Source organism: Streptomyces sp. NRRL S-920 (assembly GCF_000717945.1).
GTDB classification, from domain to species: domain Bacteria; phylum Actinomycetota; class Actinomycetes; order Streptomycetales; family Streptomycetaceae; genus Streptomyces; species Streptomyces alboniger.
In genome coordinates this window covers 1-230686 of sequence record NZ_JODF01000005.1, presented here as the reverse complement: position 1 = coordinate 230686, position 230686 = coordinate 1, and the positions used below count along the sequence as shown (strand labels likewise).

At 70.2% G+C, this 230686-nt stretch carries 193 protein-coding genes and 8 pseudogenes (1 of these 201 cut by a window edge); 81 read left to right on the top strand and 120 right to left on the bottom strand.

All coding sequences use genetic code 11. From position 1 onward, the window contains the following. The 4 genes from IG54_RS0106455 to IG54_RS0106440 form a co-directional block, all read right to left on the bottom strand. Positions 1-567, bottom strand: partial view of an inositol monophosphatase family protein gene (locus IG54_RS0106455; RefSeq protein ID WP_030778389.1) — the 5' portion only. Its footprint begins 261 nt before the window's first position; 567 of the gene's 828 nt are visible here — the first part of the coding sequence; the start codon lies at positions 565-567; its stop codon lies beyond the left edge, outside the window. Positions 568-668: 101 nt separating this feature from the next. Continuing rightward, entirely contained in the window at positions 669-2507 is a 1839-nt protein-coding gene (locus IG54_RS0106450; RefSeq protein WP_030778386.1) for a gamma-glutamyltransferase family protein, read from the bottom strand. A 67-nt stretch (positions 2508-2574) separates the two neighbouring features. Continuing rightward, on the bottom strand, positions 2575-3948 hold the full coding sequence (locus IG54_RS0106445) for a cryptochrome/photolyase family protein (RefSeq protein ID WP_030778384.1): 1374 nt from the start codon (positions 3946-3948) through the stop codon (positions 2575-2577). Positions 3949-3952: 4 nt separating this feature from the next. After that, complete coding sequence (locus IG54_RS0106440; RefSeq protein WP_030778382.1) at positions 3953-5512, bottom strand: SDR family oxidoreductase; 1560 nt, start codon at positions 5510-5512, stop codon at positions 3953-3955. A 175-nt stretch (positions 5513-5687) separates the two neighbouring features. Here IG54_RS0106440 and IG54_RS0106435 point away from each other — a divergent pair, with 175 nt between their 5' ends. After that, positions 5688-6752 (top strand): lipoate--protein ligase family protein, encoded by a 1065-nt coding sequence (locus IG54_RS0106435; RefSeq protein WP_030778380.1) that lies wholly within the window; start codon positions 5688-5690, stop codon positions 6750-6752. Here the strand turns inward: IG54_RS0106435 and IG54_RS0106430 are convergent. Then, positions 6695-7465: a DUF4232 domain-containing protein gene (locus tag IG54_RS0106430; protein WP_158708834.1), complete on the bottom strand. Its 771-nt coding sequence runs from the start codon at positions 7463-7465 to the stop codon at positions 6695-6697. The genes IG54_RS0106435 and IG54_RS0106430 overlap by 58 nt on opposite strands. A 141-nt stretch (positions 7466-7606) precedes the next feature. On the opposite strand from IG54_RS0106430, the gene IG54_RS0106425 reads away from it, so the two are divergent. Genes IG54_RS0106425 through IG54_RS0106410 form a run of 4 tightly spaced genes read left to right on the top strand, consistent with a single transcriptional unit; the run spans position 7607 to position 10561 of the window. After that, positions 7607-8263 carry a TetR/AcrR family transcriptional regulator gene (locus IG54_RS0106425; RefSeq protein WP_030778375.1) on the top strand — a complete coding sequence of 219 codons (657 nt, stop codon included), beginning with the start codon at positions 7607-7609 and terminating at the stop codon, positions 8261-8263. Continuing rightward, positions 8260-8841, top strand: a complete 582-nt coding sequence (locus IG54_RS0106420) for a DUF2867 domain-containing protein (protein WP_030778372.1) — start codon at positions 8260-8262, stop codon at positions 8839-8841. The genes IG54_RS0106425 and IG54_RS0106420 overlap by 4 nt, the downstream gene beginning before the upstream one ends. Before the next feature lie 10 nt (positions 8842-8851). Then, complete coding sequence (locus tag IG54_RS0106415) at positions 8852-9763, top strand: helix-turn-helix domain-containing protein (protein ID WP_063756198.1); 912 nt, start codon at positions 8852-8854, stop codon at positions 9761-9763. Between the two features lie 27 nt (positions 9764-9790). Then, complete coding sequence (locus IG54_RS0106410) at positions 9791-10561, top strand: alpha/beta fold hydrolase (protein ID WP_037896513.1); 771 nt, start codon at positions 9791-9793, stop codon at positions 10559-10561. Here the strand turns inward: IG54_RS0106410 and IG54_RS0106405 are convergent. Both IG54_RS0106405 and IG54_RS0106400 read right to left on the bottom strand, forming a co-directional pair. Continuing rightward, positions 10542-11540 carry a TIGR03842 family LLM class F420-dependent oxidoreductase gene (locus tag IG54_RS0106405; protein WP_030778365.1) on the bottom strand — a complete coding sequence of 333 codons (999 nt, stop codon included), beginning with the start codon at positions 11538-11540 and terminating at the stop codon, positions 10542-10544. The two genes, IG54_RS0106410 and IG54_RS0106405, sit on opposite strands and share 20 nt — an antisense overlap. Positions 11541-11643: 103 nt before the next feature. Further along, entirely contained in the window at positions 11644-12240 is a 597-nt protein-coding gene (locus tag IG54_RS0106400; protein WP_030778363.1) for a TetR/AcrR family transcriptional regulator, read from the bottom strand. Between the two features lie 48 nt (positions 12241-12288). Here IG54_RS0106400 and IG54_RS0106395 point away from each other — a divergent pair, with 48 nt between their 5' ends. Next, positions 12289-12834, top strand: coding sequence for a GNAT family N-acetyltransferase (locus tag IG54_RS0106395; RefSeq protein WP_030778362.1), 546 nt, complete (start codon positions 12289-12291; stop codon positions 12832-12834). 21 nt (positions 12835-12855) lie between these two features. Here IG54_RS0106395 and hydA read toward each other — a convergent pair whose 3' ends face one another. The 5 genes from hydA to IG54_RS0106370 form a co-directional block, all read right to left on the bottom strand. Beyond that, positions 12856-14259, bottom strand: a complete 1404-nt coding sequence (gene hydA, locus IG54_RS0106390; RefSeq protein ID WP_030778360.1) for a dihydropyrimidinase — start codon at positions 14257-14259, stop codon at positions 12856-12858. Between the two features lie 83 nt (positions 14260-14342). Further along, entirely contained in the window at positions 14343-15626 is a 1284-nt protein-coding gene (locus IG54_RS0106385; protein WP_030778357.1) for an aspartate aminotransferase family protein, read from the bottom strand. Next, complete coding sequence (locus tag IG54_RS0106380; protein ID WP_030778354.1) at positions 15623-16465, bottom strand: nitrilase-related carbon-nitrogen hydrolase; 843 nt, start codon at positions 16463-16465, stop codon at positions 15623-15625. Before IG54_RS0106380 ends, IG54_RS0106385 begins: the two co-directional genes overlap by 4 nt. 195 nt (positions 16466-16660) lie before the next feature. Next, entirely contained in the window at positions 16661-18070 is a 1410-nt protein-coding gene (locus IG54_RS0106375; RefSeq protein ID WP_324615407.1) for a hypothetical protein, read from the bottom strand. A 167-nt stretch (positions 18071-18237) separates the two neighbouring features. Continuing rightward, positions 18238-18492, bottom strand: a complete 255-nt coding sequence (locus tag IG54_RS0106370) for a helix-turn-helix domain-containing protein (protein WP_030778350.1) — start codon at positions 18490-18492, stop codon at positions 18238-18240. A 46-nt stretch (positions 18493-18538) separates the two neighbouring features. Here IG54_RS0106370 and map point away from each other — a divergent pair, with 46 nt between their 5' ends. Continuing rightward, complete coding sequence (map, locus tag IG54_RS0106365; protein ID WP_030778348.1) at positions 18539-19306, top strand: type I methionyl aminopeptidase; 768 nt, start codon at positions 18539-18541, stop codon at positions 19304-19306. Positions 19307-19466: 160 nt separating this feature from the next. Continuing rightward, the gene (locus IG54_RS0106360; RefSeq protein ID WP_030778344.1) at positions 19467-19940 is read left to right on the top strand and encodes a hypothetical protein; all 474 of its coding nucleotides are present in this window, start codon (positions 19467-19469) and stop codon (positions 19938-19940) included. A 37-nt stretch (positions 19941-19977) separates the two neighbouring features. On the opposite strand, the gene ggt is transcribed toward IG54_RS0106360, so the two are convergent. Then, positions 19978-21819, bottom strand: coding sequence for a gamma-glutamyltransferase (gene ggt / locus IG54_RS0106355; protein ID WP_030778342.1), 1842 nt, complete (start codon positions 21817-21819; stop codon positions 19978-19980). Between the two features lie 104 nt (positions 21820-21923). Here ggt and IG54_RS0106350 point away from each other — a divergent pair, with 104 nt between their 5' ends. From IG54_RS0106350 to IG54_RS0106340, 3 genes are all read left to right on the top strand, one after another. Continuing rightward, positions 21924-22679, top strand: coding sequence for a hypothetical protein (locus tag IG54_RS0106350; RefSeq protein WP_030778340.1), 756 nt, complete (start codon positions 21924-21926; stop codon positions 22677-22679). 133 nt (positions 22680-22812) lie between these two features. Continuing rightward, a complete protein-coding gene (locus tag IG54_RS0106345; protein ID WP_030778337.1) occupies positions 22813-24021 on the top strand; it encodes a L,D-transpeptidase in 1209 nt (402 codons plus the stop codon). Positions 24022-24137: 116 nt separating this feature from the next. Next, on the top strand, positions 24138-25739 hold the full coding sequence (locus IG54_RS0106340; protein WP_030778336.1) for a CocE/NonD family hydrolase: 1602 nt from the start codon (positions 24138-24140) through the stop codon (positions 25737-25739). A 37-nt stretch (positions 25740-25776) separates the two neighbouring features. Here IG54_RS0106340 and IG54_RS0106335 read toward each other — a convergent pair whose 3' ends face one another. The 10 genes from IG54_RS0106335 to IG54_RS0106285 form a co-directional block, all read right to left on the bottom strand. Then, a complete protein-coding gene (locus IG54_RS0106335; protein ID WP_030778334.1) occupies positions 25777-26646 on the bottom strand; it encodes an amino acid ABC transporter permease in 870 nt (289 codons plus the stop codon). After that, complete coding sequence (locus IG54_RS0106330) at positions 26643-27287, bottom strand: amino acid ABC transporter permease (RefSeq protein WP_030778332.1); 645 nt, start codon at positions 27285-27287, stop codon at positions 26643-26645. Before IG54_RS0106330 ends, IG54_RS0106335 begins: the two co-directional genes overlap by 4 nt. A 9-nt stretch (positions 27288-27296) precedes the next feature. Continuing rightward, the gene (locus tag IG54_RS0106325) at positions 27297-28202 is read right to left on the bottom strand and encodes a glutamate ABC transporter substrate-binding protein (RefSeq protein ID WP_030778329.1); all 906 of its coding nucleotides are present in this window, start codon (positions 28200-28202) and stop codon (positions 27297-27299) included. Between the two features lie 31 nt (positions 28203-28233). Further along, positions 28234-28977 (bottom strand): amino acid ABC transporter ATP-binding protein, encoded by a 744-nt coding sequence (locus IG54_RS0106320; protein ID WP_030778327.1) that lies wholly within the window; start codon positions 28975-28977, stop codon positions 28234-28236. A gap of 136 nt (positions 28978-29113) precedes the next feature. Then, positions 29114-29557, bottom strand: coding sequence for a DUF6278 family protein (locus IG54_RS0106315; protein WP_030778325.1), 444 nt, complete (start codon positions 29555-29557; stop codon positions 29114-29116). 179 nt (positions 29558-29736) lie between these two features. Continuing rightward, a complete protein-coding gene (locus tag IG54_RS0106310) occupies positions 29737-30516 on the bottom strand; it encodes an exodeoxyribonuclease III (protein ID WP_030778323.1) in 780 nt (259 codons plus the stop codon). 30 nt (positions 30517-30546) lie between these two features. Further along, on the bottom strand, positions 30547-31230 hold the full coding sequence (locus IG54_RS0106305) for an MBL fold metallo-hydrolase (RefSeq protein ID WP_420712227.1): 684 nt from the start codon (positions 31228-31230) through the stop codon (positions 30547-30549). A 31-nt stretch (positions 31231-31261) separates the two neighbouring features. Beyond that, positions 31262-32548, bottom strand: coding sequence for a 4-carboxymuconolactone decarboxylase (gene pcaC / locus IG54_RS0106300; RefSeq protein WP_030778318.1), 1287 nt, complete (start codon positions 32546-32548; stop codon positions 31262-31264). Positions 32549-33296: 748 nt separating this feature from the next. After that, a complete protein-coding gene (locus tag IG54_RS0106290) occupies positions 33297-33908 on the bottom strand; it encodes a hypothetical protein (RefSeq protein ID WP_234336018.1) in 612 nt (203 codons plus the stop codon). A gap of 20 nt (positions 33909-33928) precedes the next feature. After that, a complete protein-coding gene (locus IG54_RS0106285) occupies positions 33929-34240 on the bottom strand; it encodes a hypothetical protein (RefSeq protein WP_030778314.1) in 312 nt (103 codons plus the stop codon). 295 nt (positions 34241-34535) lie between these two features. On the opposite strand from IG54_RS0106285, the pseudogene IG54_RS43545 reads away from it, so the two are divergent. Continuing rightward, positions 34536-34757, top strand: a pseudogene (locus tag IG54_RS43545) (hypothetical protein); the annotation flags it as partial. Next, positions 34743-35082: pseudogene (locus tag IG54_RS39995) on the top strand (tyrosine-type recombinase/integrase); the annotation flags it as partial. The pseudogenes IG54_RS43545 and IG54_RS39995, both read left to right, overlap by 15 nt. A gap of 502 nt (positions 35083-35584) precedes the next feature. Here the strand turns inward: IG54_RS39995 and IG54_RS0106270 are convergent. The 4 genes from IG54_RS0106270 to IG54_RS0106255 all read right to left on the bottom strand — a co-directional run bounded on the left by IG54_RS0106270 (position 35585) and on the right by IG54_RS0106255 (position 48756). Further along, positions 35585-42508, bottom strand: a complete 6924-nt coding sequence (locus IG54_RS0106270) for a polymorphic toxin-type HINT domain-containing protein (RefSeq protein WP_037896553.1) — start codon at positions 42506-42508, stop codon at positions 35585-35587. A gap of 225 nt (positions 42509-42733) precedes the next feature. Further along, the gene (locus IG54_RS0106265; RefSeq protein WP_037896509.1) at positions 42734-46801 is read right to left on the bottom strand and encodes a LamG-like jellyroll fold domain-containing protein; all 4068 of its coding nucleotides are present in this window, start codon (positions 46799-46801) and stop codon (positions 42734-42736) included. A 1011-nt stretch (positions 46802-47812) separates the two neighbouring features. Beyond that, positions 47813-48025 (bottom strand): DUF6243 family protein, encoded by a 213-nt coding sequence (locus tag IG54_RS0106260; RefSeq protein WP_030778304.1) that lies wholly within the window; start codon positions 48023-48025, stop codon positions 47813-47815. A 278-nt stretch (positions 48026-48303) separates the two neighbouring features. Continuing rightward, positions 48304-48756: an SRPBCC family protein gene (locus IG54_RS0106255; protein WP_030778302.1), complete on the bottom strand. Its 453-nt coding sequence runs from the start codon at positions 48754-48756 to the stop codon at positions 48304-48306. 205 nt (positions 48757-48961) lie between these two features. Between IG54_RS0106255 and IG54_RS0106250 the strand changes: the two genes are divergently transcribed. Both IG54_RS0106250 and IG54_RS39985 read left to right on the top strand, forming a co-directional pair. Beyond that, positions 48962-50134, top strand: a complete 1173-nt coding sequence (locus IG54_RS0106250; protein ID WP_030778300.1) for a phospholipase D-like domain-containing protein — start codon at positions 48962-48964, stop codon at positions 50132-50134. 160 nt (positions 50135-50294) lie between these two features. Continuing rightward, positions 50295-50656 (top strand): annotated as a pseudogene (locus IG54_RS39985) (site-specific integrase); the annotation flags it as partial. Positions 50657-50687: 31 nt separating this feature from the next. Here the strand turns inward: IG54_RS39985 and IG54_RS41915 are convergent. Both IG54_RS41915 and IG54_RS0106240 read right to left on the bottom strand, forming a co-directional pair. Next, positions 50688-51017 carry a hypothetical protein gene (locus tag IG54_RS41915; protein ID WP_158708833.1) on the bottom strand — a complete coding sequence of 110 codons (330 nt, stop codon included), beginning with the start codon at positions 51015-51017 and terminating at the stop codon, positions 50688-50690. Positions 51018-51286: 269 nt separating this feature from the next. Beyond that, positions 51287-51544, bottom strand: a pseudogene (locus tag IG54_RS0106240) (DNA mismatch repair protein MutT); the annotation flags it as partial. Here IG54_RS0106240 and IG54_RS39980 point away from each other — a divergent pair. Next, positions 51543-52295: pseudogene (locus IG54_RS39980) on the top strand (site-specific integrase); the annotation flags it as partial. The pseudogenes IG54_RS0106240 and IG54_RS39980 overlap by 2 nt on opposite strands. A gap of 397 nt (positions 52296-52692) precedes the next feature. On the opposite strand, the gene IG54_RS0106230 reads toward IG54_RS39980, so the two are convergent. Further along, positions 52693-59640: a polymorphic toxin-type HINT domain-containing protein gene (locus IG54_RS0106230; protein WP_106976953.1), complete on the bottom strand. Its 6948-nt coding sequence runs from the start codon at positions 59638-59640 to the stop codon at positions 52693-52695. A gap of 105 nt (positions 59641-59745) precedes the next feature. Continuing rightward, the gene (locus tag IG54_RS0106225) at positions 59746-62454 is read right to left on the bottom strand and encodes a LamG-like jellyroll fold domain-containing protein (protein ID WP_234336030.1); all 2709 of its coding nucleotides are present in this window, start codon (positions 62452-62454) and stop codon (positions 59746-59748) included. Positions 62455-64102: 1648 nt separating this feature from the next. Between IG54_RS0106225 and IG54_RS0106220 the strand changes: the two genes are divergently transcribed. Further along, positions 64103-65113 carry an ornithine cyclodeaminase family protein gene (locus tag IG54_RS0106220; protein ID WP_078593751.1) on the top strand — a complete coding sequence of 337 codons (1011 nt, stop codon included), beginning with the start codon at positions 64103-64105 and terminating at the stop codon, positions 65111-65113. Positions 65114-65292: 179 nt separating this feature from the next. Here the strand turns inward: IG54_RS0106220 and IG54_RS0106215 are convergent, their stop codons facing one another. The 8 genes from IG54_RS0106215 to IG54_RS0106180 form a co-directional block, all read right to left on the bottom strand. Further along, a complete protein-coding gene (locus IG54_RS0106215; protein WP_030778290.1) occupies positions 65293-65817 on the bottom strand; it encodes a hypothetical protein in 525 nt (174 codons plus the stop codon). Beyond that, a complete protein-coding gene (locus IG54_RS0106210; protein ID WP_030778288.1) occupies positions 65814-66413 on the bottom strand; it encodes a hypothetical protein in 600 nt (199 codons plus the stop codon). Before IG54_RS0106210 ends, IG54_RS0106215 begins: the two co-directional genes overlap by 4 nt. Continuing rightward, positions 66414-67571, bottom strand: coding sequence for an ROK family glucokinase (locus IG54_RS0106205; RefSeq protein ID WP_030778286.1), 1158 nt, complete (start codon positions 67569-67571; stop codon positions 66414-66416). A gap of 266 nt (positions 67572-67837) precedes the next feature. Then, a complete protein-coding gene (locus IG54_RS0106200) occupies positions 67838-68653 on the bottom strand; it encodes an ATP-binding cassette domain-containing protein (RefSeq protein ID WP_051819303.1) in 816 nt (271 codons plus the stop codon). Then, positions 68650-69705: an ABC transporter permease gene (locus IG54_RS0106195; RefSeq protein WP_030778283.1), complete on the bottom strand. Its 1056-nt coding sequence runs from the start codon at positions 69703-69705 to the stop codon at positions 68650-68652. The genes IG54_RS0106200 and IG54_RS0106195 overlap by 4 nt, the downstream gene beginning before the upstream one ends. Beyond that, positions 69702-70685, bottom strand: a complete 984-nt coding sequence (locus IG54_RS0106190) for a sugar ABC transporter substrate-binding protein (RefSeq protein WP_234336028.1) — start codon at positions 70683-70685, stop codon at positions 69702-69704. The genes IG54_RS0106195 and IG54_RS0106190 overlap by 4 nt, the downstream gene beginning before the upstream one ends. Positions 70686-70810: 125 nt before the next feature. Then, complete coding sequence (locus IG54_RS0106185; protein ID WP_030778279.1) at positions 70811-71797, bottom strand: sugar ABC transporter substrate-binding protein; 987 nt, start codon at positions 71795-71797, stop codon at positions 70811-70813. Between the two features lie 153 nt (positions 71798-71950). Then, complete coding sequence (locus IG54_RS0106180; protein WP_420712226.1) at positions 71951-72742, bottom strand: GntR family transcriptional regulator; 792 nt, start codon at positions 72740-72742, stop codon at positions 71951-71953. 117 nt (positions 72743-72859) lie between these two features. Between IG54_RS0106180 and IG54_RS0106175 the strand changes: the two genes are divergently transcribed. Continuing rightward, positions 72860-73864 (top strand): Gfo/Idh/MocA family oxidoreductase, encoded by a 1005-nt coding sequence (locus IG54_RS0106175; protein ID WP_030778274.1) that lies wholly within the window; start codon positions 72860-72862, stop codon positions 73862-73864. A gap of 33 nt (positions 73865-73897) precedes the next feature. Here IG54_RS0106175 and IG54_RS0106170 read toward each other — a convergent pair whose 3' ends face one another. The 3 genes from IG54_RS0106170 to IG54_RS0106160 are packed head-to-tail and all read right to left on the bottom strand — an operon-like array spanning position 73898 to position 76372. Further along, entirely contained in the window at positions 73898-74389 is a 492-nt protein-coding gene (locus tag IG54_RS0106170) for a PaaI family thioesterase (RefSeq protein ID WP_051819302.1), read from the bottom strand. 49 nt (positions 74390-74438) lie between these two features. Further along, positions 74439-75110, bottom strand: coding sequence for a response regulator transcription factor (locus tag IG54_RS0106165; protein WP_030778270.1), 672 nt, complete (start codon positions 75108-75110; stop codon positions 74439-74441). Continuing rightward, positions 75107-76372 (bottom strand): sensor histidine kinase, encoded by a 1266-nt coding sequence (locus tag IG54_RS0106160; protein ID WP_106976951.1) that lies wholly within the window; start codon positions 76370-76372, stop codon positions 75107-75109. Before IG54_RS0106160 ends, IG54_RS0106165 begins: the two co-directional genes overlap by 4 nt. Positions 76373-76531: 159 nt before the next feature. On the opposite strand from IG54_RS0106160, the gene IG54_RS0106155 reads away from it, so the two are divergent. Next, positions 76532-76738: a hypothetical protein gene (locus tag IG54_RS0106155; protein ID WP_030778267.1), complete on the top strand. Its 207-nt coding sequence runs from the start codon at positions 76532-76534 to the stop codon at positions 76736-76738. Between the two features lie 34 nt (positions 76739-76772). Here the strand turns inward: IG54_RS0106155 and IG54_RS0106150 are convergent, their stop codons facing one another. Together IG54_RS0106150 and IG54_RS0106145 are read right to left on the bottom strand one after the other, a co-directional pair. Beyond that, on the bottom strand, positions 76773-77198 hold the full coding sequence (locus tag IG54_RS0106150; protein ID WP_030778264.1) for a ribonuclease domain-containing protein: 426 nt from the start codon (positions 77196-77198) through the stop codon (positions 76773-76775). A 142-nt stretch (positions 77199-77340) separates the two neighbouring features. Further along, on the bottom strand, positions 77341-77949 hold the full coding sequence (locus tag IG54_RS0106145; RefSeq protein ID WP_030778262.1) for a dihydrofolate reductase family protein: 609 nt from the start codon (positions 77947-77949) through the stop codon (positions 77341-77343). Between the two features lie 202 nt (positions 77950-78151). Here IG54_RS0106145 and IG54_RS0106140 point away from each other — a divergent pair, with 202 nt between their 5' ends. Further along, positions 78152-78892: an SDR family oxidoreductase gene (locus tag IG54_RS0106140; RefSeq protein WP_030778259.1), complete on the top strand. Its 741-nt coding sequence runs from the start codon at positions 78152-78154 to the stop codon at positions 78890-78892. Between the two features lie 72 nt (positions 78893-78964). Here the strand turns inward: IG54_RS0106140 and alc are convergent, their stop codons facing one another. Then, positions 78965-80080: an allantoicase gene (gene alc, locus IG54_RS0106135; RefSeq protein ID WP_030778258.1), complete on the bottom strand. Its 1116-nt coding sequence runs from the start codon at positions 80078-80080 to the stop codon at positions 78965-78967. A gap of 4 nt (positions 80081-80084) precedes the next feature. After that, positions 80085-81458 carry an allantoinase AllB gene (allB, locus tag IG54_RS0106130; protein ID WP_234336016.1) on the bottom strand — a complete coding sequence of 458 codons (1374 nt, stop codon included), beginning with the start codon at positions 81456-81458 and terminating at the stop codon, positions 80085-80087. A gap of 314 nt (positions 81459-81772) precedes the next feature. Here allB and IG54_RS0106125 point away from each other — a divergent pair, with 314 nt between their 5' ends. Continuing rightward, the gene (locus IG54_RS0106125; RefSeq protein ID WP_030778253.1) at positions 81773-82588 is read left to right on the top strand and encodes an IclR family transcriptional regulator; all 816 of its coding nucleotides are present in this window, start codon (positions 81773-81775) and stop codon (positions 82586-82588) included. A 24-nt stretch (positions 82589-82612) separates the two neighbouring features. Here the strand turns inward: IG54_RS0106125 and IG54_RS0106120 are convergent, their stop codons facing one another. Beyond that, positions 82613-83125: a universal stress protein gene (locus IG54_RS0106120; protein WP_037896504.1), complete on the bottom strand. Its 513-nt coding sequence runs from the start codon at positions 83123-83125 to the stop codon at positions 82613-82615. Positions 83126-83224: 99 nt separating this feature from the next. Here IG54_RS0106120 and IG54_RS0106115 point away from each other — a divergent pair, with 99 nt between their 5' ends. The 3 genes from IG54_RS0106115 (at position 83225) to aceB (ending at position 87308) form a co-directional block, all read left to right on the top strand. Then, positions 83225-84703 carry a PLP-dependent aminotransferase family protein gene (locus tag IG54_RS0106115; protein ID WP_030778250.1) on the top strand — a complete coding sequence of 493 codons (1479 nt, stop codon included), beginning with the start codon at positions 83225-83227 and terminating at the stop codon, positions 84701-84703. 73 nt (positions 84704-84776) lie between these two features. Next, positions 84777-85439 (top strand): nucleotidyltransferase family protein, encoded by a 663-nt coding sequence (locus IG54_RS0106110; RefSeq protein WP_234336014.1) that lies wholly within the window; start codon positions 84777-84779, stop codon positions 85437-85439. 249 nt (positions 85440-85688) lie between these two features. Continuing rightward, positions 85689-87308 carry a malate synthase A gene (aceB, locus tag IG54_RS0106105; RefSeq protein WP_030778247.1) on the top strand — a complete coding sequence of 540 codons (1620 nt, stop codon included), beginning with the start codon at positions 85689-85691 and terminating at the stop codon, positions 87306-87308. A 2-nt stretch (positions 87309-87310) separates the two neighbouring features. On the opposite strand, the gene IG54_RS0106100 is transcribed toward aceB, so the two are convergent. Both IG54_RS0106100 and IG54_RS0106095 read right to left on the bottom strand, forming a co-directional pair. Then, positions 87311-88222, bottom strand: coding sequence for a HipA family kinase (locus IG54_RS0106100; protein ID WP_030778245.1), 912 nt, complete (start codon positions 88220-88222; stop codon positions 87311-87313). Between the two features lie 66 nt (positions 88223-88288). Next, on the bottom strand, positions 88289-88885 hold the full coding sequence (locus tag IG54_RS0106095; protein WP_234336013.1) for a pentapeptide repeat-containing protein: 597 nt from the start codon (positions 88883-88885) through the stop codon (positions 88289-88291). A gap of 279 nt (positions 88886-89164) precedes the next feature. On the opposite strand from IG54_RS0106095, the gene IG54_RS0106090 reads away from it, so the two are divergent. Beyond that, entirely contained in the window at positions 89165-90676 is a 1512-nt protein-coding gene (locus IG54_RS0106090) for an MFS transporter (protein WP_030778241.1), read from the top strand. Here the strand turns inward: IG54_RS0106090 and IG54_RS0106085 are convergent. From IG54_RS0106085 to IG54_RS0106035, 11 genes are all read right to left on the bottom strand, one after another. After that, on the bottom strand, positions 90654-91775 hold the full coding sequence (locus tag IG54_RS0106085; RefSeq protein WP_051819301.1) for a methyltransferase: 1122 nt from the start codon (positions 91773-91775) through the stop codon (positions 90654-90656). The genes IG54_RS0106090 and IG54_RS0106085 overlap by 23 nt on opposite strands. A 49-nt stretch (positions 91776-91824) precedes the next feature. Beyond that, complete coding sequence (locus IG54_RS0106080; RefSeq protein ID WP_030778232.1) at positions 91825-92424, bottom strand: GNAT family N-acetyltransferase; 600 nt, start codon at positions 92422-92424, stop codon at positions 91825-91827. Between the two features lie 37 nt (positions 92425-92461). Beyond that, entirely contained in the window at positions 92462-93283 is an 822-nt protein-coding gene (gene hisN / locus IG54_RS0106075) for a histidinol-phosphatase (protein WP_030778229.1), read from the bottom strand. 82 nt (positions 93284-93365) lie between these two features. After that, positions 93366-94052 (bottom strand): class I SAM-dependent methyltransferase, encoded by a 687-nt coding sequence (locus IG54_RS0106070; protein WP_030778228.1) that lies wholly within the window; start codon positions 94050-94052, stop codon positions 93366-93368. Positions 94053-94108: 56 nt separating this feature from the next. Beyond that, positions 94109-95398, bottom strand: coding sequence for a DegT/DnrJ/EryC1/StrS family aminotransferase (locus IG54_RS0106065; protein ID WP_030778226.1), 1290 nt, complete (start codon positions 95396-95398; stop codon positions 94109-94111). A 56-nt stretch (positions 95399-95454) separates the two neighbouring features. Beyond that, complete coding sequence (locus tag IG54_RS0106060; RefSeq protein WP_030778222.1) at positions 95455-97773, bottom strand: hypothetical protein; 2319 nt, start codon at positions 97771-97773, stop codon at positions 95455-95457. A gap of 32 nt (positions 97774-97805) precedes the next feature. Then, positions 97806-98822 carry a Gfo/Idh/MocA family protein gene (locus IG54_RS0106055; RefSeq protein WP_030778220.1) on the bottom strand — a complete coding sequence of 339 codons (1017 nt, stop codon included), beginning with the start codon at positions 98820-98822 and terminating at the stop codon, positions 97806-97808. A gap of 84 nt (positions 98823-98906) precedes the next feature. Then, positions 98907-99365, bottom strand: coding sequence for an NUDIX domain-containing protein (locus tag IG54_RS0106050; RefSeq protein WP_030778217.1), 459 nt, complete (start codon positions 99363-99365; stop codon positions 98907-98909). Beyond that, complete coding sequence (locus IG54_RS0106045; RefSeq protein WP_158708831.1) at positions 99358-100785, bottom strand: M28 family metallopeptidase; 1428 nt, start codon at positions 100783-100785, stop codon at positions 99358-99360. Before IG54_RS0106045 ends, IG54_RS0106050 begins: the two co-directional genes overlap by 8 nt. A gap of 314 nt (positions 100786-101099) precedes the next feature. Continuing rightward, positions 101100-102089 (bottom strand): LysR family transcriptional regulator, encoded by a 990-nt coding sequence (locus IG54_RS0106040; protein ID WP_158708830.1) that lies wholly within the window; start codon positions 102087-102089, stop codon positions 101100-101102. A 124-nt stretch (positions 102090-102213) separates the two neighbouring features. Beyond that, positions 102214-102846 (bottom strand): winged helix-turn-helix transcriptional regulator, encoded by a 633-nt coding sequence (locus tag IG54_RS0106035; RefSeq protein WP_030778212.1) that lies wholly within the window; start codon positions 102844-102846, stop codon positions 102214-102216. A gap of 84 nt (positions 102847-102930) precedes the next feature. Here IG54_RS0106035 and IG54_RS0106030 point away from each other — a divergent pair, with 84 nt between their 5' ends. From IG54_RS0106030 to IG54_RS0105990, 9 genes are all read left to right on the top strand, one after another. After that, positions 102931-104148 (top strand): pyridoxal phosphate-dependent aminotransferase, encoded by a 1218-nt coding sequence (locus IG54_RS0106030; protein ID WP_030778209.1) that lies wholly within the window; start codon positions 102931-102933, stop codon positions 104146-104148. Between the two features lie 68 nt (positions 104149-104216). Beyond that, the gene (locus IG54_RS0106025; RefSeq protein WP_078593744.1) at positions 104217-104939 is read left to right on the top strand and encodes a HEAT repeat domain-containing protein; all 723 of its coding nucleotides are present in this window, start codon (positions 104217-104219) and stop codon (positions 104937-104939) included. 42 nt (positions 104940-104981) lie between these two features. Beyond that, positions 104982-106004, top strand: a complete 1023-nt coding sequence (locus IG54_RS0106020) for a HEAT repeat domain-containing protein (RefSeq protein ID WP_030778205.1) — start codon at positions 104982-104984, stop codon at positions 106002-106004. 59 nt (positions 106005-106063) lie between these two features. Next, positions 106064-106828, top strand: a complete 765-nt coding sequence (locus IG54_RS0106015; protein ID WP_030778202.1) for a dienelactone hydrolase family protein — start codon at positions 106064-106066, stop codon at positions 106826-106828. A 9-nt stretch (positions 106829-106837) separates the two neighbouring features. Further along, a complete protein-coding gene (locus IG54_RS0106010; protein WP_030778200.1) occupies positions 106838-108139 on the top strand; it encodes a VWA domain-containing protein in 1302 nt (433 codons plus the stop codon). Then, positions 108139-108918 carry a hypothetical protein gene (locus IG54_RS0106005; RefSeq protein WP_030778197.1) on the top strand — a complete coding sequence of 260 codons (780 nt, stop codon included), beginning with the start codon at positions 108139-108141 and terminating at the stop codon, positions 108916-108918. The genes IG54_RS0106010 and IG54_RS0106005 overlap by 1 nt, the downstream gene beginning before the upstream one ends. 99 nt (positions 108919-109017) lie before the next feature. Continuing rightward, complete coding sequence (locus IG54_RS0106000; protein ID WP_030778194.1) at positions 109018-109611, top strand: histidine phosphatase family protein; 594 nt, start codon at positions 109018-109020, stop codon at positions 109609-109611. 67 nt (positions 109612-109678) lie between these two features. Then, a complete protein-coding gene (locus tag IG54_RS0105995; protein WP_030778192.1) occupies positions 109679-110341 on the top strand; it encodes a hypothetical protein in 663 nt (220 codons plus the stop codon). Positions 110342-110441: 100 nt separating this feature from the next. Further along, a complete protein-coding gene (locus tag IG54_RS0105990; RefSeq protein ID WP_030778188.1) occupies positions 110442-110864 on the top strand; it encodes an acyl-CoA thioesterase in 423 nt (140 codons plus the stop codon). Positions 110865-110874: 10 nt separating this feature from the next. Here IG54_RS0105990 and IG54_RS0105985 read toward each other — a convergent pair whose 3' ends face one another. The 5 genes and pseudogenes from IG54_RS0105985 to IG54_RS43710 form a co-directional block, all read right to left on the bottom strand. Then, the gene (locus tag IG54_RS0105985; RefSeq protein WP_030778187.1) at positions 110875-112320 is read right to left on the bottom strand and encodes a hypothetical protein; all 1446 of its coding nucleotides are present in this window, start codon (positions 112318-112320) and stop codon (positions 110875-110877) included. Between the two features lie 16 nt (positions 112321-112336). Beyond that, complete coding sequence (locus IG54_RS0105980; RefSeq protein ID WP_030778185.1) at positions 112337-112936, bottom strand: hypothetical protein; 600 nt, start codon at positions 112934-112936, stop codon at positions 112337-112339. Then, positions 112936-116124: an ATP-binding protein gene (locus IG54_RS0105975; protein WP_030778184.1), complete on the bottom strand. Its 3189-nt coding sequence runs from the start codon at positions 116122-116124 to the stop codon at positions 112936-112938. Before IG54_RS0105975 ends, IG54_RS0105980 begins: the two co-directional genes overlap by 1 nt. A gap of 1 nt (position 116125) precedes the next feature. Further along, entirely contained in the window at positions 116126-116404 is a 279-nt protein-coding gene (locus tag IG54_RS42820; RefSeq protein WP_030778183.1) for a hypothetical protein, read from the bottom strand. 336 nt (positions 116405-116740) lie between these two features. Continuing rightward, positions 116741-116866, bottom strand: a pseudogene (locus IG54_RS43710) (double zinc ribbon domain-containing protein); the annotation flags it as partial. A 276-nt stretch (positions 116867-117142) separates the two neighbouring features. On the opposite strand from IG54_RS43710, the gene IG54_RS0105965 reads away from it, so the two are divergent. Continuing rightward, positions 117143-117955, top strand: a complete 813-nt coding sequence (locus IG54_RS0105965; RefSeq protein WP_030778182.1) for an endonuclease I family protein — start codon at positions 117143-117145, stop codon at positions 117953-117955. A 9-nt stretch (positions 117956-117964) separates the two neighbouring features. Here IG54_RS0105965 and IG54_RS0105960 read toward each other — a convergent pair whose 3' ends face one another. Next, entirely contained in the window at positions 117965-120541 is a 2577-nt protein-coding gene (locus IG54_RS0105960) for a DUF6185 family protein (RefSeq protein ID WP_234336008.1), read from the bottom strand. A gap of 189 nt (positions 120542-120730) precedes the next feature. Between IG54_RS0105960 and IG54_RS0105955 the strand changes: the two genes are divergently transcribed. From IG54_RS0105955 to IG54_RS0105945, 3 genes are all read left to right on the top strand, one after another. Beyond that, positions 120731-121546 carry an SAM-dependent methyltransferase gene (locus IG54_RS0105955; RefSeq protein WP_030778180.1) on the top strand — a complete coding sequence of 272 codons (816 nt, stop codon included), beginning with the start codon at positions 120731-120733 and terminating at the stop codon, positions 121544-121546. Between the two features lie 80 nt (positions 121547-121626). Next, complete coding sequence (locus IG54_RS0105950; protein WP_030778178.1) at positions 121627-122298, top strand: maltokinase N-terminal cap-like domain-containing protein; 672 nt, start codon at positions 121627-121629, stop codon at positions 122296-122298. 145 nt (positions 122299-122443) lie between these two features. Further along, positions 122444-123607, top strand: a complete 1164-nt coding sequence (locus IG54_RS0105945; RefSeq protein WP_051819299.1) for a serine hydrolase domain-containing protein — start codon at positions 122444-122446, stop codon at positions 123605-123607. 15 nt (positions 123608-123622) lie between these two features. On the opposite strand, the gene IG54_RS0105940 is transcribed toward IG54_RS0105945, so the two are convergent. Next, entirely contained in the window at positions 123623-124018 is a 396-nt protein-coding gene (locus IG54_RS0105940) for a winged helix-turn-helix transcriptional regulator (RefSeq protein WP_030778176.1), read from the bottom strand. A 103-nt stretch (positions 124019-124121) separates the two neighbouring features. Here IG54_RS0105940 and IG54_RS0105935 point away from each other — a divergent pair, with 103 nt between their 5' ends. Together IG54_RS0105935 and IG54_RS0105930 are read left to right on the top strand one after the other, a co-directional pair. Beyond that, positions 124122-125579, top strand: a complete 1458-nt coding sequence (locus tag IG54_RS0105935) for an MFS transporter (RefSeq protein WP_106976950.1) — start codon at positions 124122-124124, stop codon at positions 125577-125579. 125 nt (positions 125580-125704) lie between these two features. Then, positions 125705-125965 (top strand): DUF6480 family protein, encoded by a 261-nt coding sequence (locus IG54_RS0105930; RefSeq protein WP_030778174.1) that lies wholly within the window; start codon positions 125705-125707, stop codon positions 125963-125965. Here the strand turns inward: IG54_RS0105930 and IG54_RS0105925 are convergent. Beyond that, on the bottom strand, positions 125941-126411 hold the full coding sequence (locus tag IG54_RS0105925) for an ATP-binding protein (RefSeq protein ID WP_051819298.1): 471 nt from the start codon (positions 126409-126411) through the stop codon (positions 125941-125943). The genes IG54_RS0105930 and IG54_RS0105925 overlap by 25 nt on opposite strands. Positions 126412-126567: 156 nt before the next feature. On the opposite strand from IG54_RS0105925, the gene IG54_RS0105920 reads away from it, so the two are divergent. After that, a complete protein-coding gene (locus tag IG54_RS0105920; protein ID WP_030778171.1) occupies positions 126568-127392 on the top strand; it encodes a helix-turn-helix domain-containing protein in 825 nt (274 codons plus the stop codon). After that, positions 127389-127634: a DUF397 domain-containing protein gene (locus IG54_RS0105915; protein ID WP_030778170.1), complete on the top strand. Its 246-nt coding sequence runs from the start codon at positions 127389-127391 to the stop codon at positions 127632-127634. The genes IG54_RS0105920 and IG54_RS0105915 overlap by 4 nt, the downstream gene beginning before the upstream one ends. Here the strand turns inward: IG54_RS0105915 and proP are convergent. Beyond that, positions 127616-129097 carry a glycine betaine/L-proline transporter ProP gene (gene proP, locus IG54_RS0105910; protein WP_030778169.1) on the bottom strand — a complete coding sequence of 494 codons (1482 nt, stop codon included), beginning with the start codon at positions 129095-129097 and terminating at the stop codon, positions 127616-127618. The two genes, IG54_RS0105915 and proP, sit on opposite strands and share 19 nt — an antisense overlap. Positions 129098-129382: 285 nt before the next feature. Here proP and IG54_RS0105905 point away from each other — a divergent pair, with 285 nt between their 5' ends. Beyond that, complete coding sequence (locus IG54_RS0105905; RefSeq protein WP_030778167.1) at positions 129383-131581, top strand: alpha-N-acetylglucosaminidase; 2199 nt, start codon at positions 129383-129385, stop codon at positions 131579-131581. Between the two features lie 10 nt (positions 131582-131591). On the opposite strand, the gene IG54_RS0105900 is transcribed toward IG54_RS0105905, so the two are convergent. Further along, a complete protein-coding gene (locus IG54_RS0105900) occupies positions 131592-132044 on the bottom strand; it encodes a winged helix-turn-helix transcriptional regulator (RefSeq protein ID WP_030778164.1) in 453 nt (150 codons plus the stop codon). A gap of 147 nt (positions 132045-132191) precedes the next feature. Between IG54_RS0105900 and IG54_RS0105895 the strand changes: the two genes are divergently transcribed. Then, the gene (locus IG54_RS0105895; protein WP_051819312.1) at positions 132192-133382 is read left to right on the top strand and encodes an MFS transporter; all 1191 of its coding nucleotides are present in this window, start codon (positions 132192-132194) and stop codon (positions 133380-133382) included. Here the strand turns inward: IG54_RS0105895 and IG54_RS0105890 are convergent. Both IG54_RS0105890 and IG54_RS0105885 read right to left on the bottom strand, forming a co-directional pair. Further along, positions 133333-133758, bottom strand: a complete 426-nt coding sequence (locus IG54_RS0105890; RefSeq protein ID WP_030778160.1) for a cupin domain-containing protein — start codon at positions 133756-133758, stop codon at positions 133333-133335. The two genes, IG54_RS0105895 and IG54_RS0105890, sit on opposite strands and share 50 nt — an antisense overlap. Before the next feature lie 85 nt (positions 133759-133843). After that, positions 133844-134962, bottom strand: a complete 1119-nt coding sequence (locus IG54_RS0105885) for a serine hydrolase domain-containing protein (RefSeq protein ID WP_030778157.1) — start codon at positions 134960-134962, stop codon at positions 133844-133846. A 172-nt stretch (positions 134963-135134) separates the two neighbouring features. On the opposite strand from IG54_RS0105885, the gene IG54_RS0105880 reads away from it, so the two are divergent. Further along, on the top strand, positions 135135-135785 hold the full coding sequence (locus IG54_RS0105880) for a TetR/AcrR family transcriptional regulator (RefSeq protein ID WP_030778155.1): 651 nt from the start codon (positions 135135-135137) through the stop codon (positions 135783-135785). A 19-nt stretch (positions 135786-135804) separates the two neighbouring features. Here IG54_RS0105880 and IG54_RS0105875 read toward each other — a convergent pair whose 3' ends face one another. Then, complete coding sequence (locus IG54_RS0105875) at positions 135805-136452, bottom strand: DUF4360 domain-containing protein (RefSeq protein WP_030778153.1); 648 nt, start codon at positions 136450-136452, stop codon at positions 135805-135807. A 301-nt stretch (positions 136453-136753) separates the two neighbouring features. Here IG54_RS0105875 and IG54_RS0105870 point away from each other — a divergent pair, with 301 nt between their 5' ends. Further along, positions 136754-137548 (top strand): chitosanase, encoded by a 795-nt coding sequence (locus IG54_RS0105870; protein ID WP_078593776.1) that lies wholly within the window; start codon positions 136754-136756, stop codon positions 137546-137548. Between the two features lie 95 nt (positions 137549-137643). Here IG54_RS0105870 and IG54_RS0105865 read toward each other — a convergent pair whose 3' ends face one another. The 9 genes from IG54_RS0105865 to IG54_RS0105825 form a co-directional block, all read right to left on the bottom strand. Then, a complete protein-coding gene (locus IG54_RS0105865) occupies positions 137644-138567 on the bottom strand; it encodes a virginiamycin B lyase (RefSeq protein WP_234336006.1) in 924 nt (307 codons plus the stop codon). A gap of 95 nt (positions 138568-138662) precedes the next feature. Next, positions 138663-140126 carry a nucleobase:cation symporter-2 family protein gene (locus tag IG54_RS0105860; protein WP_199809495.1) on the bottom strand — a complete coding sequence of 488 codons (1464 nt, stop codon included), beginning with the start codon at positions 140124-140126 and terminating at the stop codon, positions 138663-138665. A gap of 243 nt (positions 140127-140369) precedes the next feature. After that, positions 140370-141773, bottom strand: coding sequence for an 8-oxoguanine deaminase (locus tag IG54_RS0105855; protein ID WP_030778147.1), 1404 nt, complete (start codon positions 141771-141773; stop codon positions 140370-140372). Between the two features lie 76 nt (positions 141774-141849). Continuing rightward, positions 141850-143265, bottom strand: coding sequence for a nucleobase:cation symporter-2 family protein (locus tag IG54_RS0105850; RefSeq protein ID WP_030778145.1), 1416 nt, complete (start codon positions 143263-143265; stop codon positions 141850-141852). Positions 143266-143329: 64 nt separating this feature from the next. After that, positions 143330-144262: a factor-independent urate hydroxylase gene (gene pucL / locus IG54_RS0105845; RefSeq protein ID WP_030778141.1), complete on the bottom strand. Its 933-nt coding sequence runs from the start codon at positions 144260-144262 to the stop codon at positions 143330-143332. Between the two features lie 5 nt (positions 144263-144267). Next, a complete protein-coding gene (uraH, locus tag IG54_RS0105840) occupies positions 144268-144684 on the bottom strand; it encodes a hydroxyisourate hydrolase (protein ID WP_030778139.1) in 417 nt (138 codons plus the stop codon). Further along, positions 144681-145205 carry a 2-oxo-4-hydroxy-4-carboxy-5-ureidoimidazoline decarboxylase gene (gene uraD / locus IG54_RS0105835; protein WP_030778137.1) on the bottom strand — a complete coding sequence of 175 codons (525 nt, stop codon included), beginning with the start codon at positions 145203-145205 and terminating at the stop codon, positions 144681-144683. The genes uraH and uraD overlap by 4 nt, the downstream gene beginning before the upstream one ends. Before the next feature lie 202 nt (positions 145206-145407). Beyond that, on the bottom strand, positions 145408-145770 hold the full coding sequence (locus IG54_RS0105830) for a helix-turn-helix domain-containing protein (protein WP_030778135.1): 363 nt from the start codon (positions 145768-145770) through the stop codon (positions 145408-145410). Then, the gene (locus IG54_RS0105825) at positions 145767-146081 is read right to left on the bottom strand and encodes a hypothetical protein (protein ID WP_078593736.1); all 315 of its coding nucleotides are present in this window, start codon (positions 146079-146081) and stop codon (positions 145767-145769) included. The genes IG54_RS0105830 and IG54_RS0105825 overlap by 4 nt, the downstream gene beginning before the upstream one ends. A gap of 125 nt (positions 146082-146206) precedes the next feature. Between IG54_RS0105825 and IG54_RS0105820 the strand changes: the two genes are divergently transcribed. From IG54_RS0105820 to IG54_RS0105810, 3 genes are all read left to right on the top strand, one after another. Further along, complete coding sequence (locus IG54_RS0105820; protein ID WP_030778131.1) at positions 146207-147034, top strand: TIM barrel protein; 828 nt, start codon at positions 146207-146209, stop codon at positions 147032-147034. A 102-nt stretch (positions 147035-147136) separates the two neighbouring features. Further along, positions 147137-148051, top strand: coding sequence for a 2-hydroxy-3-oxopropionate reductase (locus IG54_RS0105815; RefSeq protein ID WP_030778129.1), 915 nt, complete (start codon positions 147137-147139; stop codon positions 148049-148051). Between the two features lie 168 nt (positions 148052-148219). Next, positions 148220-149677: a catalase gene (locus IG54_RS0105810; protein WP_030778128.1), complete on the top strand. Its 1458-nt coding sequence runs from the start codon at positions 148220-148222 to the stop codon at positions 149675-149677. A 389-nt stretch (positions 149678-150066) separates the two neighbouring features. Here IG54_RS0105810 and IG54_RS0105805 read toward each other — a convergent pair whose 3' ends face one another. Beyond that, positions 150067-150645 carry a YdeI/OmpD-associated family protein gene (locus tag IG54_RS0105805; protein WP_030778126.1) on the bottom strand — a complete coding sequence of 193 codons (579 nt, stop codon included), beginning with the start codon at positions 150643-150645 and terminating at the stop codon, positions 150067-150069. Between the two features lie 126 nt (positions 150646-150771). Further along, entirely contained in the window at positions 150772-152559 is a 1788-nt protein-coding gene (gcl, locus tag IG54_RS0105800; protein ID WP_106976949.1) for a glyoxylate carboligase, read from the bottom strand. 252 nt (positions 152560-152811) lie between these two features. Between gcl and IG54_RS0105790 the strand changes: the two genes are divergently transcribed. After that, positions 152812-153582 (top strand): hypothetical protein, encoded by a 771-nt coding sequence (locus tag IG54_RS0105790; protein WP_234336004.1) that lies wholly within the window; start codon positions 152812-152814, stop codon positions 153580-153582. Between the two features lie 61 nt (positions 153583-153643). Beyond that, positions 153644-154273 (top strand): alpha-ketoglutarate-dependent dioxygenase AlkB, encoded by a 630-nt coding sequence (locus tag IG54_RS0105785; RefSeq protein WP_030778121.1) that lies wholly within the window; start codon positions 153644-153646, stop codon positions 154271-154273. A gap of 36 nt (positions 154274-154309) precedes the next feature. On the opposite strand, the gene IG54_RS0105780 is transcribed toward IG54_RS0105785, so the two are convergent. Then, a complete protein-coding gene (locus tag IG54_RS0105780) occupies positions 154310-155470 on the bottom strand; it encodes an MFS transporter (RefSeq protein WP_037896491.1) in 1161 nt (386 codons plus the stop codon). Between the two features lie 190 nt (positions 155471-155660). Between IG54_RS0105780 and IG54_RS0105775 the strand changes: the two genes are divergently transcribed. Beyond that, positions 155661-156197 carry a GNAT family N-acetyltransferase gene (locus IG54_RS0105775; protein WP_030778116.1) on the top strand — a complete coding sequence of 179 codons (537 nt, stop codon included), beginning with the start codon at positions 155661-155663 and terminating at the stop codon, positions 156195-156197. Here IG54_RS0105775 and IG54_RS0105770 read toward each other — a convergent pair. Further along, positions 156175-157824: an AMP-binding protein gene (locus IG54_RS0105770; RefSeq protein WP_030778114.1), complete on the bottom strand. Its 1650-nt coding sequence runs from the start codon at positions 157822-157824 to the stop codon at positions 156175-156177. The two genes, IG54_RS0105775 and IG54_RS0105770, sit on opposite strands and share 23 nt — an antisense overlap. Positions 157825-157911: 87 nt before the next feature. On the opposite strand from IG54_RS0105770, the gene IG54_RS0105765 reads away from it, so the two are divergent. After that, positions 157912-158931 carry a DUF5954 family protein gene (locus IG54_RS0105765; RefSeq protein WP_030778110.1) on the top strand — a complete coding sequence of 340 codons (1020 nt, stop codon included), beginning with the start codon at positions 157912-157914 and terminating at the stop codon, positions 158929-158931. A gap of 1 nt (position 158932) precedes the next feature. Here IG54_RS0105765 and IG54_RS0105760 read toward each other — a convergent pair whose 3' ends face one another. The 6 genes from IG54_RS0105760 to IG54_RS0105735 all read right to left on the bottom strand — a co-directional run bounded on the left by IG54_RS0105760 (position 158933) and on the right by IG54_RS0105735 (position 168604). Next, complete coding sequence (locus IG54_RS0105760; protein ID WP_030778108.1) at positions 158933-161755, bottom strand: NHLP bacteriocin export ABC transporter permease/ATPase subunit; 2823 nt, start codon at positions 161753-161755, stop codon at positions 158933-158935. Position 161756: 1 nt separating this feature from the next. Next, complete coding sequence (locus IG54_RS0105755; RefSeq protein ID WP_078593734.1) at positions 161757-164000, bottom strand: NHLP family bacteriocin export ABC transporter peptidase/permease/ATPase subunit; 2244 nt, start codon at positions 163998-164000, stop codon at positions 161757-161759. A 74-nt stretch (positions 164001-164074) separates the two neighbouring features. Next, positions 164075-164905 carry an HlyD family efflux transporter periplasmic adaptor subunit gene (locus IG54_RS0105750; protein ID WP_030778103.1) on the bottom strand — a complete coding sequence of 277 codons (831 nt, stop codon included), beginning with the start codon at positions 164903-164905 and terminating at the stop codon, positions 164075-164077. Between the two features lie 94 nt (positions 164906-164999). Beyond that, positions 165000-165227: a hypothetical protein gene (locus IG54_RS0105745; RefSeq protein WP_030778101.1), complete on the bottom strand. Its 228-nt coding sequence runs from the start codon at positions 165225-165227 to the stop codon at positions 165000-165002. A gap of 438 nt (positions 165228-165665) precedes the next feature. Further along, positions 165666-167207 carry an AMP-binding protein gene (locus IG54_RS0105740; RefSeq protein WP_030778099.1) on the bottom strand — a complete coding sequence of 514 codons (1542 nt, stop codon included), beginning with the start codon at positions 167205-167207 and terminating at the stop codon, positions 165666-165668. Between the two features lie 131 nt (positions 167208-167338). Then, the gene (locus IG54_RS0105735; RefSeq protein ID WP_078593732.1) at positions 167339-168604 is read right to left on the bottom strand and encodes a winged helix DNA-binding domain-containing protein; all 1266 of its coding nucleotides are present in this window, start codon (positions 168602-168604) and stop codon (positions 167339-167341) included. Between the two features lie 273 nt (positions 168605-168877). On the opposite strand from IG54_RS0105735, the gene IG54_RS0105730 reads away from it, so the two are divergent. Together IG54_RS0105730 and IG54_RS0105725 are read left to right on the top strand one after the other, a co-directional pair. Beyond that, on the top strand, positions 168878-170038 hold the full coding sequence (locus IG54_RS0105730; protein WP_030778095.1) for a magnesium and cobalt transport protein CorA: 1161 nt from the start codon (positions 168878-168880) through the stop codon (positions 170036-170038). A 234-nt stretch (positions 170039-170272) separates the two neighbouring features. Continuing rightward, positions 170273-170782: a hypothetical protein gene (locus tag IG54_RS0105725; protein WP_030778092.1), complete on the top strand. Its 510-nt coding sequence runs from the start codon at positions 170273-170275 to the stop codon at positions 170780-170782. A gap of 77 nt (positions 170783-170859) precedes the next feature. On the opposite strand, the gene IG54_RS0105720 is transcribed toward IG54_RS0105725, so the two are convergent. Continuing rightward, entirely contained in the window at positions 170860-172107 is a 1248-nt protein-coding gene (locus tag IG54_RS0105720; RefSeq protein ID WP_030778091.1) for a tyrosine-type recombinase/integrase, read from the bottom strand. 43 nt (positions 172108-172150) lie between these two features. Further along, positions 172151-172474, bottom strand: coding sequence for a helix-turn-helix domain-containing protein (locus IG54_RS0105715; protein WP_030778090.1), 324 nt, complete (start codon positions 172472-172474; stop codon positions 172151-172153). Positions 172475-174011: 1537 nt separating this feature from the next. On the opposite strand from IG54_RS0105715, the gene IG54_RS39965 reads away from it, so the two are divergent. Then, a complete protein-coding gene (locus IG54_RS39965; RefSeq protein ID WP_078593773.1) occupies positions 174012-174680 on the top strand; it encodes a histidine phosphatase family protein in 669 nt (222 codons plus the stop codon). A gap of 130 nt (positions 174681-174810) precedes the next feature. Next, positions 174811-175905 carry a hypothetical protein gene (locus tag IG54_RS0105710; RefSeq protein WP_234336002.1) on the top strand — a complete coding sequence of 365 codons (1095 nt, stop codon included), beginning with the start codon at positions 174811-174813 and terminating at the stop codon, positions 175903-175905. A 244-nt stretch (positions 175906-176149) separates the two neighbouring features. On the opposite strand, the gene IG54_RS37695 is transcribed toward IG54_RS0105710, so the two are convergent. From IG54_RS37695 to IG54_RS37690, 3 genes are read right to left on the bottom strand one after another with little or no spacing between them, the layout of a single operon-like run. Continuing rightward, a complete protein-coding gene (locus tag IG54_RS37695) occupies positions 176150-176629 on the bottom strand; it encodes an ASCH domain-containing protein (RefSeq protein WP_234336000.1) in 480 nt (159 codons plus the stop codon). Beyond that, complete coding sequence (locus tag IG54_RS42810) at positions 176626-177249, bottom strand: hypothetical protein (RefSeq protein WP_234335998.1); 624 nt, start codon at positions 177247-177249, stop codon at positions 176626-176628. Before IG54_RS42810 ends, IG54_RS37695 begins: the two co-directional genes overlap by 4 nt. After that, positions 177239-178681 carry a GNAT family N-acetyltransferase gene (locus tag IG54_RS37690; protein ID WP_234335996.1) on the bottom strand — a complete coding sequence of 481 codons (1443 nt, stop codon included), beginning with the start codon at positions 178679-178681 and terminating at the stop codon, positions 177239-177241. The genes IG54_RS42810 and IG54_RS37690 overlap by 11 nt, the downstream gene beginning before the upstream one ends. 273 nt (positions 178682-178954) lie before the next feature. Here IG54_RS37690 and IG54_RS39960 point away from each other — a divergent pair. Continuing rightward, positions 178955-179101, top strand: a pseudogene (locus tag IG54_RS39960) (translocation protein TolB); the annotation flags it as partial. 86 nt (positions 179102-179187) lie between these two features. Here the strand turns inward: IG54_RS39960 and IG54_RS0105690 are convergent. From IG54_RS0105690 to IG54_RS41905, 4 genes are all read right to left on the bottom strand, one after another. Then, on the bottom strand, positions 179188-179379 hold the full coding sequence (locus tag IG54_RS0105690; RefSeq protein ID WP_030778086.1) for a hypothetical protein: 192 nt from the start codon (positions 179377-179379) through the stop codon (positions 179188-179190). 46 nt (positions 179380-179425) lie between these two features. Then, a complete protein-coding gene (locus tag IG54_RS0105685) occupies positions 179426-180055 on the bottom strand; it encodes a hypothetical protein (protein ID WP_030778084.1) in 630 nt (209 codons plus the stop codon). 922 nt (positions 180056-180977) lie between these two features. Further along, the gene (locus tag IG54_RS39130) at positions 180978-181469 is read right to left on the bottom strand and encodes a hypothetical protein (RefSeq protein ID WP_051819296.1); all 492 of its coding nucleotides are present in this window, start codon (positions 181467-181469) and stop codon (positions 180978-180980) included. Between the two features lie 798 nt (positions 181470-182267). After that, the gene (locus IG54_RS41905) at positions 182268-182453 is read right to left on the bottom strand and encodes a hypothetical protein (protein ID WP_158708829.1); all 186 of its coding nucleotides are present in this window, start codon (positions 182451-182453) and stop codon (positions 182268-182270) included. 216 nt (positions 182454-182669) lie between these two features. On the opposite strand from IG54_RS41905, the gene IG54_RS0105675 reads away from it, so the two are divergent. The 4 genes and pseudogenes from IG54_RS0105675 to IG54_RS0105655 all read left to right on the top strand — a co-directional run. Next, positions 182670-183686: a hypothetical protein gene (locus IG54_RS0105675; protein WP_051819295.1), complete on the top strand. Its 1017-nt coding sequence runs from the start codon at positions 182670-182672 to the stop codon at positions 183684-183686. Between the two features lie 811 nt (positions 183687-184497). Further along, entirely contained in the window at positions 184498-184968 is a 471-nt protein-coding gene (locus tag IG54_RS0105665; RefSeq protein WP_234335995.1) for a very short patch repair endonuclease, read from the top strand. 190 nt (positions 184969-185158) lie between these two features. Continuing rightward, entirely contained in the window at positions 185159-186382 is a 1224-nt protein-coding gene (locus IG54_RS0105660; RefSeq protein WP_030778075.1) for a hypothetical protein, read from the top strand. Between the two features lie 421 nt (positions 186383-186803). Continuing rightward, positions 186804-186989: pseudogene (locus tag IG54_RS0105655) on the top strand (CorA family divalent cation transporter); the annotation flags it as partial. 836 nt (positions 186990-187825) lie between these two features. On the opposite strand, the gene IG54_RS0105650 reads toward IG54_RS0105655, so the two are convergent. The 5 genes from IG54_RS0105650 to IG54_RS39955 all read right to left on the bottom strand — a co-directional run bounded on the left by IG54_RS0105650 (position 187826) and on the right by IG54_RS39955 (position 193961). After that, positions 187826-188626: a GNAT family N-acetyltransferase gene (locus tag IG54_RS0105650; RefSeq protein WP_030778071.1), complete on the bottom strand. Its 801-nt coding sequence runs from the start codon at positions 188624-188626 to the stop codon at positions 187826-187828. Positions 188627-188681: 55 nt separating this feature from the next. Further along, positions 188682-190208 (bottom strand): amino acid permease, encoded by a 1527-nt coding sequence (locus IG54_RS0105645; protein ID WP_030778069.1) that lies wholly within the window; start codon positions 190206-190208, stop codon positions 188682-188684. 103 nt (positions 190209-190311) lie between these two features. Further along, entirely contained in the window at positions 190312-191346 is a 1035-nt protein-coding gene (locus IG54_RS0105640) for a hypothetical protein (RefSeq protein ID WP_037896482.1), read from the bottom strand. Positions 191347-191898: 552 nt separating this feature from the next. Then, the gene (locus tag IG54_RS0105635) at positions 191899-192300 is read right to left on the bottom strand and encodes a hypothetical protein (protein ID WP_030778065.1); all 402 of its coding nucleotides are present in this window, start codon (positions 192298-192300) and stop codon (positions 191899-191901) included. Continuing rightward, positions 192300-193961, bottom strand: coding sequence for a hypothetical protein (locus IG54_RS39955; protein WP_234335994.1), 1662 nt, complete (start codon positions 193959-193961; stop codon positions 192300-192302). Before IG54_RS39955 ends, IG54_RS0105635 begins: the two co-directional genes overlap by 1 nt. 356 nt (positions 193962-194317) lie before the next feature. Here IG54_RS39955 and IG54_RS0105625 point away from each other — a divergent pair, with 356 nt between their 5' ends. Then, positions 194318-195091, top strand: a complete 774-nt coding sequence (locus IG54_RS0105625; protein ID WP_030778060.1) for a polysaccharide deacetylase family protein — start codon at positions 194318-194320, stop codon at positions 195089-195091. On the opposite strand, the gene IG54_RS0105620 is transcribed toward IG54_RS0105625, so the two are convergent. Beyond that, positions 195051-195971 carry an isocitrate lyase/PEP mutase family protein gene (locus tag IG54_RS0105620; protein ID WP_030778057.1) on the bottom strand — a complete coding sequence of 307 codons (921 nt, stop codon included), beginning with the start codon at positions 195969-195971 and terminating at the stop codon, positions 195051-195053. The two genes, IG54_RS0105625 and IG54_RS0105620, sit on opposite strands and share 41 nt — an antisense overlap. 226 nt (positions 195972-196197) lie before the next feature. On the opposite strand from IG54_RS0105620, the gene IG54_RS0105615 reads away from it, so the two are divergent. The 3 genes from IG54_RS0105615 to IG54_RS0105605 all read left to right on the top strand — a co-directional run bounded on the left by IG54_RS0105615 (position 196198) and on the right by IG54_RS0105605 (position 199989). After that, positions 196198-196821 carry a TetR/AcrR family transcriptional regulator gene (locus tag IG54_RS0105615; protein WP_030778056.1) on the top strand — a complete coding sequence of 208 codons (624 nt, stop codon included), beginning with the start codon at positions 196198-196200 and terminating at the stop codon, positions 196819-196821. Continuing rightward, positions 196818-197687, top strand: coding sequence for an alpha/beta fold hydrolase (locus IG54_RS0105610; protein WP_037896478.1), 870 nt, complete (start codon positions 196818-196820; stop codon positions 197685-197687). The genes IG54_RS0105615 and IG54_RS0105610 overlap by 4 nt, the downstream gene beginning before the upstream one ends. Before the next feature lie 337 nt (positions 197688-198024). Beyond that, entirely contained in the window at positions 198025-199989 is a 1965-nt protein-coding gene (locus IG54_RS0105605; protein ID WP_037896522.1) for an ABC transporter ATP-binding protein, read from the top strand. Positions 199990-200036: 47 nt separating this feature from the next. Here the strand turns inward: IG54_RS0105605 and IG54_RS0105600 are convergent, their stop codons facing one another. Next, positions 200037-200471, bottom strand: a complete 435-nt coding sequence (locus tag IG54_RS0105600) for a hypothetical protein (RefSeq protein WP_030778049.1) — start codon at positions 200469-200471, stop codon at positions 200037-200039. Positions 200472-200725: 254 nt separating this feature from the next. On the opposite strand from IG54_RS0105600, the gene IG54_RS0105595 reads away from it, so the two are divergent. From IG54_RS0105595 to IG54_RS0105580, 4 genes are all read left to right on the top strand, one after another. Then, positions 200726-200998, top strand: coding sequence for a hypothetical protein (locus IG54_RS0105595; protein ID WP_030778047.1), 273 nt, complete (start codon positions 200726-200728; stop codon positions 200996-200998). A gap of 259 nt (positions 200999-201257) precedes the next feature. After that, positions 201258-202358 carry a hypothetical protein gene (locus IG54_RS0105590; protein ID WP_158708828.1) on the top strand — a complete coding sequence of 367 codons (1101 nt, stop codon included), beginning with the start codon at positions 201258-201260 and terminating at the stop codon, positions 202356-202358. An 85-nt stretch (positions 202359-202443) separates the two neighbouring features. After that, positions 202444-203742, top strand: a complete 1299-nt coding sequence (locus IG54_RS0105585) for a phosphatase PAP2 family protein (RefSeq protein ID WP_030778042.1) — start codon at positions 202444-202446, stop codon at positions 203740-203742. 84 nt (positions 203743-203826) lie between these two features. Then, complete coding sequence (locus tag IG54_RS0105580; RefSeq protein ID WP_030778040.1) at positions 203827-204249, top strand: DUF6003 family protein; 423 nt, start codon at positions 203827-203829, stop codon at positions 204247-204249. A gap of 36 nt (positions 204250-204285) precedes the next feature. Here IG54_RS0105580 and IG54_RS0105575 read toward each other — a convergent pair whose 3' ends face one another. Beyond that, complete coding sequence (locus IG54_RS0105575) at positions 204286-204534, bottom strand: SCO4226 family nickel-binding protein (RefSeq protein ID WP_030778038.1); 249 nt, start codon at positions 204532-204534, stop codon at positions 204286-204288. Positions 204535-204844: 310 nt separating this feature from the next. On the opposite strand from IG54_RS0105575, the gene IG54_RS0105570 reads away from it, so the two are divergent. Beyond that, positions 204845-205339: an SPW repeat protein gene (locus IG54_RS0105570; protein WP_030778035.1), complete on the top strand. Its 495-nt coding sequence runs from the start codon at positions 204845-204847 to the stop codon at positions 205337-205339. A gap of 70 nt (positions 205340-205409) precedes the next feature. Here IG54_RS0105570 and IG54_RS0105565 read toward each other — a convergent pair whose 3' ends face one another. Next, positions 205410-207068 (bottom strand): catalase, encoded by a 1659-nt coding sequence (locus IG54_RS0105565; protein WP_030778033.1) that lies wholly within the window; start codon positions 207066-207068, stop codon positions 205410-205412. Between the two features lie 341 nt (positions 207069-207409). On the opposite strand from IG54_RS0105565, the gene IG54_RS0105560 reads away from it, so the two are divergent. Genes IG54_RS0105560 through IG54_RS0105550 form a run of 3 tightly spaced genes read left to right on the top strand, consistent with a single transcriptional unit; the run spans position 207410 to position 209123 of the window. After that, positions 207410-208102: a nucleotidyltransferase family protein gene (locus IG54_RS0105560; protein WP_037896472.1), complete on the top strand. Its 693-nt coding sequence runs from the start codon at positions 207410-207412 to the stop codon at positions 208100-208102. Continuing rightward, entirely contained in the window at positions 208099-208353 is a 255-nt protein-coding gene (locus tag IG54_RS0105555) for a hypothetical protein (protein WP_030778028.1), read from the top strand. Before IG54_RS0105560 ends, IG54_RS0105555 begins: the two co-directional genes overlap by 4 nt. Continuing rightward, complete coding sequence (locus tag IG54_RS0105550) at positions 208350-209123, top strand: metallophosphoesterase family protein (protein ID WP_051819294.1); 774 nt, start codon at positions 208350-208352, stop codon at positions 209121-209123. Before IG54_RS0105555 ends, IG54_RS0105550 begins: the two co-directional genes overlap by 4 nt. Before the next feature lie 29 nt (positions 209124-209152). Here IG54_RS0105550 and IG54_RS0105545 read toward each other — a convergent pair whose 3' ends face one another. Then, on the bottom strand, positions 209153-209515 hold the full coding sequence (locus IG54_RS0105545) for a DUF6479 family protein (protein ID WP_030778024.1): 363 nt from the start codon (positions 209513-209515) through the stop codon (positions 209153-209155). Between the two features lie 180 nt (positions 209516-209695). On the opposite strand from IG54_RS0105545, the gene IG54_RS0105540 reads away from it, so the two are divergent. Both IG54_RS0105540 and IG54_RS0105535 read left to right on the top strand, forming a co-directional pair. Continuing rightward, positions 209696-210493, top strand: coding sequence for a polysaccharide deacetylase family protein (locus IG54_RS0105540; RefSeq protein ID WP_051819293.1), 798 nt, complete (start codon positions 209696-209698; stop codon positions 210491-210493). Between the two features lie 40 nt (positions 210494-210533). Continuing rightward, entirely contained in the window at positions 210534-210986 is a 453-nt protein-coding gene (locus IG54_RS0105535) for a hypothetical protein (protein WP_030778021.1), read from the top strand. Between the two features lie 19 nt (positions 210987-211005). On the opposite strand, the gene IG54_RS0105530 is transcribed toward IG54_RS0105535, so the two are convergent. The 5 genes from IG54_RS0105530 to IG54_RS0105510 all read right to left on the bottom strand — a co-directional run bounded on the left by IG54_RS0105530 (position 211006) and on the right by IG54_RS0105510 (position 217724). Further along, positions 211006-212157 (bottom strand): XdhC family protein, encoded by a 1152-nt coding sequence (locus IG54_RS0105530; protein WP_030778019.1) that lies wholly within the window; start codon positions 212155-212157, stop codon positions 211006-211008. A gap of 43 nt (positions 212158-212200) precedes the next feature. Then, positions 212201-213658 carry an NCS2 family permease gene (locus IG54_RS0105525; RefSeq protein ID WP_030778017.1) on the bottom strand — a complete coding sequence of 486 codons (1458 nt, stop codon included), beginning with the start codon at positions 213656-213658 and terminating at the stop codon, positions 212201-212203. 171 nt (positions 213659-213829) lie between these two features. Continuing rightward, positions 213830-216220, bottom strand: coding sequence for a xanthine dehydrogenase subunit D (gene pucD, locus IG54_RS0105520; protein ID WP_030778014.1), 2391 nt, complete (start codon positions 216218-216220; stop codon positions 213830-213832). 2 nt (positions 216221-216222) lie between these two features. Further along, complete coding sequence (locus IG54_RS0105515) at positions 216223-216834, bottom strand: (2Fe-2S)-binding protein (RefSeq protein WP_030778012.1); 612 nt, start codon at positions 216832-216834, stop codon at positions 216223-216225. Continuing rightward, positions 216834-217724 carry an FAD binding domain-containing protein gene (locus IG54_RS0105510; RefSeq protein ID WP_030778010.1) on the bottom strand — a complete coding sequence of 297 codons (891 nt, stop codon included), beginning with the start codon at positions 217722-217724 and terminating at the stop codon, positions 216834-216836. Before IG54_RS0105510 ends, IG54_RS0105515 begins: the two co-directional genes overlap by 1 nt. A gap of 338 nt (positions 217725-218062) precedes the next feature. Between IG54_RS0105510 and IG54_RS0105505 the strand changes: the two genes are divergently transcribed. Together IG54_RS0105505 and IG54_RS0105500 are read left to right on the top strand one after the other, a co-directional pair. Then, the gene (locus IG54_RS0105505; RefSeq protein WP_030778008.1) at positions 218063-219778 is read left to right on the top strand and encodes a PucR family transcriptional regulator; all 1716 of its coding nucleotides are present in this window, start codon (positions 218063-218065) and stop codon (positions 219776-219778) included. Between the two features lie 185 nt (positions 219779-219963). Then, on the top strand, positions 219964-220725 hold the full coding sequence (locus IG54_RS0105500) for a hypothetical protein (protein ID WP_030778005.1): 762 nt from the start codon (positions 219964-219966) through the stop codon (positions 220723-220725). A gap of 150 nt (positions 220726-220875) precedes the next feature. Here IG54_RS0105500 and IG54_RS0105495 read toward each other — a convergent pair whose 3' ends face one another. After that, positions 220876-221610, bottom strand: coding sequence for a GntR family transcriptional regulator (locus tag IG54_RS0105495; RefSeq protein ID WP_051819292.1), 735 nt, complete (start codon positions 221608-221610; stop codon positions 220876-220878). Positions 221611-221748: 138 nt separating this feature from the next. On the opposite strand from IG54_RS0105495, the gene IG54_RS0105490 reads away from it, so the two are divergent. Both IG54_RS0105490 and IG54_RS0105485 read left to right on the top strand, forming a co-directional pair. Then, positions 221749-222615, top strand: a complete 867-nt coding sequence (locus IG54_RS0105490; protein WP_030778001.1) for a (2Fe-2S)-binding protein — start codon at positions 221749-221751, stop codon at positions 222613-222615. Positions 222616-222802: 187 nt separating this feature from the next. Continuing rightward, positions 222803-223864, top strand: a complete 1062-nt coding sequence (locus IG54_RS0105485; protein ID WP_030777999.1) for a DUF2637 domain-containing protein — start codon at positions 222803-222805, stop codon at positions 223862-223864. A gap of 32 nt (positions 223865-223896) precedes the next feature. On the opposite strand, the gene IG54_RS0105480 is transcribed toward IG54_RS0105485, so the two are convergent. Continuing rightward, complete coding sequence (locus tag IG54_RS0105480) at positions 223897-224382, bottom strand: ATP-binding protein (protein WP_078593770.1); 486 nt, start codon at positions 224380-224382, stop codon at positions 223897-223899. 176 nt (positions 224383-224558) lie between these two features. On the opposite strand from IG54_RS0105480, the gene IG54_RS0105475 reads away from it, so the two are divergent. Next, complete coding sequence (locus tag IG54_RS0105475) at positions 224559-227642, top strand: alpha-mannosidase (protein WP_030777995.1); 3084 nt, start codon at positions 224559-224561, stop codon at positions 227640-227642. Between the two features lie 30 nt (positions 227643-227672). On the opposite strand, the gene IG54_RS0105470 is transcribed toward IG54_RS0105475, so the two are convergent. Both IG54_RS0105470 and IG54_RS0105465 read right to left on the bottom strand, forming a co-directional pair. Continuing rightward, positions 227673-229415, bottom strand: a complete 1743-nt coding sequence (locus IG54_RS0105470; RefSeq protein ID WP_030777992.1) for a pyruvate dehydrogenase — start codon at positions 229413-229415, stop codon at positions 227673-227675. Between the two features lie 123 nt (positions 229416-229538). After that, entirely contained in the window at positions 229539-230489 is a 951-nt protein-coding gene (locus tag IG54_RS0105465) for a protein phosphatase 2C domain-containing protein (protein ID WP_030777990.1), read from the bottom strand. Positions 230490-230686: the final 197 nt, after the last annotated feature.

Below are 230686 nucleotides of genomic sequence, written 5' to 3'. Positions count from 1 at the left end.
GCCGTCCGCCCGCAGGCCGAGCAGCGCCCGCTTCTGCTCCTCCGTGGTGAAGTCCGGGTGGGAGGTGGCGACTTCGAGGTCCTGCCCGGCCTCGGGCGCGCCCGACACCAAGGGCTGCCCGTCCAGCCAGGCACCCTTGCCGCGTACGGCCACGGCGAGCTGGTCCAGCGCCGGGGCGTACGTCCAGGACGCCAGCACCTCTCCGCCCACCGCGAGGGCGACGAGCATGCAGAAGCCGGGGTCGCCCTGCACGAACTGCCGCGTCCCGTCCACGGGGTCGACTATCCACACGGGAGCATCGCCGCGTATCGCCTCGTACGTCGACGGGTCGGCGTGCACCGCTTCCTCGCCCACGACGACGGAGCCCGGCAGCAGGGCGGCCAGGTCCGCCGTCAGCAGCTCCTCGGCGCGGCGGTCGGCCACGGTCACCATGTCGTGCGGGCCGCTCTTCTCCACCACGTCGCCCTCGGCGAGCTGGCGGAACCGGGGGGTCACCTCGGCCGCCGCCGCCTTCCGGAGGGCCTCCTCCACGTCGCGTACGCCCTGCGTCAGAAACTCTTCGATCATGCGTCCATGAGAGCACGCCCCGCTGACATCCCGTACGCCTCGGGTGAACGGTTGCTTGTGACTACGTGAATACCGGGTTCGGCCCAGCCGCCCCCGCGGACTCAGCGGCCGACCGCGTACCCCTGCATCCCCCGGGGATTGGCCGCCGCCGACAGCACCCCGCTCTGCGGGTCCCGCGCCACCGCGCACAGCCGGCCCTCCGTCCACGCGCCCCCCACCAGCACCTCGTGCCCCCGCCGCCGCAACCCGGCCACCACCTCCGGGGCCATCCGGGACTCCACCGTCACGCTCCCGGGCCGCATGGCCCGGGGGTGGAAGGAAGCGGGAAAGCTGTCCGTGTGCCAGCTGGGCGCGTCGATCGCGCCTTGCAGGTCGAGGCCGCCCTGGGCCGGGGGCCGCAGCGCCACCCCCAGGAAGAAGTGCGTCTGCCACTGGTCCTGCTGATCGCCCCCGGGCGACCCGAAGGCCATGACCGGGACCCCGTCCCTCAGCGCCAGCGACGGCGTCAGCGTGGTCCGGGGCCGCCTGCCCGGCGTGAGCGAGTTCGGCAGCCCCTCCTCCAGCCACGCCATCTGAAGCCGCGTACCCAAGGGGAAGCCGAGTTCCGGCACGACGGGGTTGGACTGGAGCCAGCCGCCGCTGGGTGTGGCAGAAAGCATGTTCCCCCAGCGGTCGACGACGTCGACGTGACAGGTGTCCCCGCGCGTCGCGCCGTCCGCGGCCACGGTCGGCTCGCCGCCCCCCGCGGCCGCGACCGCGACCGCACCGCCGTCCCCCGAGACCGAGGACACCGCGAGCGCGTGCGAGGAGAGCCGGGGCTCCCGCCCGCCGGGCGAGCCGGGCCGCAGCTCGTACGAGGCGTCGTCCCCGATCAGCTTCCGCCGTCGCGCGTTGTACTCCTCGGAGAGCAGCTCACGGACCGGCACCGACCCGGCGCCGCCCTCCCCGGCGTCGCCGTACCAGGCCTCCCGGTCCGCCATGGCGAGCTTGCAGCCCTCGATCAGGAGGTGGACGTAGTCCTCCGACCCGTACGCGGGAAGCTCCGTGGAGTCCTGGGGCAGCAGCGCGAGCTGCTGGAGGAAGGCGGGGCCCTGGCTCCAGGGCCCGGCCTTGCACAGGGTCCAGCCGTTCCAGTCGTACGTGACCGGGTCCTCGTACCGCGCGGACCAGCCCCGCAGGTCTTCTGCCGAGAGCGTCCCCGCGTGCCGCTCACCGCTCGTGTCCATGGTGGGCCGCCCGGCCTGCCGCACGAGCGCCTCGGCGATGAACCCGCCGCGCCACACTTCGCGCGCGGCGTCGATGACGTCGGTGCGTGACCTGCCGGGCGCCTCGGCCTCCGCCAGGAGCCGCCGCCATGTCGCGGCGAGTGCCGGATTGCGGAACAGCTGGCCGGTGCGGGGCGGTTCACCGCCGTCGGGGCCCGCGCGGAGATAGATCTCCGCGGACGAGGGCCACTCCTCCTCGAAGAGCTGCCGTACCGTCGCGACGACTGCTCCGACGCCTTCGACGGGCGCGTGGCCGTCCTCGGCGTACCCGATGGCGTACGCGAGGACGTCGGCGAGGGATTTCGTGCCGTGGTCCCGCAGCAGCACCATCCACGCGTCGAAGGCGCCGGGCACGGCCGCGGCGAGCGGCCCGGTGCCGGGCACCAACTCAAGCCCGAGGGAACGGTAGTGGGCCACGGTGGCCGCGGCGGGCGCGGGCCCCTGGCCGCAGAGCACGCGCACGTCACCGCCCGCGGGCGCGAGGATGATCGGGACCTCGCCCGCGGGCCCGTTGAGGTGGGGCTCGACGACGTGCAGGACGAAACCCGCGGCGACCGCGGCGTCGAAGGCGTTGCCTCCGTCCTCCAGCACGGCCATCGCGGACTGGGAGGCGAGCCAGTGGGTGGACGACACCATGCCGAAGGTGCCCTGGAGTGTGGGGCGCGTCGTGAACATGCTCAGCAGGCTAGGGCCTGTCCGGCGGATGGAGGCCGTGTTCGAGTGACGGACATCCTTCGGCGGGTCAGTCGATGCCCCTGGCCCGCTTGAACCGGCCCAGCCCGTCGGCGAGTTCGAGGAGCGGCTCGGGGTAGTCGTAGCGCTCCCTCTCCCTGCCCGGCAGCTTCCACGGCTCGTGGACCGCGGCGCCGGGCAGCCCGGCGAGTTCGGGCACCCAACGACGTACGTAGGCCCCGTCGGGGTCGTAGCGCTTGGCCTGGAGGACGGGGTTGAGGACCCGGTTGGGCCGGCTGTCCGTGCCGGTGCCCGCCATCCACTGCCAGTTGAGCTGGTTGTTGGCGATGTCCCCGTCGACCAGCAGCCGTTGGAAGTGGCGGGCGCCCACCCGCCAGTCGACGTACAGGGTTTTGGTCAGGAAGCTCGCGGTCAGCAGCCTGCCCCGGTTGTGCATCCAGCCCTCGTGCAGCAGCTGCCGCATGGAGGCGTCGATGATCGGGTATCCCGTACGGCCTTCTTGCCACGCCAGGATGTCCTGCGCCGCCGACTCCTGCGAGCGCCAGCGGTCGCCGCGCGTGCGGTAGTCGGCGGACGCCGTCCGCGGTCTGGCGGCGAGCACCTGGTGGTGGAAGTCGCGCCAGCACAGCTGTCTGACGAAGTCCTCGGCGCCCGGGGTCGCCCGCGCGCGGGCGTGGTGGACGAGTTCGGCGCAGGACAGGGTGCCGAAGTGCAGATGCGGCGAGAGCTTGGAGGTGGCGTCGCCCGCGAGGTCGTCGTGGCGCTCGCCGTACCGGTCGATGCCGTCGCGCAGCCACGCCTTCCAGCGCTTCCTGCCCTCGCTCTCCCCGCCGCGCGCCAGCCCCGGCGAGGTGCCGGTGATGTCGTCGCGGGCGGGGAGGGGCTGGGAGCGGACGTGGTCGGGGACGCGCACGGTGCGCGGGGCGCCGAGGACCGCCCGTACGCCCTGGGCGGACCAGCGGCGGAGGTAGGGGGTGAAGACGGCGAAGTGGTCGGAGTTGGTGGGGGTGACGGCGCCGGGCGGGAGCGCGGTGATCACGGCGTCGTGGACGTGCAGCCGGTGGCCGTCCGCCGCCAGCGCCTCGCGCAGCCGCCGCTCGCGGCCCTGCGCGTACCGGCTGACGCCGGCCGCCATGTGGACCTCGTCGGCGTCCGCCTCCTTCATGACGGCCCGCACCTCGTCGACGGGGTCACCGGCGCGCACCACCAGGCGCCCGCCCCGGTCGCGCAGCCGCCGGTCGAGGTCGGTGAGGCAGTCGGCGAGGAACGCCCGGCGGTTCGGGCCCGCGAAGCCGGTGCCGTCGATGGCGGGGTCCCGGACGAAGAGCGGCACCACGGCGTCCGCGCGGGCGAGCGCGGCGCGCAGCGGCGGATGGTCGTGCACGCGCAGGTCGGAGGTGTACAGGACGACCGAGACAGTCATGGCGCTACTCCTGGGAGGCCGGTACCGGCGGCGTGGAGCCGGTGCCGTCGGTGGTGAGGGCGGCCTCCCTCGACGCCGCCTTGGCGATGTTGCGGGCCATGCCGCCGAACACCACGGCGTGGAACGGCGAGACGCTCCACCAGTAGGCGTGGCCGAGCAGCCCGTGCGGGTGGAAGAGCGCCCGCTGCCGGTAGCGGGCGCGGCCCTCGGCGTCCTGGTCGGCGCGCATCTCCAGCCAGGCCAGGCCGGGCAGCCGCATCTCCGCCCGCAGCCGCAGCAGGCGGCCCCGCTGGATCTCCTCGACCCGCCAGAAGTCGAGGGAGTCACCGACCCGCAGCCGTGCGGCGTCCCGGCGGCCGCGGCGCAGCCCCACACCGCCGACGGCCCGGTCCAGCCAGCCCCGCACGGCCCAGGCCAGCGGGAAGGAGTACCAGCCGTTCTCGCCGCCGACGCCCTCGATGATCCGCCAGAGGTCCTGCGGCGGGGCGTCGACGGTGATCTCCCGCCGGTCGGTGTAGAGGCTGCCGCCCGCCCAGTCGGGGTCGGTGGGCAGCGGGTCGCTCGGGGCGCCGGGCAGCGCGGCCGACGACCAGCGGGTGACGACCTGCGCCTCCTTCACCCGCCGCAGCGCGAGCTTCAGCGCGTCGTCGAAGGAGATCGGGGTGCCGGGCGGGTCGGGCACGTACCGCGCGATGTCGTGCTCGTCGCAGACCACCTCGTGCCGCAGTGACTCCGCGAGGGGCCGGGCCAGGGCGCGGGGCACCGGGGTCACCAGGCCGATCCAGAGGCTGGAGAGGCCGGGGCTGAGCATGGGGACGCGCACGATGAGACGGTGCGGCAGCGACGCGACGGTCGCGTACCGCCGCATCATCTGTTCGTAGGTGACGACGTCGGGGCCGCCGATGTCGAAGGCGCGGTTCACGTCGGAGGGCATGCGTGCGCTGCCGACGAGGTAGCGCAGGACGTCGCGTACGGCGATGGGCTGCACGCGCGTGCCGACCCAGCTGGGCGTGACCATGACCGGCAGCCGTTCGGTGAGGTACCGGAGCATCTCGAAGGAGGCGGAGCCGGAGCCGATGATGACGGCCGCGCGCAGCACGGTGGCCGGGACCTCGGCGCGCAGGAAGATCTCGCCGACCTCCGCCCTGGAGCGCAGGTGGGGCGAGAGTTCTCGGGGCGGTACGTCCGAGGGGGTGAGGCCGCCGAGGTAGACGATGCGGCGCACCCCGGCCGCGCGGGCCTGTTCCGCGAAGTTCTGGGCGGCCTTGCGGTCGGTCTCCTCGAAGCGTGAGCCGGTGGCCAGGGCGTGTACCAGGTAGTACGCCACGTCGATGCCGCGCATCGCTTCGGCCAGCGAGTCGGCGTCGGTGACGTCACCTCGTACCACCTCGGCGCGGGGCGCCCAGGGGTGGTCGCGCAGCTTCTCGGGCGTGCGGGCCAGGCAGCGCACGCGGTATCCCGCGTCGAGGAGTTCGGGGACGAGGCGGCCGCCGATATAGCCCGTCGCCCCGGTCACCAGGACGCGCGGGCCCGGCTCGGCGCCCTGTCCGGCGTGCACGCTCATCGGTTCCTCCACCCGCTCGCCCTCACTCTCGGCCCCATCCCTCTGTCCCATCTGTCTGCCCCCTCCCTCTGCCCCATCTTCCGCCCGACCGGACATTCCGGCACTCGGCTAGCGTTGGGGACGATTCGGAATCGTGAGCGAGGGCGACGCGCCCCGCGGGCTTGGAGGAAGCACGGTGCACGGTGAGTACAAGGTCCCCGGCGGAAAGCTCGTCGTGGTGGATCTGGACGTCGAGGGCGGCGAGCTGCGGCGCACGCGCGTGGCCGGCGACTTCTTCCTCGAACCGGACGAGGCGCTCGACGCGATCAACGGCGCGCTGGACAGCTCCCCCGCCGACACGGACGCCGCGGGCCTCGCCGCCCGCATCGACGCCGCGCTCCCCGAGGACACCGTGATGTACGGCCTGACGTCGGAGGGCATCGGGATCGCCGTGCGCCGCGCCCTCGCGCACGCGACGGACTGGACCGACTACGACTGGCAGCTCGTGCACGAGGGGCCGCAGCCGCCCGCCCTGCACATGGCCCTGGACGAGGTGCTGACGCAGGAGGTCGCGGCGGGCCGCCGCCCGCCGACGCTGCGGGTGTGGGAGTGGGGCGCCCCGTCAGTGATCATCGGCAGCTTCCAGTCGCTGGCCAACGAGGTCGATCCGGAAGGGGCGGCCCGGCACGGGATCGATGTCGTACGCCGCATCTCGGGCGGCGGCGCGATGTTCGTGGAGCCGGGCAACACCATCACGTACTCGCTCTCCGTGCCCGACGCCCTCGTGCAAGGGCTCTCCTTCCAGGACAGCTACGCCTATCTCGACGACTGGGTGCTCGCCGCCCTCGCCGACATGGGCATCAAGGCGTGGTACCAGCCGCTCAACGACATCGCGACGGACGCGGGGAAGATCGCGGGCGCCGCGCAGAAGCGCGTGGTGGGGCCCGGTGGCGGCCCGGGAGCCGTCCTGCACCACGTGACGATGTCCTACGACATCGACGCCGACAAGATGCTCGAAGTGCTCCGCATCGGCAAGGAGAAGCTGTCCGACAAGGGCACCAGGAGCGCCAAGAAGCGGGTGGACCCGTTGCGCCGCCAGACCGGTCTGCCGCGCGAGACCGTCATCGACCGCATGATCGACTCCTTCCGCTCCCGCTACGGCCTCACCCGGGGCGAGGTCACCGACGCCGAACTGGCCCGGGCTCAGGATCTCGTACGCACCAAGTTCGGTACGGCCGAGTGGACGGCCCGGGTGCCCTGATCGTCGTCGGGGCCGCGCTGCCAGGCGGTCGTGCCGAGCATGCCGGTCTCGCCGATGTCGAGGCCGCCGTCCGGCTCGATGGTCTGGCGCGCCGCGCCCTTGGCGGGGCCGATCTCCACGTAGACGCCGCTGCCCGCTTTGGTGGACGCGTCCACGGCGGAGTACCGCCACACCAGTGAGGTGTACGCGGACTGCCCCGGCCGCAGCTTGACGCGGCTCGGGCCCGGGTCGTCCATGGTGGTGACCGGCTCGGTCCCCTTGAGCACCGTCACGTCGAAGAGCTGCCGGTCGAGGCCGCGGACGCGGATGTCGGGGTAGCCGTTGAGTTCGCGGACCCCCTTGCCGCAGTTGGTCAGCGTCACCGACATCGCGCGCAGTCCCATCGCGGCCGTCACCATGCCCGGGGACATGCTCACGCCCGACTTCGGGCAGGACGGTGTGCTGGGGGCCGCGGACGGTGGAGTGTCGGGGCCGAGCGAGAGGTCGGTGGGCGGAGCCGGGTCGGCCGGCTCGGGCTGTGACGCCCCGGGATTCGGCTCGCGCTCCGGGTTCGCCTCCCGGTCCAGCTCCGCGGAGAGTCCGCATCCGGAGATGAGCAGGGCGGCCACAAAGAGGGCCGCGGCCCGCTTGAGCGGCCGCGGCCGCTCCCCCGACCCCGTCCCGGGTCCCGGTCTCCCCTCGGGGGCCTGTCCTTGCCTCGGTATGACGGTCACTCAGGGATCATGTCATGGCCCAAGCCAGCCACTCATTTCGGTCGATACCGGACCCGCTACGGCCCCGCACGCCTCGTGAACCGCCGAAGAGAGGGGCGCGGGCGGGTTACGCCCGATGAGCCGCCGCAGTAACATACATACATGCATGTAGGTGTTGAGCGGGTCACCCAAGCAGAGCGCCGGGCCCGCACGCGCGGCGCGATCCTGGCCTCGGCCACCCGGGGCCTGTCCCGCTACGGCTACGGGAACCTCGTACTCGAACAGGTGGCGCGCGAGGCGGGCTACACCCGCGGCGCGCTCTACCACCAGTTCAAGGACAAGCAGGATCTGACGCTGGCCGTGATCCAGTGGATCGGCGAGACCTGGATGGAGGAGGTCGGGCCCCTCATCGAGCGGGAACGGCACCCCGTCGCGGCCCTGCTCACCCTGGCGCGCGGCCACGCCGTCTACTGCCGGCGCAACGGCGCCCGGGTGGCGACCGCGCTCCGCCTGGAGTTCAGCGGCCAGGACCACCCCGTCGGGCACGAGATCGAGCGGGCCTACGAAAACCTCGTCACGCGCTGCGAAAACCTCATCGGCGCGGCGCGGGACGCGGGCGCGATCCCGCCCGGCCCACCGGTCCGCACCCTCGCCCTGGCCTTCGTCGGCGCGCTCGACGGCACGGTGATCGCCCTGTCCGGCCAGGAACCGCACGACGAGCTGCTCGCCGTCCGCGCCGTCGCGGGCGTCCTCGGCATCGATCCCCGCTCGTACCCGCCCACCGAAGCCACGACCGACCCCACGGAGGCACCGTCATGAAGCTCCCGAACAGCGCGCACACGTCACGGCCCTGGCGGATACACGAGATCACCCGCGACTTCCGCCTGTACGACGTGTGGGCGCTGCCGACGCCGGGCGGGCCCGGTGACTTCCCGCTGCTGATCCAGGACACCGTCAAGGGCGATACGTCGCAGAGCCCGTCCCGCGTCTCCCGCGCCCTCTTCGCGATCCGCTGGAAGCTCGGGAAGCTCTTCGGCTGGGACGACCCGGGCTCCGGTGTCGGATCGCGCGTCCCGACGCTGCGCGACCGGCTCCCCGCGGACCTGCGCGAGGGTCCGGCGGGACCGGAGTTCGAGTCCCTGCCCTTCACCTCGGTCTATCTGCGGGACGACGAATGGGCCTCGGAGCTGGGCAACCGGACCGTCCACGGGGTGATGCACCTGAGCTGGGTGCCGGACGGCAAGGGCGGCTTCCGGGGCCAGATGGCCGTCCTGGTGAAGCCCAACGGGCTCTTCGGGAAGGCCTACATGGCCGCGATCGCCCCGTTCCGGCATCTGCTCGTGTATCCGCAGCTCATGCGGGAGATCGAACAGAAGTGGCAGGCGCACGCCCGGTAGCCTGAACCGCATGAGCCCGGAGCCGTTCGACCCCGACCTGCTGCCCGGGTGGGAAGTCGCCCGCCCGCGCGGCGGCACGCCGTTCGACGGCGTGGACGTGGCCGGGTTCCGCGACCGGAACGCCATGGGCCTCGACTCGTGGGTACTCCCCCAGCCTGCCGTGACGGTGGTCCTCGAGTTCGGCGGCGACTCCCTCGACGTCGAACAGGCCGACGCGGGTGGGGTGTTGGGCGGCCTCGCCGCCGGTATGTCGCCCGGCCCGACCCACGTCCGCGGGCGGCGCGTCCACTGCGTCGAGGTCCGCCTCTCACCCGTCACGGCATACTCGACGCTGGGCCTCTCCCCCGCCGACCGCGAGGGCCGCGTGATCGACCTGACGGACCTGTGGGGGCGGCAAGAGCAGTACCTGCGCAAGCAGTTGGCGGCCACCCCGGGGTGGGAGGGGCGCTTCGCCCTGCTGAGCGGGTTCCTCGCCGAGCGGGTCGGATCGGGCATGCCGGTGGATCCCGAGGTGGCGGCCGTATGGCGGCACATCGTCGCCCGGCGGGGCCGCGTACGGGTCAACGACCTCGCCCAGTCATGCGGTTGGAGCCGCAAGCGGCTGTGGTCGCGGTTCGGCGCCCAGATCGGGATGACCCCCAAGCGTGCCGCGATGCTCGTCCGCTTCGACCGGGCCGCGCGCGCCCTGGCGGCGGGCCGGGACCCCGCCGAGGTCGCGGCGGTGTGCGGCTACGCCGACCAGTCCCATATGCACCGTGATGTACGGGACTTCGCCGGGCGCACGCCGGGTGCCCTCAGCACGCCGGGCGCTCTCAGTGCTCCCGGTACTCTCAACGCTCCGGGCACGTCGACCGCTCCGAGCACCTCAGGAACCCCACGCACCTCAGGAACCCCAGCCGGGGAACATTTCTCCAAGGCCTGAGCCGCCGGGCTCCGCGACGGTGGAGGCATGCGGAATCACGACACGAAGAACACCGAGGCGCCCATCACCGCGAGCGGGCCGCCGGACGCGCCCGCCCTGGTCCTGATCCACGGCCTCGCGGGCTCGGCGGCCTGGTGGGACCCCGTGGTCCCGGCGCTGGCGCGGGCCCACCGCGTGCTCCGCGTCGACCTTCCCGGACACGGCAGGTCGGCGCGGCCGCCTCGGGGCGGTGACGACATCCCCGCCCAGGCCCGCCGGGTCGCCGCCGCCCTGGACGGTCTCGGCGTGGACCGGGCCGCCGTGGCCGGGCACTCGACGGGCGGCCTGGTGGGCACGGCCCTGGCCGAGCAACGGCCCGACCTGGTCGGCGCGTTGGCGCTCATCAACACCGGGCCGAGCCCCGACGCCCATCTCCCGCAGCCCTTTCCCGCCCGCCTCGTCACGGCACCCATAGTCGGCCGGTGGATGTGGCGCGTACGGAACGACGCCGCGATCCGGCGTGGCCTGGACACCGCCGTCGCCCCCGGGACCACCGCGACGGCCCAGAAGTCGCTCGACTATCTCGGCGGGCGTGAACTGACCGCACGGCTGGCCCAGTTGACGGCGCCACTGATGGTGATCTTCGGGACCCGGGACCGCCGCCGGCAGCCCTTCCCCGCCGAGCGTTACCGCGTCGTCCCCGGGCTGCGGCTCGAACTCCTCCCGGGCGTCGGCCACACCCCGATGCTCGAATCCCCGACGCGGACGGCGGAACTGCTCCTCGCGTTCACCTCGTCCCTCAGGCGAGCTGCGGGATGACCGACGCGCCGTACGCGTCGATCACTTCCTCCCGGGCGTCGTGCATCGCGTACAGGGCGAACTGGTCGACCCCCAACTCCTTCAGCTCCCGCAGCCGTTCGAGGTGGGACTCGACCGGGCCGAGGAGGCAGAACCGGTCGACGATCTCATCGGGCACGAAGGCCGTGTCCGGGTTCCCGGCCCGCCCGTGGTGGCTGTAGTCGTAGCCCTCCCGCGCCTTGATGTACTCGGTGAGGGCGCGCGGCACCACGGAGGAGTCCTCGCCGTACCTGGTGACCAGGTCGGCGACGTGGTTGCCGACCATCCCGCCGAACCACCGGCACTGCTCACGGGCGTGCGCGAGGTCCTCGCCGACGTACGCGGGCGCCGCGACGCAGATCTTCACCTCGGCCGGGTCGCGCCCCGCCGCGGCCGCCGCGTCCCGCACGGCCCTCACCATGTACGCGGTCAGATAGGGGTCGGCGAGCTGGAGGATGAACCCGTCCGCCCGCTGCCCGGCGAGCGCGAGCGCCTTGGGGCCGTACGCCGCCATCCACACCGGCAGCTTCCCCTCCCGTACCCAGGGCAGCCGCAGCCGCTGCCCGTCGACGTCCGCCTCGCGCCCCTCGGCGAGGTCGCGGATGACGTCGATCGCCTCGCCGAGCCGGGCCAGCGTGTTGGGCCTGCGGCCCGCGACGCGCATCGCGGAGTCGCCGCGCCCGATGCCGCAGACGGTGCGGTTGCCGTACATGTCGTTGAGCGTGGCGAAGGTGGAGGCGGTGACCTCCCAGGTCCTGGTGCCCGGGTTGGTGACCATGGGGCCCACCGTCAGCCGCGTGGTGTGTTCGAGGATGCGGCTGTAGATCACGAACGGCTCCTGCCACAGAACCGCGGAGTCGAACGTCCAGCCGTAGCGGAAGCCGTTGCGCTCCGCGCGCCGCATGAGTCCGACGACCGCCGACGCGGGCGGGTCCGTTTGCAGCACAAGTCCGAAATCCACAGCGGGGCCTCCTGGTGCACGTGCCGGCTGTCACCTCGGAGGTGATCCGAGAAGGGACAATCGTGGACTTCCCCCCGGCCCTTGGCAAGAGGACCTCGCCGGGTCAGCCGCCGGGCGTGGGGGCGAGTGCGGCCAGGTGGTGGTCGAGGAGTTCGACCTGGCGGTGCGGCGGGAACGCCGGGGCGTCGAGGAGTGCCTGCACGACGAGGCCGAGGACGAAGGCCTGTGCCCCGGCGGCGATGCGGTCGGGGTCGCCGGGGGACAGCTCGCCGAGCCGCTGGGCCTCCGCGATCAGGTCGCGCAGCTTGTCGCGGCTCCGCGCGTACTTGCGGGCGTGGTCGGCGCCCAGTGCGGGGTCGGCGAGCGCGGTGTCCCAGGAGGAGACCCAGACGCGGTTGCTGTCGGTGGCCTCATCCGTCAGCGGCAGGATGTCCAGCAGGGCGGCGCGCACGGCGGACACGCCGGGTCCCGCGGTGCGCCTGGGGCGGGCGGCGGTGCGCCGCTCCAGCAGGTCGAGGGCGTAGGCGACCAGATCGCGCTTGGTGCGGAAGTAGTGGGTGAGCAGGCCGGTGGTGGCGCCGAGTTCGGCGGCGACGGCGCGCATCGTCAGCCCGCCGAAGCCGTGCGCGGCCAGGACCCGCCAGACCGCCTCGGACACATCACGGCGACGGGCTTCGTGATCGCCCTTGGTACGTGGCATGCTGCCACGGTACATAACCGTAACGCTTGTTGTGTGAATGGGGTCCTGATGTTCTCCCTCCCGCTGCGGGACAACGCCCACCTGCGTCCTCTGGAGGTGTGGCACGCCGAAGAGTTCGCCGCCCATCTCGACCGGGCGCGCGAGCACATCCGGCCGTGGGTGGGGAGCGGGTTCATCACCGACGACGTCGACGGCGCCCGGGACACGCTGCGCCGGTACGCCGAGCGCCAGGCCGCGGACGGCGCCCGCCTCTACGGCATCTGGCGGGACGGCACGCTGGTCGGCGGCGTCATGTTCGTATCGTTCGACGCCGCGGCGGGCTCGTGCGAGGCCGGTTGCTGGCTGGAGCCGGCGGCCGAGGGCGACGGCCTGGTCACCGAGGCCTGCCGCACGCTCCTGGACTGGGCGTTCACCACCCGCGGCCTGCACCGCGCCGAGTGGCGCTGCCGGGCCGACAACGCCCGCAGCGCAGCGGTGGCCGAGCGGCTCGGCATGACACTCGAAGGGGTGCAGCGCGAGGCCTGGCCCTATGAGGGCACCCGCTACGACAAGCAGAACTGGGCGGTCCTCGCCACCGAGTGGCGAGCGCGGTAGCGGACAGCGGCGCCCGCCCGGTCAATCCAGGTACTGGCAGGTGCCGCGCGCGATGTACGCGCCGTGGCCGGCGCGGCCGGTGAACTCCCTTCGCGTGATGACCGCCTCGCCGCGTGACAGGACCGTCTCCACCCGGCCGGTCAGGCGCTTTCCCTCGTACGCCGAGTAGTCGACGTTCATGTGGTGCGTGGCCGCCGAGATCGTCTGCTCCGCGTGCGGGTCGTAGATGACGACGTCGGCGTCCGCGCCCGGCGCGATCGTGCCCTTCTTCGGGTACAGGCCGAACATGCGGGCCGGTGTCGCGCAGGCGATCTCGATCCAGCGGCGGCGCGAGAGGTGCCCGTCGACGACTGCCTGGTGGAGAAGGTCCATGCGGTGCTCGACACCGGGCATCCCGTTGGGGATCTTGGAGAAGTCGCCGCGGCCGAGTTCCTTCTGCCCGGTGAAGCAGAACGGGCAGTGGTCCGTCGAGACGACTTGCAGGTCGTTCGTGCGCAGGCCGCGCCAGAGTGCCGCTTGGTGCTCCTGGGGGCGCAGCGGCGTGCTGCACACGTACTTCGCCCCCTGGAAGTCCGGCTCGGCGAGGTTGTCCGTGGACAGGAACAGGTACTGCGGGCAGGTCTCCCCGAAGACCGGCAGGCCCTCGTCCCTGGCCCGCGTCAGCTCGGCCACCGCCTCCCGCGCCGACACGTGCACCACGTACAGCGGCGCTCCCGCCACCTGCGCGAGCTTGATCGCGCGGTGGGTGGCCTCGGCCTCCAGCAGGGCCTTTCTGACCTCGCCGTGGTAGCGCGGGTCCGTCTGGCCGCGGGCCAGCGCCTGCTCGACGAGCACGTCGATCGCGATGCCGTTCTCCGCGTGCATCATGATCAGCCCGCCGTTCTCACCGGCCCGCTGCATGGCGCGCAGGATCTGCCCGTCGTCCGAGTAGAAGACCCCCGGATACGCCATGAACAGCTTGAACGAGCTGACGCCCTCCTCGACGAGCCCGTCCATCTGCTTGAGCGTCGCCTCGTTCACATCCGACACGATCATGTGGAAGGCGTAGTCGATCGCGCAGTTCCCGTCGGCCTTCGCGTGCCACGCGTCCAGTCCTGCCCGCAGCGCCTGGCCCTTGGACTGCACCGCGAAGTCGACGATGGTGGTGGTGCCGCCCCAGGCCGCCGCCCGGGTCCCGGTCTCGAAGGTGTCCGAGGAGAAGGTGCCGCCGAACGGGAACTCCATGTGCGTATGGGCGTCGACGCCGCCCGGGATCACGTACTTGTCGGTGGCGTCGATGACGCGTTCGGCGCTCCACGCCCCCGCCGCGGCGCTGCCGCTCGCGGCGAGCGCGGCGATGCGGCCGTCCTCGATCAGCACGTCGGCGTGGGTCTCCTCGGCGGCGGTGACGACGAGTCCGCCGCGGATCAGGGTGCGGGTACTCATGTGGTGCACTCCCTTTTCTGCGCAGGGTACGAGACAGGGGTACGTGACGTACGTGACAGGCGTCCCGCTGTGTACTAGGTGAACTAGACGCCGCGCAGGGCCTGTTCGAGGATGGCCGCACCCTCCTCCGCCTCCGCGACGGTCAGCGTGAGCGGCGGGGCGACGCGCAGGACGCTGGTGTTGTGGCCGCCTCCCTTGCCGATGAGCAGGCCGCCCTCGCGCGCCGCTTCGAGGACCGCGGCGGCGGCACGCTGGTTCGGCTCGTCCGTGCCCGGCTCGACCAGTTCGATGCCGATCATCAGGCCGCGTCCGCGCACTTCGCGTACGACGGGCAGCTGGGCGCAGATGGCCCGCAGCCGCTCGATGAGCAGGCCCCCGACGCGCCGGGCGTTGCCCTGGAGGTCGTGCTCCAGGAGATACGTCAGGTTGGCGAGGCCCGCCGCCATGGTGACCGGGGAGCCGCCGAACGTCGAGATGGAGTTGGCGTCGAGGGAGTTCATCACCTCGGCGCGGGCGACCACGCCACCGATCGACATGCCGTTGCCGATGCCCTTGGCGAAGGTCAGCATGTCCGGCGGGCCGCTCGCGGCGTGCGCCTGCCAGCCCCAGAAGTGCTCGCCCGTGCGGCCCCAGCCGGTCTGCACCTCGTCGGCGATCCACAGGATGCCGTGCTCGTCGAGGACTTCGCGGAACGCCCCGTACAGCCCGTCGGGCGGCGAGGTGAAGCCGCCGACGCCCTGGATCGGCTCGGCGATCAGCGCCGCCACTCCCCCGCGGGCCTGGCCGAGCATGTCCCGCAGGTCGGCGACGCACGCCGCGGTGAACTCGGCGTCGCTCAGCTCGGCGTACGGGCCCCGGCCGCGGACGCCCCCGTGCACGTACAGCGTCTGGAGCGGCGAGAGGCTGGTCGGCGACCACGACTGGTTGCCGGTGATGCCGACGGTCGTGAAGGATCGGCCGTGGTAGCTGTTGCGCATCGCCAGGATCTGGTTGGAGCGGCGGTGGGCGGTGGCGAGCAGCAGCGCCGCGTCGTTGGCCTCGGTGCCGGACGTGGTGAAGAAGACGCGGGCGTCGGGGATGCCGGACAACGCCGCGATCCGCTCGGCGAGTTCGACCATCGGGCGGTTCAGATAGAGCGTCGAGGAGTGGATGATCCGCCCGGCCTGCTCGCTGACCGCCTTGGTGACCTCGGGCAGGGCGTGCGCGGTCATGGTGGTGAGGATGCCGCCGAAGAAGTCGAGGTACTTCTTGCCTTCGGCGTCCCAGACGTGCCGGCCTTCTCCGTGGGTGAGTTCGAGGGGCCGCTGGTAGTAGAGCGCGAGCCACTCGGGCAGCACCGCTTTGTGGCGGTCGAACAGTTCGGTCACGGCTGCACCAGCCCTTCGTAGGCGTCGGGGCGTCGGTCGCGGTAGAACGCCCACTGTTGACGTACTTCCTCGATGAGCCCGAAGTCGAGGTCCCGCACGAGGAGTTCTTCGTCCTTGTCGCTCGCGGTCTCCCCGACGAACTGGCCGCGCGGGTCGACGAAGTACGACGTTCCGTAGAAGTCGTTGTCGCCGTACTCCTCCTGGCCCACCCGGTTGATGGCGGCGATGAAGTACTCGTTCGCGACGGCCGCCGCGGGCTGTTCCAGCTGCCAGAGGTGCGAGGAGAGGCCGCGGTGGGTGGCGGAGGGGTTGTAGACGATCTGGGCGCCGTTCAGGCCGAGTTGGCGCCAGCCCTCGGGGAAGTGCCGGTCGTAGCAGATGTAGACGCCGACCTTGCCGACGGCGGTGTCGAAGACGGGCCAGCCGAGGTTGCCCGGCTTGAAGTAGTACTTCTCCCAGAATCCCTTGACCTGGGGGATGTGGTGCTTGCGGTACTTGCCGAGGTAGCTGCCGTCGGCGTCGATCACGGCCGCGGTGTTGTAGTAGAAACCGGACCGCTCGACCTCGAAGACCGGGACGACGATCACCATGCCGGTCTCGCGGGCGAGTTCCCGCATGCGCGTGACGGTGGGGCCTTCCGGCACCGGCTCGGCCCAGCGGTAGTGCTCGGCTTCCTGGACCTGGCAGAAGTAGGGAGCGTTGAAGACCTCTTGGAACCCGATGACCTTCGCGCCCTGCCGGGCCGCCTCGCGGGCGTGCTCCTCATGCTTGGCGATCATGGATTCGGTGTCGCCGGTCCAGGTCGCCTGAACCAGTGCGGCGCGTACGACGTTGACCATGAGCTGCTCCTTCACTGCCCTGGGGAGGACTGTCCTTGAGGGGACATCAGAGAGCCTCTACGCCCGTAGATGCGCGGCGTAGAGAGAAGAACGTAAGCCCCGCCCGACGGGCCGAGCAAGACCATCGTCGTCAACCGGCGGAGTCGATCACGATTCGTACCCGAGCGGGCGAGGCGGGCCGGGGCGGTCGCGGGGTCAGGTGCTGAATCCCGCCACGCGCAGGGCGTGCACGAGGTCCCAGTGGTGCTCCTCGGAGACCGCCCGCGCCACTTCCAGGAGCAGCGGGATGAGGCGGTGGGGGTCGGTGTGGGCGCAGCGGGCCGCGTCCTCGGGCGTGCGGACGCGGAGATACGAGTCGAGCAGCGCGCGGGCTTCCCGTTCGCGGCCCGCGTCGATCAGCGCGAGGAGGGCCTCGGCGATCTCGGGGGCGGGGCGGGCGACGCCCTGCCGCAGCAGCTTCCGGCAGTCGTCGGCGCGGCCCGCCCCCGCGAGGGCGTCCGCCAGGGCGACCAGCTGCTCGGGCGGCAGCGAGGCGGCCTCCCAGAGGAGCGTCGCCCAGTCGGCGGCGAGACCGGCGCGGTGCAGTTCGACGGCGAGCGGCGGCAGCTGCTCGGCGGGCCAGCCCGCGGCTTCCACGAGTACGGCGTGCGCCTCGCCCGTGCGGGCCTCGCCGCGGAGCTGGAGGAGGGCCTGGACGGTTTCGGTGAGGTGAGGTGCGTAAGGCATGGCCTCGCTCATGGTGCGGGCGGCGTCGCCGGGTTCGGTAGGGCGGGGATCCGGGCCGGCCTGCGCGGGGTGGTAGCGGGCGCCGCGCGGGGTGGGACCACCGGCCGATTCGGCCTCGGGGGTGACGGCCGGGGGCACCTCGTCCTCCACGTCCGCCAGCCCGGCGAACCGCGCACCACGAGCGCCTCGGGCCCCTCGGGAGCGGCGCCGGGGGCGTTCGGGCTTGTCGGGGGCGGGGTCGTGGTGGGCGGGGGCGCCGCCCACGATGTCGCCGTCCGCGGCGGCGGGGTCCTGCTCCCAGGGCTGGTCCCAAACGCCGAGGTGGTGCTCGGAGGGCTGGTTCGGGACGTCGGGGTGGTGGTCGGAGGGCTGGTCCGGGGCGCGGGGGTGGGGGACGTGGTCCACCCAGAGGGGGCGTTCCGCCGCGTCCAGGCGGTCCATCCGCTCCCGCAGCTCCACGCACCGGGCGGTCGCCCGCTCGTGGTCGTCCCTGACCCAGGCCAGATCGAGGTTGATGCGGTCGGCCTCGTCGGGCGTGACCGCCTCGCTCAGCTGCCGCCCCAGTTCCGCCTGCCGCTCCAGGGCGATCCGCTGCTCCCCGAGCATCAGGTCGAGGCGGTCGCTCAGCAGCTCGCGGGCGCCGGGCCGGGCGTCGTAGGCCGTGAGGGAGGCGCGGTGCAGGGTGCGGGCCCTGCCCGTCTCACGCTCGGCCTCCGGGATACCGCGGTCCGCCGCGAGGTCGTGGAGCAGGGCCTGCACCACGTCCCAGGGCGGGACCTCCGCGCCGTCCAGGCAGGCACGCATGCCGTCGGGATCGCGTTGCCAGAACACCCCGCACCAGCCGGCCGACTGGTCGAGCCGCCCCAGCAGGTCCCTCAAGTACCTCGCGAACTCCCCTACCTGATCCGGGAGTTGTCCCACTGCCATCCGACCAGCACCGCCCCGTGGAGACTGGAGTCTTCCGATTCGGAAGATAACACCAGATGCGTTACGGCACGACTACACCCGGTTTTCTCGCCCGAGTCACCCCGCCCCGGAAAACCCGCTCAAGCGGCCGCGGCCAACTCGCACCGCAGAACGATCTCATCCAGCGAAAGCCCCAGCACAGAGGCCAACGCCGCCACGGTGAACAGCGCGGGCGTCGGCGCCCGCCCCGTCTCGATCTTCCGGAGCGTCTCCGCGGAGAGCCCCGCCTCCGCCGCCACCGAGACCATGCTCCGCGGCCCTCGCGCGTCCCGCAGCAGCTGCCCGAGCCGCTCACCACGCTCACGCTCTTCTGGGGTCAAGGGAGTGCGAACCATGCCGCCATCGTACGACGCCCATTTAAATACCGGTATAGTAATGGGCATGGTGGAACTCAAGACGGAACAATCGATCGACGCGATGCGCGAGGCGGGCCGCGTCGTGGCACAGGCACTGACCGCGGCCCGCGAGGCCGCGGGGGTCGGAGTCTCGCTGCTCGACCTCGACGCCGCCGCGCACGCCGTACTCCGCGAGGCCGGCGCCTCCTCGCCCTTCCTCGGCTACCACCCGCGCTTCGCCCCCGTCCCCTTCCCCGCGGTCCTGTGCGTCTCGGTCAACGACGCGATCGTGCACGGCGTCCCGGACGCGTACCGCCTGCGCGACGGCGATCTCGTCTCCGTCGACTTCGGCGCCGAGCTGGCCGGCTGGGTCGGCGACTCGGCGATCAGCTTCACGGTGGGGACCCCGCGCCCGGAGGATGTACGCCTGATCGAGACGGCGGAGCGCGCCCTGGAGGCGGGCATCGCGGCGGCGGTCGTCGGCAACCGCATCGGCGACATCGCCCATGCCATCGGCACCGTCTGCCGCGCGGCGGGGTACGGCATCCCCGAGGGCTTCGGCGGGCACGGCATCGGACGGCGTATGCACGAGGACCCAGGCGTACCGAACGAGGGCCGTCCCGGCCGCGGCATGCCGCTGCGCCCCGGCATGGCCCTCGCCATCGAGCCGATGGTGATCGCGGGCGGCGGCGACGGCTACCACCAGGCGCAGGACGGCTGGACCCTGCGCACGAACGACGGAAGCCGCGCGGCCCACGCCGAACACACCGTCGCGATCACGGAGGAGGGCCCCAGAATCCTCACGGCCCTGTGACACGGAAAGTTCGCGGAGTGGCTGAGGTTTCATCAGCAGGGGCGCCCCCGCTGGGAGTTGCTGGAAGCTCGCGGCGGGCGACACGGACGGCTGCGTCCACGTCCTGGAGATTGACGACGAAGTCCCGGAGACGATCACCCTGTCCCTGCACCGCGCCCCGGTGACCGCGCTCGCCTGTCTGAAGCTGGGCAACGGCAGGCGTCTGGTGCTCAGCGGCGACGAGAACGGCGTGATCCGCTACTGGAGCACCCGCCGCAAGCCGCCGCGCGCCCCCTTCGCCCGCCGCCGCACACCCGTCCGCGCGCTGGCCGCGACCCAGCTGGAGACCGGCCCCGCGCTCGCCGCCGCGTGGGCCGACGGCCTGGTCCGCATCTGGGACATCGGGTCCGACGCGGTGACCGGACTGCGCCTCGGCACCGGCATCACCTCCCTCGGCCTCGACACGGACGGGATGCTGCGCGTCACCGACGCGGACGGCACCTCCGTACTCCGTCTGGACCGACGCCGCGACGCCCAGCTCGCAGCGGTCCGCGAGGCGCTGCCCGCCCTGCGGTATCTGCACGACGACCCGGAGTCGTCCATCCGCTGGGCGGCCAACGAGCTGGAGCGGAACTGCGCGGCCTCGCCCGCATAGGGGCCTCGCACCGGCGAGGCCCCCGGGACGCGGCGGCTCACTCGGTGGGGTGCACCACCATCGCCGAGCCGCCGCCCCTGCGCTCCTTCTCCGCCGCCGCGAGCCACTTCCCGCCCGGCAGGCGCTGCACGCCCGTCGCCGCCCCGATCTCCGGGTTCCGCTTGAAGGAGTGTCCGATCGACTCCAGGGAAGCCCTCGTCCTGCTGTCCCACAGTCCGGGTTCCAGCTCGGTCTGCGCGGCGTTGCGCTGGCTCGCGCGCGGCGCGGCGATCGCGTCGACCAGGGGCAGGCCCCGGTCGACGAAGCCCGTCAGGGTCTGGAGCACGGTCGTGATGATGGTCGCGCCGCCCGGCGAACCGAGCGCCACCACCGGCTTGCCGTGCTTGAGCACGATCGTCGGCGAGATCGAGGAGCGCGGGCGCTTGCCCGGGCCCGGCAGGTTCGGGTCGTGCACCGCGGGGTCGGCGGGCGCGAAGGAGAAGTCCGTCAGTTCGTTGTTCAGCAGGAATCCGCGGCCCGGCACGGTGATGCCGCTGCCACCCGTCGACTCGATCGTGAGGGTGTAGGCGACGACGTTGCCCCACTTGTCGGCGGTGGTGAGGTGTGTGGTGTTCTCACCCTCGTACGTCGTGGGATCCGCCTTGTCCCCCGTCCCGCACGCCGCGGGTCGGCGCGGGTCGCCCGGCGCGAGCGGGCTCTTGAGCACCGCGTCGTCCTTGATCAGGCACTCCCGGCTGTCGGCGAACCGCTGCGAGAGGAGTTCCTTCGCCGGTACGTCCTCGAAGGCGGGGTCGCCCACCCAGCGGCCCCGGTCGGCGAACGCGATCCGGCTCGCCTCGATGAAACGGTGCAGGTACTTCGTCTTGGAGGCCTTGGACAGGTCGGTGCGCTCCAGGATGTTGAGCGCCTCGCCGACGCTGGTGCCGCCGGACGACGAGGGCGCCATGGAGTAGACGTCCAACCCGCGGTAGCTGGTCCTCGTGGGCTTCTGCCGCTTCACGTCGTACGACGCGAGGTCCCGCGGGGAGAGGTCGCCGGGCCGGGCCACGCGGCCGGACGCCGGGTCGACGGGCGGCTTGTTCACGGTGCGTACGAATTCCTTGGCGAGCTGTCCGTGGTACAGCGCGCCCACGCCCTTGCGGCCCAACTCCTCGTACGTACGGGCCAGATCGGGGTTCTTGAACGTGGAGCCGACCACCGGGAGCTTTCCGCCGGGCAGGAACAGCTTCGCCGAGGCGGGGAAGTCCCTGAACCGCTTCTCGTTCGACTCGGTCTGGGAGCGGAAGGTCGCGTCGACGGTGAAGCCGTCCCGCGCGAGGCGCTCGGCGGGCTTCAGGAGCGTGCCGAGGCGTTTGCTGCCCCAGGTATCAAGCGCCGACTGCCAGGTGGCGGGCGTGCCCGGCGTGCCGACGCCCAGGCCGCTGGTGACCGCCTCCGCGAAGGGGATCGGCTTGCCGTTCTCCAGGAACAGACCGGAGTCGGCGGTGCGCGGGGCGGTCTCGCGGCCGTCGATCGTGCTGACCTTGTGCGTCCTGGCGTCGTAGTGGACGAAGTACCCGCCGCCGCCGACGCCCGCCGAGTACGGCTCGGTGACGCCGAGCGCCGCGGCGGTGGCGACCGCCGCGTCCACGGCGTTGCCGCCCTTGCGCAGGACCTCGATGCCGGCGGCCGAGGCGTCCGGGTCGACGCTGGCGACCGCCCCGCCGTGCCCGACGGCGACCGGCACCTTCTCCGTGGTGGTCGCGGCCCGGTCCGCCCCCGCGGGCGCCGCGGCCGGTTCCGCCGAGCGCGTAGGCGAAGGGGGCGCCGCGGCACCGACCGACACCAATACCCCTCCGACCGCCCATAGCGTCAGATTACGTACGACAGCACGACGCATTCGTACCTCCAGTCAACAGCCGTCCGCGCAGCGTAACTTCGCATCCGGGTTCGCGTAAGGACCGCCTCGAACACTGCTCCGAAAGGCCGCTAGCATGCGCCCCCATGACTGACGACGTGCGCGATATCGTCCTCGGCCTGATCGCAGTCGGCATAGGTGCCGTCCTTGGCTGGCTCGTCCGCAGCTATCTGTGGAAGCGCAGGCTCCGCCGCAAGCAGGCCTTCTTCGGGCTGCCCGACAACTCCGAGTCGCTGCTCGTCGTCAACCGCGACGCGGGCGGCGGCGAGCTGATGGTGGTGCGCCACGACGTGTCCGCCCTCCTGGAACTCGCCGCGGTCATCAAGGACTGCGGGGCGCACACCCAGGTGGTTGCGCACGACGCGGCCCAGCGGAGCTTCGGCGAACGCACCGAGTTCTGCGTGGGCAATCCGGTGGCGCACCGCCGGATGGCGGCGCACATGCACTCGCTGCTCCCGGGCGTGCGGGTGAACACCGAGCCCGAGCCGATCCCCGACCGGGGCGCGTTCCAGATCGGCGCCGAGCGCTACCGCCTGGAGGCGGGGCTGACGGAGTACGTGATCCTCGCGCGGCTCACCGCCGACCAGGACCGGGACGCGCGGCCCGTCTTCCTCTTCTGCGGCCAGCGGGCGGTCACCAGCCAGGCGGCCACCCGCTATCTCGCCCGCCACCACGAGAAGCTCGCGCGCAAGCACGGCAACAACTCGTTCGTCCTGCTGCTGAAGATCGTCAATTCGCAGGCGTACGGTCCCGACGTCGTCGAGCTGGTCGCGGACGTCACGCGCGCCGCCCAGACGCCGCTCCCCACGCCGACGGGCCGCGCCTCCCATCGCGCCAAGTGAAGACACCGTCACGGAACGCCGACTCCACTCGCCCCCATCTGTGATCTAGCAGTCAATTCCGGACATCAGACAACCCGTACGGGCTCTGCGCCCTCTCTCCATGCAGTCCACATTCGCATGGAGGTACGTTTCCTTGTCCCCGCAGAGCTGTTCGAGCCGCCGCCGCCCCCTTCGCACCCGCCACGCGGCTGCCGCGGGCCTCGCGGTGCTCGCCGCCGCCCTCACCGCCTGCTCGGGCGGCAGCGGCTCGTCCGGCGCCGACAAGGCCGCCGAGAAGCCGAAGATCTCGGTGAACCTCACGGGTCAGCGGGCGAAGGCGGGCGGCCCGGTCACCGTGAAGCTGGCCGATGGCAAGCTGAAGCAGGTGACCGTCGCCGACGCCAAGGGCGCGAAGCTGCCCGGCAAGGTCTCGGCGAACGGCACCACCTGGAAGTCGGCGCGCGTGGCGGCCCCCGGCACCGCGTACCAGGTCGAAGCGGTCAGCGACCAGGGCGGCAGCGCGAAGGCCTCCTTCAAGACGGCCGCACCCGAGCAGGTCAACAAGGTGACGCTCACCCCGGGCAAGGACTCCACGGGCAAGTTCCCCACCGTCGGCATCGCCCAGCCCCTGTCGATCACCTTCGACCACCCGGTGCGCAACAAGGCCGAGGTGGAGAAGCACCTGAAGGTGACCACGTCGAACGGCACCACCGGGTCCTGGGGCTGGATCAAGAACTACGACGGCAAGGACCGCGTCGACTGGCGCCCCAAGGAGTACTGGAAGTCCGGCACGAAGGTGAAGCTGGACGCCCGGCTCAACGGCATCGACTCGGGCGGCGACGACTGGTTCGTGCGCGACTACGCCACCGGCTTCACGGTCGGCAGGAGCCAGGTCGTGAAGGTCGACCTGGACAGCAAGACGACGACGCTGACGCGGGACGGCAAGACGGTCAGGTCGCTGCCCATGTCGGCGGGCACCCCCGGCGGCGAGAAGGCCTCCTGGGGCGGCACCTCGGTGCTGATGTCGAAGGAGGGCACGATCAACATGCGCTCCGAGACGGTCGGCCTCACCGGCAGCAACAGCTACGACAAGATGGTCGACTACTCGATGCGGCTGACCTGGTCGGGCATGTACGCGCACGCGGCCCCGTGGAACGCCGCGTTCTTCGGCAACACCAACCACAGCTCGGGCTGCGTCGGCATGAGCACCGGCGACGCGGGCTGGCTCTACCGCGAGGCTCAAATAGGCGACCCCTTCGAGGTCACGGGCAACGGCTCCAAGGGCGTCCCGGACCCGGGCAACGGCTTCGGCGAGTGGAACGTCTCCTGGTCCGACTGGCAGGCCAAGAGCGCGCTGAAGTAACCGCGCACCCTCCAAAGATCGTTACCGGGGCGTAACTTACCGATGGGTTACCCCCGGTAAGGGTTCCCGGTTACCGTCGGGTCACTTTGCACTTTCAACGAGTGAGGAAGTGACCCGTGAGAGCTCCGCGCCCCCACCGGACCCTCCGTACGACCGCCGTGGGCACCATCTCCGCGACCCTCGTCGCCGGCACCGCCCTCGGTCTCGCCCCGGCGGCACAGGCGGCACCGGCCGCCACGCCGCCGGCCGCGAGCGCCACCGACGTACGCTTCGTCGACATCCCCGGCGACGGCGGCACGGTCCTCAAGGCCAACGTCTTCACCCCGAAGGACGCGAAACCCGGCGCGACGTACCCCTCGATCGTGCTGCCCACCAGCTGGGCCATGCCCCAGATCGAGTACGTCGCCCAGGCCCAGAAGCTCGCGAACTCCGGCTACGTCGTGGTCAGTTACAACTCGCGCGGCTTCTGGCAGTCCGGCGGCGAGATAGGGACAGCGGGCCCCGAGGACATCGCCGACGCCTCCAAGGTCATCGACTGGACCCTCGCGAACACCCCGGCCGACCCCGCCAAGGTCGGCATGGCGGGCGTCTCGTACGGCGCGGGCATCAGCCTGCTCGCCGCCGGGCACGACAAGCGGATCAAGGCGGTGGCCGCGCTGAGCGGCTGGGCCGACCTGATCGACTCGATCTACAGCGGGCGCACCCAGCACGCCCAGGCCGCCGCCCTGCTCGGTGGCGCGGGCGCGCTCACCGGCCGCCCGAGCGCCGAACTCCAGCAGACGCTCAAGGACTTCCTCGCCTCCAACCTGGACAAGGAGGACGAGATGATCGCGTGGGGCGCCAAGCGCTCCCCCGTGACCTACCTCGACCGGATCAACGACAACGGCGCGGCCATCATGCTCGGCAACGCCTGGGGCGACACCCTCTTCCCGCCCAACCAGTACGCCGAGTTCTACGAGCGTCTGACCGGCCCCAAGCGCTTGGAGCTGCGCCCCGGCGACCACGCGACGGCGGAGGCCACCGGCCTGCTCGGGCTGCCCAACGACACCTGGACCTCGACCCGGCGCTGGTTCGACCGCTACCTCAAGGGCGCGGACAACGGCATCGACAAGGAGCAGCCGGTCCAGCTCAAGTCGCGCTCCACGGGCGGCTACGAGGGCTACCCGGACTGGAAGTCGGTCGGGCCCACCCGCAAGAAGATCGCGATGGCGGGGACCACCACGATCCGTACGAACGTCGACTCGGGCGCCAACGGCGGCATGGCGATCCTCTCCAACGCCCTCGACCAGTTCCTGAGGATCCCGCCGATGGCCTCGGTGCCGCTGCTCCCGCGCCGCTACACGGGCGTGTGGCAGTCGGAGAGGTACGCGACGCCCCAGCAGGTGCGCGGCACGGCGAAGCTGCACACCACGCTCACCAGCACCAAGGAGAGCGGCACCCTCGTCGCGTACCTCTACGACGTGGGCCCGCTCGGCCTCGGCAAGCTGGTCAGCAACGCGCCGTACACCTTCCACGGCAAGACGCCCGGTGAGCCGTTCGCCGTGGACCTGGAGCTGTTCTCCACGGCCTACGACGTACCGGCAGGACACAAGCTCGCCCTGGTCGTCGACACGGTCGACCCGCTCTACATCGAGCACAACCCGTCCGGCGCGCAGCTGACCTTCTCCTCGCCGCAGGCGGACCCGTCATACGTGTCCATTCCCCTGCGCGAGCAGTGATCTCCGGCTGCTGCCGGTGCGGGCGTGGCCCTACGAGCTACTGCACACCCGGCAGCAGCGTCCCTGGTTCGGCCGGCGCGACGTCCGCGGCCTCCGTCTTGGGATTGCGCCGCTGACGCTTGGACACCCACTGGGCGAACCACGACAGCAACATGCACATCCCGATGTAGATAGGTGAGATCACCATGACCACGGGGATGAAGGGCAAATCGTAGTCGAGATTCGACGCGATCAGCTTCCCGGCGTGGAGGAACTCCTCGTAGGTGATGAGAAATCCCAGCGAGGTGTCCTTGAGGGCCACCACCAACTGGCTGATGATGGCGGGCAGCATGGCGCGCAGGGCCTGGGGCACGAGGACGTAGCTCATGACCTGGGTCTTGCGCATGCCGAGGGCGTAGGCGGCCTCTTTCTGGCCGCGTTCCATGGAGTTGACGCCCGAGCGGAAGACCTCGGCGAGCACCGAGCCGTTGTAGAGCGTGAGTCCGGCGACCAGCGCGGGCAGCGGCTGCACCTTCAGCGCCACGAAGACGAAGAAGATCATGACCAGGACGGGCATCGCGCGGAAGAACTCCACGAGGAGCGTGGCCACCCAGCGCACCGGCCGGTGCTCCGAGAGCCGCCCCATGGCCAGCAGTCCGCCGAGCGCGAGCGCGAGGACCGCGGAGATCGCGAAGGCCTTGAGCGTGTTGCCGAGGCCCCGCAGGAGGAGTTCCTGGATGCCCGCGTACTCGAAGGGCGTCCACTTGGTGGAGGTGAACTGGTCGGTGTCGAAGAGCAGATACAGGATCCAGCCGACGAGGGCGAGCACGACCAGGGTGGAGAGCACCCCGTAGAGCTTGTGCCGCCGTACGGTCCTGGGCCCCGGGATGTCGTAGAGGGCGGTGGAATCGTGGGAGAGGGCTTTCATCGGGCGACTCCCCAGCGCTTTTCGAGGATGTTGAAGACCGCGCTGATGGCGAGGGTGATGATGAGGTAGCCGAGGGCGATCCAGACGAAGGTCCAGACGATGTTGTAACCCAGCTCGTTGAGCGTCTTGTACGTGCCGAGCAGCTCGGTGACGCTGAAGGCCCCGGCGATCGCGGAGTTCTTGGCGAGCGCGATGAGGTTGGAGCCGACCGGGGCGATCACGGACCGGAAGGCCTGGGGCAGCACGACCATCGACAGGGTCTGGCCGAAGGACATCCCGAGGCTCCTCGCAGCCTCGCCCTGTCCCTTGGGCACGGTGTTGATGCCCGACCTGAGCGCCTCGCAGATGAAGGCGGAGGTGTAGCAGCCGAGCGCGAGGACCGCGAACACCTTGAAGGGCAGCACGAGACCGAAGCGCGGCAGGCCGAGCAGTACGGCGAAGAAGAGCAGCGTGAGCGGGGTGTTGCGCAGGACCGCCACCCACACCGTGCCGAAGGCCCGGAAGGAGCCGACGGGCGCCACGCGGAACGAGGCCATGAGGAAGCCGAGCACGAGCGCGAGGACCGAGGCGTAGACGGTGAGTTCCACGGTGCCGAGGAAACCGTCGCCGTACGTGGAGAAGTTGTCTGTCAGTACGTCCACGACGCCTCCTCAGTTCGCCGGGTAGCGGTCGATGGCGGGCGGCTTCGGCGCCGGCACCCCGGAGAGCCCGAGCGTGGCGTCGTAGGCCTTCTTCCAGTCGCCGTTCTTCTCACCGGCGGCGAGGGCGTCGTCGATGGCGAGGCGCAGCGCGTTGTCGCGCCGGGGGACCCCGATCCCGTACGGCTCCTCGGAGAACGGCTTGCCGACCACCTTGAGTTCGTCGGGCACCTTGGCCGCGTAGCCGATCAGGATCGCGTCGTCGGTGGTGACGGCGTCGACCTGGTAGGTGAGCAGGTTGTCGACGCAGACGGAGTACGTGTCGTAGGCGACGAGGGTGGCCTTCGGGTACTCCTGCTGGATGCGCTGGTAGGGGGTGGATCCTGCCGCAGAGCAGACGCGTTTGCCCGCCAGGTCCCCGGGGCCCTTGATGTCGTCCTCGTCGTGCCGTACGAGCAGGCCCTGGCCCGCCAGGTAGTACGGGCCGCCGAAGCCGACGAGCTTCTTGCGGTTGTCGTTGATGGTGTACGTGCCGACGTAGTAGTCGATCTGCCCGTTCTGTAGGGCGGTCTCGCGGTTGGCCGACGCGATGGTCTTGAACTCGATCCGCCGGGGGTCCAGGCCCAGCGAGGCCGAGATCATCTTGGCGATCTCGATGTCGAAGCCCGAGTAGGTGCCCGTCGCGGGGTCCTTCTCGCCGAGGTAGGGCTGGTCCTCCTTGGCGCCCACGATGAAGCGGCCGCGGCTCTTGGCCTTCCGCCAGGTCGACGACTGGGGCAGCTGGAAGCCGGTGGCCACCCGGTATTCGGGGAGCTTCTCGGCCGCGGGGCCCTTGGTCGGCGGGCTGCCTTCCTTGCCGCAGGCGGTGGAGACGAGCGCGGACAGGACGAGCGCCGCCACGAGCCGGGTCGTACGCATGGTGTGTCTCTTCACGAGCGCGTCGCCCCCGTCAGTGCTTGAGGATCTTGGAGAGGAAGTCCCTGGCGCGCTCGCTCTCCGGGTGGGTGAAGAAGTCCTCCGGGGTCCGGTCCTCGACGATGCGGCCGTCGGACATGAAGACCACGCGGTTGGCGGCGGAGCGGGCGAAGCCCATCTCGTGGGTGACGACGACCATCGTCATGCCGTCGCGGGCGAGCTGCTGCATGACTTCGAGGACCTCGTTGATCATCTCGGGGTCGAGGGCCGAGGTCGGTTCGTCGAAGAGCAGGGCCTTGGGGTCCATGGCCAGGGCGCGGGCGATGGCCACGCGCTGCTGCTGGCCTCCGGAGAGCTGCGCCGGGTACTTCTCGGCCTGCGAGGACAGTCCGACGCGCTCCAGAAGCTCCCGGGACCGGTGGTCGGCCTCGTCCTTCTTGCGGCCCCTGACCTTGGTCTGCGCGAGCGAGACGTTCTGGAGAACGGTCTTGTGCGCGAAGAGGTTGAAGGACTGGAAGACCATGCCGACCTCGGCGCGGAGCCTGGCGAGGGCCTTCCCCTCGTCGGGCAGGGGCTGCCCGTCGAGCCTGATCTCCCCGGACTGGATGGTCTCTAGCCTGTTGATCGTCCGGCAGAGTGTTGATTTGCCCGACCCGGACGGGCCGATGACCACGACCACCTCCCCCTTGCCGACGGTGAGGTTGATGTCCTGGAGGACATGCAGCTCTCCGTAGTACTTGTTCACATCACGCAGCTCGATCAACGGATCGACGGCCATGGCAAGACCTGCCCACTCTCAGCTGTGTACGTCCGCGCAAACTATCCACGTAGAAACGGGACTTAACGGACGACACGCACGCCTGGGTATTAACCGTATTTGCGGCAGTTGGAGTGCGGCCGGGGTGCGGCCGGGGTTACGTCTCGGAGGCCTCGGCATAGATCTGCGACAGCTCGGGGGCTCCCTGCACCGCCCAGTCGAGCCCCGCCTCGACGACCGGGATGTCCCGTCCGGACCTCAGCCGCACGACAGGGCCGCCACCGGGCCATACGTGCCAGGCGGCGCCCGGCACGGTCCGCACCACGACCGTGCCCAGGTACAGCCCCGCGTCGTTGCCGAGCCAGGGCAGCAGCTCCGGGTCGTCGCGCCAGCGCGGCAGCAGCTGGTCGAGGGCGGTCAACGACGCCGGGGAGTCGTCCAGTTCGAGCCCGGCCGCGGCCGCCTGGGAGCGCAGCAGCTCACACTCGGACAACAGCTCGGCCACGCCCGCCGGGTCCTCCTCGAAGGCGGCCGCGAGCCCACGGGCCGGGTCCGTCACGGAGTGCCGCTTGCGCCACTTGTCGAGGAACGGGATGTTCATGGTCGGCCTCTCCGTCGCGTGGCGCCGCCGGACGCGCGGCCGGCCGCTGATTCCGTAATGTCCAAATGTATCCGGCATCAGTTGATCACGGAATCTGCCGAATCACCCTTTGGGCCCATGCACGTGCGAAGGGGCGCGGGGGGCGGGGGACCTCGACGCCGAGGCGCCCTGAGGCCGGCTCAGACGTCCAGGTCCACCACCACGGGCGCGTGGTCCGAGGCACCCTTGCCCTTGCGCTCCTCGCGGTCCACATAGGAGTCGGAGACGGCCTTCGCGAAGGGTTCGTTTCCGTACACCAGATCGATGCGCATGCCCTTGTTCTTGGGGAAGCCGAGCTGGCGGTAGTCCCAGTACGTATACGGGCGGTCGTACTTCAGGGGGCGCGGCACGATGTCGGTGAGGCCCGTCTCCCGCAGGGCGGTGAGGGCGGCGCGCTCGGCCGGGGTGACGTGCGTGGCGCCCACGAAGAGCGACGGGTCCCAGACGTCGTCGTCGGTCGGCGCGACGTTGAAGTCGCCGAGGACGGCGAAGGGGCGGGAGCCTCCCGCGTCCCCGGCGACAGCGGCCTTGAGGGCTTCGAACCACTGGAGCTTGTACGCGTAGTGCGCGTGGTCGACCTCGCGGCCGTTCGGCACGTACACCGACCAGAGGCGGACCGGGCCGCAGGTCGCGGCGATCGCGCGGGGCTCGGCCGCGCCCTCGTACCCGGGGTCGCCCGGCAGGCCCCTGACGATGTCGTCGAGGCCGACCTTGGAGATCAGCGCCACGCCGTTCCACCTGCCGGTGGCGTGCACCGCCGACTCGTATCCCAGCTCGCGCAGCGCGTCGGCCGGGAATCCCTCGGCCGTCGTCTTCGTCTCCTGTATGCACACGACGTCCGTGCCGGTGGTCTCCAGCCAGGCGAGGAGCCTCGGCAGCCGAGCGGTGATCGAGTTCACATTCCAGGTCGCGATACGCATGCCTCACAACCTACCCGGCACCACTGACAGTCAGAGTTCGGCCGTCTCCCCCGGCGTCAGCCGCAGGTGCTCGGCGCCGCCCAGGGCGCCGATCTGGTGGTCGTAGATGGGCCGGGCGAGGTCGGTGAGCAGCGCGTCGTGGACGTCGTAGGCGCGCCGCGGCTTGACCTCGCGTACGTAGTCGATCACCTCGGAGATCTTGTTCCAGGGCGCCATGACGGGGAGCAGCAGCGTCTGGACCGGCTGGTCGGGGACGGTCAGGGCGTCGCCGGGGTGGAAGACCGAGCCGTCGACGAGGTACCCGACGTTCGTGATGCGCGGGATGTCCGGGTGGATCACGGCGTGCAGCTCGCCGTGCACCTGGACGTCGAACCCGGCGGCCGTGAAGGTGTCGCCGTGCCCGACGGTGTGCACGCGGCCGGGGAAAGCGGCCGAGATCTGGTCCGCGACCGCCTTCAGGGTCCAGATCTGGGCACCGGGGCGGGCCTCCAGGGCGGCACGCAGCCGTCCCTCGTGGAAGTGGTCGGGGTGCTCGTGAGTGACGAGGATGGCGTCGGCGTCGAGCGCCGCGTCGTCCTCGCTGAAGGCGCCCGGGTCGATGACGAGCGTGCGGCCGTCCTTTTCGAGACGCACGCACGCGTGGGTCTTCTTCGTGAACATCGTGCGCTTCGCGCGGTCGGCGGAGCTGTCGGCGGAAGTCGTCATGTCAGTCATCCCTCCATGCTGCTCCTCCCGCCGCGCGCCGCTACTCCGGGGGTGTGGTTTCCTCGCGGATCACGGCCTGGGCGACCTTGAAGGCGGAGTTCGCCGCGGGCACCCCGCAGTAGACGGCGGCCTGGAGCAGCACTTCCTTGATCTCGGCCGGGGTGAGGCCGTTGCGCAGCGCGGCGCGGGTGTGGAAGGCCAGCTCGTCCAGGTGGCCCCCGGCGACGAGGGCGGTGAGGGTGACGCAGCTGCGGGAGCGGCGGTCGAGGCCCGGCCGGTTCCAGACCTCGCCCCAGGCGTAGCGGGTGATGAGTTCCTGGAAGTCGCCGGAGAAGTCGTCGGCCGCGGCCAGCGCCCGGTCCACGTGCGCGTCGCCGAGCACTTCGCGGCGGACCTTGATGCCGGCCTCGTACGGGTCGGGCCTGCCCGGGCCGACCACGGCCTCGGGCTGCTCCGCGGCGGCGATCTCGGCCACGGGGGCGACGGGCGGCGGGGACAGGACGGGCTTGACGGGCGGGGGTGTGATCGCCGCCTGGGTGTCCTGTGCCTGCCAGGCGGTGGAGAAGTGGCGTACGAGCAGGTCGGTGACCGCGGCGGGCTGCTCGACGGGGGCGAGGTGCGAGGCCCCCGGCACGACGGCGAGGCGGGCGTCGGGGATCCCCGCGACGAGGGTGCGGGCCTCGACCTGCCCGGTGACCTGGTCCTCGGAGCCGACGAGGACCAGCGTGGGGATACCGATCCTGCCCAGCTCGGCCCGCACGTCGAAGGCGGCGAGGGCCTCGCAGGCCGCGATGTAGCAACCGGGGTCGGTGGTACGCACCATCTGCACGGCCCAGTCGGTGATCGCGGGCTGCGCGGCGGCGAAGCCGGGCGTGAACCAGCGCTCGGGCGCGGAGCGGGCGATGGGGTCGAGGCCGTTGCTGCGCACGATGACCCCGCGCTGCCGGAACTCGTCGGCGGTGCCGAAGCGCGGCGAGGCGGCGATCAGGGCCAGCGAGGCGACCCGCTGGGGGTGGCGGAGTGCGAGTTCGGCACCGATGGCGCCGCCGAAGGCGCAGCCCGCGTACCCGAAGCGCTGCACACCGAGCCCGTCGAGCGTGGCGAGCAGCCGGTCGGCCAGCTCGCCGACCGACCCACAGGGATGCGCGGGCGCCCCGCCGTGCCCGGGCATATCGAAACGGAACACCCGCCAGTGCCGGGTCAGCTCGGGTATCTGGCGGTCCCACATGTGCCAGGTGGTACCCAGTGAGGCACCCAGGATCAGGACTGGAGCGTCTTCTGGCCCGTCAAAGCGATATTGCAGGGTGTTCATCGGTGTCTCACTCACTCGCCCGACCCTCTCATCTGTCATGGACGCCCCTATGAGCGGGGGCCTGGTTCCGTGCTCCTGACCAGGTGGAGCTTCCGGGCTGCGTAGCGTTTAGGGACGACGCCGTACAGTCCCGACAGGACCGGGTGGTGCGCACCGATTCCGGAGGCAGAATGCCACGCCATCGCCGCCACTGACCGACTGTCCCCGCCTGAAGGCCGGCCGGGAGCCAGCTCCGCGCGGCTGGCCATCATGCGTCAGGCATCCTGAGTGGCCCGCGAGCCACGGAAGGTGGAGCCCCCGCCCCTCCGGCCCACGCGCACCCAGCGCCTGACCGTCCTGAACACCAAGACCCTCGCCTCCGAACGCCGCATCGCCCTCCCCACCGGATGCACCAGCTCCGTCAAGATCCACCTGGGACGGCAGCAGGAAGAGCGCCAGGCGGCCGGAACGGATGGGACGGACAACGGGCTCGTCTTCGCCATCCCGCAGGGCAGGCCGCTCGACACCCATCTCGCCCGCCGCTTCCGCCTCCTCCACAGCGCAGGAACCCCGGGCGATCCGCTTCCCCGAATCCACCACTCGACCGCTAATGCCGTCACCCCGCACAAAAGCCCCGCCAGGGCTCACCTGACGGGGCTTCCTATGTGCATAAGCGTACTTCTGTGCGGCACCTGGGCCGGATCATGGAACTCGACGAGGAGTTTTGGTTCCCATGATGCCGACGGAGCATCCCGCTGATGTTTCGGCGGGATGCTCCGTGCCGTTACGGCCGCCTACCGCTCGGAGGTCCGTAGTTGGCGGTCAGGGTTGCGGCGTATTCTTCCGGGACGGTCCGGCCCGCGAAGGTCAGTGGGAGATACGACTCCAGAGCGCCCGACACCTCCAGGAAGGGCCCGAACTGCGCGCGCCATTCATTTCGTGCGGCGACGTTGGGAAACCCCCGGAAAACTGCAACCTCGGGATCTCTTTCACCCCAACATCCCCATCTTCCGGAAGCTCCGGTCACGGCGATGACGTTCGCAGAGATTGCAATCGACCCCATGATGTCACCGTCCGGCTCGTGACCGATCGCCGCCCAATAGTCGTCCATGTCGGCCTCTACGGACAACGACAACGCCGGATACATCCGATAGTCCGGGCGGTAGAAGTCCTCGCAATCCGGCTCAAGAACCAGCAGTTCGACGTGACTGTCGCCATGCCACCGGGCCATCGCGCAGAGCGCCGGCCAGAATTCCGGGGTGAGGACCGCATCGAACTCACAGAACAGCGAGCCCTCGCCACCCTCTCTGAAGACCTGGCCAGGCAGCCTGGCATCAAGATCGAAGGTGGCTGCACTTCGGGAGCGAACACCCAGATAGCCGTTGCGATCGATCACTATCGAATCAGCCTCTGCCATTAGTCCTCACCCAGCCTGATCTTGATGTCGGCCTTCTTGGACCCCGGATTGTAGTAGTCAGCCGTCCACCCCTTGTGGCTGTTCGCCTTCCCTCGAAGGAAATACCTTGCCCCATCCTTCTCGTACATGAGGTTCGGGCCCTTTTCGGTGCGACTCCACCCATTGGCCTCAAGGTTCTTTCCGAAGTCCACGGGACCCACGTCTGTCGATTTGTTCAGCATGCGGGCACCGGGACTCGTGATGTCCTCGTACTTCGATGCGGGCGGGCAGTCGCTGTTGTGAACCAGGACCGGCGTCTCCCCCGCCAGCACACAGTACGTGTGCTACGCGGACCCCTCTACCTGCCTTTTCGCAGGTCAAGCGCAGTTTGCTGGTCCGGTGACGTGCGTGGGTGTCCGTGGTTGTGCGGGGTTGTTGCCGTCGCTACTGCCGTCAGGCGGTTCAGCCCAGGTACGGCTTCTCGCGCTGTTCCAGGAAATGTGTGGGGCCGCACGTGCGGCTTCGGCCGCCGCGCGGTGGCTTGGAGTGGGACGTGCCGCCCAAGGACGTTCGTCCGCCGACCACGGACGAGGAATTGAGCGCGAAGGCGGCCGTGGCCAATCGGAGGTGGGGGCGGTGACCCCTCGCTCGGTACTGCGCTACGAGACCTGGACGCTCCAGCCCGACTGCGAGCCGGACGCGGAGCCAGTCCTGTACGCGATGCAGTGCGCCGTGGACGGCGAGACCTCGCCGACGAGCGAGGACTTCGCCGAACCGCAGGACTGGGTGCTGCGGCACTGCGGTCAGAACCCGTCCCACCACACCTACCGGGAGATCATCACCCGCCCGCAGGGCCGTGCGATCGACCCGACCAACCTCACGCGTACCTTCACCATGCTCCTCCGCAAGGCCGGCCTCCGCCGCATCCGTCCACGACCTCCGCCACTCGACCGCCACCTTGCTCCTGGAGCAGGGGGTTGAGCTTGTCGTGATCAAGGAACTTCTCGGCCACGCCCACATCGGCGTCACCGCCACCGTCTACGCCCACGTCCGGCTCCGCCTCCAGCGCAACGCTATCGACGCCCTTGGCGCCGCGCTCGGCAGCCGGGAAACCACCGAGAGGGCGCGCTCCGACGGCGATGAACCGCCACCCTGCGCAGGCCCCGTCCGCTGACGTTGCCGTCAACTACTGCCGTCAGACCGCGCAGAAGCCCCGCCAGGACGCACCTGACGGGGCTTCACTTTACTTGCGTGAACCTTCAACGACTATTCGACTAGCTCCACCCCAAGGCGATATTCGCGCCTCAGGTCCTCCACCAGGCGCCTACGCGCAAACTTCACCACGCCGCGCGCCCACCAGGATTCCTCAGGGATTCTTGGGAACGCATCTGGCATTAGGAGTGCGCGGAATCTTGAGTCTACCGCTTCCACTTCTGCGCGAAGTAGCACAAGCTCGGGAAAGATTTGCAGTTCCGCAGAATCCAGGGCTCGCGCCAGAGAATCCCTCGATGTCAGATCATTGAAGTAGTCTTCGGCGTCACCCCGATAGCCCTGTTCGCAACCTTCGACGAAGTCACTCCAGCGAGACAGAAGCGCCTCCGGTTCTACGTCACGCCACCGACCAGACTCTCTGACAAACCTGGAGAACGCGTCGCGGAAGTTCTCAGCACCGTGAGTCATCGGGCAGCCTCTCGCTGGAAGTACGCGAGCGGATCATCTGGCCGGAAAAAGGTAGTGATGGTATTTCCGTTCCTCATCCCTATTCTTCCCTGGGAGTCCATTCGAATGATGACGCCATCACTTCTGACAGCTTCACGAGCGGCGGCAGGACAGCTACCGGGACACATCAGCGCCTGCGCGTCCGCGACGTATCTTTCAAACCCGTCATCCGTGTCGTATTCCGGCATATCGGGCCTGCGGGTGGGGTTTCCAGAATCATCGAGACCCAGGACGTGCTTGTCGTACTTCTCGTCCGCAACGCCAATCTTGAAGTCGCAGTTGCTGTTGTGAACCAGTACCGGCGTCTCCCCCGCCAGCACATAGTACGTATGCACCCCCTCAATGGTGAGGTTATAGGTGCGCTGGTGGTCCACGTACTGGCGAGTGGCGGCCACGGTGACCGTGCGGCCGTCGTCCGTGCGCAGGGTCGCGCCCGGCTTGAGGTCTCCGGCCTCGACCCAGGCCTTCTGGTTGACCGACCAGAAAGGGTGCTCGTAGGTGGCGGTCAGTTTTTCAGGGCCGTCAGGGGTGGAGATGGTGAGTTCGGTGAACTGCTTGTCGTCGTCGGTGACGATAGTCGCGGTGACTTCGCGTTCGCTGGTCTCGCCGGTCTCCGGGTCGGTGGCCAGGACCTTGTCGCCGAGTTCGACGTTCTCGATGTTCTTGGTCGAACCGTCGGCCATGAGGACGTCGGTGCCGGCCAGGAAGCACTTGCAGCCGCGGGATACGCCCTTACCGGCTCTCCCTGCTGATCCCTCTGCTTTCTTTGCCTTCTTGAGCGCCTTCGCCAAGGCCTTGGCCGGCGCCTTGAATATCTTGCCCAACGGAAGGAACTCCGCGGCGGTAGAGCCACAGTCCCAGTTGGCTCCAGGCTCGTCCCAGCATCCCTGTGCCGCCTCGACGTCAGGAGCGACCAGATCCGTCAGGTCGCTGAAGAACTGCTTCGGCGTGGGCGGTTTGGGGAAGGGGATCGGATTGAAGGGGAGTCCGAACTCCGTCTGGGTCATCCGGCCGCCACCGCCACCGGTGTACAGGGCGTTGCTGGCGGACCCGCTGCCGCCCCAGTAGCCACCGCCGATGTTTCTGCCGCCGCCCCCGCCGAAGCTGGGGCTGGCGTTGCTGTCCGAGCGCTGGGAGCGATAGTAGGAGACGGCCTTGTTGTAGAGCTTCTTCGCCGACCGCATCAGATCGATCACGCCGGACATCGAGAACATGCCCGTTGCGTCGGAGTACACCAGCGGGCTGTTGTTGCCGTACGCGTAGCCGTTCATCTGCTGCGGATCCAGCAGGTCCATGAGGGGGTCGACGGAGATGAAGCGGCCGGTGGTGGGGTCGTACTCGCGGGCTCCGAGGTGGATCAGGCCGGTAGAGGTCGTGTCGTCGGTGCCGCCGACGAACGTCTTCGTGCCGGGCCAGGCCTTGGGCTGCTCGCCGCGCGGGCCGCCGAAGGGCAGCGTGCGGCGCTGGTTGAGCTTCAGGTCCGCTGCCGCGACGGAGAGCTGGCCGGTGCCCTGGTGATCGGCGGTGGTGAAGGTGACCGTGCCGTCGTCAGCGGTGACAGCCTCGTGTCCGCCTCCCAGAGGGGTGTAGCGGGTGGCCTTGGCCTTCGAGGCGCCCTTGGGGAGGGTGACTTCGGTGTGACCGAGGTAGAGGGTGGTCTCCGTCGGGGTGCGGGCGATCAGACGGTTGCCGTCGGTGTCGTAGAGGTACTCCGTGGTCTTGCTGGCCTTGGCCTTGGTCTTGGCCTTGGTCTTGGCCTTGGTCTTGGCCTTGGTCTTGGCCTTGGTCTTGGCCTTGGTCTTGGCCTTGGTCTTGGCCTTGCTGTTGCCGCTGGCGTCCGGTTCGGTGGCTTCGGCCAGGTGGCCCTCGGCGTCCCAGGTCAGCTTCTGGGTGTCGCCGCGCAGGGTGCGGGCTGTGGTGTTCCCGGTCGCGTCGTAGCCGTAGGAGTCCTTGGTGGCGGTTCCGCCGGGCTGCTGAGTGGTGACCGAGGTCAGAGTGTGCGGCTGCGCGGTACCCGGCTTGGGGTACTCGTAGGTGCGCTCGGTGTCCTTGGCCTTGTCGCCGGTGGCGCCGCTGGTGTCGTGGAGGGTTTCGGTGAGGCGGTTGCCTGCCTTGTCGTAGGTGTAGGAGTGCCAGTACGGGGCCGGGCCGCCGATCTTGTCACCGGCCGGGGTGGTGCCACAGGTCTTGTCGCCCTGGGCCCACGCCTCCGTGATACGGCGCAGGTAGTCGTAGTTGAAGCACTGGGTGTCGGTACCGGTGCGCGAGACGTCCGAGACGGACAGGACGTTGCCCGCCTCGTCGTAGCGGTAGGTGTCATGCTGGTCGACGCCCGGCTGGTCCTCGCGGTCGACGCGGGAGGTGGCCAGGCGCTGGGTGCCCCACTCGTAGGTGTTGGTGGCCCAGATCTTCTTGCCACCCGAGGCACCGAGCGTGTACTGGAGCGGTTTGCCCGTCAACGAGTAGCTGGTGTCGGCCTTGAAGCCGTCGCCCAGGACGGACAGGGGGCGCAGGGTCTCCTTGTCGTAGGTGGTGTTGTAGCTGCCGCCGGGCAGGGAGCCCGCCTTGGAGTAGCTCACGCCTCCGACGAGGCCGGAGGGCAGGTACTGGGTGCCGGTCTGGTACGTGCCGGCCAGCGCGCCTTCCTTTTCGGGGATCACCACGGCGGACTTCATCGGCCGGTAGAGGGAGTCGAGCATGGTGACCTTGGACGTGTACGCGGCGCCGTCCACGTAGCGCGTGGACTCGGCCAGCTGGCCCTTGGCCCCGCCGAGGGTGTCGTAGACCCACTTCGCGCGCAGTTCCCCGGTGGGGCTGCCCTCCCGGAGCTCGGTCTTGCGGCCGAGGTTGTCGTAGATGTGGGACAGGACGGTCTCGCGGGCGTCTTCGGTCCTGGTGACCTGGCCGCGGTCGTCGTACGTGGTGGTCGTCTTGCCCTTGTCCGGGTCGTCGGCGCTCGTCTGACGGCCCATCTGGTCATAGCCGTAGGACCAGGAGTTGCCGGCCGGATCCGTCACCTTCGCCAGTTCGCCGCGCGGCGTGTACGCGTACTTCGTGGTGTCGTAATCCGCGGTGCCGCTGCGCGTGTGGTGTTGGCGCAGTTCTGTCGTGCGGTCACGTGCGTCGGTGACTGTGGTGGTGGCTGTGTCACCTTCGGGCGGGATGATCGTGGTGCGGTCGCCGCCGTAGATGGTCCTGGTGGTGGCCAGGACCTTGCCACCGTCGCCGTTGCCGGCGATCTGACGTAGCTGGACCGGGCGGCCCAGGCCGTCGTAGGTGGTGCGGGTCTGGGACTCGACGCTCAGCGCGTTTTCCGGCTTGAACAGGTCGCGGTTCGGGTTGCCCTCGGTGTAGTAGGGGGCGAACGTCTTGGCGACCAGGCCGCGTTCGTCGTAGAAGGTATCGGAGAGGACGCGGCCGCCGTCGGGGCCGACCGCCTGGGTCTGGCGCTCCCGCAGGAAGCCGTCGTAGATCGTGTACGAGGGGACCTGGCCGCCGTTGTTGTTCAGGGTCTGGGTACGGACCGCGACCGGCTTGCCCTCATCGACGAAGTACGTGAACTCGTAGCTCGGGGTCTGGCTGGTGCGGCGGTCGGGCAGCCACACCTTGGACGAGCGGCCGAGGGCGTCGTAGCTCAGCTCGGTGCGCTTGCCGTTGGTGTCCACCGTGGCCTGCGACTGGCCACGCAGCGGCTCCAGTTCGGTGACCGAAGTCTGCGCCGAGTCGGGATCGGCGGCCTTCGCCGGGGGCGTCGTCTCGGTGACCTTGGCCGCGAAGCCGGTGGCCGGGCTATAGCTCGTCGTGGTGGTACGGCCGTCCTTGCGCACACTACGGACAGGGTCGCCCTTGCCGGTGACGGTGACGTCAGCGGTCAGGTCGGTAGCCGTCAGCTGGCGGCCGTAGTCGTCGAACGTCGCGCCGGACTCCAGATAGGTGGCCTTGGAGCCGTCGTGCTTCTTCAACGTGGCGGTCGCCGTGGCATCGCCCTTGGTGGGGGCCTCACCATACGTACCGCCGTCGTAGGCGGTCCGCACGTCGGAGACGACGTCCTTTGCGCGGTCCGGTGTGTCGGCGCACGCGCCTGCGACCGTCTCCACGCGCGACGGCAGCATCAGGATGTTCTTGTCGGTGTTGGTGGCGTACGTGGTGCGGGTGCATTGGTTGTCGGAAGCCGTGGTGCTGTCACCACGGTCGTCGACCTGCACGGGGCGGCCCGCGGCGGTGTCGTACTCCGTCGCAACAGAGGTGGTGCGCCAGTCCTTGCCCGCGCCGTCGTCCAGCGAGGTCCAGCTCTTGGAGTGGGAGACACCGGTGAGGTTGGCGGTCACCGTGCCCCAGTCACGCACCTTCTTCGCCGTCTGGTGGCGCCAGGGGCGGTTCACCGTCTTGGACAGCACCTTGCCGCCCGGACCGGAGTAGGTGACGGTCTTGTACTCGACACCGGCTGCGGACTCGTGGTCGGTGATCGGCTCGCCCTCGTCGTCGCCGAGCGCGACGTCGACGGACTTGGTGCCGCCGGAGGGCTCCTTGCGGTCGCCGTCCATGCCACGCAGGAAGTAGGAGTCCTGCTGCGTCTTCAGCGCGTCGCCGCCACCCTGGCCGCCCGTCTTCACACGGACGTGGCCGTAGCCGCGCCACTGCGACCAGGTCTTGAACTTCTTCTTCGTCAGGCCGTCGTCATCGTCGTAGTGCCAGGCCGCGTCGCCCAGGTAGTCGTACGTCGTGACGGCGTCCGGTGCGCCGCCGGTGCGGTCGGTAGTGGTCGTGGAAGTGACCACGTACTTGTTGAACCACTGCTTCTCGGGGTCGTCCCCCGAGTCCCCGCCGATGTACTGGGGAAAGCAGCGGGTGGTGTTGGACTGCGGAGTGGGCAGCGCGTCCCACTTGCACGCCGGGGCCGAGTAATCGACGTCGATCTGGCCACCGGACTCGTCGGCGACCGTAGCCAGACGGTCCTTGATGAACGGGGCGTATCCGTCGCCGATCTTGTCCAGGCGGTTTTCGAGCTGGGTGTAGGAGAAGGTGGTCCGCGGCAGCGTCACGGCGGGCTCGGCGGTGTGGCCCGTGCGCTCAATGGAACCGAGCAGCAGCTGGTAGTCGACATCGGCCTTGCCCCAGCGGTGACGCAGCTTCCAGGAGTCGACCTTGCTGTAGCTGTCGCCCTTGAGGACCTGGGTGGTCACACCCGTGAGTCGTTTACGGGTGAAGAAGGACGGCGCCAGGCGGCCCTTGTCGCACTTGCTGCCCGCCTTGCAGTTCAGGTCCCACGGCGTGTCGTACCAGTAGAAGGCGTCCTTCTCGATGTCCTTGCAGTCCGTCTTGCTGTCGACGATGCACCGCTCCGACGTGGTGAAGTCGACCTTGGCCAGCGGCTTGTCAGCGTACATGGAGGACGACTTCAGGCCGTACTCGATGCGCTCCAGGGAGCCGCCGCGCGTGTAGGGAGTGTCGTCCTCGGCCTTGAGGTTGCGGCCGTAAGAGTTCTTCTCCTCGTCGTAGTAGTAGGCGATGGCATTGCCGCGCGGGTCGACGACGTAGTCGAGGTTCCAGCGCCATGCCTGCTGACACCAGGACTCGGCGAAAGTGTCCTTGTGGCAGAACTCGCCGCTGTCGTTGCCGAAGACCGGCACCGTCCACGCGGAGTTGGTGGTGGCCTTGCCGTCCTTCCATCCCGGAAGACGGTTGTAGCCGAAGTAGTACTGCACACCGTCCGGGCTGGTCAGGCGCCAGTACTCACCGTCGTTGTCCCCGTTGCCGCGGCTGGTGGACGTGAGCTTCTTGATGCGGCTGCCGTCGTCCTGCTGGAACTTGAACTCGTCATCCCCGACCGGGACGAGTTCGCCGCCCTTGCCGTTGAACGTGATGAACGCGTTGTCGTAGTCCCAGCACTGGTCACCGGGCTTGTTGCCGTCCGCGTTCTTCTGCCCGTCATCGGCGCACCCCTTGTAGCGGCGCTCGATGTAGCCGGGCCACAGATCGAACCCGTCACCGACCCAGGAAGCCTGGTTGTTCGTGTTGCCGGTGCGTCCGTCCATCGAGCCCGAGGAGTACGACAGGCCCACGTTCGGCTTCAGATCGCCCGGTACTTCCGGTACCGGCATGTCGTACGACCAGGAGAAGTCACCGGTACGCAGATCCGTGTCCCACTGCGCCGACGGGGACAGCGAGGTCGCCTTGTAGTCACTGTTCTTCCCGCCCTCCTCGGCGACCGCTGCCAGCACGGTCGGGCCGGAGGCGCGCAGGGTGACCGCGTTCGCGGTCAGGGTCTGCTTCTCGGTGTCGTTGACCGTGCGGACCGGCTTACCGGTGCGGCACTTGTCCTTCGAGGGCGCTTCGAGGGCGCAGCTGGGCAGCTCGACCAGGGTGAGGCGGGAGGCATAACCGCCGCCGAAGGCCTCGGCGAAGCTGGAGTAGTCGACCTTCGTCTGGACGGTGCCGGCCTTGTCGGCCTTGCCTCCCCCGGATTCGAGGGTGAACAACAGGCCGTTCACGCCTGCGCGTTCGGCTGCCTTCCGGCTCAGCACCCGGGCATCGACCCCGCCGCGCGCGGCGGAACGGGGCTTGGTGGCGCTACGGCCGGCGGAGCGGGCAGCAGCAGCCTTCGGAGCGCCGACGGACAGCGGCAGGCCCTTGGCCCGCTTCGGTGCGCCGGCGGCCTTCGGTGCGGCATCCGGAACGGTCACCACGGCGGAGCCGGGGCGCGGCCAGGCGGCCTTCGGCTTCCGTGCGGGCGTCGTCGGCCCGTGGTCTGTCCTGCGCGGTTCGGTCCTGGCGCCGTCGCGGCCCTTGACAGGCTTCTCCGCCGCGGGCAGACCGGGGCGTCCGCCGCTGTCAGCGGTCGCCGTGGAAGTGGTGGCTGCCTGTAGCAGCGTGCCCACCATCACGGCGGACACAGCCACTGCCACTCTTCGCCTCAGCCCCTTGCGGCCACGGCGTGGTCTGGATATGCCGTTCATCAAGTGATTCAGATCCCTTATGTGCCGCCGGTAGGACGGCATGCCTGACTGCCCGTCGCATGCGGGCAGGGTCGGTGACGTTGAACAGGTACAGAAGTGGAGTACGGGTGGTGGGCCCCGGCACGGGGGCCCACCACGCGAGCGGTCGGCTCAGTCGTCCGTGGGGACCTCGGTGGGCACGTCGGCCCAGCGGCTCTCCAGTCGCTGGATCTGGTCCTGGGACAGGGCGCCCTGGAAGCTCCACACGTCGTCGACGGTTCCAGGGAAGTACTCACCCCAGGTGCCGTCCGTCTTGGTGCGGCCGACCTGGAACGACTTGGTCGCCTTGAAGGCCAGCGTGTCCTCCGCGCTCGAGATGAGGTCCTGGCAGCCGGACTCATCGGCCTCGCCGTCGCCGTCGGCATCGCCACACGCTTCTTCTTGCAGCGCCCCGTTCACATACAGACGGACCTCGTTGGTGAAACCGTCGTAGACGACCGCCAGGTGATTCCAGTCCGTCGCATCGGTGAACTCGGTGTGGGCGATGCTTTCGACCGAGGGGTCGGAGTCGTCCTTGTCCGGGATGGCCAGCTCCCAGCGCCCCATACCCTCGAGGCCCCTCTTGCCGGACTTGGCGGGCACGAAGCGCACGGTGAACGCGCTCTGTCGGCTGCCTTCCGCGCTCAGGAGCGCGACCTGGCGCTTGGGGAGCGCGGCCGCCTTGGCCCAGGCGGTCACGGTGTAGCTGGTGCTGGTGCCCATCGGCACCCCGTTGGTAGCCGCGTACCCGTTGGTGCCATTCAGGTCAAGACCGTGCTCGTCGACCATGCCTTCGCCGGCCTTGGCGCCTCCGTGAAGGTTCAGCGGCCGGTCTTCGTCGGAGGAGTCCGGTGTGGTGGCCGGGTCGTCGCCGGTCACTGTTTCGAAGTTCCAGCGGCCCTTGACCAGCGGGCGCTGCTTGAACATCTGCCGCACCTCCTCGGCCGAGACGGGCCGGTCCAGCAGGCGCACTTCATCGATGGTGCCGGGGAAGTGGCTCTTGACCTGCCCGTCGTAGGAGCCGGCGCCGATGTACATGGACTGATCGGCGTAGAACGCTCCGGACAACTCGGTGGTGCCGGCCTCGGTTCCGTTCACGTACAGCGTCAAGGTGTTGGCGACAGTGTCGTGCACGCCCACCAGGTGGGTCCATTCCCCGATGCGGGCCTGGTCATCGTCGGCCTGCATGGCCCGGATGGGCTTGGCGTCAGCGGCGTCGGCGGAGTACTGGTTGACCGCCCACCGGTCGTAGGCGGAGGAGTAGTACAGCTCGAAACCGGAGGCCTTCTTCCCGGCCTGTGCCGTGATGATCGCTGCCCCGTCCGGCTTCTTGCTGAGCTTGGCCCAGGCCGAGACGGTGAAGCTGCGCGAGGTGTTCACGTGCGGGCCGCTGTTCTTGCCGATCCGGGCGTAGCCGTCGCTGCCGTTGAACTTGGCCGCCTTGCCCGTCACGCCCTGCACGCCGGTGGTGACGCCGCCCTGGTACGCGGCCGGAAGCACGCCACCGTAGCCGGTGATCTCCTTCGCGTCGGCCTTCTCGTCCAGGTCGAATACCGCGACCGCGGGACGGCCGGGGTCACCTGCTGTCTCGTGCGCGCGCAGCTTGTCGACCTCGTCCTGGGCGAGCGGCTTGTCGAACAGCTGCACCTCGTCGATCGCACCGGGGAAGAAGGCCGACGGTGTACCGCCGTAGGAAGCGGCGCCCAGCTGGAAGCCGCGGCGGGCCTCCCATGGATCGGCGTAGGCGGCCTGGCCGACGAGTTTGCCGTCCACATACAGTTCCAGGACGTCTCGCGCCGAGTCGTAGGAGCCCACCAGGTGTGTCCACTTGTCCACGCCGACGCCGCCGGGCTTGTCCGCCATGACCCGGGCGATGCTCGCGTCAGGGGTGTCGGACTTGTACTGGTTGAACGCCCACCGGTCGTACTTCTGGGTGTAGTACAGCTCGAAGCCCGGGCTGTGATTGCCCGGCTGGGTGGCGATCACCGCCGCGCCCTCGGGCATCTTCGACAGCTTGGCCCAGGCCGAGACGGCGAAGCCACGGCTGGTGTCCACGACCGGAAGGTCACTGGCGGCGTAGCCGTCCGTGCCGTCGAAAGAGGCCGCCGAGCCGCGCACACCGGTCGCCCCTGGCGTGACGCCGCCGTGCAGCTGCGCGGTGCGCGGGGGTGTCGACCCCTTGGCCTCGCTCGCTCCCTTGGCTTCATCCAGAGACCAGGACGCACGGTCGGGCTGGCCCGCCTTGACCCGGAATTCGTACGTATGGATCTCACTGCCGTTACCAGCCGCGTCGAAGGACTGCGCGGTGATGAAGTTCGGGCCGGCCTCGGCGGGCAGCGCCGACAGCGTCTTAGCCGCACCGCCCGTTGTGGTGATCTTGTTCTTCGAGCTGGGATTGACATTGATGCCGTACCGGTAGGACGTCACGTCCTTCTCGGCGGCGTTCAGCTCGAACTTCCCGTACTTGCCCACCCCGTCGTACCACGGGTCCTTCGGGTCCTCCGAGTCGGAGGCCGGGTAGTCGTTCGAGGTGATCGAGGGCCCCTTGGGCACCTTGGTGTCATGGACGAAGTAGCAGGCGGTCGGGTCTCCCGCGTAGGACCACGGCGAGTACTGTGCCCCGTCATAGACCCGCGCATACCAGTTGACCTGCTTGTTCTCCGGAATCGACCCGGGAAGGCTGATGTTGAAGTCGGAACCGGACTTCTTGGCGGAAGTGCGGTCGGGCTTCCAGCTCCCGGTCTTGCCGTTACCGGCATCCCACTTGGCCTGGAACTGCACCGAGACACGGTCCCCATCGGGGTCCTTCACCTTCTTGGCGCGGATCTTCCCCAGCGTCCTCACCCGCGGTGTGCTGCCCGGCTTCGCGCAGACGCCTCCGTACTCCATGCGCAGCTGTGACATCTTCAGCTGAGACGGCGGACGGTTGTACTTCACCCGCAGGAACGCCTTGCTTGAGAACCGCTTCCAGCCGTACGCGTCGGACTCACTGCCGGCCCGCAGACCGAACGTCATCGTCCGCTCCTTGTCGTCGGCCGCGGCCTGCACGGCCGACTTCACCGAGAACTCCGCGTCCTTGGCCGCACAGCCTTCAGCTCCGTAGGCGAAGGACTTCGAGGACAGCTCCTTCTTCCAGAACCCACGATCGTTCTGCGAGTTCCACGTCGTCGACGAGGAGATGTCCTCGGTCTGCCACAGCTCCACCGAGCGGTCCGAGCAGGAAGCCGACCAGGTGTTCTTCACCACGAACTCAGCCGACAGGATCGACTTTCCCGCGAACTTCGACACCGGGATGCGGTAGAACAGCCGCTTGGTGTCATGCGGCATGCAGTAGTACCAATTGCAGTACCCCATGCCCGCGTTGTTCTCGCCGTTGAACTTCCACTGCGGCGAGTCGGCCCAGTGCTTCGACGCCATCGTCCACGCCGTTGCCCGCGGCGAGGACCACTGCGGGTCGATGAACACCGGATAGGTCGTGCCCTTGCCCTTCAGCACGTCCTCATCCGGGGTGAGCACCAGCTCCTTGCCGTTCTCAGGGACCTCCACACCCACCGACGCGAGCTTGCCGGACTCCGCGGCTGCGGGCTCCGAGTCCTGCTGCGGGGCGGCGCTGCGCAGCGCCTTGGCTCGGGGCCCGGTGGCCTTCTGCCTGGTCGAGGCGTCGCCCTGGCTGGAGTCCCACATCATCGGACGCGGGGCCTCGAATACCGCTCCCTGCGCGCCCATGTCCGAAGCCTCGAGCCCGCCCTCAGTGGTCTCCTTCACCTCCAGGCCGTCGGCCGCGAGCTTCAGACGCACCGCGGCGAGCCCCGGACTGGCGGCTGCCTTGGCGGACTTGACGACGAGGAGCTGGGTGAATCCGTCCTCCTGGGCGCCCATCCGCAGGTCTACGTCCGGCAGCACGTTCTCGTACGTGGCGGTGTTGCCGTCGAGCGTGGGCTCGGGCAGCTTCCCCGGCCAGGAGAGGGCGAGCTCGCGACCGGTCTTCGTCATCCGCACCAGCGGCTCGTCCCCGCCGCCGGAGAACTCCAGCCCGACCGTGGTCACCTTCGGCGCCACCGAGCCGTCCGCAGCCTTCACGAGGCCGGTATCGACAGGTTTCCAACTGCCGTCCGCCCGAGCCCTTACGGGCCTCACATACTCCCGAGCTTCCAGGTTCCCGTCAGCTGTGGCGTAGACGTCGCTCGACTCTCCGCGCATTGAGGTCACTTCGACCGGCTTGCCCGTGCGCTTGGCTTCGTCCTGAGCGGCTTCCGCAGTCGCCGCTCCGTCAGGTGCTGCTGCCCCCGTGGTTGTTGTAGCCGTCTCGCCTCGCACATCCGGAACTGCCTGCGCCGCCGGTGCGACACCCGCCAACAAAGCTCCGGTCAAGAGCCCTGCCAGCGTCCCTGTAACTCCGCGCGAGTGCGCGCGTCTCCACATACTGAACCCGTTTCAGACACAAAGATGAAGATTCCCTTAATGGGTAATCAGGCGACGACACTATGCAGTGGACAAGCAAAGATCGATGGGGCAATCCCTCCATAAGGCGCCTATAGGGCGACCTCGGAGTGCCGTTGATCATGGTTGCCCCTGCAAGGGCATCAGTTTCATCACGTTCAGAAAACGCAAGAAAGCTGTATATTTGTGAAGCTCCGGCGGCCCCACGTGGCGACGCGGGCACGCCCAAGCCGAGAAGCGCCCGGCATCACCCGGCGGGCCGTCCTTCGTCCCCGATCCCCACGGCGGCCCCGGCGCCCAGCCGTACCGCACCGGCGACCGGGCGAAGCCGACGGCCGAAGGCACCCTGGCATTCGTCGGACGTATCGACCACCAGGTGGCCTACTGCACACCGGCCGAACCCTCCGCGCGCCCCAGCGCCGATGCCCTCTCCGCCGCGTTGCGCGCTGACGCCACCAGGGGGCTGCCCGCCTTCATGGTGCCGTCGCTCTACGTACTCCTGAACGACCTGCCGCCGACCTCCCGCCGGCAAGCTCGACACTGCCGCCCTGCCCAACCCCTTGAGGGCGCCCGGGACGACCGGCGCCACGCCTCCACCGCCCGGGGGCGAACCGGAAAGCGCCTTCGAGACCGCCGCGTACAGCAGGGGTGACGGCGACCCCGCGGCGAGCTGAAGCGGGACCGGCCGTGCCCGGTACGGCAGCAGGGCCCGGACCGCTCGTCGCGGTCCGGGCCCTGCCCCGTGCGGTGCCGCCTCGCGGCGGCGGTGCGTCAGCTCTGTGCGGTGTCGTCGCTCGTCTGCCCGGCGTCGCCCTCGGCCGCGCCCACCTTCTCGCGCATCTTGCGTACCAGCTCCGCCTTCTGGTCGGCGGCGCCCTGGCGGTCGAGGTTGCGGTGCGGGCCGTTGTTCTGCCGCTCGGCGCGGGACAGCCTCTTGCGCTTGCCGCCGCCCATGCCCACGGGGTTGTTGATGTTCTTGCTCACGGGTTCTCCCGGAAATGGTGTGCGGTGATCTACGGATTCATCGGTGGGGGACGGGCGCGGCGGCGTCGAAGGACGTCAGCAGGGGCCCGTCACACTCTCACTCGTAAATCGGCGTCTGGAAGAACATGACCAAGACGTCACCCGGTTCCGTCGGTCCCGCACACCAATTTTCTCACCGTGGGACGTCGGCCGGGCCTTCGGTGGGCCCGGGGTCCGGTGTCGGCGGTCAGGCATGGGGGTCGCGCGCGGGAGGTCGCGCGCGGGGTCAGATCTTGGGGTCAGATCTGGCCGCGCCAGGCCCCGGTCTCCACTCCACCGCGCTTCTCGATGAACGCCTTGAACCGTCCCAGATCACCGGTGACCTGTCGTTTGACGAAGCCGAGCTTGTCGCCGACCGTCTCGGCCAGGCCCTGGGGGTCGAACTCCATTTGCAGCATGACCTTGGTACGCGCGTCGTCCAGGCGGTGGAAGGTGACGACGCCGGCCTGCTTGGCCTCGCCCTCCACCGTGGTCCACGCCACGCGCTCGCCAGGGATCTGTTCGGTGATCACGGCGTCGAACTCCCGCTCCACCCCGTCGATCTTCGTCACCCAGTGGGTGAGTGCGTCGCTGCGCTGCTCGATCCGCTGCACGCCCTCCATGAACTCGGGGAACGTCTCGAACTGGGTCCACTGGTTGTACGCGGTGTGGACCGGCACGTTGACCTCGATGGACTCTTCGACCTGCGACACGGATGACACCTTTCCTTGTGGACGGGTCCGGGTGCAGCGGCCCGACCGGGCCGTGCACCGCTCTCGCCTCCTCCGGGTGCCCCGAGCCCTCGCTTTCACTCCCACCGCTGCTGATCGGACACCCGCGGGCGGTGTGTACAGTCGGCTCGCCCCGGCGGCGGCCGGACGCGCGGGGGCGACCGTTTCCGACCGGCAGGGTGAAGCCATGGCGGTTCCGACGATGTCCGAGCGCAAGCAGCGGATGCGGCGCCGCCTGGAGCGGCTGATCGGCATCGCCGCCACCGAGGGAAACGCGCTGGTGCCGCTGCGCAACGGCGACGAGATCTTCACGGCGATGCTGGATGCCATCCGGGGCGCCGAGCACACCGTGGACATGATGACGTTCGTCTACTGGCGCGGGGAGATAGCCCGCCAGTTCGCGCAGGCGCTGGCCGACCGGGCCCGGGCCGGGGTGCGGGTGCGGCTGCTGCTCGACGGTTTCGGCAGCCGCCTCATCGAACAGGAGCTGCTGGATCTGATGGAGGCGGCCGGCGCCGAAGTGGCCTGGTTCCGCAAGCCCTTGTACCTCTCGCCGCTGAAGCAGAACCACCGCTGCCACCGCAAGGTGCTCGTCGTCGACGAGCACACGGCGTTCACCGGCGGGGTGGGCATCGCCGAGGAGTGGTGCGGCGACGCCCGCAACGAGAACGAGTGGCGCGACACTCACGTCCAGGTGCGCGGGCCCGCGGTGGACGGCATCGCCGCCGCCTTCGCCCAGAACTGGGCCGAGTGCCACGACACCCTCTTCGACGACCGGGACCGCTTCACCGGCCACACTCCCGAGGGCGACGCGGTCGTCCAGGTCGTGCGCGGCTCGGCCAGCTTCGGCTGGCAGGACATGCAGACCCTGATCCGGGTCATGCTCGAATCCGCCCAGCAACGCTTCCGCCTGGCCACGGCCTACTTCGCACCCGACGCCTACTTCATCGAGCTGCTGTGCGCGGCCGCCCGGCGCGGCGTCGAGGTGGACATCCTGCTGCCGGGCCCCCATACCGACAAGCGGGTCTGCCAGTTGAGCGGCCAGCACCACTACACCGAGCTGCTGGCCTGCGGCGTGAAGATCTACCAGTACCAGCCGACGATGATGCACACCAAGGTCATCACCGTCGACCAGGTCGCCGCGCTGATCGGCTCCACCAACTTCAACCGCCGCTCCCTCGACCACGACGAAGAGGTCATGCTCGCCGTACTCGACGAGGGCTTCACCGCCACCCTGGACCACCACTTCGACGAAGACCTCCAGGTCAGCGAACGCATCGAGGAGGCCCGCTGGCGACACCGCTCCCCCACGCAGCGCCTACGCGAGGTGGCTGTCCTCCCTATCCGCCGGTTTCTGTAGCGGGTGAGGGAGTCTCGTTCTGCCTGTTACTTCTTCGTGGATCTCGACGGGGCCCCGGCGATCAATGCAGTGCGGCATTGGGCCCGGGCCTCGGTGTATCCGGGAATGAGTTGACAGAGCTGCTCTCTGCTCTCTGCTCGTCGGCGAGCCTCGCCCGTCCCGTACGGGCGTCCGGGGCTACGGCACCACCCGCAAAGGCGCCCTGGCCAAGCTCGCTGAGAAGATCGCCACCAGCGACCGCGGCCACCGCATCTCGTCCGCTCAGGGCAGCGTGGCCGCGTACCTGGCGTACCGGCTGGAGAACGTGGCTATCCACCACCTCCGCGAGATTACCCACACCCGCTACACCGCCTGCGTCAACCGTTACCTCATCCCCGGCCTCGGCAAGAAGAAGCTCACCAAGCTCACCGCCAAGGACGTCCACGCCTGGCTCAACCAGCTCCGCACCACCTGCCAGTGCTGCGTACGCGGTATCGATGGGCCCGTGATGGGCCCCGTTGCTGTGCCGTCGGGCAGTGCTGCCGCCTCCGTCGCTACCTCGGCCTCGCTGAGACTATTCCGCGTTGCGCGTTTCCCGATCCCTCAAGAACGAATCAAGTTCATCGAAGAGAACAGTAACCGCTTCGCCGCTTTCACCATGCGAGTCCGCAACCCAAAAGTCGTTGGCCTCACCTGGGTAAGCGATTCTGATCACCAGAACCCGCCATGCAAGATTGGAACCAAGACCCGACCGAGAAGCTAGCCACTCACGAAATCCTTCGAGGAATCTCCATTCGGTCGCTGCATCCATGCCGGTCAAAAATGCAGCCACCTCGCCGAATGTGCTCAAACCATACAGGTGAGAACGTCTACGCACGTCAGCGATCCTGTCACGGAGGTCCATGTGTTCACCTGCTACCTGGGAGCTGGACTGAAAGCGAGGTCGTCGCCATACTCGAAATTCGCCCGATATTGATCAATCGGTTCACCCCGCCTCCCATTTGTTGCATCGAACACTCGACCATTCTTGACGACGACATCGTGGATCGATTGTGCTACGCGAAGCCTTCGACCTGCTTTTTCGCAGGTCAAGTACGGTTTGTTGGTCCGGTGAGCTGCGTGGGTGTCCGTGGTTGTGCGGGGCTGTTGCAGTCGCTACTGCCGTCAGACGGTTCAGCCCAGGTACGGCTTCTCGCGCTCTTCCAGGAAATGCTGGAGCCTGAGTCGTTGGGTGTGGTGCATCGGCAACTGATCGATCTCTTCGGGCGGTACGAACCGGAGTTCGGTGGACTCGTCGGAGATCTCCAGTTGGCCGCTGGTGATGCGGGCAGTGAAGCAGAGGTTGAACTGGCGGCGGACCTCGCCGTCGGTGTAGGCGATGATGTGTTTCGGGTCGGTGTAGGTGCCGACCAGGCCGGTGATCTCTACGTCGGGGGCCGAAGCCCGGCAGTTCCTCCAGTCGGCCGCCGATGATCGTCTGCACGCGCTGTACGAACTCGCCCTGTGCACCGGACTCCGCAAGGGCGAACTCCTCGGCCTCCACTGGGAAGACCTCGACCTCAACGGCGGAACCGCCACCAACCACCGCTCCCTCCAGCGCACCCGCAGCCAGGGCCTGGCCGTCCTGAACACCAAGAACCTGGCCTCCGAGCGACGCATCGCCCTCCCCACCGAATGCATTAGCTCCCTCAAGATCCACCAGGAACGGCAGCAGGAAGAGCGTCAGGCAGCCGGAACGGGATGGACGGACAACGGGCTCGTCTTCACCACCCCGGAGGGCAGACCACTCGACCCCGGCAACCTCACCCGTCACTTCCGTCACCTCCTCCACAGCGCCGGACTCCGGACGAGCCGCTTCCCCGACCGCCGCCACTCGACCGCCCCCCTGCTACTGGAACAGGGCGTCGACGTCGTCGTCATCAAGGAACTTTTCGGCCACGCACCCATCGGCGTCACGGCCGGCGTCTACGCCCACCGCTGCCGTCGTCCACTGACGTTGCCGTCACCGTTGCCGTCAAGAACTCCAGAAGCCCCACCGAACACTCTCGGTGGGGCTTCTGGGGCGGTATCGGAACTATCGGCTGGCCGAAGCTATCGAGAGTCAAACACTATTCTCGCGAGAACCAATGCAGGGCCATTCAAGGAGAATTGCCTGCAATCCTTCCCCGCGCCTTTCGGCTAGCCACCTTACAGGTCATACGGGTAGAGCTGAATTTCGGGAGACCGGAAGGAAATGAGCCCACCCACGGGAAGCTCAGACCTTCGATTCGGGATTTCAATCAGGAGGATGTCCGACCCCACCTTGACCTCTACGACTGAATCATCACCATCGCCGCACCTGACAACTTCGCCCGTAATCAGGGATCCAGGCTCCGATCCCATGGCCTCCGAGAGGGAGGTACCACCCGAGGGGGCCGCCGTCCATTCTGCAACCTCTTCCGGAACCTCGATCTCAACATCGAATTGGCCTGCCTTGGCAGGATTCCGCCCCATCCAGCGGCCCGACGCGATCCCGGACTCGCACCTGAAGCGCACGATCCCTTGCGAAGGGGCTAGAACCTGCAGAACTTCCACTCTCATCATTTCACCCCCAAGGGAACTCGCTGCATTGTATTACCGACAGTCCATGTGTTTGTGACGGAGTTCCAATCCCACGTTTCCATGTGGTAGTGGAACTTCGTAGGCTTGCTATTCATCTCGTGATCCCCCATCCGGATGCTACGGCGCCCATCGGAAGATACGAGACGGTTGCGATCCACCTGCCCGGTTCTCGGGTGAATATTCGTGTACGGACCAGACCCCAAGAAAGCACTCCACGCCTGGTCGACCTGAGACGGCTTGAGGGGCTTGGGGGCTGTGACTTCGGGAAGGTTATCGACTGTTTCGGCGGGCGGGCAGTTGGAATTGTGAACCAGAACAGGCGTGGCCCCCGCCACCACATAGTACGTGTGCAGCCCCTCGACCGTGAGGTTGTACGTGCGCGCCCGCTTCGTGAAGGCGTGATTGCCCGTCACGATGACCGTGTCCCCGTCATCGGTGAGCAGGCTCATCCCAGGTCGCAGCTCACCGGCCTCGATCCAGCGGCGTTCGGATGCGGACCAGAAAGGGTGCTCGTGGGTTGCGGTGAGCTTCTTGATGCCGTCGTCAGTGGCGATGGAGAGCGTGTTGAAACGCTTATCGCTGTCCGTGACGATGAGGCGCGTGACTTCTCTCGGGCCGGACTCACCAGATACTGGATCAGTTGCCAGCACCTTTTCCCCGACCTCGACATCCTCAATGTTCTTTGTCGAATCGTCGGCCATGAGGACATCGGTTCCCGGGAGGAAGCACTTACATTTGGAAGAAATTCCCTTCTTTGGTTTCCTGGGCGCACCTGACTTTGTCGACTTATGCGCGAACATCGACGCCAGGAAGCCTGGCACCAGATACGAGTTACTTTCGGTATCGTAACCTTTACTGGCGACCCATTTGTCGTAGTCTTCGCCGTAAGTGCAATAATCTACGTCGCGGCAGTCGCTATCGACGAGTGCGCCGAAGTATTCGGATGTGTGGATGAGGTTACTGATGAGCCCCAGGACGATTGTGTCGCCTGTTTTGGAATCTGCTGGTCCGGGACGGGCGTACTGCTTCGGCACACAGTGTCGTCCAGTCCAGTCACAGGAGTAAGTGGGGCTGCCGCCCGACCCCCCAGTTCTTCCGGACGAGGAGGTGGGAGCGGTGCCCCCGCCCCCACCCCCGCCTCCGTACCCGCTCCCCCCATTGGCTTCGTGACCGTCATTCCCGTCTTTGGGGCAAGCAGCAGGTTCGTTTCCGCCACACTTCAAGCCGAGGCCGCTGGGGTCAGCGTTGCTCAGCGGATTCTGCGCTCCGTAGGTGTAGCCGTTGAGGGTCTGGTGGATATCCGTCTGCATGAGCGGATCGAGGCTGAGGAACTGCCCGGTGCGCGGGTCGTATTCACGGGCGCCGACATGGGTCAGGCCGGTCGCGGTGTCTGCCGGTTTGCCGAGGAATGCCTTGTCGTCGGGCCAGTTGGCGGCCTTCTCGCCTCGGGGGGCACCGAAGGGGGTGGTGTAGCGCTTGGTGGTTACGTAGGTGGTGGCGTCCAGGGCGAGACTGGCCGTGCCGTGGTGGTCGGCGGCGAGGAAGCTCAGCTCTGTTCCTGACGCACCGGGCGTCGTCGTGCGGACGGCGATGGTCTGGCCGTTGGCCGTGTAGTAGCGACTGCCGGAGAGGGTCTTTGCGGTGCCCTTCGCCGTGAGGCGGACTTCGGTTGCTCCGAGGTAGAGAACGGTGTCGCCGTCACCCTTGGCGCGGCGGATGAGGAGTTGGCCGTCCGCGTCGTACAGGTAGTCCGTCTGGGCCGGGCCCTCTGCCGTCCGGGCGAGTTTGCCCTCGGTGTTCCAGGTGAGGGACTGCTGGGCGCTGCCGTCGGGGCGGGAGGTGGTGTTGCCCGTCTTGTCGTAGGTGTAGGTCTGGGTCTTGCCGGCCGTTTCGGTCTTGACGAGTGGGTGGGGCTGGTTCTGGGTGGTGCGGTAGGTGTAGTTGGTGGTCTTGTCGCCCGAGCCGGCGTGCTGGGTTTCGGTTTTGCGCTGGCCGGCCTGGTTGTAGGCGTAGCTGGTCCAGTACGGGGCCGCGCCGTCGATGTTGGCGGCGGTACGGCCCGCGCTCGCGCAGTCGGCGGTCTTGGGGGTCCAGGCTTCGGCGAGGCGGCGGTGGCCGTCGTAGGTGAAGCACTGGTAGTCGGGCTTGGCGGTGCCGCCCTGGGTGGTGGCGTCGAAGATGGAGGTGACGTTGCCGGCGTCGTCCTGCGTGTACTTCAGTTCCTGCGGCATGTAGCCGTGGACGTCGTCGGTGACGTAGGAGCGGGTCAGGCGGCGGGTGCCCGGTTCGTAGTCGTAGTTGAGGTAGGCCTTCTTGGCCGAGCTGGCACTGCTCACGCCCAGGGCGTGCTGGCGCAGGTCACCCTGCGGTGAGTACACGGCGTTCGACAGGTAGCCGTTGGCACCCACCGACTTGAGCTGCTGGCCGGTGGCGTTGTACGTGTACCCGACTGTCTCGGCCGGCAGGCCTGCCACGGCGGGCTCGGAGGCCTGGCTGATGGTGCCGTCCAGGCGGTAGCCGGTGGTGAAGGAGAACGTCTTGGGTACGCCTGCCTTTACGAGCGGATCGTCGTCGGGCAGGGTCAGCTGGTTGCCCATGACTTGGTAGAGGCTGTCGTACTGGGTGACCTTCTGGGTGTACGCCTTGCCGGTAGCGCCGCCGTCGTAACGGACAGCCGTGTCCTGTTGTCCCTTGGCGAGGAGGTCGAAGGTCCAGGCGGCGAGCTTGTTGGCGTTCGTCCTGTCCGTCTGCCACAGGCCGGTTCTGCGGTTCAGGTCGTCGTACTCCGTGATGAGTTTCCTGTCTTCCTCGTCCGTGGTGGTGACGGGTCGGTCGAGGGAGTCGTAGGTGGTACGGGTCGTGCCCTTGTCCGGGTCGTCGGAAGTGACCTGGCGCCCGAAGAGGTCGTAGCCGTAGGTCCACTTGGCTTCGTCGGGACCGGTGAGGGTCTTCTGCTGGCCTGCGGGGGTGTAGGTGTAGTCGGTGGTGGTGAAGTCCGTGCCGGTGGGCTGCGGGCCGCCGTACTCGCGGCGCTGCGTCAACTGGCCCAGGGCGTTGGTGACTTCGGCGGTGGCCTGGCCGCCGGTGGGGGCGCTGGTGGCCACCGTGTCACCGGTGTGGGTGGTGCGGGTGGTCCAGCGGGTGACGCCGTAGTTCTTGGTGACCGCCTTGGTGGCGCGGCCCGCGCCGTCGTAGGTCGTGTCGCTCTGGACCGGGGCCTGGCTGCCCTCGGTCTGCACGGCGGTGGCGGACGGCGGCGAGGTGTCGTCCCAGATGTCACCTTGTGCGCTGACGGCCAGGCCGCGGTCGTCATAGAGCGTCAGCGAGACGAGCCGGCCGCCGACCGGAGTCGGGGTCTGGGTCTGGCGGGGGCGCAGCAGGGAGTCGTAGAACTCGTAGGCGGTGTTGTAGCCGGAGCCGTCGCCCTTGAGTGACCCGGTGGACACCCAGGAGAGGTCCTTGCTGGTGACCTTGTAGTCGTAGACGTAGTTGGGGGTCTTCCCCAGGACCGTGGAGCGGTTGGGCAGCCAGACCTTGGTGACCCGGCCCAGGCTGTCGTACTCGGTCTCGGTGACCTTGTCGTTCGGGTCGGTGGCCTTCACCGACGCGCCGGTCGCGAAGTCGACGGCGGTCGTGGCCTTGTGCTGCTTGGCGTTGGTGATGCTGGTGGAGGTCAGCGGGCCCGCGGCGGTCGGTGTGTAGGCGGTGGTGGAGGTGGCCAGGTCGTTGATGTCCTTGATCACCAAGGGGCGGCCCAGCGTGTCGTAGCTGGTGGTGCTGGTCTTTTGCCAGGTGGCGGTGTTGCCGATGGTGTAGGCCTTGGCGCGGCCGGTCCAGGTGGCCTCACCCTTGGTCGGCGTCTGGGAGGCCGACCAGGTGGTGACTGACGGATCGTCGTACACGGTCGCCGTGTCGGCGACCACGTCGCCGGGCTTGTCCGAGTCGGCGGGCAGGTCCAGGTTGGCGTCGGTTACCGCGCATGTCTTGGCGACGGTGCGGGTGCGGGACACCAGAGAGTTGATGTTGACGTCTTTGTCGTCGTTACGGGCGTACCAGGTGCGGGTGCAGGTCTCGTCGCCCGGGACCGCGTCGTCACCGCTGTCCTCGACGGTCTCAGCCATGCCGAAGTCGTCGTAGGTGGTTTTCGTGGTGCGGATCCGGTCGCGGGGCGTCGCGGTGCTGGTGATGTTGGTGCGGGCGTGACTGGCGGCGGTGCGAACGTAGTAGGCCTCGGTGTCCGCGTACGACTTGTGCTGGGTGGCGGTTCGCTTGGACCAGGGGTCGTTGATGGTGCCGGAGACCTCGGCGTCGCCGTTGTAGGTGACGTTTTCGCGGGTGAAGCCGGCGTACTGGTCGGAGTCGGTGATTTCGGCTGCCTTGATGCCGGTCACCTTGACGCTCTTGCGTTTGTCCGGGTCGGGTGCCTTGCCCTGGGCGTCGAGGACGCGGTCGCCGTTCATGCCTCGCAGGTAGACGCTGACCTCTTTGAGCTGGGCGCTGTCCTTGTCACCGGTGAGGTGGGTGACCTTGCCGTAGCCGCGCCAGATCGACCAGGTGCGCTCCTTGGCGGGGGTCATGGGGTCGTCGTTGTAGTGCCAGGCTCCGCCGCCGGAGTACTGGTAGGTGTGCTGGACGGCTTCCGAGCCGCCGTGCTGGTCGGTGGTGGAGACCGCGGTGACCGGGTACTTGTGGAACCAGTCCACGATCGGGGTCTTCTCGCCGTTGGGTGACCAGTGCACCGGGTAGCAGCGCCGGGTGTTGTCGTCCACCTTGGGTTTGCTCTGCCCGGCCACGCAGTCTGCCTCGGCGTAGGAGACGTTCGTTTGCGCGCCGGTCTCGGAGGTGATGGTGCGTAGGCGGGGCTTGTCGAGGGAGATGATGTCGTCGGTTGCCCCGTCGACCCGGTTGGGCAGGGAGACGTAGCTGAACGTGACCGGGTCCAGGCTGAGGTCGGTGCCCCGCTTGCCGGTGTGCTCGATCTTCTTCAGTGACAGCGACTGGTCGCGCGAGTCGCCGGTGTCGCCGGGGTCGAGCTGGTAGTCCTGCTTGAGTGACCAGGCGTCGACGGCCGTGAAGCCGGGTGTGCCGGCGGCGGCATTCCAGGCGTAGGTGGTGATGCCGGTCAGGCGTTTGCGGGTGAAGAAGGCCGGGCCGACGTTGCCGGTGCACTTGTCGCCGTCCTTGCATACGGCGTCGAAGGGCACATCGGGCCAGTTGTCGCGGGTGTCCTCGGTCAGTGCGTCGCAGCCGGTCCCGGGGGCATCACAGCGCTCGGCGTAGGTGAAAGCGACCTTGTTGGAGGCGGCCGGCTTGGCGGAGAACAGGGAGCCCGCACGCTGGCCGTAGCGGATCTCCTTCAGTCGGCCGCCGCGGGTGTAGTCGGTGCCCGTGTTGTCGTCGCCGAGCTTGTCGTAATTGTTCTGCTCGGCCGTGTACCAGTAGGTCATGGCGTTGGCGTGGGTGTCCTGGACCAGGTCGAGGTTCCACCGCCACGCCTGCTTCTTGTCCCGGCTGGAGAACGAGGTGCCGTCCTCGTAACCGGGTTCGTCCTTGTCGTCGCCGAAGACGGGGACTGTCCACACCGACTGGGTCCGCTCGTCGGCGCCGGCGCCCTCCAGCTTGTTCAGGCCGAAGGTGTAGACGGCGCCCTCCCCGGTGGTGACGGTCCAGTACTCGCCGTCGTCGTCACCGTTGTCGGCTCCGGTGCGATGGGTGACGGTGGAGGCGTCGTCGTTCTTCAGCCGCCATTTGCCACTGGAGTCGTCCTTGACGAGTTCGGAGGCCTGTCCGTTCAGGACCAGGGAGGCGTTGTCGTACTTCCAGCACAGGTCGTACTTCTTGTCCTGGCCGTCGTCCTCACAGGAGCCGTACTTGCGCTCGATATAGGAAGAGGTGAGGTCGAAGCCCTCACCGATCGTGGTGCCCTGGTTGTTGGTGTTGGCGGTACGGCCGTCCACGCTGCCGGAGTCGTAGGAGATCGACAGTTCTGGCTGCGGTCCAGCCGCGGCGGGCGGCGTGCGCAGCGGATAGGACCAGGTGAAGGACCCCGAGGAGCCGCCGGCCTCCCAGGTGGAGGAGGAAGCCAGCGGGGTGGCCTTGTAGTCACCGGAACCGGACTTGGTTCCGGCCGCCAGCGCCAGCATCATCGTCCGGCCCTCGGCCGTTCCGCTCTTGGCCGTGGCGGGGAAGGTGAGGGGGGCGGTGAGCCGCTCGGCCTTGCGGTGGTTGGTGAAGCTCAGTGGCGTACGGGTGCGGCAAGCAGCCTTGGCCGGGGTGTCCAGGGCGCAGTCAGGCAGCCGCGACAGTTGGAGGCGGCCGGCCCAGTCAGCGCCGTAGGCGGAGGCAAATGCCTTGTAGTCAAGCCCCAGTTGGGCCGCGCCGCCGCCCTTGGGGCCGGTGACGGTGAGCCCGATGCCCTTGATGCCCAGCTTCTTGGTTTCCTGCTGGTCCAGCACGCGGACCTGGACCGTGTCGGCGGCGAGTGCCCGCTTCTTCTTGTTCTTGGTCTGTTGCGGTGCGGCGAGGGTGAGCGGCAACGCCCCTGGTTTCGCCGTCGCCTTGCCCGATGGCGGCAGGGCCAGGGTGGCTTTGCCGCTCTTGGGCCAGGTGACGGTGCGTCGTTGTTCGGCGCGGGCGCGCCGGGCCGCGGCCCTGTCCGCAGCGGCGGACTCCGCCACAGCCTTCGCGCTCTTCTTGTTCACCTTTGCGGTGAACGGGGTGACCTTGGATGAGCGCGGTGCGTCCAGTTCGGGCCGGCCCAGCGGGTCGGTGTCCGCAGCGAACGTGACCGGGCTCAGCAGGCCCGGCAAGAGGGCGAAGCCGGTCACCGCCGCGATCCGCCGCGTCCGTAGTGGAACCGGAGTCCGGGGTCGCGCGGGTCTGTGGGTGCCGCGCGTCCAGGGCAGGCCGAAGACAGGCAGGTTCATCACGCATCTCCTTGCGTGCGGCCACCCGTGGTCGGCGGCCGCACGCTGTCGTAAAAGAGGTCGGCAAGAAGCCGGAAGGAAGAGCAGAAGGGGTTCGGATGAGTGCTAGGACGACAGCTCCGCGATCTGCCTGCCCACCTGGCCCTGTGTCATCGCACCGGTCCAGACGCGCAGCTTCGCCACGTCACCCGGCAGGTAATGCCCGGTCGTGCCCTTCATCGATCCGCGGCCGGCAGACAGGTTGGTGCCACCCTGTTGCGGTGTGTCGAGGCCGGGGTCTTCCTCGCCCTGCTGAAGGAACGGGCCGATGTACAACTGGGCGAGGCCGAACTGCTGCTCGCCTTGGTCATCGGTGAAATCCAGGTCGGCGTCGAAAACACCGGTCACGTCCACCCAGGTGTCCCATTCCGTGGCGCCGATCGATTCCTGGGCCTCGGCGAGCGCGGAGTCGATCACCTTGCCGTTGGCGTCCACGGCGGTGCGGCCGAACTTCCACAGGTAGACGTCGGCTGCCGCCTTCTCCACCCACAGCGCCCAGGACGACTCCTTGCCCGCAGGGGTGGCCTGACCGGCGACCAGGCCGCGGTAGCCGACCGGTTTGGCCGCCAGCAGCGTCTTGTTCAGCCGTACCCGTGCGGAGACCGTGAACGAGCCGGTCTCATCGACCACCGGGCCGGAGCCCGAGGCGTAGCCGGAGGTGCCGTTCAGCACGAGTGACGTGGCGTCCTCGCCCTTCAGCGCGGCCCCCGAGCCCGAAAGGTCAAGGCCGCCGCGGCGGTAGGGGAAGGAGGTACTGGCCGGGTCGTCAGGGTCTTCCGGGCTTTCGGAGACCTGGTTGCCGGAGGAGATGGTGGCGTCCCAGTGGGCGACCAGCTCATTGGTCGGCAGGCCCGCGTTCTCCAGTCGGCCTTCCTCGCGAATGCGTGCGGGGGTCAGGACGTCTTGCCAGGTGGCGATCTCATCGATGCGGCCGTGGAAGTACTCGCCGTAGTCACCGCCGACCTTCGAGCGGCCGACCATCAGGTTCCGGTCCGCCGTCCACGGCTCATACGTGGTCGCCTCATCCGCCAGCACCACCGGGGCGCCCTGAGGCCGCCCGTTGACGTACAACTGGATGGTGTCGTTGCTCTTGTCGCCGTCGTCCTGGGTATCGAAGACCGCGGCCAGGTGCGTCCACACCCTCAGCGGGGGGTTGACCGTATCGGCCAGGGAACGGACGTAGACGGGGCTCTTCTTGTCCTGGTCGGTGCGGTTGAACACCCACTTCTTGTGCGTGGCCGAGTAGTAGAGAGTGAACGCCGAGCCATGCTCTCCGGGGGCTGCCAGCACAGTGCGATTGGCGGAGGCGTCGGTGAGGTAGGCCCAGGCCGATACGGTGAAGGAGTCCTGCGAATTGACCGGCACCCCGTCAGTCGAGGCATAGCCGACCTGCTGGGCGGGGTCGCTGAGGTTGTCGTTCAGGCGCAGTGCGTAGTCTCCGGCGCCGCGCCGTCCCATGGTCGACCAGCCGGTGCCCGACGCGTCACGCAGGATCGCGTGGTGGCGGGTGCCGGTCTCGCCGGTGTCCTTCGCCGTCATCAGGGCGGAGCCCGGGGTGGCGTCATCGAAGCGCCAGCGTCCTGTCGCCCCGTCGGCGAGGCCGGTCTTGAAAGCGAATTCGGCCGGCGGCCCCCACCGTTTCCGGCCGTCCTTGTCCAGTTTCAGGTCACTGGCCTCGACTGCGAGGGTCTGGGTCCCCGGCAGGCCGGGTTTGACGTCCTTGACCGTCACCGAGGCGTTGGTCGTAGCCGCGTTGACCGTCTTGGTCGCGTCCGCGTCCGAGGTCAGCAACCGCCACCGGTAGGCCTTCACATCCTTGTCGGCCGAGTTGGGTCTGAAGGTGAAGCTGCCCCGCTGGCCCGGCCCACCGTGGGCCGCGCAGTCGTTGGTCGTACACTCGGTGTAAGGGGCGCCGGTGACGATGGTCGGCGGCTTGGGGGCGGTGGAGTCGATGCGCAGGTAGCACCAGGACGAGTACGGGGAGAACAGATCGCCTGACCTGCCGTTGTAGTTCCAGTGCGATTGCGTTCTGGCCTTGAACCGATACAGGCCTTGGTCGGCCCGCTTGTCAGTGGTCGCCTTCTCCAGTGTGCCGTCGGGATGCCAGCCCGATGGCGGTTTGTAGGTGCTCCATACCTTCGACCAGCTGCCGGAGGTGGTGTCGGTGCTGGAGCGTTGCATGAGGAACTCGGCCTGGAGGTAGCCCTCCTCCTCCCCCTGATGCTGCTCGACCTTGGTCTGCACCCGGGCCTGCACGGTCGGGGTCTCCGTCGTCACGGTCAGCGGCGATGAGGAGGGACGGCAGTACGCCTTGTTGCCCGTGCCCGGGATGGCGCCGACCGAGGTGGGCACGCCGGGTTTGTGGACGTACCAGACCTTGAGTTCGGCGTTGGAGTCGAACCGCTTCCACGCCCGCGGATCACTCTCGTCCTTGGCGCGCAGCATCAGCGTCAGTCGCGGGATCTTGCCGTCCGCGAGCGCCCGTACCGTGGAGGTGAGGTTCTCGTCCTTCTCGTCGGGGTTGTCGTTGAACTCGACCCAGGAGTTGGGCTGGTCGGGGCTGCACAGATCCCCGCGGCCCGCGGAGACATAGCGGTCGCCCATCTGGTTGAGCTGTTTGGGGCCGGGCCAGCGGGTGCCCTCGGAGATGTTGTCGGTGCGCTCCAGGTCGACCCAGTGAGGGGTGCAGTTGAACGACCACGTCTCATAGGCGCGGAACGTGGCGTCCAGGACCTGCTTGCCGGACAGCTTGGAGGCGCCGAACTCGAAGTACATGCGGTCGGTGTAGCCGCGGGTGTCGCAGTAGTAGCCGTCCGCGATGCCGCAGCGGCCCACGCCCTTGGGTTCGCTGAACTTCCAGAACTTGTCGCCGTCCGAGGAGAGTTTCGTCCACTCCGACTTGCCCAGCCCCACCGCGGGGTCGATGTAGACGGGGTAGACCGTCTCCTTGCCGCGCAGCAGGTCCAGATCCGGTGCGACGGAGACCGTGCCGTGGGCGACCGTGACGGGAAGTTCGGCGCTGGCGTCGCCCTCGCCGGGCTGGACCGGGGCCTGCGTGGTGGCCTGTTCGGGCTGCGGAGCCGGGGCCTGGTCAGACCGCGTCTCCGTGGCCTTCCCGGCCGAGCGGGACCGTACCCGTGGGGGCTGGGCGGCGTTGCCGGCGGAATCCCACATCTGGCCGGCCGGTCCGCGGAAGACGGCGTTGCCGTCGGCGTCCACGGCGCGCAGGCCACCGCCCTCACCCGGGGTTACGCTCAGCCCCTCCCCCTCAGCGGTGAGTCTGATCTTCTCCAGCTCGGGGCCGGCCGCGGCCTCGGCGCTCTTGACGGCCAGCACTTCGCGGTAGCCCTCGGCCGTCGCCGTCAGTTGCAGGTCCACGCCCTCGATCGGCACATTGGCATACGTGGCGGTCGCGCCGTCGAGTGAGGGTGTGGGCAACGCGGTGGGCCAGCCCAGCCTCAGTCCCTGCCCCTCATGGCCCAACCGCAGCATCTGTGCTCCGCTGCCGCCGCCGGAGAAGGACAGGTCCACCACGGCCGACTTCGGGCCGATCCTGCCGTCGGAGCGCTTCTCCAGGGTGACGTCGATGCCCCGCCAGCCGCCCTCCGCCGTCCGGGCACGCTGGGGCTCGGTGGCCTGAGTGATGGCGAACGTGCCGTCGGGGTTCGCCATCGTCGTCGTGTACTCGGTGCGCTCCGAGGTCACCTCGACCGGCTCGCCCGACGCCACCGCCCTGTCGGAGGCGGACTGTTCACTCAGCCCGGCCTCCGGGACTTTCGCAGGCGCATGGTCGGCGGCGGCGTTCGTCACCGACGGCAGCAGCGAGACCAACAGCGCCGCCGCCGTGACCGCCCCACCGACCACAGCGCGTGATCGTCTTCGCGCACCGGCTTCACGGCGCACCCGTCCTAACCCCACAGTCCCCACCCCAGAGTCACAAGTCCTTCACAGACTGTGCGAGTCAACGCCTCAGGGTTCCCAGCGTCAATGTGAACTGGAACACAATTCTGGCCTTCTGGGTGGTGCCGAGGGGGCGAATTGAACCTAAATGGCCAGCCTGCACCTCAAGCCCGGGGAGGCCCGAGGCATTACGCCACGTAATCAACTGAACATGCTGTCCGTACGGAATTCGCCAGATCCCGTCCGGCAGTCGAACGCGGGGTCGCGCACTGCGGGCGCGTGCGGTAAACGCCAAGCGTTACTGGCCCTTTGCGCATGGGCCCGCTGGAGCAGCGCTCTGGCCACTTGGTCTGCACCAGCCAGAACTGGCCACCCGCAAACACCGCCCCACCTGGATGATCACCCAACGTGAGAGCCGTCGGCGCCCGGCCTCTCAGCAAAATCCTGTTGGCTGCGACCAATGGAATTTCTTCGTTGGACCGGGCGGTTGCGAAGGGCTCGGGTGGACAGGAAACCGATCAAAATGCCCATCCACCAAGCCCCCCGCCCACCGACCACCCGCGAGGCCCCCGTGAACGACCCGACCCCCGCCCCCTCCGCCGCCACGCCCTATCTCGACGCCGCCGCCATGGCCCGGCTCCTCCCCATGTCCGCCGCGATCGACGCGCTGGAAGCGGTCCTCGCGTCGGGTCTTGACCCGGAGGCGGAGCCCCCGCGCGGTGTCGTGGACGTGCCCGGTGGCCAACTGCTCATGATGCCGTCGGCCACCGCCTCGTACACCGGCGTGAAGCTCGCCACGGTGACGCCCGCCAATCCCGGCCGGGGCCTGCCCCGTATCCAGGGCTTGTACGTCCTCCTGGACGGGGTGACCCACTCTCTCCTGGCACTCTTGGACGGCATCGCGCTGACGTCGCTGCGCACCCCCGCTGTGTCCGGGCTCGCGGTCCGGCATCTGGCCGTGCCCGGCGTTCGCCGCCTGCTGGTCTTCGGGACGGGGCCGCAGGCGTGGGGGCATGTGGAGGCGGTGAGGGCGGTGCGGCCCTCCCTGGAGCATGTCGACGTGGTCGGCCGGAACGCGGACCGGGTCGCGGCCTTCACCGACCGCTGCCGCGCCGCGGGTCTGTCGGCGGCAGCGGCGGCGCCCGATGACGTGGCCCACGCGGACGTGGTCTGCTGCTGCACCACGGCGCGCACCCCGCTCTTCGACAGCGCCCTGCTCCCCGAGCACGCGACGGTCGCCGCGGTCGGCTCCCACGAGCCGGACGCCCGCGAGGTCGACGCCGCCCTCGTGGGCCGCGCCACGGTGGTGGCGGAGTCCCACGCGGTGGCGGCGCGGGAGTGCGGCGACCTGGTGCTCGCGGCGGCCGAAGGCACCTTCGACATGTCGTCCCGCCTGCGGACGCTGGCCGCGCTTGCCCGCGGCGAGGCTAAGCCCACGGAGGGGCGGCCGCGGTTGTTCAAGTCGGCCGGGATGGCTTGGGAGGATCTGGGGGTGGCGGCAGCGGTTTATGAGGGGTGGGTTGGTTGCGGCTGAGCGGTCGGTCCAGGTGATTTATGGGGGGGTGGGCCGATCTCGGCTGAGCGGTCGGACCCGGGGGTCTGAGAGGGGGTGAGCCGACCTGGGCTGAGCGGCCAGCCCCGGTGGGCTATAGGGGGCGGGCCGACCTCGGCTGAGCGGCCAGCCCCGCTGAGCGGTCCGCCTCGGCTGAGCAGTTAGCCCCCGCTGAGTGGTCGGCCTCGGTCGGCCGGCATGTCTCGGCCGAGCGGCGGCGTGTCTCCGCTGAGCCGGCATGCCTCGGCTGAGCCGGCAAGCGGATCAGCCGCGGCGTCGCCGGTCAAGTACCGCGCCAGGCGCAGCACTCGGCGTGCGACGGGGCTGCCCTCCGTGGGCGGGGCGAGGCGGACGTGGTAGCGCGTGCGCCGCTCTCGGGGTGGCGTGCACAGTGTCGATTCCCGTACCCACAGCGCGAGCGAGCGCCGTTCGGCCAGGCGCTCCACCCGGTGCACCGCGGCCCTGCGCGCGCCGCGCCGGGCGCCGCGCAGCCGTACCTCGACGACCAGGCCGGCCCGGCGCTGCCCGACCCGTGCGGCCTCGTGGGCGGTGGCCGCCCTCACCACGCAGCCCTCGGCCACGAGCAGTTCCTCGGCCAGCGCCAACTCGTCGGGGTGGTCGGGCACTTCGACGAGCAGACGGACCCGGCGGTTGAAGTCGGCGGCGCCGATGGTTTCCCTCGTCACGGCGTCGTCGTCGACACCACGTACACCGTCGGATGCTCCGGGTTCGCGCGGTCCACGACCACGTCCTGCGACGGCGCCGGGTCCTTCTGTTCGTGGGTGAGGCCCGACCACGGGCCCGGGCCGGTGAACTCCCAGCCGACGACGTTCCGGTCGCGCTTGCTGATGGTGCGGTCGTCCGCCTTGAGCTTGCTCTCGGTCGTGCCGATCTGCTTGAGGAACTTGGCCAGGCCCTCGTTGCTCGTGAGGAACTGGACGTAGAGGCGGCTGGTGCGCCAGTTGTTCGTCTCGTAGTAGGCGACCTCCGCGGAGTACGGCGGGATCGGCACGTCGTACAGGCGGCGCTGCACCTTGGAGGGCCAGCCCTCGGTGAGGCCTGTCGCGGAGTACTTGTCCTCCTTGTCGCGGCCGCTGTTGCGGCTCTGGTTCGCGGAGATCACCAGGTATCCGGCGGGGATGCCGATGAGGAGCACGATGATCGTCGCCGTCAGCCAGCGGCGGCGGATCATATGGCGGCGGTCCTCGGTCCGGCCCCCGTCGCGGCCCGGTTCGGGGGCGCCGGGGCGGTCCGGGGACGAGGGCTGGCGGGGCACGGTCATCTACGGGGTTCCCTGCGAAGTGCGGTCGTCGGTGCGGCGGGCCTCGGCGTAGCGCTCGTAGCGTTCGTAGCGCTCGACGCGGCGGCGGTTGGCGCGGCGGAAGCGGCGGGCGACCAGGCGGGCCAGGTCGGCGGCGCCCACCATGCCCGCCTCGGGGCCCAGCTGGGCGCGGGCGATGCGGGCCTCGGGACGGTAGCCGCGGCCGGTGAGGTGGCGGCGGAACGCGTCGCGGGCCGGGCCGATCAGGAGGTCGTCGGCCGCGGAGACGCCGCCGCCGATGACGAAGCAGGACGGGTCGAGGGCGGCGGCGAGGTTCGCGATGCCGACGCCCAGCCACTGGCCGATGTCCTGGAGCAGCTCCACGCACATCGCGTCGCCCTCGCGGGCCAGCTCGGTGATGAGCGGGCCGGTGATGTCGGGGACGTTGCCCTTGACGCGCTCGATGATGTTGTACGCGACCGGGGAGTCGGCGGCGGCCAGCTCGCGGGCCTCGCGGACCAGCGCGTTGCCCGAGCTGTACTGCTCCCAGCAGCCGCGGTTGCCGCAGGGGCAGCGGTGGCCGCCGGGGACGACCTGCATATGGCCGAACTCGCCCGCCACGCCGAACTTGCCGCGCTTGACCTGGCCGTCCTCCAGGATCGCGCCGCCGATGCCGGTGCCGAGCGTGATCATGACGAGGTGGTCCTCGCCGCGGCCCGCGCCGAAGCGCCACTCCGCCCAGGCGGCGGTGTTCGCGTCGTTGTCGACCATGACGGGGACCGCGAGGCGCCCGGAGATGCGGTCGCGCAGCGGTTCGTTGCGCCAGGACAGGTGGGGGGCGAACAGGACGCGGTTGCGGTCCGCGTCCACCCAGCCCGCCGCGCCGATGCCGACCGCGTGTACGTCGTGCCGGTCGGAGAGGTCGAGGACCAGTTCGACGATGGTGTCCTCGACGACGCGGGGGCTCTTGGACTTGTCCGGGGTCTCCGTGCGGAGCGTCTCCAGGATGTTGCCGTCGGCGTCGACGACGCCTGCCATCACCTTCGTGCCGCCGATGTCGATGCCGACGGTGGGGACGCGGGGCGCCGTCAGGAGGGATCGGCGCTCCCTCGTGCCCACGGTTCGCAGGACGGTGGCTCGGGCGGAGCCGCGGTGTGCGAGGTCGCGGTAGGTGCTCATTGCGGCGATTCTGCCTCACTCTCGCGGGGGCGCGCACAACGGGACCCCGGGTGCTCCTGAGGGGCGTGTGCCCCGTAGGGGCGCGGGGAACTGTGCGACCAGCCACGGCTATGCCGCAGACGCGTCTGCGTGGTCACCCCGCAGGGCGACTGCGGCTTTTCGTGGGCAGAGCGCGCAGTTCCCCGCGCCCCTTACGGGGCCACCCCTCGCGCCCCCGAAACCCGGCGACCGCGGCACGTCCGGGCTGAGCCCGCCCCCAAGGAGCGCTACGCGTCCCTGCGTTCCAGTTCGTGACGGAGGTCGTCCAGTTCGCTGCCGCCCGCCATCTCTCGGGTCAGGTCGTCGAGGGAGATCTCGGTGCGGGTGTAGGAGCCCGACATCTTGCCGCGCTTCAGGAGTACGAAGCGGTTGCCGACCAAGTACGCGTGGTGCGGGTTGTGCGTGATCAGGACCACGCCGAGGCCTGCGTCCCGCGCGGCGGCCACGTACTTCAGGACGACGCCGGACTGCTTGACGCCGAGCGCCGCGGTGGGCTCGTCCAGGACGAGGACCTTCGCGCCGAAGTAGACCGCCCGCGCGATCGCCACGCACTGGCGCTCGCCGCCCGACAGCGTGCCGATGGGCTGGTCCACGTCGCGCAGGTCGATGCCCATGCGCAGCAGCTCCGCGCGCGTCGTCTCGCGCATGAAGTCGACGTCCATGCGCTTGAAGGGGCCGACGCCCTTCGTCGGCTCGGAGCCGAGGAAGAAGTTGCGCCAGACCGGCATGAGCGGGACGACGGCGAGGTCCTGGTAGACGGTGGCGATGCCCCGGTCCAGCGCCTCGCGCGGCGAGCCCAGCTTCGCGTCCTCGCCCTCGATGCGGAAGGCGCCCGCGTCATGCCGGTGCAGCCCCGCGATGATCTTGATGAGGGTGGACTTGCCGGCGCCGTTGTCGCCGAGGACGCAGGAGATCTCGCCCGCGTGGACCTCCAGGGACACGCCTTCGAGGGCGCGGATGTTGCCGTAGTACTTGCTGACGTCGTCCAGCTCGACGAGCGGCGTGCGCTCGGTCACGGGCGTCGCGTCGGTCACTTCCGTCATTTCGTCGCCTCCGCGCGCTTGCGGACCCAGTGGTTGAGCAGGGTGGCCAGGAGCAGCATCACGCCGAGGAAGAACTTGAACCAGTCGGGGTTCCACTCGGCGAACACGATGCCCTTGCTGACCATGCCGAAGATCAGCGCGCCGACGGCCGCGCCAACCGCCGAGCCGTAGCCGCCCGTGATCAGACAGCCGCCGATGACGGCCGCGATGATGTAGATCAGTTCGTTGCCGACGCCTTCGCCGGACTGGACGACGTCGTACGAGAAGAGCAGGTGCTGGCCGGAGATCCAGGCGCCGAAGGCGACGCCCATATAGAGGCCGATCTTGGTCGCGGCGACCGGGACGCCGACCGCGCGGGCCGCCTCCTCGCCGCCGCCGACCGCGAAGATCCAGTTGCCGACGCGGGTGCGCAGCAGGATCCAGGTGGCGACCGCGATCAGGGCGAGCCACCACACGATGGTGATCTTGAAGTCGACGCCGCCGATCGTGATGGTGGAGGCGAAGACGTCCTTGGCGGAGGCGAAGCCCTCCATGTCGGCGATCGACTTGGTGGAGACGGTCTCGCTGATCAGCTTGGTGAAGCCGAGGTTCATGCCGGTCAGCATCAGGAACGTGCCGAGCGTGATGATGAAGCTCGGCGGGTCGGTGCGGGTGAGCATGACGCCGTTGAAGACGCCGACCGCGAGGGTGGCGACGAGGGAGACGAGCACGCCGACCCAGACGTTCGCCGTCATCTGGTAGCTGAACATCGAGGAGATCAGCGCGGACGTCGTCACCAGGACGCCCGCCGAGAGGTCGAACTCGCCGCCGATCATGAGGAGCGCCACCGGCACCGCCATGATGCCGAGGGTGGAGGCGGCGTACAGCACCGTGGCGAGGCTGGTGGCCTGGAGGAAGCTGTCCGCGACGACGGCGAAGAAGACGAAGACGGCGACGGCGCCGACGACCGAGCCCAGCTCGGGGCGGCCCAGCAGTTTCTTCAGCGGCGAGGTCTTCAGCAGGCGCTCGTCGCTCTTGGTGTCCGGAGCGGGCGCGGGCGCTGTGGCGGTCATCGGGTCCCTCGCTTCGCGTATTCCTCGAGTTCGTCGGCCTGGTCCTTGGTGACGATCTGCGGTCCGGTCAGGACGGGCTTGCCGCCGCCGAGGACGTCGGCGTTGTACTTGTACAGCCAGAGGAGGTCGACGGCCTGGTAGCCCTGGAGGTAGGGCTGCTGGTCGACGGCGAAGCCGAGGTCGCCGGACTTCAGGCCCGCGGCGACCTTCTCGTTGAGGTCGAAGGTGTCGACCTCGGCCTTGCTGCCCGCGCTGTCGGCGGCCTTGACTGCGGTGTCCGCGAAGGGCGCGCCGAGGGTGACGACGGCGTCGACCGACTTGTCGGTCTGGAGCCGTGCCTCGATGGAGGACTGGACGTCCGGCATGTTGGTGCCGGTCACGTACAGGTTCTGCATCTTGCCGTCGAAGGTCTTCTTGGCGCCCTCGCAGCGCTGCTCGTGGCCGACGTTGCCCTGCTCGTGCAGGATGCACAGCGCCTTCTTCTTGCCGCGCTTGTTCAGCTCCTCGCCGACGGCCTCGCCCGCGATCGTCTCGTCCTGGCCCACATGGGTGAGCGCGCCGAACTTCTTGGACTCCGCGGAGCCGGAGTTCACCGTGATCACCGGGATCCCGGCCTTCTCGGCGCGGGCCAGGGCGCCCTTCATCGCGTCGGGCTTGGCCAGCGTGACGATGATCCCGTCGACCTTCTTGTCGATGTAGGAGTCCACGAGCTGGGCCTGCTGCTGGGCCTCGTCGTCATGGGCGTACAGGAACTTGATGTTGTCCTTGACGGCGGCCTGCTTGGCGCCGCTCTGGACGATGTCCCAGAACGTGTCGCCGTCGCCCGAGTGCGTCACCATGCCGAAGGTCCAGCGCGGCGTGTCCACCGCGGCCCTTCCGCCCGCCGCCGCTGCCTTGCGGGCGTCCTCGGCGCGCTTGCCGCCCGTGCTGCTGCACCCCACCAAAGACGCCCCGAGCACCGCAACCAGCACGGCCCCCACCGCGCGTACCCCTGTCTGAACCCTTGCCACGACGCCGTGCCCTTCTTGTTCTGCTCCTCGGTGCGGCCGGTCCGGATCCCCGGCCCCGGCCGCCCAAGTATCGACCACGCGGTTGCCCCATGCGGTCATCGGGTACCGCGGGCGGTGTACTTCTCCAGCTCCGGCACGTCCTTCTCGGTGACGATCGCGGGGCCGGTGAGGACGGGTTTGCCGCCGCCGACGACGTTGGCGTTAGTCTTGTGGAGCCACAGCTGGTCGATGGCGAGGTAGCCCTGGAGGTAGGGCTGCTGGTCGACGGCGAAGCCGACCTCCTCGGCCTTGAGGCGCTTGACGACCTCGGCGTTCAGGTCGAACGTGTCGACCTCGGCCTCGCTGCCCGCGTCCTCCTTGGCCTTGACGGAGATCGCCGCGATCGGCGCGCCGAGCGTGACCACGGCGTCGATGCCCTTGGTGGCCTGGAGCTTCGCGCTGATGGAGGACTGGGCGCCGGGGGCGTTGGTGCCCTCGACGTTCAGATTCTCGACCGTGCCCTCGAAGGTCTTCTCGACGCCGGCGCAGCGCTGTTCGAGGGAGACGTTGCCCTGTTCGTGGATGACGCAGAGCGCCTTCTTCATGCCGCGCTTGTTCAGTTCGTCGCCGACCGCCTCACCGGCGACCGACTCGTCCTGGCCGATGTGGCCGAGCGCGCCGGACTTCGCCGAGAACTCGGCTCCGGAGTTGATCGTGACGACCGGTATGCCGGCGTCCGCCGCCTTGGCGAGGACGGACTTCATCGCCTCCGGCTTGGCCAGCGTCACGACGATCCCGTCGACCTTCTTGTCGACGAACGACTGGACCAGCTCGGCCTGTCCCTTGGCCTCCTTGTCGTTGGCGTAGAGGAACTCCACGTTGTCCTTGCGGGCGGCCGTCTCGGCGCCGTTCTGGACGATGTCCCAGAAGGTGTCGCCCTCGCCCGAGTGCGTGACCATAGCGATCTTGAGGCGCGGCGTGTTCACTCCCTTGCCGCCGCCCGAGCCGTCCGCCGACTCCTCGTCGTCCTTGCCGCCGGAACTGCTGCACCCCGCGAGCGCGATCACCGCGACGAGGGCCGCGGCCGTGCGTGCAGTACGCATGGGACCACCTCTTCTCCCGGCCGCCCGAGTGCGGCTGGAGGAGTTCTAGCGGCGGGCGCGCGGCAACGTCAATGGCTTTGTCAGAACATTCTGACGAATGTAAGTCAGTTGGGACCTACGGCCCTGCCGCGCACCCGGGATTCCGTCGCCCACCTACGGCCGTACGAGCAGCTGGAACTCGAAGGAGTACCGCGAGGCCCGGTAGACGTGCGCGCCGAACTCGACCGCGCGCCCCGTGTCGTCGAACGTCGTGCGCCGCATGGTGAGCAGCGGGGCACCGGCCGGTTCCGCGAGACGCTCGGCCTCCTCGGCGGTGGCGGCACGGGCGCCGACGGACTGGCGGGCGCTGTGCAGGGTCAAGCCCGCGCCGCGCATCAGCCGGTAGAGCCCGGTGGCCTCCAGGCGCTCGGTGTCGAGGTCGAGGAGGCTTGTCGGCAGGTGGTTGGTCAGATACGCCATGGGCTCGCCGTGGGCCAGCCGCAGCCGCTCCACGCGGTGCACCTCGTCGCCCTCGCCCACGCCGAGCGCGGCCGCCACCTCGGCGGACGCCGGCTCCAGGGTGTTGTGCAGGACCCGGGTCTGCGGGCGCTGGCCCGCCGCCTCCAGGTCGTCGTAGAGGCTGCTCAGCTCCAGGGGGCGCTTGACCTGGCTGTGCACGACCTGCGTACCGACGCCTCTGCGCCGGACGAGCAGGCCCTTGTCGACGAGGGACTGGATGGCCTGGCGGACGGTGGGCCGGGACAGGCCGAGCCGTCCGGCCAGCTCGATCTCGTTGCCGAGGAGGCTGCCCGGGGTCAGGGCGCCGCGCTCGATCGCCGCCTCCAGCTGCTGGGCCAGCTGGAAGTAGAGCGGGACCGGGCTGCTGCGGTCGACGCCGAGCCTGAGGGTCAGGGTGGGGTCTTCGACCCGCTTGTCCTGAGCTGGTTTGGCGACTGGTTTGGACACGGGCCGAGCGTAGTCCCGGCGGGTGATGACGGGAAGTTCTGAAGTTCTGTTGTCCGGACAGCCGGTTTGTCAGGACAAAGGATTGACAGGGTGGCCGGGCATGGCGAGGGTGGGGTCATGCGCATCGGACTGATCGGAACGGGCCGTATCGGCACATTTCACTCCATGGCTCTGCGTCGCCACCCCGAGGTGACCTCGCTCGTCGTCGCCGACGCCGACCCCGTGCGGGCGGCCGGCCTCGCGGCGCGGACCGGGGCGGTGCCCGCGCCCTCGGTGGCTGACGTCTTCACCATCGGGGTGGACGCCGTGGTGATCACGGCGGCGACCGCGGCGCACGCCGAGCTGATCGGCAGGGCGGCGCGCGCCGGTCTCCCGGCGTTCTGCGAGAAGCCCATCGCGCTCGATCTGCCGGGCACCCTGGCCGCGCTCGCCGAGGTCGAGGCCGCGGGCACGGTCTTGCAACTCGGCTTCCAGCGGCGCTTCGACGCGGGGTACGCGGCGGCGCGCGAGGCGGTGCGCTCGGGCCGGCTCGGGCGGCTGCACACCGTGCGGGCGATCACCTCGGACCCGGCGCCGCCCCCGGCCGCGTACCTGCCGCTGTCCGGCGGCCTGTACCGCGACTGCCTGGTGCACGACTTCGACGTGCTGCGCTGGGTGACGGGCCGCGAGGTAACCGAGGTGTACGCGACCGGCTCCGACGCGGGCCCCGCGATGTTCCGCGAGGCGGGCGACGTCGACACGGCGGCGGCGGTCCTCACCCTCGACGACGGCACGCTCGCCACGGCCACGGCGACCCGCTGCAACGGCGCGGGCTACGACGTACGCATGGAACTGGCCGGGGATCTCGACCAGTTGGCGGTCGGCCTGGACGACCGCACGCCCCTGACCTCCGCGGAACCGGCGGGCCCGGCCGCGCCGGTCAAGCCCTGGCCCGGGTTCCTGGAGCGCTTCGCCCCCGCGTACGAGGCGGAGCTGGCCGCCTTCGTCGAGCTGGTACGGGGTGAGAGGGCGAACCCCTGCGACGGCCGCGAGGCGCTGCGCGCGCTGCGGATCGCGGAGGCGTGCGAACTGTCGCGGCGGGAGCGGCGGTTGGTGCGGATGGCCGAGATCCCGGCGGGCTGAGGCACGCGGCACGCCCCCTCCGGGCCCCGCCGCTCAGGCCGTGGAGAGTACGGTCCCCTGCGCGATGGCGCACAGCGTCCGGGCGTCCGTATCTGTCCCGTCCGCCCCATCCGCCCCGTCTCTCCCCTGCGCCACGCCGAACAACTCGCAGCGGACCGTCGCCTGGCGTCGGCCCGTGTGCACCACGACGGCATGGGCGACGAGCTTGGCGCCGGTCGCCGGACGCACGTACTGGATGGAGAAACCGGAGGTCAGCACCGCGGGCCCGAGCGTGGTGCCCGCCGCGAACGTGATGCTGTTGTCGGCCGCGTAGGCGAGCACGCCGCCGTGCAGGAAGCCGTTCTGCTGCCGGAGTTCGTCGCGGGCCACGATCTCCAGGGTGGCCGCCCCCTCACCGAACCGCGTGATGCGCGCCCGCACGAGCCGGCTGAACGGCTGGGCGTCCAGGACCTTCTGGGCCATGGCGAGGTCGATGGGATCGGGGGCGGCGTCGAGGGACTCGGCAGGGACAGGGGGCTCAGTCATGCACGACTATTACCACCCTTCGGGCTCGCCGGTGAGCGCCCGCGCCCGCTCAGCCGTCCTGGTCGAGCAGCCCCGCGTCATGCGCCAACAGCGCGATCTGCACACGGTTGTTGAGGTCCAGCTTCGTCAGAATGCGGGAGACGTGCGCCTTCACCGTGGCCACGCTGAGGAAGAGCTGCGCCGCGATGTCCGCGTTCGAGCCGCCGCGGCCCACCGCCACGGCGACTTCCCGCTCGCGTTCACCGAGCGCGTCGAGCCGGGCCAGCGCCCGGCGTCTGCGGTCCAGTTGGGGGTCGGCGCCCGTCGCCTGCGTGATCAGCTGCCGGGTCACTCGCGGGGAGAGGACGGGCTCGCCCGCGGCGACCGCGCGGACCGCCGCGACGATCTCCGCGGGCGCCGTGTCCTTCAGGACGAACCCGGCCGCGCCCGCCCGCAGGGCCCGCAGGACCTGTTCGTCCGCGTGGAACGTGGTCAGGACGATGACCTCGGGCGCGCCGGGGCGCTTGCGCAGCGCTTCCGTGGCGGCGAGGCCGTCCATCGTGGGCATGCGGATGTCCATCAGGACGACGTCGGGGCTCAGTTCACCGATGAGCGGGGCGACCTCGGTGCCGTCCCCCGCCTCGCCGACGATCTCGATGTCGTCCGCGCCGCCGAGCATGAAGGAGAGCCCGGCGCGCACCAGCGGGTCGTCGTCGACGAGGAGCAGCCTGATCGGTTTCATGACGCCCACGGTAGCCAGGCCTCCAGGTGGAATCCGCCGCCGGGTCCGGGCCCGTGGGCGAGCCTGCCGCCCGCGAGCTGGGCCCGTTCGGCCAGTCCGATCAGGCCCTGCCCGGAACCGGGCACGTTCGGTACGTCGCCGGGTGGGGCGGGGTTGCGCACGGTGATCGTCAAGCCCTCGCCGGGTGTGCCGGAGACGGTGACGGTGACCTCGGCGCCGGGGGCGTGCTTGCGGGCGTTGGTCAGGGCTTCCTGCGCGATGCGGTACGCGGTGCGGCCGAGGGCGGCGGGCACGGCCGCGGGGTCGGGGACGCGGCTGTCGAGGACGACCTTCATGCCCGCCGCGCGGGACTCGGCGACCAGGGCGTCCAGAGCGGCGAGTGTGGGCTGGGGGCGGCCCGGGGTGTCGGTGTCGCCGTCGCGCAGGACCCCGATCACCTGGCGCAGGTCTTGCAGCGCCTCGTGGGCGCTCTCCCGGATGACTCCCGCCGCGCGGACGATCTCGGCGCGGGGCGCGTCGGGGCGGAACTCCAGGGCGCCCGCGTGGACGCTGAGCAGGGTGAGGCGGTGTGCCAGGACGTCGTGCATCTCGCGGGCGATGGCCTCGCGGGCGAGCCGCTGGGCCTGCTGGGCGCGGAGCGCGGCCTCGCTCTCGGCGCGGATGGCGCGCTCGCGCAGGCTGAGCAGCAGTTCGCGGCGGGAGCGTACGAACATGCCCCAGCCGATGACCGTCACGGTGAGCAGGACGCCGAAGGCGACGGCCACGCCGTACGGCATGTCGGCGTCGGGCCGTATCAGGTACGCGAGGGGGACGACCGCGATCGAGGCGCCGCCGATCCACGCCACGTACCGGAAGGGCCGGTGGACGGCGAGGGTGAAGACGGCGATGGCCGCCGCGCCGCCCGCCGTGTCGGAGGCCATGCCGACCGGCACCATCGCGATGGCCAGCCCCACCGGCCAGCGTCTGCGCAGCCAGACGGCAGCGCAGGCGAGCGCGCCGAGGAACTGGTCGAACTCCGCGAGGTCCTGGGAGATCCGCGGGTTGGCGGCGACCGCGTCGGCGCCGATCATCCCGATCAGGACGGCCGCGAGGAAGCAGGTGAAGTCGGCGATCCAGTCGCGCACGGTCCGCCGCGACCTGCCCTTCGCCCTGCCCGGGTCGAACTCCCGGGCGATCGCGGAGGGCAGCGCCCAGGGGCTCCTGGCCAGCAGCCCGTGCGGGGCATGGCGCTCGGGGCGCTCCGTGGACTCGGTTTCGCTCATGGTCGACAAATCTACGCACCGGTGGGGCCGGCGGACGGTCCCGGCGCATGATCACCGACCAAAGTAGCGCGGGTCGCAGACTTTCGGACCCGTGTGCCGGACGGATCCTCGCCCCGCGGCGGATGTGCGCGGCCACGGCCCGGGGCGAGGATCTTCGTCATGAAGCGGCTACTGGAATGTCTCGGTTTCCTCCTGCTCGTCCAAGGCGCGGGCGGCCTGGTCCACGACCTCTCCGACGAGCGGTACGGGTGGGGTCTGCTGCGCCGCTTCGGCGTGCTGGAGAGCTACGAGCTGTACGCGAGCATCGCGATGCTCGTGCTATCGATCGCGCTGTTCGCCGCCGCGGAGAGCCAGAAGGAGGGCTGACCGCGCGCCGCCGCTCCGGGGGGCGGGCGAGGGCTCAGCAGCCGTGGTCGACCAGGGCGAAGGACGCGTAGTGGTCGGCGGTGTAGTAGTCCTCCTGGCTCTTCTCGCCGGTGACGATGCGGCGGGCGCCGCGGTCGGCCGAGCCCGGGGTGACGACCGTGTACTCGTGGTAGTAGCCGGAGCCCTGCCGCGGCAGTACGCCCTCGCGGTTCTGGAAGACGGTGCCGTCCTGCGGGTACGGGTAGGGGCCGCCCGCCTTGATCAGGTCGAGGGTGTCGTGGGCCTGGGCGGGCAGCGCGGAGTAGCAGATGTCGCCGACCGCGGTGACGGCGTACGAGGACTGCGAGACGGGCGCGGGGGACACGACGGGAGTGGCGCTCGCGGTGGCCGTGGCGGGGCCGCCGATGAGCAGGGCGGCGGCGAGGGCGGTGGCGCCGAGAATTCGTGGGGGGATTCGCATGGGGCAAGTGTGACGCGCGTAGAGGTTGAGGTGTCAACGTCAAGTGCGGTGAATTTTCCAGGAGTTAACCTTCCTTCACCGCACCACGACGCCTCGCCCGCCTCGCCCGCCTCGCCTGGTAATTGCCGCGCCTCACCCTCGCCTAGTAACTGCCGTACTCCGGTCGCCCCGCACGCTCGTACGTGCTGATGACGACGCCCGTGGACGTCGTACGCGACCGCGCGAGACGGAAGGCCGTGGGCAGGCCGCCCTCCGCGAAGAGGCGCTTGCCAGTGCCGAGGGCGACGGGGAACGTCAGCAGGTGCAGCACGTCGATCAGGTCGTGCGCCAGCAGGGACCGCGCGAGGTTGCCGCTGCCGTGCATCTGGAGTTCGCGCCCCGGCCGCTCCTTGAGCGCGGTGACGTCCTTGACCAGGTCGTCGCGGCCGATGATCTGCGTGTTGCGCCAGTCGGCGCTGGTCAGGGTGGTGCTCGCGACGTACTTCGGCAGGGCGTTGAGCTTGGTGGCCACCGGGTTGTCGGGCTCGGTCACCGCGGGCCAGTACCCGGCGAAGATCTCGTACGTCCCGCGCCCGAGCAGGAACGCGTCGGCCTGCTCGAACACCTCATCGATGAACGCGCCGAAGTCCTCGTCGCCGTAGGGCACCGACCAGCCGCCGTGCTCGAAGCCGCCGCTGCGGTCCTCGTCCGGGCCGCCGGGGGCCTGGAAGACCCCGTCGAGGGTGAGGAACTGGGTGAATGTGATCTTCATGGCGAACGCCTCTCGTCGGGCCGCTGTCCTGTCATCTACTCAGACCGTGCCACCCGGCGGAAGTCATCGCCGCCGGACAGGCCCTGGGTGCCCGAAAGCCGCGTCCGTTTACCGCCAGCCACCCGCCGCGCGAACGCCTTTCATTGAATCCGCAAGCACTTACCGAACGCACAGCGACGCATCACGCGGAAGAGGTACGGACATGTCTTCTCTCAACGGCAGGACGGCACTGGTCACCGGCGGCAGCCGCGGCATGGGCGCGGCGATCGCGCTCCGCCTGGCCCAGGAGGGCGCCGACGTGGCGATCACGTACATCCATGGCGAAGCCGCGGCCCACGAGGTCGTCGCGAAGATCGAGGCCATGGGCCGGCGCGGCTTCGCCATGCGGGCGGACGCGGCCGACCCGGGGGACGCCGCGGGCGCCGTGGACCGCGCGGCCGACGACCTCGGCCACCTGGACATCCTGGTGAACAACGCGGGCATCGGAGTCCTCGGCCCCCTCGGCGACCTGACGCTCGCCGATATCGACCGCGTCCTCGCCGTCAACGTCCGAGGGGTCTTCCTGGCCTCGCAGGCGGCGGCCGGGCGGCTGCGCGACGGCGGCCGGATCATCACCATCGGCAGTTGCATAGCCCAGCGCGTCCCGGGCCCCGGCGGCACGCTCTACGCGACCAGCAAGGCCGCGCTGATCGGCCTCAACAAGGCGCTGGCACGGGAGTTGGGCGGGCGCCGGATCACGGCGAACCTGGTCCAGCCGGGGCCGGTCGACACCGACATGAACCCGGCGGACGGGCCCTACGCCGAGGGTCAGAGCGCCATGACGGCCCTCGGCCGCTTCGGCTCCGCCGCCGAGGTGGCCTCCCTGGTCGGCTATCTGGCCGGGGACGACGCCGCGTACGTCACGGGCACCGAGCTGTCGGTGGACGGCGGTCACGCGGCCTGACGGGTCCGGGACGTGGGTGCGGGGCGCGCCGGGGCTGTCCACCCGGCGCGCCCCACGTTCGGCGGGGGCGGATCAGCCGCCCAGCTCCTGATGGCGGGCCGCCAGCCTGGCCGCGCCCTCCTCGGTCAGCGAACCGAACAGGCGCAGCCGGGAGATGCCGCCGTCCGGGAAGATGTCGACGCGGACGTGCGTGCCGACGGCCGGGGTGTCCAGGACGAAGCGGTGGTTGGTGTCGGGCTGGAGCCGGGTGCGGGGCAGCGCCTCGACCCACTCGCCGTCCTCTCCCCCGTCGCGTACGGAGAGGGCCGCCCAGCCCGCCGAGTTGCCCTTGAGGTAGGCGGTGTCGATCTCGACGGCGCGGATCTCGGACTGCTGGACGAGCTGGTAGCGGATCCAGTCGTTGCCGGTGTCGCGGCGGCGGCGGGTCTCCCAGCCGTCGTCCATCTTGCGGGAGCGGCCCGGCTGGATGGTGTTGGTGGCCGGGGAGTAGAAGCGGTCGGACGCGTCCTCGACCTGGCCGCCGTTCTCCAGGGCGACGACGTCGAACGTGCCGAGCGCGGTGAGCCACTTGGGGTCGGCGACGACCTCGCCGTACACGCGCAGGCGGGCGATGCCGCCGTCCGGGTGCTGGTTGACGCGCAGGTGCGTGAAGCGCTGCTCGACGTCGACGGCGAACCCGTTGGCGGCGTGGCCGCCGACGGGCGTACGCGGGACGAGCGTCGTCCACTTCACGTCGTCGCCGCACAGCTCCTCGGGCGTCGGCGAACCCTCGACGCTGGTGCCCTCCACGGACACGGCCTGGGGGTAGTTGCCGCGGAAGTGGGCGGTGTCGACGACGATGCCACGGATGACGCCGGGGGCGCCGAGGCGCACCAGCGCCCAGTCGTGGTCGTCCTCGGTGGGCCACGGGTGCTCGCCCGAGACACCGCGTCGGCGGCGGGTCTCCCAGCCGTCCATGACCTTGCCCTTGTGCCCGAAGTGCTCGGGGTCGAACACGGCCGGGTGCGCGAGCAGCAGGTTCTCGCGCATGGCGAAGAACTCGTCGTTGGCGGCGATCACACCGGCGCCGAGCTGCCGGTCGGCGAGGTTGGCGTACTGGGTGAAGGGGAAGTCGGCCGTGCGGTAGTCGGCGTAGGGCTCGCCGCCGCCGTAGGGGCTCGCGTCGCCGGTGAAGGAGGGTATCGCCACGGTTTCAGTTGTTCCTTTCCAGAAGTCGGCCCGCGGGTTCGGTGAACTCGCCGCCGTGCAGGATGCGTTCGCCGCGCAGCCAGGTGGACTTCACGACGCCGCTGAGGGTCTTGCCCGCGTACGCCGTGACCCGGTTCCGGTGGTGCAGCTCCGCGGGGTCCACGGTGAAGGTCTCGTCGGGCGCGAGGACCGCGAAGTCGGCGTCGCGGCCGGCCTCGATGGCACCCTTGCGGTCGAGCCCGACCAGCTGGGCGGTGCGCGTGGACATCCAGCGCACCACGTCCTCAAGGCCGTAACCGCGCTTGCGGGCCTCGGTCCAGACCGCGGGCAGGCTCAGCTGGAGCCCGGAGATGCCGCCCCACGCGGTCGCGAAGTCGTCGGTCTTCAGCTCGGCGGTGGAGGGCGAGTGGTCCGTGACGACGCAGTCGATCGTGCCGTCGGCCAGCGCCTCCCACAGCAGGTCCTGGTTGCCGGCCTCCCGGATGGGCGGGCAGCACTTGAACTCGCTGGCGCCGTCGGGGACCTCCTCGGCGGTCAGCGTCAGATAGTGCGGGCAGGTCTCCACCGTCACCTTGACGCCCTCGCGCTTGGCGGCGGCGATGAGCGGCAGCGCGTCCGACGAGGACAGGTGCAGGACGTGGATCCGGGCGCCGATCCGCTTGGCGGCGGCGATGAGTCCCTCGATCGCGGTGTCCTCGGAGATGCGGGGCCGGGTCCGGAGGTAGTCCGCGTACTTGGGGCCGCTCGTGTGCGGGGCGGCGTCCAGCTCGTGCGGGTCCTCGGCGTGCACGATGAGCAGGCCGCCGAAGCCCGCGATCTCGGCCATCGAGGTGGCCAGCTGGTCCTGGTTCAGCTCGGGGAACTCGTCGACGCCCGAGGGTGACAGGAAGCACTTGAAGCCGTAGACGCCTGCGTCGTGCAGGGGCTTGAGGTCCTGGACGTTGTCCGGGAGGGCGCCGCCCCAGAACCCGACGTCGATGTGCGCCTTGCTGCGGGCGACGTCCTGCTTGGTGCGCAGGTGGTCGACCGTCGTGGTCGGCGGCAGGGAGTTGAGGGGCATGTCGACCAGGGTGGTGATGCCGCCCGCGGCGGCGGCGCGGGTGGCGGTCCAAAAGCCCTCCCACTCCGTGCGTCCGGGGTCATTCACGTGGACGTGCGTGTCGACGAGGCCGGGCAGCAGGACGTCGTCGCCGAGGTCCTCGACGCGTACGCCGTCCGGTACCGGAGTGTCGTACGCGTCGACGCTCACGATCGTCCCGCGCGAGACGGCGACCGAGGCGGCGCGAGTTCCCTCCGGGGTGACGACGCGGGTGGAGCGCAGCACCAGCTCCGCACCCGCGCCCCTGCCCGCGTCCACGTTCACGTCCTGACCGGACACCCGTGTCCCCTCTCTTCTGTTCCGCTTCACAGACCTTTTGTTTCCGCTTAACGGAATTCAACGTTCTGTTGAAGGAGTTTTCACGCTTCGCCGCGCGGCGTCAAGGGCCTGGACGTTTCCACAACATGGAATTAGAATTCCGCCAGACAGAACGTAGCTACGCACAAGGGCGGCTTCGAGGGGCCCCGGACAACCCTGGGAAGACCCGGGCAAAAACCCCCTGACCGGCGACGACGCCGCCTCGCGCGAGAGCACCCGGGAAGAACCGCCCGGTAGGCTGCTTCCTTGCCCGCCAGCACCGAAAGGAACGCGCCGTGCCGACGTCAAGCGCCAACGACGCCCCTGCTGAAGTCGCCGCCTCGAAGCCCCCCGCCGCGAGCGGCGGCGTCCAGTCACTTGAGCGCGCCTTCGATCTGCTCGAACGGATGGCGGACGCGGGGGGCGAGGTCGGTCTCAGCGAGCTGTCCGCGAGCAGTGGCCTGCCCCTCCCGACGATCCACCGCCTGATGCGCACCCTGGTCGCCTGCGGCTACGTACGCCAGCAGGCCAACCGCCGCTACTCCCTCGGCCCGCGGCTGATCCGCCTCGGCGAGTCGGCCTCGCGACTGCTCGGCACATGGGCGAGGCCCTACCTCGCCCGCCTCGTCGAGGAGACCGGCGAGACGGCCAACATGGCGCTGCTCGACGGCGACGAGATCGTGTACGTGGCACAGGTGCCGTCCAAGCACTCGATGCGGATGTTCACCGAGGTCGGCCGGCGGGTCCTGCCGCACTCCACGGGCGTCGGCAAGGCGCTCCTCGCGCACACGCCGCCGGAGGAGGTGCGGGCGCTGCTCGCCCGCACCGGGATGCCCGCGGCCACGGAGAAGACCATCACGACGCCGGAAGGATTCCTCGACGCGCTCGAGGAGGTCCGCCGCGCGGGGTACGCCGTCGACGACAACGAACAGGAGATCGGCGTACGCTGTCTGGCCGTGTCGGTGCCCAACTCGCCCACGGCGGCGGCGATCTCCATCTCCGGTCCCGCGGGTCGGGTGACCGAGACGGCGACGGAGCGGATCGTGCCGGTGTTGCAGCAGGTGGCGGTGGAGCTGTCGGCGGCCCTGGTCAGTTCGGGGCCGGGCGCCTAAGCAGGACCGCGGCCGCTCCCGGCCTCACTGTCCGACCAGCGCGAAGTCCTCCGCCGTCGCCCTGCGCAGCGCCCGGCGCAAACCCCTCGGCACGGGCGGCGCAGGGACCGTGAGGACGGCGCAGTACGCGTGGGCGGCGACGTAGCGGTGCACGCGCGTCGCGCGGCGTCTGCCGTGCCGGGCGCCGAGGACCAGCAGGTCGTCCGGGCCCGCGGCGACCGAGCACAGGGCACGCCCCGGCCGGTCCCTGACGACCCGGCGCTCGGTCCGCACCCCGTGCGGCATCCCGCCGAAGGCCGCGTCGAAGGCGCGGTCGAGGCGGGCCCGCGCCTCGGCGTACCAGTGCCGCGCCCACTGCGCGTCGGGATGGCTCAGATACACCGCCTCCCCCTCCGGTGGCGCCCAGGCCGTCACGGCCACGAGGGTGCGGCGGCCGCGCCGCGCCTCCTCGGCGGCCGCCCGCAGCGCCGCGAGGCTCGCGAGCGAGCCCGTCACCCCCACGACGACGCGTCCTTCTCCGCTCTCGATACGTGTCATCGGTATCCCTCCCAGGCCAAAAGAGCCGACTGAAGCGGTCCGAGCCGGAGTCTGTACGCTCATTGGCCTGAGGAGCAGGGCCAATCAGCGGGAGTTGGCATGGCAGAGGCATGGGTGGCCCATCCGGTGGACCGGCGGCTGGGCAGCCGTCAGCTGGCCGCTCTGCTGACCGGCACCGCCGGTGAGCACCCCGGCTACCGCGCACTCGCCCACGCCGTACGCACCCTCCTGCTCGACGGCCGCATCCCCCTGCGCACCCGGCTGCCCGCCGAGCGCGAACTGGCCGCCGCCCTCGCGGTGAGCCGGGCCACCGTCACCGCGGCGTACGACGTCCTGCGCGAGGGCGGCTACGCGCGCAGCCGCCGCGGCGCGGGCACCTGGACCGAGCTGCCGGAGGGCCGGCGCCCGTCCAGCGTGGCGGCGTTCTCGGGGTTACCGGCGGGCGACGACATGCTCGACCTGGCGGTGGCGGCGCCCGGCGCCCCGGCCGCGGAGCTGACCGCGGCGCTCGCGGGAGCGTCCGCGATGCTGGCCGAGCACGCGCCGACGCCGGGCTACCACCCTTACGGCATACCGGAGTTGAGAGCGGCCGTCGCCGAGCGGTTCACCCGGCGCGGTCTGCCGACACTCCCCGATCAGATCCTGATCACGACCGGCGCCCAGCACGCGCTGTCCCTGACCCTTTCGCTCCTCGGCGGGCCGGGCGACCGGATCCTGGTGGAGAACCCCTCGTACCCCAACGCCCTGGACGCGATCCGCGGCGCGGGCCTGCGCGCGGTTCCCGTGCCGGTCACGGACGACGGCTGGGAGAGCGGCCTCGTCGAGTCGTCGCTGCGGCAGGCCGCGCCCCGCATCGCCTACCTCGTACCGGACTTCCAGAACCCGACGGGCAGTCTGATGCCGCGCGAGCAACGCGTACGCGTCCTGGAGACGGCCCGCGCCACGGGCACCTGGCTGCTGATCGACGAGACGATCGCCGACATCGCGCTCGACGGGCCGCCGCCCGCCCCCTTCGCCTCGCTGGCGCCGCCCGGCGCGGGGGAACAGGTCGTCACCGTGGGGTCGTTGAGCAAGACGCACTGGGGCGGGCTGCGGATCGGCTGGGTACGGGCCGGTTCGAGGCTGATCACCGAGCTGGCGACCAAGCGCGTGCCGAGCGACATGGCGACGCCCGTCATCGAGCAGCTGGTGGCGCTCCATCTGCTGGAGGGCATGGACGACGTGCTGCGCGAGCGGCTGCCGCGGCTGCGGGCGCAGCGGGACGCGCTCGCGGCGTCCCTGGCCCGTCATCTTCCCGAGTGGCGTTGGCGGTTGCCGTCGGGCGGGCTCTCGCTCTGGGTGGACCTGGGGCGGCCCGTGGCCTCGGCGCTGGCCCGCGCGGCGCTCGCGCACGGCGTGCGGATCGAGGGCGGCTCGCGCTTCGGCGCGGACCCGGGGACGCACGAACACCGCCTGCGCGTCCCGTACACGCTGGCGCCGGAACTGTCGGAGCAGGCCGCGGTGCGCCTCGCCGCGGCGTCGGCGGGGGATCTGCGCCCCACGAACGACACCGCGGGCCGCCGCCCCTGGATGGCCTGAAGCCACTCCCGCCCCCGCCGGTCCCGTCCGGTCGGGCCCGCCGTGCCGGGGGCCGGGGGTGTATCCAGGAGGCATGACGACGGAACCGATGAACGTACGCGCCGACGAGGTCGCCGGGCTGCTCCTCGCCGCCGGTGGCGGGCGGCGCCTGGGCGGGCGGCCGAAGGCGCTCCTGGAGCATCACGGCCGCCCCCTGGTGGAGCACGCGGTAAGGGTGCTGCGCGACGCCGGATGCACCCGTGTGCACGTGGTCCTGGGCGCCGCCTCCGACGCCGTACGCGCGCGTGCCTCGCTGCGCGGCTGCGTCGTGGTCGACAACCCGGACTGGCAGGACGGCATGGGCTCCTCGCTCAGGGTCGGCCTCGCCTCGCTCCGCGGCACGGGTGCGAGCGGCGCGCTGGTCTCGCTCGTCGACCAGCCGGGGATCGGCGCGGTGGCGACGGCGCGCGTACGCGCCGCCTACCGTTCGCCGTCGACCCTCGCCGCTGCCGCGTACGACGGGCGGCGCGGTCACCCGGTCCTGTTCGGAAGCGGGCACTGGGCCGGGATCGGGGCGAGTGCGGTCGGCGACCGGGGGGCACGCGACTACTTGCGGGAGCACGCGGGCGAGATCACGCTCGTGGAGTGCGGGGACGTGGCCGAGGCGTACGACATCGACACCGCGCGGGACCTCGGCCGCCTGGCGCCCGGCACCGCCCCCTCGGGCGGCAGTGCGGCCGCGGCCCACATGGAGTGATGGCCGCGGCCCACATGGAGTGATGGAGGTGGCACTCAGCGACACGTTCTGTCGACGAAAAGAATCTCGACATCAACAAACGATTGAACTTCCACCATGAGGAAACTAGTATCCACTGACCAGAAGGCCCGTTACCTCGGACGGGGCCCCGCAGCCGTACCTCGGCCCCCGTGGCACTCAGTGTCACCGCGTCTGCCCGGCGGCTCGCCCGGCACCGTCCGCGCAGCTCTCTGAAGGAAGTGACAGCTCATGTCCGCACTAGCGCCGTCGCCGCTGGCCATCGTCGACGCAGAGCCCCTGCCCCGGCAGGAAGAGGTGCTCACCGACGCGGCCCTCGCCTTTGTGGCCGAGCTGCACCGGCTGTTCACGCCCCGGCGTGACGAGCTACTCGCCCGGCGCGCCGAGCGCCGTGCCGAGATCGCCACCACCTCCACCCTCGACTTCCTCCCGGAGACCGCCGCGATCCGCGCGGACGACTCCTGGAAGGTCGCCGAGGCGCCGGCCGCGCTCAACGACCGCCGTGTCGAGATCACGGGTCCGACCGACCGCAAGATGACCATCAACGCCCTGAACTCGGGCGCCAGGGTCTGGCTCGCCGACTTCGAGGACGCCTCCGCGCCCACCTGGGAGAACGTGGTCCTCGGCCAGCTCAACCTCACCGACGCCTACGAGCGCCGCATCGACTTCACCGACGAGCGCACCGGCAAGTCGTACGCCCTCAAGGACGCCGGCGAGCTGGCCACCGTCGTGATGCGCCCCCGCGGCTGGCACCTCGACGAGCGCCACCTCCAGGTCGGTGGCCGCCCGGTCCCCGGCGCCCTCGTCGACTTCGGTCTGTACTTCTTCCACAACGCCAAGCGCCTCATCGAGCTGGGCAAGGGCCCGTACTTCTACCTCCCGAAGACGGAGTCGTACCTGGAGGCGCGCCTTTGGAACGACATCTTCGTCTTCGCGCAGGACTACGTCGGCATCCCGCAGGGCACGGTCCGCGCGACCGTCCTGATCGAGACGATCACCGCCGCGTACCAGATGGAGGAGATCCTCTACGAGCTGCGCGACCACGCGTCGGGCCTGAACGCGGGCCGCTGGGACTACCTCTTCTCCATCGTCAAGAACTTCCGTGACGGCGGCGAGAAGTTCGTCCTGCCGGACCGCAACCTCGTCACGATGACCGCCCCGTTCATGCGCGCGTACACCGAACTGCTCGTGCGCACCTGCCACAAGCGCGGCGCGCACGCGATCGGCGGCATGGCGGCGTTCATCCCGTCCCGCAAGGACGCGGAGGTCAACAAGGTCGCGTTCGAGAAGGTCAAGAACGACAAGGACCGCGAGGCCGCCGACGGCTTCGACGGCTCGTGGGTGGCGCACCCGGACCTGGTCCCGATCGCCATGAAGTCCTTCGACGCCGTGCTCGGCGACAAGCCGAACCAGAAGGACCGCCTGCGCGAGGACGTGCACGTCTCGGCGGCCGACCTGATCGCCATCGACTCCCTCGACGCGAGGCCCACGTACGACGGTCTGGTCAACGCCGTCCAGGTCGGCATCCGCTACATCGAGGCGTGGCTGCGCGGCCTCGGCGCCGTCGCCATCTTCAACCTGATGGAGGACGCGGCCACCGCGGAGATCTCGCGCTCGCAGATCTGGCAGTGGATCAACGCGGGCGTCGTCTTCGAGGACGGCCGACGGGCCACCGCGGACCTCGCCCGCGAGGTCGCCGCCGCCGAACTGACCGCGATCCGCGCCGAGATCGGCGACGAGGCGTTCGCCGCCGGCAAGTGGCAGCAGGCCCACGACCTCCTCCTCCAGGTCTCCCTGGACGAGGACTACGCGGACTTCCTGACGCTCCCGGCCTACGAGCAGCTGCGCTGACCCTAGCCGATGTGCCGCGACCAGTCCTGCTCCGCGGGCGGCTTCCCGTGCAGGTCGGGGACTCGTTTGAGCCAGGCCGGGCGGCCCGCCTCCATGGCGGCCGCCCGCCGGGCATCGGTGGCGGCGAGTTCGCCCCGGCTGGGGAAGTCCCTCGGCAGCCACACCGCCGAGGACCGCGCGCGGGCCAGCAGGAAGCCGACGTAGGCCTCGCGCACCTCGGCGGGGGACGTGAAGCCCGGCTCGTCCGCGAGCCATGCCTCCGGCACGAGGGAGACGATGTCACGGAGCACCGACTCCGTGACGAGCGGAGCCAGTTCGGCGTCGGCGCCGGCCGTGTCGGGCCCGTACCCGCCGAGGGCGTGGTGGCGGAAGTCGTACACCTTGTCGGGTGCGGACGCGCCCCAGCGGTGGTGGAAGACGAGGGCCGCGCCGTGGTCGATGAGCCACAGCTTCGGCGGCCGGGTACCGAAGGTGGGCCAGACCATCAGGTTCGAACTGTGCACCGTGCGGTCGACGTTGGCGGTGAGCGCGTCGAGCCACACCACCTTGCCCGCCTCCAGCGGGTCCACGTCCAGCGCCTCGGGGGTGAAGTCCACGGCGCCCGGCAGGAGGTCCATGCCGAGGTTGAGGCCCGCGCTGGCGTGCAGCAGGTCCTGGACCTCCTGGTGCGGCTCGTCCGCCGCGACCGCCGGGTCGAAGTGGACCAGGACCAGCTCGGGGAAGCGCAGGCCGAGGTGGCGGGCGAGTTCACCGACGACGATCTCGGCGACCAGCGCCTTGCGGCCCTGGGCGGACCCGGTGAACTTGACGACGTACGTGCCCAGATCGTCGGCCTCGACGACCCCGGGCACGGAGCCACCCGTCCGCAGAGGTGCGACGTAGCGGCTCGCGGTGACCTCTCTCAGCGTATCCATGAGGTGAGCAGTGTAATCGCGGCCCGGGAGTGCCGACCGGGCGCTATACCTCGGTCCGGCTGAGCGCTATGCCTCGATGGTGACGCCTGTCTCGTGGGCGATGAGGAGTGCCAGATCCATCGATCCCGGGCCCTGTACGGTCGCCCCCTTGAAGCTTTTCGCGCCGTTGACCTCGCCCAGGTCGCAGTTTTCGAAACGTACGTTCTGCATGACCGCGTGAGAGAACTGCGCGCCCCGCAGACCGCAGTTCACAAAACGTACGGAGTTCAATTCGGCGCTCTGGAAATCCGCGCCCTGCATATTGCAGTCGGCGAACACCACGGCGTTGAACTTCGAGTGACGGAACAGTGCGAGATCGCTGCGGCAGGCCTCGAAGCGCACGTCGCGGAAGGTGCCGGGCGCCCAGGAGGAGCCCGTGAGGCGGCTCGATGTGACGGCGCAGCGGATCAGCGACACGTCCCGGGCCCGTACCTGGGCGAAGTCGCAGGTCTCGAAGTACGAGTCGGAGAGCACCGACCGCCGCAGTTCGGTGCCGGTGAACCGGGTGTTCTCGAAGCGGCACCGCTCCGCTTCCACGGCCTCGGCACTCCGTCCCGCGATGACCGTTCCTTCGTAGTGGAGGCCCTTCACCGTGGTGTCGTCCTCCCAGTCGTCCCCCGGCATGACCGCCGGGTGCAGAACCGGTAACGACCGAGGGGCGCCGGGCGCCTTGAGGTGAACGTGGCGGGGCATCTGGAGGAATCCAATCGTGGGCGCGGAAATTGCGGTGAATACCGCGCTGCGCGGTAGGAGCGCACTTTACGGGCGCCGGTCACCGGCCTGTCAACGCGGCCACAACGGCTCGTTGTCGGCGGCGAACCGATGGTTGTTGGACAGTGCTTCGCACTCTTTGCTGGGCTGTCGGGGGTGCTACGCCCTTTCCCCTTCAGGAGGCTGCTGTCCATGGCGCGGAAGCCGGATGTCTCTGCTGTTCCCGTGGAATCGGCCGCCCGTCAGGGACCGGATCCGCGCCGCTGGTGGGGGCTTGTGGTCATCCTGGCCGCGCAGTCGCTGGTGGTGCTCGACGGGACCGTCGTCAATATCGCCCTGCCCTCGGTCCAGCGTGATCTCGGCATGTCCGACGCGAGCCGCCAGTGGGTCATCACCGCCTACACCCTGGCCTTCGGGGGCCTGTTGCTGCTCGGCGGCCGGGTCGCCGACGCGTTCGGGCGCAGACGGATCTTCGCGGTCGGGATCCTCGGCTTCGGGCTCGCCTCGCTGCTCGGCGGCGCGGCCCCCGACCCGGGCACCCTCTTCCTGGCCCGCGCGCTCCAGGGCGTCTTCGCGGCGGCCCTCGCGCCCGCCGCGCTGGCGCTGATCAACACGCTGTTCACCGAGCCCGGTGAGCGCGGCAAGGCGTTCGGTGTCTACGGGGCGGTCAGTGGCGGCGGCGCGGCCGTGGGCCTGCTGGCCGGTGGTCTGCTGACCGAGTACCTCGACTGGCGTTGGTGCCTGTACGTCAACGCACCGGTCGCGCTGCTCGCCCTGGCCGGCTGCCGGCTGCTGCCGCGCGACCGGCGGACGGGCAGGGCCGTGCGGCTCGATCTGCCCGGCACGCTGCTCGGCTGCGGCGGGCTGGTCGCGATCGTCTACGCGTTCGCCGAGGCCGAGAGCGGCTGGGGTGATCCGCTGGTCGTCCGGCTGCTCGTGCTCGGCGTGCTGATGCTGGTGGCGTTCGCGCTGGTCGAGCGGCGCGTCCAGGATCCCCTGCTGCCGCCCCGGGTGGTGGCCCATCGGGTGCGGGGCGGGTCGTTCCTGGTCGTGGGGCTGCCGCAGATCGGTCTGTTCGGCCTCTTTCTGTTCCTGACGTACTACCTCCAGGGGATCCTGGACTACTCGCCCGTGCTGACGGGTGTCGCCTTCCTGCCCCTCGGGCTCGGGATCGCGGTGGGCTCCTCGCTGATCGCGGCCCGGCTGCTGCCCCGCACCCGGCCGCGCACGCTCATCGTGGGCGCGCTGCTGGCGGCCGCGGCCGGCATGGCGCTGCTCACCCGGCTCGAACCGGAGACGCCGCAGGTGTATCTGACGCATCTGCTGCCCGCGCAGATCCTCATCGGGCTCGGCATCGGCTGCATGATGATGCCCGCGATGCACACGGCCACCGCGCGGGTGGCCCCGCACGAGGCGGGGGCGGCGGCGGCCGTGGTCAACAGCGCCCAGCAGGTGGGCGGCGCGCTGGGGGTGGCCCTCCTGAACACGGTGTCGACCGGCGCCACCGCCGCCTACCTGGCCGAGCACGGCACCTCGCCCGCCGCCACGGTCGACGGCACGGTGCACGGCTACACCGTGGCCATCGCCTTCGCCGTCGGCGTGCTGCTGCTGACGGCGGTGCTCGCCTGGGTGCTCATCGACTCCCGTACCGAGGCGGCCGAGGGGACCGGCTCGGACCCGGTCACACCGGCGCGGCCTCGATGAGGGAGAACGGCGTGAGGCCGGGCGGCGTCAGGACCCGGGTCGTACGGAACCCGGTGTCCGAGAGCAGCGAGCGCAGGTCCCGCTCGCTGCGCTCCCTCCCGCCCATGTTCACCAGCATGTACAGGTCGCTGAGGTAGCCGAGCGGATGTGCGGAGCTGTCCACCGTGTCGGGCAGCAGCACCTCGACGACGAGCAGTCTGGCGTGGGCGGGCATGGCGGCCCTGACGGTCCCGAGGATGTCCGCCGACCGCGCGTCGCTCCAGTCGTGCAGGATGCTCTTGAGGACGTAGAGGTCGCCGCCGCCGGGCACCTGGGTGAAGAAGTCGCCGGTCTCGACGCGGCCGCGCTCCCCCACCCCGGCGGCCTCCAGCGTCGCGGCCGCGTCGCGTGCCCCCTCCGGTGAGTCGAAGACCACGCCCTCGACGCCGGGGTGCGCGCTCAGCACGGCCGCCAGCAGGGATCCGTCGGCGCCGCCGATGTCCACCACGGTGCCGTACGACGAGAAGTCGTACTCCTCCTCCTTGGCGAGCGCGGTGCTCATGGTGCGGGTGGCCTCGCGCATGGAGGACGTGAACGTGCCGGACAGCTCGGGCCGTTCGGAGAGGTACGAGAAGAAGTCGGTCCCGAAGACCTGGTCGAAGGCGGGTTCACCGGTCCTGATGCTGTGGTCGAAGTGGGACCAGGCCTGCCGGAAGACGCCCATGCCCTGGCGGACGAAGGCGTGCAGCGAGTCGGGTACGTCGGTGCGGAGCCGGTGGCCGGCCGGCGTCAGCCGGAAGCACCCCGCCCCGGTCTCCTCGGCCAGGCCGAGCGCGGCGACGGCACGCAGCAGGCGCAGCGTGGCGACGGGGTCGGTGTCCAGGGAAGCGGCCAGCTCGGTGGCGGCGCGCTCCTCCGTCCCCATCAGGTCGGGGAGGTCCAGGCGCGTGGCCAGGTCCAGGATCTCGGAGGAGATATAGCCCCATACGAGCGTCAGGATCCGCTCCTGGGCACCGAACTGCGCCGCGTGTTCAGCAGGGTGGGCGTGTTCGGCGGGTGGGGCCTCAGGGGTGGGTGCGGGGTCGGCGGGGCCGCCCCGGGTGGCTTCGGTCGGAGCCATGGGGTCGTGCGCTCCTTTCGGTCGGGCGCTGCGGGTCGTGGGGCGGGCGTCAGGCACCGGGCTTGCGGGTCATGCACCAGGTGCGCGGTCCTTCGGGTACCTCGACGTCGGCGGTGACGGTGAAGCCGAGCCGCTCGTAGAAGGGGAGGTTGCGCGGGGCGGAGGTCTCCAGGAAGGCGGGCACCCCGGCACGCTCGGCCGCCTCCACTCCGGGAAGCACGACGGCGCTGCCCAGGCCCTTGCCCTGGTGGTCGGGCGAGACGCCGACGGTGGCCAGGAACCACGCGGGCTCCTTGGGCCGGTGCGGCGCCAGGAGGCCTTCCATCTGCTGCTGCGCGGCCAGCCGGGAACCGCTCAACTCGGCCATGCGCGGGCCGATCTCGGCGAACACCGCCCCCGCGTCGAGGCTCTCCGGCGTGGTCCAGACCGCCACCGCGGCGCCGTCGTCCGCGACCCAGACCTTGCCGATGTCGAGCCCGACGCGCGTGAGGAACAGCTCTTGCAGCTCGGTGACCCGCTCGATGTGGCGGTCCGGGTCGACGGTGTGGCGCGTGGCGGGGTAGTCGGCGAACGCGGCGGCGAGGGTGCGTACGGCCCGGGGGACGTCGTCGCGGGTGGCGAGGCGCACCGAGGGCTTGTGCTCGGTCATGGAAGGTCGTCTCCTCGTGGGGGTCAGGGGGGAGGGGTCAGGGGGTGGTGGCGGTACCGGTCGCGGCAGCCGTGGGGGTGGCGAGGGCCTCCACGGCGAGCCGGTGCAGCTCCGGGTTGGCGGACAGGGCACCCGTGCCGCGCTGGGGCGAGCCGCCGAGCAGGTCGGTGCAGACGCCGCCCGCCTCCTCCACGAGGATCTGGAGGGCGGCGATGTCCCAGGGGCTCACGACCGGTTCGGCCGCGATGTCGACCGTGCCCTCGGCGACCATGCAGTGCTGGAGGAAGTCGCCGAAGGCGCGGTCCTCCCAGCAGGCGTCGGCGAGTCGCAGATACGCCGCGCGCGAGTGGAAGGCGTCCCAGGTACGGGTGTTGGTGGTGGACAGATAGGCGCTTTCGAGGCGGGCGACACCGGAGACGTGCAGCCGCAGCGGTTCGGCGGAGGCGGCCCCGCGCCGCAGCCAGGCCCCGTGCCCGGCCGCCGCCCACCAGCGGCTGCGCAGGGCGGGCGCGGCGACGACGCCGACGGTGGGCCTGCCGTCCTCCAGGAGCGCGATCAGCGTGGCCCAGACCGGCACTCCGCGCAGGAAGTTCTTGGTGCCGTCGATGGGGTCGACGATCCAGGTGCGCCCTGCGGTCACCTCGCCGCCGGTCTCCTCTCCCGCGAAGTCGTCGTGGGGCCGGGCGGCCCGCAGGGACTCGCGTACGGCCGCCTCGACGGCGGTGTCCGCGTCGGTGACGGGGGTGCGGTCGGGCTTCTCGCGTATCCGCAGGTCGCGCGCCTGGAAGCGGCGGGTGGTGATGCGGTCGGCGGTGTCGGCGAGTCGCAGGGCGAGTGCCAGGTCGGCCTGCTGTGGCATGAAGGTGCCTCCTCCTCGACGGGACACGGGCTCGGGGGGCCGCCCCGGCGGGCCGGGGGAAGTGCCCGCCGGGGCGGCCGGCTCACTTGGCGCGCAGTTCGAGCAGGTGGTACTCCATGACCCGGACGACCTCGATACGGCGTACGCGGCGCAGCATCTCGACGGTCATCCCGGCCTCGGCGGCGAAGGCGTCGATCCGCTCGCGGTCGCCCAGGTCGGCCGTGCCGATCAGCAGCCGGCCGCCGTCGGCCAGGTGGTCGCGGGCCCCGGAGATGAACCGGTACTGGCCCTGGTAGCCGGGGTCGAAGACGGCGGAGTGCAGGTCGCTGGAGAGCGGGAAGCCGTCCTCCACGTACGTCCAGGGCACGTTCCAGAAGATCGCGTCGAACCGGTCGGTGGGTTCGAGCGCCGCGTACAGATCGCTGTGCAGCACCCGCACCCGGTCCTCGACGCCGTGCCGCTCGGCATTGGCGCGGGTGTTCGCCACCGCCTTCTCGTTGATGTCGAGCGCCGTGACGTCGCTGCCGTGGAGCGCGGCGGTCACGGATATGACGCCGGTGCCGCAGCCGACCTCAAGGAAGGAGCCTCCCTTGGGATAGGGCACGATCGAGGCCATGACCTCGGTGGCGGCGGTCAGGGTGCCGGGGAAGACGCCGCGGTGCAGGGTCCAGTCGCGGCCCAGCAGGGAGAAGTCGTCCGGCAGGTCGTCCCCGGTCATGACGTGCTCGAGGACCTTGGCGGCGGCCTCGGGGGATTCCTTGACAGTCATGGTTGACCTTTCCTGTGATGGTGACGGGATCGTGGAAGCTGTCGGGGTGGCGGGGGTTACCGGGCGGTCTCGGCGGCGTGGGCGGCCAGCGCCTCGCGGTGCCGTCCGATCTTTCGGAAGGCCTCGGCGTACGCCTCGATCAGCGCCACGTCCTCGGGCCAGTCGGTGAAGGAGGGCAAGGACAGGGCGTGCTGCTCGACATGGGCGGCGTGCGAGCCGGGCTCCGGTGCGCTGGCGCGCTTGGGGGTGCCCGGGAAGAGGGGGTTCTCCGGCCGCGCGTACAGCGGCAGGGTGGCCAGCCGGGGGCCGGACGGCGCGCCGACCTCCATGCCTTCGGCCCGCAGCGCCTCGATCAGTACGGAGCGCGGGACACCGCCGAGCGCCTCGGGCCGGTAGAGGGGCTTGTAGCCGTACCAGGCGCCCATGTCGACGTGGTCGGGGACCGTGACGGGCTCCAGGTAGTCCACCTCGCGCAGCAGCTCGCCGAAGTGGCGCAGACAGCGGTGCCGTGCCTCCTTGCGGGCGGGGAAGGCCGCGAGCGAGTGCCGGGCGACGATCGCGTTGAACGGCGACATGCGCAGCTTCAGGCCGAAGCCGGTCACCCAGTGCGAGCGCAGCTCCTCGTCGATGACCGAGTCCCGGGAGCGGTCCCGGTAGTGGCCGAGGAGGACGGCGCGGTCCTGCACCAGCGCGTCGTCGGTGACGAGGATGCCGCCCTCTCCCGCGTAGACGGCCTTGTTGGCCTGGAGGGAGAAGACCGCGGCGTCGCCGAAGGTGCCGACCGGCTTTCCCTTGTAGCGGCTGCCGTGGGCGTGGGAGCAGTCCTCCAGGACGCGCAGTCCGTAGCGCTCGGCGACGGCCAGGATCGCGTCCATGTCGCAGGGGTGCCCCCACTGGTGGACGACGGTGACGACCCGGGTGTTCTCGGTGATCGCCGCTTCCAGGGCCTTGGGGTCGAGGCCGCGGCTGACGGGGTCGATGTCGGCGAGGACCACGTCGCCGCGCAGGGCGAAGACGGGGCTGAGCGCGGCGTGGTAGGTGAGCGCGGGCCCCACCACCTCGACCCCTTCGCGTACGCCGAGCGCGAAGTACGCGGCGAGCAGGGCGCTGGTGCCGGAGTTGAAGGTGACGGCGTAGCGGACGCCGTGGTCGAGGAAGGCGAGGAATTCGGCTTCCAGTTGGCCGATGGGGCCGCTGTTGCCCTTGATGGAGATGTCGGTGTTGCGCTGCTCGGTGAGTGCGGCCAGTTCGGCCTCGTCCGCGCGGGGCGGCCAGATCTCGTGGGGAAGCGGCCGGTCGATGGCCGGGGTGCCTCCGAGGAGGGCGAGCTTGTCGGCGGTGGTCATGGGTCCTTCCTGGCGTGGGGAGTGGCAGGGCTCAGGGGTGCCGGGCCGGTGGGCGGTCAGCGGAACCGCAGGTCGCGGCCCGCGAAGTCGATGCGCCCCAGGCCGACGGCGTAGAAGCGCAGCAGCATGGCGTGCAGGGACGTCGGCCGGCCGGTGGTGATGGTCAGGTGGGAGGTGGCGGTGGCGCCCGCGGGGACGGTCAGCCGGTCCGGGCTCAGGGCGAACCGGAAGCCGTGCGGTTTGCCGCGGGTGATGCGGGCCCCGAGGAGCAGGTCGAGTTCCTGGTCGCCGTCGTTGGTGATCCGGGCCCGCAGCGAGGTCGTGCTCTCGGGTGCGAGGACGGCGTCCCCCTCGATGGCGATGCCGACCGTGGCGTCCTCGGTGTCCTGGGTGGCGCCGCACACGGGGCAGCTGATCAGCAGGCGGCGCAGCCACGGGCGCAGCACATGGGCGCTGGTGTAGCGGTGGGTGGTCTCGCCGCAGTACCGGCACTCGCCGTACGGGCTGTGGACCTCTTCGACGGCGTACGTGGGCCGGTAGGCCTCCACGAAGTGGTATTCGCGGGTCTCGGTGAGGCGCAGCAGGGTGTCGAGCAGGTGCCGGTCGAGGCGGGCGCAGTTGGCGAGGATGCGCTCGGTGGCGCGGTGCAGCGGCTCCGACTGGGTCAGGTCCGCGATGTGGTCCTTGGTCCTGCGGGCCACGGCGGGCAGGCTGTTGGCGGTGTCGGTGAGCACCGACCGGGTCTTGTCGAGCTTGATGTCGAGTGCGGCGAGGTTCTCGTAGCGCTCCACGGCGCGCACGATGCGGTCGGCCGCGGTCCGCTGCCGTGGGGCGGCGGTGAGGGTGCGCGAGGTCTCGGTGCCGGTGAGCCGGCGTTCCTGGAACCCGAAGACCAGCGCGGCCGGTTCCCCGTCGGCGGTTTCGCCGAACGTGCCGTAGAGGGGGAGTTTGCCGCCGAACGGCTTGGCGGGGACGAGGCGCAGTCGCCCGTCGCGGTGGGCCTCGCGCAGGTCGGGGTCCTTGAGGGGGACGCGGGTGAACGCGGGCAGCCGCCCCTCGAAGGTGATCTCGGCGCGGCCCGGCTCCTCCTGGCAGGTGACCGCGTCCGGCACCGGCCGTGCCGCGGCGGGGGCGTAGCGAGCCTCCGGGTCGCCGATGACGAGCACTTCGGGTGCGTCGACGCCCCAGCGCCGCAGGCTGTCGTTGACCTGGCGGACCGCGCCGCCGATGGTGGCGCCCTCGTCGAGCAGGTAGTGGAAGAGCAGGTTCTCGCCGGGGGTGCCGTCCTTGAGCAGCGGGCTGGCGATGTAGGTGCCTGCCCAGGAGTCGAGGAAGCGCTGGGCGACGGTGAAGCGGTTGTGGCTGCCGAAGAGCTGGGTGCCGAGTTTGAGGGTGAGGCAGGCGTTGGCGAAGACGATCTGGGCGGGGATGCCGGCCGGGTCCCAGCGCCGCGCGTCGGGATAGACGCAGTCGCCGCCGTGCATGCAGGCGGGCAGGGTGCGTGACTCCCGCCGTGCCGCGGCCTGTTCGGCGGGGTCGGGGGTGAGGCCGCACAGGATGTCCTGCGAGGTGAGCCGCAGGTAGTCCTCGCTGCCGTGGGTGATGACGCTGAACAGGCGGTGCATCGGGGCCGGTTCGGCCGCATCGCGCGGTTCGGTGGCGTCGGTGCCGAGCCGGGGGGCGGGCCGGGTGAAGGCGGCGGCGTCGACGGCGTCCTGCGGGTAGACGGTCAACTGGCCGTTGCGCAGGGGTTCGTCGCCCTTGAGGAGCGGGGCGATCAGCACGTCGGCGGTGGCGGGGGCCTCGGGGTAGACGAGCGTCTTGAGGACCAGTTCGCTGAGCTTGGCGGCGCTGTGCGCGTACAGGACGCCGACGTCGAGGGCGGGGAAGCGGGCCCGTATCCGTGTGATGAGGCCGAAGTCGAGGAGCCGGGCGGGTCCGACGAGGGTCAGGAAGCGGGGCGCGGTGTCCCGTACGGTCCGGTGGATGTCGTCCTCGTTCGCGGCCGACAGCAGCCGGGCGCGCTTGGCGAGGGCGTAGACGGCCGCCGGGTGGGCGAAGGCGTGGTCGTCGCCGTGGGCGACGGCCACGACGAGATGTTCCTCCCGGCCGGTGCGCAGCTCGGTGAGGGCGGCGCCCAGGAGGACGTCTTCGTCACGGGTGGCGTCACCGGCCACGGCCGCGGGGCCTGCGGGCCGGTCCGGGTCGTGGGCGGTGGTCAGCGGCAGGCCGAGGCGGGCGGCGATCCGGCGGGGCCACGCGTGGCGGCCCGTGGGGTCGAGCACGGGGACGGCGGCCGGTGCGGTGGCGGGGCGGTCCAGGGCCGCGGCGAGATACTCCCCCGGTGTGCGCGTCAGAGTGATGCTTAACGTCACGTTTCTCTCCAGGTGCCTCGGGACGGTGAGGATCAGCTGTACCGATCGGCGAGTTCGTTCCGCTCCCGCGACCGCTCCCGGTAGATCCCGTCGATCACGCGCACGGTGGTGAGTTGCCGGCGGAAGTGGTCCTCACGTACGTCCCGGTCGTCCAGGTGGCCGAGGTAGTGGGCGATCATGGCGCGGACCGCGTCGGTCTTGGGTCCGGGGCGGGTGAAGCGTTCGAGGAGGCGGCCGCCGGTGGAGTGCAGGGTGGCGCCCTGGGGTTCCACGTTCAGCGCGCCGCCGGTGCCGAGGACGCAGAGGCGTTCGGTCTTCTCGTGGTTGTGCCGGGAGATGCGCAGCGAGCCGGACAGCGTCGGCGACGGATAGCTGCACATGAGGCTGACCAGGTCCTCCAGGTGCCGGTCGCGCATCTCCTGGTAGTGGTGGACGAAGGCGGCGTTCACGCGGCTCGGTTCGGGGAACATCCCGCTGAGCACGTCGATGAGGTGGTAGCCCATGTCGAGCAGCACCCCGCCGAGGGCCTGTTCGCGGGAGGCACGCCAACCGCTCGTCGGCTGCGCCAGGTTGAAGTGGTAGTCGTACGAGAACCAGTAGGGATCGCCGATGCGGGCCAGGTTCTTCCACGCGAACTGGAAGACCGGGTTGAAATTGCGCTGGAGGAGCGTGTAAACGCTGCGGTCCGCTCCTTCGGCCAGCTCTATCAGCTGCCGGGCCTCTTCCTCGGTGACGGCGAACGGCTTTTCCTTGACGACGTGCTTGCCGTGGAGCAGCAGCTCTCTGCACAGCGGGAAATGTTCGCTGTGCGGCACGGTGACCATCGCGACATCGAAGTCGACCCGTTTGAGTGCCTCGCCGATCCCGGTGAAACGCGGAAATCCCCAGTCGTCGGCGAGCGCCCCCGCCGCGGGGGCGACATCGACGCCTCCGACGATGTCCGCGTACTCCCGGACGACCGGTAAGTATTCCTTTCCCTGGTGACCCGCGAATCCGACCATCAGGGCCCGCAGCCGCGGTTGCGCACGCTTCAGTGAATCTGTGGACATGCGGAACTTCCCCCTCGCGTAATTGCCTCTGCCGATGACGGTGACGATGACGAAGAACGAAGTGGTGAGGACGGCCGGGAGCGCTCAGCGGCGCGCGGACGCGGCGAGCCAGGCGTGTCCGGCTGCGACGGTGTCCTTGATGAAACTGCCGGCGCCGCGCCGGATGTTCTCGTCGAGCAGGGAGATGTCCTGCGGCCCCACCCACGCGAACTCCGGGTGCTTGTCCCGTTCGAGCGTGGGTGACGACAGGTCCCCGTCCACCTCGACGACGTAGTCCGCCTCGAGGTGGCGTACGCCGTCCGCCGTCCAGCTCTCGTGCGCCACCCGGGCCAGCACCCGGCGCAGCCGCCAGCCGGTCTCCTCGGCGATCTCCCGGGCCAGCGCCTCGTGGTGGGTCTCGCCGTCCTCCACGGCGCCGCCCACGACGTCCCAGCACGAGGGGAACAGGCGCCGGTCGGCCGAGCGGCGCTGTACGAAGATCCGGCCGACTGGATCGATGATGAGCGCGCCCACCACCGGCTTGGGCGCGGCCCCGTCAGCCATGGTGGGCGGCTGCCTCTCCCAGCCGGTGCCGGGAGTAGTGGGTGAGCACCGTCTGGAACGCCTGCCCGTGCAGGGTGGCCGCCTCGCGGCTGTACTGCGCCGTCCTGTCGCAGGTCAGGTGGTAGCAGGGGTCGTACGGCCGGCCCGCGGTGCCGCCCCACAGAGCGGCCTGTTCGGGGGTCTTCGCCTCGAACGAGCCTCCGTAGAGCCCACCGGTGGGGATGCCCGCGCCCAGGAACGCCACGTAGTCGGAGCGCCCGTCGGCGGGTCCCGGCAGGGAGGTGCGGCCCTGGGCGGCGAACGCGTCGGTCAGCTCGCGCTCGATCTCGTCCGAGCCGGGGGCCGGGCGCTGTCCTGTGACGGGGTCGGTGGCCCGGGAGTCCAGTGTGAAGAGACCGTAGTTGGGGCTGCCGATCATCTCCAGGTTGAGGTACAGGCCGGTGCGCTCACGCTCCTCGGGGGAGAGTGAGTCGACGTAGTGCTGCGAGCCGAGCAGGCCGAACTCCTCCGCGCCCCAGAAGCCGAACACCAGCCGGTTGTCCTCGGGCCGGGTGCCGTGGTCCTTGGCGGCCGCCAGGGCGCTTTCGAGCAGTACGGCGGCGGCGACACCGTTGTCGTTGATGCCGGGGCCCTCCGGTACGGAGTCGAGGTGGGCGCCGGAGACCACGGTGTGCTCGGGGTTGCCGCGGGGGCTCACGGCGATCAGGTTCTCGGTGGTGCGGCGTTCGGTGAGCGAGCGCAGGGTGAGTTGGACGGTGCGTCCGGCCCGTGCCTCGGCGGCGAGGAGGCGGCCCGTCTCCTGGGTGACGCCGCCGATGGGTATGCGGGCCGCGTCGGGGTCGGCCAGCCAGGTGTGCAGTTCGCCGGGGCCGGTGTTGGCGACGAGTACGGCGGCGGCGCCGGCGTCTGCGGCCACCCGCTGCTTGTCGTCCATCGAGCAGCCCCCGGCGTCGACGAGCGCGATCCGCCCGCCGGCCGGCACGCCGTCGTACGCGCCGGCGCGGCAGCCCTGCCGCCGCTCGGTGTCCCCGCCGACCGCCACCGGCCGTGCTGCCAGGCCGCCTCGGGGGGTCGACGGCGAGTAGCCGCTGACCACGACGCCGGGTGTGGCGCCGTCCCGCAGCACCAGCTTTTCCTCAAGCGTCCTGGTGTAGCGGAAAGGGAATTTCTGGCGCCGCGTCGAGTATCCCGCGTTCTTGAGCAGCTTTTCGGTGTAATCGACCGATTCCGCATACCCTTGTGTGCCGGATGCGCGGTCGCCGCCGTGCGCGTCCGCAATGCGCTCGAACCGCGTCAGATGCTTTTCTATCCGATCCTGGGAGAGGGGCGGCGGGGTGACCTCGGATTCCCCCGCCGCAGCCGAAGAGGAACTAATAGCGAGCTGCGCGAGAAAGAGAACACCGACCGCGCCAGCGGTCATCGCTCTTTTTCTGTGGATCCGGTGAAGCACGTTTCCCCCATATCCACTGGTGCTTCTGTGAGTTCGCATCAACGACCAGCACATTACCCGGGCAATAGTTGCGCCCCAAAGGGCGGTAAAGAGTATCGCCGGAATCCGGACGTCTCGGCTGGGGCTTGACACAGTGATCCGATGACGTCGGGGAACGTACTCGCGGCCCGTACGAGCGGCCCCGCACCGGGACGGCGGCGCCGCCGGATACCCGCGCCGCGCGCCGCACAAACGATCAAGTTCACGCCAGGCGCGGCATTCCGCGCCCCTTGATGATGGCTGGTTCAGCCCCGGACGGCATCCACGTCGACCCCCGCGCCGCGCAGCAGGGCCCGGTCGGGCGTCGGCAGCCAGATCTCCCCGGGCGCGTGGGTCAGCCAGTCTCCGGCCGACCGCTTGGCCAGGCCGACCAGCCGGTCGACGAGCGGATGGCCCGCCTGCCGGCGCCACACCATCGACCACGGGTAGACCGGGGTCGGGTCGACGAGCGGGATGCTCCTGATGTCCGGCGAGAAGGTGTAGGAGACGTCCGCCCCGGCCAGGCAGGCCATCTCGCCGTGGCTCCACAGGTGTTCGAGGAAGTGCTCGTCGCTCAGTGCCGCGCCCGAGAAGGCGAGCGAGAGACCGAAGGAGTCGGCCAGGCGGCGCACGTAGTGCTCCCACTCCGACGCCACTCCGTTGCGCGGCTGCCAGATGCCGCAGCTGCGCAGATCGTCGATCCGCACCTCGTCGCGGTCGGCCAGCGGGTGGGTGCGCGGCACCAGCGCCCGCAGCGGTTCAAGGCGTACGAGGCGGTGCGTGAACTCCGCCGACCAGCCCTGCACGTCATGGACCCGGCCGAACGCCGTGTCGATCTCGTCCCGGGCCAGCGCGGGCAGGGCGGCGGCGAGCGACTGCCGCATGCTCAGGTTCAGCGGCAGCTCGGGGTCCTCCTCCAGGAGCTTGCGGACCAGTTGGAGCGGGGCGAGCCGTCCGTCGACCACGTCGACCCGCAGCGGGCGGCGCTCACGGGGCTGGACGGCCTGGACGGCGGCGTCGGCGGCCTCCATGACCCGGCGGGCCGGGGCGAGGAACCGCTGGCCCTCCTCGGTGAGCGCGACGCTGCGGTTGCCGCGGACGAAGAGCGAGACGCCCAGCAGCAGTTCGAGGCGTCGGATCCGCTGGGACAGCGCCTGCTGCGTGATGAAGAGCCGCTCGGCCGCACGCCGGAAGTGCAGCTCTTCCGCGGTGATCGCGAACGATCGCACCAGCGCCAGGTCCAGATCCACAATCACCAACTGTTGATCAGCAAGCAGAAGTTGTCAACCAGGCCGTGCCACAACACTGCACCCGAGCCATCGGGTGACGCGTAGTCACCGGGCGATGCGTACGGGACGGCCACCGGACGCCCGGGACCGCTCAGGTGGCGAGCAGGGCCTTCGCCAGGGGACCCTCGCCCGAGAGTTCGATCCGGCCCGCCCGCACGCCCTCGCCCACCGTCAGCTCGCCCCTGCTCACCGCCACACAGGTCTGCGCGTCCAGCGCGAGGCGCACCTCCGGGTCGTCCGGCGCGGGGCCGTCTCCGTATGTCTCGGCGCCGCCGTCGAGGCGTACGTGGAAGCGGCCCTCGCCGAGGCCGACCTCCACCGTTCCCTCGGCGCCGGTCCGCGCCAGGGCGCGCAGCAGCGGGAGCGCGAACCAGTGGGCCCGGACCGCGTCCGTGGGCCTGCGCTCCTCCAGGCCGTGCACGCCCCAGGCGGCCAGGGCTTCCAGGACCGGCAGCAACTGGCGCCCCTTGGGAGTCAGTTCGTAGACGTACGCCGCCGCGGGCGGGGACAGCCGGCGGCGGGTGGTGAGGCCCTGCTGCTCCATGTCCTTCAGGCGCGAGGCCAGCACGTCCGTGCTGACGCCCGGCAGGTCGGCGTGCAGGTCGGTGTAGCGGCGGGGGCCGACCAGCAGCTCCCTGACGACCAGGAGCGTCCAGCGGTCGCCCACGGCGTCCAGGGCCCGGGCCGCCGCGCAGTACTGGTCGTAGCTTCGGCGAGGTGACATGTGACGCAGTCTAGACAGGTTGTTGGACTTTCCAAGCGGCGACTTGGTAAAACCAAGTAACACACGTCATGGGAGGCGCATCGCATGGAGTTCCGGCAGTCGAGCAAGCTCAGCGAGGTCTGTTACGAGATCCGGGGCCCCGTCATCGAGCACGCCAACGCCCTGGAGGAGGCGGGCCACAGCGTGCTGCGCCTCAACACCGGCAACCCCGCGCTCTTCGGCTTCGAGGCGCCCGAGGAGATCGTCCAGGACATGATCCGGATGCTTCCGCAGGCGCACGGCTACACGGACTCGCGCGGCGTCCTGTCCGCCCGCCGCGCCGTCGCCCAGCGCTATCAGGCGCTCGGCCTCGACGAGGTCTCGGTGGACGACGTCTTCCTCGGCAACGGCGTGTCCGAGCTGGTCACGATGGCGGTCCAGGCGCTCCTGGAGGACGGCGACGAAATCCTCATCCCCGCGCCCGACTTCCCGCTGTGGACCGCGGTGACGACCCTCTCCGGAGGCAAGGCCGTCCACTACGTCTGCGACGAGTCGGCGGACTGGTACCCCGACCTCGACGACATGGCCTCGAAGATCACTGACAGGACCAGGGCCGTCGTGATCATCAACCCCAACAACCCCACGGGCGCGGTCTATCCGAAGGAGGTCCTGGAGGGCATCCTCGATCTCGCGCGGCGGCACGGCCTGATGGTCTTCGCCGACGAGATCTACGACCAGATCCTGTACGACGACGCCGTGCACCACAGCGTGGCCGCCCTCGCCCCGGATCTCGTGGTCCTCACCTTCTGCGGCCTTTCGAAGACGTACCGCGTGGCGGGTTTCCGCTCGGGCTGGCTGGTCGTCACCGGCCCGCGGCAGCACGCGCGCGACTACCTGGAGGGGCTGACGATGCTCGCCTCCATGCGCCTGTGCGCCAACGCGCCCGCGCAGTTCGCCATCCAGGCCGCGCTCGGCGGCCGCCAGTCGATCCGTGAGCTGACCGCGCCCGGCGGGCGGTTGCACGAACAGCGGGACCGGGCCTGGGAGAAGCTGAACGAGATCCCCGGTGTCTCCTGCGTCAAGCCGAAGGGCGCGCTGTACGCCTTCCCGCGCCTGGACCCGAAGGTCCATCCGATCCACGACGACGAGAAGTTCGTGCTGGACCTCCTGCTCCAGGAGAAGATCCAGGTGGTCCAGGGCACCGGCTTCAACTGGCCCCGCCCCGACCACTTCCGCATCCTCACCCTCCCCCACGCCGACGACCTCGACGCGGCGATCAGCCGCATCGGCCGCTTCCTGAGCGGCTACCGCCAGGACCGCTGACACTCCGGGGGCGTGGTTTGACCTTGACACGGTGACAAGGCCTTCACTGCGTCGAGGAGGTGGTCCCGATGACCCTGCCGATCCAGGCCGCGGACACGAATACGAATACGAATACGGACACAGATACAGACACGGAGACGGATACAGATACGACGCGGGCCCTTCAGGGGCTGGACGACAGCCGCTCGTCGGTACGGCTGCGGGCGGCGATGGCGGTCGGCACGGCCCCCGACCCGCGGTGCGTCGACAAGCTCATCGAACGCTGCGCGAGCGAGCCGGACTTCTCCGTGCGGGAAATGCTCACCTGGGCGCTCACCCGCCACCCGGCGGACGCGACACTCCCGGGACTGCTCGACGAACTCCGCGCGGAGGGCACGCAGGCACGGAGCCAGGCGCTGCACACGCTCTCCAAGATCGGGGCCCGGCGGGCGTGGCCCGCGATCACGCCGGAGCTGCTGTCCGACGCCGACGACGAGGTGGCGCGGACTGCTTGGCGGGCGGCGGTCGCGCTCGTACCCGAGGAGGAGAGGTCCGCGCTGGCCCACGCGCTGTCGGGGCAGCTCGGGCGCGGCGGGCGCGAGACGCGGCTGAGCCTCAGCCGGGCGCTGATCGCGCTCGGTGAGGTGATCGTACCGGCGCTGGACGCCGCGATGAGCGACGCCGACCCCGAGGTGCGCGCGCACGCGATCGCGACGGAACGGCTGTTGCGCGACCCGGAGGCCGGGTTCGAGTCCGCGGTCGAGGAGGCGAAGCGCGTCGTGGCGCTCGGTGGGCAGGGCCCGGCAGAATGACACCCGCGGTGGCGGGTGACGGGCGGCGAGGAGCGACAGGCAGTGCTGATCGGTGATGTGGCCCGCCTGTCCGGGGTCAGCGCCCGCATGCTCAGGCATTACGAGGCGCTCGGGCTGGTGTGCCCGTCGGACCGCACCCACGGCGGTTATCGGGAGTACTCCGAGGACGACATCCGGCGGATCTTCCACATCGAGAGCCTGCGTTCGCTGGGGCTTTCGCTGCGGGATGTCGGGCGGGCCCTCGACGATCCCGGCTTCGCGCCCTCGGCGCTCGTCGACGACCTGATCCGGCGGACGCGGGAACGCATCGCGCGGGAGACGGAGCTGCTCACCCGGCTCCGCCGGATCGACGCTTCGGAGCCCGCCGGGTGGGAGGGCGTCCTCCAGATCGTCGCGCTGCTCCAGGGGCTCGGGTCGCAGAGCGCGGCTCGGCGTCAGCGCGCGGCCCTCTCCTCGGCCGAGGAGGTTCCGGTGCCGGTGGAGGCGCTGGTCGAGGCGGCGCTGAGCGAGTCGGACACGAACGTCGCCGGGGCCCTGCGGTGGGCTCTCGCGCAGTCCGGCGACAGCGGGGCGGCGCTGCTGGCGAAGGGCCTCGGCTCGCCCGACGCCGAGGTGCGCGAGCGTGCCGTGCGGTCCCTCGCCGAGATGCCGGAGGAGGAGGCGGCCGCGCCGCTGCGGGACGCCCTCGCGCACCCCGATGTCATGGTCCGCGGATACGCGGCTCTGGCGCTCGGGGCACGCGGCGTGGCCGAGGCGGTCCCGACGCTCATCGACATGGTCGTCGAGGAGAGGAACGACGTGGACGCGGCCGACGCCCTGGGCGTGCTGGCCGCTCGCCCGGCCCTGGCGGAGGAGATCGCCTGCGGGTTCACCGTCCGCCTCGCCCGCGGCGGCCTCGGCCCGGCCGCGCGCCGCCGGGTGGCGCAGGCGCTCGCGGACATCCCGGGCACCACGGCGTCGCGGACCCTGGCGGATCTGGCGGGGGACGAGGACCGCGGCGTCGCGGTCACCGCGGCCTACGTTCTCGGGATACGGGACGACGGCCGGCCCCCCGTACGAATGTGATCTTGGCGCCAAGTCGGGCGTACCATCGCCGGGTTGTTGTCACGAGAGGAAGTTCTGCCATGCCCACCAAGTCCCTTCGGATACCCACCCCCGACGGCGAGGCGGACGCCTTCGCCGCCTTCCCCGACGGAGCCGGGCGGCACCCGGGCGTGCTGCTGTACCCGGACGCCTTCAACATCCGGCCCGTGGTGGAGGAGCTGGCCCGGGAACTTGCCGGGCACGGCTACTACGTACTCGTTCCGAACCTCTACTACCGCCACGGCCGCGCGCCGGTGGTCGAGCTGCCCGGACACATCCGCGAGGAGGACCGGTCGAAGGTCTTCGCGCTGCTCATGCCCCTGGTCGAGGCGCACACCACCGAGCGCGTCCTGCGCGACGCCGACGCCTACCTCGACTTCCTCGCCGCGCAGCCCGAGGTGGGCGACGGGCCCGTCGGCGTGATCGGCTACTGCCTGGGCGCCGCGCTGGCGATGCGCACCGCCGCGGCGCACCCCGGCCGGGTGGCCGCCGTCGCGGGCTTCCACCCCGGGTTCCTGGTCACCGACGCGCCCGACAGCCCGCACCGCCTCCTCTCCCGGCTCACCGCCGAGGTCCACCTCGGCCTGGCCGTGGGGGACTTGACGCCCGAGGCCATCGGCGAGCTGGAGCGGGCGCTGGACGCCGCGGGCGTCGGGCACACCATCGAGGTCTATCCGGACAGCGTCCACGGCTTCACCATGGCCGACACCGACGCGTTCAGCGCCGCCGCGCTCCAGCGCCACTGGGACCGGCTGCTCCCGCTGCTCGGCCGCACCGTTTTGGGGGATCCGCGCCAAGATCAATAGTATCCGGCGATGATCACAAGACAACGGCCGGCGGCCTGGGTCATCGCCCTGCTCGCCGCCCTGACCGCCGGGCTCGTCACAGCGGGCCCCGCAGCCGCCGATGACGACGACGAACCGGCCCGGCCCTCCCCCAAGGTCGAGCTGGTCCTCGACGTCAGCGGTTCCATGCGGGCCCGCGACATCGACGGCAAGTCCCGTATGGCCGCCGCCAAGCAGGCGTTCAACGAGGTCCTGGACGCCACCCCGGACGAGGTCGCCCTCGGCATCCGCACCCTCGGCGCCAACTACCGGGGCGACGACCGCAAGACGGGCTGCAAGGACACCGAGCTGCTCTACCCCGTGGAGCGGCTCGACAAGGCGGGCCGCACCGACGCGAAGACGGCCGTGGCGACGCTCGCGCCGACCGGCTGGACCCCGATCGGCCCGACGCTGCTCAAGGCCGCCGACGACCTGACGGACGACACCGCCGGGCGCAGCCGCCGCATCGTGCTGATATCCGACGGCGAGGACACCTGTCAGCCGCTCGACCCGTGCGTCGTGGCCCGGGAGATCTCCGCCAAGGGGATCCACCTCACCATCGACACGCTCGGCCTGGTGCCGGACGCCAAGACCCGCGACCAGCTGAGCTGCATCGCGGAGGCCACCGGCGGGACGTACACCTCGATCCGGCACACGGACGAACTTGCGGGTCGCGTCAAGCAGTTGGTGGACCGTGCCGCCGATCCGGTGGTCACCCCGGTGGAGGCGAAGGGCGCCGACCGGTGCACGGACGCGCCCCGGCTGAAGTCCGGTCTCTACACCGACCGCGAGGAGTTCGGCGAGCACCGCTGGTACCGCGTGGACGTGCCCGAGGGCAAGGAGCTGCGGGCCTCCGTGAGCGTGTCGGCCGACCGTGCCGTGCACCAGGACTACGGCGTGCTGCTGCGGGCCGAGACGCCGGGCGGTCGCGAGATCGTACGCGGCCAGGAGTCCGGCGACGGTCGCACCGACGTGATCTCCACGGGGCTTCGCTATCCGAGGCCGGAGGCCGACGACGCCGACGAGGACGACAAGTACGGCGCCACCGAGACGGTCTGTCTGCGCGTCAGCAACTCCTTCTCCGCGCCCGCGTCGGTGAAGAAGACGCCGGGTATGCCGGTCGAGCTGGCCGTCGACCTGGTCGACTCCCCCGACGAGGCCTCGGACGTCGCCTCCTTCGGGCTCGGCCACGGCTGGTGGCTGCTCGGGCTGCTCGTCCTCGTGGGCTTCGTCGCCGGTCTGGTCTGGGGCTGGCTCTCGCGCTGGCGTTTCGCGGTCTGGAGGACCAACTGATGCGTACGACACGTGTATGGGGACGGGCGGCCGTGCTGGCCGCCACCGCCCTGCTGGCCTTCCCCGGGGTCGCCGCCGCCGATGAGGGCAAGGACGGCGAGGCGCCGTCCGAGGCGGGCACCTCCTTCCGTACCGCCACCGCGATCCGCCCCGACCAGGACGCCTCCGCGGAGGCGTCCACGGGCGACTACCTGTACTGGGCGTTCCCCGTGGACGCCGGGCAGCGGGCCACCGTGCACGCCACGGTGAAGCTCCCGGAGGCCGCCGCGCGGCACGCCGCGTCCACCTGGCAGGTCGATGTGTACGACGGTCTGCGGCGCCGCCAGGCCTGCCGGCTCGGCACGCCGAGGAGGACGGCGGCTCAGGACGCCGGCGCGGTCTCGCTGTCCTGCACGCTGCGTACCGTCAGGGCGTGGTCGGAGCAGTGGGCGAACGACCCGCTGCCGGGCACGTACTACCTGCGGCTCACCGTCACCGGTCTGAAGGCCGACGACCTCGGTCTGCCGGTGCGGGCCGAGGTGAGGGTCACCACGACCGACGCGGGCGGCGCGCAGGCCGTCGACGGCGCGCTGGCGGAGCCGTTGGTGCCGGGCGCGGGCTCGGACCGGCGGACACCGGCCGCCGCGACCGAGCCCGAGGACGGCTGGGCCTCGGGCCGGTGGTCCTCGCGCTGGCTGTGGACGGCGGGCGGCGGCGTCCTCGCGGCGCTCGCGGGCGTCGGCGGATACGCCCTGACCCGCGGCTCGGGCCGCCCCGCGCGGGTGCCCCAGGGCCTGTAGGCGCGCCCGCCCCGCGGGTGGTCCGCGGGGCGTGGCAGTCTCCTCGGTGGCCGGACCGGCCGGTCCGGCCACCGACGGAAGAACAGGATGGGCGCGACCATGGGCGATCTTCTCCTCGTCCGGCACGGCGAGACGTCGTGGGCCCTGACCGGGCAGCACACCAGCTGGACGGACATCCCCCTCACGGACCACGGCAGGGAGCAGGCCCGCTCGCTCGCCCCGCTGGTCGGCGGGTTCCGGATCGGCGCGGCGTTCACGAGCCCGCTGCGGCGCTCGCGGGAGACGGCGGAGCTGGCCGGGTTCCCGGACGCGTACGTCGACCCGGATCTGAGCGAGTGGGACTACGGCGCGTACGAGGGCGTGACGACCGTGGAGATCCACCGCTCCCGGCCCGGCTGGTACCTCTTCACCGACGGTGTCGCCCCCGGCCCGCCCGAGCATCCCGGCGAGAGCCCGGAGCAGGTGGGCGAGCGTGCCGACCGGATGCTGGCCAAGGTGGACGCGGCGCTCGCCAACAACGAGGGCAGCGTGGTCCTCTTCGCCCACAGTCACTTCCTGCGCGTCCTCACGGCCCGGCGGCTCGGCCTGCCCGCGTCGGGCGGTTCGATGTTCCTCCTGGCCACGGGCACGATCAGCCGTCTGAGCACGGAACACGGACGCCCGGTGGTGGCGAGCTGGAACCTGCGGCCGTAGGGATGTCAGAGGCACAGGGCACTATCGGAAGCAGTCGACACAGGCCGACGCGAAAAGCGGACAGCGGATGCGGACAGCGGAAAGGGGTGCGGGTGCGGTGAAGCCACCCACGGCCGCCCAGCGACGGATCATCGAGGCCGCGGACCCGGAGACCGGCCGCCTGTCCGGCACGCCGGCCCAGCTGACGGGCCTGGTGCGGGCGCGCCTGGCCTTCCGCCATCCCCGGCCGCCGCACGCGTATTTCCTGTCACCCGCGGGCCATCGCGTGCGGGACGAGGAGGTTCGGCGGCCCGCGCCGGATCCGGCCGGGCCGGTCCCCGGCTCCGGGGTCTTCGCCGCCCGCACCGGCACGGAGGCGTCGGTGGCCGGGAGCGAGGGCGCCGCTCGCGCGCGGGAGGTCCGCGACGCCTGGGAGGGCCTGATGGAGTTGCGCCGGATGACGAATGCCGACGGCGCCCGCGCCCGCCCCTGCGCGTGGGAGCGTACGCATCTCGTGCAGGCGGCGGCCCTGGCCCTGGAGGCGGCGGGCCTGCCTCCCGCGCGGCCGGACCGGGAGGGGTACGAGGTGCGGGGCACGCCGCAGCCCGAGGCGGTCGCCGTGCGGGAGCCGTCACCGGACGGGCTGCGGGCCTGCGCGGCGGCGCTGGAGCGGGCGGGCTGGCAGGTCGGCGAGCACGCGGGGCCGCGCGGCGGGGCCCGCTATCTGCTGGCCTCGCCTAGAAGGACGTGAGCCGCCGCAACGTGAGCCGCCGCCCGGGGCCCGGCCGGAATGTGCTGTCCCGTGCGGTGGTTGAAGGCGTGAAGACTCGAAGATCATTGAGGGGAACACCGTGGCAGAGCCGTTTGCCGTGCGCATCGAAGTCCGTGGATACGAGACGGACTCGCAGGGGCACCTCAACCAAGCCGTCTATCTCCAGTACGCCGAGCACGCCCGCTGGTCGCTGCTGCGGGCGGCCGGAATCGCGCAGGCCGACCTCCTCGACAAGGGCGTCGGCCCCGTCGCCCTGGAGAACACCATCCGCTACCGCAGCGAGCTGCGCGCGGGCGACGAGACCACGGTGAGCTGCGCGTTCGTGTGGGGTGAGCGCAAGACGTTCCGCATGGAGCAGACCATCACCAAGGCGGACGGCACGGTCGCCGCGACGGTCTCCTCCCTCGGCGGGCTGCTCGACCTCAAGGAGCGGCGGATGGTGGAGGATCCGCGCGCATACTTCAGAACGCTCGCGGCGGACCCGGCGCTGCTCGGTCTGTGACCGTCGGCCCTTACTTCGTCATCAGGTTGAACCTCATCTGCGCCTGACCGGGGACGAGGTCGGGGCCCGTCGCGTTGCCCGACTTGGCCTGGAAGTGCTGGCCGAGGTATTCGCCCACGTACTGCGCCACGGCGGGCTCTATCTTGGTGCCGAACGCGCTGGACTGGTATGCCTCTTTGGGCAGTTTCGACGGGTCGATGTGGCCGATGTTGTCGTTGCGCCAGACCAGGTCCTGGTTGCCGCCCGCCAGGTAGATCTCCATGCCGAGGTTTCCATGGCCGTCGTACGACACGACGGCGACGCAGGACTTGTCCGGGTGTTGGGCGGCCCACTCCGTCAGCGTCTTGTTCCGGCCCTCCTCGATCGAGTTCGCGGTCTTGATCTCACCCGTGACGACACGCGGCACCGTCAGCTGACTGTTGTTCTCGGGGCCCTGGGGGCCTTTGCCGCCCCACTTGGGCGGCTCGGGGTGGTAGGCGCCCGAGCGCGGCTCGTAGGTCGTCGGCGGCCGGGGCTCGTACCGCCGTTGCTCGGGCGCGGGCTTCACGATGCCGTCGGACGCGGAACCGGGCCTGGCACCGGCGAGTCCGCCCGCGATCCCCTTGACGACCGCGTCCCTGACGGCCTGTTCCCCGGCGGCCTTAACCGCGTCGATCTTGCTCTCGGGGCCGACGCGGCCTTCGGTGACGAACCGGTCCGGCTGGTAGGGGTGCGGGGTCGGGACGTTGTCGATGACGACGGGCTCCTTGGTGTCCATCGTGATCGGGCGGAGCGTGCCGTTGTTCACCAGCTCGCGCTCGACGTCCCGGGGGGACACCTTGCTGGGGTCGATCGGGCCCCGGCCCAGCCCCACGACGAGATCGGCGTAGCTCTTGCCCGTCCGCTTCTCCAGCTCCTTGCGGACATCCGTGTCGGTCCGCCCGTCCGCCCCCTTCTTCTCGGGCTTCTCGGGCTGCTTCTGCTCGGGCTGCTTCTGCTCCGGGGGCTTCTGTTCGGGAGGCTTCTGTTCGGGAGGCTTCTGCGCGGCGGGATCGCCCGGCTTCGTGACCCTCGGGTCCTCGGTCTGTACGGGCGCCGCTTCCGTGCGGCCGGGAGAGGACGTGGCGTTCGGGCCGCTCATGCCGCCCGGGGCCGCGTTCTCCGAGCCCTTGTTCTCCGTGTACTTCACGTAGGCCACGGCATCGGACGCCATGTCCTCCTTGCGCAACTCCAGGGTGCGAGGCGGCTTCTCGGCGAGGCGGTCCTCGTTGCGGTACTCCAAGGTGCGGAACGAGGGGGAGGCCTCGGGCAGCCTATCCCGGGGCGTACCTGTGTCCCGGAGCGTGCCCGTGTCCCGGGGCGTGCCCAGGTCTGGCCGGTCCTGCCTGACCGAGGAGTCCGGGCCGTCCCGCGCGCCCTCGGCCGGGGATTTCGGCTGTTCGGTGCGTTCGGTCTGTTCGTTGTCGCGCTCGGACATGACGTCATCCGGTCTGTCAGTGACGAAGAGTACGGTCGATGTAGTCCGCGACGAGGTCCCGCTCCTCCGCGGACGCCCGCGCCAGCGGACGGGACGTCAAGTCGCTCGCGCCGCGCCCGTAGTGCTCCGCGGCCGACTCCGAGCCGGGCTCCCGTCTCTCCGGTCCCAGCTCCGTGCCGCCCTCCCCCTTCTTCCCGGCACGGCCGCCGTCCTGCGCGAAGCCGGGGAAGCCGAGTTTCAGGTCGAGGTCGACGCCCTCGCCGAGCTTGGCGGAGCCCGAGCCGCTCAGCAGCATTCCCGTGCCCGGCAGCATCTTCCCGATGGACGCGTCCGCCTTCGGGGTACCCACCGCGATGCCGTCCGCGCCCGCGAGGCCGCCGGGCAGCTTTCCGGGCTCGCTGCCCATTTTGGCCCAACCGTCGTAGTCGCCCACCGACGCGCGCAGCGCCGCGGCGGCGATGTCCGATCCCGGCAGGCCCGTCCGTTCCATGGCCTGGGCGGCCAGTTCCGCCGCCTCCCTGCTGAACTTGTCGTACTCGGCCTGTCCCTTGGCGCGGGATTCCTCCGCCGCGCGGTCGTTGTCGGCGCGCACCTTGTCGAGCAGCGGCGGTCCCATCACCAGCCCGCCTCTCCGAGGACGTGGGCCAGTATGCGGCGGGCCGTGCGGGGCGGCTTGCGTTCGTCGTCGGCGAGCATCTGCTGCTCGAAGCAGAGGCAGGCCCGTCGTGCGGCGGTGTCGAGCGCGGTCCTGGCCTCCTCCGGCATGTCGTCGGTGGGGAATTCGACCAGTTCGTAGGCCGCGTCCTGGCAGATCTCCCAGGTCCGGCGCCGCCGCCTGTCCTCCGAGGCCGCGTCGTCGCGGTCCGCGTCCCGCCACGGGGACTGGTAGCGGCGGGACGCCACCAGGTCGGCCACCGCCGAGCGGTACAGGCACAGCGGCGGATCCTGCGAGCAGACCAGGTGGCAGACGGGATAGGGCTCGAACTGGCGGGCGTGCAGGCGCCGTGCCGTCTGCTGGAGCGCTTCGACGAGCGCCGCCGTGTCGCGGGCCCCATCGCGGGTCGTGTCGCGGGCCATGCCGAGGCCGCCGGAGTCGGCATGCCCGGTGCCCTCGGCCTGCCCGGTGCCGTCGGCCTTGTCCGCCTGGTCGAGAAGTACCGCGCGCAGCCGGTCGCGCAGCTCGGCGGTGTCGGCGTAGGACCACCCGCGCTGGCTGCCGCGCCGGGTGGTGAGCCACTCCGCGCCGTGGCCCGCGAAGGCGCGCAGCAGGTCGGCTGTCGGTACGGACGCGGGGCGGCGGGCGCGCAGCGCGGTGCCGAGGTCGTCCCGGAGCCGGTCCGGCGCCCCCGCCTCGTCGACGGCGGAGGTGAGGAGCCGGGACAGGACGCGCTGGACGTACACGTCGCCGGTGAGTTCGCGGGCCGCCGCGCAGGCCTCGGGGGTGGCACAGGTCTCGGCGCAGAACGGCTGCGGCAGGAAGAGGTCCGTGAAGGCTCCCGCCTCCCGCCAGCGCCGCATGTGCTCCTGTACCTGGGCGTCGCTGGGCGGGCGGGGCGAGAGCGGGTCCTTCACGGGCGGCACGCGGACCAGCAGGGGCGCGTCGTCTCCGCCGCTGAACACGACGGCTTCGCCCACGCCCAGGGTGACCAGCGCTCGGGCCTGGGCCTCGTCCATGGCCATCGCCGCGGCGAGCGCGGCACGGTCGTCCCCGGCGATGACACGATGGGTGATCTTGAGATTGCTGTTCTTGATCACGTCGGGTGCCAGCCGCACCGGCACCTGGTCGGCGATGATCACGCCTTGCCCATAGGCGCGGATCTCGGAGAGCAGGTTGGAGAAGGTCTCCACGGCCTGCCCCTTGGGGTTCGCCGTCTCCTCCGAGGACGAGGACTGGACGTTCTCCAGCAGCCGGTGGGCCTCCTCCACCACGAGCAGGTGGACGAGTTCGCGCGACTGCCCCTGCGCGCGGCGGTGTTCGACCAGGCGGATCAGGAGCAGGCCGGTGAAGAACGCCTTGTCGCCCTCGTCGCCCAGGGCGTCCAGCTCGACGACGGTGGGGGTGCCGAACAGCTGGGCCGCCGGAAGCGAGCGCGACACGTCGAGCATGGCTCCCTTGGCGCCGCGCCGCAGGGATTCGAGGCGGGTGAGCAGGGCGGCGCGCATGTCCCCGGCGATCCGGTCCTCGTAGCCGAGGGCGGGGATGACCTCGGCGACCTTCGCGATCAGGTCGGAGAGCGTGGGGAAGGCGTCCGCGGTCACGCCCCCGGCGCCGTCGAGCCGGGAGTTGAGGTTGGTCCGCAGGTCCCAGCCGCGGTCGGCGTACACCTCGTGCAGACAGCGCTCCAGGATCTGCGGCAGGGGGGTCCACATGCCGAACGCGGCCGTGAAGACGGCGCGGAGCAGGTCGAGGTGTTCGCTGACGGTCGTGCCCTCCGGTGCCTCGAAGGGGTTGAGGACGAACGGCGCGACGGTCGCCTTGCCCGCGGTGAACACCTGGAGGTTCTGTCCCAGGGCGGGGTGTTCGATCAGGGCGCGGTATTCGGTCTTGGCCGGTTCGATCACGAGGAACGGCACGCGGTTCGCGGCCGCCTCGATCAACAGGCCCATGATCGTGTTGGTCTTGCCCGAACCGGTCGTGCCGGGGATGAACACGTGCCGGCTGAGGGAGCGCAGCGGCACGCGGTACGTGGTGCCGGTCGCCCGGTGGTGGTGGAGCACGTCGCCGACGACGAGGTGGTGCTCGTCACCGCTCACGGGTGGCGCGACGACGTCGAAGCGGGCCAGCGGGCTGACGGAGAAGCCCAGGGTCTCCAGCTGGGGCAGGTGCACGTACGCGGCGAGCTGGGCCGAACTCAGCACGGTCTGCGCGGCGTACGGGTGCTGGTACAGGTTCGGGCCCGGCTGCTCGGCGTCGGCGGGCAGCGCCCAGCCGCCGCCCAGACCGGGCACGGCGGGATGCGGGAGGGTGCGCACCGGCTCGGGGACCGACCTCGCGCCGGAGAAGACGGCACGCCAGGCGCTGGCGAGGGCGGTCACGTCCTCGGGGCGCTCGCCGAAGAGGTAGACGGCCGTACGCCAGCCGCCGCGCGCGTGCGCGTCGGCGAGGGCTTCCAGGCGTGCCTGGAGCAGTTCCACGTAGTGCGTGGCCAGCGGGCTGCTCACGCCCTTGGCCTCGACCGCGGAGGACACCACGCGCATTTCGTTGAGGACGCGGTTGCGGTCGGCGCCGAGCGCGTCGGCCCCGACCGGGGCGGCGAGGACGAGTGCGGCCCAGCGCGTTCCGCTCATGGACCGGACGAGGCGGTCCACCGGCAGGGCGCCGTCCCGGGTGTCGACGACGGCGGGGCTGGGGACTCCGAGGGCGAGCGCGCCGTAGCCGAGCCGGGGCACGCCGACACCGGCCGCCGTGATGCCCACGGCCGGGTAGCAGCCGTCGAGGATGCCGAGCAGCATCCGCTGCCGGGCGTCCAGGCCCGCCTCGTCCATGCCGTCCTCGGCCCAGGTGCCCAGGCGGACGGAGATCCCCTGCCCGCTGCCGTCGAGGAGGAAGGCCAGGGGCGTGCCCGCTCCGGCTAGGCCCACGAGCAGGGGCAGGGTCGCCGGTTCGAAGCCCGGGTCGTCGGACGGCTTGCCGCTGCCGGGCGGGGGCTGGGCCTGGGCGGTCACCGGCTGTCCGACGCCGGTCACCCGCACCGCCCGGCGCGCCGCCATGGGGACCACGGCCTCCGCGCCTGCCTGCCAGAGCGGACGGATCCTGGTGCGTTGCAGGTAGTCGACCGCTGCCGTGGTCACCGGGTCGCTCATGTCAGGGCTCCGTGGGCCAGCCCGGAGGCGGTCCTCCGGTGTCCGTACAGGCCGAGATCCCGACGCTCACGAACATGCCGATGACGAACAGGCCGATGAGGACGGCGAGGACCACGGCGAGCACGCGAAGGCTCCGGTACGCCTTGGCCCGCACGCGCGCGTGCGTGGTGAGGTTCGTCAGCTCGTCGGCGCGCAGGGTCCCGTCGCGCCAACGGCCGTGCAGCCGTACTTCGTCGCCGTTGCTCACGGACCCGGAGAAGGAGAGCCCGCGCATCTCCACCGGGATGAGCTTGAGGGCGTTCCCGCTCGCGTCGTGACGTTCGATGCGGAAGTGCCAGATCTCTTCCTCGCCGCCGTTCCCCCACTGCTCGCGGCGTGCCTGGAAGTCCCGGACGACCCCGGTGAAGTGGTCTCTCCCGGAGCCTTGGCGTGCCTCGCGCGGTGTCGCCCGAGGCGGGGCCCCATACGTACTCGCAGCTCCGTACGATGTCGGGGCGTCGTACGGCCTAGGCCGCGGGGGCCTGCCCGATGTGGGGGCTTCGTACGGCCTGGAGGGTGCTCCGCCCGCTGGAGAGGGCCTGGAGGGTCCGCCCGCTGTAGGGGCCCCGCATGCCGGGCAGTACTGCGCCGAGGCCGTCACGGGGTCGCCGCACGAGGCGCAAGGGCGGGTCAGCGCGGTACGGCACTGTTCGCAGTAGGCAGAGCCGACGCGATTCTCGAACCCGCAGGACTGGCAACGCATGACATCGCTTCCTCATCCCCACGCTAGCACCCCCCACCCCCCTCCGCGCGCTGAAGTCACGCCCCTGACCTGCTCATTCGCCCCGTTTCCCCCGAGCACCGACGCCCCACTTGGCCGCGTACATGACATCGTTACCCGACCGACCCACGACGTTCACACAGTTGTCCGCGCACCCGTGCCACTCTCCCGATGGTTGATCAGTCAACTCGCGTAGACCGCACGCCCCTTGAACGGCCGTCCGGCACGCGAGGCCTCCGGGAAAGGACACACCCCCACATGCCCGTCCCGCGCGTACGCCGCTGGAAGCCCCTGGCTCTGGCCGCCGCCACCGTGCTCGTCGGCATCACCGTGCCGGCCACGGCCACGGCCTCCCCCACCGCCACGGCCTCCCCCGCCCCCGCCTACGACGACACGTACTACCGCGACGCCCTCGGCAAGACCGGCGCCGAGCTGAGGTCCGCGCTGCACACGATCGTGAGCGACCAGACCAAGCTGTCGTACGACCAGGTCTGGGACGCGCTGAAGACCACCGACCAGGACCCGGCCAACAGCGCGAACGTGATCCTGCTCTACACCGGCGCCTCACGGGCCAAGAGCGCGAGCGGCGGCGACCGGGGCGACTGGAACCGCGAGCACGTCTGGGCCAAGTCCCACGGCGACTTCGGCACGGCGACCGGCCCCGGCACGGACATCCACCATCTGCGCCCCGAGGATGTCACCGTCAACAGCATCCGCGGCAACAAGGACTTCGACAACGGCGGCGGCGCGGTCGGCGGCGCCCCGGGCAACCTCACGGACGCCGATTCGTTCGAGCCCCGCGACGCGGTCAAGGGCGATGTGGCCCGCATGATCCTCTATATGGCCGTCCGCTACGACGGCGAGGCCGGCTTCCCCGACCTGGAGCCCAACGACCGGGTGGACAACGGCAGCGCGCCCGCCATCGGGCGCCTGTCGGTCCTGAAGAAGTGGAACGCCGAGGACCCGCCGGACGCCTTCGAGAAGAACCGCAACCAGGTCATATTCGACAAGTTCCAGCACAACAGGAACCCGTTCATCGACCACCCGGAGTGGGTCGAAGAGGTCTGGTGACCTGACTCCTCAGCGGCCGCCCCCGCCCTCGAACTCCTTGGGCGGTGGCCCCCCGCCGGTGTCGGCGAAGAACTGCCAGAGGGTGATCAGGGCCACCGCCTGGGCCACCAGGTAGGCGAGCTGGAGCGAGAAGTACCGCATCTGGTAGATCGACAGGAGCAGCCCGACCCTGCTCTGCCAGAACCGGCGTTCGCCCTGGAAGGTCTCCAGGTCCAGGGCGATGCCGGTGAGCGTGAGGACGGGCAGCATCGTCACCACGAGCAGGGCGAGGTCGCCGTGTCCCTGGTCCAGGGCGAAGTTCCCGAGCGCGTCGGGTACGGCGGGCAGGGCGAAGGCGGCGGAGACGGTCAGCGCCTTCACCGGACCGCGCCGCCCCGGCAGTACGCGCCACAGCGCGCCGAGCACGAAGCCCGCGCCCGCCCAGCAGACCTGCCAGCTCACAAAGCCCATGGGGATGTCGGGCAGGCCGAAGCCGTAGTGCAGGTTCGCGCGCCAGTGGTCGCCGCGGATCCACCCCGACCAGACGACGACCGCGCTCGCCGGGAGCCCGAGGAGGCAGGCGAGGAGGGCGGCCCTGCGGCCGTTGCCCCACCAGGTGTCGCACGGTCCGAGGGCGAGCGCCACGTCGACGACGGAGACCTGGGCGGGCAGCCTGCCGGTGGTCCCCGCGCTGTCGGTCCAGGTGTGCAGGCCCCGCACCTCCTGTTCGAGCAGCCGGCGTTGGAGTATGTCGTCGTCCGACTGACCGTGGTCGAGGCGGCGCATCTTCGCGTGGCTCTCGCGGTAGCGGCGGGCCCGGCCGAGGATGTCGGCGCGTCGTGCGGCGGTCACGGTGACGCCGAGCCGCTCCGTGGAGGACTCCAGTGCGCGGTTGAGTACGGCCTTGCGCGCGCCGACGGCGAGGACGAGCCGCAGCGCCAGCATGTTGAAGAAGATCCATAGGGCGCTCAGGACACCGTTGTTGGCGAAGACTCCAAGGCCCATGCCGACCACGACGGGGAAGAAGATCATCAGGACGCGGCGGTCCTCGCGCTCCTCGGCGGGTGACTCGGTGGGCCGTGCGGCGGCGGCGCGCAGCGCGGCGAGGAGGGCGGTTTCGGTGAGGAGCCACACCGGCAGCCACCAGTTCTGGCTGTGCACGACGAACCACGTGACGTCCTGGCGCAGTTGTGCGCGGTGCTCGATACCGTACTGGGCGTCGCCGTGGTGGCTCAGCCAGGAGACGCGCTGCCAGTCGCGCTCGGCGGCCAGGATGTAGCACGCGCCGACGGCCAGGGTGAGGGTGACGATCAGCGGTCCCGCGTACCGCATGAGCAGTTCGCGCGGTGCTCCCGGTGTCCTGCGGCTCGGCGGGATCAGACCGGCGGCGCGGGCGAGGCGCCAGGCGGCGGCCGCGAAGGCGAGGAAGGTGAGCGCCTGCGCCGAGCCACCCGCGATGCTCAGCGCGTAGAACGCGCGGTACGACGTGCCGCCGCCGACGTCGATATCGGCGGGCAGGCCGAGCAGGTGCGGCTGGAAGGCCACGGCCAGTACCGGTACCGCCAGCGCCGCGGCCGCCAGGACGACGGGGCGGCGCGGTCGCGCGAAGGCCAGGAGGAGGGTGGCCGTGCAGAGCGAGGCGGCGAGAATGAGGCGGGGCTCCCGCGCGGTCCACAGGTCGTCGTCGCCGAGGGCCCTCAGCCAGCGCAACAGGGTGGCGTCTCCGTCGAACACGATGACGGTGCCCGTCGAGACCCACGCCCAGTTGCTGAGCGTCGTCGCGGATTCCGCTTCGAGGGTGCTCGCCCCGGCACGCCGTCGCAGTCGCGCGGCCGCGTGCAGCGTCAGTCCCGCCACCACGAACGTCCACGCCATGTTGCCGCCGTCGTTGAGGTTGGCGAACAGGAAGCGGCTGTCCTGGGCGGCGTACGAACGCTGCCAGGCCGGTTCGAGCCGTACGGCGACGGGTGGCGGCGCCTTCTTGCCCTTGGGGCGCCACACCAGCGCGGTGGCGCCCTCCTTCGTGGTGGGCCGCGGCGTGGCGGACTCGGCTCCGGGGTCACCCGGGTCGACGAGGATCTTCGTCCAGTTCACGCGGCGCAGGCTGGGGGGCGGTTCGAACAGGAGTCGCCAGTGGGCGGTGCCCCGCTCGATCTTCCAGGGGCCGAGTGAGAACCAGCCGTTGTCCTCGTCGATCCAGGAGAAGGTGTCCAGCGTGACCCGCAGGCCGCCCTTCTCCGCGCTCACCTTCGGGCTTCCCTCGGACCGCCACTCGCTCCACCAGCGGTGTTGTGTGCCGTGGGGCCGGGCGAAGCAGCGCATGGCCCGGCGGTAGCCGTCCGTGTCCTCGCTGAGCAGCAGGGACTTGGTGTACCGCCAGGACGACGGGACGTGGACGGTCAGCCGCGCGGTCACCTTGGTGTGGACGTCGCCGCTGTGCCAGAGGCGGATGGAGGCGCTCGCCCTCGCCTTGTCCGAGCCCTTGGTCGGGCACCACAGGCCCACCAGGTCCTGCCCCGGTATCGCCGGTTTCTCCTCGGCTCCCGCCCGCGCGGGCCACAGCACCGCACAGAGCACGAGCAGCATCAGCACCGCGCGTGACCTCAACAACCGACCCCCGCCCCCGAGTTCCGACGCCCGCCAGTCTTCCGGATCTCGGCCGCTCCCGTGAGGTGATCAGCGCTACTGCGGGCCCGTGCGGTGGTCTAGATTGCTGCTTGATCGTCGAACTACTTGACGCAGTACGCATGACGGGCCACGTGGGCGACCATGTGCCGTCGGTCCCAGGAGGCTCTCGTGTCAGACAACGACCCCCAGCAGCTCGGCTCCGCCGCCGACGTCCGCGCGCGCATCGACACCAGCAAGCCGCACTCCGCCCGCTTCTGGAACTACTTCGTGGGCGGCAAGGACAACTACGAGAAGGACCGCGAACTCGGCGATCACATCAAGGAGATCTTCCCCGGCCTGGTGGACGTGGCCCGCACCAGCCGCCTCTTCCTCGGCCGCGCGGTGCGTCATCTGGCCGCCGAGCAAGGGGTACGGCAGTTCCTCGACATCGGTACGGGGCTGCCGACGGCGGACAACACGCACGAGGTCGCCCAGCGCGCGGCCCCCGACTCGCGCATCGTCTACGTCGACAACGACCCTCTGGTCCTCGCCCACGCGCGGGCCTTGCTGACCAGCACGCCCGAGGGCGAGACGGCGTACATCGACGCCGATCTGTACGACCCGGAGGCGATCCTGCGGGAGGCCGCGAAGACGCTGGACCTCTCGCGGCCGGTGGCCCTGATCATCCTCAACACCCTCGGCCATGTGGCCGACCACCGGCAGGCCCGCGATCTGGTCGCGCGGCTCATGGCCGGTCTGCCGTCCGGGAGTTACCTGGTGATCAGCGACTCCACGGCCACGAGCGAGGGCATGATCGCGGCGTCGAACGAGTACAACAAGAGCGGCGCGATCCCCTACTACGTACGTGATGTCGAGGAGATCGGCGCCTTCTTCGACGGCCTCGAACTGCTGGAGCCGGGTGTCGCGCAGGTCACGCGGTGGCGCGCGGAGACGGAGGAGACGACGCCGGTGGACGCGTACGGGGCAGTGGCCCGCAAGCCGTAACCCCCGGCGGCCAGCACCCCGCGCCCAGTACCGAGCACCCAGCACCGGGCACTCAGCCCCCACCGGAAGGACACAACCCCATGGCGGTCATCCACCACACCGAACTCAAGCCGACCAAGCTGGAGTTGCTCAGCTCCTGGCTGCCTTCCCGGCCGTGGTACGCCGGTTCGGGCGAACCGGCGCTGGTCAAGGCCGGCGGTTTCCGGCTGGACGATCCGCAGGGGGAGGTCGGGATCGAGTTCATCGTGGTCACCGACACGTCCGGCGCCGAGCCGGCCACCTATCTGGTGCCGCTCACCTATCGCGGTGCCCCGCTCGACGGGGCGGAGCACGCCCTGGTCGGCACCATGGAGCACGGGGTGCTGGGGCGGCGCTGGGCCTACGACGGCTGCCAGGACCCGGTGCTCGCGGCCCAGTTGCTGGCGCTGATCGAGGGCCGGGCCGAGGCGCAGGACCAGAACACCAGCGACCTCCCCGACCGGGACATCGCCCGCTCCTACACCGGTACGCGCCCCACCCCCATCCCCTCCCCCGCCCTCACCGCCCCCGCCGTCGATGACGAGGACGGCACCGAGCTGCCCGCGCCGCAGGGCATGAGCCTGCGCCTGCACCGCGTACTGCGCCCCGCCCCGGACGGCGCGGCGGCCCTGCCGCCAGAGGTGACCGGCCAGGTCACCGGCTCCTGGCAGGCACCGGACGGCTCCCGCACGCGCAGCCTGTACGCCACCTTGCGCACCGGAGCCCGCGCCTAGGGCGTATCCGCGACGTCCCGCCTGCGGCCCCTCCCCCGCATGGCTCAAAAGCGCTCAACCGCTGCGCCGCAGGCAACCCGTCCGCCTGCCGCCGTGTCCCTTCCGCCGAAGATCGACGATCCCCGACGGAAGGACGCACCCAGTCATGCGAGCATCCCGCAGGCTGCGCCTCGCACTGGTGGGAGCGGTCGCGCTCACCGCGACATCGCTCGCGGCCACCGCACTGGCCGCCCCGGCCGCTCCCGCCTCCGCCCCGGCCGCGGGCGGCCACAGTGCGACGCGGGAGGCGATGGACGCCGCCGTGAAGAGCGGCGCCCCCGGTGTCGTCGGGCAGGCGAAGGACATCTACGGCACCTGGAAGGGCTCGACGGGCGTCGGCGACCTCAGGACGGGGCGGCCGCGCTCGGCCGACGAACACTTCCGCATCGGCAGCATCACCAAGACGTTCGTCGCCACGGTGCTGCTCCAGCTGGAGGCGGAGGGCGAGCTGTCGCTGGACGACAAGGTCGACACGTGGCTGCCCGGCGTGGTGAGGGGCAACCTCCACGACGGCCGCCACATCACCCTCCGCCAGCTCCTCAACCACACCAGCGGCGTCTTCAACTACCGCGACGACAGCGAGTTCGTGCGGACGTACATGCTCAAGGACGCCTTCTTCAAGACCCGTTACGACACGGTCACCCTCGACCAGCACGTGAAGTACGCCATGGCGAACAAGCGTGACTTCGCGCCGGGCACGTCCTGGAAGTACTCGAACACCAATTACTCGCTGGCCGCGATGGTGATCGAGAAGGTCACCGGCAACGCGTACGGCGATGAGATCCGCCGCCGCGTCATCGAACCGCTGCGCCTGCACGCCACCTCCGTCCCCGGTGCGGACCCGCGGGTGCCCCGGCCGAGCAGCCGGGCCTACGCGAAGCTCGCCGAGTCCGCGGACGGCCCGAGCCACGACGTCACCGAACTGAACGCGACACGCGCAGGCGGCGGGGGCGACATGATCTCCGACGCCGCCGACCTGAACCGCTTCTTCTCGGCCCTGCTGCGCGGAAAACTGCTGCCCAAGGAGCAGCTCGCCGAGATGAGGACGACCGTCGAGGCCAAGGGGCTCCCCGGGGCCCGCTACGGCCTGGGCATCGCCGCGCGCGAGCTGAGCTGCGGCGTCGAGGTCTGGGGCCACCACGGCGGCATCACCGGCTGGACCTCGGAGGCGGTCACGACGGCCGACGGCCGCCACTCGCTGGCCTTCAACTTCAACGGGGACTGGTCCGGGGACAGCGACGCGGTGATCGAGGCGGAATTCTGCGGCTAGGAGGGCTATCGCGGATCAGGCGTCCACCAGCCCCCGCTCCTCGTCGTACGCCGCCCGGGACTCGGCGATCGTCACGCGGTGGCGTTCCGCCCAGCCCGTGAGGCGCAGGAGCGTGCCGTGCAGTTCATGGGCCACCGGGGTCAGTTCGTACTCCACCTTCGGGGGGACCGTGGGGTGCACGGTGCGCTTCAGGAGGCCGTCCCGCTCCAGATTGCGCAACGTCAGCGTCAGCATGCGGCGGCTGATGCCCTCGATGGCGCGCTCCAGTTCGGTGAAGCGGATGGGGCCGTGGGCGGCCGCGATGAGGATGGGGACGCTCCATTTGCCGACCACCCTGTCAAGAACTTCCCGGACCGGGCACGCCTGCGCGTTCACGACCTGCGAGGTAACACCGGTGTTCCCCTGGGACATCGAAGTGCCTCCTTCTGCCCGGCGCCGCGGGCCTCCACGATGAACTCCGTTACAAGTCGTGCACCTTTGCAGGTCAGAGGCGCTCATTACGGAGGTTGTCACCATGTCCCACGCCGTGTCCGAGGTCAACACCCCAGCGCCGTCGCGGCGGTCGCCGGCACCCCGCGGGACCGCGTCGCCCTGGGCCTCGCTCGCGGTCCTCTCCTCGGGCCTCCTGATGACCATCATCGACGGGAACATCGTGACCGTCGCCATGCCCGCCATCCAGGCCGACCTCGGCTTCTCCGCGGCCGGGCTCGCCTGGGTCGTCAACGCGTATCTGATCGCCTTCGGCGGGCTGCTGCTGCTCGTCGGGCGGCTCGGGGACCTCGTGGGGCGCAAGCGCATGTTCGTGACGGGGCTGGGGCTCTTCACCCTCGCCTCCGTCCTGTGCGGTGTCGCCACCGATCAGGGCGTGCTCGTCGCCGCCCGCGCCCTGCAAGGCGTCGGTGGCGCGATGACCTCGGCCGTCGTACTCGGCATGCTCGTCGCCCTCTTCCCCGAGCCCCGCGAACGGGCCAGGGCCATCGCGGTGTTCAGCGCGGTCGGCGCGGCGGGCGGCGCGCTCGGCACGTTCCTCGGCGGAGCCCTGACCGAGGCCCTGAACTGGCACTGGATCTTCCTGATCAACCTGCCCATCGGTGCCGTCGCCCTGGTCGCCGCCGTACGCGTCCTCGACAACGACCGCGGGTCCGGGCTCGGCCAGGGCGCCGACTACCCCGGCGCCGCCCTCATCACCGGCGCCCTCATGCTCACCGTCTACACGATCGTCACCGCCGCCGAGCACAGCACCGCCGTCACCGTCGTCCTCTCCGTCGGCGCCCTTCTCCTCTACGCCGCCTTCGCCCTCCGTCAGGCCCGCGCAAAAAAGCCCCTGCTGCGGCTGCGCCTCTTCCGCTCCCGCGTCCTGACGGGCGCCAACGCCGTGCAGATGCTGATGATCGCCGGGATGTACGGCTTCCAGTACATCGGCGCCCTCTACCTCCAACGCGTCCTCGGCTTCGGCGAGTTGCGGACCGGCGTCGCCTTCCTCCCCGCGCCCATCGCCATCGGCGTCCTGATGCTGGGCCTGTCCGCGAAGGTCATCGGCCGCTTCGGCGCCCACCGCACGCTCCTCGCGGGCCTCGCCCTGATCACGTCCGGCCTCGCGCTCCTCGGCCGCCTGCCCGCCGACGGTTCGTACGTCCTCGACGTCCTGCCCGCCATGCTGCTGCTCGGCGCGGGCTTCGCCGCCGCCATGCCCGCCGTGACGGGGCTCGCGATGGGCGCCGCCGAGGAGGAGGACGCGGGCCTGGCCTCCGGTCTCTTCAACACCACCCAGGTGGTGGGTGGTTCGCTCGGTCTCGCCATTCTCACCACGCTCGCCGCGAGCCGCACGGAATCGCTCACCGGCCGGGGCGCGGACGCCCTCGCCGCCACCGCCGACGGCTACCGGCTGGCCTTCTGGGTCGCCGCCGGCATCGCCGCCGCGGGCCTCGCCCTGGCCGCCGCGATCCTGCGCCCCTCCCGGGACGGGCAGTAATACCCTCTCTCCCCACCGGGCGAGCAGGGGCCCGCTGGCCCGTCCGGGGGGTGTATCCCCGGACTCCGTGTGTGCCGCACGGCGGCGCCCCGGCTCACGGCGCGGGGCGTGAGAACTTGGCTCACATGACTCCTCCCCCACACCCGGACCAGCACCCGGATCCGGCCCCGGACCCGGAACCGGAGCCCCACGGCACCTCAGGAATCCAGCCCGGCGGCGGCGTGCCACCGGGCGAGACCCCGCCCGCCGAGGGCGGCATGTCGGGGGCCGGACCCGCCCACGATCCGCCGAAGGGGTGGTCGAAGGGCCCCCTGGCCCTGATCCTCGGCCTCTCCGTGCTGATCGCGGCGTTCTTCCTCGTCTACGCCCTCGTCCTGCTGCTCTGACGCCGACACCACACCGGTTGCCCCGCGCGGATCTCCGCCCAGACGGTCTTGCCGACCTGCCGCGCCGCCACACCCCACTCCGCGGCCAGCGCCGCCACGATCACGAGCCCCCGGCCCGACTCCTCGTCGGGCTCCGGGGGTTCGGGCGTCTGTGGGGGCATACGTTCGGTCCGCGTGTCCGTCACCTCGATACGGAGCGTGTCGGCGCTCAGTGTCAGGCGCAGCTCGAAGTCGCGGCCGGGCACGCGTCCGTGCGTCGCGGCGTTCGCCCCCAGCTCGGCGATGATCGCCTCGGCGGTGTCGGACAGTTCGCTGTCGTACTCGATGCCCCAGCCGTTCAGGTGGTACCTGGCCAGGCGCCTCGCGAGGCGGGCGCCCCGGGGCGTCGCGCTGAGACGTTGCGTGAATTCCCGCGTCGCGGTGGCGGGTCGGGCTTGCGTTGGCATGACGCCCACCGTGGCCTCGCCGCGGCCCGTACACCAGCCACCAAACTCGTACGCTGAGTCAGCGTACGAGTACAAAGGGTGGACAGCGCGGGTAACGGTCCGTGACCATTGAGGCGTTGGCGGGGATCGGTACACGAGCGTCGGGGGTTTCCCGTGATGTCGTCAAGCAGCAAAGAGCCCGAGGCGTCGGACGGTCTGAAGACCTTCGGCGCGGTCCTGAAGAGCTTCCGCAAGCGGGCGGGGCTGACACAGGAAGAGCTGGCCAATGAGGTGGGGTGCTCCTCGCACTTCCTCGCCTCGATCGAGCAGGGCAGGAGGTTTCCGCCACCGGGCTTCGTCGACCGCTGCGAAGCGGCGCTGGACGCGTTCGGGACGCTGCGGCTCGCAGCGAATCAGCTCTCACGCAAGCCGGGGCTCGCGACCTGGTTCCGCCAGTGGGCCCGCCTGGAGCAGGAGGCGATCGCCCTCTATACGTACGAATGCCGGTTGATTCCGGGGCTGTTGCAGACCCCGGCGTATTCGCGCACGCTGTTCGTCAATCAGCTTCCGCCGCTGAATGACGAGCAGATCGAAGCGCAGCTGGCAGCCCGCTTGGAGCGACAGCGGCTCCTCACGGAACGGCCGAACACCTCGTACAGCTTCATCTTGGAGGAACATCTGTTCCTGCGCCGCATGGGCGGGCATGACGTCACCATGGAACTCATCGACCATGTGCTGGCGCTGGCCAAGCACAGGAACATCGAGGTGCAGATCATGCCGGTGGAGCGGGAAAGTCATGCGGGGATGGACGGCCCCATGCGGCTGCTTGAGACACCGGAGAACAAGTGGTTCGCCTACGCCGAGGGACAGGAGAGCGGCCAGCTCATCTCCGATCCGAAAGTAGTCAGCATGCTCCAGATGCGGTATGCCAAGATGCGATCACAGGCTCTCTCGTTCGAAGAATCTGTGAGCCTGCTGGAGCGGATGCGAGGAGCAAGATGAGCACCCCTGACCTGGCCTGGTTCAAGAGCAGCTACAGCAGTGGCGGTTCCGGCGACTGCGTCGAAGTAGCCCTCACCTGGCGCAAGTCGAGCTATAGCGGCGGTTCCGGTGACGACTGCGTAGAGATCGCCCCCTGCCCGGGAGCCATCCACGTACGCGACTCCAAGAACCCCACGGGACCCCAGCTCGCCCTGGAGCCCCGCGCCTGGGCGGAGTTCGTGGGCTACGCGTCCCGCGGCTGACGCTGGGTCGCCACCAGTTCCCTGGCCTCCTCGTCCGTCGCGACCGACGGCGGGGAGCCCTCCAGGGGCTTGCGCGCCGTCTCCTTCATCGCGGCGACCGCGATGATGCCGACGAGGCCCGCCAGCATCGTGTAGAACGCGGGCATCAGGTCGTTGCCGGTCGCGCCGATCAGCGCGGCGACGACCAGGGGGGTCGTACCGCCGAAGAGCGAGACGGAGATGTTGAAGCCGATGGAGAGCGAGCCGTAGCGCACGTCCGTCGGGAAGAGGGCGGGCAGCGAGGACGACATCACGCCGAGGTAGCAGACCAGCGCGAGGCCGAGGATCAGCAGCCCGGCGAAGACCGGTACCGTGCCGCCCTGCTTGATGAGCAGGAACGCGGGGAGGGCCAGGACGAAGAAGCCGACCGAGCCCGCCATCAGGACCGGCTTGCGGCCGATACGGTCCGAGAGGCGGCCCACCGAGTTGATGAGCGCCATCAGGATCAGCATGACGATGACGATCGACATCAGGCCGCCGGTCTCGCCGAAGCCGAGCTGGGTGAGGTACGTCGGCATGTACGACAGCAACATGTAGTCGGTGACGTTGAACGCGGCGACCAGCGCGATGCACAGCAGCATCGCCCGCCACTGGCCGACGAAGGAGTCCTTGAAGGACTTCTTCTGCCGCTCGGCGGCCGGGCCCTCACCCTCCTCCATCTTCTGGAACGCGGGCGACTCGTCGAGCTTCAGCCGCAGGTACAGGCCGATGAGGCCGAGCGGCGCCGCGACGAGGAACGGGACGCGCCAGCCCCACGACTGCATGGCGTCGTCGCTGAGCAGCATGGTCAGGGTGGTGACGAGGACCGCGGCGACGGTGTAGCCGATCAGGGTGCCGAACTCCAGGAACGAGCCCCAGAAGCCGCGGCGCTTGTCGGGGGCGTACTCGGCGATGAAGGTCGCGGCGCCGCCGTACTCCCCGCCCGTGGAGAAGCCCTGCACCATGCGGCACAGGACGAGGAGGACCGGGGCCCAGACGCCGAGGGTGGCGTAGCTGGGGATCAGGCCGATCGCGAGCGTGGCGCTCGACATCATGATCATGGTGAGCGCGAGGATCTTCTTGCGGCCGACGCGGTCGCCGAGCGGGCCGAAGAACATGCCGCCGACGGGGCGTACGAGGAAGGCCGCGGCGAAGGTGGCGAGCGAGGAGAGGGTCTGCGCGGTCTCGTTCCCGGAGGGGAAGAACTCCTTGCCGATGATGACGGCGAGGTAGGCGTAGACGCCGAAGTCGTACCACTCCATGGCGTTGCCCAGCGCGGTCGCCTTCACCGCACGTTTGACCTGGGCCTCCTCGGTGACCGTGATGTCCGAGCGGCGCAGGCGCGGGTGTTTGCGGCGGTGGATGGCGCGGAACAGGGCGCGGTGGCGGGCGACGGCCTCCGGAGCGGGCGGTGCCGGTGTTTCTGCTGGTTCGGGCGCGCTCACTGTGCAGTCACTCTCTCGCGTCGGCGTCGGTCATCGTTGATCACTCGTCTGCCCTGTGGACGTCGATCAACACTGCCAACCGGCGGCTCGGAAAGAGCCGGACCGTTGGTCCTCGCGGCGGGGGCCTGAAGTCCTCGCGGGCAAGGACTTCCGGCCTACGGCGGCCCGTGACCCGTGCGAGGCGCATTCAGGCGGCGCCCGTTAGAGGCGGGGGGCGCGCGGGGGAAGAGATACAGCGGTATGTGCCGCCGCGCGCCCGCCCCCTCCCGACCGACGGAGCCCCCGATGCCCCTCCCCCGCCGCTTGTTCCTCACCGGCCTCGCCGGTACCGCCGCCGTCGCCTGTTCCGGCACCCCCGCGGACGGCGTCCCGGGCGCCCGGCGCACCGCCGCCGCCGACGCGGCCCGGCGGCTGCTGCCCCGCCACTGGAAACAGATCACGTTCCGTACCGTCCCGCCGAAGCCGGGCGCCGGTGACTTCTTCCAGGTCACCGGAGGCGGAGCGCGCGGCCGCATCACCGTCACCGGGACCACCCCCGCCGTCCAACTCACCGGCCTACGGCACTACTTGAAGCACACCGCCCGCGCCAACATCACCTGGGCGGGCAGCCGGACGGACCTGCCCCGCCGGCTTCCCGCCCCCGCCGAAACCCTCACCGGCCGGGCGAACACCCCGCACCGGTTCGTCCTGAACGACACCAACGACGGCTACACGAACGCGTACCACGGCTGGAGCTACTGGGAGCGCGAGCTGGACGTCCTCGCCCTGCACGGCTACAACGAAGTGCTCGTGTACGTCGGCGCCGACGCCGTGTACCACCGCACCCTCCAGGAATTCGGCTACGGCGACGAGGAGTTGAGATCCTGGATCCCGGCCCCCGCCCACCAGCCGTGGTGGCTCCTCCAGAACATGTCGTCGTTCCCGCACCCGGTGTCCCGGCAGCTCCTCGACGCCCGCGCCCGCCTCGGCCGCCGCATCTGCGACCGGCTGCGCGAGCTGGGCATGACACCGGTCCTGCCGGGCTACTTCGGGACCGTGCCGCCCGGCTTCAAGGAGAGGAACCCGGGGGCGAGGACGGTCCCGCAGGGCAACTGGGTGGGCTTCGCCCGCCCCGACTGGCTGGATCCGCGCACCGGCCACTTCGCGCGCGTGGCCGCCGCCTTCTACCGGACGCAGGACGATCTCCTCGGCCCGACCACGATGTACAAGATGGACCTGCTCCACGAGGGCGGCAAACCCGGTGACGTGCCCGTGGCCGAGGCGGCCAGGGGCGTCGAGAAGGCACTGCGGACCGCGCACCCGGGCGCCACCTGGGTGATGCTCGGCTGGCAGCACAACCCGCCGAGGACCATCACCGACGCCGTGGACAAGAAGCACATGCTCGTCGTCGACGGCATCTCCGACCGCTTCCCGCACATCACGGACCGCGAGGCGGACTGGGGCTCCACCCCCTACGCCTTCGGCTCCATCTGGAACTTCGGCGGCCACACCGCCCTCGGCGCCAACACACCGGACTGGGCCGAGCTGTTCGAGAAGTGGCGCACCAAGGAGGGCAGCACGCTCAGCGGCATCGCCCTCATGCCGGAAGCGGCCGACAACAACCCGGCGGCCTTCGAACTCTTCTCGGAACTCGCCTGGCGGACGGGGAGCCTGGACCTTGAGGAGTGGTTCGCCGAGTGGGCCACCGCACGGTACGGCGCCGCCGATCCGCACGCCGCCGCCGCGTGGGACGTCCTGCGCCGCACCGCCTACGGCACGACCCGCGCCGACAAGTGGGCCGAGGGCGCGGACGGCCTCTTCGGGGCGCGGCCCGATCTCGCGGCGAGGTCGGCGGCGTCCTGGTCACCGAAGAAGATGCGGTACGACCCGGCGGAGTTCGTCCCCGCGCTCGGCGAACTCCTGGCAGTACGGCGGGACTTGCGGGACTCCTCCGCGTACCGCCGCGACCTCCTCGACGTCGCCCGGCAGGCGCTGTCCAACCACAGCCGCGTCCTGCTGCCGCGCGTCAAGGAGGCGTACGACGCCAAGGACACGGCCCGCTTCGACCGGCTCACCAGCGACTGGCTCGATCTGATGGACCTGCTCGACCGGCTCGTCGCCACGGACTCCCGCCACCTCCTGGGCCGCTGGGTCGCGGACGCCCGCGCGTGGGGCGCCGACGCGCGGGAGCGGGACCAACTCGCCTACGACCAGCTGTCATTGCTCACCGTCTGGGGCCATCGCTCCGGGGCGGACGCCGGGCTGCGCGACTACGCCAACCGCGAGTGGGCGGGGCTCGTCGGCGGTCTCTACCGGCTGCGCTGGGAGCGCTACTTCGAGGAACTGCGGTCCGCGCTCACGGAGGACCGCGCACCCCAAAAGACCGACTGGTTCGCCTTGGAGGACGGCTGGATCCGCGACCCCGGCCGCCTGGCCACGCGGCCGACCGGTGACACATACGAGATCGCGGCACAGGTGCACGCCCGGCTGACCACGGCCCGGTGAGGCCTGCCCGTCACGGGGCGGGGACCTTGCGGACGGTGGTATCGCCGGGAGTCAGCCGCCGACCGTCCGCCGAGAGCACTTCCAACGCGCGCAGGGGCCGGCCCCCGCGGCGGTCGAGCAGCTCCGAATGCGGTTCACCGGGGGCGAAGAAGTTCTCCTCGCCCCACTGCCGCAGGGCCACGATGACGGGGAACAGCGCCTCCCCCTTGGGCGTCAGTACGTACTCGCGGTAGGCGCTGCCGTCCGAGGCGGGGACGGACGCGAGGACACCGCCCGCCACCAGCGCGCGCAGCCGCGCGGTGAGGATGTTCTTCGCCACGCCGAGGCTGCGCTGGAACTCCCCGAAGCGCCGGCTCCCGTCGAAGGCGTCCCGCACGATCAGCAGGGACCACCAGTCGCCGATCGCGTCCACGGACCGGGCGACGGGACATGCGCTGTCGTCGAAGCGGGTTCTGGTCACCATGGCGTTCCTCGCCTCCCTTGCGCCGATACCCGACTGGATCCGGTATCCGACCGGATCTGGTTGCAACATGCTACCAAAGCGGGTTACGGTCCCCTCCACCGACATTGGTAGCAACTTGAAACCAGATCTCCGGAGGGGCTCGTGCTCGTGCCGTCCCGTGGGTTGGTCACCCTGTTCGCGTTCGCCTGCGGGACAGCGGTCGCCAACGTCTACTTCTCCCAGCCGCTCCTGGTGACCATCGGCCGCGACCTCGCCATGAGCCCGGCGCTCGTCGGCAGCGTGGTCACCCTCACCCACGTCGGCTATGGGCTCGGCCTCTTCTTCCTCGTACCGCTGGGCGATATAGCCGACCGACGGCGGCTCGTCGTGGCCCAACTCCTGCTTCTGGTAGGGGCGTTGGCCGCAGTGGCCTTGGCTCCCACGGCGGCGGCCCTCCTCGCGGGCATGGCCGCGACCGGGCTCCTCGCCGTCGTCACGCAGACGCTGGTGGCCTTCGCGGCGTCGCTCGCACCGGCCGCCGAGCGCGGGCGGGTCGTCGGCCTGGTCACCAGCGGCGTGGTCATCGGCATCCTCCTCGCCCGCACCGCGTCCGGCCTCCTCGCCGACCTCGCGGGCTGGCGCTCCGTCCACCTCGCCTCCGCCTCGCTCACCGCCCTGCTCGCGCTGACCCTGTCCCGGGTGCTGCCGCGCCACGGCGGCACCGCGCCCGCGCGCCTGCGCTACGGACAGCTCCTGCGCTCCACGGTCACCCTGTTCGCACGGGAACCGCTGCTGCGGCTGCGGGCCCTGTTCGGGCTGCTGATCTTCGCCGCGTTCAGCACGCTGTGGAGCAGCGTCGCGCTGCCGCTCAGCGAGGCGCCGTACTCCATGTCCCACAGCGCGATCGGCGCGCTGGGCCTCGTCGGTGTCGTCGGCGCGCTGGCCGCGGGGGCGGCGGGACGCCTCAACGACCGCGGGCTCTCCCGGCGCACCACCGGGATCGCCCTCGCGCTCCTCGCCGCCTCCTGGCTACCGCTGGCCTTCGCCCGCAGCTCGCTCTGGTCCCTCTTCCTCGGGGTGGTCCTGCTCGACCTCGCCGTGCAGGCGGTGCACGTCACCAACCAGTCGCTGATCTACGCGCTGCGCCCGGACGCGGGCAGCAGGCTCATCGGCGGATACATGGTCTTCTACTCGATCGGCAGCGCAGCCGGGGCACTCGCGGCGACCTCGCTGTACGCGGCGGCGGGCTGGGGCGCGGTCTGCGCCCTCGGCGCGGGGTTCAGCTGCGCTGCGCTCGGGGTGTGGGCGGTTACCCGGCGGCGCCCTGTCCCGTCTCGGACGCGGGTCGGCTCGGGCTGACCTCCTCCAGGCGGCTGCCCCGCGGCACGGTGACGGACATGATGTCGCTGGGGGCGTCCAGTGCGATGCGGTGCCATCGCCCGCGCGGGACGACGACCGCCGTTCCCGCCGGCAGCTTGACCTCCTCCTCCTTCTCACCCGGCTGCTGCGGGCGGAAGTAGAGACGTATCCCGCCGCTGAGGCAGGTCACGATCTCGTCGGCGGCGGAGTGGACCTCCCAGTGATCGGCGTGGACGTCGGCAGCGGTCTCCGCATGGAACGTCATCAGCTGCCAGCCGTCCCGTTCGGTGTCGAACACGGGTTGCACGGCGCGCGCCTGGCCGTCCCGGTCGAGGTGGATGAAGGAGGCGAAGAGGTCGATCGGGGCAACAGTCATGGCGATACATCCGTTCTGCGGTCATCGTTCATGTGGTCAGGTGCGCGGCTCGGGGCCGGGCCGGCGGGCCCGGCCGCCTACGCGGTCAGCCGTACATCGCCACGCGGTACAGCGTCGCGAGCGCGGCGTCGATGGGGTGGGGCTGCGGTCTGCCGGCGGAGTCGAGCCTGTTCCACCGCTGCATGTTCACCGCGACCGCCATCTGCCGCTTGCCGTCGGCACGGATCATGGCCAGCGCTCCACCACCCCAGACCGTGCCGCCATGGCCCCAGAAGGTGCCCTGACCGGGACCCTCCATCGGGTGCATGCCGAGTCCGTAGTCGATCGTCTTCCCCTCCTGGGAGATGACCGGGACCGTGCGTTGCATCTGCGCCAGCGACGACGGGCTGACGATCTCCCCGGCCAGCAGCTTGCCGAAGAAGCGGTTGAGGTCCGCGACGGTCGATATCAGCGAGGCCGAGGGGCCCACCCATGACATGTCGTACACGCTGTAGTCGCGCGGCGGGTCGATCATGCCGAACCACGCCTCGTAGAGCTGCGAGTGCGGCCCGTTCACGTGGGATCCGGCGGGGAGTTCGGTGTCCTGGAGCCCGGCGCGCTCGATGACGTTGCGAGTGATGTACCGCTCGGCCGTCGTACCGGTCACCTCTTCGAGGAGTTCGACGAGGAGCAGGTAGTTGGTGTTGGAGTACAGCCCCGGAGCGCAGCCCGGGGGGCCGAAGGCGGGCGCGGTGACCCCCATCTCGATCAGTGCGGCGGGGTCGAACCGCGTGTACCGGTGGTCGTCCAGGCTCTGGGGCCCGGTGTCCGCGATGGCGGGGAACGCCTTGAGGGAGGGGTAGGCGTACGGGAGGTACTCGGCGAAGCCGCTGGTGTGGTTGAGCAGCATCCGGACCGTGATCGCGTCACCGCGCTCCCCGGGAACCAGCTTCGGAAGGTACCCGCCGATCGGCGCGTCGAGATCGATCCGACCGCTCTCGACCTGCTGGAGGACCGCGGCGGCGGTGAAGGTCTTGGTGATGCTGCCGACCCGGTGCCGCATATCGGCGGTGACGGGGCGGCCGGTGACGACATCGGCGACCCCGGCGGCACCGCGCCAGACCTGCTCACCGTCGCGCACCTCGGCGAACAGGCCGGGCATCCCGGCGCGGTGGACCTCTTCGATGGCCGCGTTCAACAGCGCGGAATCCAGGGGGTTCGTCACGTCTTGCGTCCTTTCGTCTTCCCCGGGCCGGGCACCGCGTCGGGCGCCCGGCCAGGGCAGCAGGGAACGAGCGGCGTGCCGGTCCGCCCGGCATGCCGATGTCCTCATTATGCACGCGGTGCGTGCAACGCCAAGTGCATAAGTTAGGCTGAGGTCCGACGAGAGGGGCACGATGGCAGGCCGAAGGCGTTGGTCAACCGAAGAGATCCTGGACGCGGCGGCGGAGCTGCTGCGCACGAGCGACACGGATTCGTTCAGCGTGCGCAAGCTGGCCGCGGCCCTCGGGACCGATTCCTCCAGCCTCTACCGGCACTTCCGCAGCAAGACCGAACTGCTGCGCGCTGTCGCCGACCGGATCCTGCTGGCCGCGGTGGACGGCTACCACCCCGAGGGCGACTGGAAGCAGCGCATCACGGCCCTGGCCCTTCGCGTGAGAGAGGCCTTCCGGCAGCAGCCGCAGCTCGCCGCGGTCTGGGGGCGCTACGCGTCGAGCGGCACCGGTTCCCGGCTGGTCATGGAAGAGGTACTCCAGGCCCTGCGCGCGGCGGGAGTGCCCGACGAGGAGATCCCGGCGCGCTACCACCGGATCGCGATCCTCATCGCCGCGCTGATCTCCTCCGAGGCAGGGGTCGGCGCCATCACCCCCGAGGAGCAGGAACAGGGCATGGAGCTGTTCCGCGTCGCGGTACTCGGCGCCGACCCCGAACGCTTCCCCGCCCTGGCCCACTTCGCCCGCGACGTCCGCCCCCTGGGGGTGGACCGCCGCGCCGCGTTCGAAGAGATCCTCGCGGCGCACCTCACCCACATCGAGGCGGATCGTTAGGGATTGAGCGGCGCGGGATTCAGCGGCGCGGGCACTCCTTCCACGCCATGTGGTACTCCGTGCTGATGTCGCCGTCCGTCGAGTCCATCGTCATCAGGCTGGTCCTCGCGGGGTCCGAGGTGCCCGCGTCCACGCGCAACTCCGTGTTGATGTTGAAGTTGCGCCGCTCCCCGCACGGCGCCCAGACCAGTTGCGCCCAGTCGGTCGTGTCGGTGGCCTGCCAGTTGTCGCTGTAGGCACCCTTGAACTCATGGGTCTTCGCGGCCGTGTTCGGTGACCCCTGGAAGTAGTACGAGGCCTTCTCGATGCCCTTGGCGCCCGGCTGGAGCGAGGCGTAGCCGCGGTAGTCCGCGCTGGCGATCGCGTAGGTGAAGCCCTGCGGCACGTACACGATGAGGTTGAGCTGGCAGTTCTTGCGGAACGCGGTGGGGTTCGCGCCCCCGCCCGCCTGGGCGAGGTAGTCGCTGTAGGTGACCGTGAAGGCCGTGTTGTCCTCGGAGACGGCGACGGCCGCGGTGCCGCGCGGGCAGCCCGAGCCGTTCACCGTGGCGACCTCGATCACGATCTTGTCCGGCGGCGGTTCGAGGGTCCCGGCCGGACTGTGCGCGGGAAGCGTCGAGCCGATCAGCGCCGCGACGGCGCCGCTCAGCAGCAGTGCACCAGCCATGGTTCTCCGTTCCATTGCGAAGGAGGGGGGTGGGAGAAGTGCCGTGGTGCGTGGAGCCGCGGTGCGTGAAGCGGAATGCGTGAGCGAGGGGAGCGTACGGACCAGGGGGAACGGCTGCCAGAGCGATGTCCGGCCATTTAGCCGACGCCAACTCGGCGCCGGGTAACGCCTCTTGACGGGTATACGCCGCCGCCAATCTCTGGTAGGAAACCTTCCTAACAGAACGCGGAACGACGAACTCCCCCTCCAGGAGGCCCTCGTGCAAACCCCCCACCCCACCCGCCGCACCCTCCTCACCTTCATGGGCGCCGCCGCCCTCGCGGGCCCGCTCATCGCCTCGCAGACGGCGACGGCGACGACGGCGGCGCCCCCGGCAGCGGTCGGCGCCCTAGGGCTCGACGATCCGGCGAAGAAGGAGATCGCCATGAAACTCGTCTGTAGCGCCGAGAACTCCAGCCTCAACTGGAAGGAGTACTACCGCTACATCGAGGACATCGGCGACGGCCGCGGCTACACCGCGGGCATCATCGGCTTCTGTTCCGGCACCGGCGACATGCTGGACCTCGTCGAGCTGTACACCCGGCGCAAGCCGGGCAACGTCCTCGCCAAGTACCTGCCCGCCCTGCGCGAGGTCGACGGCACCGACTCGCATGAAGGGCTCGACCCCACCTTCGTACGCGACTGGGAGCGAGCCGCCGGGGACCCGGCGTTCCAGAAGGCGCAGAACGACGAGCGCGACCGCGTCTACTTCAACCCGGCCGTCAAGCAGGGCAAGGCGGACGGCATCGGCGTACTCGGCCAGTTCTGCTACTACGACGCCATCGTGATGCACGGCGACGGCACCGACTCCACCAGCTTCCGCAACATCCGCGGCCGCGCACTGCGTTCGGCGAAGCCGCCGGCCCAGGGCGGCGACGAGGTGAAGTACCTCAACGCCTTCCTCGACGCGCGCGTCTGGGCGATGAAGCAGGAGGAGGCCCACGAGGACACCAGCCGGGTCGACACCGCGCAACGGGTGTTCCTCAGGAAGCGGAACCTCGACCTGGACCCGCCGCTGGACTGGAAGGTGTACGGCGACTCCTACCACATCGGCTAGGGAGGGCGGCAACGCGGAGCGTTGTCAACCGACGACAACGCCGCAGATCGGCGTGCCAGACCCCGCGGCCCGCGGCATGATCCGCCGGACAGGCCCTAGTAGGCGACACGGACGACCGCGCCCTTCTCCAGGGCTACCCATAGCGCCCCGTCCGGGCCCACGGTGATGCCGTGTGGTTCGGACGCCGGCGTCGGAAGCTCGTATTCCTGGATCACCGCCACCTGCAAGGGCGTTGACGTGATGCGGCCGACGCGGTTCGCTCCCCACTCGGTGAACCAGCAGTCCCCGGCCGCCGTCGCGACGACGGCGTGCGGCTTCGCCGTCCGGTCCGGGAGCGGGAACTCCTCGATTCGGCCGTCCACCGAGATCCTGCCGATCTGCCCGGCCATGATCTCGACGAACCACAGGGATTCCCCGTCGGAGGCGATCCCCACCGGCCCCGCGCCCTCCGTCGGCAGCGGATGGAGGTCGACGTGACCGTCGGTGCCGACGCGGCCGATCGCGTTCGCCTGGTTGAGGGTGAACCACAGCGCGCCATCGGGCCCCGGCGCGATCGCCGAGGGGAAGGCGCCCTCGGTCGGCAGGACGAACTCGGTCATCTCCCCACCGGTGTCGACGCGGCCCACGCGATCACTGTTCATCTCCGTGAACCACAGCGCGCCGTCCGGCCCCGACGTGATGCCGTAGGGCCCGCTCCCGGGCGTCGGCACCCGGAACGCCTCCGTCTTGCCGTCGACCGTGACGCGCCCGATGTGGTGGTCCTTGGTCCGGGCGAACCACAGCGCGCCATCGGGCCCCGGGGTGATGACGGTCGGGCCGCACTCCGGTGCCCCGAGACCGTACCGCGTGAACTCCCCCTCCACGGTGAGGCGGGCGACCTCACCGCTGCCGTTGAGGGTGAGCCACAGGGCGCCGTCGGCCCCGGCGGCGATTCCGTACGGACCGACGCCCTCGTCGGCCACCCGGATCTCGTGGAGGTGCGGGAGACGGCTGTCCGACTCGCCCGACACGTCTGACACGGCGGTTCCTTTCGGCGGGGGCCCGATCGGCGCGCGGGGCCCGGAGATCCTCGCCAGCTTCGCAGCCCCGCCGAGTCAGGTCGAGTCAGTATTGGTCACTTCACCGGCTGGCCCGGGATCCGCGTGTGCGCGATCTCTCCGCCCGGCTCCATCGGTGCCGTCACCTCGTCGTCGTCGCGGCCCCCGCCGATGTGGTTGAAGACGAGGTTCAGGAGCACCGCCGCCACACAGCCCGTCGAGATGCCCGAGTCGAGGATGATCTTCGCGGTCTCCGGGAACGCGTGGTAGAACTCCGGCGCCGCGATCGGGATCAGGCCGACGGCCAGCGAGACGGCCACGATCAGGACGTTGTTGTCCTTCTCCAGGTCCGCCTTGACCAGCGTCTGGATGCCGCTCGCCGCGACCGAGCCGAACAGGACGACGCCCGCGCCGCCGAGCACCGGGCGCGGCACGACCGCGATCAGCGAGGCCGCCATCGGACACAGGCCCATCAGGACCAGGAAGCCGCCGCCCACCGCGACCACGTACCTGCTGCGGATCCTCGTCATCGCGACCAGGCCGATGTTCTGGGCGAAGGCGCTGCACATGAAGCCGTTGAAGAGCGGGCTGACCGCCGAGCCGAGGCAGTCCGCGCGCAGACCCGCCGCGATGGTCTTCTCGTCGGCGGGGCGGTCCACGATCTCGCCGAGGGCGAGCATGTCGGCCGTCGACTCGGTCATCGAGACGACCATGACGACGCAGAGCGAGACGATCGCGGCGGCGGCGAACTGCGGGGCACCGAAGTGGAAGGGCGTCGGGAAGCCGACGATGTCCGCCTCACCGACCGGGCTGAAGTCCGTGACGCCGAAGGGGATCGCGACGAGCGTGCCGACGACCAGACCGAGCAGGACCGCGATCTGCTTGACGAAGCCGGTGGTGAAGCGGCGCAACAGCAGCACGATGACGAGCGTGATGCCCGCCAGGGCGAGGTTCTTGGTCGAGCCGTAGTCGTCGGCGCCCGGCACCGGGCCCTGCGCCCAGCCGAAGGCGACCGGCATGAGGGAGATGCCGATGAGGGTGATGACCGTACCGGTGACGACGGGCGGGAAGAACCGCACCATCTTGGAGAAGAACGGCGCCGCGATGAAGCCCAGCACACCCGCGACGATCACCGCGCCGAAGATGAGCGGGAGCGCGTCGTCCTTGTCGTTCGTCGAGTCGACGACGGCGAGCATGGGCGCGACACCGGCGAACGTGACGCCGTTGACGAAGGGCAGCCGGGCGCCGATCTTCCAGATGCCGAGGGTCTGGAGGAAGGTGGCGAGGCCCGCGGTGAACAGACAGGCGCCGGTCAGGAAGGTGAGTTCCTTCGCGGAGAGGCCGACGGCCGCGCCGACGATGAGCGGCGGGGCGACGACGCCCGCGTACATGGCGGCCACGTGCTGGAGGCCGGTGGTCGCCATCTTCAGGGGCGGGAGCTTCTCGTCGACCGGGTGGATGCCTTCCGGTCGTATGGCCCCCTCGTCGGAGTCGGGGTCCGGGGTGGTGCCTTGCTTGGTGAACCTGGGCTGAGTGGCCACGGTGGCTCCTCCGGTTGTTTTCCAGCCCCGGCTGGGCGCCGGCACTTTTCGCTTCTGGGAGGTGGGGGGTGGTACTTGGTGCAAGGACTTGCTCGGTGGTGCGGTGGTGGAAATGCGCCCAGGTAGTACTGACCGCCCCGGGAACGTGAAGCTTTGGGCCACGTTCCGGGGCGGCACTTGAGCAGCCCGCTCGGCTGCTCAAGTCCGGTCAGGGGCCGTCCCCCCTGACCGGAGTTCTTGGGTTCAGCTCTCGGCGGCGATCCGCGCGAGGCGCTGCGCCTCCTCCCGCGTGGAGCGGGCGATGGCGTCCTCGTCGGCGTGCAGCAGACGGCCGTTCTCGACGACCGGCCTGCCGTTGACGAGGGAGAGCGTGACCGGGGCCGCCGCGCCGAAGACGATGGCGGTCACCGGGTCGGCGATCGAGGAGTGCCCGATGCCGTCGATCTTCCACAGGACGAGGTCGGCGAGCTTGCCGGCCTCAAGGGAGCCGATCTGCGTGGCCCGGCCGAGGACCTGCGCGCCGCCGTACGTGCCGAGGCGCAGGGCCTGACGGGCGTTCAGGGCGGCCTCGCGATGGGCGCCGAGGCGGTTGATCAGCAGGGCGTTGCGCAGCTCGGTGTGGAGTTCGCCGGACTCGTTGGAGGCGGTGCCGTCGACGCCGAGGCCGACCGGGACGCCCGCCTTCAGCATGTCGGGGACGCGGGCGATACCGGCCGCGAGGCGCGCGTTGGACGACGGGCAGTGGGCGACGCCCGTGCCGGTGCGGGCGAACGCGGCGATGTCGGAGTCGTTCATGTGGACGCAGTGCGCCATCCACACGTCGTCACCGAGCCAGCCGGTCGACTCGAAGTAGTCGGTGGGGCCCATGCCGAACAGCTCGTGGCAGAACTTCTCCTCCTCGACCGTCTCGCTGCCGTGGGTATGCAGACGTACCCCCAGGCGGCGGGCCAACTCGGCGCCCTGCTTCATGAGTTCGGTCGACACCGAGAACGGTGAGCAGGGGGCCACGGCCACCTGCGTCATCGCGTCGAAGGAGGCGTCGTGGTGCTTCTTGACGGTCTCCTCGGTGGCGGCGAGCGCACCCTCCAGGGTCTCCACGGCGAAGTCCGGCGGCAGACCGCCGTCCTTCTCGCTGCGGTCCATCGAGCCACGGGCCAGGGTGAAGCGCACGCCCATCTCGGAGGCGGCGCGGATGATCGACCCGGAGAGGTCGCCGGAGCCCTTGGGGAAGACGTAGTGGTGGTCCATCGCGGTGGTGACACCGCCGCGGGCCATCATGCCGAGGGAGCCCTGGGCGGCCGCGTACGTCATCTGCTCGTCGATGCGCGCCCACGTCGGGTAGAGCGCCACCAGCCAGTTGAAGAGGTTGTGGTCGGTGGCCAGACCGCGGGTGATCCACTGGTAGAAGTGGTGGTGGGTGTTGACCAGGCCGGGCGTGGCGAGGTGGCCGGTGCCGTCGACACGGCGTACGACGTTCTCCAGGCCCTCGGGGGCCTTGCCCGCGCCAATGGACTCGATCTTGTTGCCCTTGACGACGATGTGGCCCGAGGCGTACTCGGTGTCCTCGGCGTCGACGGTCGCGATGGCGACGTTCTCGATGACGATGCGGTCTACGGCGCTGCTGTCGGGGGTTGCCGGTGCTGCCATGGTGCTTCCTTACTCTGTGAGTGGCGTGGGGGTCCCCCCTGCTCCTTATGAGCTTGGGGGAGGGCACGGCATGACCCTAGGAAGATTTGAGTGCCGCGGCCGCGTTGGCGCTGCCACGGGTGCCGAGATGGTGGAAGAACAGGTTGAGCGAGACCGCGACGAGCGCGCCGGCGCTGATGCCGGAGCCGAGCACGGTCTGCGCCCAGGCCGGGAAGTCCGCGTAGAAGGTGGGTGCGGCGAGCGGGATGATGCCCGCCCCGAGCGACACGGCCACGAGGACGATGTTGGAGCTGTCGTCCAGGCCCGCCTCGGAAAGCGTGCGGATGCCGCTGACCGCGATGGAGCCGAAGAGGACGATGCCGGCGCCGCCGAGGACCGGCATGGGGACCACGTTGACGACCGCGCCGAGCACGGGGAAGGCGCCGAGGACGATGAGCGCGGCGCCCGCGGCGGCGACGACGTAGCGGCTGCGGACCCGGGTCAGCGAGACGACCCCGACGTTCTGCGCGAAGGCGGAGGTCGGGAAGCCGCCGAAGACGGGGCCGACCAGGGTGGCGATGCCGTCGGTGCGCAGGCCGCGGGTGATGGTCCTCCCGTCGGTCCTGCGTTCGCAGATCTCGCCGAGGGCGAGCATGCCGGCCGCCGACTCGGTCATCAGGACCAGCATGACGATGCAGAGCGAGAGGATCGCGGCGGGCTGGAAGACGGGGGCGCCCGCCGCGAACGGCGTGGGCAGCGCGGCCAGCGGCGCCGACTGTACGGAGGTGAAGTCGGCGAGGCCGAACGGGATCGCGGCCAGGGTGCCGATGAACATGCCCGCCAGCAGGGCGACTTGCTTGAGGAAGCCGCGCCCGAAGCGCTGGAACATGAGGATGACGACGAGGGTGAACGCGGCGAGCGCGAGGTACTTCATGTCGCCGAAGTCCGGGTGGGTCTCGTCGCCACCTTGGGCCCACTTGACGGGGACGGGCATCAGCGTGACGCCGATGAGCGTGATGACGACGCCGGTGACCAGCGGCGGGAAGAAGCGCAGGAGCTTGCCGAAGAAGGGGCCGACCGCCAGGCAGAAGACGCCCGCGACCATCACCGCGCCGTAGATGGCCGGGAGTTGCTCGCCCTTGGCGTTGGTCTCGGCGATGGCGAGGATCGGCGCGATACCGGCGGAGGAGGCGGCGTTCACGAACGGCAGGCGGTTGCCGGCGAAGCCCTTGACGCCGAGCGTTTGCAGGAGGGTGGCGAGACCGGCGATGAGCAGCCCGGCGGCGATGAGCCGGGTCTGGGCCACGGTGTCCAGGCCGCAGGCCTGGCCGATGATGAGCGGAGGGGTGACGACACCCGCGTACATGGCGGCGATGTGCTGGAGCGCGGCGGGGACGAGCCGCGAGGGGTGGAGCTTCTCATCCACCGGGTGACAGTGGGGCGTTGACTCCCCGTCACCTACGGGTGGGGTGGAACATGGACCGTCTGCCGGCCCCTTTGCAGGCTGTGCCATTGCTGTTCCCTCCGGTGTGGCGCGCCCCCTCCCACTGCGGGGAGGAGGGGGCGCGCGTCCCGCGTCAGAGGTTGGTCATGTCGACCGGGATCTTCGGCTCGACGCCGTCCCGCAGGATGGTGGCCTCGATGAGGCCGTACGGGCGGTCGGCGGCGTAGTAGACGGCCCCGTCCTTGGCTTCGTTGTCGAGGCCGAAGGGCGTCAGGTCCTGACGGAAGTGGTGCTTGTTGGGCGCGGAGAAGCGGATCTCGTCGATCTCGCTGCGGTTGTTGATGACCCGCGAGCCCATCTGGTACAGCGTCTGCTGGAGGGAGAGCGAGTAGGTCTCCACGAAGGCGTGCAGGATGTGCTTCTTCGCCTGCTCGTAGCTGCGCTCCCAGCTCGGCATGCGCTGCTCGTCGCTGGTCCAGTTGTGCCGCCACCACGTGGACAGGGAGGTGGCGAGGATACGGTCGTAATCCTCTTGCAGCGTCGTGTACTTGTCCTTGATGTAACCCCAGAACTCGGAGTTCGTGGAGTTCATCACGGTGAGGTCCTTCAGGCCCGACAGGACCTCGAACTTCTGGCCGTCGTACGTGATCTGGGCGAGCCGCGTCTCCTGGCCCTTGCGGACGAAGGAGTGCTTGACCTCGTCGGCGCCGATGAACTTGGAGTTGCTGTCGGAGCCGCCGATGCGCTCCCAGGCGTACTCCTCGATGCGGATCCGTGCGCGGTGGATCGAGGGCTGGCTGTCCACGAAGTGCCGGGCGAGGTGGATGCCGTACTGCTCGGCGGAGTCGATGCCGTACTCCTTGGCGAACGCGAAGCAGGTGTTCTTCGTCGTGTCCGTCGGCAGGCAGTTGGCGTTCGAGCCGTTGTAGTGGACGTCGTCCAGGTCACCGGAGAGGGCGACGGAGACGTTCAGGTCCTTGATGTGATGGGTGTCGCCGTCCCGCGTGATCTTTACGACCCGGTTCTCAGCCTTGCCGTACTGGTTCTGTCCCAGAATGGTGGGCATGTCTGCTAGCTCCCTCGGTAAACGGAGTAGCCGAACGGGTTGAGCAGCAGCGGTACGTGGTAGTGCTCGCCCGGCGTGACGGCGAACGTGATCGCCACCTCCGGGAAGAACGCTCCGGTCGTGCCGCTGTCCCGATTCGCGGGGGCGTCCTGCTGCGCCTCGGCTTGCTGGTTGTTCTGCTTCTTCGGCTTCAGGAAGTACGCCTCGGTCTCGAAGTCGAGACGTACGTGGGTCACGCCTTCCGGCAGCGCCGGCAGGTCCTTGCAGCGCCCGTCCGCGTCGGTCGCGCTGCCACCGAGCGCCTCCCACCGCGCGTCCCGGCCGACGCGGGCCGAGAGGGAGATGGCGACGCCCTCCGCGGGGCGTCCGAGGCTGGTGTCCAGGATGTGCGTGGACACCGAGGCGGTGGTCTCCGTACTCATGCGCTCTCTTCCTCTTTCCACTCTTCGACGAGGCGGGTCAGGCGGATGCGGTTGATCTTGCCCAGTTCGGAGCGGACGATCTCGCGCTCCTGCTCGGGCGAGTTGCCGATCCGTTCCTTGACCGCGTCCCGCATCTGCTCGCCGGTGCGTCCGGTGGCGCAGATCAGGAAGACGTGGCCGAACTTCTCCTGGTAGGCCAGGTTCAGTTCGAGCATCTCGGCCTTCAGCTCCTCGGAGGCGCCCGCCATGCCCCGCTGCTCGCGGGACGAGGTCGGGTCCCCCGGCTTCGGGCGGCCGATCGGCGGGTGTCCCGCCATCGCCTCGGCCAGATCCTCCGCGGTCAGCTCGGCCATGGCGGCGTCGCTCGCGGCGAAGAGGTCCTCGACGGTGGCGTAGGGGCGCCGGGAGAGCAGCTTGCTTCCCCAGGCCGATGAGGCGCAGGCCTCGTGGAGCGCGGCGGCGGCCACGGGCTCCGTGGAGGCGTTGAACCGGGCGAGGCCCAGGGTCGTACTCGAAGTCACGGGTACCTCCGTGGCCTTGTGCGGGTCGGGCTGCGGATAGCTAACGCCAGCCGAAACACCACGTCAACACTTTGTTGAAAACTTCGAGTAACAAAGGCCGCCGTCCGGTTAACGGAAGGCGGCCTTCTTGCCGGATAGCGACCTTTTGGGAGGTCGGGCGGGGGCAGCTCCCGCCGCCGGGCCGGGGGCTCCCGCCTCGCGCTCAGGTCGAGCGGTTCAGGTAGTTGTACACCGTAAAGCGGCTGACGCCGAGGGCGGCGGCGACCGTCTCCACGCCGTGGCGGACCGAGAAGGCCCCTCTCGCCTCCAGTATCCGCACGACCTCCTGCTTGGCCTTGCGGTCCAGCTCGGCGAGCGGCCGGCCCTGCTTGCGCTCCAGGGCGAGCAGGATGTGGTCCAGGGAGTCGGCGAGCTGCGGCAGCCGTACGGCCACCACGTCCTCGCCCTCCCAGGCCAGGACCACGTCGTCGGTCCCCGCCTGGTCCGGCGGCATCAGCTCGCCACCCATGGCGTCCACCAGCGGCTTGACCGCGGTGACGAAGGGGTCGTCCCCGAAACTGGTCACTTATCCGCCTCCCCGGACCGCCGCGGCTCCCCCGGTTCGCCCGGTTCACCCGGCTCGGCCGGTTCACCCGGCTCGCCGAGCACGTTGACCTGGAGCGAGACCCTGGTGGCTCCCGCGCCCAGGGACTGGCGCAGCATCGCGTCGACGGCGGTCAGGACCGCGTCGACATCACCCTCGGCCGTATTGCCGAAAGGCCCTACGTCCACCGCGTCCAGCGGGGCCCCCTGGATGACCTCCCGGGCCACCAGCGCATGGGCCGGGGCCTCGTCGAGGTCGAAGGGTTCGGTCGTGAACTCCACTCTCAATCGCACGCGGCCAACCTACTGCCGGGGCGGGATTTTTCGGCAACCCCCTCTTGACAGCTTCCGCGAACCGCAGGCAGTCTTCCATCAAGCAGAAATGAACTTCCGCAATACGGAAGGAGCGCGGAAGCCCCATGGGATACTCCGACCAGCGCTTCAATGTGAACCTGTCGATCCTCTTCACCGAGCTGCCGCTCCTGGAGCGCCCCGCGGCCGCCGCGAAGGCCGGCTTCGGCGCGGTCGAGCTGTGGTGGCCCTGGGTCGACGCCCCCACCCCCGAGCAGTCCGAGCTGGACGCCCTGAAAAAGGCGATCGAGGACGCGGGCGTCCAGCTGGTGGGGCTGAACTTCTACGCGGGGCAGCTGCCGGGCCCCGACCGCGGCGCCCTGTCGATCCCCGGCGAGGAGAGCGAGAAGTTCCGCGCGAACCTCGCGGTGGCGGCGGACTTCGCCCAGTCGCTCGGTTGCAAGGCGCTCAACGCGCTGTACGGCAACCGTGTCGACGGCGTGGACCCGGCCGTCCAGGACGAACTCGCCCTGGAGAACCTGGTCTTGGCGGCCCGTGAGGCTTCTCGCGTGGGCGCGGTGCTGCTCATCGAGGCGCTCAACGCGCCTGAGTCTCCCAGGTGCCCCATCGTGAGCGCGCCTGCGGCTGTCGCCGTCGTGGACAAGGTGAACGCGGCCACCGGGCTCGGTAACGCCAAGTTCCTCATGGACCTGTACCACCTGTCCATGAACGGGGAGGACTTGCCCGCGGTCATCGAGCAGTACGCCTCGAAGACCGGGCATGTGCAGATCGCGGACAACCCCGGGCGGGGGGCGCCGGGGACGGGGACCCTGCCCCTGGAGGCTCTGCTCGACCAGCTTCGCGCCGCGGGTTACGAGGGTTGGGTCGGCCTGGAATACAAGGCCGGTGACCGGCCCAGCGAGGAGTCCTTCGGCTGGCTGCCGGGGCGGGACTAGGCGCCGCTTCGCGGCGAATCTCTCCCACCCACCCACCCGTTCACCCCGCGTCAACTCCTCTGCGCAGGAACGACGTAGTACCGCAGTCAGAAAGGCACCCTCATGAGCAACCTCGCTGATTCCTCCCGCCCTACCCGCCCGGCGATCGCGTGGATCGGACTCGGCATCATGGGCTCCCCCATGTCCGAGAACCTGATCAAGGCGGGTTACTCCGTCACCGGCTTCACCCTGGAGCAGGACAAGCTGGACCGGCTCTCGGCCGCCGGCGGCACCGCCGCGAAGTCCATCGCGGAGGCCGTCAAGGACGCCGACATCATCGTCACGATGGTGCCCGCCTCCCCGCAGGTCGAGGCCATCGCGTACGGCCCGGACGGCATCCTGGAGAACGCGCGGTCCGGCGCGCTGATCGTCGACATGTCGTCGATCACGCCGCAGACCTCCGTCGACCTGGCGAAGGCCGCCAAGGAGAAGGGCCTGCGCGTCCTGGACGCGCCGGTCTCCGGTGGCGAGGCGGGTGCCATCGAGGCCGTCCTCTCCATCATGGTCGGCGGTGACCAGGCCGACTTCGACGAGGCCAAGCCGCTCTTCGACGCCCTCGGCAAGACCATCGTGCTGTGCGGTCCGCACGGCTCGGGCCAGACCGTGAAGGCCGCCAACCAGCTCATCGTCGCCGTCAACATCCAGGCGTGCGCCGAGGCCGTGGTCTTCCTGGAGAAGTCCGGCGTGGACCTGACGGCCGCGCTCGACGTCCTGAACGGCGGACTGGCCGGCTCCACCGTGCTGGCCCGCAAGAAGGACAACTTCCTGAACCGGGACTTCAAGCCCGGCTTCCGGATCGACCTGCACCACAAGGACATGGGCATCGTCACCGACGCCGCCCGCAACGTGGGCGCCGCCCTGCCGGTCGGCGCGGTCGTCGCCCAGCTCGTCGCCTCCCTGCGCGCCCAGGGTGACGGCGGCCTCGACCACTCCGCCCTGCTGCGCTCCGTGGAGCGCCTGTCGGGCGCCGAGCTGTAACAGCTCCCCATGAACTTCCGGGCCGCGGCGGCGCTGACACCTGTCCTGTCGCGCCCAGGCGCCGCCGCGGCCCGGAACCACAACCTCAAATTCAACAAACTGTTGACGTAGCAGTTCAGGGCTCCTTACGCTCCGAGCACCTCAGCAGTCACAGCACGGAAGGTCACCATGTCGAAGCGCGTGCTTACGACCGAGTCCGGCGCCCCGGTCGCCGACAATCAGAACTCCGCCACCGCCGGCGTCGGTGGCCCGATCCTGCTTCAGGACCAGCACCTCCTGGAGAAGCTGGCCCGCTTCAACCGTGAGCGCATCCCGGAGCGCGTCGTGCACGCCCGCGGCTCGGGCGCCTACGGCTACTTCGAGGTGACGGACGACGTCACCGGCTTCACCCACGCCGACTTCCTCAGCGAACTCGGCAAGCGGACCGAGGTCTTCCTGCGCTTCTCGACCGTGGCGGACAACCTCGGCGGCGCGGACGCGGTCCGCGACCCGCGTGGCTTCGCGCTGAAGTTCTACACCGAAGAGGGCAACTACGACCTCGTCGGCAACAACACCCCAGTGTTCTTCATCAAGGACCCGATCAAGTTCCCCGACTTCATCCACTCCCAGAAGCGCGACCCCTTCACGGGCAAGCAGGAGCCGGACAACGTCTGGGACTTCTGGGCGCACGCCCCCGAGGCCACGCACCAGATCACCTGGCTGATGGGCGACCGCGGCATCCCCGCCTCGTACCGCCACATGAACGGCTACGGCTCGCACACCTACCAGTGGACGAACGCCAAGGGCGAGGCCTTCTTCGTCAAGTACCACTTCAAGACGAACCAGGGCATCCGCTCCCTCTCCAGCGAGCAGGCCGCCGAGATCGCGGGCAAGGACCCGAACTCGCACCAGACCGACCTGCTCCAGGCGATCGAGCGGGGGGTGAACCCCTCCTGGACGCTGCACGTGCAGATCATGCCCGCGTCCGAGGCGGCGGACTACCGCTTCAACCCGTTCGACCTCACCAAGGTGTGGCCGCACAAGGACTACCCGCTCCAGCGCGTCGGCCGCCTGGTCCTCGACCGCAACCCGGACAACGTCTTCGCCGAGGTCGAGCAGGCCGCGTTCTCCCCGAACAACTTCGTCCCCGGCATCGGCCCCTCGCCCGACAAGATGCTCCAGGGCCGCCTGTTCGCCTACGCGGACGCGCACCGCTACCGCCTGGGCGTCAACCACACCCAGCTCGCGGTGAACGCCCCCAAGGCGGCGAAGGCCGACAACTACGGCCGCGACGGCCTGATGGCGTCCAACGCGTACGGCCGCGACCGCAAGAACTACGAGCCCAACTCGTACGACGGCCCGGCCGAGACCGGCCAGCCGCTCTCCGCGCCGCTCGCGATCGCCGGTTACACGGGCACGCACGCGGCCCCGACGCACACCAAGGACGACGACTTCTTCCAGGCCGGTGAGCTGTACCGCCTGATGTCCGAGGACGAGAAGTCGCGCCTCGTGGCGAACATCGCCGGCGGCCTCTCGCAGGTCTCCCGCGACGACGTCATCGAGAAGAACCTCGCCCACTTCCACGCCGCCGACGCCGACTACGGCAAGCGCGTCGAGGAAGCCGTCCGCGCCCTGCGCGAGGACTGAGGCACAGTCACACCCCAAGCTGCGCCGGTGAGTCGACGGGAGGTCTGCTCACCGGCGCTGAGCCCGCGCCGCTGTCACGAACCCGGATGAGGGGTGGTACGTGACACAGGCGGGCGGGCACGGTCCGCGGCGGCTCTGCGAGCCAGTGCGGTGGTCAAGGTCCGGCGGATTCCTTCTCGACCTGAGGGAGGGGAACCCACGGCCCGTCGCACCCGCCGCGGCCCCAACCCCCTCGCGGGGCCCACGAACTCCGCCCGGCAGCACGTATGCATGTTTCGCCAGTCGCGCGCCGTCGGGCGGCAACAACTCCACACCAGCACGAGCACCAGCACCAGGCCGGAGCGCCGGGGTACGGACGGTCCCGTACCCCGGCGCTCTTTCGTGCCGCCTCAGCTGATCGCCTCGCCCAACTCCAGTCGCGCCAGCATCCGTTCGAGCCGCGCGGTGCGGGTGGCGGGGGTCTTCGCCGTCATCAGGCGGTGCATGACCACATAGCGCTCCGACTTGCTGAGGGCCTCGAACGTCTTGTGAGCCGCCGGGCTCGCGGCGAGCGCGGCGGCCAGGTCGTCCGGCACGGTGGCGTTGCGCTGCGACTCGTACGCCGCGTCCCAGCGTCCGTCGGAGCGCGCCAACGCCACCTCGGCGAGGCCGGGTTCGCGCATGCGGCCCTCGGCGGTCAGCTCCTCGATCCGGTCAACGTTCACCTTCGACCAGAGGCTGCGCGGACGGCGGGGGGTGATCTTCTGGAGGTAGTGGACGTCGTCGTACGCCTTCCGGTGGCCGGTGATCCAGCCGTAGCAGAGCGCCACGTCGTTGACCTCCGCGGCCGTCACCGAGGCCACCCCCGAGCCCTTCTTGGCGATCTTCACCCAGACTCCCGGGGTGTCGCCGTGGTGCTCGTCGAGCCAGTCCTCAAGACGGGACGCGTCGGCGCAGGTCATGACCTTCAGGCCAGCAAGTGAATCCATCCGGCCACGCTACGCGAACAGGTGTGCCCCGCAGGGAACAGCGAGAAGGGGCGGCCCGCCCTCTCGGGTGGACCGCCCCTTCTCGCTGTGGCGGTGCTGTCAGTCCTTCGGATGTGGCGGGTGCTGTCAGACCTTCAGCGGGCGGATCGCCGTCGGCGCGTGCCCCGGCTCCGTCGCCAGCTCCTCGAACTCCTTGACCGCGCTGATGTCCGCGGTCGGGCTCATCGAGATGTTCGTGATGCGCTCCAGGATCGCCTCGACGACCACCGGCACGCGGTGCTCGGCCGCGAGCTTCTTGGCCTGCTCGAAGGCCGGCAGTAGCTCATCGGGCTCGGTGACGCGGATCGCCTTGCAGCCGAGGCCCTCGGCGACCTTGACGTGATCGACGCCGTAGACGCCCAGCTCCGGGGAGTTCTGGTTCTCGAACTCCAGGTTGACCTGGAAGTTGATGTCCAGGCCGATCTGCGCCTGCCGGATCAGGCCCAGGTAGGCGTTGTTGACCAGGACGTGCACGTACGGGATGCGGTGCTGCGCGCCGACCGCCAGCTCCTCGATCATGAACTGGAAGTCGTAGTCACCGGAGAGGGCCACGACCGGCGTCTGCGGGTCGGCCTTCGCGGCGCCGAGCGCGGCCGGGATGGTCCAGCCGAGCGGGCCCGCCTGGCCGCAGTTGATCCAGTGCCGCGGCCTGTAGACGTGCAGCATCTGGGCGCCCGCGATCTGCGAGAGGCCGATCGTGGTGACGTACCGCGTCTCGGGGCCGAAGGCCTTGTTCATCTCCTCGTAGACGCGCTGCGGCTTCATCGGGACGTTGTCGAAGTGCGTACGGCGCTGGAGGGTCTCCTTGCGCTCCAGGTGGGAGGCCACCCACTCCGAGCGGTCGGGCAGCTTGCCCGCGGCCTTCAGCTCCTTCGCCACCTCGACGAACAGCTCCAGGGCCGCCTTCGCGTCCGACGCGATGCCGTAGTCCGGCGCGAAGATCTTGCCGATCTGCGTCGGCTCGATGTCGACGTGCACGAACTTGCGGCCCTGGGTGTAGACATCGAGCTTGTAGCCGGTGTGGCGGTTGGCCCAGCGGTTGCCGATGCCGAGGACGAAGTCCGACTCCAGGAACGTGGCGTTGCCGTAGCGGTGGCCGGTCTGCTGGCCGACCATGCCCGCGTTCAGGTCGTGGTCGTCGGGGATGGTGCCCCAGCCCATCAGGGTCGGCACGACGGGGGTGTTGGTGATCTCGGCGAACTCGACCAGGAGGTCGGAGGCGTCGGCGTTGATGATGCCGCCGCCCGCGACGATCAGCGGACGCTCGGAGGCGAGGAGGAAGCCGATCGCCTTCTCGATCTGGGCGCGGGTCGCGGACGGCTTGTAGACCGGCAGCGGCTCGTACGTCTCCGGGTCGAACTCGATCTCGGTCTGCTGGACGTCGATCGGCAGGTCGATGAGGACCGGGCCCGGGCGGCCCGAGCGCATCAAGTGGAACGCCTGCTGGAAGATGCCGGGGACCTGCGCGGCCTCCAGGACCGTGACGGCCATCTTGGCGACCGGCTTGGCGATCGTCGCGATGTCGACGGCCTGGAAGTCCTCCTTGTGGAGCAGGTGCGTCGGCGCCTGGCCCGTGATGCAGAGGATCGGGATCGAGTCACCGGTCGCGGAGTACAGACCCGTGATCATGTCGGTGCCCGCGGGCCCCGATGTGCCGATGCAGACGCCGATGTTGCCCGGGTCGGACCGGGTGTAGCCCTCGGCCATGTGCGAGGCGCCCTCGACGTGACGCGCGAGGGTGTGGTCGATGCCACCGCCCTCCTTGAGCGCCTTGTAGAAGGGGTTGATCGCGGCGCCCGGCACACCGAACGCGTTGACGACGCCTTCGCGCTTGAGGATCTCAACTGCCGCGCGGGCAGCGGTCATACGAGCCATGGGGTTCTCCTGCTTCGACAGCTTCGACAGCTTTTCGGCTGCCGGATACGGCTGGCGGATCCGGCTCCCGTCGCGCCCCGCGGTGAGCTTCTGTTTCCGCATTGTGGAAAGAATGTTCTGCTATATGGAAGCAATGTAAGGGGGTGCGCCGGACAGCGTCAAGGGACGGGCCAACTTGCCCTCGGCGGGCGCCGGTCGGGTGGAGGATGGCGGGAGACGGCGCGAGGGGCGACGGTCGCCCCGCTGAGCGCGATGGCACGGTGCGCGGCGGCGCGCGGGCAGGCGGTGGTGACGATGGCGGACGGCGGCGTCCCGGTCCGGTGCCCGGACTGTCTGCGCGAGCATCTGTACGCTCCCTCGCCCCTGCCCTGCGCGTGCGGCGCCCCCATGACCGCGCCGGTGGCCAGGGGCGCGCCCGCGACGCCGGTCACCGAGCGGAGCTGGGCGGACGAGTGGGTCACCGTCCGCTGCTGGGCCTGCGGCCACCAGGGCCAGTGGCCGCGGCCGGAACTGGACTGCGACTGCGGAGCCGTCCTGCGCGTCCCCGTCGTCCCGGCACCCGGGGCACCGGTCCCGGACAGGTCCACTGCGGCCCCGGGCACGGCAGCCGGCGACACGGCCGCCCGCCCCCGCCCCGCCTTCCGGCCGGTGACCATCCGTGACGCCCGCGACGCCGTGACCGTGGCCGCGCTGTATCTGCGGTGGCTCGGCTACCTCAACACGCGCAGCGCCGCCCGGCGCCCGCCGTCGGGGACACGGATCACCGCGCGCGGGATGCTGGCCCAGGTCGACCCCGGGCTGCGCCGCACCTGCCTGCGCGACATCGAGTGCCTGTGGCTCACCGCCGTGACCGGCACCGACGACACCCCCACCACCTGCGCCTTCTTCTCCCTCGCCGGATATACGGACGAGGCGCGCGCCCGCGCGGACGCGCTCGATGTGCCGCTCTTCATCCTGGACCTCACGGGCACGCCTCAGCCGGTCAACAGCGCGGCGGACGACCTCATCGCGAACGGAGCGTGAGGCGCAAGGCGGACCCTTTTCGAATTGGCACACATGTTCGAGCTGGGAGTACGCTGGTCCCATGGCACGGCACCAGCTCCAAGGGTCACTCTTCGATCTGAGCGACGACACGCACCTGCGCTCCCTGGACGGAATCCGCAGGACGGTGCTCGGCGACGGGGCGTGGATCGACCTCCTGCCGGGCTGGCTCGCGGGCGCCGACGCCCTGTTCGAACGCCTCGCCACGGACGTCCCGTGGCAGGCCGAGCGCCGCCAGATGTACGAGCGGGTCGTGGACGTACCCCGCCTGCTCGCCTTCTACCGCGCCGGTGAACCACTGCCCCACCCCGTACTCGACGAGGCACGCCGAGCGCTTTCCGCGCACTACGCCACCGAACTCGGCGAGGAGTTCACGACGGCCGGCCTGTGCCACTACCGCGACGGGCGCGACAGCGTGGCGTGGCACGGCGACCGCGTCGGCCGGGGCGACCGCGAGGACACGATGGTCGCCATCCTCTCCGTGGGAGCCCCTCGCGACCTGCTGCTGCGCCCGCGCCGAGGCGGTGCGACGGTCCGCAGGCCGCTCGGGCACGGCGACCTGATCGTGATGGGCGGCTCCTGCCAGCGGACCTGGGAACACGCGGTCCCCAAGTCGGCGCGGGCCACCGGCGGACGCATCAGCGTCCAGTTCCGCCCGCACGGAGTGCGCTGACGGGCCTCCCCCTCCTTCAGCGCTCGCCGCGAGGCCTCAGCGCTCGCCGCGGGCCCTCAGGTGCAGCACATGCCGTACGAGGGCCAGCGCGGCCAGCGCCGCGACGAGCCCGCAGACGCCGGGCCAGCCGAAGGCGCCGTAGGACCGCGCCCCGAGCCAGGAACCGATGCTTCCGCCGAGGTAGGCGCACGTCATGTACGCCGTGTTGAGCCGGGAGCGCGCCTCGTCGCTCAGCGCGAAGATCCGCACCTGGTTGGCGACCATCCCCGACTGCATCGCCACGTCCAGGAGCAGCGACCCCACCGCGAGCGCCGTGAGGCCCACGGCCCCGCCGAAGCCGCCGAGCAGGAGGACGGCCGCCGCCGCGAGCACCGCGAGGATCGTGACCAGATTGACCGCGTCGGGCCCCCGCCGGTCCACCTGCCGCCCCGCGAGCGGCGTACAGATCATGGTCCCGGCGTTGACCAGGGCCAGCAGGCCGACCGCCGAGGCGCCAAGGCCGTAGACGGGACCGGTCAGCACCAGCGCGACGCCCGTCCACAGCGCGGAGAACCCGCCGAAGAGCATGGCCTGATAGAAGCCGGACCGCCGCAGCTCCGGTTCGGTGCGCAGCAGGTGGAGGGTCGCGCCGAGCAACGCGGGGTAGCTCTGCCGGGAGGGCGCGGCAGCCTTCGGCAGCGCGCGGGACAGCACGAGCGCGAGGAGCAGGGCGAGGGCGGCCGTCGTGAGGTAGGGGGCGCGCCAGCCCAGCCACTCGCCGAGGCTCCCGCCGAAGGCGCGGGACAGCAGCATGCCGCCGATCGAGCCGCTGAGGAGGGTGCCGGTGACGGCGCCGCGCCGCCCCTTGGGCACCAGCCCCGCCGCCATGGGCGCCACGATCGGCGCGATCACGGTGGTGACGCCGACGAGGACGCTCGCGCCGATGAGCGGCACGAGCCCGGGTGCGAGGCCCCCGCCGAGCAGGCCGAGTCCGGTGAGCGAGAGCAGCGTGACGAGGAGGGGCCGGCAGGGGAGGCGGTCGCCGAGCGGTACGAGGAGGAAGATCCCGCCCGCGTAACCGAACTGGGTCGCCGTCACCACCAGCGTGGCGGTATCGGCCGACACGCCGAGGCCGTCGGCGACCAACGGACTGACGGCCTGCGGGAAGTAGACATTGCCGACCGCGACCCCGCACACGACGGCAAGCAACAGCACCATGCCACGACCGACTCCAGCCGACGCACTGTCCCCCACGCCCGGCCCCGCGCCCGTCCCCTCGGCCGTCCCCGCGCCCGGCTTCCCTCCGGGCCGTTCACCGCGGCCGGTCGTCGCTCTCTCGATCACCGGCCCACGATCCACGCCCGGACCACGGCGGCACAACCATTTTTCACCGGGCCATACTCACCCCATGCAGATCCGCCCCGCCACCGTCGGCGAACTCCCCGTGCTCCAGAACATCGAACGCGCCGCGGGAGAGGCCTTCCGCACGCTCGGTATGGACGCCATCGCCGACGACGAGCCGCCCACGACAGCGGAGTTGGAGCGATTCCGCCGGGCGGGGCGGGCGTGGGTCGCCGCGGATGAGGACGGCACCCCCGTCGCGTACGTGCTCAGCGAGCCCGTGGACCACGCCGAGCACATCGAGCAGGTCACCGTGGACCCCCGCGCCGCCCGCCGCGGGGTGGGCCGCGCCCTGATCGAGCACGTGGCGGACCGGGCCCGCGCGCAGGACAGGGCCGCCCTCACCCTGACGACGTTCGCCGACGTGCCGTGGAACGCCCCGTACTACGCCCGCATCGGCTTCCGCCCGCTCGCGGAGGCCGAACTCACGCCCGGCCTCAGGAAGATCCGGGCGCACGAGGCGGAGCTGGGCGTCGACCGGTGGCCCCGCCTCTGTATGCGCCGCACCCTCACGGCGGACCTCACTCCCCGTACCGCTCCCTGAGTTCGATCTTGCGTACCTTGCCCGAGACCGTCATCGGGAAGGAGTCCAGGATGCGCAGCGCGGCCGGGATCTTGTAGTGGGCCAGCTTTCCCTTGCAGTAGGCCCGGAGGTCCTCCAGCGTCAGGACCTCGTCGGGGTTCCGCAGGATCACGCAGGCCAGCGGCACCTCGCCGTACCGCTCGTCGGGGACGCCCACCACCTGGACGTCGGCGATCCTCGGGTGGCCGTACAGGAACTCCTCGATCTCGCGGGGGTAGATGTTCTCGCCGCCCCTGATGATCATGTCCTTGATGCGGCCGACGATCCGGACGTAACCGTCCTCGCGCATGACCGCCAGATCGCCCGTGTGCATCCAGCGCCCGGAGTCGATGACCTCGGCGGTGCGCTCGGGTTCGTTCCAGTAGCCGAGCATGACGCCGTAGCCGCGGGTGCACAGCTCGCCGGAGGCGCCGCGCGGCAGCGTCGCGCCGGTCGCCGGGTCGACGACCTTCACCTCGATGTGCGGCAGGACCCGGCCGACGGTGCCCGTGCGGCGCTCCAGGTCGTCGGTGCGGCGCGTCTGCGTGGAGACGGGGGACGTCTCGGTCATGCCGTAGCAGATGGAGACCTCCTCCATGTGCATCTCGGCGACCACCCGCTTCATCACCTCGACCGGGCAGGGCGAGCCCGCCATGATGCCGGTGCGCAGCGAACTCAGGTCGTACGTCGCGAAGTCGGCGAGGTTCAGCTCGGCGATGAACATGGTGGGCACGCCGTACAGCGAGGTGCAGCGCTCGCGCTCGACGGCGTGGAGCGTGGCGACGGGGTCGAAGGACGGCGCGGGGATGACGATGCAGGCGCCGTGCGAGGTGGCGGCGAGGTTCCCCATCACCATCCCGAAGCAGTGGTAGAAGGGCACGGGCAGACAGACCCGGTCCTGCTCGGTGTAGCCGACCGTGCGGCCCACCCAGTAGCCGTTGTTGAGGATGTTGTGGTGGGAGAGGGTGGCTCCCTTGGGGAAGCCGGTGGTGCCCGAGGTGTACTGGATGTTGACCGGGTCGTCGCAGCTCACCGCCGCCTCCGCCGCGGCGAGTTCGGCCGGGCCGGCGGACGCCGCGGCGTCGAGCAGCGCGTCCCACGAGCCGTCCCCGATGTAGTGGACGGCGCGCAGTTCGGGGCAGCGGGGCCGCACCTCGTCGACGAGCGCGCGGTAGTCGCTGCCCTTGTGGGTCTGCGAGGCGACCAGGACGCACACGCCCGCCTGCTTGAGTACGAACTCCAACTCATGCGCCCGGTAAGCGGGGTTGATGTTCACCATGATCGCGCCGATGCGCGCGGTGGCGTACTGCACGAGCACCCACTCGGCGCAGTTCACCGCCCAGATCCCGACGCGCTCCCCCTTGCCGACGCCCGCCCCCAGGAACCCGCGCGCCAGCCGCTCGACGGCGGCGCCGAACTCCGCATACGTCCAGCGGGTACCGGCCGCCACGTCCACGAGGGCCTCCCGCTCGGGCCAGGCCGCGACCGCCCGGTCGAGATTGCGCCCGATGGTGTCGCCGAGGAGCGGGGTCCCGCTCGTGCCGTGGGCGTACGAGAGTCCGGCCGCCCCGGCCTCCTGGTCACGCCCCGTATTCGCGTTCTGCGCCATGCGTCAAGGATGCCCCGAGAACGCTCTTCACTCGGCCGCTTGCGGCATTTCGGCCCGCCCTTCCGGCGCAGCGACCACAATGTGCGCATGGGTGATGACTGGAAGCAACAACTGGACCAGCTCCACGCCGGTTTGGTGCGCCGCGACGATCCCGCCGAGCTGGTGACCGAGGCCGATGCCGTCGACGCGTCGTACCGCTACCCGCATCTCGCGGTCCGCGGCCCCGTCTTCGGTCTCGCCGTGCAGGACCCCGCGGCCGGGCCCGCCTGGCGGGTGCTGAAGCCGATCGTGGACGGCATGCCCCAGCAGGCCAGGGACGCGCTGAACTCGGAGCTGTGGTTCAAGGCCAAGGACGACACCGACGACCCCGCCGAGCGCCGCGATCTGCTGGCGGCCGTCGCGATCCTCGAGCGCGAGCCCGTCGACGAGCTGGAGGTCCGCGGCGTGCGCTACCGCGTGGTGCGCGGCGACGAGTTCGCGCGCACCGGCGCCGACGGCCTGGAGCCGCCCCGGCCGACGGACCCCGAACCGTCCGACCGGTCGTGGACCGGACGGCACGACGCCCCTTCCACGGACCCCGGTTTCGTCCTGGACCCCAGCGAGGAGACCCCGGGGCTGATGACGAGCGCCCTGAAGCTGGGGCTGCGGGACTTCGCCTATACCGGCGCGCGCTTCCCCGTCGACGTACGCGCGGACTCCCAGCGGGCCGTCACCACCCATCCCGGCATCGTCCTGATGCCGGTTGGCTTCGGCGTGGCCGAGCGCGGCAAGACGGGGTGGACGCCGCGGACGTCCCTGATGCCCACCCCGCACGACGCCCGTCGGCTGCTGTACGACGCGATGACGGAATCCTGGCCGCTGCTCTACCAATTCGACGCCGAGGAGAAGGCGGCGCACGCGCGGGCCGCCGAGCGGTTCAAGGCCGCCACTCACGCCAACGAGGCGCGCGTGGGCGACACCCTGTACCGGATCTGCCGTACCGAACGGCTGGTCCGCGTCGGCCCCGACGGCCCGGAGCCGCCCCGCCCCTCGGACGTGGACTCCTACGGCCCCATGAAGATGCACCCCACGATGGACGAGGACGGCACGCTCCACTACGACGACTGACTCACCGCAGCTGCCGCCTCAGCAGTTCGTGCAGGCGCCCGCCCGTGTCCGCCAACAGCTGGGCGGGCGGCCCCTGTTGCACGACGCGTCCCTGTGACATGACGATCACCCGGTCGGCGTCCATGACGGTGGAGAGGCGGTGGGCGATCACGACGCGGGTGGCGTTCAGGGCGCGGGTGCTGTCGATGACCGTGCGCTGCGTCTCGTTGTCCAGGGCGCTCGTCGCCTCGTCGAGGAAGAGGACGCGGGGGCGGCGGATCAGTGCCTGGGCGATCATCAGGCGCTGGCGCTGGCCGCCCGAGACCGCTCCCCCGCCGGAGATCATCGTGTGCAGGCCCATCGGCATCCGCTTGATGTCCTCGGCGAGCCCGGCCAGCGCGGCGGCCTCCCACGCCTCCTCCTGTGTGAACGGCTCCGCGCCGCGGATGCAGTCCAGGATCGAGCCGCTGAGCGGCTGCGCGTTCTGGAGCACGACTCCGCACTGGCGGCGCACGGCCGACTGGTCCAGGGCGGCCAGGTCCTGACCGTCGTAGAGCACACTGCCCGAGACCGGTCGGTCGAAGCCGATCAGGAGGCGCAGCAGCGTCGACTTGCCGCAGCCGCTCGGGCCGACGACGGCGACGAACTCACCCGGACGGATCGAGAGCGATATGTCGTCGAGGACCAGGGGGCCGTCGTCCGAGTACCGGAAGGACAGGCCGCGGGTCTCGATCGCGCCCTGTAGCTCACCCGGCCGCGTGCTCGCGCCCCGCACCTCGGGCACCTCGTCGAGGACCGGCTTGACCTGCTCGAACATCGGGAGCACCGCGGCCGCCGAGATCAGCGCGCCGGTGAGCTGTGTGACGGACGTCAGCAGCATCGTCACGGCGGTGCTGAAGGTGAGGAACTCCCCCGCGGACAGGCTGCCTCGGTCCGGGCCCGCGAGGAGGACGAACATGATGAGCGTGCACAGGGGGAGGTAGACGGAGTTCAGGACCGTCGTCGCGTTCTTGATCCGGCCCGCCCGCCGTTGCAGCTCGCGGCTGCGCGCGAACTCCTCCGCCCACGCCGCGTACGCGAAGCTCTCCGCCCCGGCCACCCGGAGTTTGGGCAGGCCGCGCAGGGTCTGGAAGGCCTGGTTGTTGAGCTTGTTGCCCAGCTCGACCAGGCGCCGCTGCCAGCGCAGCTCCCCCAGGCCGAGGGCGAGGAAGACACCGGCGACGACGGCGAGCATCGCCAGCGCGGCCAGGGCGAGGGGAACGCTGTAGAGCAGCAGCAGGACGAGGTTCATCGCGCCGACCGTGCTCGACTGGAGCGCCACGGGGCCGATGCCCGAAAGGACCCGGCGAATGGCGCTGACGCCCATCGCCGCGCTCGCCAGTTCACCGGTGGAGCGGGAGGTGAAGAAGCGGGTGGGGAGCCTCAACAGCCGGTCCCAGACCGCTGGTTGGAGCGTGCTCTCCATTCGCCCCTCCATCCGCAGGATGGTGAGGTTCTGGAGCAGCATGAACGCCGCGGAGACGATGCTGGTGACCATGACGGCCAGGGACACCTGGACGATGAGGCTCTTCTCGGCGTTCGGCACGAACACGCCGAGCACCTGCCCCGTCGCGAGCGGCACCAGCGCGCTGATCGCGACCGTCACGAGCGTGGCGAGCGCGAGGTTGCGTACGTCGCCACCGGTGCCCCGCAGGCTGAAGCGGAAGAGCTGCCACGGCGTCAACTTCCCCTCGGGCAGCGGGCGGTAGAACATGACGGCCCGCGGTTCGAACTCGTCCGCGTTGGTCTTGTCGACGCGGGTGCGCCGCCCGGAGGTGGGGTGCACCGACTCGTAGCCGCCGCGCCGCCACAGCAGTGCGACCGGTGTCCCGCTCGCGGCGCGGTATCCCACCAGCGGGCCCGTGTTCTCGCGCCACCAGCGTCCGTCGAGCCGGACGGGGCGGGTACGGATCCGGGAGGCCACCGCGATCTGCTCCACGGGGTCGAGCCGGTCGTTCACCGCGCCGCCGTCCGCCCGGCCGGCCGGTGTGATGCCCGCCGCCTCGGCGACCAGCCGGCAGGCCGCGTACGCGGTGTCACCGCCGCCCCTGGAAGCGGCGCGGCGTGATCGTCCCCCGCGCGTGCGGCCGATGGAGGCGATCAGGGTCCGGTCGGCCTGCTCGCGGACGTGCTCGCCCGCCTTGATGCCGGCCGCCGTGCGGTCCTCGTGGGCCCGCTCCAGCCGTTCGATCCAGCGGTCGAGGGTCGCAAGGAGGCGGTACTGCTGGTTGACCATGCGCTGCCACATCGCGGCGTCCACGAGCAGCTCGCCCGCGGCCTCGGCGCTGTAGGCGGAGCCGTACTGCACACTGCCCGGCGCGACCGGCATCCAGAGGATGTCGTCGTCGGTCTCCACACCGTCGGTCCCTGCGCCGTCGCCCAGGGTGCGGCCGTCGAGCGGGGCCTCGAACAGGACCCGGTGGCCGCGTCCGATGCCGAGCGCGAAGGCGTGCTCCAGGAGGCTCAGGGCCGCGTCCTGGGTGCCGTCGGGCCGGTACAGCTCGCGCAGCGGGATGCGGCGCAGCGCGCAGCCCTGGAGGGGGCGCCCGAGCAGGGTGTGCTGGGGGCCTTCGACCGGGCCGAGGAGCAGGGTGCCCGGTTCGAGGCGGCCGAGGAAGTGCCAGTGGCCCTGCTGCACGGCGTCGACGGCGAACAGGTCGAGGGCGCCCGCCACGACGAGCCACAGCACCTGCGGGCCCTCCAGGTGCACGCTGCGCAGGTCCGCGCAGTCGACGGGTGTGCCGAGCGCGCCGAAGGCGGCGGCCACCGTGTCGTGGGGGTGCGTGTGTTCCGGTACCGAGGTCACCTCAGTGCTCCTTGACCAGGTCGGCGTAGGGGCCGTCGGCGGTGACGAGGTGTTCGTGGCGGCCGCGCTCCACGATCCGGCCGTGGTCGAGTACGACGATCTCGTCGCTGTCGCGCACGGTGCTCAGGCGGTGGGCGATGACGACGCAGGCGCAGCCGCGGCGGCGCAGATTGTCGATGATGACCTGTTCGGTCTCGGCGTCCAGGGCGCTGGTCACCTCGTCGAGCACGAGGACGCTGGGGCGGCGGACCAGGGCACGGGCGATCTCCAGGCGCTGGCGCTGCCCGCCGGAGAAGTTCCGTCCGTCCTGTTCGACGCGGGCGTGGATGCCGCCGGGCCGGCGGGCGACGACCTCGTACAGGCAGGCGTCCTGGAGGGCGGCGACGACGGCGTCGTCGGGGATCGACGGGTCCCACAGGGCGACGTTGTCGCGGATCGTGCCCTCGAAGAGGAAGACGTCCTGGTCGACGAAGGAGACGGAGGCGGCGAGCGCGCCGCGCGGGATGTCCTCCAGGCGCTGCCCGTCGATGCGGATCGTGCCCTCCCACGGTCTGTAGAGCCCCGATATCAGCCGGGAGACGGTCGACTTGCCGCTGCCCGAGCCGCCGACGAGGGCGACCTGCTGACCCGGGCCGACGGACAGCGAGAAGCCGGTCAGGAGCGGCTTGTCGAGGGGGCTGTAGCCGAAGGTGATGTTGTCGAGGGTGACGTGGCCCTTGAGGCGGCGGGTGCTCGCGGTGGGTTCTGGGCGCGTGTAGAGGGGGTCGACGGGGAAGTTCTCGACGTCTTTGAGGCGCGCGACGTCGGCGGCGAAGTCCTGGATGCGGCCCGCGACGCCGTTGAGCCGGGTGATCGGCGCGGTGAAGCGGGTCACGAGCGCCTGGAAGGCGACGAGCAGTCCGATCGACAGATGCCCCTCGACCGCGCGCAGGCCGCCGATCCACAGGATCAGCGCGCTGTTGAGGGTCGCGAGGGTCGGCGCGACGACGCCGAGCCAGGCGCTCGGCACGCCGAGGCGCTGCTGCTCCTCCAGGGTGGCGGCGTGCTGGCCCGCCCAGCGCCGGAAGTAGCCGTCCTCACCTCCGGTGGCCTTCAGGGTCTCGATCAACTGAAGTCCGGTGTAGGAGGTGTTGGTGAGCCTGGCGCTGTCGGCGCGCAGTTTCTGGGTGCCGGTGGCGCGCAGCCGGACGACGACGCGCATCGCCGCGATGTTCAGCAGCGCGATGCCGACCCCGACGAGGGTGAGCTGCGGATCGTAGGTCCACAGCAGGGCCGCGTAGAGGAGTACGACGATGCCGTCGACGCCCGCGGCGGTGAGGTCGCGGGCCAGGGTCTCGGCGACCGCGTCGTTCGAGGCGAGGCGCTGCACGAGGTCGGCGGGGCTGCGCTGGGCGTAGAACGTGACGGGCAGGCGCAGCAGATGCCGCAGGAAGCGGGCGCTGCCGAGGGTGGAGGAGATGATGCGACCGCGCAGCAGGTTGGCCTGTTGCAGCCAGGTCAGCACCACGGTGAGCGCCACCATCGCGCCCATCGACGCGAACAGCGCCGCGAGGAGCGAGGTCTGGTGGCCTATCAGGAACAGGTCGATGTAGGTGCGGCTGAGCGCGGGCAGCGCGGCGCCGACCGCGACGAGCAGCAGGCTGGCGAGGAGCGCGGTGAGCATCGTGCCGGTGGTACCGCGCAGGCGGGCCGGCAGCGCCTTCATGACGCCGGGCCTGCGGCCTGCCGGGCGAAAGCCCTCCCCTGGTTCGAGGACCAGGACGACGCCGGTGAAGCTGGTGTCGAAGTCCTCCGCGGGCACGAAGCGGCGGCCCTTGTCGGGGTCGTTGATGTACACGCCGCGGCGGCCGAGGCGGCGGCCCGTGCCGTCGTAGACGACGTAGTGGTTGAACTCCCAGAAGAGGATCGCGGGCGCCGCGACCTCGGCGAGCGCGGCGGGCTCCATCTGCATGCCCTTGGCCGTGAAACCGTAACTGCGCGCCGCTTTCAGGACGTTGCTGGCACGTGAGCCGTCGCGGGAGACCCCGCACGCGATGCGCAGCTCCTCCAGGGGGACGTGCCGCCCGTGGTGGGCGAGGACCATGGCGAGGGCGGCGGCGCCGCACTCCACGGCCTCCATCTGGAGGACGGTGGGCGTGCGGACGGTCTTGTGCCGCTTGCCCCTCGCCGCGGGGCGGGGCGCGGCACGGCGGCCGCGCCGCGGGGGTTCGGGTCGGTGCCTGCGACGGCCACCGGGGGGCGGCAACCGCTGCTGGTGTGCCGGGGAGGGGCGGGGTGCTGGTGTGGCGTGGGGTGCGGCCTGGGAGGCGTGGGGTGTGGTCACGGAAGCAGCCAATCGATCGGGCGCTGCTCGGCGAGGTGGACGGCGCCGGTGGCCGGGGTCATGGAGTCGAGCGCGAAGGGCGGTCCGCCGGACGCCGACCACGCGTAGCGGGAGTGGGTACCGGATGCCCCCTCCCGCGTGGCGCCGGGCGACTTCTCCAGCCGTACGAGGACGGCCACGGGCGGCCCGTCCTTCGTGAACCGCGCGGCGAGTTCCTCGTCGCCGAGGAAGCCGGTGATCCTCTGCCGGGTCTGCGCGGCCCGCCCGACGGCCTTCACGCGGCCGCGCAGCGTCCCGTACTCCTGGGTGGGCACGGACTGGAGGGTGAGGTCCACCGGGGCGCCGACGGGGACGGCGGCCGCGCTGTCGGCGGGTACGTAGAGCATCGCGAGGAGCGGGTCGCCGGTGCCCGCCACGCGCTCGACGGTCGCGACGTCGGCGCCGGTGGTGACCACGGTGCCGATCCTGGCGACGAGCGTGGTCATGCGGCCCGCGGCGATGGCGCGTACGACCTTGTCGCCGTCATCCGTACGGACTTCGAGGACCGGGGCGCCCGCGGCGAGGTGCTCACCCTCCTCGGCCCGCACCCGGGTCACCTGACCGGTGACGGGGCTCTGGAGTACGTAACTGCCCTGCCCGTGCGTGAGGATGCCGGGTGCCCTGAGGGTCGAGGAGACCGAGCCGGTGAGGGCCCAGACGCTCGCGGCGGCCATGACGACGAGGGTGACGGCGAGGACGAGCAGGCCCTGGGGGCGGGCGTAGCGCACCGGCAGGTCGAGTTCCTCGGGCGACTGCATCTTGGACAGGGCCTGTTGGCGGAACTGCACGGGACGCCTTTTCCTTCCTGCGCAGGTGGCATTCGTGAGCCCCGGAACCAGCGGCTCCGGGGCTCACGCATCACGGTGTCTCAGCGAGCGAGGCTCAGAGACCGGCGGTCAGGCCGGAGGCCAGGCCCGTGACGGCGCCGGTGTTCAGGCCGGTGGCACCCTCGACGGTGCCGACGACACCGGCGACGACGCCGGAGACCGGGGCGATGGAGTCGACGGTGCTGGTGACGTTGCCCGCGACACCGGCGACGAGGCCACCGGAGACGTTGTCGAGGTCGGCGTCGGAAATCTCGAGGGTCTCGACCTGCGGGGTGTTGTTCATGGCGTGAGCTGCCCTTCTCATAAATGTCGCAAAGGTGTTTCCCACAGGCGGAACCGGCCGTGCCAATTCCGCGTGGGCCAGGATCAAAGCACGTTCGCAGGGCGCGCATCCAATCGCCGAAGCGCTGTCCGGAACGGCGCATGGCATCGAATCACCGCTGCGTGCAGGCGGGTTCACCGCGGGGTGGCAGCTCCTTCACAACATTCACAGAAGGAAATCGGGTGCACGACGGTACTCCCTTCAACAAACCGGACACGCGCGCACCCGCGACCGCGCTCTGTGGCCTATGCACGGGAATTCGGGCGGAGTATTCGCGGAGCGTCCGCCGAATTGCGTGACTGGACTGCGCATTCGATGTGCAGGTTTATTGAAGACACCGATGTGACGTCAGGAGGACGCCGACGGGGCGTCAGTTCACGCCGTCAGGGCACGGCGGCGTCAGTTCACCCCGCGGTCGCGCCCCGCCCAGTAGGGCTCCCGCAACTTGAACTTCTGGACCTTGCCGGTGGCCGTGCGCGGGATGGCGTCGCGGAACTCGACGGACGTCGGCGCCTTGTACCCGGCCATCCGCCGCTTGCAGTGGGCGATGATGTCCGCCTCCTGGGCCGTCGCCCCCTCCGCGAGGACCACCAGGGCCTTGATCGTCTCGCCCCACTTCTCGTGCGGCACTCCGATGACCGCGACCTCGGCGACCGCCGGGTGACTGAAGATGGTGTCCTCCACCTCGATCGACGAGACGTTCTCACCGCCGGTGATGATCACGTCCTTCTTCCGGTCGGAGATGGTGAGGTGGCCGTCGTCGGGGTCGAGCGTGCCGCCGTCGCCGGTGTGGAACCAGCCTTCCTCCAGCGCCGCCGCGGTCTCCTCCGGCTTGTCCCAGTAGCTTTCGAGTACGACGTTCGAGCGGGCCAGGACCTCGCCCGCGTCGGAGACCTTCAGCTTGACGCCGAGCGCGGGCAGCCCGGCGCGGGAGAGCTTGCGCGCCCGCTCCTCGGCCGGCAGCTCCGCGTCCGCCGGCGCGGACCGGTTGAAGGTGAGCAGCGGGGACGTCTCGGTGAGGCCGTAGATCTGCGTGAACTCCCAGCCCAGTTCCGCCTCCACCCGCTGGATCAGCTTGCTCGGCGGCGGCGCCCCGGCGCAGACGATCCGCACCCGGTCGCGGCCCGGCACCTCGCCGCGCCAGGCCGTGGCCGCGTCCAGCACCGCGTTCCACACCGCGGGCGCCCCGCACATGAGCGTGACGCCGTGCTCCTCCACGCGGCGCAGGATCTCCGCACCGTCCACCTTGCGCAGCACGACCTGCTTCACACCGAGCCCGGCCATCACGAACGGCATGCCCCAGCCGTTGCAGTGGAACATCGGCAGGGTGTGCATATAGACGTCCCGCTCCCATACGCGGGTGTGCAGGCCGAACGTCAGCCCGTTCACCCAGATGTTGCGGTGGGTCAGCTGCACTCCCTTGGGGCGGGCGGTGGTCCCCGACGTGTAGTTGATCGTGGCGGTGGCGTCCTCGTCGGGGTTCGCCCAGGGGCGCGGCTCGACGCCGAACCGCATCAGCTCGGTCTCGGTCCGCTCGCCGAGGACGAAGCGGTGGCGTGCCTTGACCGCCGACAAGGCGTCGTCCAGCTCCGGGTCCACGAGCAGGACCGAGGCGCCGCTCTGCCGCACCACGTAATCGACCTCGTCCGGCTTGAGCCGGAAGTTGACGGGCACGCAGATCCGCCCGCTCATCGGCACGGCGAACAGCAGCTCAAGGAGGCGGGCGGAGTTGTGGCTGACGACGGCGACGCGCTCCCCCTCCCCGACGCCCAGCGCGTCGAACCCCGCCTGCCAGGCCCGGACCCGCTCGCCGAGACGTCCGTACGTCGACTCCGGGACCACCGGGGCGGGTTGACTCGGCTCGTCGATCACGCCGGGGCTGCCGGCGAAGCCCAGCTCCGCCCGATCGAGGAAGTCCGTGACGGTCATGGGTGTCCGCATAGCTCTCTCCTGATATCCGGGACCACTTCAGATACGCGGCATCGCGTTCGGATACGTAGCATCGTGTAACTCGTGACGCGGGTCCCACTACCCCTGAGCGGGGGTGTCGCAAGCGGAAGAGGCGCGACGCGTCAGGCGTCGATCACGGTTCCGAAGCGGATGTCGTACGAGGGCGGGGGTGCGGGCGTCGGCGCGGGCGGAACCGGGGGCGAGGCCGGAGCTGGGGGCGTGGGCGGAGCTGGGCGCGCGGGCGGAGCTGGGCGCGCGGGCGGGGGCGAGGGCGCGGCGAGCCGCGTGAGCATCCGCTCGGCCTCCCGCGTCAGCTCCTCCCGCTCGGCCCGCCCCGGCTTCCCGAAGGGCTCGATGGTGAGCACGGCCCGCCCGTTCCCGGCGTCCTCGGACAGCCGCCACACACCGGCCAGGAACCCGTCGAGGAGGAAGACGCAGTAAGCGAAGTTCCCCTTCCACGTACGCCCCTTGTACGCGGCGGGCACGACACGGGCCCGGTCGGCGTGCGAGAGGAGGAGGTTGTCGAACTCGGGAAGGAAACGGGCCGGGGCCGGGGTGTCCGCATCGGGGCGCGGCGCGTCGGGCAGGTCGAACAGTTCGACGCCGTTCTCGTCGCGGAACGTCCGCAGCCGGGGCCGCAGCCGCTCGAAGACCTCCCGCAGCCGGGTGAGCCGCGCCCAGGTCTGCATGTCCTTGACGGAGGCGGGCCCGAAGGCGGCGAGATAGCGCAGGACGACGGCGTCGGGGGTACGGGCGTCGGTTCGCGACGGCGCCTGCTCGGCGGCGCCGCCCGCGAGCCACTGCTCAAGGGTGGTGAGCGCGACCTGGCCGCTGCGCCGCCACAGCCCGCGCGGGGTCACCTGGACGAGCGGCAGCAGGCAGCGCGCGGCGATCGCGAGCGACTGGGGGTCGGCGTCGGGCCACCGCGTGAGCAGCACCTCGCGGAGCTGTTTCATGGTGCGGGGCTCGGCCTCGACGGCCTCGCGGGCGACCCCGGCGAGTTCGCGCAGGTCGACGCCGACGAGCCCGGCGCGGAACACGCTCAGCTCGCGTTCGAGCGCGCCCTGGACGAACGGCCGCAGCGTGCGGGCGTCGGCGGCCGTGTGCAGGTGGATGGTGGAACGCATCGTGACCATGCGCACCAGCTCGCGCGCCTCCAGGAGCGCGGACAGCTCGGCGGGGTCGAAGTCTTCGAGGCGCGCGGCGAGGGCGTAGTAGGGCGGCTTGACGTTCTGTGCCTGGAGGCCGACGAGATGGGCGACGGCCTCCTTGACGGACAGCTCGCGGGAGCGGCGCAGAAGGAGCTGCCGGTCGAGCGTGGCACGGTTGAGCGCGCGCGTCCCCAGCACGGGGGCGGTGCCGTTCTGGGCCCTGGTCGTCTTGGTCATGCGGGTCACGCTAGTGGGGCTTGCGGACATGTACGGTCCGCAAGTGCGGGGACTGTCGACGTGCCGAGCCCCTCCATGGGGTTGCCCTCTTTATAGGCGTGTTAGGGATGGCCCTCACGCCGGTGACGCCTCAAGGCCCGCCCGCGCCTTTTTAGGACGTATATCCTGCTCAACACCCATCCAGACCGCATGTTCGACCCACGAGACACCGACACTCAACACCAACGCGCAACACTCGACTCTCGACACTCGACCCACCTGGAGGCGGCCAGCATGGCGGAGCGCCGACCCCGTCCGGCATCGCCCGCGAGGAAGCACACGTGGCGGCGCGCGACGCGGCCCCCGGCGGCACCACCGCCCAACGAGACGCGGTACAGCGCCCCCTCCGCCTCCGCGCCAGCCGGACGGGAAGCGGGCAGCGTCGTGCAGGCAGCGCTGTACCGCGACGGAGTCCGCGTGGCGACGCCGTCCTCCCTGGCGGACACCTTCAGGGAGCTGCGCGAGCAGCGGGACGGAATGGCGTGGATCGGCCTGGCCCGCCCGACGGAGGCCGAACTCCTCTCCCTGGCAGCCGAGTTCGACCTGCACGAGCTGGCCGTCGAGGACGCGATGGAGGCCCACCAGCGCCCGAAGCTGGAACGGTACGGCGAGACACTCTTCGTCGTCCTGCGCGCCGCCCGCTACCTCGACGCCCCCGAGGAGGTCGACTTCGGCGAGCTGCATGTCTTCGTCGGCCCCGACTTCGTCATCACCGTCCGGCACGCCGCGGCCCCCGACCTGTCCGGAGTCCGCCGTCGCATGGAGGAGACCCCGGACCTCCTCAAACTCGGCCCCGAGGCAGTGCTCTACGCGATCCTCGACGCGGTGGTCGACGGCTACGCCCCGGTCGTCGCGGGAGTCCAGAACGACATCGACGAGATCGAGACCGAGGTCTTCAGCGGCGACCCCGAGGTCTCCCGCCGCATCTACGAACTCTCCCGCGAAATGGTCGAGTTCCAACGCGCGACGCGCCCCCTGGTCGGCATGCTGCACCAACTGATGGCGGGCTTCGCGAAGTACGGCACGGACGAGGAACTCCAGCGCTACCTGAGGGACGTAGCCGACCACGTCACCCACACCAGCGAACGCGTCGACGGCTTCCGACAGGCCCTGACCGACATCCTCACGGTCAACGCGACGCTGGTGACACAGCAGCAGAACGCGGAGATGCGGGCGCTGGCGGAGGCCGGGTTCGAACAGAACGAGGAGATCAAGAAGATCTCTTCTTGGGCGGCGATTCTCTTTGCGCCCACGTTGGTGGGAACGATCTATGGCATGAACTTCGAGACGATGCCCGAGCTGAAGTGGGCGGCCGGGTATCCGTTCGCGATCCTGCTGATGGCGGCGGTGTGCGTGAGTCTGTACTTCATCTTCAAGCGGCGGGACTGGCTGTAGCGGGGAACCGAAAGGCTTGATCGACTTCGCGTACGCGAATGTCTCCGAAGGCTCCATGGAGCCCCCTGGGGAGAATCTGGGGAGAATGGGCGGCGCTGGGGAGCAGGGCGCCGTCGCATCGCCAGCCAATCCGCACGCCTCGACCAGCCAACTTCCGCCGACTTCCCTACGTACGCCGTCACGGTGAGTGTTGACTGAACGGCCACACGGAACCGCGTACACGGGGAGGACCGGTTGGAACCGAGGAGTGCCGCGGACGTAGGGAAGGACTTCCCCTACACCGCACGTACGACGTGCTACATCGAGGTCCACGAAGACGGAACGCTGACACACGGAGATGACCGTGCCGCGTACGAGCGGGCCATAGCTGGCAAGTCCCGCCTGTTCGCCGTCTGGCCCGGCGAGTGGTCGAGCCACTTGTTCGTGATCGACGACCTGGACGAGTACGCGAAGGCCCACGGGATCAAGCACGACGAGGAGCGCACCGGTCTCAAGGAGCACATCCACGACGTGCGATGGGAGCCGGATCCCTACGCGAAGGACAGCCCTAGAAGCCCATACATCAGCGTCGACGTCACGCTGGAATGCGGCTGCGAGATTCACGATCTGCGTGCCTTCGCCGCTCAGATGAAGGAACAGCGGGGATGGGGCGTGGCCACGAGCGGCGGCTGGGGCAGCAGTGGCCCACCTGGGGGACGGAGGACATACTCCCTCCGCGTTCGCCGCAAGGGCCTGACGGACTGACCCAGCGGACCACCGCAGAGTCCGCGCAGCAAAACGGGTGGCACAGCGTGTGCTGTACCACCCGTTCATCTATCTCCTCACGCGCTGGCGAGGTTGCCCGGGACATACTCAGGAACCACACCGAGCAGCGCGTCGACGGCTGCTCGCCCCTTGCCGCCCGCCTCCGGCATGAAGTGGGCGTAGTGGTCGAGGGTGATGGTCGGGCTGGAGTGACCGAGCCAGCGGGCCAGGGTGACGACGGACTCGCCCGCTTCGAGGATGATCGAGGCGTAGGTGTGCCGGAGCACATGGAAGCCGTCTTTGCGGGATGCCTTCCAGCGTTCTCCCTGCTTCTTCATGGGGATGACCCCGGCCGCGGCGAGGGCAGGCTTCCAGACCTCGTCGTTGAACATGTTCGCTCGGAGCGCGTTGCCGTACGTCGTGGTGAGGATCAGCGGGAACGCTTGCTTCTCGCGCTCCTCCTCTGGCCCGCCCCACGGCAGTTCGACTTCGACGGCCGGGTACCGCAGAAAGTACGCGGCCAATTCGACGGCGACCGACTCCGGCATGTCGACGATGCGCGTCTTGCCGCCCTTCGGCAGGGCGAAGTACAAGCGACCGTTGAGCAGTTGGACCTGCCTGCGTACGCGGATAACCCCACGCTGGAAGTCCACATCCTGCGGCGAGAGGCCGAAGACCTCCCCCTGCCGCAGCCCGCACCCGAGCGCGACCACGACCGCAATGCGATAGCGCGCATTGATCGCGTCCCGCACACGCTGCGCGACCTCCAGCGGCCACGCCTCCCGCTGGTCCTCCGGCGCCTTGGGCCAGCGCACCGATTTGGCGCGCATCGGGTTGCGTACCAAACGCTTGTCGTCGATGGCAGTCTCGAAGATGTTCGAGAGGGACCCGAGGATCTGACGGGCATAGCGCGGCGCGCATTCGCCTTCGAGCGTGGCGATGTAGCCGCGTAGGACGGTCGCCGATATGTCCCTCAGCGGAACTGTGCCGAGGTGGGGAAGGACGTGGAGGCGTACACGTTCATCTACGCGTTTGACCGTGCCCGGCGCACCGCGCACGCCTGCCGTCCAGTAGCGCGTGACGTAGTCGGCGACGGTGATGGAGCCATCGCGCGGGTCGACGAACTCGCCGCGTTCGCTGTCGGTTCCGGCTCTGCGCAGCCACGCCTTGGCGTCCTCCAGCGTGTCGAACGACATGTCCCGAACACCGGGGATGCCGGCTACGCGATAGCGGGATCCTTTCCCGTAGCGGCTGGTGCGCTCCCGCTTGCGGGTGACGGGGTCTTTCTTCTTGTTGATCCAGCGATCTTCGATGTAGCCGGCCAAGTACTTCCTTAGGGATGGGGTGTGGGGCTGTCGGCCTACGAAGTCAGGCACTTGCCGAGTAGGCGGAGCGGCGCTGCGGGGCTGCACTCACCGGGTTCAGATCCGGGTTGCAGCGCGAGTCGGCCAGCTCCTGCTCGCGTATCCAGGCGTCGAGCGCGTCGATCCGGTACATCACGCGCCCACGGGCGCCCATCCGGAAGCTCGGCGGCCCCTGTCGGCGATGCCGCCAGACGTAGAGCGTGCGGGGCGAGAGGCCGAGGTAGACCGCCGCCTCCTTCACGCCGAGGAACGCCCGGTCGCCGGTGACAGCGCTCCGGGCGGCCGGGGAATCGGGAGACGGTGATACGCGAGTGGGCAAAGAAGGCACCTTTACAACGGAGGGGAAATGCGACGCAACAGCCGGGGGCGGGCGCCATGGAGAATGATCCAGAGAATCCCCGGTTTCACTAACCGAGGATCGTGGTGTATAAGCATTCGCGCTACACGCTGGAACATGTGGAAGCGGAGTAAGTTGTAGCTTCCACTCACCCCACAAGGGAAGCATCATCCGTCTGCTGTGAGCGATCCGTGGACCGCCCTGCCGCAAGAAAATGGCGAAACATAGCACGCGATCCCCGGTTGCCGAAATAACGGGGCATCAGATCTGCCGGAGCGACGAGCCCAAGCCGACTTATATGGCATGACCAGCGCCTAAGCCTGAGCGTCAGGGCGACTGGAATCTCCTGCGATGAGTGACGCATTGCCCCGGTTCAGCCCACCAATTTCGCGAATGATTTGGGCGACCGGGGATCTGGGTCTACGGTTTTATCCCCTCGCAGGGACGTGTTCGCCGTGAGCTGTGTGCTTTCTCGGCGGAATCCTGGACTTACGCGGGGTGGGTGTGGCTTTCTTGTCAGGCCGCCGGAACGCCGGTTCCGGCGGCCCGGGAAACCAGGTGTGCCAACGTCGGGGCAAGAAGCCCTCCTGCACACCCCGCGGATCCCGCCGACACACCGAGCCGGGAACTTCGCACCACACCCCCTCCCTGCCCCGAAAGGGGCCCACCCCTTCCTCACCCTGCCCTAGGAGCCGCCACCCGATGAGCCACGACGCCCGAACCTGGGTGTGGGACCACAGCCGCAGCAAAGGCACCGCCCGCCTGGTCCTCGCCCTGATCGCCGACCGGTGCCTGGACCGTCGCTGCATCGCGTACGCGTCCGTGCCCGCCCTCATGAAGCGCGCGAACGCCTCCCGCACCGCCGTACGCAACGCCATCGACAAGCTGATCCTCAGCGGGGAGTTGAAGCGGCTCGACGACCGGAAGGGGCCTCGCGGGGAGACCTACTACAAGCTCCCCGACGCCGCCCGGTTCCTCGCCGAGCAGGCCGCAGAGGGGGGCGGGCAGTCGACCGCAGCAGGGCCGGAATCCGCGCCTTCCCCCGCCCTCGCAGGGGGACCGGAGGGCGGCCTCGGGGAACGGATTCCGCCCCCTGAGGGGAGCGGATTCCGGCCCGGCGGGGGCACAGGTTCCGGCCCCCAGAACGGTAGTGAACCAAAGGTGAACGGCAAGAGCAGCAGCTCTGCCCCGCTCATCTCCGCCGCCGAGTGGCAGATCGATGACGCCACCCGAGCCTGGCTGGACCAGGACGGGCAGCGGGCCCGGCTCGGCGAGCAGGGTCTGCGCATCGCCGACGAGAAGTGGCGCTCGTACCGGGCGGGGTGGGCGCCCCGCACCGCTGCCGCCTGGGCCTGTGACTGGCGCGCGTGGATCGCCCGCGAGCACACCCCCGCTCCCGGCCGCCCGCATCTGCGCGCCCTGCCCGGCGGCGAGACTCTCGCCGCAACAACCACCCGCATGACCCGAGCCGAGGAGCACACCGCCGCCCTGCTCGCCGCCCTCGGCGAAGCGTCGGTGCGCTGGCTCCATACGTCTCCGAGTTCCCCAAACCGGCATCGTCACCAGCCCGCTCTCCCGGGCCCGCCAGACCGCTGCCATCATCGCGCACGTCAGGAACCTGCCGATCGTCGCGACGTCCGGCCTCCTGGCGGAATGGCGCGCGCCCAGCGTCGTCCTCGGCCGCACACCCGCCACCTACCCACCCGCCTACCGGGCCTGGCGACAACACCGTCTCACCAACCCCTCCCTGCGCTTCGAGGACGGCGAGAGCCTCACAAATCTCCACACCCGCGCCAGTCACTGCGCCGAATTCCTCCGCCGCAACGCCCAGAAGCACGGCCCTCTTCTGGCCGTCTCCCACAAGCTCCTTCTCAGCGTCCTCACCCGCCTCGCAGAAGGCCCCGCCGCCTTCAACACGGCCGCGAAGGCCACGTGGCAATTCGCCGAAATCCGTCTTCTGCCCGTCCACCAGCCCGCAGAGGCTCGCCCTCACCGACCTTCCTCGTTGAGGACCGTCGCTCCCTTGCCACTATGGCCGCCATCGACACGGCGTCGTCGCAACTCCGAATGCGCTCGACGTCGAACTGATAGCTCTCCAGCCCCATTGCTGGACATCGGGCGCCGACTCGCAGACCTCTGCGGGACCGGCATCGCCACTGACCATCCCGCCAACAGCTACTCCAGGCGTCTGCACTGACTGAGCGAACGAGACCATAGAGCGGCCAGGTTGGCAGATCCGGTTGTTACGCACCCGGGCGGGCGTCTAAGGTGCGGATAGGCACGGAGCTCGGGACAGGACCTGAGCCACCGCCGGTCTCTTCAAAGGCATGGAGCGTCGGAAGACACCCTCGCCACCGCCTCTTCCGTACACCTTCCATGGCCATGCAGCCGTCATCGGCTATTGGCCGAAAGGCGTTCCTGTGACTATTTACTCTCAGCACGCGAACCGCGGGAAGACCCAGATCCTGGCGACGTACCAGGGGCTGGACGGGGTCGTTTCCGCGACCGTTACGAGCGTCGGTGACTCCGCGCTCGCGAAGCCGATCACCGACGCGTTCAACCGGGTCTCCGCTCTCGCCACCGTCCCGCTGAGCGTCTACGACCGACGCGACGGCGGCGTGGAGGAGTATCCGACGAAGCATCTTGCCGCGCTGACCGACCGGGGTTCGCGTGCCGAACTCCTCAGTGGCACGCACAGTTTGTGGTACGAGTACGCCTGTCTTGAGCTCCACCAGGCGCTGGCCGACTTGGACGACGCCTTGCTCGCGGTGCCCGAGCCGGTTCGGATCGCGGTGAACGCGGAATTGGAAGCGGAAGCAAGGGGGTTGACCGAGGCGGTCGCCGAGGACTCAGAGGAAGACTCCCTCCCTGACGCGGAGAGCCGGCGTCTGTGGGACGTCGACCATCCGTTTGTGGTGCACGACGGCGACATGGGCGCGTTGAGCCGTGAGGCTCGTGAGCGACTGGACAGCCTCGAAGGGGGAATCACCTCGAAGGAACGCGCGAAGGCCGTCGCAGATATGCGAGTACTGGCCACCGCCTTCTCTCGCTGCTCCGGGGTAGGAGGGCACGTGGATCACTCCTACCCTGAGATCTTCGCTGAGCCATACGACGCTGACCGCTGCTACCTTTCAGTTCACGCGCCGCAGCCAGGAGACGGCAGCGCAGACACCTGGGAGATCGAGATTGGCCGCTGGGAACCCGATGATCCCAGGGAGGAGGACGCCGACGACTACAGCTCCGCGACGGGGAGCAGCGTGATTCGCTGCGAGCTGCCCACACCCCCAGACGCTGATGAGCTCGCAGACCTGCTGAACCGGCTCGATCAGGAGCCGGAACAACTCATCGAGTGGGCCAAGACGAGTGTCGGTGCGCCACTCGCTGGGACCGGGTTCGTCGTCACCAAGGGATACAACGGATGAGCCCACCAAGGGGTAGCGCGGCCTTCCGCTCGCCACCCATGAAGGCTCCCATTGCCGTGATCGTCGGCTCGCGGGCCACATAGCAGTCCCGTGCCACTACGTGCCATTCAGGACGGCAAACAGCGGTCAACACCAGCCCTCGGCGGCAGCCGTCACACGGCGCCACCGAGGGCATCCGCACAGGTCAGAGGAGCTCTAACCTCGAACACCGGTTGATTCCATGCACGGCCGCGCGCGCCGGGTATCAGGCGGGGACCAGCTTGCTGAGCAGCCCCCGAAGCGCCGCGCTCGCGGTCGGCGCGACCTCGGCCACCTGCTGCAGGTCGTCACTCTTCAGGTAGCGGTAGCTCTGCGGCGGGTGGAAGGTGCCGGCAGCCCGCAGGGTTCCGAGCGGGACGGGCTCCGCGAAGGACACCGGATCTTCCAGCGTGATCCCGCTGGCCTGCGTGGCGCCGCTCATGTAAGCGTCGTATTCCCTACGAGTGATCCCTGTACGGGCACGGTGCGTCGACCAGACCTCCCGCGGGGATGCGACGTGGACCGCGGCGATACACGCCATGCCCACGAGCGCCATGGTGGGAGCGGTGGCGTAGAGAAGCACCGGCGTCCCAGGCGGGGCAGCGACACGCTGACGCCGTACCTCCACTGTCTTGCTTCCCGCCAGGATGGCTGTGGCGAAACGCGGGTGGACGGACAGAAGCATCGCGCGTTCCAGATCGTTCACGTCCTTCGGTGCCCCTCTTCGTAGACCGCCTGGAACAGCTCGTTGCTGATCTTCGACAGCGACATCAGCGACAACCGTAGTCCCAGGCTCTCGGCCAGTGAGTTCAAACGCCGCAGCGTCACCGGCTTGGGGAAGATCTCTGTGTCCGAGAACCTCAACGCCATGGCATTGCCGGACGCGTCGGCGACCGAACGTACCTCGACACGACCATATACGCCCAGGTGTTCGAATTTCGAGTGCAGGGTGTCCGGCTCGTCGATGACCACGTCGTCCAGGCGCGAGCTGCCCACCACCATCTGGCCGTCCTGGCCGGCCACGCCCTTGCTGACGTACCAAAGCAAGCGCGCCGGGACACTCTCGCCGCGGTGTCCGGACGAGCGGTAGTAGACGTGCTCTCGGCTGATGCCAAGCACGTCGCTTCGCGGCAGCAGCATCGCAGGAACATTGAACAGCTCTGTGGACCACCTGGGTTCGATCGGCACGAGGAAGGACGGCAGCTGCGAGTCAACCACCTTGGCAGGCCACCAGGCGCGCTCCACCACGCTGGCCACTTCTGCGGGCAGCCCGGAGGGCAGGACAGACGCCTCTCGCCCCAGGCCCTGGGCGATCTCACGCGCCATGACACCGACCTCGTGCGCGGCCCCGCACACATCCACAACCAGCGACCAGCGCACCGCCGTCGTCAAAGAAGCCGTCATCGCCGGCAGCGGCTCGGACGGCCGACGACGCGCTGGCGTCGGTGATCCGCACTAGTCGGGCACCGCACTCCCGTCCAAGGCGCTTGAGCAAGAACAGGAGCTGGCGTGCGAGCGTCTGCTCCAGCGCGTGTGCGGCCGTCCGCAACACCGGTACGGTCAACGTCCGCCCGTCCACAGCCCACACATACAGGGCCACCGGTCGCCCTTGCCCGTCACGCAGCAGCTCCCGCCGCCACATCACCGTGTCCGCTGCCAGCCGCCTCGGCCGGTCCGCGAACGCTGATCCGCTGTCGTCACCGGACTGCTCGAAGAAGCCGACAAGCTCCTCCTCCGCCCCTGGTACGACTTCGCCGGTTCTAAACTCCGTGCCCATGAGGTCAGCCGGCCGGTATACCTGGGCCTGCCGGAGTTCGTCCACATGCAAGGTCACGGCAGACGGTGACACCACGCGGACCCCGGCGACCTCCCAGGCCACGTCGGCGAGCCGTGTCAGCTCCGGATCACGCGTCGCGAGCACCTGCAGGCCCGCACAGGACGTCTCGGCCACATACCGCAGACGTCGCTCCAGCTCGGTGTCGAGCAGCAGCTCAGGGAAGGCATTCCTCGCCGCCTGCGCCAAGTCCTCGACCCGTGCCACCACTGCCTCCTGGCCCGGCGTGAGGTGGCGTAGTTCATGCAGCGCGGCACGCTGCTGCTTCCGGTCACCGATGTCGCCGATGTCTCGGACGTCATGGAGCAACTGCGGCGTGAAGGCCAGCTCCACCAGGTCCGATAGCCAGCCCGCCTCAAGAGCCTTCGACTCACTCGTCGCATTCCCGGCCGTGCGCCCTCGCAGATCCACGAAGACGCCATGGTCAACCGTCACCACAAGGAGGGCGTCGCTCTCCACGTCGGCAAACAAGTCCGGATGCCCCAGGTCCAGCCACCAGCCATCCAGCGTTTCGCCATCCTGTCCGCGACCGCGAGCCTCGCCGCGCGGAACGAAGCCCAGCTTCGTCCACATGGCACTCAACCAGTAATCACGACGGCACTTCGCCTTGATCCCGAGCCGCTGCGGATAGCGCTTCTTGATCGCGTCCACCAGCAGTCGAGCCACGCCCCTCTTTCGGTGCTCGATCGCCACGCACAGGTGCGCCAGGCCCACATGCGGACTCCGCTTCGGAAGGCGGAACAGTGCGTACCCGATCACCTCCTCACCCTCGACCGCCACGAGTAGCCCCCCGTCCGCGGCAAGCTTGGGATAGGCCCCACGCGGCATGTGCCCCAGCGTTTTGGTGTTGCGGTCCCCCAGCGCGACGGCCGCCTCAATCAGTTCAGCCTGCCCCTCTGACGCAGGCACCACCTTGATCGCCATGAACCCCCTCGGAACACCGACGTACGGTCGGCCTTGGCTGCCATGTCCGTGCATACCGGTAAAGGCGTGCTGATCCAAGACCGCGACCAAAGCGGACCTGCACGGCAAGCCCTCCCCGTGCCTGCGCCTACCGCACCGACGGCCACTCCCACTGATCCGCGGTGCCGTGAGCCCGGGCACATCCCGAACCGCGGACTCTGACGAGCGCCAAAGCGTTTCTGCATGATTTTCACTAACCCGGTGGCCGGGAACAGTTCATTCTCCGGAGCCTTATCGGAGGTCTCGGGCGTGCTGTCCTGGGCCAACGTGCCCGACCCAGACGGCAGCCCCACCCCCACCCGTGACCAGGTCTCGGGCGCCAAGCTCTTCAACGGCGGCGAAGGCTGCCACTACCGCTCGGACATCTGCTACTTCACCACCATGTAAAGCCTCCTCCAAGCACGCGCCATGGCTGAGGGCCCGGCCGTCGCCGGGCCCTTCACATCGCCGGGCCGTCGCCGCGTAGATCAGTGAGGCTGCCCGTCGCCCTCCTCGTCATTCGTCCGGCTACGTTGGCGCAAGCGTTCTCGGAGCCGCTGGAAAACGCCGATCCACGCCGTGAATAACTCCTCGACGTCGCTGGCCAGTTTCGTGCCCATCACGCACACCAGGCTGATGAACCCGAACACGGCCAGTACCCACAGGGTGGGGCTGTCCACTGATGTACCTCTCGAAGCAGGCGGCAGCCACCTGCCTCGGAGGGAGTCAGGCGGCGAGCACGCCAAGACTGGAAAGAACCGACGAGCACGCCAGTTCCCCAGGCGCGCGAGGGACCAGAGGCGCAGCGAGCCGGATCACACCGCAGGGGGAGGACTCATGTGGCGGCGCATGAGGGCCGTATTCGTGGCTGCGGGGGCAAACGAGTTCGTCGAGCAGGTCCAGCGCGACGCGCCAGAGCTGCTCAACCGTCTCCGCTGCTTGCGTCAGGTCGCCCAACGACAGGAGAGGGCCGTCCCCCACAGCCGCAGCCGAGTCAACGCAGATCGTCGGGGTGGTGATCGCGGGAAGCCCTGTCGCCTCTTCGGCCGAGAGCAACAGGCGTCGAGTGAGTGCACTGGCCGTCCACTGGTTCTGCGCTTCAGTAAGTGCACGTTTGGCACCTGAGAGCCAGAGCGTCGCGTCCAGTAGGCTGCGCGCCTTGCCTCGTCTTCCTTCTCGGCTAAGGCGACCCATTCGCAGGTCGAGCAGCGCCTCGTAACGATGCTGGCCATCCACGATGATCAGGTCGACCAGTGGGACGTCGAACCCTCTGTCGAGCTGTGGGGTGGACAGCTTCAGCGACGACTCCACGAGCCCGACATCCATCCAGGACATGGCGGCAGCGGACTCGGACATGGGAGGAGTCTAGTCCTCGTGCGGACCACACCATAGGGAGTCTCTGCGAATCGGCAACGCATCCAGTCAGGGACAGCACCTTCGGGGACTAGAGCTATGCCGGCTGCAAGCTCAGAGCATGCGACAGACCCCGCCGCTCCAGGCACCTCCTGATGTGAGGTAGGAGCTTGCCGGAAATCAACACGGGTCTGATCACCAGGGCAGGTCGTATGCTCTCCGCATCCGCCTCAGTGCAAGGCCGCCTCCCAACCGTTTGGTAAGCGTGTCGAGCCCTGCGGTGGATCGCTCCTGCAAATGCTCACGCCACAGGAGTGCGGCAGGAACATCGAAAGGGCGCGCAGGCGACCCGCGTCGCCCTCCCCCCGAGTCGCTGGCGACCTCGTGCCACTACGTGCCATTCAGGGCGGTAAGCAGCGGTCAATAGGGGCCCACCACGGCCGCTTCCACGCCCCCATGATTGGGGGCATCACCGCAGCTCAGAGGCTAAATCCGCTCTCAAGTACCGGCGGTTCCCAAGCTCAGAGCGCGGGTTCGATTCCCGACACCTGCCCCATAGCAAAAGCCCAGGTCAGAGAACCGGGTCGCGTTCATCGTCTAGACCATTTCCGGGTCGCATGCCTTCGCGTGCCATCACCGACACGCGACTGGCGCTCTCCTCTGCCTCATGGGAGCCCACCTGCTCCAGGAGCCCCTTCCACGCCGCGCGAGACCAACCAAAATCATGGTACTGACCAGCGGAAACGTTATCCTCGCAGGCAAGATCAGCCTCCGAACCTCATTCGGGACGAGGTCGTGGGTTCAAATCCCGCCACCCCGACTACAGGAACACCAGGTCAGGGGCCTTTGGGACGCGGATCCGGAAGAGCGGTCAAGCACCATCCAGTACGCGGCTCCACGAAAGCGCCGCCGTCACCCATCGTCGTCACGTCTCATTGGTCGGCTCCTGTGTCCAGGTGCCGCCATCCCAGCACCAACACTTCTTCGGATCGCCAAGCGCCATCGGGACATCGGGTTCTCCCCAAGGATCGACGTGATCTTGAAGGAAGTGCTCGGCCGCGAGCATTGCTTTCCACCGGTCTGTATACGCCCCCTCCACCTCGTGGCGTGTTCCGTCGCCGCCGTGAGCGGTCCAGCCCCAAGCGCATTGGCCTGGAAGGTAAGTGATCTCGGCGGCCCCGCCGTACCTTTCTACCGTGATCTTCTCTGGTTGCCCCGAGCCGTCGTCGACCGCGCCGGGCCACTTCTTACGCGCTGCCTGCTTGGTGATCCCCCAGGAAGTTCCCAGATCGCCATAGGTAGCTCCCATCCCCCCACCCATCAGAGCAGCCTCAGCGGCAAGGACCTCTGTGGCTTCATGCAGCTGCCGCAGAGCGTGCAGGTAGGCGAGCTGCCAGTCAGCGAACAGCTCTGCCATAGCCGAGGGTTGGTGTCCGTTGTCCAGACATTCCTGCCCACGTACTGATGTCCATCCCGCGACATTGCGGGCAAGATCTCTCAACTGGGCTCGTATTCGCCCGACTTCGGCAGCGCAAGGCGAACGCCACGGCTCCGCTGAGGCGTTCGAATCGAACCAGGACTCGTCACTGCTCGCTGAACGCATGAGGACAACCATAGTTGTCGCGGCATGCCTGGTGAGGACAACCGTGATTGTCGCAACGTGCCTGGCTCAGAACGGCCTTCGGAAGTTGATGTGCTCGGCTGCTCGACTCGAAGCCGCAGAGTGGTGAAGAAGCAGCAGGTCAGGCCCGTATGGCGTTGGCTTCAGAAGTGGGCAGGGTCGACAGCAGCGGCAGGAAGGGGGCCGGAGTGACTTGCGGTGCTAGGCAGCAGGTGCTCGAAGGTGGGCGCGCTCGAATGCCCGAGCCAGCCACTTACTTACGGCCGGCATGTGCCGTGAGCCCAAAGAACCGGAGAAACCGTGCCCAAGCAACTGAACTCTCGTACTGTTCCTGGCAGTCAGCCCACCTACCCGTCGGAGCCGCCCTCGCCCAGGCCGGCCTTCGAGCTCCGTTGCGGCCCCTTGCACGTGACCCTTGATCGCGCGCCACTCAAAATGCTGGCGTTCGTGAGCACGGTGACGGCCAGCGTCATGGGAGTAGCGAGCTGGCTGCACTGAAAGGCGGTCAGGGTGTGCTCCGCTAGCGGAGCACACCCTGACCTGCTTCGCGTCGCTTGGGTCAATTGAGAGGCGCATTCTAAGAGTCCTCGTCTGCTACTGACGTACGTGCAGCTGATCATTAAGCCCGCGCACCGGTGACGTGGAGCACGGCCCGAGCCGAGCGTCGAGCGCCAGCTCCCACTGCTGGGTCAGGCTGTGTACGGGCGCCTGCGCGCGCCTGGGGTGACGTGAGTAGCGGGCGGAGACGGAGCCGTCGAAATGACTCATACGTTCGTCCATGAGGACTCTTTTCTAACGTCGTCCATGTGCGCCCTCAAGACGCTATGCTACGGCTAGGCGACCACGCTCGCCGTTACGTCGGACCTGGGTTCCTCCCGCAGCTACCCAGGGTTGAGGGCGCAAAGTGCCGTAGCGCGCGCGTGATTGAAAACTGTCGTTCCTCCTAATGGGGCGCAGTGGGCGGGAGCACTGAGGCACGCCCATCGGGAGCCGGACATGACGCTCGACAGGGACATTGTCAAACTCGCGCGCCGCATCCAGCACGAGTCCAGGGAAGTCATCCCCTTCCAGCAGGCACGGTTGACCGCCGCGCGCGAGTTGGGCGGACTACCTGTCCACGCCATGGCGCCCGCGGAGCGGATCCCGCTCCGCGTCCAGTACACCGGGGAAAGCGAAGCCGCCGCCGAATCCGCGATCAGCAGCGACACCCACGGGCTGGGCCTGGACCACTGCTCGGACGACCAGCACACCTTCCGGGCCCTTCTGGCGCTCGCGCTTTTCAACGGCAACGTGTACACCGGTCCGACGGCGAGGTGGAACTACTCGGTTGTCGCCTCGTACGACCCTGTGATGTCGCCCCGCAGGGACCAGTTGGTGATGGTGGCGGAGCGTGCCCCGGAGAACGTGGCCACCCGGCTGCTGGCCACCGAGGGGGCCGGCTCGCGCGGCGTCCCCGGACTACGGCACGAGGTCAGCTACACGTGCCATGGGCAGCGCTCCGTCTGTCTGCGCCATCTGCCCACCGGTGCACTGCTGACCATCACCGGTGACCCGGCCGGGTGCCGACGCGGCAACAGGCGCAGCCGCGTGCCCCGACACCCCTATCTCACGCTGGACAACGACCTCACCGCGCGCGAGCGCCGCGCTCTGGCAGCGGTCCCCCCGATCTCAGGGGAAGCGACCACTCTGCTGGCAGGTCTCGTTTCCCGCTACAACCTGGTTGACCGGTGTGGCCGCTGGGCGACCAGTCTGTCCTGGGACCCTCTGGAGCGCCCCGGAGTCGAACGCCGGAAGGAACCGGAAGTGATCCGGCACGGTCCCGTACGTCGGCTCTGGGGCGCCGGCGACTCATGGGAGTTCCGCTGGACCGGCTATCCCGAACCCCGCGACCTGGCTCTGGCACTGACCCACCGGGAGGCCGGGGTCAAGGGCGCGGGATTTACCCGCCACGGTGACACCTACCGGGTGGTGCTGGGCACCGCCTCGCTCGACCTGTGCGACGGGAAGGGCTGATCCATGCCGTTCCTCACCGACCACCCGGCGTCCGCACCCGTGCTGGTGGCTGCCGTTGTCCTCGGAGTCCTCCGCTTCACGTTGCCGAAGGATTCTCGCCATCGCCTGGAGCTGTGGAAGGCATTCCTCGAACACCGACGTCAGCGTTGGCAGGTGACGGAGCGCCGCCGCAAGATTGGAAGGTCCGGCAAGACGGGCCAACCGGATCTTCCTGCTGAAGCGGAGCGAGGCGGCGTTCACCGATCAGCTCGGCGAGGACGAGTACGAGACTAAGGCCCGGGAATGAGGCTGACCCCGCAGCCCTGTTGCACGAGCTGAGCTGGGTGCCGGTCTGCAAACAGCATGAGGCCCCTCAGCGACGAGCCTGGCACTTCTGCCGCCCCGCCGTCCGGTCGGCTGAGGTTCACGGCCGGAAAAAGGGGCTGCCTTCGGCGCATCACGTGGGAGCTATCTGGGAGCCGACCCGCTCCCCAAACCCTCCCGACACCACCCGAGACCCACCGAGCCCAACGCCCTGACCTGCGGAAAAGTCAAACAGGCAGGTCCGGATCTTGCCCGAACCTCATTCGGGACGAAGAGGTCGTGGGTTCAAACCCGCCCGGCACTCCGGACCCAGGTCAGTACCATAATCCACCGGCTAAGCCAGCTCTTCTCTCCATTACGCGGCTGAGTAGCTGAGCTGAAAGGCACTCCCGCGGCCCCAGCGGACGGCGGTCGAAGAAGCGCCACGAGCGAGTCCGGGCAGCAGGGTGACCGACACCGTCGCAAAACGGTTGTCCAACATGTGGAACAGCGAAGTGACCGCCCGGACGTGCCTGCACCGCGGGACGAGAACGCCCGGAGGTTGATGCGGGCACAGCGCAGTCGCGACACCATGCCGGAACTCGCCCTGCGACGTGCCCTGCACGCGCTGGGGTTCCGCTACCGCGTGAACCTTCCCGTCCCGGAGATGCGCCGTCGTCGTGCAGACCTCACGTTCGTACGGTGGCGGACGGCGGTCTTCGTTCAGGGGTGCTTCTGGCACGCATGTCCTCGCCACCTGCACGCACCGACGCACAACGCGGAGTGGTGGCAGCAGAAACTACAGGGCAACGCCCGGCGGGACGAAGAGACCGACACCCACCTCGTCCGCCTTGGTTGGCTGCCCCTGCGGGTCTGGGAGCACGAGGCCGTCGACGCCGCTGTCGACAGGGTCGTGGAGGCACTCGCCCACCGGGGCCATCCCCGAGCGCAGCGCATGCGGTCGGTGACCACGACGAGCGTCGACTCGTACACCCCGTGATTCCGCTGTTCATCGCCCAGGACGTACGAGCGAAGGGGATTCGAAGGAGGTGCTGCGAGCTGTGCGGGCCTGACCCACTGCGGGCCCCCGGGCCCTCTCTCGGTGCGCCTGTTCCCGCAGGACAGCCCCGATCGTCAGACCCTCCCCGTAGCGTTGTGATTCCTACTCGTGGCGGCTGCGGGGAGCAGCAATGGACGACGACCTTCAGATCGACAGCGACGAAGACCTCTTCCGCAACCCCGTCTACTACGAACCGGCCTGCCGCAACCTCGACCTGGACCGTCCCGACCTCGGCGTCCCGCAAGGCCAAGACCTCCTGAACGTGCTCCTGCGCATGCGAGGGCGTGTCCCCGTCGACAAGCGCGGGCTCATCTGCCCCGACTGCCGGGACCTCCGCGGCCGGCGCGTCCCCATGTACCTCGTTCAGCGTGACGGCGTGTGGCTTGCCTCCCACTACCGGAAACCCGGGGAGAAGCCCATCAGCCACGAGTCCGACGAGCACCTCGCCCGCAAGGAACGCGTCGCGAAGGACTCCGAAGACCACGGCTTCCACGCCGACATCGAGTCGCAGACCGCCGACGGGCACGCGCGCCTCGACGTACGCATCAACGGCGCCAATGGCATCGTCTTGGGCTACGAGCCTCAGCTGAGCGCTCAGACCGCACGGGGAATGCGTGTACGGGAGGGGTTCCGGCGTCGCGGCGGAATCCAGTCGGTTTGGGACTTCGCCGACCCCGACCACGCGGGCATCGGCGCCGTCCCCTACGTCCGCACGCCCAACCTGCCAGCCTCCGTCATCCGTGTGCAGAGGAACCCCATCGCGGTCCAGGACGGCAACTTCGTTCTAGAGGAGGGCCAGTGCAGCCAAAACGGCTCGCTCACTCGCTGTCCGGAAAAGCCGTACGACCCTGAGAACCCCACTGACGCCGGGTACTGCGGGGGCTGGCACCGCGTCCTCATGCCCGCCCATCAGTCGAGCGCCTTCACAGGGGAAGGCGGACTTACCCTCACCCGGTTCATCGTGGAAGCTGCGGCCGGTGAGCGGATCCCGTTCCAGCGGGGCGGCCACCGCGGTTGGCTCCCTGCCCAGCAGTGGCAGCAGTACGTCGAGGCGAACGGGCCCTCCCTGGACGACAAGAAGGGCCAGCCGTCCGTACGACAGGGGGTCAGGCGCGACAGGTGCACCGAGGACCGTCCGGCTTCAGAGGTGCGAGCCGAACCGAAGCCGAGGCGTGGCAGCCGCGCGATCGTCCTCGAGTCCCGCCACCAGGAACCCGAGGTCGCCAGCGTTGCGGTCGACGCGTCGGGGCGAGCGATCCCGTTCTGCCGTTTCGGCTGCGGTCAGCCTGCAAGCCTTCCAGGGCCCGAGGGGCTGCCCGAGCACTTCTCGTGCCGCAGGAAGCACGAGGCGTGATTGTCGGCCAGCGCTGACCGCCCCCGACCCACGCTCTGGGGCGGTCTCAACTACGTTGTCAGTCCGGATGGCAGCCTGGAGCGCCTCAGCCCGCTGAAGACCGACTTCACGGGCCTCGCGAGGGCCGCCGCCGCGTGTGCCGAAGGCATGCGACAGCCGCGGGACGATCGAGATCAGCCCGCACTGTGAGCTTTGCCTCCTACACCCATGTCCGCGGGGCCCCTCGGATCAGCGCTCTACCACTCCCCCGCCGACCATCGCTGGGGAGAATCTGGGGAGAACGAAGCCCCGTTGGGGAGCCTCTGGGGAGAATCGACCGCGTAAACGGGCAGCACGACGAAAGAGCGCGAAATGTTCATCGCCCCAGGTCAACGCGATGGTTGGGTCAATCGTTGCAGGTCAGCCAGGCATGGACGACGACTTCAAGAAGATCTCTTCGTGGGCCGCCATCCTCTTCGCACCCACACTCGTGGGAACGATCTACGGCATGAACTTCGACCACATGCCGGAACTGCACTGGGTATACGGCTACCCTTTCGCGATCCTGCTAATGGCGGTGGTGTGTTCGAGCCTGTACGTGATTTTCAAGAAGCGGGACTGGCTATAGCACTCGGGCCGAAAGCGCCGATGGGATTCGTATCAGCGAACGTCGCGGAACGGGGCCAGGCGTCGCCTTACTCCGGGCCTTACTCCGGGGGTGCCTGCGGGGTAGAGCACAGCGGGGTCGCAGCAAGTGGGGTGCCCTTACAGAGGGGGTTTTCGCCTGAGCCTGAGCCTGAAGGCTCGGGGTCCTGCGCGGCCACGCCGACAGCGGTGGGGGTCGCGTATGTGGCGGCATAGCGCTCGGTGCTGCTGCGATCAATCCGGCTGCCGCAAGGAGCACCAGGGGCAGGAAGGGGTGGCCGTGACGGGGGTGCGGACGCACAGTACAACGCCTTTCTCCAGCTGTAATGGCCCGGTAAGCGTGTCTGTCTGGGGCTTATCGGAGAGCGATCCGCTCAGCATCCGGGTCCTTTTCTCACAGGTCAATGGCATCGTCTCGTGTCATGGGAGAGTTCAACCGGGCCCCACACCGCTGCTCCCCGACAAGAAGCACCAAGTGAACTTGCCCTTCGACACAAATTCCCGGCGCCCATCCAGGACGCCGCACGCCCTGGCCGACCACGGTTAAGTAGTGCCGCGCGCGGACGCGAGACACTCCTCGGCTCGACGCCGACCGGGCCGTGCCTTGCCATTCCGGGCGGTGGCTGTCGGGCGACCAGCGACCCCGACACGGATGCCCGCCTGTACACGAACAGCAGCTGCACGTCGTCCAGCAGGTTCCTCGGATCCCGGCAATCGGACGAATACGCGGCCCCGTACCCGACGTACGTCAAGTTCGGCTGAGGCCTCTGGCTCAATTCGCGCGGCAGGCCACCTGCCTTCGACCGAATGGCTCTGGCCTCACCCCTTCAAGGCATAGAAGTGCATGGGCGAGTTCGGCGTGAAGCCGATGCGCGGGTACACGGGAGCCCCGGCGACGGTCGCGTGCAGCGTGGCGCGGGTCAGCCCGGTGGCTCGGGCGCCCTCGTGCAGCGCCTTGCGCGTGACCGCCTCGCCATAGCCTCTGCGCTGCCACCGCGGGTCGGTGGCGACGAAGGCGACGAAGAGGCGGCCCTGCGCTTCGACCGTCGCGGCGCACGCCACCGGGACATCGCCCCGCATGGCCAGATAGGCGTACATCTCGTTCTTCCAGTGCGTGGAGCCGACCAGGCCGTCGCGGCCTTCCTCCACGGGGAACCCGTAGGCGCTCGACTGGAGGTCCGCGTAGGCCCGCAGGTGCTCGTCGGTGCGCACACGTACGAACGTCAGATCGGGGTGGGCCGGGTCGGGAAGGGGCAGCAGGTCCCCGGCCATGCCCGTGCCGGGGAAGGCGTACTCCAGGCCTGCCCGCTCGGCCGCCGTGGTCAGCGCGGTACGCGCCTCCTCGTCGAGGAGGCCTTCGAAGAGCCACAGGAAGCCCGGGTGCTTCTTCGCGCGCATGATGTCCGCCGCCTGACCCAGGCGTCGCGCGAGGAGGTCGGCTCCTGCTCCTGGGTCGGTCAGCGTGACGCAGTTGTAGAACGAGAACCGGCAGTCGGCCCAGCGGACGGCGATGCCGGGGAGGTCGCGCACATCCGCGTCCGCGGTGCGGTCGAGCACCAGGGCACGCCAGGCCACGGCGAGCTGCTGCGCCGATTCGATGGACTCCGTGAGGCCGGTCACCGTACTCCCATGATGGGTCGTTGGGTTGAGGTTGCGTTGTGGTCGGACGTGGGCATTAGATGATGCCTTCGAACCGCTCGTCCTCGGTGGGGGAACCGGAGCGCGGCACGTGGTAGGAGTCGCGTCCGAAGCGGCGCCACAGGGCGGCGATGAGGAAGGCCACCACCACGGCGACAGGCGTGTAGTTGAAGGTGGTGGCGGTGACCGGGCTGCTCTGCGGCAGCAGGAACAGCACCGTGACCACGGCCGCCCACACCACCGCCACCCATCCGATCGGCCGGCTCCAGCGGCCCAAGTGCCAGGGTCCTGGGGTGAATCGGTCGCGGTGGAGCAGGCGCAGGAGCACCGGGATGGCGTAGGCGGAGGTGAATCCGACGACCGAGATGGCGGTCACCGCCGCGAACGCCGCGTTGGAGTACAAGGAAGGCAGTGCGAGGACGAACGCCACGGCGACCGCGAGCCAGACCGCGTTGGCGGGGATGGCGGTGCGGTGGCTGACCTTCTTCCAGAGCCCCGATCCGGGCAGGGCGCCGTCCCGGGCGAAGGCGTAGATCATCCGGCTGGCGCTGGCGGTGACGGTGTAGCCGCACAGGAACTGGGCGACGATGATCACCAGCAGCAGGGCCTTGGCCGCCGCCATGCCCAGCGCGTCCAGGAGGATCTGCGCCACGGGTACGTTGGTCTGGCTTGCCAGGGTTCCGGTGTAGTCCTGGATGGCGAACAGCAGTGTGGTCAGCAGGATGCCGCCGGCGATCCAGGACACCGCCACCGAGCGGAAGACCCCGCGGGCCGCGGCGACGGAGGCGTGGTTGGTCTCCTCGCTCAAGTGGGCCGAGGTGTCGTAGCCGGCCAGGGCGAACACCGGCAGCAGCATGCCCAGCAGGATGACGTATACCGGGGCGCTCCACCCCGTGTTGTTGGTGAACTCGGTGAAGACGAAGCCGGCCGACTGGTGGTGGGAGGGCACGAACGCCAGGGCGCCGATGATGGTGACGGCCCCTGCCAGGTGCCACCACGCGCTCAGGGACGTCAAGATGTTCATCAGCCGGGTGCCGAAGAGGTTCAGTACCGCGTGCAGCGCGAGGACGACGGCGTACAGGGCCAGCAGGGAGCCCGGGGTCGGGGTGTAGCCGAACTGGAGGTTCATCCACGCGGCGGTGAAGGTCGCGATGCCGTAGTCCTGGGCGGCGATCCCGCCGAGCAGGCCCAGGAGGTTGAGCCAGCCGGTGTACCAGCTCCACCGCTCGCCGCCGAGCTGGCGGGCCATGTAGTACAGGCCGCCGCTGGTGGGGTACCGGGAGGTTATCTCCGCCAGGGACGCGGCCAGGCACAGGACGAGCGGCCCTACTGCGAGCCACCCCCACGTGATCACCGCGGGGCCTCCCGAGTTCAGGCCGTAGCCGAACAGCAGCAAGGTCCCCGACATGATCGAGATGACCGACAGGGAGGCGGAGAAGTTGCCGAACGCCCCCATTCGGCGGTGCAGTTGCTGGGTGTAGCCCAGCGACTGGAGGATCCGTGCGTCCTCCCCGTCGTCGTCGACCGGAAGTGGCTGCTGGCGCGGTGTTCTTACCGAGGTCATGGGTTCTCCGCACAGGAAAGCTGAAGTAGGGGGGTGCAGGCGGGGGGCCGCCGGGCCGGCGGCGAGACGTGGCAGTACCCGTCCGTGGGTGACAGCTCGGCGGTCACGGATGTCGTCCCGAACGCCGCGGGTGGGATCTCAGGCAGGCGACGCGGTCCTCCTCGAACGCCTTACGCCACTGGCTGTCGGGGTGCCGGGCGTCGTACTGCCACGGGGCAGGCGTGGCGAAGTCGCCGATGGCATCGAACACTTCGCCGGCCCACTGGGCGAAGCCGCCCCTCGCCAGGGCGTAGGCGAGGTAGTTGAGATCCAGCTGGGAACTGGTGGCCGGATCGCACTTCCGGAACCAGCCCTCGAATGCCTGCGTGATGGCCCGGGTGGTGTCCTCCCTGGTCCACAGGAGGTTCAGCATGACCTCGGCGCCGTTGTCCCGTCGCTCCCGGTGCTCCTGCACACGGGCGTAGAGGGGCAGCAGAAGCAGGGGCGAGTCGGGCGGCGCGAAGGAGACCGTCCAGCGGGCGAAGTCCGTCGCGACGGCCTGGCGGCCCGCGGGACCCGGGCGGGCCTGGAGCGCCTGGGACATGCGGTGCCAAGCCTCGCGGTTGAACGGATCTCGTCGGTGCGCCTCCCCCAGCAGGCCCCATGGCCCGCCGGGCAGCAGGTACTCGTGGGGTGGCGGAGCTACGTGATGCTCCGGGTAGCGTCCGGTCGTGTCCGCCTCGGCCAGGGCCAGGCGGCAGATCCAGGGCACCGCGTCGTCGGCGTTCCCCTCGCCCGCCCGGTGGCACGCGTCCCGGGCCCTGGCCACCAGTTTCTCCAGGTCGTCTGCCCGCCGGTAGTCACGCGCCCAGTCCCTGCGGTGGGCCTGCAACACACGTTCGGTGGCGACCCTGGCGTACATGACCCGGGCGGCGAGGCTCTCCGGTTCCTCCTTCAGCCACAGCTCGACAACGTTGGCCTGAGCCGCGACGACTCCAAGGACCTGGGTACGGGATGTCCACTGCGGCCAGCTGCCCGTCCGGGCGAGCACCTGCCGCATCTGCATCCAGTAACCCGCCTGAACGTCCTGCACCGCCGCGTAGAGATCCGCGTCTCGGCCGATCGGGTTCGCCCGGCCGGCCGGGGTCGAACTCTCCATCAACGCATCCCTCGGCTCGCCGGTTCATATGAGCACGACACCGAACGGTGTGCACGGGCGAGCATAGGCAGAAGGACTCTCGGGACAGTTGGGATGGGGGGTTGGGTCGGTGGCTCTCGCTTTTGGCCGGTAGCGAGTGCTCGACAGGTACTTAAGTGCCTGGAGAGGCGCATGACCAGAGAATCCCAAGATTGTCCGGTCGCTCAGCTACGAGTTTCGGCCACGTGGCAGGCCGACGTCGCCATCCGTGACGGAACCCGGCGAGTGCAGCTCTCAGATGGTGCGGCACGGGATTCGGACACTTGTGGCCCGTAGGCAACATGCCTGTTCGGCAGGCGAGTTGGCGGGCGGGCTCGCGGCGGGGGGCGGTGACCTCGGGACGGCGACGGGCGAGTAAGTAGCTTGGTTTGTACGGGAGTTGAGGCAAGCTGATGGCCCGTAGACATCGCGAGAGGGACTGCGTTCAGACGTGCGCGGACGCCTTGGTGACGCCCTCCGGACACGGGATCATTAGGCCAGTTCGGAGCGTTGGTCACTGTCTGTGAGCGGATGTCAACCCACCAGCGCCGAAAGGGCGCTGGCAAGAGCCTGCCCGCCCTGTTGAACAGCGGTGTCCGCCACCATCGCGGGCAGTGCTTGAGCGACCCCCCTCAACGCGCCGACCCGCGCCTGAGGGTCAGTGGCTGCCAGCGAGACGTCGACGGAATCCGCCATGGCCCGCAGGACCGCCACGTTGGCGAGACCTGTCTCGTTCTGCTCCACGTCGCTACGGAAGGAGGCGAGGAGACCACGCACGGTCTCGATGTCGACGGTGCCCTGGACGGACGCCGACTGGTACACGTGGGAGATGTTCTGCCCCACGACGTTCTGGTTGGGGGCGCTGCTGTTGCCACCGATGCTGATGCCCGAACCTCGCCCCTGCTCCTCCTCGCGGCGGCCTCGTCCGAAGATCATCACTTGCCTCCCTGGGTGCCGTTGCTCTGACCCACCCCGTGGATGTCGCTGCCCGCGACGTTCTGGATGGGCGCGTTGTTGTCGCCGTAGACCTGAATGTTGGTGATGACCGCGGCGACCTGCCGCTCGTACGGGGCGGTGTCGACACCCACCTCTTCGAGGTACTCGGAGACGGTCCGGAAGATGCAGGTCTGCATCAGTACGACGTGGCGCTTGGCATCGTCGCTCTGGTGCATGTCGGTGACTTCCTCTGTGGAGTACCGGTCGCGCAGGCTGACCGGGTCCTTCTCCTCGGTTCTGCCCTTCTCACCCTGTTTGCCGAGCCCGAGCCGGGCCGCGAACCGCCACAGCGCGACCGGACCCGCGACCGCGTCCAACACCGAGTGAGCCACGAGCCAGCCGAGCAGGCGGGGCCCGCGTTTGGCGACTGGTGCGGCTGTGCCCCGCAGTTCGTTGTACACGGGTGTGGTCACTTGGGGCCGGATGGTCAGCCGCAGTTCTCCCGCTTCCAGCGCGGCGTGCACGAACACGCTGACCACAACCTGTCCGTCCCAGCTGATGCACTGCGCGCGCAAGTACAGCCGGTCGGGCATGCTGGACGGGGACCGGCGCCCCCGGCCCCGCAGGTCCGGCATTTCCAGCTTGGCCGCGCGAGTGCGTTGGAGCCACAGCGCTGCCGGCAGAGCCTGCACCTCTGTGACCGAGAACCCGGGCAGCGGATCGGTGATCTCCCGGGCCCCGTGGCCCAGTTCCCGGAGAGCTGCACCCGTCCTTCGCAGCAGCTCCCACTCACCGAACGGCTTGACCGACTCCTCCGGGTCCCTGGGCTTGAGCGGGATACCAATGTCCACGGCACCCCATACCTCGCGCCCGGCGCCGACGAAACGCTCCGGATGCTCGTACGGCAACTCCTGCCGTGTCTGTTCCCGACCAATGCGCGCCATCCGCCGCCCGCCCCTCGCTGCCACCCAAGGCAACCGGCCGGACGCCACACCGTCGCGGACGATCCCGCCAAGGACAGCCCGGGCCATCAGCCGGTCTCCGGAACACACCAGCGCGGCCCCGGCCAACAACGCGAAGGGCAACAGCAACAGGCCCAGCCGGAGATCCGCGAACTCGCCGTCGATCGGCTGAAAAGGAACCACGGCGAGCACCCAAGGCACGCACAGCACGACGTAGGCCGAGCGAGGAGAGGTCACCAGCCGTGACTTCTTCCCCTTCCGCTGCGCGCGCAGCGCGGCCCACCGCATCACCAAGGCCACCAGGAACACCCCACCCCACACGGCCGCGGCCTGGGGTGACGCGTAGGCCAAGGCCGCCGCCGCGAGTAGCAGGCCGACCGACCGGAGCCACCTTCGCCGCCGTGCACGCAGACTGTGGGCGACCACCGGCGTGAGGTCGAATCCGTACGACGGCACGGGCATGGGCGGCCCGTGCAGGACGTGATCCAGAACCCACTGCGCCATGGGCTCCCCCAGGGGCGGGCAGTCGTCGCTGCCCTCCAAGTAGACGCGCCTGCGCGTGCTGCGGCGGGGTTTGGCCGGCGCCTTCTCCTTGCCACGGAGCCTTTGCCACCACGCCTTGGCGGACTTGACGCGGTCAGGCCGTGCGTAAACGGCCTGACACAGCAACCGGGTCACCTCCGACGCGCTCGGATCCACGTCGCCAGAGCGGGCAGGAGTGGGTTGAACCGGCACCGCCGGCCCCTGGACCACGTCCTCCGCCGCACCTGGCCGCACACGCAGCCCCCGCCCGAACCCCATCCCGCCCCCCGTTCGCTGGTACGGCGGGCATCCTCACGGCGAATTCCGGGACCCGCCAGATCACAAACGCGACAGTGTCGCCCCACTGCACCGGCGAGTGGAGAGTTGACCGATTTCAGCGCGAGTTGTCCGCGAAATCTCCCGGAATTGTCCGTGATCGGTAACAGACGCATCCCGTAGCCCCCGAGTCTCGTCCTGCCGGGTGGTCGCGAGACGGCCGGGGAACGGCGAGGGATTGTGTGAGAGGGGCGGACATGGCGCGGCACGGCGGCGGGCGGGGCTGGTACGGCAAGTTGATCGGGGCGGCGCTCGGGGTGACGATGCTTGCCACCGGGGCCTCGGTGTGGACCGCGCAGGCCGGCGCCACGGGCGACTCGACGCCGGACGCGGCCGCGTCGGCCGCGCCGGGCGGCGCCGTCAAGCCCGTCTCGGCGGCCATCGCGCACGCCTCGGAGAAGGGCAAGCGCGGCATCAACATCACCATCGACGACGGCCCCGACCCCAAGTGGACCCCGCAAGTGCTCGACCTGCTGCGGGAGTACGGGGTGAAGGCCACGTTCTGCATGCTGGGGACGCAGGCCCAGGCTCACCCGGACCTGGTGAAGAAGGTGGTCGCGGCCGGGCACCGGCTGTGCGACCACTCGGTCTCGCACAACACCGCCATGGACAAGGATTCCCAGGCCTACCAGTCGCGGCAGATACTCGACGCCGAACGCATGATCACCAAGGCGTCCGGGGGCGTGCGGCCGATGTACTACCGGGCGCCCGGCGGGGCCTTCACCCCGTACAGCCGCAAGCTGGCCGCTTCCCGGGGCATGCGCCCGCTCGGCTGGAACGTGGACACCAAGGACTTCGAGCAACCGGGCACGGACGCCATCGTCGCGACCGTTGAGCGCGAACTCCCCAACGGACCGACCCTCCTCTTCCACGACGCGGGTGGTGACCGTACTCAGACCGTCGAGGCCCTGCGCGTGCTCCTCCCCCGGCTCAAGGAGCAGGGCTACTCGTTCGGCTTCCCGGTGCGCTGACCCCCGCCCCCGCCCCGACCCCGGCCGCCCCGCCCCGCGCCACGCGGCGGCGGGCGATGTTCTGTTCCAGCAGCCGGGTCGAGGCGGTGACGCCGACGCCGCGTTCCGGGTCGACGGCCGGCAGCCTGCCGTCGGCGCGCTTCAGCTCGGCGAGCGCGGCCTCCATCGCCTCGTGCGCGGCGAAGAGGCAGGGCGTGCTGTAAATGGCGACGTCCACGCTCAGTTCGGTGAGTTCGGCGAGCGAGAGCCGCGGGGACTTGCCGCCGGCGATCTGGTTGAACAGCAGCGGCTTGCCGTCGGTGACCTCGCGGATCCGGTGGATCCACTCGACGTCACGTACGCCGTCCACCAGGATCACGTCCGCCTCGGTGGCCGCCAGGCGGCCGGCGCGCTCGATGATGTCCGCCTCGTCCGTGGCGTCCGTGCGGGCCACCACGACCATGTCCTCGCGGGTCCGCAGCACCATCTCCAGCTTGGTGAGGTACTCGTCGAGAGGCAGCACCTGCTTGCCGTCCGCGTGCCCGCAGCGGCGGGGCCGCTTCTGGTCCTCCAGGATCACGCCCGAAGCCCCGATCCGCTCCAGGCTCTCCACCACATGACAGGCCACTTCGGGATCGGCGTAACCGTCGTCGATGTCCACGAGCAGGTGGTGCCGCGGAAATGCTCCGCGCAGCCGCTGCACGAACCCCAGCATGTCCGGCCAGGCGATGAACCCGATGTCGGGCAGCCCGTAGTACGAGGCGGCGAAGCCGAAGCCGGACACGAAGAGCCCGTCGTAGTGGCCGGCGGCGAGGGACGCCGAGTACATGTCGTACACGCCGATCAGCGGAGTCGTGCCCGGCGCGGCGATCCGGTCTCTCAGCTCGGTTCCGTAGTTCAACGCCTGACTCCTGGTCATGGGGGGGGTGGGGGGCCGACACAGGATGGTTTCGGGCATAAGGGGCTGGCCTGACCGACCCGCGCTCCCCTCACCCTCCCGGCCCAGCGCTTTCACCAGAGAAACGTCACTGCCGCCGCCAGAGCCTTGCAGAATCCAGAGGGGACTATAAAGTTGGAGACGTCTCTAGGTTTTGAGTTTTCTGCTCGGAGGAATGGGGTGGGCGCGTATGGAGGCCGTCGAAGGCGGGCTGCGCGAGCGGCACAAGGCGCGGCGGCGCGGCCGGATCCTTGAGGCGACGCGCGAACTGCTGCGGGAGGGCCCGGAAGCGGTGATCAGTACCGAGCGGATCGCCGCGCGGGCGGAGGTCTCCCCCGCCACCGTGTACAACCTGGTCGGACCGCGCGACAAGATCTGGGAGGCACTCGCCGCCGAGTTCATGGACGAACTGGAGCGCCGCCTGGGGGCGGAGGGAGCCGATGACCCGAGGGAGGTCGTCAGGTCGACCGTCCAGTTGTTCGTGGGCGATCCGGTCGTATCGCGTCGCATGGTGCGCGAGTGGGAGGACAGCGGCCTCGTACTCCACCGCAGTCCGCACACCCACCTCCGCGGGGCGCTGGCCCAGGCGCGGGCGCGGGGCCTGCTGCGCACCGACATCGCCACCGACGCGCTGGCCGCCGTGGTCAGCACCGCGTGCGTGGGCGCGCTGCACGAGTGGGTGGCCGCTCTGATCGACGACGACCGGTTCCTCGAACGCGCGCTGCTCGCGCTGGACGTCGCGCTCGCCGCGGCGGCCGCCGACCCCCACCGCGACCGGCTCCTCGCGCCGCTGCGGACCCGGGACGCGCGATGACGGCCGGCACGCCGCCACGGGCCCGCAGCTTCGCCGGACACGGCGGGATCACGCTCACGGCGGACGTGTGGGGCGAGGCGTCGGCGCCCCCGCTCGTGTTGCTGCACGGCGGCGGCCAGACACGGCACACCTGGGACCGGACCGGCCCCCGGCTGGCCGCGCTGGGCTGGCAGGTCATCGCCCCGGACCTGCGCGGCCACGGCACCAGCGCGTGGTCGGCCGACGGTGACTACGACCTCGGCCTGTTCGCCGACGACGTCCGCGCGCTCGTCGCCGGACTCGGCGCCCGACCGGTGATCATCGGCGCCTCGCTCGGCGGACTCAGTGCGCTGCTCGCCGCCGGAGAGGCCCCCGAAGCGGCGGTCCGCGCCCTGGTGCTCGTCGATGTCGCCCATCGGCCGGACCCCCGCGGAGTCGTGCGGATCGTCGAGTTCATGCGCCGGACGGACGGGTTCGCCAGCGTGGCGGAAGCGGCCGCGGCGGTCTCGGCCTACCTGCCGCACCGGCCGCCTCCCGAGTCCGGGGGGACGGGCATACGCGACAACCTGCGGCGCCGCGGCGACCGCTGGGTCTGGCACTGGGACCCCCGCCTGCTGGACAGCTTCGAGGGCCGGATGGACCCGCCCGGCATGGCGGAGCGCCTCCTCGACGCCGCACGCCGCGTCGGCGCGCCGATCCTGCTCGTCCGCGGCGGGATCAGCGACGTGGTGCGCGAGGACATCGCCGAGGAGTTCTGCGCCGGGGTCCCCCACGCGCGGCGCGTCGACGTGGCGGGCGCCGGGCACATGGTGGCCGGGGACCGGAACGACCACTTCATCGACGCGATCGGCCCCTTCCTCGAAGAGATCGCCGCCGCGCCGCGGTGAACGCGCGACCGACGGGGCCGCCCACCCCGGACGCGCGTGCTGGGCAATCCCCCGGACGACGTACCCAGACCCACAGGAGTGGTCGAACGCAGCATCACGGCGCGGCGCGCTCCACCACACCAAGGGCCGCCCGGTTATTCGAAATCCGGTTCTAGATTTAGCTCCCGTGCACCCGTGACGGCGACAGGAACGGCTCAGTTATCCGATCACCTGTCCGCATCGCACGCCGAGGAGCGCCCATGCACCGCTTGTGCCGCCCTGCCCTCATTCATCCTGCGTTCGAAAACGCCGCCCCTCGGGGAGGCGCCCTGTGAAGAGGTTCTTCGGGCCGGTACGCATGGCCGAGCCCAAGGTCTCCGACGCCGAACGGGAACTGTTCGGCGGCCCCTTGCGCTACGACATGGGCTGGTCCCAGCACGAGCACGCCACCTTGGACCTGACCATGCGCTCCGCGCTCCGCTCCATGCCCGCCCTGGTCGGAGCGACCCTGCGCATGGCCTGGAACGCCGACCGGCGAGCGCTCCTCGCCGTGGCGACGAGCGAGATCGGCCAGGGCATCGCCGCGGCCGTCGGACTGCTCGCCGTCAACGCCGTCATGCACGCCCTGCTCGGCGGCACCGGCAGCACCGTCGAGCGGCTGTACGCCCTGCTGCCCGGCCTGCTCGCCGCCGGGGCCGTCGGCGTCGTCAACTCGGCCCTGGCCGCGTGGTCCACCTCCCGGGCGGGACGTCTGGAGCCGCTCGTCGAGCGGATCGCGACCACCCAGTACCTGGCCGCCGCGGCCTCCGTCGAACTGGAGGCGATCGACGACCCCGACTTCCGACGGCTCATCGACATCGCCCAGTACGGCCCGGCCTCCGCCCGCCGCATGATCGGGGCCTGCGTCGCCGCGCTCAACGGCGTCATCTCGCTGATCACCACGGCCGGCGTGCTCACCGTCCTGCACCCCGCCCTGCTGCCCATGCTGATCCTGATCGCCGCCCCACGCGGCTGGGGCGCCATGCGTGTCGCACAGGAGCGCTACGTGTCACGGATGAGCTGGATCGAGCACGTACGCGCCGGCCGCCTCATCGGCAACCTCCTCACCGAGCGAAGCGCCGCACAGGAGGTACGCATCCACGCCGTCGGCACCTTCCTGCTCAGCCGCTACCGGCGGATGGCCGAGAGCGCCGAGGCCGAGCAGGAGCGACTGGCCACGAGCAAGGCCCTCACCGAGTGGGTCGCCGCCGCCCTGTCCGGGCTCGCGATGGCGGCGACCTACGGGACGATGTTCTGGCTGATCACGAGCGGGCACATGAGTCTGGCCGTCGCGGGCACCGCGGTGATCGCCGTACGGACCGGGTCGGCCAGTCTGGGCGCGCTGGTGATGAACGTGAACCAGCTGCACGAGGAGTCCCTGTACGTACGCGACCACGGGCGCTTCCTCGTCCAGGCCGCGCAGCGCACCATCCCCGAGGGCGGCGCCCCCGTCCCCGACCGCATCGAGCGGATCGTGCTGGACCACGTCACCTACCGCTACCCCGACCGTGACACCCCCGCGCTGACCGAGGTGACGCTCACCCTCCCCATGGGATCGGTCACCGCCGTCGTGGGCGAGAACGGCTCGGGCAAGAGCACCCTGATGAAGATCCTTTCGGGTCTGCTGCTGCCCCAGGACGGCACCCTGCTGTGGGGCGACGCGGACATCAACGACCTCGACCGCTCCCAGCTGTTCGAACGCGTCTGTCTGCTCACCCAGGACTTCCAGCGCTGGCCCGTGACCGCCGCGATGAACATCCGCCTCGGCCGCCCCGCCCGCGGCGCCTCACCGCAGGACCTGCAACCGTCGGTGGAGTACGCCGGGGCAGGCCCCGTCATCGCCAGACTCCCCGACGGGCTGCGGAGTCTGCTGGCCCGCATGTTCCGCGGAGCCATCGAACTGTCCGGCGGCGAGTGGCAGAAGGTGGGGCTCGCCCGCACCCACTGGCGCAGCTCCACCTCCCGGGCGGACAGCGTCCTCATCGTCGACGAACCCACCTCCGCCCTCGACCCCGAGGCGGAGATCGAGGCCTTCGACCGCATCCGCCGCCTCGCCGCCCCCCACCGGGCCGTGGTCCTCGTCACCCATCGCATGTCAGGCGTACGCCATGCCGACCGCATCTACGTGCTCCATCACGGACGCCTCGCCGAGCACGGCAGCCACGACGAACTCATGGCCGCCGGGGGCCGCTACGCCGCCATGTTCACCGCGCAGGCCGCCCAGTACGCCCCCAAGAAAGGCATTCCGAACCCCGCCTCTCCCACCGTCACGGATCCCGCATGAGGCGGGAGGACGAAAGGCGTATCGAGGCGGGGAATGATCGGGCGGTGTCAGACCCTTCGGAGCGTCAAGGGCGCTTCGGACTTGAAACCGTCCTTGGAGACTCCGCCCTTGATTTTGACGACATCCCCGTGGGAGTTGCAGGACGGGAGACCCGCGAAAGTCCCTTCCATGGTGTTCAGGGCGATCGCAGGGCTCTTGTTGACCTCGGCGACGAAGTAATTGCCGCCCGTGGACTGGACCTTGCCGGTCTTGCTGTTGACCGAGGTGGCGTGCACCGCGTTGCTTTCGAGGAACTCCACGGTGACGTGGTGGGTGGCCTTGTTCCCGGTGGGCTTGAAGCTTCCGGTGAAGGTGCCGCTGTAGTGCTCGAGTCGGCTTCCGCAGGTGGCGGAGGTGGAACTGGCGTGGGCCGGGACGGTGAGCAGGCTGGCTGCCGCCAGAACCGTCACGGACAGTGCGGCGACACGACGTACTACGGACATGAATTCCCCTTCTGCGAACACTGGGACTGCACACACTTCGAGTGGGGAAACCGTCTGGATCTCCCGGCGTGATAGTGGCTCACCCAGCGGGTTCGTCGTGGCGGACGCGCCGGACCGGTCCGCCCTGGGGGCGCCAATCGAGCGACTTCGCGCCGGGGCGAATAGGCGGTAGGAGAAAGAGCGTCGGTGTTCTGCTTCTCTGAATCGTCAGGCGGGCTCCCGCCACCCTCTCCGAACAGAAAGCAGGAACGCACATGCAGGCGCTCAAGAGCACGCAGGCTTTCGACCCGACACTGGACCTGGACATCGAGGTCCTGGAGCCCCTCGACGCCCACGTCGCACCGCTCGACGGGCCCGGCCAGCAGGCGTGGCAGCAGGGCTGGTCAGGGGTGGCGCACACCGGGCAGGCCGTCTACGCCGGCACTCAGGGAAACTGGGGCGACGCGGTCAGCCACGGGGCCCATGCGGTCTCAGACTTCGGCCAGGCCGCCTACAACACCTACCAGTGGTACAACGGCGGCCACTGAGACGCCCCCACCGGCAACTCCCTCCCTCCTCCGGCGCGCGCCGCCTCGCCCGGCGTTCACTCGCCCTCGCGCAACGTCGTTTCACGAGGCGGCCCGTGCCGGGCCCGACGGGCATCACTCGCCCTGCTCCCCACAGAGACCTGACCTGATGACTACCTCGGCTGTCTCGCCTGCCCCGCCTGCCCCGCCTGTGCAAACGCCACCCCGGCCCGCTCTTCGCCCCGGCGTCGAGTTCACCAATCACGGCGAGAGAACCGTGGTGAGCCTGCCGGAAGGGTCGTATCTCCGCATGGGCCGGGACGCGGCCGGGCTCCTGCGGGGCCTGGACGGCACGCGCTCCCGCGACGAGGTCGCCCGCGCCTGGTCGACACGGATCGGGGCGCGGAAAGCCGCTGAACTACTCCAGCACTTCACGCGCCTCGGCCTGCTCGAGACCGACGGCCCCGCAGCCGCCGAGAAGCGACTCACGCGGCCGAACCCGGTCACCATCCAGCTCACGCTCTACCGGCCGCACAGACTGACCCGCGCGCTGGCCGCGGTGGGCACCCTCGCCGGTGGCCGGATCACGCAGCTGCTGTACGCGCTGCTCCTGGTCGTCGGCGTCTGTCTGGCCGCCACCCATTTCCCGGACATGGCCCGGTCGCTGCTCGACCCCTCACCCGGCATGTGGTGGCACATCCTGCTCGCCATGATCGTGGTGAACGTCTGCCACGAGTTCGGCCACGCCACCGCGGTCGCCGCACTCGGCGGCCACCCGCGCCGCGTGGGCGTGGCCCTCCTGTACTACGTCTGCCCCGCGTTGTTCTGCGACGTCTCCTCCAGCTGGCGCCTGCCCCGCAGGGCCCGCGCCGTCGTCGCCCTGGCCGGCGTCATGGTCAACGCCGGTGTGGCCTCGCTCGCCGCTCTCCTCGCGGCCGCCGAGCTGGCCGGGCCATCCGAGTTCTGGTGGCGGCTGGTGCTGGCCAACCTCTTCACGGTCGCCATCAACCTGATTCCGTTCCTCAGACTCGACGGCTATCTGCTCCTGTTGGCCTTCGTCGACGAGCCCTTCGTGCGGCCGCGCGCCATGGCCGACGCCCGCTCGTGGCTGAGTCAGCACCTGTGGCGCCAGAGCCCGCGGCCTCGCCGGTTCACCCGCGGGTGGAGCATCCCGTACGGCCTGCTGGCCATGGTCTTCCCCGCCCTGCTCATCACCTTCATGCTGCTCGTCCTGGCGCCGCTGCTGTTCGGCTTCGGCTGGCCCGGCGCCGCGATCTGGACCCTCGCCACCCTGCTCGCCCTGGCCCGCCTCGCCGACGGAATCCTCCGCGTGGCCAGGCCCGGCGTTTCCGCGGTGCCGGATCACGCCCACAGACCGTGAAGGCGGTCGTGACATGATCGGTCATCCGAATAACGTCTAACCATCGGTCAAACAATTGATACCTATAGTTTCGCGGGGGCGAGCGATCCTGTGGGCCACGGCGTGTGTGGTGACCCTCGGATTCCTCATCGCGCTGGAGGTCGCCGCGCGACGCTACGGCGGCGTACCGGGGCCGATCACCAACCAGGCGCGAGAGGTCATGTTTCCCCCCAAGCCGGGGCCTCTGTACGGCGGCCTGGCGTTGATGATGGTGGTGCTCACCTGGCGGCAGCGGTTCATCGCGGCCGGTGCCGCGATCGGCGTCGACGTGGTCTTCGTATCGGTGCGGTGGGCGGTCGGCGCCGAGGTGCCCGAGGGACACTTCTTCGGCAACGGCGCGCTGTGGGCGATGCTGGGCTGTGCGGCTTTCGCGCTCACGCGTCGTACCGGCAAGGAACGCCTCCTGCTGCTGAAGGGCGTCGGTCTGGGGCTGCTCCTCGTGGCCGGCCGCAAGACCGGTGACACCTGGCTGCTCATCACGTCGAAGACCCGCCCCACCGTGCTCGACCCGTATGTGGCCACCGCCGATCACGCGCTGGGCGACCCGTCGTGGCTGGCAGGCCGCGTACTCAGGGCTTCCGGCCCGGTCAGCACGTACGTGCTCGACCTGGTCTACGCACAGCTCGCGGTGGCCGCGATCGTCGTCGCCCTGTACCAACTGCGCAACGTGGCGGCCGAGGGCCGTTTTCCCCGCCACCACCTGGTGCGCACCTTCCTGCTGATCGGCCTCGTCGGGCCCGGCATCTACATGGTCTTCCCGGTGGTCGGGCCGATCTTCGCCTACGGTCCCGGCACCTCCGGCACCGGCGGTGTGGAGTGGGCGGTGGCCGACCTGTGGCCGAACACACCGCCGCCGATCGGCCTCCCGCACCCGGTGCCGTACGACGGGATCACGCCCCGCAACTGCGTGCCCAGCCTGCACACGGCGTGGGCCACCGCGATCTTCATCCACTCCCGCAAGGGCCCGCGCCTGCTGCGGTTCGCGGGGGCGTTCTGGCTGGTCGCCACGCTCAGCGCGACCCTGGGCTTCGGCTACCACTACGGCGTGGATCTCATCGCCGGTGTGGTGTTCGCGCTCACCGTCGAGGCGGCGCTGCGCACGTTCGACCGCGGCTGGGACCGCTCGGGAATCCAGCTGGTCGCCTACGGCACGGCGGTCTTCACCGGGCTCCTGGTGTCGTACCGCTATCTGCCGCTGGACATGGCCGAGCACCCCGCGGTGTCCGGGCCGCTTCTCCTGCTGGCGATGGCCTCCGTGATCTACGGCTACCTACGGACCACCAGGCGGTGGGAGCCGAAGCCCGCACCGGCGCTCCGGCCGGAGCCCCAACCCGAACCGGTGTGAGCCGCGGCGCGTGAGATCACACAAGGCGGGGCACTAGCATCCGTGCGCGCTTGTGATGACCGAATGAGAAGGCGATTTCCCGCGATGGCCGATGACGCATACCTGTTCCTTCTTCCCGACCGGCGCCCGCGGCTGGGGGCGGCCCTGGCCGCACTCGGGGGCCTGGAGTGCACGGAGACGCCAGCTGTGCACGGCTGGCTGCAAGCCCACGACGTCTCCGCCTCCTCGGAGCAGGTCAGGATCCTGCCCGCCGAGGCGGAGGCGCTCATTCCCGAGGACGCCGAGCGCCTGCCCGTGCCGTTGAGCGAGGAGGAGGCGCTGCGGGTCCAGCAGGAGTGCGCGCCCCAGGCCGTCACGGACATGGAGAGCGAGCTGCTCGAATACCGGGACACGACGCAGGACTGGGAGGCGCTCGTGCACCGGGCCCTCACCGCGGGCATCCCCGCGCAGCGCATCGCCCAGCTGACGGGCATCGATCCGCGGGAGATCGGTCGCCTGACGACCTGACGACCCGCCGCCCGCGCCGGTCGCCGGGCGGGGGACTCACACGGTGAGGGGAACCGGGTGGACCTCGTCGGCCCGGTGTCCCGCGCGCTCGTGGATGCGCTGGACGGCGTCGGCCGAGGGCGCCTCGGAGAGGCAGTAGACCGTGCCGGACTCCGGGTCCGCCCAGGCCTTCTCGAAGTGGACGCCTTCCTCCTTCTCGATGGCGAGGTCGGCCTGGTGGGCCTCCTTCAACTGGTCGGCCGTGATGCCGTTCATCCCGTGGTGGACGTCCATGAACTTGGACATGGCGTCGCACCTCCTTCCGACAATGCGCGTACGCGCGTACGGGAGCTTCCGAAACTGCCAACTCCGCTCGCCAGCCCCGGCTCCACTGTTTCCAGCGTGCGCCTGTTCGACCCTGGGGGCGACCGGACGCCTCCGCGAGTACTCTGGATGGTGATCGCCATGCCTGAGCCGGCCGATGAGTCCGCCGATGAGTCCGAGGACCACCGTGTCGGCCCGCGTCCTGGTTCGGCCGCGTGTGATCGGTTCGCGCGGCCCCACGCATCTGGAACCACACGCACCAAGTACCACCACTCAGCTGGAGGTGGGCGTCATGACAACGTCCCCCAGGTCCCCGTCATCGATGGAGACGCACCCCGACATCATCGACATCCGCGCTCGACATGAGATCGCCGAGCGCGCGGCGAGCACACCGAAAGTGCAAGCCGTCGAGACGATGGCCTTCCTCACCGGCCTCTTCCTGGCCTGCTCGCCCTGGATCGTGGGCTTCAACGGCCTGACGAGGCTGACGGTCACCAACCTCGTCGTCGGCATCGCCTACGCCCTGCTGATGAGCGGCGGCTTCGGCCGAGCGTACGAGCGCACCCACAGCATGGCGTGGGCCGCTTGCGCGCTGGGGGCCTGGACGATCGTCGCCCCGTGGGTCGTGGCGGGTGACATGAGCACCACCAGGTCGGTGGTCTGCAACGTCATCACCGGCGCGGTGGCCCTGCTGCTGGGCCTGGCCGCCAGCGCGGCCGTCCGTGCGGAAGAGAGTTCGGCCGCCGGTCACGGCAAGGCGGCGGCCTACCGGGCGGGCCCCGGCTGAGCAGTCAGTGCGGGCGCGGTCGGCCGAGTGGTGCTCGGTCGACCGCGCTTTCCGTGCGGGAGCAGAGCCCTCAGCGGCTGACCACGTGCCTCTCGTTCGGCACACAGTGCGTCATGGTCAGGCCGCTGACGTCGCGCGGCGGGTTCTCCCCCAGGTTGGCGAGCCGCTTGCGGTCCTCCTCGGTCAGGTCCTGACCGGCCAGGGGCTGGAGGCCCGCGACGTCCTTCGGGCCGATGCCGATCCCCTCGCCGACCTTGAGGCCCAGCTCGTTCTCCACGAGCAGGAAGTGCCAGACCATCCGTTCCTGGACCACCCGGTCGCACTCGGAGAGCAGCGCGACGAAGTTGCGTACGAGGTCGTCGCGCTCCCACTGCTCCATCAGGCAGTACCGCTGGCCGGCCTGGAGGTAGTCGTTCGTCCGCGGGATGCGCTTGCGCGTGAGCCTGCCGTGGATCTCCGGGCCCTGCTCGTCGTGCACCTGCGACTGCGCCTCGCGCAGCCCGCCGGTGATGGACGGCTCGTAGTTGACGATGGGGTTCCCGCCGCCCCCGTCGACCTGATATGTCATCAGGCCGTCGCGCTGGTTGGTGCGCACCTGGGCGTTCTTGGCCTGATTGACGGGCAGCTGGAGGTAGTTGGGGCCGACGCGGTAGCGCTGGGTGTCGCTGTAGGAGAAGGTGCGGCCCACCAGCATCTTGTCGTCCGAGAAGTCGAGGCCGTCCACCAGCACACCGGTGCCGAACGAGATCTGCTCGTTCTCCGCGAAGTAGTTCTCCGGCATCCGGTCGAGCACCATCCGGCCGACGGCCTTCGGCGGGAAGTCCTGCTCGGGCCAGGTCTTCGTGTCGTCGAGCGGGTCGAAGTCCAGCTCCGGGTGGTCGTGGTCCTCCATTACCTGGACGAGCAGTTCCCACTCCGGGTGATCACCACGCGCGATCGCCTCGTACAGGTCCTTGGTGGCGTGCCCGAGGCCCTCGGCCTGGACGTTCGCCGCGTCCTCCTCGGTCATGCTGCGGACGCCCTGCTTGGGCATCCAGTGGTACTTGACCAGGAGGGACTCCCCCTGATCGTTGACCCACTTGTACGTGTTGACGCCGAAGCCCTGCATGTGGCGGTAGTCCGACGGGATGCCGCGCGGGCTGAAGAGGTTGACCAGCATGTGCATGGACTCGGGGGTCTGCGACATGAAGTCGAAGATCCGGCGCGGCTGCTGCTCGAAGGTCACGGGATCCGGCTTGAGCGCGTGGATGACGTCGGGGAACTTGATCGCGTCCCGGATGAAGAACACCCCCAGGTTGTTGCCGACCAGGTCCCAGTTGCCGTCCTCGGTGTAGAACTTCACCGCGAAGCCCCGGGGGTCCCGGGCCGCCTCGGAGGAGTCACGGCCGCCGATGACCGTCGAGAAGCGCACGGCGACGTCCGTACGCTTGCCGCGCTCCTGGAAGAGCTTGGCGCGGGTGAAGCGCCCGATGGGGTCGTCACCCAGGGCGCCGTACGCCTCGAAGTAACCGTACGCCGTCACCCCGCGCGCGTGGACGACCCGCTCCGGGATGCGCTCGCGGTCGAAGTGGCTGATCTTCTCCAGGAACTGGTAGTTCTCCAGCGTCGCCGGGCCACGGGCGCCGACGGTGCGCTGGTTCTGGTTGTCGTGGACCGGGTGGCCCTGCCGGTTGGTGAGCGTCTCGCGGCTCTCGCCCGAGGCGGGGCCCGTGCTCGATACGTCCGTCACGTTCGTCGACTCCTTGACCCGTGTGCGTTCCTTTAGCTCCGGTTTCTCACGCTAAGGGAGTTATGGGCTGAACGCCCTTCTGTCCGGGTACCCCTCGGCCATCTGCCCAAGGGACCCGAAGCCCGTACGCCGTACGCCGTACGGAGAGGTGGCGCGCCCGCCCCTGCGGTATAAGGGAAATCCAACATCGCGCGCATTTGTGCGCCACGGTGCCGCACGGACAACTGGCCCGTGTCGAACCCGGCGGTCCGGGTACCGGTGCTGCCTGGGCAGCGATCGTCGGAGACCGCCGACCTGCACGACGACAGTGCAGCAGCCGGCGTCCGGAAACGGAGCAGCAGGTGACGCCGAACGCAGAAGAAACCACTCCCGACGGGTACGGAAGGAAGCCGGTCACCGAGCTGCGCACCGCCGCGGGGCCGACCGGTGGGTCCCCGCAGCACGAGCTGTGCGCGGAAGAGCTTCCGCCCGACCTGAACCAGGCCATCCTGGAGGCGACCAAGCAGGTCGCCGCCATCCTCAAGAGGCACGAGCACGATTTCGCCCTCGCCGGCAGCGTCGCCGTGTACGCGCACGGCGGGACCGGCAACCTCCAGCACGACGCCGACTTCTGCATCAGGCCCGAGGACGCCGAAGCGGTCGCGGCCACGCTGGAACAGGCCGGTCTGACGGTGTACGCGCCGCCCGAGGACTGGCTCCTGAAGGCGAAGTGCCTGGGCCAGGACATCGACCTCATCTTCGAACTGGCTCACCAGCCGGTCACCCCGGAACTGCTGGGGCGGGCCGTGGAACTGCCGGTGGATTCGGTGCGCATGCCGGTCCTCGCACCGACCGATCTGATGCGGGCCCTGCTCGCGGCTTTCTCCGAGCACCACTGCGACTTCGGAGCCGTACTGCCGATCGCGCGACAGCTGCGGGAAATGGTCGACTGGGAGGCCGTCCGCGCCGAGTGCGGGGACGCGCCGATGCCGGCCGCTTTCCTCTATCTGCTGGAACGCCTTGAAGTCATCGCACCGCGAGGAGGAGACCGGTGAACGACCCAGCCAATGTCGAATACCGAATCGCCCATTTGAAAGAGCGGCTCGCCGCGGAGGAGCTGGGCGAACTGGGCATCCGCGTGGAGAGCCGCGGGTCGTCCGTGGCGGTCGTCGGGACCGTCCCCACATCGCACTGCCGCGAGGAGTTGCTGCGTACCGTGCACGAGGCGCTGGCCGGGCAGACGGTGCACTTCGATGTAGTGGTCGCCGGCTCGGCGGCCCCGGACCACCCGGAGGAAGTCGTATGATCCGCGTCGCTGCCGTGGGGGACATTCACATGGGGGCCGACAGCCAGGGGCTGCTCAGGCCCGCCTTCGAAACACTTCCTGACTGCGCCGACCTGCTGCTTCTCGCCGGGGACCTCACCCGCCACGGCACCCCGGACGAGGCGCGGGTGGTCGCCCGCGAGGTGGCGGACCTGCCGGTTCCGGTCATCGCCGTGCTCGGCAACCACGACCATCACGACGAGCGGCCCGAGGAGGTCACCGCCGTGCTGCGCGATGCGGGCGTCCAGGTGCTCGAAGGGCAGGGCACGGTCGTCGAGGTCGACGGGGCACGCGTGGGCGTCGCGGGGACCAAGGGGTTCGGCGGCGGGTTCGTGGGCCGCAGTGGGAGCGAGTTCGGGGAACCCCTGATGAAGGAATTCATCCGGTACACCCGGCGCTGCGCGGAGGGCCTGCGGGCCTCGCTGCACGAGCTGGCCGAGCAGGGGTGCGACACCCGGGTGGCGCTGACGCACTTCGCGCCGGTGCCGGACACGCTCGCGGGGGAGCCTCTGGAGATCTATCCGTTCCTCGGCAGTTATCTGCTGGCCGAGGCGGTCGACGCGGCGGGCGCGGACCTGGCGGTGCACGGCCACGCGCACGCCGGTACCGAGCACGGCATGACCAGCGGCGGCGTACCCGTCCGCAACGTCGCCCAGCCCGTCATCCGCAAGGCGTTCAACGTCTACCACCTGCGAGGGCACGGGCACGACGAAGCCGTGACGGCCGCCGCCTCCGCCGACCGTCACGCCTGAACGGCGACGGCCGCGCCTGAACGGCGAGGTCAGCTGCCGAGGCCGCCGCTGCCGAAGCTGCCGCCGTCGCCCTTCCTGTGGTCGGCCGGGTCCTGCGAGGGGCTGCGGTGCGTGCTCGACTGGCCGTACCCCTCCTTCAGCTCGTGCGGGGTGAGCCGGTGGCCGTCCCTCGGCACCTCGTCCGGGTCCCGGTACTCGCGGATCTCCCTGACCGGGCCGCCTTCGGGCATCTTCGTCTGCTCGTCCGGACGCGGCGGTCTGGGCTCGCGCGCGCGAACCCGCTGCCCCCAGAAAAAGGCGCCGAGAAGAACCGCGACCACCACGACACCGGCGATCCACATCAGGAGGGCGGCGGTGTGCGAAATAGCAAGTTCCCACTCCATGGATTCCATATGAGTGTTGTACCCGCCCCACCCGAAAAATAGCTGGGGATTACTCCTGCCGATTCAGGCATTCACCCACGGAAAATCACCGCTGAATTCACCTGACTGCCGCTGCCCCCGGCAGGCGGAGGGCCGCTATACACTCCATGTATACACGGAGGGTATAGTGCTTCCATGCCCACTCCTCACATGCCTGCCGCTGCCTTCAAGACGAGACGGACCTCGAAGAGGTTGCCTCGCACCGCTCCCGTTCTCGCGGCGGGGGCGGCCCTCGCCCTCGCCCTGACCGGGTGTGCCTCGCTCGACACCACCTCGCCCAGCACCGTCCGCAAGGCGGGCGCGGAAGCCAAGGCCGCGGACCGGGGGAAGTTCGGCACCGTCGACTGCCGCAAGGCCAAGTGCGTGGCGCTGACCTTCGACGCGGGGCCCAGCGAGAACACACCCCGCCTGCTCAAGATCCTCAAGGACGAGAAGGTCCCCGCCACCTTCTTCACGCTGGGCAAGAACCACATAGAGAAGTACCCCGAGCTGGTGAAGCGGATGGACCGCGAGGGCCACGAGGTCGCCAGTCACACCTGGTCGCACAAGATCCTCACGAAGATCGAGCCCGCCGAGGCACGCCGGGAGCTGGAGCGCCCGAACGAGGCGATAGAGAAGCTCATCGGCAAGAAGCCGACGCTGATGCGCCCGCCGCAGGGCCGCACCGACGACGACGTCAACAAGCTCTCCAAGGAGCTGGGCCTCTCGGAGGTCCTGTGGACCGTCACGGCCAAGGACTACACGACCAATGACTCCAAGCTGATCGAGAAGCGGGTCGTCGACCAGACCAAGCGGGACGGCATCATCCTGCTGCACGACATCTACAAGGGCACCGTGCCCGCCGTACCGGGCGTCATCTCCGAGCTGAAGAAGCGGGGCTACGTCTTCGTGACCGTCTCCCAGCTGCTCGCGCCGGGCAAGGCCGAGCCGGGCAAGGTCTACCGCTGATCACGCGCCGCACGCACCGGCGGGAACTAGGCTCGGCGACGTGGTTCTCTTCCGGTTCGCCAGGGAAACGTCCTTGCCCGCCGCCGAGGCGTGGCGTCGCCTGACCACGTGGGAACGGCACGGCGATGCCGTACCGCTCACCCGCGTCACGGTCCGCACTCCCCCGCCCACGCGCGTGGGCACGGTCTTCGTCGCCCGCAGCGCGCTCGGCCCCGTCGGCTTCGACGACCCGATGGAGGTCGTCGGCTGGCACCCGCCGGAGGCCGCCTCGCCGGGCCGGTGCCGACTGGAGAAGCGCGGGTCGTTCGTGACGGGCTGGGCGGAGTTCGAGGTGCGTCCCTCGTCCGTCGGCACTTCCACGGTGCTCTGGCAGGAGGAGCTGACCGTGCGCCTGCTGCCGCGGCTGTTCGACCGCGTGCTGGCCTTCGCGGCCCGGCGGATGTTCGGCCGGGTGGTGGACCGGCTCACCGCGACCGCGCCGCCGGGTACGTAGGCCTTGTGCGCCGCTCGGCTCAGGCGACCGAGCCGATGCGCCCCGCGGGCCCGCGGGTTCCGTCGTGGTGGATGGGCGTGTGCGCCCCGGTGAGCGAGACCCCGCTGCCGCCCCGCCGGCTGGCGACGATCTCCGAGGCGATGGACAGGGCGGTCTCCTCGGGCGTACGAGCGCCGAGGTCGAGGCCGATGGGTGAGCGCAGCCGCGCCAGTTCCAGCTCGGTGACCCCGACCTCGCGGAGACGGACGTTGCGGTCCTCGTGGGTGCGGCGCGAACCCATCGCACCGACGTAGGCGACGGGCAGCCGCAGCGCGAGGCGCAGCAGCGGTACGTCGAACTTGGCGTCGTGGGTCAGCACGCACAGCACGGTGCGGCCGTCGACCTCGGTGTTCTCCAGGTATGTGTGGGGCCACTCGACGACGATCTCGTCGGCGTCGGGGAAGCGGGTCGGCGTCGCGAAGACGGGCCGCGCGTCGCACACGGTCACGTGGTAGCCGAGGAACTTGCCGATCCGCACCAGCGCGGAGGCGAAGTCGATGGCGCCGAACACGATCATGCGGGGCGGCGGCACGCTGGACTCCACCAGGACGACCAGCGGCGATCCGCACCGCGACCCGTCCTCGCCGATCTCCACGGTCGCGGTGCGCCCGGCGTCGAGAAGGGCGCGGGCCTCCCCCGCCACCGTGCGGTCCAGCTCCGGGTGTCCGCCGAGGCCACCCTCGTACGCACCCGAGGGATGGACGAGAAGGGCGCGGCCCATGAGGTCGGCGGGTCCGGAGGTGATGCGGGCGACCGCCGCCGCCCGCCCCGAGGAGGCGGCGGCGAGGGCGGCGGCGAGCACCGGGCGGGACGCGGAGTCCGCGCGGACCGGGGTGACCAGGATGTCGATGATGCCGCCGCAGGTCAGGCCCACGGCGAAGGCGTCCTCGTCGCTGTAGCCGAAGCGTTCGAGTACGGGTTCGCCGTCCTCCAGCGCCTGTTGGCACAACTCGTAGACGGCGCCCTCCACGCACCCGCCGGAGACCGAGCCGATGGCGGTGCCGTCGGCGTCGACCGCGAGGGCGGCGCCGGGTTGCCGGGGCGCGCTCCCGCCGACCGCCACCACGGTGGCGACGGCGAAGTCACGTCCCTGCTCGACCCACCGGTTCAGCTCTTCGGCGATGTCCAGCATGTGCGGCCTCCTCAGGCTCTGCGGATGTGCGGAGGGCCCGGCGTCAGTGGACGCCCAGCCATCCTTCGATGGGGTTGAGGGCGAAGTAGACGATGAAGATCACCGTCAGGCCCCACATGAAGGCGCCGATCTCGCGGGCCTTCCCCTGGGCGATCTTGATGGCGACCCAGGAGACGACGCCCGCCGCGACACCGGTGGTGATGGTGTACGTGAAGGGCATGAGTACGACGGTCAGGAAGACCGGGATGGCGGTGGCGCGGTCGGCCCAGTCGACGTGCCGGGCGTTCATCATCATCATCGCTCCGATGACGACGAGCGCGGCGGACGCGACCTCCTGCGGCACGATCGCGGTGAGCGGTGTGAAGAAGAGGCAGGCCGCGAAGAACAGGCCGGTGACGACCGAGGCGAGGCCGGTGCGGGCGCCTTCGCCGACGCCGGTCGCGGACTCCACGAAGACGGTCTGGCCGGAGCCGCCCGCCACACCGCCGATGGCGCCGCCGGCGCCGTCGATGAACAGCGCCTTGGACAGGCCGGGCATGCGGCCCTTCTCGTCGGCGAGGTTGGCCTCGGTGCCGACGCCGATGATGGTGGCCATCGCGTCGAAGAACCCGGCGAGCACGAGCGTGAAGACGATCATGCCGACGGTCATCGCGCCGACCTCGCCCCAGCCGCCGAACTCGACCTCGCCGAAGAGCGAGAAGTCCGGCGAGGAGATCGCGCTGCCGTGCAGCTCGGGGGCGCCGTTGGCCCACTGCTTCGGGTCGATCACGTCGAAGGCGTTGAGGATGACGGCCACGAACGTGCCGGTGACGATGCCGATCAGGATCGCGCCGGGGATGTTGCGCGCCTGGAGCATGAAGATGAGGAGCAGGGTGCCCGCGAAGAGCAGGACGGGCCAGCCCGAGAGTTCACCGGCGGGGCCGAGCGAGAGCGGAGTGGCTTTGCCCGGGTGAACGAAGCCGCCCTTGACCAGGCCGATGATGGCGATGAACAGGCCGATGCCCATGGTGATGCCGTGCTTGAGGGCGAGCGGGATCGCGTTCATGATCATCTCGCGGAGCCCGGTGACCACGAGGAGCATGATCACCACGCCGTACATCACGCACATGCCCATGGCCTGCGGCCAGGTCATCTCGGGTGCGACCTGCGAGGAGATCACGCCGGACACGGAGAGTCCGGCGGCCAGGGCCAGCGGCACCTTGCCGACGAAGCCCATCAGGAGGGTGGTGAGGGCCGCGGCGAACGCGGTCGCGGTGATCACGGCCTTCGTCGCCATGGTGTCCCCGGCCGCGTCCTTGCCGGACAGGATCACGGGGTTGAGCAGGAGGATGTACGCCATCGCCATGAAGGTGGTGACGCCGCCGCGCACCTCGCGCGCGACCGAGGATCCTCTCCGGGATATGTGGAAGTACCGATCGAGCCAAGACCGGCCGGCCGGGACGCGGGAGCCGGAGCCCGCGTCCTCTGCGGTGGTCTTGGGCTCCACTGAAGACTGGGTCATGGTGCCTACTCCCAAGGTTCACAGGGGCACCCGCGGAGTTGCGGGATTTGGGATGGTGCGTTGGCTGCACGACCCGGGGGACGGCCCGAGACGAACGACATGGCGTTGAGGAGGGGGCCCGGGGGCGAGAGCCCCCGGGCGCTGCGTGCTCCGCCTCCACCCGGCCAGGGGTTACGTGCCGGTGAGGTGCTCGGGCCGTACCGGAGTTTTGTTCAGCTCCAGACCCGTCGCGTTCCGGATGGCCGCGAGGACCGCCGGGGTGGACGACAGGGTCGGGGCCTCGCCGATGCCACGGAGCCCGTAGGGGGCGTGCTCGTCGGCGAGTTCGAGCACGTCGACGGGGATGGTCGGCGTGTCGAGGATGGTGGGGATCAGGTAGTCCGTGAAGGAGGGGTTCTTCACCTTCGCGGTCTTCGGGTCGACGATGATTTCCTCCATGACCGCCACGCCCAGGCCCTGGGTGGTGCCACCCTGGATCTGGCCGAGGACGGACAGCGGGTTCAGCGCCTTGCCGACGTCCTGGGCGCAGGCCAGCTCGATGACCTTGACCAGGCCCAGCTCGGTGTCGACCTCGACGACCGCGCGGTGCGCGGCGAAGGAGTACTGGACGTGGCCGTTGCCCTGCCCGGTCTTCAGGTCGAAGGGCTCGGTGGGGCGGTGCCGCCACTCGGCCTCGACCTCGACGCTCTCGTCCTCCAGGACGTCGACCAGGTCGCCGAGGACCTCGCCGCCGTCGGTGACGACCTTGCCGCCTTCGAGCAGCAGCTCGGCGGTGGCCCACGCGGGGTGGTACGAGCCGAACTTGCGGCGGCCGATCTCCAGGACCTTCTCGCGCACCAGCTCGCAGGAGTTCTTGACGGCACCGCCGGTGACGTACGTCTGACGCGACGCGGATGACGAACCGGCGCTGCCCACCTGGGTGTCGGCCGGGTGGATCGTCACCTGCGTGACGCCCAGCTCGGTCCGCGCGATCTGCGCGTGGACGGTGACACCGCCCTGGCCGACCTCCGCCATCGCGGTGTGCACGGTCGCGACGGGCTCGCCGTTGATGACCTCCATGCGCACCTTGGCGGTGGAGTAGTCGTCGAAGCCCTCGGAGAAGCCGACGTTCTTTATGCCGACCGCGTAGCCCACACCGCGTACGACGCCTTCGCCGTGGGTGGTGTTGGACAGGCCGCCCGGCAGCTGGCGTACGTCGGCGCCCTCGCTGGACTCCCACTGGCGCTCGGGCGGCAGCGGGCGGGCCTTCACGCGGCGCAGGATCTCGGCGACCGGCGCGGGCGAGTCGACCACCTGCCCGGTCGGCAGCAGCGTGCCCTGCTCCATGGCGTTCAGCTGGCGCAGCTCGACCGGGTCCATGCCCAGCTTGGCCGCGAGCTTGTCCATCTGGGCCTCGTAGGCGAAGCAGGCCTGGACGGCGCCGAAGCCGCGCATCGCGCCGCACGGCGGGTTGTTGGTGTAGAGGGCGATCGCCTCGATCTCGACGTCGTCGATCACATACGGGCCGACCGACAGGGACGAGGCGTTGCCGACGACCGCCGGGGAGGCCGACGCGTAGGCGCCGCCGTCCAGGACGATCTTGCACTTCATGTGCGTGAGCTTGCCGTCCTTGGTGGCGCCGTGCTCGTAGTAGAGCTTCGCCGGGTGGCGGTGCACATGGCCGAAGAAGGACTCGAAGCGGTTGTAGACGATCTTGACCGGCTTGCCGGTGCGCAGCGCCAGGAGGCAGGCGTGGATCTGCATCGAGATGTCCTCGCGGCCGCCGAAGGCACCGCCGACGCCGGAGAGCGTCATGCGCACCTTCTCCTCGGGCAGGCCGAGGACGGGGGCGATCTGTTCGAGGTCGGAGTGCAGCCACTGGGTGGCGACGTAGAGGTCGACGCCGCCGTCCTCCGCGGGCACGGCGAGACCGGACTCCGGGCCGAGGAAGGCCTGGTCCTGCATGCCGAAGGTGTACTCGCCCTTGACGATGACGTCGGCCTTCTTGGCGGCCTCGGCCGCGTTGCCGCGGATGATCGGCTGGCGGTGCACGATGTTCGGGTGCGGGACGTGCTTCATGTGGCTGTCGGTGCGGCCCTCGTGCACGAGTACCGCGTCGGGAGCGGTCGCCGAGGCCTCATCGGTGATGAGGGGCAGCTCCTTGTACTCGATCACGATCTTCGCGGCGGCGCGGCGGGCGGTCTCCGGGTGGTCGGCGGCCACGAGGGCGACCGGCTCACCGTGGTGGCGGACCTTGCCGTGGGCGAGGACCGGCGTGTCCTGGATCTCCAGGCCGTAGTTCTTCATCTCGGCCGGCAGGTCGTCGTACGTCATGACGGCGTAGACGCCCGCCATCGCGAGGGCCGCGGAGGTGTCGATCGAGACGATCTCGGCGTGCGCGACGGTGGAGCGCAGGGTCTGGCCCCACAGCATGTCCTCGTGCCACATGTCCGAGGAGTACGCGAACTCGCCGGTGACCTTCAGGGTGCCGTCGGGGCGCAGCGTCGACTCGCCGATGCCGCCCTTGGTCTGCGAACCCTGGGTGAGCTTGGTGGGTACGCCGGTCGTACGGGTGGAACCCATGATCAGACCGCCCCTTCCTGAAGTCCCTGACGGTCCTGGCGGGCGGCGGCGAGACGCACCGCGTCCAGGATCTTCTCGTAACCCGTGCAGCGGCAGAGGTTGCCGGACAGCGCCTCGCGGATGTCCGCGTCGGTGGGCTGCGGGTTGCGCTCCAGCATCTCGTCGGCCGCGATCAGCAGACCCGGCGTGCAGAAGCCGCACTGGACGGCGCCGGCGTCGATGAACGCCTGCTGGATCGGGGAGAGCGTGGTGCCCTCACCGGTCTGGGAGTCGGTGCCGTGCGCCTTCCACTGCTGGGCGTCCTGGAGCGAGGTGCCGCACGCGCCGGAGGCGCAGCCGCCGCCGGGGTGGGCGCTCTCGCGGTGCTTGGAGTAGTCGGCGAGGCCCTCGACGGTGGTGACCTCCCGGCCCTCCACCTGACCGGCCGCGACCAGACACGCGCAGACCGGCACGCCGTCGAGACGGACGGTGCAGGAACCGCACTCACCCTGCTCACAGGCGTTCTTGGAGCCCGGGAGCCCCATACGCTCGCGGAGCACGTACAGAAGGGACTCGCCCTCCCAGACGTCGTCCGCTTCCTGCTGACGGCCGTTGACCGTGAAGTTCACGCGCATTATGCGACTCCCTCAGTGCTGCGGCCCTTGCCGCGGTACGACTCCCAGGTCCAGCCGAGCGTGCGGCGGGCCATGATCCCGACGGCGTGGCGGCGGTAGCTCGCCGTGCCGCGCACGTCGTCGATCGGGTTGGCGGCGCCGGAGGCCAGCTCCGCGAACTGCTTGGCGATCGAGGGGGTGATGATCTTCTTGTTGTCCCAGAAGCCGCCCTCTTCGAGCGCCGCGTTCAAGAATTCCTCGGCGGTCTTCGCCCGGATGGGGGTCGGGGCGGCGGAGCCGATGCCGGTCCGCACGGTGCGGGTGTCGGGGTGCAGTGCGATGCCGAACGCGCATACGGCGATGACCATGGCGTTGCGCGTGCCGACCTTCGAGTACTGCTGCGGGCCGTCCGCCTTCTTGATGTGGACGGCCCTGATCAGCTCGTCCTCGGCGAGGGCGTTGCGCTTCACGCCGGTGTAGAAGTCGTCGATCGGGATCAGGCGCGAGCCGCGCACCGACTCCACCTCGACCTCGCAGTCGGCGGCGAGCAGCGCCGGGTGGGCGTCGCCGGCCGGGGACGCCGTGCCGAGGTTGCCGCCGACGCCGCCGCGGTTGCGGATCTGCGGCGACGCGACCGTGTGCGAGGCGAGCGCCAGGCCGGGAAGCTCCGTACGCAGCTCCTCCATGATCTGGGTGTACGGGACGGAGGCACCGAGCCGGACCGTCTCCTCGCCCACCTCCCACTCGCGCAGTTCGACGATGCGGTTGAGGTCAAGCAGGTACTCGGGACGACGGTGGTCGAAGTTGATCTCGACCATCACGTCGGTGCCACCCGCAATCGGCACAGCCGTGGGGTGCTCGGCCTTGGCGGCGAGCGCCTCCTCCCAGCTGGCGGGGCGAAGGAAGTCCATGAGGCTCTCTTCTTCGTATCGAGGGTCGTTCGCTTCGGGGGACGGGAGGATTCCGTTTCGGCCACTCGGGCCGTTCGTCCCTCGACTGCTCGTTCATGTGCTGTTAACGCGGAGTGGGGCAAGTACACCGCCCGCTCGTCCGATGGGGTCAGTCACCGAAACCATGAAGGAGTTGGCTGGCCAAGCCGCGCGTCTTGTAGATTCGTATGAAGAACGGGCCCCAGTAACCTCGCGGATTCCCCCGGGAAACCGGAGACGCCCTGCGGCACAGGGTCCCGGCGCTACGGAGCGCACATGTTTGTACACACCATTCGAGACAGATCGGCGGCGACGACACCATGCGGCTGCGCGCACTCCTGGACACCGACGCGCTGGGCCTGCGGCTGCTCGGCGGCGAGGACGAGCTGGACCGCACCGTGCGCGGTGTGATGACCACGGACCTGCGGGACCCCAGCCGCTATCTGGCGGGCGGCGAGCTGGTCCTCACCGGCCTCGCCTGGCGCCGCGACGCCTCGGACACCGAACCCTTCGTACGCATCCTCGCGAGCGCCGGAGTGGCCGCGCTGGCCGCCGGCGAGGCCGAGCTGGGCGACATCCCCGACGACATCGTCGAGGCCTGCGCCCGCCACCGCCTGCCGCTCTTCGCGGTCAACGAATCCGTGGCCTTCGCGACGATCACCGAACACGTCGTACGTCAGGTGTCCGGCGAGCGCGCCGGGGACCTGGCGGCGGTGGTGGACCGGCACCGGCGTCTGATGACCTCGGGCCCGGCGGGCGGCGGCCCCGATGTCGTACTCGACCTGCTCGGCACCGACCTGGACCTGCGGGCCTGGGTGCTCTCCCCCGCCGGGCGGCCCATCGCCGGATCGACGGCGGGCGGCACGGCCCTGCCCGGAGCCGTCTGCGCCCGCCTCGCCGGGGAGCACCTGGCCGCCTCGCGCACCGGGCGGCGCGGACCGTACCGCGTCTCGGTGGACGGGGTGACGTACTCGCTGTTCCCCATTCGGACCAGTGGGCGGGGAGCGGGCGCCGCCTCGCGCGACCTGCGCGAGACGGTGCTCTCCGACTGGGTGCTCGCGGTGGAGGCCGACGCGGGCGACTGGCCCGAGGAGCGGCTCGACCTGTTGCAGGGCGTCACGCAGCTGATCGCGGTGGAGCGGGACCGGCGCGACGCCGCCCGCACGGTGCGGCGCCGCCTGGCTCAGGAGGTCCTCGAGCTGGTGCAGACGGGCGCGGCCCCCGCGGAGATCGCGGCACGTCTGCGGGTCGCCGCGCCCGTGCTGCTTCCCGGGCTCGGCGCGGCCCCGCACTGGCAGGTCGTGGTGGCCCGGGTCGAGTGGGACGGCGGTGACATCGACGGCGGACCGGTGGCCCAGTCGCTCCTGGAGGAGATCCTCGTCGACCCCTCCCTGAGCTTGCGGACCGACTCGGGCGCGGGAGGCCCCCTGTCCTCCGGGCCCGAGCCCTCCGACCGGATCGCGGTCGCGCACACCGGCGACGAGGCCATCGCGCTGGTGCCGCTCCCCGCGGTCTCGGCGGAGCACGACGGCTCCGAGACGGGCCTGCTCGCCGACGCCCTCCTGGCGTCGGTCCGCGACCCGCTGTCGGCGGGCCTCGACGGCGACGGGCGGCTCACGCTCGGCGTCAGCGCGGCCGTCCACTCGGCGGAGGGGCTGCGCGGCGCCCTGGAGGAGGCGCGGCACGCCCGCCGCGTCGCCGCCGCCCGCCCCGGCCGGGTCTGCGCGGCCGGCCACCAGGAGCTGGCCTCGCACGTGCTGCTGCTCCCCTTCGTCCCGGACGACGTGCGCCGGGCGTTCACGGCACGGCTGCTCGACCCGCTGCGGGAGTACGACCAGCGGCACCGGGCGGAGCTGATCCCCACCCTTGAGGCGTTCCTCGACTGTGACGGCTCGTGGACACGCTGCGCCGCGCGACTGCATCTGCACGTCAACACGTTGCGCTACCGGGTGGGCCGTATCGAGCAGTTGACGAGTCGTGACCTCTCGCGCCTCGAGGACAAGCTCGATTTCTTCCTCGCGCTGCGCATGAGCTGAGGAAATCCGGATGTGCCCGGGCCGGGCCGTCCGGACTCCGGACGGCCCAAGTCCCGTCCCGCTCCCGCCCTTTGTGAATTCTTTCACCCAGCCTCTTGGCCGGACCCCGCCATCCATGCTGAGATTCGCCCACGACTCAACAGCTCAATGGGGTGCTCGGGGAGGGCAACGTGGCGCATACCGCCATGTCTGGTACCGGAACGATTGCAGGGGACGATCCACTCCAGACCGCGGTATGGCGGCTGCGCTCGCGCGGCTGCTGGACCGACGCGGCCGCGCTGCTCGCCTCGCGGGCCGGGGCCGCGCCCGCGCTCCAGCGGGCCGCGCTGCTCGTCGAGCGGTGCCTGTTCACCGGGGACGGCTGGGGCGAGGCCGAGGACGCCCTGCGGACCGCGGAGGCGCTGGCCGAGGACGACGACGACCGCGGGGCTGCGGCGTGCGAGCGGGGCCAACTCGCTTACGCCTCCACGGTCTTGGGCGTACGGGACCGGGCCGACGAGGCGCGTACGGCGCTCGGCAGGGCGGCGGCGCTGCTCGCTCCGAACGCGGCGGGGCGGCCGCTGCTCGACTTCCGCCGCGGGCTGATCGCGGAGCACATCGCCGACTCGGCGCAGGCCGCGAAGGCCGCGTACCGGCGGGCGCACGCGGGGGCCACGGCGCACGCGGATCCTCTCCTGCTCTCCTTCACCTGGCGCCACCTCGCCGGACTCGCCCTGCGGGACGGGGAGTTGGCGGAGGCGCGGCACGGGTTCGCGGAGTCGCTGCGGCTTCGGGAGGAGCTGGGTTATCTGGTCGGCACGGCGCCGGCGCTGGCCGCGCTCGCCGACGCGGAGCCGGAACCGGAGGCGGCGCGGCTGCGTGCGGAGGCCGCGCGGCTCTTCCGCCTGCTGGGCGGCGTCCCCGCGTGGCTCACCCCCCACCTCACACCTCCGACCCCGGCGACCTAGGCCCCCTGCCCTCCCGCCGGATCTCTCCCACCCGCACTGACGGGCGAGGAGGGGCGGTCACTCGACGTACGCCGACGCGGGGTAACGGGTGGGTGGGTGGGAGGAATCCGCCGAGAAGCGGCGGGACAGGGACAGCCACCACCAGGCAGATCAGAGGCCGCCCGCCCCCGCGAAGTGCTCGCTCACCAGCGTGGACACCACCGGGATATCCCGGGCGATCAACGCCTCCAGCAGCGACATGTGCTCCGCCGCGTCCGCCACGAGGTCCGCCCGGCGGGCCGAGACGGGGCCGCTGACGAGGGGCCACTGCGCTCGCCGGTGCAGGTCCTGCGCGACCTGCACCAGCTGCCGGTTGCCCGCGAGGGAGAGCATCGCGCCGTGGAAGGCGCGATCGGCCTCGGCGTAGCGCGCGAGGTCGCCGCCCGCCGCCGCCGTCACGGTCGCCTCCGCGAGCGGCAGCAGTTCGGACCACCGCGCGGTCGGCACCGTACGGGCGAGCCGCAGCATGACCGGCACCTCGATCAGCGCCCGCACCTCCGCCAGCTCCCCCAGCTCCCGCGCCCCGCGCTCGACGACCCGGAAGCCGCGGTTGGGGACGACCTCGACCGCGCCCTCGATCTCCAGTTGCTGCATCGCCTCGCGCACGGGCGTCGCCGAGACGCCGAAGCGTTCACCGAGCACCGGCGCCGAGTACACCTCGCCGGGCGTCAGCTCGCCGCCCACCAGCGCGGCCCGCAGCGCGTCGAGGATCTGTCCGCGTACGGAGTTCCGCCGCACCGTCCGGCGCGCGGCGGGACCGCGGGCCTCGCGGCCCGCCTGTTCCGGCACCCGGGCGCGAGGCGTCCCCGCGAGGGGATCCGCCCCGCGCGCTCCGGTCTGCTCCACGACGTCCGCCCGCCCCGCCTTCGCCTGCTGTGAAAGGTACGAGAGGCACCATAGGCGGACGAGACCGCGGTTGAAACCTCGATCACGTCGGGTAAGGTAAGGCTTACCTGCAATCGATCGCGATTCGGTGGTCCTCGCATGTCCGTTCCCACCTTGGCCGCGCCCGCCCAGAGCGCCCCCAGCGCCGTCGCGGACTCCTATGCCCGCCTCACCGAGGTGTTTCCCGGACTGCGCGTCACCGAACTCGGCGCCGGGGAACAGGCCCCCCAGGGCGGCGGCTGGGTCACCGCCGCCCGGCTCGCGGAGGGCGGGGCCGACCTCGACGCGTTCCTCGCGTGGGACAACGCCCAGGTCCTGAAGGACTACGGCACCCAGGCGCGCCCCGACGTGGTGGCGAGCTTCGGCCTGCACCGGTACGCCTGGCCGGCCACCCTGCTGATCACGGTCCCCTGGTTCCTGCACCGCCGCGTCCCGCGCCTGCCGGTGGCCAACGTCTCCTTCCACCGGGCCCTCGGCCGCATGGCCGTCCGCACGGACGGTTTCGCCTGCCTGCCGGGCGACCCCGCCGCCGCGCTGCCCGGCGCCCGCGTCGTCCCCGACGAGGAGGCACTGCGCGCGGAGGTACGGGCGGCGGCCGCCGAGCACCTCGGCCCGCTCCTGGAAGGCTTCGGCCCCCGGATGCGGCGCCGTTCGCGCGCCCTGTGGAGCGCGGCCACCGACGAGATCGTCGAGGGCCTCTGGTACATCGCGCACCTCCTCGGCGAGGAACGGCGCGCCATGACGGAGCTGGAGCGGCTGCTGCCGGGCGCCACGAAGCCGTACGTGGGCACGGCCGGTTTCCGGGAGCTGACGGGACCGAACGGCGAGACGCTGCCGACCCGCGACCGGGCAAGCTGCTGCATGTTCTACACGCTGCGCCCCGACGACACCTGCGTCACCTGCCCGCGCACCTGCGACGCGGAGCGGGTCGCGCGGCTGAGCGCCACCGCCGCCACGTCCGGCTGAACCACCCCTTCGGGCCTGTTTAATCGAACGCAACGGCCAGTCATCAAGCGTCAGTTCGAGCTAAATCGCGTTCTGCGCACTCCCTCGCACCCCCTTGGCGTTCTCTTGTCCCGAAACCCTCCTGAGGGTCGTCGGGATCGGGTCACTATGGCGCCGAAACGCCCTACCGCGATGCAAGGGACCCCAGATGAGACTGACCGACATATCGCTGGACTGGCTGCTCCCCGGCGGCGTCCTGCTCCTGGGCATGCTGGTGGCGGTGGCGGTGCTCGCGCGCGGCAAGCGAGGCCACGACAGAGCAGCGAAGGCCGCGGGCGACGATTCGTGGGAACGCAGCGAGGAGCGCCGCAGGCGCAAGGAAGCCATCTACGGCACCGCGTCCTACGTGCTGTTGTTCTGCTGCGCGGCGGTGGCCGCCGCGCTCTCCTTCCACGGCCTCGTCGGCTTCGGCCGGCAGAATCTCAGCCTCTCCGGCGGCTGGGAGTACCTGGTGCCGTTCGGCCTCGACGGCGCGGCCATGTTCTGTTCCGTCCTCGCCGTGCGCGAGGCCAGCCACGGCGACGCGGCGCTCGGCTCGCGCCTGCTCGTGTGGACGTTCGCCGGGGCCGCCGCCTGGTTCAACTGGGTGCACGCGCCACGGGGTCTTGGCCATGCCGGCGCCCCGCAGTTCTTCGCCGGGATGTCACTGTCGGCGGCGGTGCTCTTCGACCGCGCGCTGAAGCAGACACGCCGGGCGGCGCTGCGGGAGCAGGGTCTGGTGCCGCGTCCGCTGCCGCAGATCCGTATCGTGCGGTGGCTGCGCGCGCCCCGGGAGACGTTCGGCGCCTGGTCGCTGATGCTCCTCGAAGGCGTGCGCACGCTGGACGAGGCCGTGGAGGAGGTGCGGGAGGACCGCCGCGAGAAGGAGCGCACGCGGCTACAGAGGCGCGACCACGAGAAGCTGGAGCGCGCCCGGCTCAAGGCCATCAGCCGCGGCCACCGGGGTTACGCCCGGGGCGGCAGGCAGGTCGAGGTACAGGCTGTCTCCGCGTCCGCCGGGTCCGCGCAGGTCGGCGCGGACCCTGCTATAGCGACGCCGCAGGAAGAGCTGCCGGTACGCGCCCGCCCCTCCCTCCAGGCCGTCAGAGGTGACGCCGAGAATGCCACCCCCGTCACCGTCGACCTCACGGCCGAGGACGACACGCAGACCCTGCCCCGGCTCGACTCGCTGGAGCAGAAGCTCAAGGACCTGGAGCAGCAGTTCGGCTGATCACACCCGGGTCCTGGCGGTGGCGGCAGGGTTCACGCCGTGCCGCCGCCGTTCAGCTCGAACCACACCGCCTTCCCCACCCCGTGGGCGCGCACGCCCCACGCGTCGGCGAGGGACTGCACGAGGACCAGGCCCCTGCCGTTCGTACCGTCGTCGGCGTTCGGTACCCGCGGCTCGGGGCGGCGGCCCACGAAGTCCCGCACCTCTACGCGCAGCCCGCGTGGGCCCAGGCTCGCGGTCACGATCGCGTCGTGATCGGTGTGCACCAGTGCGTTGGTGACCAGTTCGCTGGTGAGCAGCTCGGCTATGTCGGCCCGTGCCGGTTGCCCCCAGCGTCTCAAGAATTCCCTCAGGGCGGCCCTGACCTCGGGTACCGCCGACAGATCGGACCTCCCCAGTCTCCGCGTGAGCTGGGCCCGGTCCGGTCCGGCCTGCGCTCCCTCGGCGATCTCGTCCCGTACGTTCGGTGAAGAGGACCCGATTCCCCCCGGGCCGCTCCTACCTGACTGCCTCGTCATGACCCCCGCCCACCAAGCGATGACCTTGCCTCCTTGGTCGAACAACCTCACGGAATGCATGCCCCGGCCCCATGACGGCACTCCTGTCGAATCATCAACCAATGGCGGGGGTGTGCCGGGGCGCTGAGGGGAAGTGAAGCGGTGGACCCCCGCCACCGAGCGTTCGAGGAGCCTCCGTGCATGACGACAGACTGCTGGTGGAAGGCCGCCTGGAGCGGGCGCTGCGCCAGTTCATCCGTCCCGCCCAGTACCCGCACAAGGTGCCACTCGCCCTCTCCGTCTGGCACGCGCCGGGAAGTGGGGCCTCCCCTGGTCGAGCGGAGCCGGGAGCGTGGGGAACGGTACCCGTATCGGCCGCTCTGGAGGCGTCGTACGAACCCTTCGAGGCCGGCAGCGCATGGGGAAGTCCCTGGTCGACCAGCTGGTTCCGCCTCCAAGGGCAGGTGCCGCGGGAGTGGCGGGGGCGCCGCGTCGAGGTGGTGATCGACCCCGGGTTCACGGAGGAAGGGCCGGGGTTCCAGGCGGAGGGGCTGGTGTACGACGCGGCGGGCGTCCCGCTGAAGGGAGTTCACCCGCGCAATCGGCATATTCCGGTGGCTTCCCCCGCACGGGGTGGTGAGCCGGTGCACCTCCTTCTGGAGGCGGCGGCCAATCCGGCTGTTCTGCACGACTTCATGCCGACGCCGTTGGGCGACATCCTGACCGCAAGTACTAGTCCGATCTACCGATTCGCGTCTGCCGATCTCGCCGTACTGGACGAGGACGTATGGCAGTTGACCCTGGACATCGAGGTCCTCTCCGAGCTGATGGGCGAACTGGAATCCGACCGTCCGCGGCGGCACGAGATCCTCCGGGCCCTTGAGGACATGCTCGACGCGCTCGATCTGCACGATGTGCCGGGCACGGCGGCGGCCGGGCGCGCGGCCCTCGCCGGGGTGCTCGCCAGGCCCGCGCACGCGAGCGCCCACCGCGTATCGGCTGCCGGTCACGCGCATATCGATTCGGCATGGCTGTGGCCGCTGCGCGAGACGGTACGCAAGGCGTCGCGCACCTTCGCCAATGTGACGGCGCTGGCCGAGGAGTATCCGGAGCTGGTCTTCGCCTGCTCGCAGGCCCAGCAGTACGCGTGGGTGAAGGAGCACCAGCCGCACATCTGGGAGCGCATCAAGAAGGCGGTCGCGGACGGGACGTGGGCGCCGGTCGGCTCGATGTGGGTGGAGTCGGACGCCAACATGCCGGGCGGTGAGGCGCTGGCCCGGCAGATCACGCACGGCAGGAGGTTCTTCCGCGAGGAGCTGGGCGTGGAGACCGAGGAGATCTGGCTGCCGGACTCCTTCGGTTACACCGCCGCCTTCCCGCAGTTGGCGAAGCTCGCGGGTGTTCGCTGGTTCCTCACCCAGAAGCTGAGCTGGAACCAGTCCAACAAGATGCCGCACCACACCTTCTGGTGGGAGGGCATCGACGGCACCCGGGTCTTCACCCACTTCCCGCCCGTGGACACGTACAACTCACAGTTCCACGGCGCCGAACTCGCCCACGCCGAGCGGAACTTCGCGGACAAGGGGCGGGCGACCCGCTCCCTGGTGCCGTTCGGCTGGGGGGACGGCGGGGGCGGTCCGACCCGCGAGATGATGGAGCGGGCGCGGCGCCTGAGGTCCCTGGAGGGTTCGCCGCGCGTCGAGATCGAGAAGCCGTCGGCGTTCTTCGCGGCGGCCGAGGAGGAGTACGGCGCCGACGCCCCGGTCTGGTCGGGCGAGCTGTATCTGGAGCTGCACCGGGCGACGTACACCACTCAGGCGGCGACCAAGCGCGGCAACCGCCGCAGCGAACACGCCCTGCGCGAGGCGGAGTTGTGGTGCACGGCCGCGGCGGTACGGGATCCGGCGTACGCCTATCCGTACGACGCGCTGGACCGGCTGTGGAAGACGGTCCTGCTGCACCAGTTCCACGACATCCTGCCCGGCTCGTCGATCGCGTGGGTGCACCGGGAGGCGCGTGAGACCTACGGGCGGGTGCTGGCCGAGCTGGACGGGATCACCGCGTCGGCCGTGCGCGCGCTCGGCGCGGGCGGGCCCGCGGTGCTCAACGCCTCGCCGTACGCCCGCAGCGAGGTGGTGGACGGCGGGGACGGCACGCTGGTGCGCGTGGACGTCCCCGCCCTCGGCACACGGAGTCTGGACGGCGCCGTGGCACCGGGTCCGGGAGTGGCCGCGCACACGACCGGCGACACGATCGTCCTCACCAACGAACGGCTGAGCGTGACCGTCGACGCGGCCGGGCTCCTCATCTCCGTGCGGGACCTCGCCGCGGACCGTGAGGTGCTCGCGGCCCCCGGCAACCTCCTCCAGCTGCACCCCGACCACCCCACGCGCTACGACGCCTGGGACCTCGACCGGCACTACCGGCGGCGGCACACCGACCTGACGGACGCGGACTCCGTCGAGCTGGTCGAGGACGGGCCGTCGAGGGTCGCCGTGCGGGTGGTGCGCGCGTTCGGGGACTCGCGGATCACGCAGGAGATCCGGCTCGCGGCGGGCAGCAGGCGCGTCGACGTGGTCACGGACGTCGACTGGCGGGAGTCGGAGAAGGTCCTCAAGGCCGCGTTCCCGCTGGACGTGCACGCCGAACGGTCCACCGCCGAGATCCAGTTCGGCCACGTCCACCGGTCCACGCACGCCAACACCGGTTGGGACGCGGCGCGTTACGAGATCTGCGCGCACCGCTGGCTGCGGGTGGCCGAGGAGGGGTACGGCGTCGCGCTGCTCAACGACTCGACGTACGGCCATGATGTGACGCGTACGGAGCACGGCGGCGTCCTCGGCACCACCGTGCGCCTGACGCTGCTGCGGGCCCCGCACAGCCCGGATCCGGAGACCGACCAGGGCGCGCACCGCTTCACGTACGCCCTGCTCCCCGGCGCGGCGACGGGCGACGCGGTCGCGGAGGGGCTCGCGCTCAACCTGCCGCTGCGGGTGGCCGACGCGCCTGTCCTCGCGCCGCTGGTGAGCGTCGACGATCCGGCGGTCACGGTCGAGTCGGTCAAGCTCGCCGACGACCGCAGCGGCGATGTCGTCGTACGGCTCTACGAGTCGCGCGGCGGGCGGGCCGCGGCCACGCTCAGCACGTCGTTCCCGGTGGCGCGGGCCGATGTGACGGACCTGATGGAACGGCCGCTGCGCGAGGCGGACACGGGCGAGGCCGGTCTGACCCTGGCGCTGCGGCCCTTCCAGATCGTCACGCTGCGACTGCGTCCCGCCTGAGCCGCCGGGCGGGGGCGGCCGGGGTCCGGGTCAGGGCCGCGGCACGTTCCGCAGGTTCGAGCGGGCCATCTGCACCATCCGGCCGACCCCGCCGTCCAGCACGATCTTGCTGGCGGAGAGCGCGAAGCCGGTCACCATGTCCGAGCTGATCTTGGGTGGCATGGAGAGGGCGTTGGGATCGGTGACGATGTCGACCAGCGCCGGGCCCTTGTGCGCGAAGGCGTCCTTCAGGGCGCCCGCGAGCTGCTTGGGCTTCTCCACGCGGACGCCGTAGGCCCCGGCGGCGCGGGCGACGGCGGCGAAGTCGGGGTTGTGGTTCGCCGTGCCGTAGTTCGGCAGTCCGGCGACCATCATCTCCAACTCGACCATTCCCAGGGAGGAGTTGTTGAAGAGGACGACCTTCACCGGAAGGTCGTGCTGGACGAGGGTGAGGAAGTCGCCCATCAGCATCGAGAAGCCGCCGTCGCCCGACATCGACACGACCTGGCGCTTGCGGTCGACGAACTGGGCGCCGATCGCCTGCGGCAGGGCGTTCGCCATCGAGCCGTGACTGAAGGAACCGATGATGCGGCGCCTGCCGTTGGGGGTGAGGTAGCGGGCCGCCCAGACGTTGCACATGCCGGTATCGACGGTGAACACCGCGTCGTCGGCGGCGACTTCGTCCAGGACCGAGGCGACGTACTCGGGGTGGATCGGGACGTGCTTGTCGACCTTGCGGGTGTACGCCTTGATGACGCCTTCGAGGGCGTCCGCGTGCTTCTTGAGCATCTTGTCGAGGAACTTGCGGTTCTTCTTCGGCGAGACGCGCGGGGTGAGGCAGCGCAGTGTCTCGCGGACGTCGCCCCAGACGGCTAGGTCCAGCTTCGAGCGGCGGCCGAGGTTCTCGGGGCGCACGTCGACCTGGGCGATCTGGACGTCGTCGGGCAGGAAGGCGTTGTACGGGAAGTCCGTGCCGAGCAGGATCAGCAGATCGCACTCGTGCGTGGCCTCGTACGCGGCGCCGTAGCCGAGCAGGCCGCTCATGCCGACGTCGAACGGATTGTCGTACTGGATCCACTCCTTGCCCCGCAGCGCGTGCCCCACCGGGGCCTTGATCTTCTCGGCGAACTCCATCACCTCGGCGTGGGCGCCCGCCGTGCCGCTGCCGCAGAAGAGCGTGACCTTGCCCGCCTTGTCGATCATCTTCGCGAGCTTGTCGATCTCCTCGTCGCCGGGGCGCACGGTGGGCCGCGAGGTCACCAGGGCGGTCTCGGCGGCCTTGTCCGGGGCGGGCTCGGAGGCGATGTCGCCGGGCAGCGACACGACGCTGACGCCGGACTGGCCGACGGCGTGCTGGATGGCGGTCTGGAGCAGCCGGGGCATCTGCTTCGGGCTGGAGATCAGCTCGCTGTAGTGACTGCACTCCTGGAAGAGCCGGTCGGGGTGCGTCTCCTGGAAGAAGCTGAGGCCGATCTCGCTCGACGGGATCTGCGACGCGAGGGCGAGCACCGGGGCCATGGAGCGGTGGGCGTCGTACAGGCCGTTGATGAGGTGGAGGTTGCCCGGACCGCAGGAGCCCGCGCAGGCGGCGAGCTTGCCGGTGATCTGGGCCTCGGCGCCGGCCGCGAAGGCGGCGGTCTCCTCGTGCCGCACCTGGACCCAGTCGATCTCCTTGGTGCGGCGGATGGCGTCCACGACCGGGTTGAGACTGTCGCCGACCACTCCGTACAGGCGCTGGACGCCCGCCCGGACGAGGATGTCGACAAACTGCTCGGCGACGTTCTGCTTGGCCATGCGGTACGCACCTCTTCACCCTTGGAACCTTTGGGCATCATGGAGCCCTTGGGCCTCTTGTAACCCCTTGGGCCCCTTGTAACCGCTTGGACCCTTTGCTCCATGAATTCACAGGTGCGGCGGTCATGCCTCCCAGACCGCGGCGGCCGTGCGGTCGTCGGCGTACCCCTTGACCCTGACCTGGATGTCGGCCAGGAACGCGGCGAGCCCCGGCGGGCCGCTCTTCTGCCATCTGAGGGTGAGGTGTTCGGCCAGCTCGGGCTCGCCGCGCAGGGGTTCCGCGAGGCCGCCGCTGCACAGCAGGAGCGTGTCACCCGGCCGGGCGACCGAGGCCCGGAAGCGGAAGGGGTCGCGGGGTGGTTCCGGGGCCGGTTCGTAGGGGCTCGGGGGTGTGGTGATGCCCAGGTCCATGGTGAGACGGTCGCCCTCGGGGGTCTGGGGCGGCGGTGAGCCGAAGCCGACCACGGCCTCGCCGGTGGCGTCGGCGACGCGCGGCTCGATGTCCTGCCACTCGCCCTCGCGCAGCCGGAAGAGGCCGCCCGCGCCGACGCCGAAGAAGACGCGCGTACGGCACTGGGGGTCCGCGGGCAGCAGGAGGCAGCGCAGGGAGGCGGCGTACTCGTCCGGCTGGAGCCCGAGGTCCACCGCGTGCGCGCGGAGCTTGCCGAGGCTGCGGTCGGTGAGGCGGTGCAGGCCCGACTTCAGGTCTCCGCGCCGGGCGGCCCTGATGTCCTCGGCGAGCCGCTGATGGCTGCGCCCCACGGCCCTGCCGATCCACTCGCAGGCCTCGGCGGCCGCGCGGTGCGCGCCGGGGGTCGCCCGGGCGCCGGTGGCCATGGCGACGAGCACCAGGGCGTCCTCTCCTGTGCCGAAGCGGGCGGTCAGCAGGGAGTCGCGGCGGGGCTCGCCGCGGTAGCGGGCGGAGTCGCCGCGCACGGAGGCCGCGCGCAGCGTGGACGAGCCGTACCGCGCCCCGTCGAGGACGGTGTCCGCGACGAGATCGCCCAGATCGTCGGGGTCGGCGGCGGGCAGGGCGGTGGGCTCGGCCTCGTAGGTGGGTGGCCGGTCCCCCACGTAGGCGGGACCGCCGGAACCGAAGGGCGCCGGGGCAGCCTCGCCCCTCGGCGCCCCGGGCCTCCGCGACCCTGGCACGGGCGGCCGGGCCGGCGCCCCCGCCACCGGCCCGGCCCCCGCCCCGAAGGTCACCGGGCCCGTGGGCCCGGTGGGGGGTTCCCAGGGGGCGGGGGTGACGAGGGTGGAGGGTGGAACGG

Bases quoted from the DNA above. Each gene is read 5' to 3' on its own strand.
- IG54_RS0105810 (WP_030778128.1), top strand. From the start codon at position 148,220: ATGTCGAAGCGCGTGCTTACGACCGAGTCCGGCGCCCCGGTCGCCGAC.
- IG54_RS0106025 (WP_078593744.1), top strand. From the start codon at position 104,217: ATGACCCTGCCGATCCAGGCCGCGGACACGAATACGAATACGAATACG.
- IG54_RS0105805 (WP_030778126.1), bottom strand. From the start codon at position 150,645: ATGGATTCACTTGCTGGCCTGAAGGTCATGACCTGCGCCGACGCGTCC.
- IG54_RS0106170 (WP_051819302.1), bottom strand. From the start codon at position 74,389: ATGACTGAGCCCCCTGTCCCTGCCGAGTCCCTCGACGCCGCCCCCGAT.
- IG54_RS0105515 (WP_030778012.1), bottom strand. From the start codon at position 216,834: ATGCGCGTGAACTTCACGGTCAACGGCCGTCAGCAGGAAGCGGACGAC.
- IG54_RS0105640 (WP_037896482.1), bottom strand. From the start codon at position 191,346: ATGGAGAGTTCGACCCCGGCCGGCCGGGCGAACCCGATCGGCCGAGAC.
- IG54_RS0106175 (WP_030778274.1), top strand. From the start codon at position 72,860: ATGCGCATCGGACTGATCGGAACGGGCCGTATCGGCACATTTCACTCC.
- IG54_RS0106350 (WP_030778340.1), top strand. From the start codon at position 21,924: ATGACTGACGACGTGCGCGATATCGTCCTCGGCCTGATCGCAGTCGGC.
- IG54_RS0105685 (WP_030778084.1), bottom strand. From the start codon at position 180,055: ATGTCCGAGTCCGCTGCCGCCATGTCCTGGATGGATGTCGGGCTCGTG.
- IG54_RS0105505 (WP_030778008.1), top strand. From the start codon at position 218,063: ATGCGGCTGCGCGCACTCCTGGACACCGACGCGCTGGGCCTGCGGCTG.
- IG54_RS37690 (WP_234335996.1), bottom strand. From the start codon at position 178,681: ATGGCGATCAAGGTGGTGCCTGCGTCAGAGGGGCAGGCTGAACTGATT.
- IG54_RS0106230 (WP_106976953.1), bottom strand. From the start codon at position 59,640: ATGAACCTGCCTGTCTTCGGCCTGCCCTGGACGCGCGGCACCCACAGA.
- IG54_RS0106400 (WP_030778363.1), bottom strand. From the start codon at position 12,240: ATGCCACGTACCAAGGGCGATCACGAAGCCCGTCGCCGTGATGTGTCC.
- IG54_RS0106085 (WP_051819301.1), bottom strand. From the start codon at position 91,775: ATGGCTCCGACCGAAGCCACCCGGGGCGGCCCCGCCGACCCCGCACCC.
- IG54_RS0106005 (WP_030778197.1), top strand. From the start codon at position 108,139: ATGCGTACGACACGTGTATGGGGACGGGCGGCCGTGCTGGCCGCCACC.
- IG54_RS0106320 (WP_030778327.1), bottom strand. From the start codon at position 28,977: ATGGCCGTCGATCCGTTGATCGAGCTGCGTGATGTGAACAAGTACTAC.
- IG54_RS0105875 (WP_030778153.1), bottom strand. From the start codon at position 136,452: ATGGCTGGTGCACTGCTGCTGAGCGGCGCCGTCGCGGCGCTGATCGGC.
- IG54_RS0105925 (WP_051819298.1), bottom strand. From the start codon at position 126,411: ATGCCAACGCAAGCCCGACCCGCCACCGCGACGCGGGAATTCACGCAA.
- IG54_RS0106160 (WP_106976951.1), bottom strand. From the start codon at position 76,372: ATGAGCGAAACCGAGTCCACGGAGCGCCCCGAGCGCCATGCCCCGCAC.
- IG54_RS0106045 (WP_158708831.1), bottom strand. From the start codon at position 100,785: ATGACCGCTGGCGCGGTCGGTGTTCTCTTTCTCGCGCAGCTCGCTATT.
- IG54_RS0105600 (WP_030778049.1), bottom strand. From the start codon at position 200,471: ATGTCCGTAGTACGTCGTGTCGCCGCACTGTCCGTGACGGTTCTGGCG.
- IG54_RS0105930 (WP_030778174.1), top strand. From the start codon at position 125,705: ATGACTCCTCCCCCACACCCGGACCAGCACCCGGATCCGGCCCCGGAC.
- IG54_RS0105540 (WP_051819293.1), top strand. From the start codon at position 209,696: ATGCCTGCCGCTGCCTTCAAGACGAGACGGACCTCGAAGAGGTTGCCT.
- IG54_RS0105510 (WP_030778010.1), bottom strand. From the start codon at position 217,724: ATGGACTTCCTTCGCCCCGCCAGCTGGGAGGAGGCGCTCGCCGCCAAG.
- IG54_RS41905 (WP_158708829.1), bottom strand. From the start codon at position 182,453: ATGGACGAACGTATGAGTCATTTCGACGGCTCCGTCTCCGCCCGCTAC.
- IG54_RS0106110 (WP_234336014.1), top strand. From the start codon at position 84,777: ATGACGACGGAACCGATGAACGTACGCGCCGACGAGGTCGCCGGGCTG.
- IG54_RS0105790 (WP_234336004.1), top strand. From the start codon at position 152,812: ATGGCACGGTGCGCGGCGGCGCGCGGGCAGGCGGTGGTGACGATGGCG.
- IG54_RS0106445 (WP_030778384.1), bottom strand. From the start codon at position 3,948: ATGACTGTCTCGGTCGTCCTGTACACCTCCGACCTGCGCGTGCACGAC.
- IG54_RS41915 (WP_158708833.1), bottom strand. From the start codon at position 51,017: ATGGACCTCCGTGACAGGATCGCTGACGTGCGTAGACGTTCTCACCTG.
- IG54_RS0105740 (WP_030778099.1), bottom strand. From the start codon at position 167,207: ATGCGGACACCCATGACCGTCACGGACTTCCTCGATCGGGCGGAGCTG.
- pucD (WP_030778014.1), bottom strand. From the start codon at position 216,220: ATGGGTTCCACCCGTACGACCGGCGTACCCACCAAGCTCACCCAGGGT.
- IG54_RS0106420 (WP_030778372.1), top strand. From the start codon at position 8,260: ATGAAGCTCCCGAACAGCGCGCACACGTCACGGCCCTGGCGGATACAC.
- IG54_RS0106155 (WP_030778267.1), top strand. From the start codon at position 76,532: ATGAAGCGGCTACTGGAATGTCTCGGTTTCCTCCTGCTCGTCCAAGGC.
- hydA (WP_030778360.1), bottom strand. From the start codon at position 14,259: ATGAGTACCCGCACCCTGATCCGCGGCGGACTCGTCGTCACCGCCGCC.
- IG54_RS0106210 (WP_030778288.1), bottom strand. From the start codon at position 66,413: ATGACCGTGCCCCGCCAGCCCTCGTCCCCGGACCGCCCCGGCGCCCCC.
- IG54_RS0105815 (WP_030778129.1), top strand. From the start codon at position 147,137: ATGAGCAACCTCGCTGATTCCTCCCGCCCTACCCGCCCGGCGATCGCG.
- IG54_RS0105785 (WP_030778121.1), top strand. From the start codon at position 153,644: ATGGCACGGCACCAGCTCCAAGGGTCACTCTTCGATCTGAGCGACGAC.
- IG54_RS0106165 (WP_030778270.1), bottom strand. From the start codon at position 75,110: ATGAAACCGATCAGGCTGCTCCTCGTCGACGACGACCCGCTGGTGCGC.
- IG54_RS0106305 (WP_420712227.1), bottom strand. From the start codon at position 31,230: ATGACTGACATGACGACTTCCGCCGACAGCTCCGCCGACCGCGCGAAG.
- IG54_RS0105675 (WP_051819295.1), top strand. From the start codon at position 182,670: ATGACGCTCGACAGGGACATTGTCAAACTCGCGCGCCGCATCCAGCAC.
- aceB (WP_030778247.1), top strand. From the start codon at position 85,689: ATGTCCGCACTAGCGCCGTCGCCGCTGGCCATCGTCGACGCAGAGCCC.
- IG54_RS0105950 (WP_030778178.1), top strand. From the start codon at position 121,627: ATGGCGGTCATCCACCACACCGAACTCAAGCCGACCAAGCTGGAGTTG.
- IG54_RS0106425 (WP_030778375.1), top strand. From the start codon at position 7,607: ATGCATGTAGGTGTTGAGCGGGTCACCCAAGCAGAGCGCCGGGCCCGC.
- IG54_RS0106205 (WP_030778286.1), bottom strand. From the start codon at position 67,571: ATGAGCACCTACCGCGACCTCGCACACCGCGGCTCCGCCCGAGCCACC.
- IG54_RS0105870 (WP_078593776.1), top strand. From the start codon at position 136,754: ATGGGCGCCGCCGCCCTCGCGGGCCCGCTCATCGCCTCGCAGACGGCG.
- IG54_RS0105735 (WP_078593732.1), bottom strand. From the start codon at position 168,604: ATGACCAAGACGACCAGGGCCCAGAACGGCACCGCCCCCGTGCTGGGG.
- IG54_RS0106265 (WP_037896509.1), bottom strand. From the start codon at position 46,801: ATGCGCGGAGAGTCGAGCGACGTCTACGCCACAGCTGACGGGAACCTG.
- IG54_RS0106335 (WP_030778334.1), bottom strand. From the start codon at position 26,646: ATGAAAGCCCTCTCCCACGATTCCACCGCCCTCTACGACATCCCGGGG.
- IG54_RS0106250 (WP_030778300.1), top strand. From the start codon at position 48,962: ATGGCGGTTCCGACGATGTCCGAGCGCAAGCAGCGGATGCGGCGCCGC.
- IG54_RS0106065 (WP_030778226.1), bottom strand. From the start codon at position 95,398: ATGACCACCGCCGACAAGCTCGCCCTCCTCGGAGGCACCCCGGCCATC.
- IG54_RS0105965 (WP_030778182.1), top strand. From the start codon at position 117,143: ATGCCCGTCCCGCGCGTACGCCGCTGGAAGCCCCTGGCTCTGGCCGCC.
- IG54_RS0106185 (WP_030778279.1), bottom strand. From the start codon at position 71,797: ATGCGTACTGCACGCACGGCCGCGGCCCTCGTCGCGGTGATCGCGCTC.
- IG54_RS0106440 (WP_030778382.1), bottom strand. From the start codon at position 5,512: ATGAGCGTGCACGCCGGACAGGGCGCCGAGCCGGGCCCGCGCGTCCTG.
- map (WP_030778348.1), top strand. From the start codon at position 18,539: ATGGTGGAACTCAAGACGGAACAATCGATCGACGCGATGCGCGAGGCG.
- IG54_RS0105605 (WP_037896522.1), top strand. From the start codon at position 198,025: ATGGCCGAGCCCAAGGTCTCCGACGCCGAACGGGAACTGTTCGGCGGC.
- IG54_RS0105905 (WP_030778167.1), top strand. From the start codon at position 129,383: ATGCCCCTCCCCCGCCGCTTGTTCCTCACCGGCCTCGCCGGTACCGCC.
- IG54_RS0105545 (WP_030778024.1), bottom strand. From the start codon at position 209,515: ATGGAATCCATGGAGTGGGAACTTGCTATTTCGCACACCGCCGCCCTC.
- IG54_RS0106380 (WP_030778354.1), bottom strand. From the start codon at position 16,465: ATGGTCAACGTCGTACGCGCCGCACTGGTTCAGGCGACCTGGACCGGC.
- IG54_RS0106035 (WP_030778212.1), bottom strand. From the start codon at position 102,846: ATGTCACCTCGCCGAAGCTACGACCAGTACTGCGCGGCGGCCCGGGCC.
- gcl (WP_106976949.1), bottom strand. From the start codon at position 152,559: ATGGCTCGTATGACCGCTGCCCGCGCGGCAGTTGAGATCCTCAAGCGC.
- IG54_RS0106195 (WP_030778283.1), bottom strand. From the start codon at position 69,705: ATGACCGCCACAGCGCCCGCGCCCGCTCCGGACACCAAGAGCGACGAG.
- IG54_RS0105980 (WP_030778185.1), bottom strand. From the start codon at position 112,936: ATGGGACCGCCGCTGCTCGACAAGGTGCGCGCCGACAACGACCGCGCG.
- IG54_RS0105570 (WP_030778035.1), top strand. From the start codon at position 204,845: ATGACAACGTCCCCCAGGTCCCCGTCATCGATGGAGACGCACCCCGAC.
- IG54_RS0105615 (WP_030778056.1), top strand. From the start codon at position 196,198: ATGGAGGCCGTCGAAGGCGGGCTGCGCGAGCGGCACAAGGCGCGGCGG.
- IG54_RS0106270 (WP_037896553.1), bottom strand. From the start codon at position 42,508: ATGGTGGGCACGCTGCTACAGGCAGCCACCACTTCCACGGCGACCGCT.
- IG54_RS0105485 (WP_030777999.1), top strand. From the start codon at position 222,803: ATGAGACTGACCGACATATCGCTGGACTGGCTGCTCCCCGGCGGCGTC.
- IG54_RS0106310 (WP_030778323.1), bottom strand. From the start codon at position 30,516: ATGCGTATCGCGACCTGGAATGTGAACTCGATCACCGCTCGGCTGCCG.
- IG54_RS0105580 (WP_030778040.1), top strand. From the start codon at position 203,827: ATGGCCGATGACGCATACCTGTTCCTTCTTCCCGACCGGCGCCCGCGG.
- IG54_RS0105480 (WP_078593770.1), bottom strand. From the start codon at position 224,382: ATGACGAGGCAGTCAGGTAGGAGCGGCCCGGGGGGAATCGGGTCCTCT.
- IG54_RS0106030 (WP_030778209.1), top strand. From the start codon at position 102,931: ATGGAGTTCCGGCAGTCGAGCAAGCTCAGCGAGGTCTGTTACGAGATC.
- IG54_RS0106055 (WP_030778220.1), bottom strand. From the start codon at position 98,822: ATGTCCACAGATTCACTGAAGCGTGCGCAACCGCGGCTGCGGGCCCTG.
- IG54_RS0105525 (WP_030778017.1), bottom strand. From the start codon at position 213,658: ATGACCCAGTCTTCAGTGGAGCCCAAGACCACCGCAGAGGACGCGGGC.
- IG54_RS0106410 (WP_037896513.1), top strand. From the start codon at position 9,791: ATGCGGAATCACGACACGAAGAACACCGAGGCGCCCATCACCGCGAGC.
- IG54_RS42810 (WP_234335998.1), bottom strand. From the start codon at position 177,249: ATGGCGCGTGAGATCGCCCAGGGCCTGGGGCGAGAGGCGTCTGTCCTG.
- IG54_RS0106415 (WP_063756198.1), top strand. From the start codon at position 8,852: ATGAGCCCGGAGCCGTTCGACCCCGACCTGCTGCCCGGGTGGGAAGTC.
- IG54_RS0106150 (WP_030778264.1), bottom strand. From the start codon at position 77,198: ATGCGAATCCCCCCACGAATTCTCGGCGCCACCGCCCTCGCCGCCGCC.
- IG54_RS0105625 (WP_030778060.1), top strand. From the start codon at position 194,318: ATGGCGCGGCACGGCGGCGGGCGGGGCTGGTACGGCAAGTTGATCGGG.
- ggt (WP_030778342.1), bottom strand. From the start codon at position 21,819: ATGCGTCGTGCTGTCGTACGTAATCTGACGCTATGGGCGGTCGGAGGG.
- IG54_RS0105850 (WP_030778145.1), bottom strand. From the start codon at position 143,265: ATGGCACAGCCTGCAAAGGGGCCGGCAGACGGTCCATGTTCCACCCCA.
- hisN (WP_030778229.1), bottom strand. From the start codon at position 93,283: ATGCCACAGCAGGCCGACCTGGCACTCGCCCTGCGACTCGCCGACACC.
- IG54_RS0106315 (WP_030778325.1), bottom strand. From the start codon at position 29,557: ATGAACATCCCGTTCCTCGACAAGTGGCGCAAGCGGCACTCCGTGACG.
- IG54_RS0106140 (WP_030778259.1), top strand. From the start codon at position 78,152: ATGTCTTCTCTCAACGGCAGGACGGCACTGGTCACCGGCGGCAGCCGC.
- IG54_RS0105575 (WP_030778038.1), bottom strand. From the start codon at position 204,534: ATGTCCAAGTTCATGGACGTCCACCACGGGATGAACGGCATCACGGCC.
- IG54_RS0105855 (WP_030778147.1), bottom strand. From the start codon at position 141,773: ATGGCAGCACCGGCAACCCCCGACAGCAGCGCCGTAGACCGCATCGTC.
- IG54_RS0106100 (WP_030778245.1), bottom strand. From the start codon at position 88,222: ATGGATACGCTGAGAGAGGTCACCGCGAGCCGCTACGTCGCACCTCTG.
- IG54_RS0105530 (WP_030778019.1), bottom strand. From the start codon at position 212,157: ATGCTGGACATCGCCGAAGAGCTGAACCGGTGGGTCGAGCAGGGACGT.
- IG54_RS0105890 (WP_030778160.1), bottom strand. From the start codon at position 133,758: ATGACTGTTGCCCCGATCGACCTCTTCGCCTCCTTCATCCACCTCGAC.
- IG54_RS0105500 (WP_030778005.1), top strand. From the start codon at position 219,964: ATGTCTGGTACCGGAACGATTGCAGGGGACGATCCACTCCAGACCGCG.
- IG54_RS0105610 (WP_037896478.1), top strand. From the start codon at position 196,818: ATGACGGCCGGCACGCCGCCACGGGCCCGCAGCTTCGCCGGACACGGC.
- IG54_RS0106450 (WP_030778386.1), bottom strand. From the start codon at position 2,507: ATGTTCACGACGCGCCCCACACTCCAGGGCACCTTCGGCATGGTGTCG.
- IG54_RS0106000 (WP_030778194.1), top strand. From the start codon at position 109,018: ATGGGCGATCTTCTCCTCGTCCGGCACGGCGAGACGTCGTGGGCCCTG.
- IG54_RS0106090 (WP_030778241.1), top strand. From the start codon at position 89,165: ATGGCGCGGAAGCCGGATGTCTCTGCTGTTCCCGTGGAATCGGCCGCC.
- IG54_RS0105995 (WP_030778192.1), top strand. From the start codon at position 109,679: ATGCGGACAGCGGAAAGGGGTGCGGGTGCGGTGAAGCCACCCACGGCC.
- IG54_RS0105550 (WP_051819294.1), top strand. From the start codon at position 208,350: ATGATCCGCGTCGCTGCCGTGGGGGACATTCACATGGGGGCCGACAGC.
- IG54_RS0105920 (WP_030778171.1), top strand. From the start codon at position 126,568: ATGTCGTCAAGCAGCAAAGAGCCCGAGGCGTCGGACGGTCTGAAGACC.
- IG54_RS0105945 (WP_051819299.1), top strand. From the start codon at position 122,444: ATGCGAGCATCCCGCAGGCTGCGCCTCGCACTGGTGGGAGCGGTCGCG.
- IG54_RS0106120 (WP_037896504.1), bottom strand. From the start codon at position 83,125: ATGACACGTATCGAGAGCGGAGAAGGACGCGTCGTCGTGGGGGTGACG.
- IG54_RS0106115 (WP_030778250.1), top strand. From the start codon at position 83,225: ATGGCAGAGGCATGGGTGGCCCATCCGGTGGACCGGCGGCTGGGCAGC.
- IG54_RS0105730 (WP_030778095.1), top strand. From the start codon at position 168,878: ATGGCGGAGCGCCGACCCCGTCCGGCATCGCCCGCGAGGAAGCACACG.
- IG54_RS0106070 (WP_030778228.1), bottom strand. From the start codon at position 94,052: ATGACTGTCAAGGAATCCCCCGAGGCCGCCGCCAAGGTCCTCGAGCAC.
- IG54_RS0106095 (WP_234336013.1), bottom strand. From the start codon at position 88,885: ATGCCGGGGGACGACTGGGAGGACGACACCACGGTGAAGGGCCTCCAC.
- IG54_RS0105745 (WP_030778101.1), bottom strand. From the start codon at position 165,227: ATGAACAACACCCCGCAGGTCGAGACCCTCGAGATTTCCGACGCCGAC.
- uraH (WP_030778139.1), bottom strand. From the start codon at position 144,684: ATGAGTACGGAGACCACCGCCTCGGTGTCCACGCACATCCTGGACACC.
- IG54_RS0105595 (WP_030778047.1), top strand. From the start codon at position 200,726: ATGCAGGCGCTCAAGAGCACGCAGGCTTTCGACCCGACACTGGACCTG.
- IG54_RS0106050 (WP_030778217.1), bottom strand. From the start codon at position 99,365: ATGGCTGACGGGGCCGCGCCCAAGCCGGTGGTGGGCGCGCTCATCATC.
- IG54_RS0106225 (WP_234336030.1), bottom strand. From the start codon at position 62,454: ATGTACTTCGAGTTCGGCGCCTCCAAGCTGTCCGGCAAGCAGGTCCTG.
- IG54_RS0106200 (WP_051819303.1), bottom strand. From the start codon at position 68,653: ATGACGGAAGTGACCGACGCGACGCCCGTGACCGAGCGCACGCCGCTC.
- IG54_RS0105935 (WP_106976950.1), top strand. From the start codon at position 124,122: ATGTCCCACGCCGTGTCCGAGGTCAACACCCCAGCGCCGTCGCGGCGG.
- IG54_RS0106080 (WP_030778232.1), bottom strand. From the start codon at position 92,424: ATGACCGAGCACAAGCCCTCGGTGCGCCTCGCCACCCGCGACGACGTC.
- IG54_RS0105770 (WP_030778114.1), bottom strand. From the start codon at position 157,824: ATGGCGCAGAACGCGAATACGGGGCGTGACCAGGAGGCCGGGGCGGCC.
- IG54_RS0105765 (WP_030778110.1), top strand. From the start codon at position 157,912: ATGGGTGATGACTGGAAGCAACAACTGGACCAGCTCCACGCCGGTTTG.
- IG54_RS0105470 (WP_030777992.1), bottom strand. From the start codon at position 229,415: ATGGCCAAGCAGAACGTCGCCGAGCAGTTTGTCGACATCCTCGTCCGG.
- IG54_RS0105900 (WP_030778164.1), bottom strand. From the start codon at position 132,044: ATGGTGACCAGAACCCGCTTCGACGACAGCGCATGTCCCGTCGCCCGG.
- IG54_RS0105635 (WP_030778065.1), bottom strand. From the start codon at position 192,300: ATGATCTTCGGACGAGGCCGCCGCGAGGAGGAGCAGGGGCGAGGTTCG.
- IG54_RS0105645 (WP_030778069.1), bottom strand. From the start codon at position 190,208: ATGACCTCGGTAAGAACACCGCGCCAGCAGCCACTTCCGGTCGACGAC.
- IG54_RS0105780 (WP_037896491.1), bottom strand. From the start codon at position 155,470: ATGGTGCTGTTGCTTGCCGTCGTGTGCGGGGTCGCGGTCGGCAATGTC.
- IG54_RS0105880 (WP_030778155.1), top strand. From the start codon at position 135,135: ATGGCAGGCCGAAGGCGTTGGTCAACCGAAGAGATCCTGGACGCGGCG.
- IG54_RS0105490 (WP_030778001.1), top strand. From the start codon at position 221,749: ATGTCCGTTCCCACCTTGGCCGCGCCCGCCCAGAGCGCCCCCAGCGCC.
- IG54_RS0106325 (WP_030778329.1), bottom strand. From the start codon at position 28,202: ATGCGTACGACCCGGCTCGTGGCGGCGCTCGTCCTGTCCGCGCTCGTC.
- IG54_RS0106395 (WP_030778362.1), top strand. From the start codon at position 12,289: ATGTTCTCCCTCCCGCTGCGGGACAACGCCCACCTGCGTCCTCTGGAG.
- IG54_RS0105660 (WP_030778075.1), top strand. From the start codon at position 185,159: ATGGACGACGACCTTCAGATCGACAGCGACGAAGACCTCTTCCGCAAC.
- pucL (WP_030778141.1), bottom strand. From the start codon at position 144,262: ATGCCCACCATTCTGGGACAGAACCAGTACGGCAAGGCTGAGAACCGG.
- IG54_RS0106220 (WP_078593751.1), top strand. From the start codon at position 64,103: ATGCCCATCCACCAAGCCCCCCGCCCACCGACCACCCGCGAGGCCCCC.
- IG54_RS0105710 (WP_234336002.1), top strand. From the start codon at position 174,811: ATGGAGCGTCGGAAGACACCCTCGCCACCGCCTCTTCCGTACACCTTC.
- IG54_RS0105915 (WP_030778170.1), top strand. From the start codon at position 127,389: ATGAGCACCCCTGACCTGGCCTGGTTCAAGAGCAGCTACAGCAGTGGC.
- IG54_RS0106370 (WP_030778350.1), bottom strand. From the start codon at position 18,492: ATGGTTCGCACTCCCTTGACCCCAGAAGAGCGTGAGCGTGGTGAGCGG.
- IG54_RS0105940 (WP_030778176.1), bottom strand. From the start codon at position 124,018: ATGTCCCAGGGGAACACCGGTGTTACCTCGCAGGTCGTGAACGCGCAG.
- IG54_RS0105975 (WP_030778184.1), bottom strand. From the start codon at position 116,124: ATGAGCGACCCGGTGACCACGGCAGCGGTCGACTACCTGCAACGCACC.
- IG54_RS0105985 (WP_030778187.1), bottom strand. From the start codon at position 112,320: ATGTCCGAGCGCGACAACGAACAGACCGAACGCACCGAACAGCCGAAA.
- IG54_RS39130 (WP_051819296.1), bottom strand. From the start codon at position 181,469: ATGGCAGAGCTGTTCGCTGACTGGCAGCTCGCCTACCTGCACGCTCTG.
- IG54_RS0105775 (WP_030778116.1), top strand. From the start codon at position 155,661: ATGCAGATCCGCCCCGCCACCGTCGGCGAACTCCCCGTGCTCCAGAAC.
- IG54_RS0106145 (WP_030778262.1), bottom strand. From the start codon at position 77,949: ATGAAGATCACATTCACCCAGTTCCTCACCCTCGACGGGGTCTTCCAG.
- IG54_RS0105820 (WP_030778131.1), top strand. From the start codon at position 146,207: ATGGGATACTCCGACCAGCGCTTCAATGTGAACCTGTCGATCCTCTTC.
- IG54_RS0106010 (WP_030778200.1), top strand. From the start codon at position 106,838: ATGATCACAAGACAACGGCCGGCGGCCTGGGTCATCGCCCTGCTCGCC.
- IG54_RS0106015 (WP_030778202.1), top strand. From the start codon at position 106,064: ATGCCCACCAAGTCCCTTCGGATACCCACCCCCGACGGCGAGGCGGAC.